The 230,686-nt window shown below is 36.7% G+C and carries 174 protein-coding genes, 8 tRNA genes, 3 rRNA genes and 1 riboswitch (2 of these 186 cut by a window edge); of the genes, 86 read left to right on the forward strand and 99 right to left on the reverse strand.

Annotated features, from left to right (window positions below; translation table 11 throughout):
* Both MUB18_RS00445 and serS read right to left on the reverse strand, forming a co-directional pair.
* Positions 1–1,937, reverse strand: the 5' portion of a protein-coding gene (locus MUB18_RS00445; RefSeq protein WP_248754672.1) for a SusC/RagA family TonB-linked outer membrane protein. 1,294 nt of this gene lie to the left of the window's left edge; only the first 1,937 of its 3,231 coding nucleotides appear in the window; its start codon is at positions 1,935–1,937; its stop codon lies off the left edge, out of view.
* 557 nt (positions 1,938–2,494) lie between these two features.
* Positions 2,495–3,766: a serine--tRNA ligase gene (gene serS / locus MUB18_RS00450; protein ID WP_045752814.1), complete on the reverse strand. Its 1,272-nt coding sequence runs from the start codon at positions 3,764–3,766 to the stop codon at positions 2,495–2,497.
* Between the two features lie 297 nt (positions 3,767–4,063).
* Between serS and mgrA the strand changes: the two genes are divergently transcribed.
* From mgrA to MUB18_RS00475, 5 genes are all read left to right on the forward strand, one after another.
* Positions 4,064–5,056 (forward strand): L-glyceraldehyde 3-phosphate reductase, encoded by a 993-nt coding sequence (gene mgrA, locus MUB18_RS00455; RefSeq protein ID WP_248754673.1) that lies wholly within the window; start codon positions 4,064–4,066, stop codon positions 5,054–5,056.
* Positions 5,057–5,195: 139 nt separating this feature from the next.
* On the forward strand, positions 5,196–5,861 hold the full coding sequence (gene rsmI / locus MUB18_RS00460) for a 16S rRNA (cytidine(1402)-2'-O)-methyltransferase (RefSeq protein ID WP_248754674.1): 666 nt from the start codon (positions 5,196–5,198) through the stop codon (positions 5,859–5,861).
* Positions 5,862–5,895: 34 nt separating this feature from the next.
* Positions 5,896–6,591: a PH domain-containing protein gene (locus MUB18_RS00465; protein WP_248754675.1), complete on the forward strand. Its 696-nt coding sequence runs from the start codon at positions 5,896–5,898 to the stop codon at positions 6,589–6,591.
* Between the two features lie 2 nt (positions 6,592–6,593).
* A complete protein-coding gene (lnt, locus tag MUB18_RS00470) occupies positions 6,594–8,222 on the forward strand; it encodes an apolipoprotein N-acyltransferase (RefSeq protein WP_248754676.1) in 1,629 nt (542 codons plus the stop codon).
* Positions 8,223–8,271: 49 nt separating this feature from the next.
* Complete coding sequence (locus MUB18_RS00475; protein WP_248754677.1) at positions 8,272–9,399, forward strand: cysteine desulfurase family protein; 1,128 nt, start codon at positions 8,272–8,274, stop codon at positions 9,397–9,399.
* A 48-nt stretch (positions 9,400–9,447) separates the two neighbouring features.
* On the opposite strand, the gene MUB18_RS00480 is transcribed toward MUB18_RS00475, so the two are convergent.
* A complete protein-coding gene (locus MUB18_RS00480; protein WP_094773027.1) occupies positions 9,448–9,867 on the reverse strand; it encodes a copper resistance protein NlpE in 420 nt (139 codons plus the stop codon).
* 85 nt (positions 9,868–9,952) lie between these two features.
* Entirely contained in the window at positions 9,953–10,288 is a 336-nt protein-coding gene (locus tag MUB18_RS00485) for a tetratricopeptide repeat protein (protein WP_248754678.1), read from the reverse strand.
* A 328-nt stretch (positions 10,289–10,616) separates the two neighbouring features.
* Here MUB18_RS00485 and MUB18_RS00490 point away from each other — a divergent pair, with 328 nt between their 5' ends.
* From MUB18_RS00490 to MUB18_RS00505, 4 genes are all read left to right on the forward strand, one after another.
* Positions 10,617–11,354 (forward strand): electron transfer flavoprotein subunit beta/FixA family protein, encoded by a 738-nt coding sequence (locus MUB18_RS00490; protein WP_045752806.1) that lies wholly within the window; start codon positions 10,617–10,619, stop codon positions 11,352–11,354.
* Positions 11,355–11,375: 21 nt separating this feature from the next.
* The gene (locus tag MUB18_RS00495; protein ID WP_094773029.1) at positions 11,376–12,350 is read left to right on the forward strand and encodes an electron transfer flavoprotein subunit alpha/FixB family protein; all 975 of its coding nucleotides are present in this window, start codon (positions 11,376–11,378) and stop codon (positions 12,348–12,350) included.
* Positions 12,351–12,542: 192 nt separating this feature from the next.
* Positions 12,543–13,166, forward strand: coding sequence for a bifunctional nuclease family protein (locus MUB18_RS00500; RefSeq protein WP_248754679.1), 624 nt, complete (start codon positions 12,543–12,545; stop codon positions 13,164–13,166).
* A gap of 44 nt (positions 13,167–13,210) precedes the next feature.
* Positions 13,211–14,584, forward strand: a complete 1,374-nt coding sequence (locus MUB18_RS00505; protein WP_045752803.1) for a nucleoside permease — start codon at positions 13,211–13,213, stop codon at positions 14,582–14,584.
* A gap of 383 nt (positions 14,585–14,967) precedes the next feature.
* Here the strand turns inward: MUB18_RS00505 and MUB18_RS00510 are convergent, their stop codons facing one another.
* The 3 genes from MUB18_RS00510 to MUB18_RS00520 form a co-directional block, all read right to left on the reverse strand.
* A complete protein-coding gene (locus tag MUB18_RS00510) occupies positions 14,968–16,533 on the reverse strand; it encodes a calcineurin-like phosphoesterase C-terminal domain-containing protein (protein ID WP_248754680.1) in 1,566 nt (521 codons plus the stop codon).
* 123 nt (positions 16,534–16,656) lie between these two features.
* Positions 16,657–17,085, reverse strand: coding sequence for a hypothetical protein (locus MUB18_RS00515; RefSeq protein ID WP_248754681.1), 429 nt, complete (start codon positions 17,083–17,085; stop codon positions 16,657–16,659).
* Positions 17,086–17,267: 182 nt separating this feature from the next.
* Complete coding sequence (locus MUB18_RS00520) at positions 17,268–17,825, reverse strand: C40 family peptidase (protein WP_411028110.1); 558 nt, start codon at positions 17,823–17,825, stop codon at positions 17,268–17,270.
* A gap of 122 nt (positions 17,826–17,947) precedes the next feature.
* Between MUB18_RS00520 and MUB18_RS00525 the strand changes: the two genes are divergently transcribed.
* Positions 17,948–18,844 carry an EamA family transporter gene (locus MUB18_RS00525; RefSeq protein ID WP_045752801.1) on the forward strand — a complete coding sequence of 299 codons (897 nt, stop codon included), beginning with the start codon at positions 17,948–17,950 and terminating at the stop codon, positions 18,842–18,844.
* Between the two features lie 60 nt (positions 18,845–18,904).
* On the opposite strand, the gene mtaB is transcribed toward MUB18_RS00525, so the two are convergent.
* The gene (mtaB, locus tag MUB18_RS00530) at positions 18,905–20,224 is read right to left on the reverse strand and encodes a tRNA (N(6)-L-threonylcarbamoyladenosine(37)-C(2))-methylthiotransferase MtaB (RefSeq protein ID WP_248754682.1); all 1,320 of its coding nucleotides are present in this window, start codon (positions 20,222–20,224) and stop codon (positions 18,905–18,907) included.
* Between the two features lie 334 nt (positions 20,225–20,558).
* On the opposite strand from mtaB, the gene MUB18_RS00535 reads away from it, so the two are divergent.
* From MUB18_RS00535 to MUB18_RS00545, 3 genes are all read left to right on the forward strand, one after another.
* The gene (locus MUB18_RS00535) at positions 20,559–21,380 is read left to right on the forward strand and encodes a thymidylate synthase (RefSeq protein WP_045752799.1); all 822 of its coding nucleotides are present in this window, start codon (positions 20,559–20,561) and stop codon (positions 21,378–21,380) included.
* A gap of 37 nt (positions 21,381–21,417) precedes the next feature.
* Entirely contained in the window at positions 21,418–21,912 is a 495-nt protein-coding gene (locus MUB18_RS00540; protein WP_045752798.1) for a dihydrofolate reductase, read from the forward strand.
* A gap of 133 nt (positions 21,913–22,045) precedes the next feature.
* Positions 22,046–23,230, forward strand: a complete 1,185-nt coding sequence (locus MUB18_RS00545; RefSeq protein WP_248754683.1) for a serine hydrolase — start codon at positions 22,046–22,048, stop codon at positions 23,228–23,230.
* 62 nt (positions 23,231–23,292) lie between these two features.
* Here the strand turns inward: MUB18_RS00545 and MUB18_RS00550 are convergent, their stop codons facing one another.
* On the reverse strand, positions 23,293–24,297 hold the full coding sequence (locus tag MUB18_RS00550; protein ID WP_248754684.1) for a D-alanine--D-alanine ligase: 1,005 nt from the start codon (positions 24,295–24,297) through the stop codon (positions 23,293–23,295).
* Between the two features lie 154 nt (positions 24,298–24,451).
* On the opposite strand from MUB18_RS00550, the gene MUB18_RS00555 reads away from it, so the two are divergent.
* The 6 genes from MUB18_RS00555 to MUB18_RS00580 all read left to right on the forward strand — a co-directional run bounded on the left by MUB18_RS00555 (position 24,452) and on the right by MUB18_RS00580 (position 30,987).
* Positions 24,452–25,270, forward strand: a complete 819-nt coding sequence (locus tag MUB18_RS00555; RefSeq protein ID WP_094773031.1) for a PASTA domain-containing protein — start codon at positions 24,452–24,454, stop codon at positions 25,268–25,270.
* Positions 25,271–25,272: 2 nt separating this feature from the next.
* Positions 25,273–26,313, forward strand: coding sequence for an endolytic transglycosylase MltG (gene mltG / locus MUB18_RS00560; protein ID WP_248754685.1), 1,041 nt, complete (start codon positions 25,273–25,275; stop codon positions 26,311–26,313).
* A gap of 1 nt (position 26,314) precedes the next feature.
* Positions 26,315–26,722 carry an acyl-CoA thioesterase gene (locus MUB18_RS00565; protein WP_248754686.1) on the forward strand — a complete coding sequence of 136 codons (408 nt, stop codon included), beginning with the start codon at positions 26,315–26,317 and terminating at the stop codon, positions 26,720–26,722.
* Positions 26,723–26,724: 2 nt separating this feature from the next.
* Complete coding sequence (locus MUB18_RS00570; protein ID WP_248754687.1) at positions 26,725–27,696, forward strand: YihY/virulence factor BrkB family protein; 972 nt, start codon at positions 26,725–26,727, stop codon at positions 27,694–27,696.
* Between the two features lie 418 nt (positions 27,697–28,114).
* Entirely contained in the window at positions 28,115–30,049 is a 1,935-nt protein-coding gene (rpsA, locus tag MUB18_RS00575) for a 30S ribosomal protein S1 (RefSeq protein ID WP_045756269.1), read from the forward strand.
* Positions 30,050–30,153: 104 nt separating this feature from the next.
* Positions 30,154–30,987: a sulfurtransferase gene (locus tag MUB18_RS00580; protein ID WP_248754688.1), complete on the forward strand. Its 834-nt coding sequence runs from the start codon at positions 30,154–30,156 to the stop codon at positions 30,985–30,987.
* A gap of 165 nt (positions 30,988–31,152) precedes the next feature.
* On the opposite strand, the gene MUB18_RS00585 is transcribed toward MUB18_RS00580, so the two are convergent.
* The 4 genes from MUB18_RS00585 to gyrB form a co-directional block, all read right to left on the reverse strand.
* On the reverse strand, positions 31,153–33,054 hold the full coding sequence (locus tag MUB18_RS00585; protein ID WP_248754689.1) for an ATP-dependent DNA helicase RecQ: 1,902 nt from the start codon (positions 33,052–33,054) through the stop codon (positions 31,153–31,155).
* Positions 33,051–35,135: a ComEC/Rec2 family competence protein gene (locus MUB18_RS00590; RefSeq protein ID WP_248754690.1), complete on the reverse strand. Its 2,085-nt coding sequence runs from the start codon at positions 35,133–35,135 to the stop codon at positions 33,051–33,053. Before MUB18_RS00590 ends, MUB18_RS00585 begins: the two co-directional genes overlap by 4 nt.
* On the reverse strand, positions 35,135–37,183 hold the full coding sequence (locus MUB18_RS00595) for a ComEA family DNA-binding protein (RefSeq protein WP_248754691.1): 2,049 nt from the start codon (positions 37,181–37,183) through the stop codon (positions 35,135–35,137). The genes MUB18_RS00590 and MUB18_RS00595 overlap by 1 nt, the downstream gene beginning before the upstream one ends.
* Positions 37,184–37,687: 504 nt before the next feature.
* Positions 37,688–39,646: a DNA topoisomerase (ATP-hydrolyzing) subunit B gene (gyrB, locus tag MUB18_RS00600; RefSeq protein ID WP_045753176.1), complete on the reverse strand. Its 1,959-nt coding sequence runs from the start codon at positions 39,644–39,646 to the stop codon at positions 37,688–37,690.
* Positions 39,647–39,836: 190 nt separating this feature from the next.
* Here gyrB and MUB18_RS00605 point away from each other — a divergent pair, with 190 nt between their 5' ends.
* Together MUB18_RS00605 and MUB18_RS00610 are read left to right on the forward strand one after the other, a co-directional pair.
* The gene (locus MUB18_RS00605) at positions 39,837–40,448 is read left to right on the forward strand and encodes an OmpH family outer membrane protein (protein WP_045753175.1); all 612 of its coding nucleotides are present in this window, start codon (positions 39,837–39,839) and stop codon (positions 40,446–40,448) included.
* A 114-nt stretch (positions 40,449–40,562) separates the two neighbouring features.
* Positions 40,563–41,465: a CorA family divalent cation transporter gene (locus tag MUB18_RS00610; protein WP_045753174.1), complete on the forward strand. Its 903-nt coding sequence runs from the start codon at positions 40,563–40,565 to the stop codon at positions 41,463–41,465.
* On the opposite strand, the gene tsaB is transcribed toward MUB18_RS00610, so the two are convergent.
* The 5 genes from tsaB to mscL form a co-directional block, all read right to left on the reverse strand.
* Complete coding sequence (gene tsaB / locus MUB18_RS00615; RefSeq protein ID WP_248754692.1) at positions 41,460–42,167, reverse strand: tRNA (adenosine(37)-N6)-threonylcarbamoyltransferase complex dimerization subunit type 1 TsaB; 708 nt, start codon at positions 42,165–42,167, stop codon at positions 41,460–41,462. The genes MUB18_RS00610 and tsaB overlap by 6 nt on opposite strands.
* Before the next feature lie 16 nt (positions 42,168–42,183).
* Positions 42,184–42,438 (reverse strand): membrane protein insertion efficiency factor YidD, encoded by a 255-nt coding sequence (gene yidD, locus MUB18_RS00620; RefSeq protein WP_045753172.1) that lies wholly within the window; start codon positions 42,436–42,438, stop codon positions 42,184–42,186.
* A complete protein-coding gene (locus MUB18_RS00625) occupies positions 42,401–42,826 on the reverse strand; it encodes a ribonuclease P protein component (RefSeq protein ID WP_045753171.1) in 426 nt (141 codons plus the stop codon). The genes yidD and MUB18_RS00625 overlap by 38 nt, the downstream gene beginning before the upstream one ends.
* 66 nt (positions 42,827–42,892) lie before the next feature.
* Positions 42,893–43,051 (reverse strand): 50S ribosomal protein L34, encoded by a 159-nt coding sequence (gene rpmH / locus MUB18_RS00630; protein ID WP_045753170.1) that lies wholly within the window; start codon positions 43,049–43,051, stop codon positions 42,893–42,895.
* 186 nt (positions 43,052–43,237) lie between these two features.
* Positions 43,238–43,645: a large-conductance mechanosensitive channel protein MscL gene (mscL, locus tag MUB18_RS00635; RefSeq protein ID WP_045753169.1), complete on the reverse strand. Its 408-nt coding sequence runs from the start codon at positions 43,643–43,645 to the stop codon at positions 43,238–43,240.
* Between the two features lie 252 nt (positions 43,646–43,897).
* On the opposite strand from mscL, the gene MUB18_RS00640 reads away from it, so the two are divergent.
* Complete coding sequence (locus MUB18_RS00640; protein WP_045753168.1) at positions 43,898–44,539, forward strand: response regulator transcription factor; 642 nt, start codon at positions 43,898–43,900, stop codon at positions 44,537–44,539.
* A 22-nt stretch (positions 44,540–44,561) separates the two neighbouring features.
* Here the strand turns inward: MUB18_RS00640 and MUB18_RS00645 are convergent, their stop codons facing one another.
* The 14 genes from MUB18_RS00645 to mraZ form a co-directional block, all read right to left on the reverse strand.
* Positions 44,562–45,704, reverse strand: a complete 1,143-nt coding sequence (locus MUB18_RS00645; protein WP_248754693.1) for a sugar phosphate isomerase/epimerase family protein — start codon at positions 45,702–45,704, stop codon at positions 44,562–44,564.
* 183 nt (positions 45,705–45,887) lie between these two features.
* Entirely contained in the window at positions 45,888–47,579 is a 1,692-nt protein-coding gene (gene ftsZ / locus MUB18_RS00650; RefSeq protein ID WP_248754694.1) for a cell division protein FtsZ, read from the reverse strand.
* Positions 47,580–47,719: 140 nt separating this feature from the next.
* Complete coding sequence (gene ftsA / locus MUB18_RS00655) at positions 47,720–49,084, reverse strand: cell division protein FtsA (RefSeq protein WP_045753165.1); 1,365 nt, start codon at positions 49,082–49,084, stop codon at positions 47,720–47,722.
* Between the two features lie 24 nt (positions 49,085–49,108).
* Positions 49,109–49,951 (reverse strand): cell division protein FtsQ/DivIB, encoded by an 843-nt coding sequence (locus MUB18_RS00660; RefSeq protein WP_248754695.1) that lies wholly within the window; start codon positions 49,949–49,951, stop codon positions 49,109–49,111.
* On the reverse strand, positions 49,944–51,299 hold the full coding sequence (gene murC / locus MUB18_RS00665) for a UDP-N-acetylmuramate--L-alanine ligase (RefSeq protein WP_248754696.1): 1,356 nt from the start codon (positions 51,297–51,299) through the stop codon (positions 49,944–49,946). The genes MUB18_RS00660 and murC overlap by 8 nt, the downstream gene beginning before the upstream one ends.
* Before the next feature lie 5 nt (positions 51,300–51,304).
* Positions 51,305–52,408, reverse strand: coding sequence for an undecaprenyldiphospho-muramoylpentapeptide beta-N-acetylglucosaminyltransferase (murG, locus tag MUB18_RS00670; protein WP_045753162.1), 1,104 nt, complete (start codon positions 52,406–52,408; stop codon positions 51,305–51,307).
* Between the two features lie 13 nt (positions 52,409–52,421).
* Positions 52,422–53,630 (reverse strand): FtsW/RodA/SpoVE family cell cycle protein, encoded by a 1,209-nt coding sequence (locus MUB18_RS00675; RefSeq protein WP_045753161.1) that lies wholly within the window; start codon positions 53,628–53,630, stop codon positions 52,422–52,424.
* Positions 53,631–53,664: 34 nt separating this feature from the next.
* A complete protein-coding gene (gene murD / locus MUB18_RS00680) occupies positions 53,665–55,038 on the reverse strand; it encodes a UDP-N-acetylmuramoyl-L-alanine--D-glutamate ligase (protein WP_248754697.1) in 1,374 nt (457 codons plus the stop codon).
* 5 nt (positions 55,039–55,043) lie between these two features.
* A complete protein-coding gene (gene mraY / locus MUB18_RS00685) occupies positions 55,044–56,288 on the reverse strand; it encodes a phospho-N-acetylmuramoyl-pentapeptide-transferase (protein WP_248754698.1) in 1,245 nt (414 codons plus the stop codon).
* A 4-nt stretch (positions 56,289–56,292) separates the two neighbouring features.
* Positions 56,293–57,750 (reverse strand): UDP-N-acetylmuramoyl-L-alanyl-D-glutamate--2,6-diaminopimelate ligase, encoded by a 1,458-nt coding sequence (locus tag MUB18_RS00690; RefSeq protein ID WP_094773040.1) that lies wholly within the window; start codon positions 57,748–57,750, stop codon positions 56,293–56,295.
* A 1-nt stretch (position 57,751) separates the two neighbouring features.
* Positions 57,752–59,875 (reverse strand): penicillin-binding protein, encoded by a 2,124-nt coding sequence (locus MUB18_RS00695; protein WP_248754699.1) that lies wholly within the window; start codon positions 59,873–59,875, stop codon positions 57,752–57,754.
* A 9-nt stretch (positions 59,876–59,884) separates the two neighbouring features.
* On the reverse strand, positions 59,885–60,295 hold the full coding sequence (locus MUB18_RS00700; RefSeq protein ID WP_094773042.1) for an FtsL-like putative cell division protein: 411 nt from the start codon (positions 60,293–60,295) through the stop codon (positions 59,885–59,887).
* Positions 60,296–60,316: 21 nt separating this feature from the next.
* Entirely contained in the window at positions 60,317–61,231 is a 915-nt protein-coding gene (gene rsmH, locus MUB18_RS00705) for a 16S rRNA (cytosine(1402)-N(4))-methyltransferase RsmH (protein WP_248754700.1), read from the reverse strand.
* Entirely contained in the window at positions 61,224–61,697 is a 474-nt protein-coding gene (gene mraZ / locus MUB18_RS00710) for a division/cell wall cluster transcriptional repressor MraZ (protein WP_248754701.1), read from the reverse strand. The genes rsmH and mraZ overlap by 8 nt, the downstream gene beginning before the upstream one ends.
* Positions 61,698–62,285: 588 nt before the next feature.
* On the opposite strand from mraZ, the gene aspS reads away from it, so the two are divergent.
* The gene (gene aspS / locus MUB18_RS00715; protein WP_248754702.1) at positions 62,286–64,040 is read left to right on the forward strand and encodes an aspartate--tRNA ligase; all 1,755 of its coding nucleotides are present in this window, start codon (positions 62,286–62,288) and stop codon (positions 64,038–64,040) included.
* Between the two features lie 93 nt (positions 64,041–64,133).
* Positions 64,134–65,522, forward strand: coding sequence for a LutB/LldF family L-lactate oxidation iron-sulfur protein (locus MUB18_RS00720; protein WP_045752739.1), 1,389 nt, complete (start codon positions 64,134–64,136; stop codon positions 65,520–65,522).
* 122 nt (positions 65,523–65,644) lie between these two features.
* Here the strand turns inward: MUB18_RS00720 and MUB18_RS00725 are convergent, their stop codons facing one another.
* A complete protein-coding gene (locus MUB18_RS00725; protein ID WP_248754703.1) occupies positions 65,645–66,154 on the reverse strand; it encodes a hypothetical protein in 510 nt (169 codons plus the stop codon).
* 155 nt (positions 66,155–66,309) lie between these two features.
* The gene (locus MUB18_RS00730) at positions 66,310–67,209 is read right to left on the reverse strand and encodes an energy transducer TonB (protein ID WP_248754704.1); all 900 of its coding nucleotides are present in this window, start codon (positions 67,207–67,209) and stop codon (positions 66,310–66,312) included.
* 121 nt (positions 67,210–67,330) lie between these two features.
* Between MUB18_RS00730 and MUB18_RS00735 the strand changes: the two genes are divergently transcribed.
* Positions 67,331–68,191: a hypothetical protein gene (locus MUB18_RS00735; protein ID WP_248754705.1), complete on the forward strand. Its 861-nt coding sequence runs from the start codon at positions 67,331–67,333 to the stop codon at positions 68,189–68,191.
* A 57-nt stretch (positions 68,192–68,248) separates the two neighbouring features.
* On the opposite strand, the gene tsaD is transcribed toward MUB18_RS00735, so the two are convergent.
* A complete protein-coding gene (gene tsaD, locus MUB18_RS00740) occupies positions 68,249–69,250 on the reverse strand; it encodes a tRNA (adenosine(37)-N6)-threonylcarbamoyltransferase complex transferase subunit TsaD (RefSeq protein WP_045755270.1) in 1,002 nt (333 codons plus the stop codon).
* Between the two features lie 64 nt (positions 69,251–69,314).
* On the opposite strand from tsaD, the gene MUB18_RS00745 reads away from it, so the two are divergent.
* Together MUB18_RS00745 and MUB18_RS00750 are read left to right on the forward strand one after the other, a co-directional pair.
* A complete protein-coding gene (locus MUB18_RS00745) occupies positions 69,315–69,722 on the forward strand; it encodes a hypothetical protein (protein ID WP_248754706.1) in 408 nt (135 codons plus the stop codon).
* A 16-nt stretch (positions 69,723–69,738) separates the two neighbouring features.
* Positions 69,739–73,656 carry a translocation/assembly module TamB domain-containing protein gene (locus MUB18_RS00750; RefSeq protein WP_248754707.1) on the forward strand — a complete coding sequence of 1,306 codons (3,918 nt, stop codon included), beginning with the start codon at positions 69,739–69,741 and terminating at the stop codon, positions 73,654–73,656.
* A 214-nt stretch (positions 73,657–73,870) separates the two neighbouring features.
* On the opposite strand, the gene MUB18_RS00755 is transcribed toward MUB18_RS00750, so the two are convergent.
* Together MUB18_RS00755 and MUB18_RS00760 are read right to left on the reverse strand one after the other, a co-directional pair.
* The gene (locus MUB18_RS00755) at positions 73,871–75,196 is read right to left on the reverse strand and encodes a trigger factor (RefSeq protein WP_094773046.1); all 1,326 of its coding nucleotides are present in this window, start codon (positions 75,194–75,196) and stop codon (positions 73,871–73,873) included.
* A 76-nt stretch (positions 75,197–75,272) separates the two neighbouring features.
* Positions 75,273–75,354: transfer RNA gene (locus tag MUB18_RS00760), tRNA-Leu, on the reverse strand.
* Between the two features lie 158 nt (positions 75,355–75,512).
* On the opposite strand from MUB18_RS00760, the gene MUB18_RS00765 reads away from it, so the two are divergent.
* The 5 genes from MUB18_RS00765 to MUB18_RS00785 are packed head-to-tail and all read left to right on the forward strand — an operon-like array spanning position 75,513 to position 78,967.
* Complete coding sequence (locus MUB18_RS00765) at positions 75,513–76,130, forward strand: hypothetical protein (protein ID WP_248754708.1); 618 nt, start codon at positions 75,513–75,515, stop codon at positions 76,128–76,130.
* Positions 76,130–76,432 carry a winged helix-turn-helix domain-containing protein gene (locus MUB18_RS00770; RefSeq protein ID WP_045752733.1) on the forward strand — a complete coding sequence of 101 codons (303 nt, stop codon included), beginning with the start codon at positions 76,130–76,132 and terminating at the stop codon, positions 76,430–76,432. The genes MUB18_RS00765 and MUB18_RS00770 overlap by 1 nt, the downstream gene beginning before the upstream one ends.
* 51 nt (positions 76,433–76,483) lie before the next feature.
* Positions 76,484–76,987, forward strand: coding sequence for a Coq4 family protein (locus MUB18_RS00775; protein WP_094773047.1), 504 nt, complete (start codon positions 76,484–76,486; stop codon positions 76,985–76,987).
* 11 nt (positions 76,988–76,998) lie between these two features.
* Positions 76,999–78,441 carry a cell envelope integrity protein CreD gene (creD, locus tag MUB18_RS00780; protein WP_248754709.1) on the forward strand — a complete coding sequence of 481 codons (1,443 nt, stop codon included), beginning with the start codon at positions 76,999–77,001 and terminating at the stop codon, positions 78,439–78,441.
* 4 nt (positions 78,442–78,445) lie between these two features.
* Positions 78,446–78,967, forward strand: coding sequence for a hypothetical protein (locus MUB18_RS00785; RefSeq protein ID WP_248754710.1), 522 nt, complete (start codon positions 78,446–78,448; stop codon positions 78,965–78,967).
* A 125-nt stretch (positions 78,968–79,092) separates the two neighbouring features.
* On the opposite strand, the gene MUB18_RS00790 is transcribed toward MUB18_RS00785, so the two are convergent.
* Positions 79,093–79,725, reverse strand: coding sequence for a DUF6266 family protein (locus MUB18_RS00790; RefSeq protein ID WP_248754711.1), 633 nt, complete (start codon positions 79,723–79,725; stop codon positions 79,093–79,095).
* A gap of 535 nt (positions 79,726–80,260) precedes the next feature.
* Between MUB18_RS00790 and MUB18_RS00795 the strand changes: the two genes are divergently transcribed.
* The 5 genes from MUB18_RS00795 to MUB18_RS00815 all read left to right on the forward strand — a co-directional run bounded on the left by MUB18_RS00795 (position 80,261) and on the right by MUB18_RS00815 (position 84,089).
* Positions 80,261–80,707: an Hsp20/alpha crystallin family protein gene (locus tag MUB18_RS00795; RefSeq protein WP_045752726.1), complete on the forward strand. Its 447-nt coding sequence runs from the start codon at positions 80,261–80,263 to the stop codon at positions 80,705–80,707.
* Between the two features lie 76 nt (positions 80,708–80,783).
* Positions 80,784–81,074 (forward strand): hypothetical protein, encoded by a 291-nt coding sequence (locus MUB18_RS00800; protein WP_045752725.1) that lies wholly within the window; start codon positions 80,784–80,786, stop codon positions 81,072–81,074.
* A 186-nt stretch (positions 81,075–81,260) separates the two neighbouring features.
* Complete coding sequence (locus MUB18_RS00805; RefSeq protein ID WP_094772963.1) at positions 81,261–82,109, forward strand: NEW3 domain-containing protein; 849 nt, start codon at positions 81,261–81,263, stop codon at positions 82,107–82,109.
* Positions 82,110–82,141: 32 nt separating this feature from the next.
* Positions 82,142–83,134 (forward strand): ABC transporter ATP-binding protein, encoded by a 993-nt coding sequence (locus MUB18_RS00810; RefSeq protein ID WP_248754712.1) that lies wholly within the window; start codon positions 82,142–82,144, stop codon positions 83,132–83,134.
* Positions 83,103–84,089, forward strand: coding sequence for an ABC transporter permease (locus MUB18_RS00815; RefSeq protein ID WP_045752722.1), 987 nt, complete (start codon positions 83,103–83,105; stop codon positions 84,087–84,089). The genes MUB18_RS00810 and MUB18_RS00815 overlap by 32 nt, the downstream gene beginning before the upstream one ends.
* Before the next feature lie 622 nt (positions 84,090–84,711).
* Here MUB18_RS00815 and MUB18_RS00820 read toward each other — a convergent pair.
* The 8 genes from MUB18_RS00820 to MUB18_RS00855 all read right to left on the reverse strand — a co-directional run bounded on the left by MUB18_RS00820 (position 84,712) and on the right by MUB18_RS00855 (position 97,881).
* The gene (locus MUB18_RS00820) at positions 84,712–86,193 is read right to left on the reverse strand and encodes a calcineurin-like phosphoesterase C-terminal domain-containing protein (protein WP_248754713.1); all 1,482 of its coding nucleotides are present in this window, start codon (positions 86,191–86,193) and stop codon (positions 84,712–84,714) included.
* Between the two features lie 53 nt (positions 86,194–86,246).
* Positions 86,247–88,019: a hypothetical protein gene (locus MUB18_RS00825; RefSeq protein ID WP_248754714.1), complete on the reverse strand. Its 1,773-nt coding sequence runs from the start codon at positions 88,017–88,019 to the stop codon at positions 86,247–86,249.
* An 88-nt stretch (positions 88,020–88,107) separates the two neighbouring features.
* On the reverse strand, positions 88,108–90,915 hold the full coding sequence (locus MUB18_RS00830; protein WP_248754715.1) for a M16 family metallopeptidase: 2,808 nt from the start codon (positions 90,913–90,915) through the stop codon (positions 88,108–88,110).
* Between the two features lie 6 nt (positions 90,916–90,921).
* Positions 90,922–91,377 (reverse strand): hypothetical protein, encoded by a 456-nt coding sequence (locus tag MUB18_RS00835; protein ID WP_248754716.1) that lies wholly within the window; start codon positions 91,375–91,377, stop codon positions 90,922–90,924.
* A 3-nt stretch (positions 91,378–91,380) separates the two neighbouring features.
* Complete coding sequence (locus MUB18_RS00840; protein WP_248754717.1) at positions 91,381–92,835, reverse strand: RagB/SusD family nutrient uptake outer membrane protein; 1,455 nt, start codon at positions 92,833–92,835, stop codon at positions 91,381–91,383.
* Positions 92,836–92,849: 14 nt separating this feature from the next.
* Positions 92,850–96,176, reverse strand: coding sequence for a SusC/RagA family TonB-linked outer membrane protein (locus MUB18_RS00845; RefSeq protein ID WP_248754718.1), 3,327 nt, complete (start codon positions 96,174–96,176; stop codon positions 92,850–92,852).
* A gap of 11 nt (positions 96,177–96,187) precedes the next feature.
* Complete coding sequence (locus MUB18_RS00850; RefSeq protein WP_094772974.1) at positions 96,188–97,246, reverse strand: FecR family protein; 1,059 nt, start codon at positions 97,244–97,246, stop codon at positions 96,188–96,190.
* A 62-nt stretch (positions 97,247–97,308) separates the two neighbouring features.
* A complete protein-coding gene (locus MUB18_RS00855; protein ID WP_094772975.1) occupies positions 97,309–97,881 on the reverse strand; it encodes an RNA polymerase sigma-70 factor in 573 nt (190 codons plus the stop codon).
* Between the two features lie 285 nt (positions 97,882–98,166).
* A riboswitch (SAM-I-IV-variant riboswitch) is annotated at positions 98,167–98,260 on the forward strand.
* Positions 98,261–98,295: 35 nt separating this feature from the next.
* Between MUB18_RS00855 and MUB18_RS00860 the strand changes: the two genes are divergently transcribed.
* Together MUB18_RS00860 and MUB18_RS00865 are read left to right on the forward strand one after the other, a co-directional pair.
* Positions 98,296–98,559: a 5-oxoprolinase gene (locus MUB18_RS00860; RefSeq protein ID WP_248754719.1), complete on the forward strand. Its 264-nt coding sequence runs from the start codon at positions 98,296–98,298 to the stop codon at positions 98,557–98,559.
* Positions 98,560–99,138: 579 nt separating this feature from the next.
* Complete coding sequence (locus MUB18_RS00865) at positions 99,139–101,223, forward strand: alpha/beta hydrolase family protein (protein WP_248754720.1); 2,085 nt, start codon at positions 99,139–99,141, stop codon at positions 101,221–101,223.
* A 41-nt stretch (positions 101,224–101,264) separates the two neighbouring features.
* Here MUB18_RS00865 and MUB18_RS00870 read toward each other — a convergent pair whose 3' ends face one another.
* A complete protein-coding gene (locus MUB18_RS00870; RefSeq protein WP_045755749.1) occupies positions 101,265–102,212 on the reverse strand; it encodes an MlaD family protein in 948 nt (315 codons plus the stop codon).
* 66 nt (positions 102,213–102,278) lie between these two features.
* Positions 102,279–103,094, reverse strand: coding sequence for an N-acetylmuramoyl-L-alanine amidase (locus MUB18_RS00875; protein WP_052627765.1), 816 nt, complete (start codon positions 103,092–103,094; stop codon positions 102,279–102,281).
* 169 nt (positions 103,095–103,263) lie between these two features.
* On the opposite strand from MUB18_RS00875, the gene MUB18_RS00880 reads away from it, so the two are divergent.
* The 3 genes from MUB18_RS00880 to MUB18_RS00890 all read left to right on the forward strand — a co-directional run bounded on the left by MUB18_RS00880 (position 103,264) and on the right by MUB18_RS00890 (position 108,764).
* On the forward strand, positions 103,264–105,909 hold the full coding sequence (locus tag MUB18_RS00880; RefSeq protein ID WP_248754721.1) for a putative LPS assembly protein LptD: 2,646 nt from the start codon (positions 103,264–103,266) through the stop codon (positions 105,907–105,909).
* A 99-nt stretch (positions 105,910–106,008) separates the two neighbouring features.
* Positions 106,009–107,271: a competence/damage-inducible protein A gene (locus tag MUB18_RS00885; protein WP_248754722.1), complete on the forward strand. Its 1,263-nt coding sequence runs from the start codon at positions 106,009–106,011 to the stop codon at positions 107,269–107,271.
* A 107-nt stretch (positions 107,272–107,378) separates the two neighbouring features.
* On the forward strand, positions 107,379–108,764 hold the full coding sequence (locus MUB18_RS00890) for a dihydrolipoamide acetyltransferase family protein (RefSeq protein ID WP_248754723.1): 1,386 nt from the start codon (positions 107,379–107,381) through the stop codon (positions 108,762–108,764).
* Positions 108,765–108,842: 78 nt separating this feature from the next.
* Here MUB18_RS00890 and MUB18_RS00895 read toward each other — a convergent pair whose 3' ends face one another.
* On the reverse strand, positions 108,843–110,198 hold the full coding sequence (locus tag MUB18_RS00895) for an MATE family efflux transporter (protein WP_248754724.1): 1,356 nt from the start codon (positions 110,196–110,198) through the stop codon (positions 108,843–108,845).
* A gap of 207 nt (positions 110,199–110,405) precedes the next feature.
* Between MUB18_RS00895 and tatA the strand changes: the two genes are divergently transcribed.
* From tatA to MUB18_RS00910, 3 genes are all read left to right on the forward strand, one after another.
* Positions 110,406–110,963 (forward strand): twin-arginine translocase TatA/TatE family subunit, encoded by a 558-nt coding sequence (tatA, locus tag MUB18_RS00900; RefSeq protein WP_084405301.1) that lies wholly within the window; start codon positions 110,406–110,408, stop codon positions 110,961–110,963.
* 96 nt (positions 110,964–111,059) lie between these two features.
* On the forward strand, positions 111,060–113,306 hold the full coding sequence (locus MUB18_RS00905; protein WP_248754725.1) for a Tex family protein: 2,247 nt from the start codon (positions 111,060–111,062) through the stop codon (positions 113,304–113,306).
* Positions 113,307–113,368: 62 nt separating this feature from the next.
* A complete protein-coding gene (locus MUB18_RS00910) occupies positions 113,369–113,659 on the forward strand; it encodes a hypothetical protein (RefSeq protein WP_045753341.1) in 291 nt (96 codons plus the stop codon).
* Positions 113,660–113,930: 271 nt separating this feature from the next.
* On the opposite strand, the gene MUB18_RS00915 is transcribed toward MUB18_RS00910, so the two are convergent.
* From MUB18_RS00915 to MUB18_RS00940, 6 genes are all read right to left on the reverse strand, one after another.
* Positions 113,931–115,817 carry a RagB/SusD family nutrient uptake outer membrane protein gene (locus MUB18_RS00915; RefSeq protein WP_248754726.1) on the reverse strand — a complete coding sequence of 629 codons (1,887 nt, stop codon included), beginning with the start codon at positions 115,815–115,817 and terminating at the stop codon, positions 113,931–113,933.
* Positions 115,818–115,829: 12 nt separating this feature from the next.
* Entirely contained in the window at positions 115,830–119,051 is a 3,222-nt protein-coding gene (locus tag MUB18_RS00920) for a SusC/RagA family TonB-linked outer membrane protein (protein WP_248754727.1), read from the reverse strand.
* A 783-nt stretch (positions 119,052–119,834) separates the two neighbouring features.
* Positions 119,835–120,707 (reverse strand): cysteine synthase CysM, encoded by an 873-nt coding sequence (cysM, locus tag MUB18_RS00925; protein WP_248754728.1) that lies wholly within the window; start codon positions 120,705–120,707, stop codon positions 119,835–119,837.
* A gap of 2 nt (positions 120,708–120,709) precedes the next feature.
* On the reverse strand, positions 120,710–121,519 hold the full coding sequence (locus tag MUB18_RS00930; RefSeq protein WP_248754729.1) for a serine O-acetyltransferase: 810 nt from the start codon (positions 121,517–121,519) through the stop codon (positions 120,710–120,712).
* Positions 121,520–121,587: 68 nt separating this feature from the next.
* Entirely contained in the window at positions 121,588–121,971 is a 384-nt protein-coding gene (locus MUB18_RS00935) for a DUF3037 domain-containing protein (protein ID WP_045753337.1), read from the reverse strand.
* On the reverse strand, positions 121,949–122,746 hold the full coding sequence (locus MUB18_RS00940) for a HipA family kinase (protein ID WP_045753336.1): 798 nt from the start codon (positions 122,744–122,746) through the stop codon (positions 121,949–121,951). Before MUB18_RS00940 ends, MUB18_RS00935 begins: the two co-directional genes overlap by 23 nt.
* Positions 122,747–122,931: 185 nt before the next feature.
* Here MUB18_RS00940 and MUB18_RS00945 point away from each other — a divergent pair, with 185 nt between their 5' ends.
* From MUB18_RS00945 to MUB18_RS00960, 4 genes are read left to right on the forward strand one after another with little or no spacing between them, the layout of a single operon-like run.
* Complete coding sequence (locus MUB18_RS00945) at positions 122,932–123,477, forward strand: DUF1599 domain-containing protein (RefSeq protein WP_045753335.1); 546 nt, start codon at positions 122,932–122,934, stop codon at positions 123,475–123,477.
* A gap of 4 nt (positions 123,478–123,481) precedes the next feature.
* Positions 123,482–124,669 (forward strand): BT_3928 family protein, encoded by a 1,188-nt coding sequence (locus MUB18_RS00950; RefSeq protein WP_248754730.1) that lies wholly within the window; start codon positions 123,482–123,484, stop codon positions 124,667–124,669.
* A 4-nt stretch (positions 124,670–124,673) separates the two neighbouring features.
* On the forward strand, positions 124,674–125,186 hold the full coding sequence (locus MUB18_RS00955; protein ID WP_045753333.1) for a shikimate kinase: 513 nt from the start codon (positions 124,674–124,676) through the stop codon (positions 125,184–125,186).
* Positions 125,187–125,198: 12 nt separating this feature from the next.
* Positions 125,199–126,140: a glycerophosphodiester phosphodiesterase family protein gene (locus MUB18_RS00960; RefSeq protein WP_248754731.1), complete on the forward strand. Its 942-nt coding sequence runs from the start codon at positions 125,199–125,201 to the stop codon at positions 126,138–126,140.
* A 183-nt stretch (positions 126,141–126,323) separates the two neighbouring features.
* Here the strand turns inward: MUB18_RS00960 and MUB18_RS00965 are convergent, their stop codons facing one another.
* On the reverse strand, positions 126,324–127,814 hold the full coding sequence (locus tag MUB18_RS00965; protein WP_045753331.1) for a succinate CoA transferase: 1,491 nt from the start codon (positions 127,812–127,814) through the stop codon (positions 126,324–126,326).
* Between the two features lie 402 nt (positions 127,815–128,216).
* Here MUB18_RS00965 and MUB18_RS00970 point away from each other — a divergent pair, with 402 nt between their 5' ends.
* Both MUB18_RS00970 and MUB18_RS00975 read left to right on the forward strand, forming a co-directional pair.
* Positions 128,217–129,050, forward strand: a complete 834-nt coding sequence (locus MUB18_RS00970; RefSeq protein ID WP_045753330.1) for a helix-turn-helix transcriptional regulator — start codon at positions 128,217–128,219, stop codon at positions 129,048–129,050.
* A 43-nt stretch (positions 129,051–129,093) separates the two neighbouring features.
* Positions 129,094–129,936, forward strand: a complete 843-nt coding sequence (locus MUB18_RS00975) for a DUF1080 domain-containing protein (protein ID WP_248754732.1) — start codon at positions 129,094–129,096, stop codon at positions 129,934–129,936.
* Positions 129,937–130,075: 139 nt separating this feature from the next.
* On the opposite strand, the gene rpsT is transcribed toward MUB18_RS00975, so the two are convergent.
* Positions 130,076–130,330, reverse strand: a complete 255-nt coding sequence (gene rpsT / locus MUB18_RS00980; RefSeq protein WP_248754733.1) for a 30S ribosomal protein S20 — start codon at positions 130,328–130,330, stop codon at positions 130,076–130,078.
* A 111-nt stretch (positions 130,331–130,441) separates the two neighbouring features.
* Between rpsT and MUB18_RS00985 the strand changes: the two genes are divergently transcribed.
* Positions 130,442–130,975 carry an RNA methyltransferase gene (locus MUB18_RS00985; protein ID WP_045753327.1) on the forward strand — a complete coding sequence of 178 codons (534 nt, stop codon included), beginning with the start codon at positions 130,442–130,444 and terminating at the stop codon, positions 130,973–130,975.
* A 91-nt stretch (positions 130,976–131,066) separates the two neighbouring features.
* Positions 131,067–131,945, forward strand: coding sequence for a succinate--CoA ligase subunit alpha (sucD, locus tag MUB18_RS00990; protein ID WP_045753326.1), 879 nt, complete (start codon positions 131,067–131,069; stop codon positions 131,943–131,945).
* An 80-nt stretch (positions 131,946–132,025) separates the two neighbouring features.
* Here sucD and MUB18_RS00995 read toward each other — a convergent pair whose 3' ends face one another.
* The 36 genes from MUB18_RS00995 to MUB18_RS01170 form a co-directional block, all read right to left on the reverse strand.
* Positions 132,026–132,493 carry a hypothetical protein gene (locus tag MUB18_RS00995; protein ID WP_045753325.1) on the reverse strand — a complete coding sequence of 156 codons (468 nt, stop codon included), beginning with the start codon at positions 132,491–132,493 and terminating at the stop codon, positions 132,026–132,028.
* A 2-nt stretch (positions 132,494–132,495) separates the two neighbouring features.
* Complete coding sequence (locus MUB18_RS01000; RefSeq protein WP_248754734.1) at positions 132,496–133,023, reverse strand: DUF4252 domain-containing protein; 528 nt, start codon at positions 133,021–133,023, stop codon at positions 132,496–132,498.
* 7 nt (positions 133,024–133,030) lie between these two features.
* The gene (locus tag MUB18_RS01005) at positions 133,031–133,501 is read right to left on the reverse strand and encodes a DUF4252 domain-containing protein (protein WP_045753323.1); all 471 of its coding nucleotides are present in this window, start codon (positions 133,499–133,501) and stop codon (positions 133,031–133,033) included.
* A 5-nt stretch (positions 133,502–133,506) separates the two neighbouring features.
* Positions 133,507–134,163: a hypothetical protein gene (locus MUB18_RS01010; RefSeq protein ID WP_248754735.1), complete on the reverse strand. Its 657-nt coding sequence runs from the start codon at positions 134,161–134,163 to the stop codon at positions 133,507–133,509.
* On the reverse strand, positions 134,129–134,644 hold the full coding sequence (locus MUB18_RS01015) for an RNA polymerase sigma factor (RefSeq protein WP_045753321.1): 516 nt from the start codon (positions 134,642–134,644) through the stop codon (positions 134,129–134,131). Before MUB18_RS01015 ends, MUB18_RS01010 begins: the two co-directional genes overlap by 35 nt.
* A 161-nt stretch (positions 134,645–134,805) precedes the next feature.
* Positions 134,806–135,294 (reverse strand): DinB family protein, encoded by a 489-nt coding sequence (locus MUB18_RS01020; protein WP_248754736.1) that lies wholly within the window; start codon positions 135,292–135,294, stop codon positions 134,806–134,808.
* Between the two features lie 41 nt (positions 135,295–135,335).
* Complete coding sequence (locus MUB18_RS01025; protein WP_248754737.1) at positions 135,336–136,268, reverse strand: polysaccharide deacetylase family protein; 933 nt, start codon at positions 136,266–136,268, stop codon at positions 135,336–135,338.
* 70 nt (positions 136,269–136,338) lie between these two features.
* Positions 136,339–137,229, reverse strand: coding sequence for a DUF4886 domain-containing protein (locus tag MUB18_RS01030; RefSeq protein WP_052627528.1), 891 nt, complete (start codon positions 137,227–137,229; stop codon positions 136,339–136,341).
* A gap of 108 nt (positions 137,230–137,337) precedes the next feature.
* The gene (locus tag MUB18_RS01035; RefSeq protein WP_248754738.1) at positions 137,338–138,681 is read right to left on the reverse strand and encodes an MFS transporter; all 1,344 of its coding nucleotides are present in this window, start codon (positions 138,679–138,681) and stop codon (positions 137,338–137,340) included.
* 19 nt (positions 138,682–138,700) lie between these two features.
* Positions 138,701–140,983 (reverse strand): family 65 glycosyl hydrolase domain-containing protein, encoded by a 2,283-nt coding sequence (locus MUB18_RS01040; RefSeq protein WP_248754739.1) that lies wholly within the window; start codon positions 140,981–140,983, stop codon positions 138,701–138,703.
* A 15-nt stretch (positions 140,984–140,998) separates the two neighbouring features.
* Positions 140,999–141,646: a beta-phosphoglucomutase gene (gene pgmB, locus MUB18_RS01045; RefSeq protein ID WP_045753316.1), complete on the reverse strand. Its 648-nt coding sequence runs from the start codon at positions 141,644–141,646 to the stop codon at positions 140,999–141,001.
* Between the two features lie 4 nt (positions 141,647–141,650).
* The gene (locus MUB18_RS01050) at positions 141,651–143,501 is read right to left on the reverse strand and encodes a glycoside hydrolase family 13 protein (RefSeq protein ID WP_248754740.1); all 1,851 of its coding nucleotides are present in this window, start codon (positions 143,499–143,501) and stop codon (positions 141,651–141,653) included.
* Positions 143,502–143,547: 46 nt separating this feature from the next.
* Positions 143,548–144,522: a SusF/SusE family outer membrane protein gene (locus tag MUB18_RS01055; RefSeq protein WP_248754741.1), complete on the reverse strand. Its 975-nt coding sequence runs from the start codon at positions 144,520–144,522 to the stop codon at positions 143,548–143,550.
* 26 nt (positions 144,523–144,548) lie between these two features.
* On the reverse strand, positions 144,549–146,105 hold the full coding sequence (locus MUB18_RS01060) for a RagB/SusD family nutrient uptake outer membrane protein (protein WP_045753315.1): 1,557 nt from the start codon (positions 146,103–146,105) through the stop codon (positions 144,549–144,551).
* Positions 146,106–146,124: 19 nt separating this feature from the next.
* On the reverse strand, positions 146,125–149,109 hold the full coding sequence (locus MUB18_RS01065) for a SusC/RagA family TonB-linked outer membrane protein (RefSeq protein ID WP_248754742.1): 2,985 nt from the start codon (positions 149,107–149,109) through the stop codon (positions 146,125–146,127).
* 21 nt (positions 149,110–149,130) lie between these two features.
* Positions 149,131–151,722 carry an alpha-amylase family glycosyl hydrolase gene (locus MUB18_RS01070; RefSeq protein ID WP_248754743.1) on the reverse strand — a complete coding sequence of 864 codons (2,592 nt, stop codon included), beginning with the start codon at positions 151,720–151,722 and terminating at the stop codon, positions 149,131–149,133.
* A gap of 184 nt (positions 151,723–151,906) precedes the next feature.
* The gene (locus MUB18_RS01075; RefSeq protein WP_248754744.1) at positions 151,907–152,923 is read right to left on the reverse strand and encodes a LacI family DNA-binding transcriptional regulator; all 1,017 of its coding nucleotides are present in this window, start codon (positions 152,921–152,923) and stop codon (positions 151,907–151,909) included.
* A 147-nt stretch (positions 152,924–153,070) separates the two neighbouring features.
* A 5S ribosomal RNA gene (rrf, locus tag MUB18_RS01080) occupies positions 153,071–153,182 on the reverse strand.
* Positions 153,183–153,292: 110 nt separating this feature from the next.
* Positions 153,293–156,181 (reverse strand): 23S ribosomal RNA (locus MUB18_RS01085).
* A gap of 225 nt (positions 156,182–156,406) precedes the next feature.
* Positions 156,407–156,480 (reverse strand) — tRNA-Ala (locus MUB18_RS01090).
* A 10-nt stretch (positions 156,481–156,490) separates the two neighbouring features.
* A tRNA-Ile gene (locus MUB18_RS01095) sits at positions 156,491–156,567 on the reverse strand.
* A 130-nt stretch (positions 156,568–156,697) separates the two neighbouring features.
* Positions 156,698–158,227: ribosomal RNA gene (locus MUB18_RS01100) — 16S ribosomal RNA — on the reverse strand.
* Together the 16S, 23S and 5S rRNA genes with 2 tRNA genes alongside form the textbook arrangement of a ribosomal RNA operon.
* Before the next feature lie 1,048 nt (positions 158,228–159,275).
* Positions 159,276–163,553 (reverse strand): DNA-directed RNA polymerase subunit beta', encoded by a 4,278-nt coding sequence (gene rpoC, locus MUB18_RS01105; protein ID WP_045752386.1) that lies wholly within the window; start codon positions 163,551–163,553, stop codon positions 159,276–159,278.
* Positions 163,554–163,628: 75 nt separating this feature from the next.
* A complete protein-coding gene (rpoB, locus tag MUB18_RS01110) occupies positions 163,629–167,438 on the reverse strand; it encodes a DNA-directed RNA polymerase subunit beta (RefSeq protein WP_045752387.1) in 3,810 nt (1,269 codons plus the stop codon).
* A 169-nt stretch (positions 167,439–167,607) separates the two neighbouring features.
* On the reverse strand, positions 167,608–167,982 hold the full coding sequence (gene rplL, locus MUB18_RS01115) for a 50S ribosomal protein L7/L12 (protein ID WP_045752388.1): 375 nt from the start codon (positions 167,980–167,982) through the stop codon (positions 167,608–167,610).
* Positions 167,983–168,062: 80 nt separating this feature from the next.
* A complete protein-coding gene (rplJ, locus tag MUB18_RS01120; protein WP_045752389.1) occupies positions 168,063–168,581 on the reverse strand; it encodes a 50S ribosomal protein L10 in 519 nt (172 codons plus the stop codon).
* Positions 168,582–168,583: 2 nt separating this feature from the next.
* Complete coding sequence (gene rplA / locus MUB18_RS01125) at positions 168,584–169,282, reverse strand: 50S ribosomal protein L1 (RefSeq protein WP_045752390.1); 699 nt, start codon at positions 169,280–169,282, stop codon at positions 168,584–168,586.
* A 22-nt stretch (positions 169,283–169,304) separates the two neighbouring features.
* On the reverse strand, positions 169,305–169,748 hold the full coding sequence (gene rplK / locus MUB18_RS01130; protein ID WP_045752391.1) for a 50S ribosomal protein L11: 444 nt from the start codon (positions 169,746–169,748) through the stop codon (positions 169,305–169,307).
* A 187-nt stretch (positions 169,749–169,935) separates the two neighbouring features.
* A complete protein-coding gene (gene nusG, locus MUB18_RS01135) occupies positions 169,936–170,481 on the reverse strand; it encodes a transcription termination/antitermination protein NusG (protein WP_248754745.1) in 546 nt (181 codons plus the stop codon).
* A gap of 18 nt (positions 170,482–170,499) precedes the next feature.
* The gene (gene secE / locus MUB18_RS01140) at positions 170,500–170,694 is read right to left on the reverse strand and encodes a preprotein translocase subunit SecE (protein WP_045752393.1); all 195 of its coding nucleotides are present in this window, start codon (positions 170,692–170,694) and stop codon (positions 170,500–170,502) included.
* A gap of 19 nt (positions 170,695–170,713) precedes the next feature.
* Positions 170,714–170,784: transfer RNA gene (locus tag MUB18_RS01145), tRNA-Trp, on the reverse strand.
* A 164-nt stretch (positions 170,785–170,948) separates the two neighbouring features.
* Positions 170,949–172,133: an elongation factor Tu gene (tuf, locus tag MUB18_RS01150; protein WP_045752394.1), complete on the reverse strand. Its 1,185-nt coding sequence runs from the start codon at positions 172,131–172,133 to the stop codon at positions 170,949–170,951.
* 56 nt (positions 172,134–172,189) lie between these two features.
* Positions 172,190–172,261 (reverse strand) — tRNA-Thr (locus MUB18_RS01155).
* Between the two features lie 94 nt (positions 172,262–172,355).
* Positions 172,356–172,428, reverse strand: a tRNA-Gly gene (locus MUB18_RS01160).
* Between the two features lie 58 nt (positions 172,429–172,486).
* A tRNA-Tyr gene (locus MUB18_RS01165) sits at positions 172,487–172,567 on the reverse strand.
* Positions 172,568–172,588: 21 nt separating this feature from the next.
* Positions 172,589–172,661, reverse strand: a tRNA-Thr gene (locus tag MUB18_RS01170).
* Positions 172,662–173,113: 452 nt separating this feature from the next.
* On the opposite strand from MUB18_RS01170, the gene MUB18_RS01175 reads away from it, so the two are divergent.
* A complete protein-coding gene (locus MUB18_RS01175; protein WP_248754746.1) occupies positions 173,114–174,277 on the forward strand; it encodes a BamA/TamA family outer membrane protein in 1,164 nt (387 codons plus the stop codon).
* 77 nt (positions 174,278–174,354) lie between these two features.
* Here the strand turns inward: MUB18_RS01175 and MUB18_RS01180 are convergent, their stop codons facing one another.
* The 4 genes from MUB18_RS01180 to MUB18_RS01195 all read right to left on the reverse strand — a co-directional run bounded on the left by MUB18_RS01180 (position 174,355) and on the right by MUB18_RS01195 (position 179,355).
* Complete coding sequence (locus tag MUB18_RS01180) at positions 174,355–174,882, reverse strand: hypothetical protein (RefSeq protein ID WP_045754247.1); 528 nt, start codon at positions 174,880–174,882, stop codon at positions 174,355–174,357.
* 377 nt (positions 174,883–175,259) lie between these two features.
* Positions 175,260–176,579 (reverse strand): sensor histidine kinase, encoded by a 1,320-nt coding sequence (locus MUB18_RS01185; RefSeq protein ID WP_248754747.1) that lies wholly within the window; start codon positions 176,577–176,579, stop codon positions 175,260–175,262.
* A gap of 3 nt (positions 176,580–176,582) precedes the next feature.
* Positions 176,583–177,944, reverse strand: a complete 1,362-nt coding sequence (locus MUB18_RS01190) for a sigma-54-dependent transcriptional regulator (protein ID WP_248754748.1) — start codon at positions 177,942–177,944, stop codon at positions 176,583–176,585.
* A gap of 103 nt (positions 177,945–178,047) precedes the next feature.
* Entirely contained in the window at positions 178,048–179,355 is a 1,308-nt protein-coding gene (locus tag MUB18_RS01195) for a TolC family protein (RefSeq protein WP_248754749.1), read from the reverse strand.
* A 322-nt stretch (positions 179,356–179,677) separates the two neighbouring features.
* On the opposite strand from MUB18_RS01195, the gene MUB18_RS01200 reads away from it, so the two are divergent.
* From MUB18_RS01200 to MUB18_RS01265, 15 genes are all read left to right on the forward strand, one after another.
* Positions 179,678–180,931, forward strand: a complete 1,254-nt coding sequence (locus MUB18_RS01200) for an efflux RND transporter periplasmic adaptor subunit (RefSeq protein WP_248754750.1) — start codon at positions 179,678–179,680, stop codon at positions 180,929–180,931.
* A gap of 90 nt (positions 180,932–181,021) precedes the next feature.
* On the forward strand, positions 181,022–183,388 hold the full coding sequence (locus MUB18_RS01205) for an ABC transporter permease (RefSeq protein ID WP_248754751.1): 2,367 nt from the start codon (positions 181,022–181,024) through the stop codon (positions 183,386–183,388).
* A 49-nt stretch (positions 183,389–183,437) separates the two neighbouring features.
* On the forward strand, positions 183,438–184,127 hold the full coding sequence (locus MUB18_RS01210) for an ABC transporter ATP-binding protein (protein WP_045755530.1): 690 nt from the start codon (positions 183,438–183,440) through the stop codon (positions 184,125–184,127).
* Positions 184,128–184,321: 194 nt separating this feature from the next.
* Positions 184,322–186,727: an ABC transporter permease gene (locus MUB18_RS01215; RefSeq protein WP_248754752.1), complete on the forward strand. Its 2,406-nt coding sequence runs from the start codon at positions 184,322–184,324 to the stop codon at positions 186,725–186,727.
* Between the two features lie 47 nt (positions 186,728–186,774).
* Positions 186,775–189,183 carry an ABC transporter permease gene (locus MUB18_RS01220; RefSeq protein WP_248754753.1) on the forward strand — a complete coding sequence of 803 codons (2,409 nt, stop codon included), beginning with the start codon at positions 186,775–186,777 and terminating at the stop codon, positions 189,181–189,183.
* A gap of 54 nt (positions 189,184–189,237) precedes the next feature.
* The gene (locus tag MUB18_RS01225; protein ID WP_248754754.1) at positions 189,238–191,643 is read left to right on the forward strand and encodes an ABC transporter permease; all 2,406 of its coding nucleotides are present in this window, start codon (positions 189,238–189,240) and stop codon (positions 191,641–191,643) included.
* Positions 191,644–191,866: 223 nt separating this feature from the next.
* On the forward strand, positions 191,867–191,989 hold the full coding sequence (locus MUB18_RS21835; RefSeq protein WP_262917507.1) for a hypothetical protein: 123 nt from the start codon (positions 191,867–191,869) through the stop codon (positions 191,987–191,989).
* A 122-nt stretch (positions 191,990–192,111) separates the two neighbouring features.
* Complete coding sequence (locus MUB18_RS01230) at positions 192,112–194,514, forward strand: ABC transporter permease (protein WP_248754755.1); 2,403 nt, start codon at positions 192,112–192,114, stop codon at positions 194,512–194,514.
* Positions 194,515–194,545: 31 nt separating this feature from the next.
* Positions 194,546–196,930, forward strand: a complete 2,385-nt coding sequence (locus MUB18_RS01235; protein WP_248754756.1) for an ABC transporter permease — start codon at positions 194,546–194,548, stop codon at positions 196,928–196,930.
* Positions 196,931–196,979: 49 nt separating this feature from the next.
* A complete protein-coding gene (locus MUB18_RS01240; protein ID WP_248754757.1) occupies positions 196,980–199,343 on the forward strand; it encodes an ABC transporter permease in 2,364 nt (787 codons plus the stop codon).
* A 164-nt stretch (positions 199,344–199,507) separates the two neighbouring features.
* A complete protein-coding gene (locus MUB18_RS01245; RefSeq protein WP_248754758.1) occupies positions 199,508–200,233 on the forward strand; it encodes an ABC transporter permease in 726 nt (241 codons plus the stop codon).
* The gene (locus tag MUB18_RS01250) at positions 200,184–201,869 is read left to right on the forward strand and encodes an FtsX-like permease family protein (RefSeq protein WP_248754759.1); all 1,686 of its coding nucleotides are present in this window, start codon (positions 200,184–200,186) and stop codon (positions 201,867–201,869) included. Before MUB18_RS01245 ends, MUB18_RS01250 begins: the two co-directional genes overlap by 50 nt.
* A gap of 72 nt (positions 201,870–201,941) precedes the next feature.
* Complete coding sequence (locus tag MUB18_RS01255; RefSeq protein WP_248754760.1) at positions 201,942–204,332, forward strand: ABC transporter permease; 2,391 nt, start codon at positions 201,942–201,944, stop codon at positions 204,330–204,332.
* 39 nt (positions 204,333–204,371) lie between these two features.
* A complete protein-coding gene (locus MUB18_RS01260; RefSeq protein ID WP_248754761.1) occupies positions 204,372–206,750 on the forward strand; it encodes an ABC transporter permease in 2,379 nt (792 codons plus the stop codon).
* Between the two features lie 120 nt (positions 206,751–206,870).
* Positions 206,871–209,273, forward strand: a complete 2,403-nt coding sequence (locus MUB18_RS01265) for an ABC transporter permease (protein WP_248754762.1) — start codon at positions 206,871–206,873, stop codon at positions 209,271–209,273.
* A 144-nt stretch (positions 209,274–209,417) separates the two neighbouring features.
* Here MUB18_RS01265 and MUB18_RS01270 read toward each other — a convergent pair whose 3' ends face one another.
* The gene (locus MUB18_RS01270) at positions 209,418–210,086 is read right to left on the reverse strand and encodes a hypothetical protein (RefSeq protein WP_248754763.1); all 669 of its coding nucleotides are present in this window, start codon (positions 210,084–210,086) and stop codon (positions 209,418–209,420) included.
* Between the two features lie 129 nt (positions 210,087–210,215).
* Here MUB18_RS01270 and MUB18_RS01275 point away from each other — a divergent pair, with 129 nt between their 5' ends.
* The 5 genes from MUB18_RS01275 (at position 210,216) to MUB18_RS01295 (ending at position 217,477) form a co-directional block, all read left to right on the forward strand.
* Positions 210,216–210,437 carry a helix-turn-helix domain-containing protein gene (locus tag MUB18_RS01275; protein WP_248754764.1) on the forward strand — a complete coding sequence of 74 codons (222 nt, stop codon included), beginning with the start codon at positions 210,216–210,218 and terminating at the stop codon, positions 210,435–210,437.
* Positions 210,438–210,685: 248 nt separating this feature from the next.
* Positions 210,686–213,130, forward strand: a complete 2,445-nt coding sequence (locus tag MUB18_RS01280) for an ABC transporter permease (RefSeq protein ID WP_248754765.1) — start codon at positions 210,686–210,688, stop codon at positions 213,128–213,130.
* Positions 213,131–213,360: 230 nt separating this feature from the next.
* Positions 213,361–215,757, forward strand: a complete 2,397-nt coding sequence (locus MUB18_RS01285) for an FtsX-like permease family protein (protein WP_248754766.1) — start codon at positions 213,361–213,363, stop codon at positions 215,755–215,757.
* Between the two features lie 133 nt (positions 215,758–215,890).
* Positions 215,891–216,550, forward strand: a complete 660-nt coding sequence (locus MUB18_RS01290) for an ABC transporter ATP-binding protein (RefSeq protein ID WP_045755116.1) — start codon at positions 215,891–215,893, stop codon at positions 216,548–216,550.
* Between the two features lie 78 nt (positions 216,551–216,628).
* Entirely contained in the window at positions 216,629–217,477 is an 849-nt protein-coding gene (locus MUB18_RS01295; protein ID WP_248754767.1) for a transglutaminase-like domain-containing protein, read from the forward strand.
* A gap of 4 nt (positions 217,478–217,481) precedes the next feature.
* Here MUB18_RS01295 and MUB18_RS01300 read toward each other — a convergent pair whose 3' ends face one another.
* Positions 217,482–218,612 carry a hypothetical protein gene (locus tag MUB18_RS01300; RefSeq protein ID WP_248754768.1) on the reverse strand — a complete coding sequence of 377 codons (1,131 nt, stop codon included), beginning with the start codon at positions 218,610–218,612 and terminating at the stop codon, positions 217,482–217,484.
* Positions 218,613–218,767: 155 nt separating this feature from the next.
* On the opposite strand from MUB18_RS01300, the gene MUB18_RS01305 reads away from it, so the two are divergent.
* The 12 genes from MUB18_RS01305 to MUB18_RS01360 form a co-directional block, all read left to right on the forward strand.
* Positions 218,768–219,418, forward strand: coding sequence for an epoxyqueuosine reductase QueH (locus MUB18_RS01305; RefSeq protein ID WP_045755113.1), 651 nt, complete (start codon positions 218,768–218,770; stop codon positions 219,416–219,418).
* Positions 219,419–219,525: 107 nt separating this feature from the next.
* On the forward strand, positions 219,526–220,062 hold the full coding sequence (locus MUB18_RS01310) for a YceD family protein (RefSeq protein ID WP_045755112.1): 537 nt from the start codon (positions 219,526–219,528) through the stop codon (positions 220,060–220,062).
* Positions 220,063–220,076: 14 nt separating this feature from the next.
* Positions 220,077–220,268, forward strand: coding sequence for a 50S ribosomal protein L32 (gene rpmF / locus MUB18_RS01315; protein ID WP_021192035.1), 192 nt, complete (start codon positions 220,077–220,079; stop codon positions 220,266–220,268).
* Positions 220,269–220,374: 106 nt separating this feature from the next.
* A complete protein-coding gene (plsX, locus tag MUB18_RS01320; protein ID WP_094772118.1) occupies positions 220,375–221,313 on the forward strand; it encodes a phosphate acyltransferase PlsX in 939 nt (312 codons plus the stop codon).
* A 5-nt stretch (positions 221,314–221,318) separates the two neighbouring features.
* Positions 221,319–222,308, forward strand: coding sequence for a beta-ketoacyl-ACP synthase III (locus MUB18_RS01325; protein WP_045755110.1), 990 nt, complete (start codon positions 221,319–221,321; stop codon positions 222,306–222,308).
* A gap of 80 nt (positions 222,309–222,388) precedes the next feature.
* The gene (accB, locus tag MUB18_RS01330; protein ID WP_248754769.1) at positions 222,389–222,853 is read left to right on the forward strand and encodes an acetyl-CoA carboxylase biotin carboxyl carrier protein; all 465 of its coding nucleotides are present in this window, start codon (positions 222,389–222,391) and stop codon (positions 222,851–222,853) included.
* An 82-nt stretch (positions 222,854–222,935) separates the two neighbouring features.
* A complete protein-coding gene (accC, locus tag MUB18_RS01335; protein WP_045755108.1) occupies positions 222,936–224,285 on the forward strand; it encodes an acetyl-CoA carboxylase biotin carboxylase subunit in 1,350 nt (449 codons plus the stop codon).
* Positions 224,286–224,360: 75 nt separating this feature from the next.
* Positions 224,361–225,230: a twin-arginine translocase subunit TatC gene (gene tatC / locus MUB18_RS01340; protein ID WP_045755107.1), complete on the forward strand. Its 870-nt coding sequence runs from the start codon at positions 224,361–224,363 to the stop codon at positions 225,228–225,230.
* On the forward strand, positions 225,230–225,676 hold the full coding sequence (gene rpiB / locus MUB18_RS01345; RefSeq protein WP_045755106.1) for a ribose 5-phosphate isomerase B: 447 nt from the start codon (positions 225,230–225,232) through the stop codon (positions 225,674–225,676). Before tatC ends, rpiB begins: the two co-directional genes overlap by 1 nt.
* Positions 225,677–225,760: 84 nt before the next feature.
* Positions 225,761–227,335: a M28 family peptidase gene (locus tag MUB18_RS01350; protein ID WP_248754770.1), complete on the forward strand. Its 1,575-nt coding sequence runs from the start codon at positions 225,761–225,763 to the stop codon at positions 227,333–227,335.
* Between the two features lie 323 nt (positions 227,336–227,658).
* Positions 227,659–230,346 (forward strand): TonB-dependent receptor, encoded by a 2,688-nt coding sequence (locus MUB18_RS01355; RefSeq protein ID WP_248754771.1) that lies wholly within the window; start codon positions 227,659–227,661, stop codon positions 230,344–230,346.
* Between the two features lie 46 nt (positions 230,347–230,392).
* Positions 230,393–230,686, forward strand: partial view of a DnaJ C-terminal domain-containing protein gene (locus tag MUB18_RS01360; RefSeq protein ID WP_045755103.1) — the 5' portion only. Its footprint extends 603 nt past the window's final position; only the first 294 of its 897 coding nucleotides appear in the window; it begins with the start codon at positions 230,393–230,395; its stop codon lies off the right edge, out of view.

Consider the following 230,686-nt stretch of genomic DNA (forward strand, 5'->3'; position numbering starts at 1 on the left):
GCTTGTAAATATGCAATGTTTTTATAAGAAACATTTAAATCTCCGTATACACCAATTAATCTTCTATTGCTCCAAGAATCTTCAATTAAATCTAATGGACCGTTACTGTTTGCTAAATTATACCATCCTGGTACCACTAAACCACCACTCGAGTTGGTTGCAATACTACTATTGGATGTTCTACGTTGACGAATATTATTACCCAACATAAAAGATGCTTCCCAATCATCATTAAAAGAATGCGTAGCAGTCGCCATAAAATCATGTACGATTTCATTCACATTGTATTGATCGATACGGTATTGTCCTGGATCGGTTTTGATATTGTCTTCACTGTAATTTTCAGACGTATTGTCTGCAGGCAAGAAACTATACTTTGGAGATTCTGAACGACGACGGTCAGTATAGTTATCTAAACCAATACGCTCTTGAAAAGTTAACCACTCTAATGGTTTATAATTTACATTAAAGTTACCAGTGATACGATTGACATCATTAAAATTATTGTAGTTTTCCAATACCCAATATGGATTATTAGAATATGCGCCATAGTATCCATAAACATCATTATGTTCTACACCATTAGCATCTGTATAGCCGTAACTATTGTAAGGATTGGATAAATCTTTGAAACCAGTAATATCCATATCTCTTGGTGTTTGTAACAAATTGTTGTAAACTGAACCACCACCTTGACCACCGCCTACATTGTTACTATTGATACGACTGTAGTTAAACGAAACACCTGCAGAAAATTTATTAGAAAATTCTGTTGATCCGTTAAAACGAACACCATATTTATTATAAGTATCTTTTTTCCCAGGATAAACACCATTTGAGTTCAAGGCATTTAAACCTAAATAGAAAGTCGATTTATCAGAACCGCCTGAAAAACTCAAATTGTTATCTGATGCTAAGCCTAAATCAAAAAAGTCTTTTACATTGTCCTTTACAGCAGAATAAGCTTTTTTCTGGCGAACACCATTAATCGCTTGTCCCCACTCTTGAATCTCACCTGTGAAAGGAGCTCCCCAAGACCAGTTCTCTTTTGGATCATTGACGAAGACTAGATCTCCCGCTTTAGTATAACCTGAATAACCTTGTCCATATTCATTTTGAAATTCTGGTAATTTCAAAATAGAAGACATGGTATTGGTTGAACTAAATGTAATTTCATTTTTAGATCCCTTTTTACCACTTTTAGTTGTAATAATCAAAGCTCCATTGGACGCTCTTGATCCATATAATGCAGCAGCAGCAGGACCTTTAAGAACCGTTACAGTGGCAATATCATCAGGATTGATATCATTACCACGGTTACCAAAATCAACACTGGATAATGATGACGCACCTCCAATAACACTTGAATTGTCAATTGGTGTACCATCAACGACAATAAGCGCTTGATTATTACCTGAAATGGATGATCCACCACGTAATACAACACGAGAGGAACTTCCCGGGGAGTTTGATGTTGAAGTAATATTGACACCAGCTACTTTACCTGCTAAAGCACCAATAGCACTTGAATTTCTTCCTTCAGTTAATTCATCACTTTTAAGAACAGGTGCCGAATAACCTAAAGATCTTTTCTCTCTTTTAATTGCATTTGCCGTAACAACGACCTCTTCCAAAGCATTATTATCATCTTCTAATGACACATTGAAAACGGTAGCATTGTTATTAACAATAATCGTTTTTTCGCCAAAACCAATAGAGCGAAATACAACAACCTTACCAGCTGGAACATTCAAAGAGTAGTTACCATTAGCATCGGTCTGTGTAGCTTGATTAGTACCTTGTACAACAACAGTAACCCCTGGTACTGCTTGACCAGTTGCTGATGTAACACGGCCACTAATCTTTTTCTCTTGCGCGAATGCTACTGATGACAATATCATCCCACCTACAAGAAAACTAAGTAATGTTTGTTTCATGTTATTTACTTTGTTAATTTAATATTTTAATAAAATAATATCCATTCAAAAAAACTGTTAAAACTTATATTGTTCAAACAACCTTATGTAGACGCAAATAAACTCCCAAGTATGACAGCTAAAGGACTCAATATTACGTAAAAACAGAATAAACACATAGAAAGCGACAAGGGCTTATTAAGACTCCTTTGATGCTCATTTTTATGAGAATCTGTAAATTTTCTTTTTAAAATTTACGATAAATAACGTGGTAGTATGATCTTTATAGACATTACATCTGTAAAGCGGGTAGCAAATATATATAGACAAAGTTGCTATTACAAGTATTTTAACAAAAAAGTTTTTTTCACATCACAAATGTAAATAAGAGTAATGTATATTGTAAAAAACGCAAAGAGCTTGAAAGGAAATTATATTTTCACAAATCCGAATTAAAACAGAATTTTATACGGCATAACACTATATTAACAAAATTTTAACAGTAAAAGAGAATTTTACGAAACAAAAAAAGGTTGTAAAAAAAATTTACAACCTTCTCCTAATTTTTATCAATAATATTAATCAATATATTCAAATCCTGTGTAGGGAACCAATACCTTAGGTATTTTTATACCCTTATCCGTTTGATTATTCTCCAACAAAGAAGCTACTATACGTGGTAAAGCTAATGCAGATCCATTTAATGTATGCGCCAATTGCATTTTACCCTCTTGGTTTTTAAATCTTACTTTCAGACGGTTAGATTGATAAGTTTCGAAATTTGAAACTGATGACACTTCTAACCAACGTTTTTGAGCCGCACTAAATACTTCTAGATCGTAAGTCAACGCAGCAGTAAAACTCATATCACCACCACATAATCGCAGCACACGATAAGGTAATTCCAATTTTTGTAATAAACTTTGCACGTAAGTACTCATTTCTTCCAATGCAGTATACGATTGATCAGGGTGCACAATCTGCACCGTCTCGACCTTATCAAATTGGTGTAAACGATTCAATCCGCGCACATGCGCACCATAGGAACCTGCTTCACGACGGAAACATGGTGTATATGCACAGTGTCTAATCGGAAATTGCTCTTCTTTCACAATCACATCCCGATAGATATTCGTAACAGGTACTTCCGCAGTAGGAATTAAGTAGAGATCATCATGAGTTACATGATACATCTGGCCCTCTTTATCAGGTAACTGACCTGTAGCAAATGCAGACGCCTCATTAACCATAATTGGCACCTGTACTTCTTCATAACCTACTTTTGCAGCTTCATCTAAAAAGAAGTTGATCAAAGCTCGCTGCAATCGAGCTCCTTTACCTTTATATACAGGAAAACCTGCACCTGTTACCTTAACACCAAGCTCTAAATCTACAATCCCATATTTTGTTAATAAATCCCAATGAGAAACAGCATCATCAGCTAGTGTAGGAATAGTTCCATGCTCTAAAACAACTTCATTATCGTCAGCTGAAACACCTACAGGAACTGATGTATGAGGTAGATTGGGAAGTTGAACAATTTTTGCATTTAGATCTTGTTCCACAATAGCTAATTCATCAGTCAGGTGTTTAACCTGTTCCTTATATCCTGAGGACTGGGATTTTACGGCTTCAGCTTCTTCCTTTTTACCTTGACGCATCAATTCTCCGATTTTCTTTGCGGATGAATTTGCTTCAGCTGAAACGGCATCTGACTCGGATTGAATTTTGCGACGTTGTTCATCTAAATGGATGATTTCATCAACTAATCCAATTTCCTTGAAATTTTTGACACCTAATCTCTCGATTACTTTATCCCTGTTTTCACGGATATAATTCAATTGCAACATAATTATGTGTATTTTTAAAGAAACAAACTTAGATAAATTTGTTTTATTTACAATTTTAATTGTGTCATTTATACAACAATTTTATTCGTTTGAGTCTTTTTTATGGAGCTCTATTCAAGCTATCCACTTTGCAATCTCTCCCCTTTAGTCAGCTAGTAGTACATAATAGAAATAAAACAAAAGCAGACCATTTGTGAGTATCCTGTAAATATTCAAGTCATTTTTAGTCACATATGTTAAAATATTTAAGATAACTTGTAAATTGCCTTTGTAAACTTTTAAAAGCATAATAACTCCATGCAATATACACCAGATCACAATCGATATCAAGAAATGGAATACCGTCGTTCGGGTCATTCTGGAATTAAATTACCTGCGATCTCATTGGGATTATGGCAAAATTTTGGTCATATCAATGATTTTGAAAACAGCCGCAAACTTATCCAGACCGCATTTGATTCTGGCATCACACACTTTGACCTTGCAAATAATTATGGTCCGCCTCCAGGTTCTGCAGAAGAAAATTTCGGGAAAATACTAAAAACTGACTTTAAAGGATACCGCGATGAAATGATTATCTCTTCCAAAGCTGGCTACACCATGTGGGATGGTCCATACGGAGATTGGGGATCTAAAAAATATCTGGTATCCAGTTTAGATCAAAGTTTAAAAAGGATGAATTTAGATTACGTGGATATTTTCTATCATCATAGACCTGACCCAGAAACTCCTCTAGAAGAAACAATGGCCACATTACACCTGTTGGTTCAACAAGGGAAGGCATTGTATGTTGGTATATCAAACTATAAAACACCTGAAGCCAAGCGTGCTATAGATCTGTTGAAACAGATGGGCACTCCCTGCCTGATTCACCAGCCTAAATATTCCATGTTCGAGCGTTGGGTAGAAGAAAGCCTCTTGGATTTACTCGCACAAGAAACGGTTGGTTGTATCCCTTTTTCACCGCTAGCGCAAGGATTACTAACAGATAAATACCTGCATGGCATCCCTCAAGATTCTCGAGCAGCTTCGGGCAGTATATCATTGCATGAAAGTGATATTACAGCTGATAAAATTGAAAAAATAAAAGCTTTAAATGATCTCGCCATACAAAGAAATCAAAAGTTAGCACAGATGGCTGTATCTTGGTTATTAAACAAACCACAGGTTACATCTGTGCTTATCGGAGCGAGTAAAATTTCCCAGATTGAAGATGCAGTTGCTGCAGTAAAAAATCAGCATTTTTCAGCAGAAGAATTATTACTTATCGATCAGATCTTAGCGAAATAGTATTAATAGCATCATTTTTTATATTCGACCATTCATGCTGATAGATACCTGTTTTTTCAATTACACGACAGGTATGTATCAGAGAGAGTGGTCATATAAAGCTTTGATTGCAATTATCAAAAAAAACTTACCTTTGTAAATGCTTTATTTAGTCCCAACGCCAATCGGCAATTTAGAAGATATGACTTTTCGCGCGATACGTGTGTTAAAAGAAGCAGATCTTATTCTCGCTGAAGATACACGCACAAGCGCACCACTTTTAAAACATTTTGGAATCGAAAAAAAAGTATTTGCTCATCATCAACACAATGAACATAAAGCGATTTCAGAAATCATTAAGTTTTTAAAAGAAGGACAAAATATTGCCTTGATTTCTGATGCCGGTACTCCAGCTATATCAGACCCTGGGTTTTTATTGGTTCGAGAAGCAATTAAAGAAGGGCTTGAAGTACAATGTTTACCTGGAGCAACAGCCTTTGTTCCAGCTTTGGTCAATTCAGGATTACCAAATGATCGCTTTTGCTTTGAGGGGTTTCTTCCAGTAAAAAAGGGACGTCAAACACGTATGAAATTCTTAGCAGAAGAAAAAAGGACAATGATTTTTTATGAATCACCGCATCGCATACTTAAAACAATTGACGAATTCATTCAAGTTTTTGGTCCCGAAAGACAAGCTTCCATATCAAGAGAGTTAAGTAAATTATACGAAGAAAATGTCAGAGGAACACTTGCGGATTTAAAATTACATTTTGAAAACAATCCAATTAAGGGAGAATTTGTATTTTGTGTGGGAGGTTTAGAATAGTTTCGCCTTCGTTTATTTTTAAAATATATTTAATATGAACTTTGAACTTTTTGCCATTGACGGCCAAGATATCAAAATCGTTGAAAAGTTAGTCATCAAATTACAAGATATGATGACCGACGGAGAGCGAATTGATTATATCGCAATACAGAAAAAACCTGCAGTAACGATTCTTCCTGATAGTATCACGATCAGTAATAAACGTATTTTCATGTGCGAATTCACCAAACTGGGTTTAGCTACTGATTTTGAAATATTCAGTTGGAAAGATATCAAAGACATTGCTTTTAAAGAAGAGATTTTTGGTTCCAAAGTCACCGTAATCCCTACAACAGGTGAAAACTTGAGTATTGATTATATTCCAAAAGTGCAAGCAAGAAAATTATATCAATTAATCAAGGGCGCATTAGAATCGTCAAAAATAAAGGAACTTGAACTGGAAAAAGAAAAATTTATAGTAACAGTTCCAAAACAAGCAGCACCATCATTTGAAATACATACACCTGTTGAAGAAGAAGTCATTAGTAGCAATGATCAAGCTTCACCTAAAATAGAAGAAGTCAAAGAAATTATGATCACACCCATCGTTGAGGAATCAGCTCCTAAAGTAGTGGAAGAAGATGATGAAATGACGCTTAAACTAAGAAAATTGAAAAGCTTATTTGACAAACAATTGATTACACAGGCAGAATACGAAAATAAGAAAAACGAAATTTTATCTCAAATTTAATCGTGAGAAATCAATACTTACTGGCACTTTTAAGTGCCTTTTTATTATGGTTAGGATGGCCACCCGTTCCCTATAGTAGTCCCATTTTACTAATAGCTTTCCTACCACTTTTAATTGCAGTTGAAAATATCATTCGGAATGAAGAGTTCAAGAAAAAAGGGAAAAAAATATTTTTAACGGCAGGATTAACAGCTGTTGTTTGGAATACAGCATCCATATATTGGGTGTATAATTCAATATCTGCCGTGATGCCTTGGTATATTGCGATCTTTATATCATTGATCCCTTTCCTCTTGGGATCACTATTGATGGCTCTGAGCTTTCGCTTATATTATCAGATGAGAAAAAAAACAGCTATTGGTATTTCTCTGTTTGGACTAATGGCTTTTTGGATATCTTATGAATATTTACACCAAACATGGGACTTAGCATTTCCATGGATGACCTTGGGCAATGGATTTGCCAATTTTCATCAACTTATTCAATGGTATGAAGTCACGGGTGTTTATGGTGGAACCATTTGGATCTGGTTAAGCAATATCTTGGTTTTCTTACTTTATTTAAACAAAAAGCAAATCAATACACTGAGTAAACCGCGATACATTAAAATCACGTTGGCACTAACTTTACTCTTACCATCAACTTATTCTATCATTCGTTATTTAACATTTGAGGAACACTTAAATCCTTCTCAAATTGTAACCGTTCAACCCAATATTGACCCATTTGGAAAATTTGGATCTATCAGCTCTGAAGACCAATTAAATACATTGATGAGGCTTTCAAAATCAGTTGCAAAACCGAATACGGAGTTTTTTATCTGGCCAGAGACAGCTTTATCCCAAAGAGGTGATTTCGATGAAGAAGATTTTAGAAATACCAGCACATTTGATTCACTTATCAATTTTTTAAATGATTATAAGAATGGTAACGTATTAACAGGAATTGAGAGCTATCAATTGTATAATGATCAGAGAACAAGTACCGCAAGAGAAATAGCGCCAAACCTATACAAAGACAATTTTAATGCAGCAACCTTAGTTGATGTTTCATCAAAACTACAGTTTTATCATAAATCAAAATTGGTTCCTGGAGTAGAACAGATGCCATTTGGCAGTGCTATCAATTTCTTAAAGCCACTATTTAGTGCTTTTGGAGGAACCACAGGAGGATATGGAAAGCAGGACAAACCTTCAGTATTCTATACTCAAAGTGGTATAGGCGCCGCTCCAGTTATTTGTTACGAGTCAATATGGGGTAATTATGTAGCAGAATATATTCAACAAGGGGCACAGTTTATTGCCATTATTACCAATGATGGCTGGTGGGGAAATACTTCAGGTAAAGATCAGCATTTAGAATATGCTAAATTAAGAGCAATCGAAAATCGCAGATGGGTAGCTCGTGCTGCCAATACCGGTATTTCAGGGTTTATAAACCAAAGAGGCGATATTATTCAGCAAACACAATGGTGGCAGCCCGCAGCCCTAACCCAAGAAATTAATCTGAGTGAAGAACTAACCATCTATACCAAAAATGGTGATATTCTAGCCTATATCGGTATTTTTACCGCTTTACTTGCTTCTTTAACATTTTTCAAAAAATCAAAAACAAGCAATTTTATTAAATAATCCAATTCGCACAGATAAGTAAACTTACTTTTACTTAATTTTGTCCATTATGCAAGTATATTTTGATAATGCTGCAACTACAGCGCTAGATCCAGAAGTCATTCGTGTCATGATAGACACCATGGAAAATAATTTTGGGAATCCTTCTTCCATTCATTCGCATGGCAGACAAGTAAAAACAATTGTTGAAAAGGCGCGTAAGTCAATTGCGCAAATCTTACATACTTCTCCATCTGAGATTTTCTTTACTTCTGGTGGTACCGAAGCCGACAATATGGCAATTGTACGTTCCATAGTAGATTTTGGAATCACACATGCAATCACAACTCCTATTGAACATCATGCTGTATTGCATACGCTAGAAGAAATGCAAAAAACAGGAAAAGTTCATCTTGATTTATTGCATGTAGATGCTCATGGTAATATCGATCTCCATCAATTAGAGGATTTACTATCCAACAATCCGAGAACATTCGTATCCATTATGCATGGCAATAATGAATTGGGCAATTTGAATGATATTGAAAAAATAGCTGAAATTTGCCAAAAATATAATGCGATATTCCATTCCGATACGGTTCAGACCATGGGACATTATCCACATGATTTGAGTAAATTAAAAATTGATTTCATTACTGGAGCAGGACACAAATTTCATGGCCCCAAAGGAGTGGGTTTTCTGTACATCAATGCCAATACAAAAATCAAACCCATGATCTACGGAGGTGCACAGGAACGCAATATGCGTGGTGGAACTGAAAATGTATATGGTATCGCTGGACTAGCAAGAGCACTTGAACTAAGTTATGAGCACATGGAAGAACATGCAACTTATATACAAGGCTTAAAATCCTATATGATTGAACAATTAAAAACTGCGATTCCTGATATAAGATTTAACGGCATAATAGAACCCAATAAGTCCCTTTACACCGTACTAAACGTATCATTTCCATGTACTGAAATGGCAGATATGTTACTTTTCAATTTAGATATTGCAGGCATTTCTTGCTCAGGAGGAAGTGCATGTAGTTCAGGTACAGATATTGGCTCACATGTCCTTGGAGCTATAAGATCAGATGGTAATCGACCATCCGTTCGCTTTTCATTCTGTCGTCACAATACAAAAGAAGAAATTGATTTCGTAGTAAATCATTTAAAAGATATCTGCAAATAAAAAAAGACCTTAATAGGTCTTTTTTTATTAATGTGATCTTATTTATAATTACTCTTGCATTTTCTCTAACTTATAATTTTCTGCCAACTCTCCAACAATATCATTACCTGATAAATCCAATTGCCAAAGTTTTGTTTTTTCTCCCAACTTGAATTTATAATCTACACCTTCTAAGGTAATAATATCATTTTCAAACTTCCATTTACCATCCTTAACAAATACCTCATCACTTTTATTCAGATACTTAGAAGTGTACCTATAGGAAAAATTTTGATTCAATTTTAATACAGTTTCTATTCCATCACAATCAGCACAAGGCATAATACCAGTGTACGAACCACTCAAATCATGTAAAGTAATATTTGGGTGGTCTTTCTTATCTTTCACTGCTTCCGCTCCCTTACGTTGGTTATCGCATGCAGTAAAAACCAATAAGATACAACATAATATAATAAATAGCCTTTTCATCTTCTATAAAACTCACTCTCGAAATCTCCAAAAACATATAGGCAAAATGAATACCAAAAATGAAATTTACAATGTTAAAATAATGTTAATATTCATCTTCATCATCTCCATCAAGTAAACTCAAAGCTCCTCGCAGTTCATTTAAAGCATGCATATTACGTTTCTGTTGGGTAATGATCATACCATTTTTATAGATGGTGCGTGCGTCATCGGGTCTATTCATTTTCTCATATAGTTTACCTAAGTGATAATAGGTCCCCACATAGTCGGCATGATTGGTTATTAAATCCATATAACCTTCAAGTGCCTCCTTTTGCTTACCTAATTTTAAATATTCGGTTGCCATTGCATATTTCAAAAACGGATCTTGTGGAGAGTCCTTCAAAAATTCCTTCAATTGTTCTAAACGTTCAGACATCATCTATTTTTAATTATATCGGTAAAGCTACAAATAATAGAACAAGCTAAAAAACGAGTCCAGAAAACAATTTACTATGCTAGCATATAAAAATGACAAATAATTGACGAATCTTTCGCAAATCAAATTCTCAAAAAATTCCTAATAAAATTACAGTTAACATAAAAAATACATCAATATTTTACAAAACATATAACACTTGAACTATATTGGGCTTTTTATTTAAGAAAAATGAAATTCAACAATTCCTATGCTGGAGTATGTTACTATCCCAAATTATCTTTACATTTAACTTAAATTATAGTAGGTTTGTATAAAACGGTTATAAATTATGAAAATATTAGTGTGTATAAGTAATGTCCCAGACACTACTTCAAAAATTACATTCACGAATGACAACACCGCTTTTAATACTGCTGGTGTACAATATATTGTGAATCCATATGATGAGATTGCCTTATCAAAAGCAATAGATTTAGCCGAAGGTGGCAAAGGCACTGTAACTGTGATCACCGTAGGAGATGCAAGCACAGATGCAACTATCCGTAAAGCTTTAGCAACCGGCGCTGATAATGCAGTTCGAGTTAATGCTTTACCTAGAGATGCTTGGTTTGTAGCAAATCAGATTGCTAACTATGCTAAAGAAAATAACTTTGATCTGATACTAACGGGTAGAGAATCTATTGATTATAACGGAACACAAGTAGGCGCTTTTATAGGTTCTATATTGAATATCCCATCTGTTTCGATCAGTAAAAAATTAGATATTGATGGTAACGCTGCTAGTGTAGAACGTGAGATCGAAGGTGGAAAAGAAGTATTAACACTAAATTTACCTGCCGTCATCGGTACAGCAGAAGGTGTTGCTGAAACTAAAATACCAAATATGAGAGGTATTATGACTGCACGAACAAAACCATTAGATGTCATTGAACCAATCGAAGTTGCTCAATTGTCACGTATAGTTAAGTACGAGACTCCAGAACCACGTGGCGCAGTGACTTTAGTTGATGCTAGCGATGTGGAAAAATTAGTTGCTCTTTTGCACGAGAAAGCAAAAGTTATTTAACCATCATTAAAACGGAAAAACATGTCAACATTAGTATATGTAGAAAATACAGACGGTCAATTTAAAAAATCAGCTTTTGAAGCACTTTCTTATGCCAAAGCTGTCGCTGACCAATCTGGCAGTCCAGTCATTGCACTATCAATTGGAAATGTAGATGATGATCAGCTACATCTTCTAGGGAAATATGGTGCCAACAAAATTTTAAATGTCAATACAGAACAATTAAAATCGTTTGTCAACCAAGCCTATGCTGCAATTATCGTTGATGCAGCCAAATCCAATGATGCATCCATCATTATTTTATCCAATTCTTTTTCAGGTAAAGGCCTAGCTCCAAGAGTTGCTGCAAAGTTGAACGCAGCCTTAGCAGATGGTGCTATTGAATTACCTCAACCAGTTGGAAACGACTTACAAGTAAAAACTGGTGCATTTTCAGGAAAAGCTTTTGCTCTTGTTGAACTTACATCACCAATTAAAGTCATTGCACTGAATCCTAATTCGTTTGAACTGAAAGAATCCGAAACTTCTGCAACAATTGAAAATTATTCACCAAGTATAGATGCAGGAGATTTTAGCACAATTGTCAAAGATATCATTAGAGCGACAGATAAAATCTCACTACCTGAAGCTGACATTGTAGTATCAGCAGGTCGTGGTCTCAAAGGACCTGAAAACTGGGCTATGATCGAAGAATTAGCTGATGTGCTGGGAGCTGCTACTGCCTGTTCAAAACCAGTTTCTGATGCGGGATGGAGACCTCATTCCGAACACGTAGGACAAACAGGAATTGCAGTAAGCCCTAATTTATATATTGCCATCGGAATTTCTGGTGCTATCCAGCATTTAGCAGGTGTAAGCTCATCCAAAACGATTGTTGTTATCAACAAAGATCCAGAAGCTCCATTTTTCAAGGTGGCAGATTATGGCATCGTTGGAGATGCATTTGATGTTATTCCTAAATTAATTGCAGCGTTAAAAGCTTATAAAGGATTGTAAAATTACTGATTCAGAAACTCCATTCTCAATAAAAATGTGAATGGAGTTTTTTTGTTATTCATTATGCACATCTTTTTTAGTTAAAAACGTCCTATGACTGAGAGAGAACGACAAATTTACCTTTATATCACCAGTATCATATTGCTATTCTAAGCAAATTTATCTAAGTTTGTAAACCGTAAAGGTATCATAATGAAGAAAATCAAGTTAGACATCGTTGGTTTATCCTACAGTCAGACACAATCTGGAGCATATGCACTAGTTCTAGGTGAATCTGGAGGTAATCGCCGTCTTCCTATTATCATTGGAAGTCATGAAGCACAAGCTATTGCGATAAGAATAGAAAAGATGGTTCCCAGTCGTCCACTAACCCATGATTTATTTCAGAATTTTGCAAAAGCTTTCCAAATTAATTTAGAAGAAGTACTGATATATAATTTAATAGAAGGCATCTTTTATTCTAAGATTATTTGTTCAGACGGTCAAAAAACAGTAGAAATAGATGCTCGTACTTCTGACGCCGTCGCATTAGCAGTACGCTTCGGAGCACCTATTTATGCCTACGACTTCATTTTATCTTCTGCTGGCATCGTTATCGAAGGTAACGAATTTGCCTTTCTTGAAAACTTAGAAAATGCCGTATCATCAGAGGTTATCTCTGATGATGTAAAAGAAGAAACGACCAAGCCGCAAATCCAAAATCCTTTCTCAAGTCTTACAGATGAACAATTAAAAACCGTTCTCGAACAATCTCTCCATGATGAAAACTATGAGCAAGCGGCATTAATTCGTGATGAAATCTCACGCAGAAAATAATAATCGAATCCTCGACAAAAAACAAACTCAACTATACATTACTTATGTCTATTAAATTAAGGTTGACCATTATGAACTTCCTCCAGTTTTTTGTGTGGGGAGCATGGTTAATTACAATAGCAAATTACTGGTTTGGTACCAAGCAATGGGACGGAACTCAATTTGGAGCCATCTTTGCAACGATGGGTTTTGCATCTTTGTTTATGCCAACTTTAATGGGGATTATCGCAGATCGGTGGGTCAATGCTGAAAAATTATACTTAGTGCTCCATCTATTGTATGCCGCGGTCATGTTTTACCTACCACAAATAAATGACCCGACAACCTTTTTTTATGCTATGCTTTTAGCCATGTGTTTTTATATGCCTACCCTAGCATTATCAAATTCTATAGCATATACCGTACTTACCCAAGGAAAATATGATTTAGTAAAAGCCTTCCCTCCGATTCGTGTTTTTGGAACTATCGGATTTATTGCAGCGATGTGGCTTGTAAATTTGACAGGAAGCAAAGCATCAGAAATGCAATTTTATATCGCAGGAATTTTTGCATTGGCATTAGGTCTATTTTCATTTTCAATACCAAAATGTCCTCCAAAAAATGTGAAAGATGAAAATTCTTCCTTGGCAAGAACACTTGGCTTAGAAGCTTTTAAATTATTTGGAAACTATAAAATGGCTTTGTTCTTTATATTTTCTATGTTTTTAGGAGCTGCCCTTCAATTGACAAACGCATATGGCGATGTATTTTTAGATGAATTTAAATTTTTCCCTAAATACACCGATTCATTTGTGATCAAATATTCGACAATCATTATGTCGATTTCCCAAATATCAGAAACCCTATTTATCTTAGCCATTCCATTTTTCTTAAAACGATTTGGCATAAAAAAAGTAATGTTGATATCGATGTTCGCATGGGTTTTACGTTTTGGATTATTTGCCTATGGAGATCCATCTTCTGGATTATGGATGATCGTCTTATCTTGTATTGTATACGGTATGGCATTTGACTTTTTCAATATCTCAGGCTCATTATTTGTTGAGACATCTACCAGCCCACAAATAAGAAGCTCCGCACAGGGTCTTTTTATGATGATGACAAATGGATTTGGTGCAGTATTCGGTAGCTTAGTGTCGGGATGGATTATTGACAAATATTATTCCATATCCTTTAATAGCATGGGACAATTAGCGTCCTTTTTAGATACCGATGTCAACAATAACACGTTGGTTTCGTTTGTTAAAGAAAGGGGATTGTCTATCAGTGAAAATGGATTATTCAATACACAGCTTATCCTCAAAGACTGGCATCATATCTGGCTCGCATTCTCTATTTATACATTGATATTAGCCATTTTATTTGCTATTTTATTCAAACATAAGCACGACAAAAACCTACCATTAGGTGCTAAATAAGAAGAAAAGCATTAAATGCAGATTCGGCGGGGATCGATCAATTCTTTTCAGTGAAAAATATACAATTTGGCTATAAAAGCATATATCACAAAAAGATAACATATCTATAAATAGATTGTATCCAATTACAATTAACAAAAGAAAATGGGCTATCCAAAATTTGGACAGCCCATATCTTTTTAAAAAACAAACTAAATTTTAGACGTGTTTCGCAACAGATCCCACATTAACCTTTTACTATATGAATCAAAAATTACTCTGGTACAAATATAAAGCTGCTATATTAAGCTATTCTTAAGTAATGTTTAACCTTTCAATATTATTCATAAAAAAAGCAACCTATAAAGGTTGCTTAACGGTTTTTATATGGCTATTAACTACTTTTATTTACGGACAACTTGAATTTCTTTAATCGCTGTATGTGTTCTATTGAACATATCGATTGCTTTTACTTCAACTTTATAATTTCCCTCTTTTAACTTTGGTAATTTAAATTTCCATAAATGCGTACTAACTGTTCCATCCGACGGTCTTCTCCCCTCTTTGTATGCTGTTGCTAAATCAAATTGCTGCACGGCATGATCGAAAGATGGATCAATCTCACCAACCTGCTCCATTTCCTTCCATTTACCTTCATTGATACGATACAAAACCTGATCACCTTTTTTACCAATGAAAAAGTTTGCATATACAGGATATCGCTGTGCATATTTTTGATCAATAACAGATGGACCATATAATGCAATCTGATAATTTGCATCCTTACCTACGACCTTATAATCAAAAGAATATTCATTATTCTTAATATTTAAGATGGCATATCCTTTTGGTGTTCCATCTCGCATAGTTGACACAGGTATTCCATTTTCATCCAGTTCTCCAGAGTACCAATCGCCAGAAGTCGTTCCTACATTATATTCATGGTGCGGTTTTGCTTGCTTCCAGCCTTCCTTAGCACCAAAGAAATTTTGTTGCTGGAAATGTGTATGAGCCGATAAAGAAAGTGTATGCGGAAATTCACTTAAAATATCAAATAGTCTATCGCGATCTGATGTACGGAAAACAGAAGCATCATCATGTGCTAAAGGAATATGAAAAGCCAAGACAATCAACTTATCTTTTGGTACATACTTCAAATCATTAGCAATAAAATCCAATTGATCTTTTCTCAATCCACCTTTATACCCTTTTCCTGTATCTGGATTGGGATAAATAATATCATCAATTACTAAAAAGTGAGCATTGCCATAATTAAAAGAATAAGTTGCGGGACCAAAAGAAGCTTCAAAAGCCTCGTCAGAATAAATGTCTTCCTTGGTATCAAAATTTAAGTCGTGATTACCAATTACATTAAACCAAGGCAATCCCATTAATGCAATTGTACTTTTATAAGCAGGATGTAACGATAAATCATTTCCAACCAAATCGCCTAAGCTTATCCCAAATACCGCGACATCTTTGTTCGCGACACGATCAATAATCCCACGTTTAAAATAATCCATCTCAACCATATCATATGCTTGTGGATCGCCAAATACAAATGCTGAAAAATCTGTAGACTCTTTCTGAGATGTCAATCCAAAATTGATTTCTTTAGGTAACTTTCCTGTAGGAGAAACACCTTTATAAGTCAACTGTGGACTTCCTTCAGGTTTATGGATATAATAGAATTGTGGCTGATGATTGGTATCTATCGGCAAAGCATAGTTCGCCGGTTTGATGACAAAAATAATATTGTCTTTATTCACAGGCAACTTGTACTGCCCCTTAGCATCAGTTTGGACGACATCTATACCATTACTGACAGAGACATTGGGTAAACCGACTTCTTTTTTATCAATAATTCCATTCTTATTGATATCATTAAAAACAATACCTTTCGCAAATTCTTGAGCACTAAGGCTGTAACTCAAAGACAATGCTGCAGCAACAGCAAAAATATTTTTCATTTGAATGTCTAACATAATTAAGAGCGAAGCTACTGCTCCAATGTGAATCAATAATCACCTTATGTTTAACAAACTGTTAATTGCAATAAAAAAGGGAATCAAAAATGATTCCCTTTAATTTCTTTATTTACTAGATCTAGATTGGGCTGCTGCCAAGATCCGATTGACCTCCTCAATCATGGATTTACCCGCATCCCGCATTTTAGGATTACCTGCAAAATCAGCATCAATAGTAACTTTTTTTGATTTATCTTTATAGTTGAATTCTAAATAATAACGAGGTACTGTAGCTGTTTCTATATTTTTTTTCGCCTCAGGACCCGTCATATCATCATCCAAATTCCAAAAACCTAATTCCTGAGCTTTGCGATGCAAATAAAGCAAATCATCTTTAGTCATACGAACGGTATCACGTTCTATTTCATTTGTCTTGGTCACATACTGAAAAATCCCTGTATTTGAATCATAATGATTGTCCATATGATTAGGCTCACCGTATCGAAAGACTACAGATTGAAAATCTGTAAAACGGAAAGGTGCATTGCTGATCATATTACTGTAGTAATAAACACAGTAAATTAGAAACGGTACTACAATACATAAACCCAAAAAAATCTTTTTACCCTTGATACTCATCTTTATTTTAGTTTTAGACAAAAATAAGGATTAAAACAGTTTTATAAAGTTTTATATGTTATTTGACACAAAAAAGGGAATTCAGCTTGAAAATTTGATTAAGATTTCGGTGATCCTGCATTTGTAAAGTATTTAGAATACCACGAATCAGCCAGATCTGAGATGATAACTCCCTTTTTGGTCGAGACATGCACAAATTTATTATTATGAAGATAAACACCCACATGATCAATATTACGGCCACCAAATGAAAAGAAGACCAAATCACCTTCTTTTAACTGCGCTGCTCTTTTATTTTTAACGACCACACTCATATCACGCGACGAACGTGGCAAGTCTTCTTTATATACTTTAAGATAAAGCATACCTACAAAACCAGAACAATCAACTCCTTTCTTTGTGGCACCACCCATACGATGTGGTATCCCCATCCATTCGTCAATAAAAGAGTAAAGATTCGGATTGAGCTCCTTTCTCTTTACATGTAGTAGATCAGCATAACTATCTAAAGAACTTTTACTATAATCTATTCCTCTTGCTTCACTAGCATCGGTCAAAACAGCGTTTCCACGACCATAATTATTCGTCTTTTTCTTTACAGAGCAACTACTAAGTAAAAGCAACAGACTGATAAAAAATAATAAATTTCGTTTCAAACACATAGTGAATAGTTAATGTTACCCAAATGTAATAAAACCAAATTTAACAGACAAACACACATATCGTTCTTATTCTACATTTCCAAGTTGTAATTTTGTCCGAATTTGAAAAAAGAGATATGGAAAAATTAAAAGGTGCTATTGCGGTTTTTATAGGCGCAAGTAGTTTCGGATTGTTATCTACATTTGTAAAAAAAGCATATGCACAAGATTATACCTTAGGACAAGTAACAGGTGTACAAGCTATTTTTGGTATGATCATCCTCTGGATGGTCTATTTGTTCATACAGCTACTCAATCCAAAAGCCAACGAAAGCTTTTCCAGAAAATCGAATAAATGGAAAATTGTCATTAGCGGTATCTCTACCGGCCTAGTAAGTCTTGTTTATTATAAATGTGTACAATTGGTGCCCGCCTCTTTAGCAATCGTTTTATTGATGCAATATATATGGATTGGTACACTAATCGAATTCATTATATTCAAAAATAGACCTTCTGGTCGTCAATTGATCGGTATTGCGATCGTCCTTATCGGAACTGTATTCGCAACTGGTCTCCTAGAGCACGGGATAGATAAGCTCAACTGGACAGGAATGATATATGGATTGTTAGCAGCTACAGCCTATGCTGTGTTTCTAATCGTCAATGGACGCGTGGGCAATGATTATCCTCCCATTCAGAAAAGCGCACTAATGGTCACTGGCTCCTGTGTTATGATCTGTTGCATCTTTCCGCCAACATTTTTGATTTCAGGCGTTTTGGGAGATAGCATATGGCATTATGGGCTTATTCTTTCATTTTTTGGTACAGTTATACCTCCCTTACTATTTGCCTATGGAATACCTAAAATAGGTTATTCCTTGAGTGGTATTTTAAGTTCAGCAGAATTACCTGTTGCAACTGCAATGTCCTATTTCATATTAAAAGAAGCAGTAAGTCCGATACAATGGGTTGGTGTATTACTGATATTAGCCACAGTTATTTGGTTAAATTCGAAAAAAGAAGAAACCGTATAAAAATTAAAGAGGTCCATGGTAATAACCATGGACCTCTTTAATTTTATATTTAAGTTGCACTTAGTGCACTAAGACCTCTTTTAATTCTTCTATTTCGACCTCACAGCTATCGGTAATCGACAGGTATTTCACATGGGCAACCTCATTGACCAACAATGGATCATAAGGAGTACGCACTTTTACATAATTTTTAGAGAACCCATGCATATATCCATCCTTCTCATCACTTTCAAACAGTACCTCACCAACTTTATCTAATTGCTTTTCATAAAAAGCACGACGTTTTTTTTCCGATAAAATATGCAACATTTTACTACGGTCACTACGCTGAGATCCTGGTACTGCACCTTCCATTTGCGCTGCTATAGTATTCTCACGTTCGGAATACGTGAATACATGCAAATAAGAAATATCCATCTCATTTAGGAAATTGTAAGTGTCGATAAAATCTTCACGCGTTTCACCCGGGAATCCCACAATAACATCTACACCAATACAGCAATCAGGCATTAATTCCTTTATTTTCTCCACACGTTGCGCATAAAGCTCACGTTTATAACGACGACGCATCATGCTTAGCACTTTATTATTTCCAGATTGTAAAGGCATATGAAAATGTGGAACAAACCGTTTAGATTGAGCCACAAACTCAATAATTTCATTCGCTAAAAGATTAGGCTCAATCGAAGAAATACGAATTCGGTCAATTCCAGTAACTTCATCCAAAGCTTTTACGAGATCCAAAAACTTATCTTGTCGTTTACCATCCCGAATACCAAAATCACCGATATTAACGCCCGTTAACACAATTTCTTTCACTCCAGAAGCAGCAATTTCTTCAGCTTGTCGTACAATTTCCTCAATTTTACCAGAGCGACTTGCACCACGCGCAAGAGGAATTGTACAAAAAGTACAGGAATAATCGCAACCATCCTGCACTTTCAAAAATGTTCGCGTGCGATCTCCAATAGAATATGCCGATACAAATTGATTTGTTTCATCAATGGGTGCATTATAAACAACTGCCTTCTCATTTTTTGTCAGATCATTAATGTGCTCAATGATATTAAACTTCTCTGCAGCACCCAATACCATATCTACTCCTGGTATCTCAGCAATCTCCGCAGGTTTTAATTGTGCATAACAACCCACAATGGTGATATAGGCATTAGGTGAATATTTAAGCGCTTCCTTCACCACCTTACGACATTTCTTATCAGCATGATCCGTCACCGAACATGTATTAATTACATAAACATCTGCCGCACTATTAAATGGCGTTGTTTCATAACCCGCGTCTTGAAAGACTCGACCTATGGAGGATGTTTCTGAAAAATTCAATTTACATCCTAAGGTATAGAAAGCTACTTTTTTACTCATAATGATTTTGCAAAAATACAACAAAAAGCTCCAAATGAAAATTCTTAATTCTGATTTACACGCTTTTCAATTAATTATGAGATTTTAATGATTCAAATAAAGGAGCCATGGACTTCATATCACTATTTTTCGCCTATTTATAAGATCTCTTAAAAAGAGCCTATTTCAGTTTTACCCGCACGCACTTTTTAGAATCATAATGTGAATACTTCAAAAATATCTTACCTTCGTATATAATATTATATGTTTATATCATGATCAGCTTTAAAGCAATCATAAATTCAAAAAGCTTCGTCATTTCATAATCACAAATAAATAAAAGCAACTATTTACAATGAAACAATACCTTGACTTACTAGAGCACGTATATACAAATGGGGTCACTAAGACTGACCGTACTGGAACAGGAACTAAGAGTGTATTTGGATATCAGATGCGTTTCAATTTAAAAGAAGGCTTCCCATTGGTGACGACAAAAAAGTTACATTTAAGATCTATTCTGCATGAATTAATCTGGTTTTTGAAGGGAGATACAAACATCAAATATTTAAAAGATAATGGAGTAAGCATTTGGGACGAATGGGCAGATGAAAATGGTAATTTAGGTCCTGTTTATGGCTCACAATGGCGATCATGGCCAACACCCGATGGTGGACATATTGACCAGATTGAAAACATCATCAAGCAATTAAAAACATCACCAGATTCGAGAAGAATAATTGTTTCAGCTTGGAATGTTGCAGAAATCGAAAATATGGCTTTGCCTCCATGTCATGCATTTTTTCAATTCTATGTTGCCCCTGCCGATCCTGAAAATGGAATTTTAAAACCACAGTTATCTTGTCAGCTGTATCAAAGAAGTGCAGATATCTTTTTAGGTGTACCTTTTAACATCGCTTCTTATGCATTGTTAACGATGATGGTCGCTCAGGTATGTGATATGGAAGCCGCTGAGTTTATTCATACATTAGGAGATGCCCATATTTACAGTAATCACTTCGAACAAACAGAACTACAATTAAGCCGTGCGCCCAAGACATTACCTCAATTAAAAATCAATCCAGAAATAAAGGATATTTTCGAGTTCAAATTTGAAGACTTCGAATTGCTAAACTACGAGTCACATCCGCATATCAAAGCACCAGTGGCAGTTTAACAATAATGATTCCTATACTTTTGTGTAAAATATAAATATGAGTAAATTGAAAATAACATTAATCGTAGCCGCAACTGAAAATAACGTCATCGGCAAAGGAAATAAAATGCCTTGGCACTTACCTAATGACCTTAAATATTTCAAAAAAAACACATTAGAACACAGTGTAGTCATGGGTAGAAAAACCTTTGAATCATTAGGAAAACCACTACCAGATCGCAGGAATATCATTTTAACTCGTGATATGACAGCAAAATCCGATGAGGTAGATATTGCCAATAGTTTTCAAGAAGTATTGAACTACTGCAGAGATGAAAGAGAAATTTTTATCATCGGTGGTGGCGAAATATTTAAACAAACACTACCATTTGCCGATAAAGTTTTGCTCACTCGACTGCACACAACTATAGAAGGAGATGCTTACTTTCCTGATTTACCAGCACAGGAATGGGAGCTGGAAAGCGAAGAAAAACATGTAAAAGACGAAAAACATGCTTTTGATTATAGTTTTCAAGTATATGTAAGAAAATAATATGAGGCTTCCTAAATAATAGGAAGCCTTAATCATAAAACTACCTTTCGAAAATTATCAGACCTAAACCGATATGCGTAAATACCTCACTCTTTTATTCATAAGTTTCATACCTTATTCCTTTGCTCAAAAAATGGACACGATTTATCTCGAAAAACTTCTAAGAAGCCATCCCGAACTTTTTCAAAAAATCTTAGATCACCCCAATAAAAATGAAGTTCAGATTCTTTATACGCAGATTGACAGAGATAAAAACAATATACCACATTTTACATCATTTAGCTACAGATTAGACCCAAACTGGTATTTCTATCCTGCCAGCACTGTAAAACTCCCAACAGCAATTTTAGCATTAGAAAAAATAAATGAACTAAACATGGTAGGATTATCAAAAGACACACCGTTAAGAATAGATTCATCTTACGAAAAGCAAACCGCTGTATCAAAAGACCAATCTGCTAAAAATGGGCTCCCCTCAATTGGTCAATATATTAAAAAAATCCTTTTGACAAGTGACAATGATGCTCAAAATAGACTGTTTGAATTTATTGGTCGAGCCGAATTGAATAGCAAATTGATAAAACATGGTACCAAAAATAGTCGCATTGTCAATAGGCTTGCAATTGGAGATAAAGGTATCTGGGCAAAACATACAAATTCAATAACGTTTTATCAAGGAGGCAATCCGGTCTATAAACAAGAGGCACAATATGATCCAAATGATTATCCAATTAAGCTTCAAAATACAGTTCAGGGAAAAGGTTATATGAATGATAAAGATGAAATTATTTACGAACCATGGAGTTTTGAGGGGCTCAATGTATATCCCTTAGATGACCAACAAATGATATTAAAAAAATTATTATTCCCAGAAGCATTTAAGTCGCGTGAAAGATTTCAACTTACCAAAGAAGATTACTCTTTTATATATGACTACATGTCTCGGTACCCATTTGAATCTGATTATCCTAAATACGACACAACAGAATTTTGGCCCACCTACAGTAAATTACTTTTTTATGGTCGCGACAAAGAAGCATCTCTAAATCCAAATATCCGTATCTTCAATAAATATGGCGATTCGTATGGATACAATATAGACAATGCATATATTGTTGATTTTGAGAAAGGAATAGAATTTCTACTTGCAGTAGTTGTACAATCTAATGAAAATGGGATTTATAATGATGGAATCTATGAGTATGACACCGTCACTTATCCATTTCTCAAAAACATAGGTCAGGTCATCTATCAAGAAGAACTTAAAAGAGATAAAAAAGTAAAACCCGATCTCTCAAAATTTGATTTTAGAAAATAAAAAAAAACCGCTTTACAACCTATCGTAAAGCGGTTTTTTTTAAAAAATTCATCTTTTACCGATTATCTTTTCAGAGCCACTTCAATTAAAGTACCATAAAACTCTTGTTCAGTCATCCCAGTCGCACGTACTTGCTGCGGAATAAAGCTCTGCGGAGTTTGTCCTGGAATGGTATTGATTTCAATAAAATAAAACTTATCCGTATCGTTTTCCAAAAAGAAATCAATACGGACCATTCCTTTGCAATTCAATCGCACATAAATTTCCTTTAATATCTTTGCAATTCGAGATTGTTGTTCTTCATTAAGATCTGCAGGAGTGATTTCTTCCGTTAATCCAGGAATATACTTAGCCTCGAAATCAAAAAACTCGCGTGTAGTTTTCACCTCCGTTGCAGGAAGTACAATCAATTCACCATCTATATTACGATAGATTCCTTCAGAAAATTCACGTCCATGTACAAACTCCTCTATGATCACTTGGCTCCCTGTATTCTCCGCATCAAAAGCCTTATCAATAGCGGCCTGTAACTCTTCAGCAACTTTTACTTTTGTCATACCGATACTACTACCCCCAGCATTTGGTTTTACAAAATACGGAAGTGATAATTTCTCTTCCACTAAGGACACACCTTCTGCACGTTGCGTATCAAATAATAACACCGATTTTGCTAAGTTTATATGTTCAATATCTGCGAGTATTGCTTTTGTATATCCCTTATTCATGGTCAGCGCCGAAGTCAAGGCATCGCAAGAAGTATAAGGTATACCCACTAAATCAAAATAACTTTGCAGACGACCATCCTCACCAGGAGAACCATGTACCATGATAAATGCTAAATCAAACTTCAATATGCTATCATTGAGCAATAAGGTGAAATCTTCTTTATTGATAGGACATTTTATCCCAGAATCACTTACATAAAACCAAGCATCCTGTGTAATCGTAATTTGATAGATATCATATTTGTCATGATCCAACTGTGAATAAACAAATGCCGAACTTTTAAAAGAAACTTCCGCTTCGCCTGTATAACCTCCAGTTATTAATGCTATTTTTGTTTTCATAAAATTATAGTGATTCTTATAGCAAATATAATTTGCGATACACAGAAAAACGAATAATTTTGTTCAATAATTAAATGAAGTGTATTCGAAACAAATAATGGCGCTAAACTTGCTTGAAAAGAATACTATAAAATGATTTTTTAAAGAAATATAAATGTCAAAAATATTACAATATTTAAGAACTAATACGTTTAGAAACAATCTTCTAATTGCCATAGGTTTTGTTTTAGCAATTTTCCTATTCATCTATTTAGGTTTAAAAGTATATACGAAACATGATGAGTCCATCGAAGTCCCACAAGTAAAGGGATTACATGTCAGTGCTGCTATTTCAGCATTAGAGAATGCTAATTTAGAATATCAGATTGATTCTGTGTATCAAATGGATGCTAAACCCGGCTTGGTGATTGAGCAAGATCCTGAACCCAAATTTCATGTAAAAACCGGAAGAACAATTTATCTGACCATTATTACACAAGTAGCGCCTGAAATTGCTTTCCCTAAAATTAAGGATAAAACATTAATTGAAGCTTCTTCCATACTAAAAAATCATAATTTACGTATAGGTGATACAACTTATGTAGCTGATATCGCAAGAGACATCGTATTAGATGCCCAATTTGCAGGACAGTCTATTCGTGAAGGCAGAATGATTACAAAAGGATCTAAGATTGATTTAATACTCGGTAATGGTCAAGGTGCAAATGAAGTTCAAATACCAGATTTGTCAGGGCTTACTGTTGCAGAAGCAAAATTTGCACTTCAAGGAATAGGATTATCCTTAGGGACTGTTACATATGATATTGGTGTTTCAGACACCAGTACCGCGCGTGTCATTACACAATTTCCAGGATTAGAAACAGGTATAACAAGTATTGGTTCTAAAATTGACCTCACTTTGTCAAATAGCATTCCGACTACTCCTACAACAACAAATCCTTCTTCAACACAAAAACAAAAAACAAATCCATAAAAATGGAAAATAAAAAGAAAATACCAAGTTGGTTAAAAATTAGCATTCTCCTGATCTTTGTCGTTGGAGGTTATTTTGGTTGGACGGCTTACAAGACCTTCTTAGCGTCAAATGTTACCGACAATCAAAAATATTTATATATCAATACAGGAGACACTTATGCACAAGTATTGCAAAAGATCAAAGAACAAAAAATAGTTTCCGATCCTACTAGTTTTGATAGAGCAGCAAAATATCAAAATTACACCGATAATGTTAAGCCCGGACGTTACGCATTGACACCTGGTATGAACAACAGAAGATTTATTGGTAATTTAAGAGGTGGTTATCAGGAACCAGTTAAGTTTAGGTTTGAAAATATCCGTTTAAAAGAAAATTTCGCCGCAAAATTAGCAGATAATTTTGAAGCAGATTCTGTTACATTTTTGACGTTACTCAATAATGAAGATCTAGCAAAATCGTATGGTTTTACTAAGGACAATTTCATTGCGATGTTTATCCCGAATACATACGAGCTGTATTGGAATACAACACCTGAAAAGCTATTTGCCAGATTTCATGATGAATGGGAAAAATTTTGGACACCGGAGCGTTTGGCTAAAGCAAAAGCAATCAATTTGACACCTCAGCAAGTAAGTTCACTTGCAGCAATTGTAAAAGGTGAAGCATTGCATAAAGATGAAATGCCTGCTATAGCTGGTTTATATTTAAACAGGCTGCAAAAAGGAATGTTATTACAAGCAGATCCAACAGTTATTTTTGCCAATAACGATTTCACTATCCGTCGTGTACTAAATAAACACTTGAGAGTAGATAATCCTTATAACACTTACGTCTACAAAGGTCTTCCTCCAGGTCCGATTATGATGCCAAGTATTGTAGCAATAGATGCGGTGCTGAATTACAAGCACCATGATTATATTTATATGTGTGCCAAAGAAGATTTTTCAGGTTATCATGCGTTTGCCACAAATGTTGCCGAACATCAAATAAATGCACGTAAATTTCAAAAAGCATTAGACGAACGAAATATCAAAAAATAATATGTTTCAATTCGAATATCAAACCCGTGTACGCTATGCTGAGACCGATAAAATGGGATATGTGTACTATGGGAATTATGCAGCATTTTACGAAATTGCACGCACTGAAATGCTTAGAAGTACCGGTTTTTCTTATCGAGAATTAGAAGATATGGGTGTGATGTTACCTGTCATCGAGATGAAGTGCAAATACATCAAGCCGGCAAGATATGATGATTTGATAACCATAAAAACAACCATCCGTATCAAGCCTGCTGTAAGAATTATATTTGAATATGAATTATTCAACGAAAAACAAGAATTAGTAAATACGGGGGAGACAACGTTGGTTTTTGTCGATATTGTCAAAAATAAACCGACAATGCCACCCGCCATTTTTTTAGATAAAATGTCGAAATATTTTGATTAATCATGTCAAAAATTCATCACTACTTATTGCAATTAAAACCTTACAATCAAGTTGTTGAATGGAGCAAAGCGGTCATTTTACCTGGATTCGGATCTCTACCATTATATACAGTAGCTGTATTTTTTTTTCAAGAAATATCCCGTGATTCAATCTTAAGTAAGGCATCTTCCCTTTCTTATAGTTTCATGTTAGCCATTTTTCCTGGCATTATCTTTCTTTTTACGTTGATTCCTTATATACCCATAGACAATTTTCAGGAACAGCTTTTAGAATTCTTAGAAGTTGTGATCCCGCGAAATGCCTATGAAGTCGTCGAAACAACACTAGAAGATATTATCAAGAATCAGAATGGAGGTCTCCTATCTTTCGGTTTTATATTAGCCACATATTTTGCGACCAATGGTATGGCATCCATGATGCGGGCTTTCAATAAAGCATCCCTCATGGCGGAAAAACGAACATGGATCAAGCGTAGAATGATTGCACTTGGACTTGCTTTTTTGATCATCACCGCACTAACAGTAGGAATGACCATATTTACGTATGCCGGCATTATTGTCAATTATTTAAAAGACAGTATCGCGATCACCAAAAGCTTCTGGGCATTCGTTATCAAAGCAGCACGATGGCTTATCATATTTGGAATTTATTTCTTTACCGTAAGCTGTCTTTATAAATTTGCCCCGACATCATCCCGTAGATGGAAATTGTTTAGTCCAGGGGCTACACTGGCAACAATATTAGCCATCCTGACCTTTTCTGGTTTTGCATTTTACATCAACCACTTTGGTACATATAACAAACTATACGGTTCTATCGGCACCTTAATTGTAATTATGATCTGGATGTACCTCAATACATTAATATTGCTGATCGGGTATGAATTGAATGCTGCAATTGCATTATCCAAACAAAGCATTAAAATAGTACGACCAAAATCATACAATTCATTTAAAGGTATAAACGAACAATAATCTCCTATCCTTTTTCCCGCTCCATAGTCCGATTAAAAAAATTGGGTTATCCACAACAAGCATCCTTTCGCTATCATTAGCTACTAAATGATATTTGATACATTAAGTATGTGGAAACGGATCCATCCATCTGTTACAATAGCACAACCCCAAAAATTATAAATAACTATTTTACAGCAACTTATAAATACACAATAATTGAAGCTCTAAATGATATAGATCGTTTTATTACCTCTATTTTAACACGTATACCTGGATATGTGGCCTACTTAACTGATGGTGTATCTATTTATAATACCCAAGAATAAATGTAATGTGGATAACATTTTAAAAAAAATAATATATAAATACTTGTTAATAAAAGTTTTTCGTATTTTTGCAGTCCCTACAAAGTGGGGAAAAGGAGAAAAAATAATTAATGGCAAAAAAACAAGAAGTAGAAAAAGAGTTAGCAGCGAAAAACGCAGAGCTACAAGGCGCTGACACCAAAGTGGTGAAAGACACAGAAAAAATTGAATCAGAGGCTGATTCAAAACTAATCGAAGAAATCAAATCTAACACATGGATCACTCCAGAAGGTGAATTCGACTGGGATGCTAGTGACAAAGGTTTCGGAAATTACAGCGAGGCTGAGCGCGCTAAATTAGAAGAACAATACGCAGGTACTTTCAACCAAATCAATCAAGGTGAAATTATCGAAGGTACTGTTGTTTCTATCAACAGTAAAGACGTTGTCTTGAATGTTGGTTTCAAATCTGACGGTTTGGTTTCATTATCTGAATTCCGTGACTTACCAGAATTGGCAGTTGGCGATGTAGTTGATGTTTTCGTAGAGTCGCAAGAAGATGCTAATGGACAATTAGTATTATCTCGCAAACGTGCTAAAACTCAAAAATCTTGGGAAGCTATCAATGAAGCATTGGAAAATGATGCTATCATTAACGGTTTTGTTAAAAGCCGTACTAAAGGTGGGCTTATTGTTGATATCAAAGGTGTTGAAGCATTCTTACCAGGATCTCAAATCGATATCAAACCTATCCGTGATTACGATGTTTACGTTGGTAAAACAATGGAATTCAAAGTTGTTAAAATCAACCACGAATTTAAAAACGTTGTCGTATCACACAAAGTTTTAATTGAAAACGACTTAGAGAACCAAAAATCTGAAATCGTATCTAAATTAGAAAAAGGACAAGTATTAGAAGGTACTGTTAAAAATATCACAGATTTCGGTGTGTTCATCGATTTAGGTGGTGTTGATGGTTTACTTCACATTACTGATATTTCATGGGGTCGTATCGAGCATCCAAAAGAGGTATTATCATTAGATCAAACTATCAACGTGGTAGTATTAGATTTTGATGATGAGAAAAAACGTATCGCTTTAGGCTTGAAACAACTTTCTGAGCATCCTTGGGAATCTTTAGATAAAGACTTAGCTGTTGGTTCTAAAGTAAAAGGTAAAATCGTAACAGTTGCTGATTACGGTGCTTTCTTAGAAATCATCCCAGGTGTTGAAGGTTTAATTCACGTTTCTGAAATGTCTTGGTCTCAAAACTTACGTTCTCCACAAGAGTTCTTAAAAGTAAGCGATGAAATCGAAGCTGAGATCTTAACTTTAGATCGCGAAGAACGTAAAATGAGCTTAGGTATCAAACAATTGACTCCAGATCCTTGGAAAAATATCGTTGAGCGTTACCCAGTTGGTTCTAAACAAACTGCAGTAGTTAAAAACATGACTAACTTCGGTGTGTTCGTAGAATTAGAAGAAGGTATCGACGGTTTGATCCATATCTCTGATTTATCTTGGTCTAAAAAAATCAACCACCCTAACGAATTCACTAAAGTTGGTGAAAAATTAGATGTTGTTGTTTTAGAATTAGATGAAGAAAACAGAAAATTATCTTTAGGTCACAAACAATTAGAAGAAAACCCTTGGGATACTTTCGAAACAATCTTCACTATTGATTCAGTTCATGAAGGTACAGTATTGAAAGTTGGAGACAAAGGTGATATCGTTGCTTTACAATATGGTGTTGAAGGATTCTGTCCATCTAAACACTCTGTAAAAGAAGATAATTCTGCACTTAAAGTTGATGAAGTTGCTTCATTCAAAATCATTGAATTCAACAAAGAAAACAAACGTTTAGTAATTTCTCACTCTCGTATTTGGGAAGATGAAAGAGCTGAAGCACGTGTTGAAGAATTCAATGCTCGTAAAAAAGAAGCTAAAGTAGCTAACAATGCTGTTAAAAAAGTGAAAGATTCAGTTGAGAAATCTACATTAGGTGACTTAGACGTTCTTGCACAATTGAAAGAGCAAATGGAAGGTGATGAGAAAAACGGTAAATAGTTTTTAGCATCAACTCAATCATATTAAGCCCTAGCAAATTGCTAGGGCTTTTTTGTTTATATCAAAAACATAATTAAATTTACCTAACGTAAATTTAGTAAACCATGTATTTTCCATCTTCCCTCATTACCACAGCACAGCTGCAAAAAGAATACGAAAAACCTAATGTCATCTTATTAGACTGCACGATTGACAAAGTGGGACAGTCCTTAAAAGATGCGCAATTAGCATTGATACCAAACTCCCTATTCTTCGATATTGAGAACACATTCTCAGATCACAGTAGTCCCCTACCACATACACTCGTTTCGACAGAAGTATTTACAAAAGGCATTCAAGAATTAGGTATTAACCAAAATAGCATCATTATACTATATGATCGGTGGGGTGTATATTCAAGTCCTCGAGCATGGTGGATGTTCAAAGTGATGGGTTTTGAACAAGTTTATGTTTTAGATGGGGGATTGCCTGCATGGCAAGAAAAACATGAGCCAATAGCTGATCAATACATAAAACCATTAGCTAAAGGCAACGGTGAAGCACGATTTAATAGAGCATGGTATGCAGATAAGGATTATATATTAACGCAATATCAAAATAGCGGAACACGTATTATAGATGCTCGTAGCCAAGCTAGATTTACCGCATCAGCCCCTGAACCAAGAGCAGGATTAAGAAGAGGACATATTCCATATTCATCTAATCTTTCATTTGATCTAGTACTAGAAGGAAATAACTACCGTTCAAAAGAGGAATTGAAAAAATTATTTGAAACATTCAATGCTACCCATGAACAAATCTTCACCTGTGGCTCTGGAGTCACAGCATCCATATTAGCTTTTGCTAGTCATTTAATCGGTAATCAAAACATCAAAGTATATGATGGATCTTGGTCCGAGTGGGGACAAGAAGATCTTGATTTACCTATTGCCCAATAGGTCTACACATCCACAAAAACACAAAACAAATAGAGTGGGAAATGATTAGATCCAAAAAAAATAAAGCAAAATAATTAAACGCTTAGATTAACGGATAATATGGCTATACAACATGACTATTTTAATAAATAGCAGGTGAAAAATTAAATAGATTTAGATTTCAAATTAGATCTTCGTATTCCAGAAGTAAAGATCCTCAACTATCCGAATCTTATGGCTGTCGATTAAGCTTCTCACCACATCTAATTTTATCTCATCATCACCAATAGAAATTTGTCCGATCAGATCTTGAATAGTTTGGGGTTTACCCAGTAAAATACGTTCAATCTCTAGCTTAATATTACGGTGCATCATCACCTTATGATTCCGAATAAGACAAAGATCACAAACTTGACAAAACAAGGTATTCTGCTCACCAAAATACTGAAGGAGTGACTGACTGCGACAAGGTGAATGCTCAATATAATTGATCATGGCTTCCACTTGAGTAATTTTGACCTGTTGCCTTTCCATAATAAAAACATGATCGACATATAGATTTTTATAATCGACACGATCTTGTAAAAACGATAATTGAGGAGCATCAGTGGGTGGTATATAGCTTGCGATTTCCATTTGTACCAAAGCATGGATTAAGCTGACAATCTGCTCATAAGATACCCCTAATTTTTTAGCAAACTCGTATTCATTTATGGTAATATAATCATCAAAAACACCACCATAAGATCGTAAAATTGCTTTTATAAGTTTATCGTACCGCTCGTATTGTACTTGGATCTTGTATAATTCCTGATGATTGACTTCAAATTTAAACCTTGAAGGAATAAAAACTGCTTCCGATACCGCTAACCATCCGTCTTTTTCTAAAAATTTGAGCGCACTCAAAGTCGGTATTGTTTCAATTTTATATTTTTTTATAAAAGCGACAACATCAAAATCAAATGTAAGCCCCTCACCCGCTCCATATGGGATTTGAAAATGATTACATAAATGATGGTATACCTGTTGAATAAAAGCGACAGAAGGAAAACTAAGTTTAACATTTTTTAAAAGACGGTCCTTATCTCCCTGTTGATACAATAAGACAGGAAACGCTTTTTTTCCATCTCGACCAGCCCGACCTGCTTCCTGATAGTAAGCTTCTAAAGATTCGGGAATATCCAAATGAATAACAAATCTGACATCAGGTTTATCGATTCCCATCCCGAAAGCATTTGTAGCCACAATGACACGAGTCCGGTTTTGCATCCAAGCCTCTTGCTTGCTATCACGTTCTTTTCCTAATAATCCAGCATGATAAAAATCGGCACTAATCCCATTATTTACTAAATAACGGGCTACCTCCTGTGTTTCTCTTCTATTACGAACATATACGACACCTGAACCACCCAGCTTTTGAATGATTCGGATCATCCGTCCAGCTTTATTTTCTTCTTCTAGGGCCATATAACCAAGATTATCGCGCAAGAAACTTTTGACAAATACATTATTCTGCTTAAACTGCAGTTTATCTTGGATATCTGCGATGACCGCAGTCGTTGCCGTAGCCGTCAACGCAAGGAAAGGTACATCAGGATGTAATTCCTTTAATTTACCCAGTTGCAAGTAAGGAGGCCTGAAGTCATACCCCCATTGTGAGATACAATGAGCTTCATCAATGGCAAAAAGATTGACAGGCATATGTTTGATACGTTCCTGTACCAATTCACTGTAGAGACGCTCCGGAGATAAATACAGGAATTTGATCTGCCCGAAAATGCAATTATCTAAAATAATATCCACTTCTCTAGGCTTCAGACCCGAGTAGATCGCAACCGCTTGGATACCGATATCTTTAAGATGCTGCACTTGATCTTTCATCAGAGCGATTAATGGCGTTACAACTATACAAATGCCTGGCAGAATCATTGCCGGAATTTGAAAACAAATTGATTTGCCACCCCCGGTTGGCAAAAGTGCCAACGTATCTCTCTTCTCCAGAACAGATTGAATGATTTCTTCCTGTAATGGACGAAAACTATCATGTCCCCAATACTGTTTTAAAATGCTGATGCTATCTAAACTCATAATAACTCCTGATCCCAAACATACGCAAAATTATTTTTTATGCTATAATGAGCCACCCCCAAACTATCCAGTTGATGCTCCCAAATTCTGATATTGGCGTCACTGCTTGTACCATCAAATAAAACAAGCTTCGGGTCAACAAGTTTAATATGATCGACAAAATTCCATTTACTATTTTTGCGTACAACCAAGATATCTGTCGGCTGCACCGTAGGAGATCCATGTTCTAGCATTTGAACGGTAAAATTTGATTTCTGAATGAGATAATTTGTCCTGAGAGAATCACTTGAAGCCAATGAAATAAAATCAATATCTTTCCAGTTTGAAAATCGCGTTAAATCCCGATTGACACTATAGACTAAATTTCTAGAATTTAAGGAATCAAAAGAACTAATTAAAGTAACCTTACTCTTATTTATAAAGGCAAGAGTGATTTCTTTTCTCGTATTATAAATACGAAAACCGCTATAATTTAATTGAACATATTGCTGGTAACTAAATAGTATGATTAAAACAAATAAAAAAATAGTGCTGCAATATAAAGCAGATTTATTTCTCCAATACCATGCATAGCTACCTACCAATACCACTGCAATACTGAGCAGAACCATAAGCGGAGAAAAAATAAGACCTGTCCATGTTGCAAAGGGCAATTGATCCAAGAACTTCAACATCTCGAACATCATTTGGATACACCATTGCATTATATTTCCTAACCATACATTCACAATTTCAAACGGACTAAACAGCATTCCTATGCCTACATACATGATGATGGTAACAGGGACGATAACGAGCACATTTGCGATCAAAAAGTAATTCGGAAACTGACCAAAATAATATAGAGCCAAAGGAGCAGTCATTATTTGGGCACTTAAGGAAATCATGACACTATCCCAACCTATCCGTCCCAAGCGACTGCCACCAAGAAAAATTGGACATTTAAATAATGGAAAAAGTAAAACAATACCCAACACCGCACAATAAGATAACTGAAACCCGATATCAAATAGCATATTCGGCTCCAATAAAAGCAGTACGAATGCAGATGATGCCATCGTATTTAACATATTAGCTTCCCGCTGTATCAATCTAGAAATCAAGAAAAAACTAAGCATTATCGCAGCCCTTAAAATAGAGGGAGCCATACCTGTTAAAATAGTATAAGCCCATATTGATAACAGTAATAAAACAAGCCTAAAAACATTAAAAGTATCATTTCCTTTTAATTGCTTTAATATCCACATCAGAAACAAGAACACAATGCCGACATGCATACCCGAAACACTCAACACATGAATAGTCCCAGTATTGCTAAATGTCTGTATAACCTCAGGAGACATCATCGTCCTATATCCGACGATAAGTGCTACAGCAATTTGAAAAGATTCCTCATCTGCCACATACTTTTTAAATTTATCAACTAAATTTTGCCTTATCTGAAGTGCCAAAGCCTTTATATGCCATCCTTTATTATGATTAATAATCTTATATTCATGAGCATTCAAGAAGATCTGAGCATGGATACCTTGATGCATCAGATAATTCTTATAGTCAAATTCAAGCGGATTATAAGATGTAGGTATTTGTTGTATCTTATTGACAAATATGAGCTCATCACCATAACGAATTGATGTAGTACTATCCAATACGATAGTCATCATAAGTTTACCCGTAGCTTTTCTAAAAGATACTCCGATCTGCTGTGCTAGCACTTTAACAGGAAATCTGACTATACCATTTTTCACAATAGGCTCATCATCCACAATCCCGACCAACTGTTCACTTGCCTTCCCGTAAAAATGAGCACGATCAATATCAGCGTATGTCCTCCAAATATTCCACATTCCAAATACAGATAACATGAAATAACCATTGATCATAAATAAAACACCCAATCTCGAACGTTGAAAAAAGAAGATAAAATGAATGATAACACTAATAACAAGTGATATTTGAACCATAATAAAACGACTATCGTCAGCTCTACTAGCATTCGCTATCCATATACCTAAACCGTAAAAAAACAGAAATTTAAGAAAAGGAACTTTCTTCATCTGTTCATAAAAATTAGTTCTCATCAGAATTGGAATCTTAACTGCAATTTAATTTCTGATTTCAGATTACCTTGGATCACATCCAAACCCGATCCTATACTTGCTAATCCAGGATAATAAAATGCCGATACTTTGGCCCATACATCAATACCTTGACCTATCCTATATCGCACATTGTTATAAAAGCGCCAACCTTTTTGATAGTATAATGGAAATGAAGAAGCATATAAAACATCATTCTCATAAGCATATATCCGTGTATTATAACTATCCGTATGAAAATAAGCAATACGTAAATTCGTTGTCATTTTACTTTGATCCGGACTAAAAAACAAATCCTGATAGACCATCCAGCCATATTGTTTGTCCCCCAGCCCCTTCTGGTATTGGGTTCCCTCTCCACGACTACGGATACTCCAAACGTTACTCAGTTTATACCTATATTCCAATCTTAATTGAGCTTTGCTTACCTCTGCTAATCCAGTAGCAGCATCGTTGGTACTTTCAGCATTTTCTTCCTTGACACGATAGCGTACACGTAAAGATAAATGTCCTCTTTTATACCAGATATAAGAAAATTGAGATAAGACATCATACCCCGAAGAAGGTTCCGATACACGATAACGAAGCCATGGAAATTTAAAAATGTCAACATAAGTAGTCCACTGAACTTTTCGAGAAGGATGGTAGACCAACCCCGTATAGAGTCCCTTTTCATTGCGCGCACCCTTCGTTTCACCCATTGATTGCGCAAAAAAACTGTGGTAATTCTTCTGATAATCCCGGTATAACAACACAGTAGAAAATTGAGGAGATATGCCAGTGATCGCACCTGCTAACCAAGCATATCCACTATCGAGACTAGTTGCAAGCTCACCAAAAAAATAAGAATTACGAAACGTATAATTATAATAGACACTTGCATTTCGCAGTAAATTTCCCTCAAAGTCGTACTTATTTTCAGGTCTTTTCCCAAGCAATTTGCTTCCATCAAGATGAGTCGCGACAAAATTGCCCCCAATTTTCAATCTATTTTTGCTATACATGATATTATTCCCGTACACCAGCTGCCCAATAGCCTTTCTATACCCTTGTTCAGTAGGAGTTCGATGAAGACCTGAAATTGCCAATGTAGTTATTGCTCTTTCATCATTAATCACTTTCACATTTCCATCAATGAGCCTATAAGAAATATAAGGTGTAAGTTCAAACCGACCAATAGCTATAGTACCCGATATCCCTCTTAAGAAATTAGCCTCATTCAGTGAAGTATATGATCTCAATCCAGCACCCTGTCTAGCCGCACTTTCAATCATGCTACCCTTACCAAAACTTAAACCATTCCACATCGTCAAACCCTGGCCTATTTGCAAAGCAAAATCGCCAATCACCACCTGCTTTACTTTACCAAGATCACGAATAGACAAACTTGCCGAGTAAAAATCAAAACCATAACGCTGTTTATCCCTAAAAAAAGGTTCTCCAGCATCTTTATCCATATTGATGGACAATCGAATCTTATTATTATAATTAAAACGATACCGTATCAAGTATCTATTGGGATCTCCTAGGTAACGAGACCGAGTCGTATCCCTGATCTGATAACCTTTAGCTTGATGCAGTAAACGACCATAGCGCAACATCACTTCCTGTTCAGCTTTTGTCACTAAATTTTTCAATGTAAAGTCCCGATAGTGGATCGTATTCGAAACGGTAACAAATGGAAGTAAATTTTGAACCGTTCGAACATCAAAACCAGCAATACTTTGCAGCTCTTGCACCGAAATAAAATCGCCAGATTCCTTTCGATGTGCCAACAAATTCTCAATTTGAAGCATACTCAGAAATAATAAGTCCTGCAACTCATCACCATCAGTTGTGTTCAGGTTGATCGGATGCTTGATATAATGGGACCAACGCTCAGATATTTCACTTGCATCTACGTCTTGATCCAATTCTTCCAAAAGCTGTTCAAATAATTGGTCTAAGGTCAATTCAGGATTTTCTTGAGCAAAGATATAGGATGGGTCCAGCAGGAAAATCCAAGATAATAAGTAGAGTTTTAATTTCATAGGCTTTTGCTATACGTAATTACTCATTAGAAATATTGAAAATAGATGATGCTCCATATGTTAAATTGGCATCATGGATTCAACATTATTTCCCGAAAGCTTTGTAAAAAGCAATCAAAAATAAATTAGAGATATACGTTATAATTAAAATAACATATGCACATTTTAAAATGTTGGAATAACTATCACCTCAGGATCAGCAATAACAGACACAGCATTAGCAAGTATAATATGGCTTAATTATTCATTTAATAAACCATATTAGGTTAAATAATGAATAATTGGTTCTCGACATAAAGGTTCTAGTTTCCTTTCTTAAACGATTTATTTAGGCTTACCAGTAGTCTTGAATGTATAAAAAGTCAATTTAAATATCAAGAAAAACTAATAAAATATTTAATTTACGGTTATTATTTTAATTATACAAGAGATGTAGTCAATTTATAACAAAAAAAGGTCTAACTACCGAAGCAGTTAGACCTTATAAAATCTTAATCTTAAATTTTAGATATCTATTTTAGCATAACGTGAATTACGTTCGATAAATTCGCGACGAGGAGCAACCTCGTCACCCATTAACATCGAAAATATACGATCACACTCAGCAGCATTTTCAATTGTAACTTGACGCAATGTACGAGTATCAGGATTCATTGTTGTATCCCACAGTTGCTCTGCATTCATTTCACCAAGACCTTTATAACGTTGTACATGCACACTATCTTCCTTACCACCACCTTTCAACTGTTGAATAGCATTCAAGCGTTGATCTTCATTCCAAGCATATTGATGATCTTTACCCTTCTTAACTAAATATAAAGGCGGAGTCGCAATATAAATATATCCTTTCTCGATCAGTTCTTTCATATATCTGAAATAGAACGTTAGAATAAGCGTAGTAATGTGAGAACCATCGACATCCGCATCGGTCATGATAATAATACGATGGTAACGCAATTTTTCTAGATTCAGCGCTTTAGGATCATCTGGAGTACCTAAGCTGACACCTAGAGCAGTAAACATATTTTTGATCTCTTCGTTTTCATAGATCTTATGTTCCATTGCTTTTTCAACATTCAGGATCTTACCACGAAGAGGCATGATCGCTTGATACTTACGGTCACGACCAGACTTAGCAGTACCACCCGCTGAATCTCCCTCGACAAAGTAAATCTCACATTTTGTAGGATCGTTATCTTGACAATCTGCTAGCTTACCAGGTAAACCAGAGCCGCCCATTACTGTTTTTCTTTGTACAAGATCACGAGCCTTACGAGCTGCTGCACGAGCTTGAGCTGCAATAACGACTTTTTGAACGATTGCTTTAGCCTCTCTAGGATTTTCTTCCAAATATATATTTAAAATCTCCCCTACAGCAACATCAACAGCACCCATTACTTCTGAGTTCCCTAATTTAGTCTTTGTTTGTCCTTCAAACTGAGGCTCGGCGACTTTTACAGAAATAACAGCTGTCAATCCCTCACGAAAATCATCACCCGTAATTTCGACTTTCAAATTTTTCAATAATCCAGAACGATCAGCATATGCTTTTAAAGTACGTGTCAAACCACGGCGGAAACCCGCAACATGAGAACCACCTTCGATTGTGTTAATGTTATTCACATATGAATGCACATTCTCTGTGTAAGTCTCGTTATATTGTAAAGCCAATTCAACTGGAATCCCTTGTTTGATGCCTTCGACATAAATCGGATGTGGGATAATCGGATGACGGTTACTATCTAAAAATTGAACAAACTCTTGTAATCCACCTTCAGATAAAAACACATCTTGACGTAAAGTACCATCTTCCAAAGTCTCTCTTTCATCTGTCAAGGACAACTTGATCCCTTTATTTAAGAAAGATAACTCACGAAGACGGCTCGCCAATGTATCATAGTTATAGACCGTAGTCGTTGTGAAAATTTCACTGTCTGGAGTAAACGTAACAATAGTACCGTTTAGATCAGAATCTCCAATCTCCTTAACCGTATATAATGGCTTACCTTTCTCATACTCTTGCTGAAAAACTTTACCATCACGGTGAACAACTGCTGACAAATGAATAGATAAGGCATTCACACAGGAAACCCCCACACCGTGAAGACCACCTGATACCTTATACGTATCCTTATCAAATTTACCACCAGCATGTAATACAGTCATTACAATCTCCAGTGCCGATTTATTCTCCTTCTTATTGATACCAGTTGGAATCCCACGTCCGTTATCTTTGACGGAAATAGAATTGTCTTTATGGATAGTGACAAAAATATCTGTACAATAACCTGCAACGGCTTCATCGATAGAGTTATCGACTACCTCATATACCAAATGGTGCAAACCTTTAACCCCGGTGTCTCCAATATACATGGAAGGGCGTTTACGTACAGCCTCTAATCCCTCTAAAACTTGGATATTATCAGCTGAATAGGATGATGCATTTTTGTTTTCTTCGCTCATTGAAACTAATTAAATACTTGTAATCAAAAATACGAAATTTTAACCACTTTAACAAGTAAACGAGATGTGATCACAAGCAATTTAATACGCTATAATTCCATAATTATTTTATATTTTAGCATTCGAAAATCCGAAATGTAATTTTTTTATAGTAGGTTTGTTCTTATTAAAACGTGTAATCAAATAAACAATGAGTAATATATTTTCAACTTTATCAAAAGTAACCTTGGGACTAGCTATTTCGGTTGCTGCAGTATCTTGTTCTCAAGAATCAAAAACAACAGGTCCGACATCTTCTAAGGACTCTACATCAACAAAAGAGACCTCAACAAAAGTTGAGAAAATCGTATACATCAATTCAGATTCTCTATCTCAAAAATATGAGTACTTCAAAGATATCAGAAGTAAATTAGAAGCTAAAGTTAAAAAAGCACAAGCCGACTTGCAAGGTAAAAGCCAAGCCTTCCAACGTGAAGTAGCAGATTACCAACAAAAAGCTCCTAATTTGAGTGCAGCTGAAAGACAAGCTACAGAAGAAAAATTAGCACGTAAGCAAGATGAATTAAGCCGTTTAGATCAAAACGCATCCTCTTCATTAGCGCAAGACGAATCTGCTGAATTCAACAATGTATATAACAAAATTACTGAATTCTTAAAAAAACACGCTAGTGATAATGGTTACACACTGGTGTTGACATATTCAAAAACAAATCCAACAGTATTGTATGCAGATTCAAAATTGGAAATTACCAATGAAGTGGTGAAACAATTAAATGAAGAATATAAAAAAGAAAAGAAATAACATTTCTAAAATAAGAAAATAAGAAAGCCGCTCAATAGCGGCTTTCTTATTTATACACAATTTGCAAATTGAAAATCTCTTCGCTATCTTAACATCTTAATCCGATTCCATAATATGATATCCACCATAGTAAGTAAAGAGCAGGCGAATTATGAATGGATCGATGTGTTCGAACCAAGTGTGACCGATCTCGAAACCTTGAAAGAAAAATACAAGCTCAATCAAGCATCGATTAAAGATTCATTAGAGCCAGAACATCTACCCAAAATAGAAGAATTTGATAATTATACCTTTATCATATTACGGATGGTATCATCAACATTTAAAGATAATTCGGATAATATTGGTGAGATAACAGACCGTCTTACTATTTTTTATGGTGCAGACTTTGTCATCACCCTTCATAAAAAAAATGTAGATTTTATTCACAAGATGAAATTGCTTGATTTTAGATCAACCAAACTGAGCGACACCAAGCATTTAGCCAATCACATCACGACAGCAGCTCTAGCAACGTTTGAAAAAATATTACCAAAAATATCCACCAAACTTGACGAATACGAAGAAAGCGTATTCCTTGCACGTCAGAAAAAATTAGTACTCAAACATGTCTATTTCATCAAGAGGCAGATTGATGTGGTCAGAAAGGTCATCATTCTATACAAAGAGATTGTAGAACATTTTCACGCCAATCAAAAAAGAAATGTGTATAGCAGAGATTTAAAAGACCTATTTTTAAGAACCAATACGCTGTATGACAATCTTTCGGAAAATACAAGTCAGCTACTCAACATATACTTTAACATCTCATCCAACCATACCAATGAGATCATGCGTATATTGACCATTTTCTCCGTATTTTTTATGCCCATTACTTTTGTAGCCGGCGTATATGGGATGAACTTTAAAAACATGCCCGAATTAGAATGGTACTATGGATATCCATTAGCAATCGCTATTATGTTGGGCATTTCCTTAGCGATTTACTATTGGTTCAAAAGAAAAGGTTGGCTATAACCCAACCTTTTTCTTAGGCGTAGTTGCCACAAAATCTTTTAAATAATAAGGCTCAAAATAAGCTACATCTTCAAATTCACCAGCCTGGTATTTTTCAAATGCAATTTGACTGATATCAACAGCATTTGTCTGAATACCCGCAATGACATCAACGCCATACACATCGGAAAAAGAAGATTCCAGTTTATCTGCACCAGGGCCAAAGAGGCATATTCGATCATAATGACTCAAGTATTGATCAAAACTAGTTGTATCAATGATCAAAGCCTGCGTATCAACTAGCACCTTTCCCAGGTGATCAAAAAATATAGAATAAACTTCCATTCGTCTCGCATCCAGCATCGGGATATACAGGTCATAAGGTAGCAATTGTGCCTGACTGGCGCGAAAACCTGTATAGATGCCCGTCAGTGTATTGACAGCGATCAGCGGAATATCTAAAGCGTAGCATAGACCTTTTGCAGTAGAAACACCGATTCTTAGCCCCGTATAAGATCCCGGCCCCATACTTACTGCGATTGCAGACAAATCGCCAAAACCTATATTTTCTCGATCCAATAATGTTTGAATAAGAATCGTTAGTCGAGAAGCGTGAACATGAGGTTCATCTACACTTTCGTGCTGGCGAACCTGCCCAGATTCAACAAGAGCTACTGAACATACAGAAGTTGAAGTTTCGATTTGTAAAATATAAATGCACATAATTATAGAAAAAAAATTAAGGAACAGGATCATGACCATGCCCACCCCAGGGATTACAACTCAAAATACGTTTAATTGCTAACCATCCACCTTTAAATGGCCCATATTTTTGTATGGCTTGATACCCATATTGTGAACACGTAGGTGTATACCGACAATTGGCGCCTAAAAAAGGGGAGATAAAAAGTTGATAAAATCGAATAAGGGCTAAAAACAGCAGACTAAAGAACCGCTTAATTATCTTTTGCCAAATATAATTTAGAACATTCATTCTGTAGTTTTAACAAAGCTTTTCCCATGTGACTATACAAAAAATCATACGCTAACAAGCCCTTACCAACATATTGTATTGTCAATAACAAAGGTAATTGATGCTGCTCTAAAAATGGAAGTAAACTATCATTTTTTTGCAAACGATAACATTCTTTCATTCGCCGTTTCATCAGATTACGATCAACAGCTCTTTTGAATCGTCTTTTAGAAACCGATAAGATGACTTGTGTTGAAGAATTTGCTAGAATGAGACCACTATCTTCTGAAGGTGAATAGAAGACGATACGGTAGGGATAACAAACAAAAGAAGAACCTTTATGAAACAATGCATCAATCAACTTGACACTACATAAACGTTCTTCTTTCTTAAATGTATTTTTAATCATAATCGATGACTGAAAAGTAGGCCACGTTACTACACGAGCCTCCTGGCCACCAGCTACGCAAAAATATTAACCTTTGTGACGACCTTCGTCAGAAACTGTAAGGCGTTTTCTACCTTTTGCTCTACGAGAAGCTAAAATTCTTCTACCATTTGCAGAACTCATACGATCTCTGAATCCGTGCTTGTTTCTTCTTTTTCTTTGCGATGGCTGAAATGTTCTTTTCATGACGCTTAATATGCTAAATTATTTTTGATTCTATTAATAAAACTCCCTAAAGAGGAATGCAAAAGTAAAATATATTTTAGAGAATTACAAACAATAATTGCAACTTCTCCAAAATAGTGGAATATTCAACAAAAAAACAGACAAAGAGAGGTTTTCTTTATCTGTTATGTATATGTTGATATGGGATTACTTGTTTTTAAGTAAATCTCTGATTTCGGTCAAAAGAACTTCTTCTCTAGGTGGAGCTGGCGCTACTTCTGGAGCTTTCTCTTCTTTACGTTTCATAGAATTCAAAGCCTTAATGACCAAGAAAATACAGAATGCAACAATAAGAAATTGAATGACGACATTAATAAAGTTTCCTAGATTAATCGATACTTCAGGTTTCTTAGCCACCTCGTCAGCCGCTTTAAGAACATATTTAATTTGTGAAAAATCAACACCACCCGTTAAATAACCAATTGGAGGCATAATGATATCATCCACCAGAGAAGTAACAATTTTCCCAAATGCACCACCGATAACAACACCGACAGCTAAATCAACTACGCTACCGCGCATAGCAAATTCTTTAAACTCTTTCAAAAATCCCATAAAATAAAATGTTTACTGTTGTAATTTTTAACCTAAATATAAGCTAATTTCGCTAAAATAGACATAAAATCATCTTTTTTTCTCATGTTTTTTCACTAAAACAATCAAGACATATCGCATTATAGAATAAAATAAACAGAAAAGAATTATATCTTTGGCTATATTTACAAATATTTTATTAACTGTATTTCAGTATTTTTATTTATTTTTAACACCACATATTCGCATAGTAATATTTCCTAAACATCGCCCATGAAAAAAATATTAATTGCTGACGACCATAGTATCGTTCGATTAGGAGCATCTGTTATTATAAAAGAAAGTATGCCGGAATGTGTTATTACGCAGGCCCAAGATTATAATGAAGTGCTCAAATTACTTCAAGAAGAAGTTTTCGATTTACTTTTACTAGACATTAACATGCCTGGTGGAAATAATATTAGAGTAGTAAAAGAAATACTAGAAATACAAGAATCTATAAAAATCTTAATATTTTCTTCTTATGACGAATCACTATATGCACTCCGCTATATAGAAGCTGGTGCTGCCGGATTTGTTAACAAAAGTACTGCAATGGCTGAATTGAGCAATGCCATACTCACAATAAGAGAAAGAGGCAAATACATGTCAGATGAAGTAAAAGATTTATATGTTAAAAAATTAACACAAAGCAAATCCAAGCTGAATACCATGAACCCCCTTTCAAGACTTTCCAATCGGGAGGTCGATGTTGCTAAATATCTAATCCAAGGACATGGAATAATTGAAGTCTCGACGACATTAGATTTAAGTCCATCGACGGTAAGTACATATAAGAGCCGGATATTTGAAAAATTAAATGTCTCTAATATTCCAGAACTCATTGAAATATTTAGAATTCACTCTGCAAACTAATCTGCAGAGTGAATTTAAAAAGTTAACGTAATTGATCAATCGTTACCACAGGAATATCTTTGCCACTTGGCGTGATGAGTTCTGTTTCTTGTCGATAGGTATATCCATTCTTTTCATCCAGATCCCACAGCATAGGAGCAAAGAAATGAACACAAGCACTAAATCCTTGCATTATAGCGGCCATACTACCCGTATCTTTCGAATTTTTAGCCTCATTTTCAATTTCAAATACACCAGAAAAAGAACGACTTTTTAACGTATCCACCAATGCTCTCCAATCCATACTATCCGAACCTCCAAAACCAGGCAGCATAGCCTCATAATGATGACGATCCCAATCATGAGCTGGAATAGCGATATTAGCCGCCTTAGCAAGATCAGTATCTACATGTTGCATTGGATACATACCACCCCAATCTGTTCTTGCTATCGTATTTAAATTGCGTGTAGTCTTTACATGTATGCGATGCAAGCGTGCTATATCCATTGCGTTTATCACAGCAACCGGATCAGTATGCTGCCAGACATCATGCGATGGATCATAGATTTCACCATGAGCCCGACTTGGTATCATCTCGTACATCAATTTTCGAGCAGCTAAAACAGCAGGTAAATTATTATAAGTACTGGTATAACGAGACGATCGCCACCCTTCCATAGGACAATTTTCATACAGAACTGTCACTCCCAGATCTTCAGCATATTTTATAATCGGAGCAAAAACACGCTTATATTCATCTAGATTTTTTTGAAAACCATCAATCTGATTTCCAAGATCATGATTGTAACCAACAAAAGTTCCGACTTTAACATTATTCGCATCGCCCCCCAATAAATGAGCAATCCGGATTAGTTTTAATAAATGGTTTTGATTTTTAATACGTTCCCCCTCTTCTCCACCAATCATATTTTCAAAAGCACCCAGAGATAACTGTAGTTGCGACTGATTGAAAAGTTCTAAAGTGCTTTTTGCGTCTTCACGAGAAAAACCTTCATAATCTAAATGTGTTGCAGTATGATCTTTTCGAGTACCATCTTTTCTAAACACGCATAAATCAATGCCAGAAGCACCTATATCCTTTGTTTTATCTATTAAATTTGGTAATTCCAGCTTATCAAAAGCAGAACTCATTACCCATATTGGATTATTCATTTTATGATTCATATATATACGATTTAATTTTCTGTCATATGGAATAAACAGGTATATAAGCTCATTTTTCACAGCTTATTGTCATGTGTATATTCATAAATATGATGACATTCAATATAAATGGTTAAAAATTAAAGATACAAAAAAAGCTACCTCATACGAGATAGCTTTTATTATAATTTATTCAAAAATAAACTAATCTACATTATCATGTAAAAAAGAATTATTGGGTCTAATCTCTGTATTTCCGTCTTCAAATGACAGGGTAAATCTAGAAACCTGAGATTGAGAAGAATGCGGCGTATCATCTAATGACATCTGCTTTCTTTTATAAGCAGGCTCATTCTCTAATTCTTGAAGTCCATTTGAAGATTTCAATTTCATACTCAATTCTTTTAATCTCAAGATACGCTCTTTAGTACGCACCAACTGATCTTCAAAAGAAACTTGCTCTTCTTCTACTTGCTCAATTTCTGCCTTGTTATTCACTGAAGCTGAAAAATTACTATTTTGTTCTTCTTGAGCAGAAACAGAACCTGTAGCATACTCATCAAATACTGTTGGCATTTGAAATTGAAATACTGAAGGAGATGTTTTTAATTGAAAATCATTCCCCTTTTGCATAGACAATGATTCCTCTTCCACTACTTCTTCAAAATTCAATTCATGGCGAATAATCGCATTTTCTTCTACCTTAACTTGAGCTTGTTGTTGAACAACGTTTTTAGGTGTTGAAAATAAATCGTTTGTCGTCGTAGGTGCAGAAAAATTCTCTGTATTAGTTTGAACAGGATTTACTAAAGGTGTGTTGCTTACCTCTTTTTGAACGAACTGGTTCACCGGTTTTATAAATGATGCAACTTGTTCAGCTGCAGTCAAAGGCATTGTAACTTTCGTATTCTCACGTTCCAGATCTCTTTCCTCAGAAGTCTGGAATCCTGTAGCAATAATCGTTACCGATAATTCCTCACCAAAGTTCTCATCAATACAGTTACCCCAGATTAGATCTGCAGAAAGACCCGCTTTCTCTTGGATATAATCCGTAATAATAGCTACTTCATCCATCGTTACTTCTTTTAAACCAGAAGTAATATTCAATAAAATATAACGCGCACCTTCGATCTCATTATCTTTCAACAATGGAGAAGCTAGCGCACCTTCTACCGCTTTGATGGCACGGTCTTCACCTTCCGCAACAGCATTACCCATGATCGCGACACCACTATCATTCATCACAGTACGCACATCTTTAAAATCGACGTTTACATAACCAGGAATAGTAATAATCTCTGCGATACCTTTTGCAGCAGTTGTTAATATATCATCAGCTTTTGCGAAAGCTGCAGTCATTGTTAAATTACCAAAAATTTCTCTCAGACGGTCGTTTGAGATTACCAAATACGAATCTACATATTTCCGTAGTTCGGACAAACCTTCTTCAGCCTGAGAACGGCGTCGTTTACCTTCAAAAGTAAAAGGAGTAGTAATAATCGCAACAGTCAAAATACCCAATTCCTTAGCAGCTTTTGCTAATACAGGACTTGCACCAGTACCCGTACCACCACCCATACCAGCGGTAATAAAAAGCATCTTTGTGTTGGTACCCAACATACGTTTGATATCGTCAATACTTTCGATAGCTGAATTTTCACCCACATCAGGATCTGCACCGGCACCCATACCTTCTGTCAAACTCATACCCAATTGTACTTTATTAGGTATTGGACTTAATTCCAAAGCTTGAGCATCGGTATTACACACGATGAAATCTACTCCACTAATTCCTTGCTTATACATGTGGTTAACAGCATTACCGCCACCACCACCAACCCCAATAACCTTAATTATTGATGATTGTTCTTTTAACATTTCAAACTGTATTGACATATCTTATCCCTATTTAACTCATAATGACTTCAGTACAAACTTCACCTAAACTCAATATTCGTAATGTAATAATAACATATTTTCAACAATTTTTTTCCACAAATGTTTAAAATGTGGAAAAAAACCTAAAGTGTTGAAAACTATTTTTTATCCAAGAAAGTGGCATCATCAATTTCATTGCCATCCTTCATTAATTTTTTAAACCACGTTAATAAACCATGCTCCTTTTGTTGCTGCTCACCGACCTCTTTAACAGACTCGACATCTTTTTTGACAACCTTAGGTGCTCTTCTTGTTTCCACTTCATCCTCGTGCGCCTGAATACCCTTCATCAACAAACCAATACTGGTTGCATACAATGGGCTTTTCAATTCTTCATACAAAGCTTTCGGCAGGACTTCATTTTTCGCGAGGTATTCATTTGGAAAACCAATACGGCAATCGATACCCGTAATGTATTCGACAAGCTGCACCAGATGTTTTAATTGTGCACCTCCACCAGTAATAACGATACCACCGATCAGTTTATTTTCATATCCTGAAGATTTGATTTCATAATACACATGTTCGATGATCTCTTCCATACGTGCTTGAATAATGTATGCAAGATTTTTTACAGAGATCTCTTTCGGCTCACGACCTTTTAAGCCGGGAACACAAATCACCTCATTTTCTTTATTTTCATCAGCCAATGCCGATCCAAATCGTGTTTTTAATAATTCAGCTTGACTTCTCAATACAGAACAACCTTGACGAATATCTTCCGTCACTATATTTCCCCCCAACGGAATTACAGCAGTATGACGAATGATTCCCTCATGGAAAATAGCTACATCCGTAGTACCTCCACCAATATCAACTAAAACAACACCAGCATTTTTTTCGTCATCATCCAATACAGCTTCAGATGATGCCAAAGGTTCAAGAATCAATTCTGAAACTTCCAAATTTGAATTATCAATACATCTTTTGATATTTCGGATATCCGTAACACGACCCGAAATAATATGAAAATTCGCTTCGATACGACGACCAGCCATACCAATAGGCTCCCGAATACCCGGCTCATTATCAATAGTAAATTCTTGTGGCAACACGTGGATAATTTCTTCTCCAGGAGGCAACACCAATTTATACATATCTGAAATAAGACGTTCAATATCTCTTCTTGTCACTTCATCATCGCTATCAGTCTTGGTAAAAATACCACGATGTTGAATACTTTTAATATGTTGACCAGCAATACCAACATTCACCACCTTGATATCCACATTCGATTGATTTTCGGCTATTTCAACCGCCTCAAGAATGCTGCTTACCGTTTTTTGAATGTTAGCAACTACGCCTCGGCTTACTCCTGCCGAGTCTGCTTTACCAACTCCTAAAAGTTCTATTTTATTTCCGCCGCTCCGTCTTCCCACGGTAACGCAAATCTTGGTTGTACCAATATCGAGACCCACAATAATTGGGTTCTCTCTTTCGATTTCTGCTGATTTTGGGTTCATAATATTCTGTATTGATGCTGTATACTATAATGTGTTATTCTTTATTTTCTTCTCTGGATGATGCAAATCATCAAATGTCCAAACACCACGCTTTTCACAAATGATTTGACCTGCATATTTTACATTTACTTTATTGTAAGCATCAACCCCAACTTTAGGGATGATTTCTTTATAAAATGTTCTTAACAAACTAAATTTTTGTTCCAACGAATCCGCAGTGCCTATAATAAGCTGCTGATTGCCGACACGCGGAACCAATTCAATATCTTTATCATTATTGACAAATACCTGAACAACCTGATTGCTCCATAATTCATCATTTTCAATAAACTGCGTCACGCGAAACAGATCTTTCACTAAAGAAGTGTTGACCGAATCCAAGGGATTTTTATATCCTTCTTCAATATTACCCGTCGCAATCATTACATGTGGCACATACTTTAAAGTAGTCGGTACCTTCAATCCATTTAAGTCGATATAATATTCTCGACCATTTTTATTAATGACACGCATCACCACCTCACGTTGTGCAATATTGATGGCGATAATACCATCCATATCCAAATGCACACTTGCCTTAGATACGTAAGGCAATTTTTTCAATGTTTTTTCAATTTTTTCTAAAGGAATATCAAGTAATCGCTTCCCGATAATATTTCCATAATTTTTGCTAATAAGTGCCGAAATATCACCCTGGTCTATAAAAGCTTCCTTTCCCTCTATAAAAATATTCACCTCACGACAGACCTGTTGCTCATCCTTACGGTTGACCAATGACATCACAATGATTACAGCTATCACTCCAAGAAAAAAGAGTGATAAATATAAGACGCGATTCCATCGTATGTTGTGTAAATATTTAAGCATTTACTAAAATTTCCTTCAATGGTTTTACTAACTTATCAATATCCCCTGCACCGACCGTGACCAACAATTCCAGTTTTTCGTTTTGAGCAATTTCCAATACCTGTTGTGGCGTAACAACAGCTTTTTCTGGCGCTGTAATCTTACTCAACAACCAAGACGAATTTACACCTTCAATAGGCAATTCGCGTGCAGGATAGATCTCCATCAACAGCAAACGATCGGCCATAGATAGCACTTCTGCAAATCCATCTATAAAATCACGTGTTCTGGTGAAGAGATGTGGCTGAAATACAACTGTTAACTTTTTATTCGGATATAATTTTCGCATAGAACTCAAAAAAGCACGCAATTCCTCCGGATGATGTGCATAATCATCTACATAAATAGCAGACGGAGTTCTTACGATATATTCGAAACGCCTTTTAACGCCCTTAAAATTAGCTAAGGCTAATTTTATTTTATCATCTGCAATACCCAAAATACGAGCAGCAGTTATTGCCGCCACAGCATTTTCAACATTATGTGTGCCAGGTATGCCCAAATGAATATGCTCAATCTTTGAATCTGCTGAAATATAATCAAAGTAAAACTCGCCATCTCGAACATGTACATTGGAAGCATATACATCTGCCACATCATGTCCAGAATATGCGATTTGACTGTCAAAAGGTAATCCCTTCTTCACAATACGCGTGCCGCCCTCAACAACTCGATCCAAATACATTTGGAAAGTCGCCAACAGTTGACCCGCATCACCATAAATATCCAGATGATCAGCATCAGCTGAAGTCACAATTGCAATATTAGGATGTAAGGTCAAAAATGAACGATCATATTCATCAGCTTCGACTACGACAACATCATTATTACCATATAACACGTTAGTATCGTAATTAGAACTGATTCCACCTAAAAAAGCAGAACAGTCAAAACCACTATCTTTTAAAATATGAGCGACCATCGTTGAAGTCGTAGTTTTACCATGTGTACCAGCCACACCAATTGTAAACCGACTTTCACTAATGATACCTAAAACTTCAGACCTTTTATGTAAGGTATGGCCTACTTGCTCTAAATAATGTTTAATCTTCGAATCTTTTGGTATAGCAGGTGTAAAAATGATTAATGTAGCATCATCCGGAGCATTGAAAATCGGATCTATAGTATCGATTTCATCAACATATGAAATAGCAATACCTTCAGACACCAATGTTTTAGTCAATTCAGTCTCCGTACGATCATATCCTTTTACCACACATCCTAAATGAGCAAAATAACGAGCAAGCCCACTCATTCCAATTCCACCGACCCCAATAAGATACACCTGTTTGATTGCGTCAATTTTCATTATTTCTACCTTTTATTTGCCAATTTTATAACTTCTTTCGCGATGACAACATCCGCATCAAGAAGCGCTAATTTCTTTATATTTCGAGCCAAAATATGTGACTCAGACTCCTTATTTAATAAAGCGATAGCTGTATCAAACAGAGTTGCTTTCGCCTCATTATCCTTTACCAATACTGCCGCTTGTTTATGTACCAATGCCATTGCATTTTTTGTTTGGTGATCTTCCGCGACATTTGGCGAAGGAACCAACACCACCGGTTTGCCTACCACACACAATTCTGAAATGGTACCAGCACCTGCCCTAGCAATTATGATATCAGCAGCAGCATAAGCATAGTCCATTCGCTGTAAGAAAGCAAGCATATGGATGCGACCAGAAAGTTTATCTTTCAGCTCTTGACTCAGCTGATCAAAATAATAACTTCCACATTGCCATATTACCTGAATATTAGCGTGGTCCAATTTCTCCAAAGACGCCATGACACTTTCATTTAAAGTACGCGCCCCTAAGCTACCACCCGTCACTAAAATCGTCTTTTTATTAGCATCTAATCCAAAAAAAGCCAAAGCTTCCTCACGCTTACCTTCAATCTCAATAGAAGCACGACGAATAGGATTACCTGTTAACAATAATTTCTCTTCTGGAAAGAATTGTTCCATCCCTTCATAAGCAACACAAATCTTAGCAGCCTTATTTCCCAATCGCTTATTAGTCACCCCGGCATAAGAATTTTGTTCTTGCACCAGAGTCGGTATACCCAAGCGGTTGGCCACCATCAATAAAGGTCCAGAAGCAAAACCCCCAACACCAACAGCCACATCAGGTTTAAACTCACGGACAATTTTACGAGCCTTGTTCATGCTTTTAAAAAGCTTGAATGGTAAAAAAATATTTTTCCAAAACTCTTTTCTATTGATCCCTTGAATATCTAGTCCCACGATTTGATATCCCGCAGCCGGTACTTTTTCCATTTCCATACGACCATTAGCTCCAACGAAAAGAATTTCGTTTTGAGGATCCAATGCTTTTAGTGCATTAGCAATTGCCACTGCTGGAAAAATATGTCCACCAGTACCACCTCCACTTATGATCACACGTATAGCCATTTCTTATTTATTTTTACGCAGAAATTGTACCCACGACCACTCTTTTCTCTTTCGGTCGCTCATCCAATTCCTGTTTACCTTTTAATTCTTCAATATTTCTACTTACACTCAAGATAATACCCAGAGCGATACTTGTAAATAAAATAGACGTTCCACCCATACTTACTAACGGAAGCGGAACCCCGGTTACCGGACCCAAGCCCACGGCCACAGCCATATTGGCAAATGCCTGAATGGTCAAACTAAATCCCAGTCCAGCCGCCAAAAAAGCACCGAATGCTTTTGGACTTAATGTGACTATACGAATACAGCGATACATTAAAGCCAAATAAAGAAAAATCAAGACCACTCCCCCAATCGTTCCATACTCCTCAATGATGATGGCAAATATAAAATCGGAATACGGGTGCGGCAATACATTTCTCTGAATACTATTACCAGGCCCCTTACCAAATACACCACCTGTTGCAATTGCTATCTTTGCATTATTAGCTTGATAGTTTTTATCATCTTGAAATGAAACAGGCATTCCCTCCTGTTTTTCTTTTTCAACCCCGATAAAAGATTTAACACGACTGTAATATGTTGCACGTCTAGGACCTACCGAAACGACGATAATGCCTAACAATACGACTCCTGCAGATACAATAGCAATTTGCTTAAAGCTGATACGTCCAATCAAAAGCAGGAGCACACATACCCCAAACAGCATAATTGCCGTAGACATATTTGCCCATGCAATTAAAACAAACACACCACAAACAGCTCCCATTATTGGAATAAAAGACTTTTTAACATCTTTAATTTCCTCTTGCTTTCTTGATAGCATACGAGCCAAAAACGTGATCAGCGCCAACTTCGCCAAATCCGAAGTTTGAAAAGTCTGATTGATCACCGGTATGGTAACCCACCGACTTGCATCGTTCACTTTACTTCCAAAGATCAAAGTATACAATAACAATGGAATTGTAATCGCCATTAATAATTTGGAAATGCCCGCATAATAACGATAATCCAGTTTATGGGATAAATACATCAACACAAAACCAACAGCAATTAAAGAGAAGTGCTTGAACAAATACAATTCTGTCCCCTTTCCTTCTTTATATGCCAGCGTACCTACAGAACTGTAGACGGCCAACAAAGACCAGCCCGAGAGTAGGATCACAATAATCCATATCCATCGGTCGCCTTTTAATTTAGAAAGTAGATGCTCTACCATAATTAATCACTTTAGATTTAAAAACCTATACCCACTACAACTCCATCACTGCAGCTTTAAATTTATCACCGCGATCTTCGTAATTTTTAAACCAATCAAAACTTGCACAAGCTGGAGACAACAATACCGTATCTCCCTTTTGAGCCAGATGAGAGGCCAATTGCACAGCATCTTTCATCGAAGAACTGTTTACGATCAATTCTGTATCCTCCTCAAAAGCCGCGTGTATAGCTGTATTATCTTTTCCGATACACACAATAGCACGTACTTTAGATTTCACTAAATCACGTAACATGTCATAATCATTACCTTTATCGACACCACCTAACATTAAAATAATAGGTGTTGATACACTTTCCAGCGCATACCATACCGAATTGACATTGGTAGCCTTAGAATCGTTGATATAATTAACCCCACCGATACAAGCCACCTGCTCCAAGCGATGTGCAATATTCACATAAGAGCCCATACTTTCCTTCATAGCTTGATTTCTCAACTCTTGAACCTTAGCAATTAGGCCAGAAGCCATATTGTTGTACACATTGTGTTTCCCTGTCAAAGACAACTCTTCCGTTCTCATAGTAAATGTATCGCTATTAGGTATGTTAATTATAATATCTTTAATTGAAGTCAAATAAGCTCCAAATTCCACTTTTTGTTCCTGTGTAAAAGGCAAGTGTATCGCTGGAGTTGAATGTCTCTTCAAACCTTCCATTGTTTGTGGATCATCAAGACAATAGATGAAATAATCATCTTTTGTTTGATTTTGAATCATTCTAAATTTAGAATCCACATAATTCTCCACTTTATAATCATAGCGATCCAAATGATCAGCTGTAATATTCAAAATCACGGCAATATCAGCTCTAAATTGGTACATATCATCCAACATAAAACTTGAAATCTCGAGCACATAAACATCAAATTGTTCACGTGCCACCTGTAAAGCAAAGCTTTTACCAATATTCCCTGCCAGACCTACGTGCTTACCAGCATGTTTCAGCATTTCATAAGTCAACATCGTAGTAGTCGATTTACCATTAGAACCTGTGATACAGATCAACTTTGCATCTGTATATTGTGCTGCAAATTCAATTTCTGCAATCACTGGGATATCTCTGGACTTCAATGCAACAACTAAAGGAGCATGTTCAGGAATACCAGGACTTTTCACCACTAGATCCGCTTGTAAGATCCGCTCTTCACTGTGTAATCCTTCTTCATAAGCGATTTGCTCTTCCTCCAACTGGGTTTTATAATGTTCAGCAATTGTTCCTTTATCAGAAACAAAAACATCAAATCCCCTCTGTTTAGCCAAGATAGCAGTACCGACACCACTTTCACCTGCACCAAGTACGATCAATTTTCCTGACTGTGGATAATATGTTGATGAAATGTTAGCCATGCTGATTATCTAATTTTTAAAGTTACAATGGTCAAAATGGCCAAAATAATACCGACAATTACAAAACGTGTTACAATTTTAGCCTCATGATACCCCTTCTTTTGAAAGTGATGGTGCAAAGGAGACATTAAAAAGATTCGTCTACCCTCCCCATATTTTTTCTTGGTGTATTTGAAATAAGAAACCTGTAAAATAACAGAAACCAATTCCAAAAGAAAGACACCGCACAAAATCGGGATCAATAGCTCCTTGCGGATCAATATGGCAAAAGCCGCGATAATACCTCCTATCGCCAAACTACCTGTATCACCCATAAATACTTGAGCAGGATACGTATTGTACCATAAAAAGCCAACACAAGCTCCAACAAAAGCGCCAGCAAAAATAACCAGTTCACCCGAATTTGGAATATACATGATATTCAAATAGTCCGAGAAAATAACGTTACCAGACACATACGCCAATATGGCCAAAGTAACACCAATAATAGCAGAAGTACCTGTCGCCAAACCGTCGATACCATCTGTAATATTTGCACCATTAGAAACTGCAGTTACAATAAATACCACAACAACCAAGAATACAATAAAGGTTAAGACATTGCTATTAAGTCCAAATACCTTGAAAACTTTAGCGTAATCAAACTCATTATTTTTATAAAAAGGGATATTTGTTTTAGAAGACTTCACATTTTCTGCATAAGTCTTCTCACCAGTTCCCTGATTGATCACAACTTCAACAGGTTTAGTTGAAGTAGGTGACGCTACATTTTGACGAACCACAATCTCGGGATGAAAATACATCGTACAAGCAATGAAAATACCCAGACCAGTCTGCCCAATCACTTTAAAACGTCCAGCCAAACCCTCCTTATTGTGACGAAAAACTTTAATATAATCATCCAAAAATCCAACAGCTCCCATCCATAGTGTGGAAACAATCATAATGATGACATAAATATTAGTCAACTTCGCAAATAACAAAGTCGGAATTAAAATTCCGGCAATGATGATCAAGCCACCCATTGTTGGTGTACCCTGCTTCTTTTTCTCCCCCTCTAGTCCTAAATCACGAATGGTCTCACCTACCTGCTTATTCTGAAGCACCTGAATCAGCTTTCCTCCAAAAACGGTTGTGATGACCAGTGAAGTGATCACAGCCATCGATGTTCTAAAAGAAATATACTGAAACAAACCAGCTCCTGGAATGTGCATGTATTCGTTTAACCATGTGAATAAATGGTACAACATATTCTTATACTTCGTTAAATGTTAATTCTAAAATTTCTTTATCATCAAAATGGTGACGTACACCATTTACCTCTTGATATTTCTCATGTCCCTTTCCCGCCACGACAATGATATCTCCTGGTTTTGCCAATTGATATGCAACTCGAATTGCCTCTTTGCGATCAGCAATAGAAAGAACTTTACTTCTTTGTTCAGCAGCAACACCCGCTTCCATTTCTTTAATGATGGTAAGCGGATCTTCCGTTCTCGGATTGTCAGATGTAATAATCAAACGATCACTATAACGCAATGCAGCTTGTGACATTTCTGGACGCTTAGTTTTATCACGATCTCCACCACATCCCAATACAGTAATGATATGTTGACTTTGATTACGTAACTTTTCAATCGTCTGCAAGACATTCTCCACAGCATCAGGAGTGTGTGCGTAATCCACAATTCCAAAAACACCATTTGCTGCCTTCAAAGTCTCAAATCTACCCTCAGCACCAGTCAGTACACTCATAGCTGTCAATACACGAACAGTCTCTTGCTCCAACAAAATTGCTGCACCATACACTGCCAATAGATTGTAGGCATTGAATCCTCCGACCAATTTCACCCACACATCATGTCCGTCGATATTCATCAACATACCATCGAAATGACTCTCGACTATACGCGCACTAAAATCAGCTCCTGAATGGAGTCCATAACTTTTTTTATGAGCAAATGTATTTTGCAACATGACCTGACCATTACGATCATCTTCATTGGTCAACGCAAAAGCAGCCGTATCTAAATCATCAAAAAACTTCTTCTTTGCCTTAATATAGCTACTAAATGTTTTGTGAAAGTCAAGATGATCATGTGTGATATTCGTAAAAATAGCACCCGTGAATTTCAAACCTGCTATTCGCTGCTGCACAACAGCATGCGAACTCACTTCCATAAAACAATAATCGCAGCCTTCCTCAATCATCTCACTCAATAAGTGATTCAATTGAATGGGATCTGGAGTCGTATGTGTCGCAGGAATAACCCGTTCCCCAATTTGATTCTGTACTGTCGACAAAAGCCCCACATGATATCCCAATTCCGTAAACAGCTGGAATAATAAAGTCGCGACAGTTGTTTTACCATTCGTACCTGTTACACCGACCAACTTCATTTTCTTTGATGGATTATCATAGAAGTTGGCAGCCACTATACCCAATGCAAGAGCAGAATCCGCTACAACAATATAGACAACAGAGTCCAATGTCTCCACAGGCAACTCCTCTACAATAACTGCTCTAGCTCCAAAAGCAATCGCTTTATCAATAAATAAATGTCCATCCGTATGAACGCCTCTAACAGCAATAAACAAACTTCCGAATACAACCTGACGCGAATCGAAGCAAAGCGATACTACCTCAACATCCAGTTGACCCACTACCTCCTGTACAGGAATAGCATGTAATATTGATTTTAAATTCTTCATTCTACTTCAGTTCTATTGTTACAGCTGTACCAATTGGTAACTTTTGATTTGCAATCAAAGATTGCCTGATCACCTTTCCTTTTCCAATCACGCTTGTTTTAAATCCAGAATTCTCCAGGGCAAACAATGCGTCAATCAATCCCATTCCCATAACATTTGGCACTACACCTTCTTTTATTTGATATTCCACAAAAGGAACTCCAAGTGTTGAACTTGTTGAATCATTCTGTGCAATTGAATTCCAATTCATAATTTTTAAACCCAGCTGCTCATACACTTTTTGCGTCGCTTCACGCGAACCTTTTAAGGTTAACGCCTTGGTGTTTAATGCCGAAGTGTTCAATTTTTTCTTATTAAAAGCACTATGCATATTCAAATCATTCGCATACACCATATCAGCCAACTCTTTAAAAACTGGCCCCGCTGTTGACGCTCCGTAATAGCCATTTCTAGGATTTCGAATCACTACAATAATGGAATACTTTGGATCCTCAGCAGGAAAATATCCTGCAAATGAAGATTGGTATTTCCGGTTACGATATCCCATCGCTCCGTCAGCCATTTGTGCAGTTCCGGTTTTACCACCCGAAGTATACAATGGATTTCTTAGGCTCTTCCCTGTTCCATCTTTCATTGTCCCTTCAAGCATTCCCCTAATTTGACCTAAAGCTTTATCAGAAGCAATCTTCTCATTAATAACACGAGCTTCAAATTTTTCAACCGTATTGCCCAGATGTCTGATCTCCTTAACAAATAATGGGGAAATCATCTTACCGTTATTAGCCACTGCATTATATAATGTCAACATCTGCAGCGGCGTCAACTTCAGCTCATAGCCATATGCCATTTGTACAAGAGACAATCCACTCCAGCTTTTACTCTTTGGAGTTTTTATTAGAGGCGCTCCCTCTCCTGTTATTTGCAATCCCAACTTACGATCCAAGCCAAAAGCATGTAGTTTAGCCGTAAATTTAGCTGGATTATCCTTGTAATGCTCGTATATCAACTTCGTAATCCCTACGTTAGACGATTGCTCAAAAGCCTCTTGCGCACTCATCACAGACTTTTTTGGAGCATGTGAATCTTTAATCGTGTGACGATAGATAGGCCAATTACCATTTCCAACATTTACATGAGTACTTGAATCAATCACCCCGTCATCAATAGCAGCAAGATAAGAAGCCAATTTAAACGTCGAACCTGGTTCAGCACTTTGTGCAATCGCAATATTCATCTTTTCACGATAGACACCATCTTTATCTTTCGTAAAATTGGCCACTGCACGAACCTCTCCCGTCTTCACCTCCATCATCACCACACAGCCCTCATCAGCATTACTCGCTATCATCTGCTTTTCCAAGGCTCTTTGTGCCATATCTTGCATATTGATATCAATCGTCGAAATAATATCCGCACCATCAACAGGAGCCACTTCAATATCACGGTTTACTGGAATCCATACACCACCCGCAATACGTTGCATCAAGCGCTTACCACTTTTACCATCAATATATTCGCCGTAAGCACCCTCCAGTCCGACATGAATATTCTCCTTAACATTCTTATATCCTATTGTACGAGCCGCCAAATTGACAAATGGAAGAATACGCTTATTCTGACGTTCTGTAATCAAACCTCCAGGATAACGCTCTTTTCCCACACGCACAGACTTAAACAAAGGATAGTTTTTAAGTATCTTTAAATCTTGATGCGACACTGCTCGCTTAATCAAAACATAACGTTGCTTTTTATTTCTAGCCTGTTTCAGTAATGTCAAATACTGTCTGGAAGATTTATCTTTAAAAAATCCCGACAATTTAATTGCTAAAGAATCGACTTTCAAATTGAAATAATCGTTTTCTTCCTCTGGAATAGCCATCGCATCAAATCGCAATTCATACTCAGGAACCGAAGTTGCCAATAAACTACCATCATTAGAATAGATATTACCCCGAGCAGCTTCAACTTCACGCTCTTGAATAGACAAACTATCCGACAGTGCGCGCCATTTATCTCCATCGACATATTGTAAATGAAAAAGCTTCGCAAATACAGCAAACGCCACAAGGACGATTAAACCGAATGCGATATAAACACGAAATAGAATGGTAGTTCTGATATTCATAAACGTCTCCTATTTCTTTTGTTCTTTTACAATTTCAATCTTGATTGGTGGCTCCACCCGCTCTTTCAGACCTAAAGTGTCGACACGCTTCGCAATCTCCGTTTGAGTAGACATCTTCATGAGCTCTGCCGAGAGCGATTTATGATCCCAGCTCAACTCTTTAACCTCTTTACCCAACTTATCGATATTACGAATCGTACGTTCTGCAAAATGCCTATTTGTAATATAAAGCAACATCAATAAAGTAACAAAACCAATAAAAGGCAAGTAATTCACAATGGAGTAAATCGACAAATTACCAGCAGTAAGTAAAGTCCTAAGAAACTTTTGCGTTTCCTCAGCTTTTTCCTCAACCGCTTCTTGTAGTTCCTCTTGAACTTCTTCGCTTAACCCCTGCTGTTTTATTGTATTTTTACCCATATCGATACTTCGATTAAAGCATTAAGCTATATCCAACTTTTCAGCAATACGCAGTTTCGCACTGCGCGATCTATTATTATCAACCAATTCTTGATCGTCAGCAGTAATTGCCTTACGACTGATGACATGAAAAGGCTTAATTTCATTTCCAAAAAAATCTTTCTCTACATCACCCCTAAACTTACCTTTAGCCAAGAAATTCTTGACCAAACGATCCTCTAAAGAATGATAAGACATCACGACCAAACGACCTTCCGCCTTCAAAACATCTACCGTTTGTAGCAAAAACTCTTGCAAAGCTTCCAATTCCTTATTAACCTCAATACGCAAAGCTTGAAAAACTTGCGCATGGTATTTATGCTCTTTACCCCTAGGAACCATCTTCTTGATAACCTCTTTCAATTCAGCTACCGTATTGATAGGCGCTGTCAAGCGAGCAGTCACAATTGTTTTAGCCAAAGTTTTGGCATTCACAATTTCTCCGTACATACCAAAAATACGATGAAGTTCCTCCTCCGAATAAGTTGACAACACCTTGCGGGCATCAACATCCGAAATCTGATCCATTCGCATATCCAAGTCTGCATCAAAACGTATAGAGAAACCACGATCAGCAGCATCAAACTGATGAGATGAAACACCCAAATCAGCCAAAATACCATCCACCTGTTTCACACCATTCAGACGAAGATTATTTTTTAAAAAACGAAAATTTTGATGAATCAACGTAAACCTCGAATCATCAATCACATTATTCAACGCATCTGGATCTTGATCAAAAGCAAACAACTTGCCTTCAGGACCCAAGTGTTTCAAAATCTCCCTCGAGTGTCCTCCTCCACCAAAAGTAACATCCACGTAAATACCATTTGGCTTAATAGCCAAAGCATCCATGCATTCTTTCAACATTACTGGTATGTGGTAAACATTATCCATTCGCTAATCCTCCTAAATCAAAACCTCCCATAACCTGTTCAGCCAAAGCAGAGAAATCCTCTCCCAAATCACCATTCATAAAATCATCATACCCATCTTTGGACCAAACTTCAATTTTATTAACCTGACAAGCCAAAACAACTTCTCCTGTGATACCCGAATAATCCAACAAACTCTTCGGCAATAAAACACGACCCGCAGCATCCAAACTCAACTCCGTTGCTCCCCTTGTAAAACTTCGAATAAACATTCTGTTTTTCTCAACGTACTGATTCAACTGAGCCAAGCGTGCCGTTATCGCATTCCATTCCTCGCGCGTATAGATCACCAAATGCTTTTCAAATCCACGATTGATTACAAGCCCCTCACGCTCAACATCAGGCAATTGCCTTTTGAGCGCAGCAGGCAACACCATTCTTCCTTTGGTGTCTAACTTGCATTCATATTCGCCAATTAAAAAACTCATTTTGTACACATTGGTTTCAAATTCAATGTAAAAGTAGACACTTTCACCCACTTTTACCCACTTTTACCCACAAAAAAGTTTTCCACATAGTGGAAGCGCTACATTTAATTGACCAAAGGTTGATATAACAGCAAACAAAAAGCTAGATATCAGCAGTTAAATAAGCTTTTTGAACCATTTTTCAAATTGGTTCAAGACGAAATAAATCACGAGTTTAGGGTTGCTTTTTTCTTCAAACAGGAAGATAAATACGCTAAAAAACAATTTTTTTACAAAAATATGATCAAACAGGGGAGAAAGTGGGGCGTCCACCCATCAAAAAAAGTAAGTATAAATGAAGATTAAATTTCAGGATTTATGACCAAAATTGGATCTCTAAAAAAACCTAAAATTGGCGAATATTTTGAGCAAGAATTTCAAAATTTGACCATGGGTCATCCAAAACTAATTCACATTTAAAAATTAATCGATAAGTCCATTCAAAGCAAATCCAAAAATGAGCATTCGCTTTTCTTTTAATAAAACAAAATTGCCATTCGTTATTCTCCCTAAAAACAGATAATTTTGTACAAAATTAAAATTAAGCGTATGCATAGAACAAACACGTGCGGAGAATTAACAATAGCTGACTTAGGTAAAACAGTTACACTAAGCGGTTGGGTTCAAAAATCTCGCGATTTAGGCGGAATGACTTTCATAGATGTAAGAGATCGCTATGGCATTACACAATTAACTTTTAATTCGGATGACGATGATTCTTTACGCGCTAGTGCACGTGAATTAGGTCGTGAATATGTGATTAAAGTAACTGGAACAGTAATTGAACGTTCTAGTAAAAATCTAAAAATTCCAACTGGAGAAATTGAAATCAAAGTTTCTTCTTTAGAAATATTAAATTCGGCAAATACGCCACCATTTACCATTGAAGATGAAACGGACGGTGGCGAAGATATCAGAATGAAATTCAGATATTTAGATTTACGCCGCAATCCTGTTCGTGAAAACTTAATATTACGTCACAAAACAGCACAGGAAGTGCGTCGTTTTCTAGACGAGCAAAATTTTATCGAAGTAGAAACTCCAGTATTAATCAAATCTACGCCCGAAGGTGCACGCGATTTTGTTGTTCCCTCACGTATGAATGCCGGAGAATTTTATGCATTACCACAATCACCCCAAACCTTCAAACAACTATTGATGGTATCCGGTTTCGACCGTTATTTTCAAATTGTAAAATGTTTCCGTGATGAGGATTTACGTGCAGATCGTCAACCCGAATTTACGCAGATTGACTGTGAAATGTCTTTTGTTGAACAAGAAGATGTATTGAATATATTTGAAGGTCTAGCAAAGCATATCTTCAAAAAAATCAAGAATATTGAATTGGGAGAAGTACCGCGTATGACGTACGCTGATGCGATGCGCTTATACGGATCCGACAAACCAGATATTCGTTTCGGAATGCAATTCGTAGAATTAAATGAAGTAGCTAAAGATAAAGGATTTCCGGTATTTGATGCAGCAGAATTAGTTGTTGGTATCAATGTTGAAGGTTGTGCGCATTACACCCGTAAACAATTAGATGCGTTGACCGATTTTGTAAAACGTCCTCAAGTAGGTGCCACAGGCCTTGTCTATGCACGCTATAACGAAGATGGTACAGTAAAATCTTCTGTAGATAAATTCTACACGCCAGAGCAATTATTGGACTTCGCAAAATTATTTAATGCTAAGCCTGGCGATTTATTTTTAATCATGGCTGGCCCAACAGATAAAGTACGTAAACAATTAAATGAACTTCGTCTCGAAGTAGCCAATCAATTAGGGCTACGTGACAAGAACAAGTTTGCCCCTCTTTGGGTGCTAGACTTTCCTTTATTAGAATGGGATGAAGAATCTGAACGTTACCATGCGATGCACCACCCTTTTACGTCTCCAAAACCTGAAGATATCGCATTATTGGATACAAACCCAGGTGAGGTAAGAGCAAACGCATACGATTTTGTCCTTAATGGTACTGAAGTCGGCGGAGGTTCCATCCGTATTCATGATCGTGAATTACAATCGCTCATGTTCAAACACTTAGGATTCACTCCAGAAGAAGCCCAAAAACAATTTGGCTTTTTAATGGAAGCATTCACCTATGGAGCTCCTCCACACGGCGGATTGGCATTTGGTTTTGACCGCTTAGTAGCGTTATTAGCAGGAATAGATTCCATTCGTGATGTCATCGCCTTCCCTAAAAACAATTCAGGAAGAGATGTGATGATCGATGCCCCTTCCACTATCCACCAAGATCAACTGGATGAACTAAGCTTAAATTTGAATTTAAAAGTTAAATAATTCGATCGCATCATGCGATAAATAATTTATAAGCGTTATCTTTAAAAGTTGGTAATTTATTACCAACTTTTTTTGTAAAATTAAAAGAATTAGATGTCAGTAAGCTCTGCAGATAAATTTTTAAAAGAAAGTGCGACAAAATCTTTCGACAGTAAACATCGCGATATTATCAATTATAATATCGACAAGTATACGCTTGCTTTCGAAAAAGGCAAGAGTAAATTTGTGGATCTGGAGAACTCGCGTTTAGAAGCCAATCTAACAAAATGGAGAGCTATTGAAAACTTAGATCAATATCTATTAGAATTCGAAAGCAAATTTATAGCACGAGGCGGTAAAGTAATTTGGGCGAATGATGCTGCTGAGGCACGTCAAGAAATCTGGAAGATCATGGAACGGAATAATGCCAAGAGCGTTATCAAATCCAAATCTATGGCCACAGAAGAAATAGAGCTCAACCATTTTTTGGAAAATAAGGGAATCGAAGCATTAGAAAGTGACTTAGGCGAGTTTATTATCCAGTTATTAGATCAAAAACCGTATCACATCGTAACACCTGCGATGCATCTAAGCCTCGCAGATATCGCTCAGTTATTCAACGAGAGATTTGGCACACCCCTAGAAGCGACTGCTGAAGAGTTGACGATGAAAGCCCGTGAATTATTGCGTGAAAAATATAAAACTGCAGATATCGGCATTTCAGGAGCCAACTTTTTAATAGCTGACACCGGCAGCATTGCCATTACTGAAAATGAAGGAAATGCACGTTTAACCACAGCCTTCCCAAAAATTCATATTGCTGTCGTAGGTATTGAAAAAATCCTCCCATCGATCAATGACCTTGATCTATTTTGGCCATTACTTGCTACTCACGGAACAGGTCAAAATCTGACTGTTTACAATACATTACTCAGCGGACCAAGACAAGCCTACGAGTCTGATGGACCCGAAGAGATGTATGTCGTTTTATTAGATAATGGCCGCACCAACCTACTGGCCCAAAAAGAACAGCGCCAAGGACTTTATTGCATCCGCTGTGGAGCTTGCCTGAATGTTTGTCCTATTTATCAAAATATTGGAGGACATACTTATGAAACCACCTATCAAGGCCCCATTGGTTCCTTGATATCCCCGCACCTAAGTGGAATGAAAGAGTTCAAGCACTTAAGCTACGCCTCATCGCTCTGCGGTAAATGTACAGAAGTATGCCCTGTTGGCATAGATATTCAGCGCATGCTTTTGTTAAACAGAAGAGATGCTGTGGCAGAAGACTTAGCACCCTCAATGGAGAAAAAGGCCTGGAAAGGATTTACCTATCTCATACAAAGAAGAAAATTGATCGATTTATTCGGAGGAAAGATCAAAAACTTCTTTCTTGGAAAATTTTTCAAAAAGACTTGGGGTAGTAATCGACAATTGCCCAAACTCGCAGATAAATCATTTTCCAAACAGTGGAAAGAGCAACAAAAAAACAAAGATTAATGCAACTTTTGTCGATTCATGACATTGATACGAAGATTTAATCAAAAAAAGATGGTCCGCTCTCACAAGCGGACCACCAAAAGACCAAAAACTAAAATTAAAACTAAAACCTAAAAAACACGTTAACTATTTTTCAAAGACACTTCCTTACTCACTTCTATATTATTTTTACCATCTTTATGATTTCTATCGTTGCGATCACGACGCATTGGGCGATCATCTGATCTACGCATACGATGTTGTTTACGATTCTCAGCAAAAGATTCTTTATACAGTTTTTGTTGGTCAGGACTCAAATTTTTCATCAACTTTTCACGTTGAGCCATACGTTCTTTTTTCATACGCTCCATGGATTCCTTGCGATCCGCGGCGTGCATTTTATCTTTTTTAGCTTGATCCAATTGCAGAGCATAAATTTCCTTGCGCTGTTTATCCGTAAATTTTAATTTTTGATCCATACGATCAGTGCGCAACTGTGCAATTTCTTCTGCGGATTTTTTATCTAACTTAAATTCCTTTTTAGCAAAACGACGACCATCTCGGTTTACGCCCTCTTTAACATTTGATTTTTCTTGTGCAAAACCAGCAAACATAATTCCTGACAGCAACAAACTTAACACTAGCTTTTTCATGATATTTTTCCTTTTAGTACGATAAACATTTATTTCAGTCTGTTTCATTTTTAATATATGATTTTACAGACATTTGTTAAGTAAGATGCCAAAACCACATTAAAGTTTAAATCACCCACTGTTAAATAAAGTTAAACTATCAAGAGCGATCCAATTTATTGTGAGATTGTATTCAAACGAATAGGCAATGTATAAGCAACACGGACCGGACGGCCATTTTGAATTCCAGGTTTCCACTTTTTTGCTTTGCCGAGCAATTCTACAGCAGCCTTTCCTGTTCCATGGGAAACATCACGTTTGATATTGATATCCGTCAACGTACCATCCTTTTCTACAACAAATGAAACTTCCACTACACCGTTTACCCCCTGTTGCAATGCCGATTCAGGATATTGATAATTTTCACCTACCCATTTCATAAAAGCCTTAATACCACCTTGTGGTTGAGGCTGTATTTCTATCGCTTCAAAATCAATTATAGCATCTGAATTTCCATGTATGGCACCCTCTTTATTAGTACCGGTAATACCACCATCACGTTTTACAGTGCCAAACTCCCCTCGAGCAACAGAAGTGCCATTTGCGTTAGCTTTCAAGCTCATCCGTCCAGCCAATTTATTCGTTTTATTAAGCTCGTCTTGCGTCACAACATCTTCAGTCACCATTTGCTTAGGAGCCACTTTAGGCTCAACAAAGCGGACCACTTCCTGCTTAGGTAAATCCAGAGCAACCTGTTGTGGCGCTTTTTCTTGAACAGGAATTGGTTCCTCAACTTTCTCTGGCTCTTGATGTTTCTTTTCTAATTCCTCTAGTACTGACATATCATACTCATTGATGTACTGAGCAACAGGAAGCTCAGCCTTTTTAAAATACCGATTATAGATCCCATTACTACCAACACCAATCGTAACCACAGCTAGGACAATCACTATAGACCAGTTGGTCGCTTTAGTAGATAAATTACGCAATTCAAAAGCGCCATAAGATTGGTTACGTCCTGCAAAAACAACCTCTAACCATTCTCTTTTGTAAATATTCAATTTGGAGTTTAGCATAGCTTTAAAAATTAAGTTTATATTTTAAACTATGATGCACAACAATTAAAATTCCACAAAAATGAAAATTTAATTTTCACAAAATTTACCGTATTTTTAAAAAACAGATAACAAGAAAAATATGATAATAAGAATGAGAACAGCCTTTAATACAGTATTTTTAATAGGTATAATCACCTTAATATTAACAAGTTGCACGCAAGAAAAACCAAAACAAATCAAGCAAGAAAAAAAACAAAGCAATCTCAAAATAGATACTAATCAAGCTTTCATAACTTTTGCTTTTCTCAATGAAACTAAAGATTCTTTAGTTAGTTTGCCCGTCGAAGATGAAAAAATAAAACCAGAACTAGCGACGCATGCGATTATTGAAAATAGGGTCATTCCCATTATTTTTTCGAATACAAAACTAGAAAGTCAAACGTCCAATGGAAGACAAACAAGTCATAATTTCGCAAATAATGGCGGTTCATTTTTCACATTTAAAGAGCCCGTAAAACAAGGAGATTTTGCATTATTAGTCAATCAGGACTTTATTGATCACAACAAAGTCATGCCTTTCATCGAGAAAGACAAAAAGACCGAGGAACCGACAATATCCATATTATCAAAAAAATATAATCGAAAAATAGCAAAAAGTGCTACCATCGCTGAATTAGAGGATCAAGCACAAATCATCTTAACATTATTTGAGGTTAAAAACGATTCAGCACTTGCTGTACTATCTTATCTACATCATGATCAGTTAATCACATTAGATTTTCCAGCGAAATATGATGAGATGAGTACTTGGCGCGTAGATGATGGTGGCATATTTGACTTCGAAAATCTGCAGGTATTATCTGTTTTTCAATCTGATAAATCCATCAAAATAGCAACGGTATTTTGGGGAGCCGAAGGATACAACCTCAATTTGTACGAATCAACAGAAGGAGTTTTTAAAAGTATCGCAGAGGCATATGGTTACAGTGCTCCATTATAAAACAGAAAAGACAAGTTAGTTAACTTGTCTTTTCTTTTTATAGCATTTGTCCCTATTTTACATGTGCATACGCGCCAATGGACCTACATCTTGTCCAACAAAATCTTGAACCAAATATTTTTGATATCCCGCAATAGCAATCATGGCCGCATTATCGGTACAATATTCAAATTTAGGGATAAATACATTCCAACTGTAACGCTCCCCCATTGCAATCAATTCCTTACGCAAACCAGAGTTTGCAGAAACTCCACCAGCAATAGCAATATCCTTGATACCGGTTTCCTTGGCAGCTTTCTTTAACTTATTGAGCAATATAGACACAATACGTGATTGAACAGATGCGCAGACATCATCCATATTATTTTTCAAAAAATCAGGATCTGATTTCTCTTCTTTTTGCACCATGTAAAGAATTGCAGTCTTTAATCCTGAAAAACTAAAATCCAAGCCCTGAATTTGAGGTTCAGGAAGTTTATAAGCATCTGGATTACCTAACTGCGCATGTTTATCAATTAGTGGTCCACCAGGATAGGGCAAGTTCAAGATTTTTGCCGTTTTATCAAAAGCCTCTCCCGCGGCATCATCCAGAGTTTGTCCTAAAATTTCCATTTCAAAATAATCTTTGACCAATACAATCTGTGTATGACCTCCAGATACTGTAAGGCATAAAAATGGAAAACTTGGTTTTGGATCTTCAATAAAATGAGCTAAAATATGCGCTTGCATATGATTGACATCAATCAAAGGTATATTTCTGGCCATTGCAAAAGACTTGGCAAATGAAGTTCCGACCAGTAAAGCACCTAATAATCCTGGCCCACGCGTAAAAGCTACTGCATCTATTTGATTTTTATGTATTTTTGCAATGCGAATGGCTTCTTCAACTGTTGGTATAATATTTTGTTGATGTGCACGCGACGCTAGTTCTGGAACGACACCTCCATATTTAGCATGAATCGCCTGAGTAGCAATAACATTAGAAAATATTTCACCGTCGATACAAATTGAAGCAGATGTTTCATCACAAGATGATTCAATACCTAAAATAACAGCCATAGCTTTGGGGTAATTAATATTGTACAAAAGTATCAAAAAAATAATTAAAATAGCACTCATTACATTGGCTAGCATACTCGTTTTGCTAGGTGCATTGATGCTATCGTTACAATTAGAGCCTGTTCAAAATTTTATTTCCAAAAGAGTAGTTTCTTACCTCTCGAAAGAATTAAATACAAAAATTGCTTTAAAAAGAATTTATTTCAAACCTTTCCAATCATTAGTCCTTGAAGGTTTTGAATTATACGACACCAAAGGCGATACCATTCTGATTGCTGAAAAATTAAATGCAACCGTCAATCTAAATCAATATTGGGATCACAATAAAATAGTAATCAATAAACTGAGCTTAGAAAATACAACAGCCTATTATCAGGTATATAAAGATAGCTCCAATATTAAATTTTTATTAAATTACTTTAGCTCTCCTAAAAAAAACGATCAAAGATCAAGTAAAAAAACTAGATATTGATTTAAAACAGTTGAAATTGGTCAATAATCAATTTCGCTATATCGATCATACCAAAAAGCATTACGCAAAAGTGGTCGATTTTGGAGATCTGGACGTTAAACAATTGCATGCTGATTTTCAAAATATAAAGCTTTCAGACAATTCGATCCAAGTTGATATTAAGCAATTACATCTACGTGAAAAAAAAGGATTACAGATTAAAGGATTAGTTGCAAACGCATTGGTAAGCAACAAGAAAATTGAATTGAACAAGCTTCTATTAATCACGAATAGATCTACTATAAAAGACTATGTAAAGTTAGAGTTTAATAGTTTCGAAGACTTTTCAGATTTTAACAATCGTGTTGATGTCAGTCTAAGGATAAAAAATTCAGTACTACATTCAGAAGATATCGCCTTCTTTTCTTCTACCATGCATCGTGTCAAGTTTAATTTAAAAATAAAGCAGGCGATCGCACAAGGAAAAGTAAATCATATTGACGCTCAAAATGTACATATTGAAACTGAAAAATCAACCGAATTAAAAGGAAATATTAAGATTTTGGGACTTCCCGATATTGATCGGACAGATTTTAAACTCACGAATCTCAAAGTACGATCTACCTTCGAGGACTTACAAACGATTCTTCCCAATCTCAGTAATGACAGGAGCTTCAAACTTCCGCCACTGGTAAAATCATTAACTACAATAGCATACCAAGGAGATTTGAATGGATTATACAACCATTTCCAAATTCAAGGAGAAGTAAAAACAGATTTAGGTACCATAAACACAAAATCTACCTTAAATTTTCAAAAAGAAATTGAATTTTCAGGGCTTTATCAGTCCAAATCTTTTGATTTTGGAAAATTATTGAACAATACTCTTTTAAAAACAACTGGATTTAATCTGGATTTAAAAGGCAAAGGCAGCAGCTCAAAAACACTATCATTAGCAGTCGATGGAAAACTAGAAAATTTCGATTTCCGAAATTATCGCTATCAATCCATCCCTGTTAAAGGATCGATCGTCAACGAAAAGTTTACAGGATCAGGTGCTATCAATGATCCCAATGCTAAAATTAATTTCCAAACAGATATAGACTGGTCCAACCCTGCCATTCAATATAATCTGGATGCTACTATACACGAGACAGACCTCTACGCACTACATCTGGTACAACAACAAGGCATCGTTATACACAACACAGCAGTCCAAACTAATCTAACCGGCACTTCTGTCAATAATCTGGTCGGAGATTTATATGCTAATAATCTCCAATTCAGTACAAAAAAAGGAAATTTTGATGTAAAAGAAATTATATTTAAAGCTGTGGGAGATGAGCGGGACAGAGCATTGACTTTATCCTCAGACGTTGTGGACGCCTCTCTTAATGGTCAGATCGATCTCAATACAATAGCACCTTACTTTAAAATGCTTGCCATGCGCTATGCCCCAGCAATTGGTTTTGAAACAGAATCTTACAACAATCAGAATTTTGAGCTGAACCTCAACATCAAATCTTTTCAGCCTATCGCTACCTTCTTTAAAAAAGAAATCAGTCTAGATAGCGGTGCCACCCTTCATGCCAGATTTTCCAGTGAAGAGCATCATGCGCAATTTAATTTATATAGTCCTGTATTCAAGTATAGCGGAATAAAGATTTCTAACCTGATTATAGATCAAATTTCAAATACGGAATCTATGGCAGTGTCAGCATCCGCAGACCGTATCAATCTAACCGATAGTACGTATATCAACAATATCAATATTGCGAATATACTTTCCAGCGATAGCTTACGTTTCAACGTCAAATTATCAGAACTCGATGCGAGTAATAATTTAGATCTCAATGGTGTAATTCGTTTTGCACATCAAAAACCGGCGTTCATAAACTTTGATCCATCGACCATTATTATTAATAAAAACAAATGGGCGCTCACACAAGGATCCGAGCTCAAAGTATCCAAAGGAAAATGGTTTCTTCAAAATTTAACCTTAAAACATGATGAACAAACCGTACTACTGAATGGTGTACTGTCCAATGAAGAAAGTGATCAGTTAAATATTTTATTCAAAGATTTTAATCTCAGTTCTTTAAATGGAATCACAAAACCACTTGGTATTAATATGCTTGGTGAGATGAATGGTCATCTTGAAATTAATTCGCTATTCAAATCACCGTATTTTATTGCCAACCTGCAGACTAGCCCTATTATTTACAATCAACTGCCAATAGGTCAATTGAGTTTAAAAGCTAATTATGACCAAAATGCCAATGTAGTTCATCTTGACAGTAAAATTGAAGATGGTAACAAGCAGATAACACTGGCTGGAACATATAATATCAAAGAAGAAAATGATAAAATAAATCTAAAGGCTTCTTTACAAAATACAGATCTCATTCTTTTTCAACCATTTCTCAAATCACTGGTTTCAAATTTACATGGAAAAGCGAATGCCGAACTCGAGATTAAAGGCGATATCAATAAACCTAAAATAAGCGGAAATGCCAGTTTTAATGATGCCACATTTGTCATTAATTATTTAAAAACGCCCTATCACCTCACCGATAAGGTAATTGTAGTTTCCAATGGTATTTTTCTTAAGAACCTAAAAATTCTAGATCCGAAAAACAATGAGGCGATCGTAAATGGAATGGTGGATTTAAATCAACTTTCCGATCCAAATATCGACATCAAGATTAAAGCAAATAACTTCTTAGCACTCAATACCACACTCAAAGATAACGACCTCTATTATGGTACAGCCTATGCGAGTGGTGATTTCAATTTCAAAGGATTAACATCAGCAATCAATATAGATATCAAAGCAAAATCTGAAGATAACACGATCATCAATATTCCGTTTAATAGTGCTATGACGATTACGGATAATGATTTTATCTATTTCGTTTCTCCGGATAGTTTAAACAGTTCTAAGCAAATAAAACGAAAGAGTTTCAACGGTATTACAATGAATATGGATCTTTCCTTAAGTCCAAATGCGGAGATGAATCTGTATACTTCCTTAGGCGGCGTATCTGGACGTGGAACTGGTAATATCACGATGAATATCACTTCTTTGGGCGATTTCGGAATGTTTGGAGATTACATCATTAGTTCTGGAAAATTCAATTTTAAAGCACAAGATTATTTAAACAAAATTTTTGATCTCAAAGAAGGCGGAACGATTCGATGGGCGGGAAAACCTGCTGAAGCCAACATTAATCTAACCGCGGTCTACCAACAAAGAACCTCCTTATCTCCCCTTTATAATGCTGCGGGGCAAACGGACAATCCGCAACGTATACTAGCGCAAGCAGATATGAATCTAAAAGGATTATTGAGTCAACCTGAAATAAATTTTGATCTCAATTTTCCACAAGATCCCTATGTCAAAGATGAACTTCAGGGTTATCTTTCAGATGTTAATAATATCAATCAACAAGCCCTCAGTTTAATTGTTAGACGAAGCTTTACGCCAGGCTCTCAGACCGATTTTGGAAAAGAGGTCAATAATACCCTACTATCCGCAGGTACCGAGATTGCTTTCAATCAATTGAACAATATCATTGCAGAATCTTTAAATATTAATTTTTTCGATATCAATATTAAATCTCTTAATGATGCCTCAGCATCGCTCAGACTATTCAATGACCGTTTAATTTTGACAGGAGGTATTACAGACAATAGAAGTAATCAATTGACTGACTTAAATGTATTCTCAGATCGTGTATCTACTGATGCTGAAGCTCTGTTTTATCTTCGTAAAGACGGTAGGCTATTATTGAGAGGTTCTAACCGCTTAAATACACGAAACTTCCTTATCAATCCCAATAGTGAAGATTATGTGAGCGCAATAGGGTTGGTATACCGTCAAGAATTCAATTCATTTTCAGAATTCTTAAAACGCATGTTCCCTTTCGGAAAAAAGAAAAAAGAGACACCATAGTACATCTTCAAAGCATCCTATATTCCGTTTAATCTAAAGCCGATCTTTCTATAGGAGCTAGGTACGTATGTAGCGTTATAAAACCATGCTACATCAAATTTAAAAGCATTTTAGGATCAGCATGATCATTATCTAGATCCAAACTGGACTTAAACAATGAAAGCCTTTCCACAAAATGGAAAGGCTTTTATATAATGATCAGAAGTTAGATAGCTTACGCTAATTTTTCGAATGCTGTGTATTCGATCTCTTCTTTATTGATTTTAATTTGACCTTTTAAGAATTCAAACACTTTAAGTGCTTTTGCTTCTTCAAACAAACGGTTACCTTGTTCTTTATCTTGCAATAATTGAATCGCATATTGTGATAATTGCTCATCACTAGGCTCTTCGTTGATATTGTACATTTTGATCTGTGCATAGATACGTTCTTTTGCTAAATTGATAACTTCATCATATTTAACTTCAAGACTATTTTCAGTAACAACACGGTTTTCAATGATTGTCCATTTCAAGTTGTTCAAGAAATCAGCAAAACCTTCATTCAACTCTTCATCAGAGATGCTTGGGTTCGTTGCTTTTAACCATCTTTTCAAAAACTCTTCAGGGAACGCTACATCAACTTTTTCCATACCGAACGTATACATATCATTACGCAGACGTTGGTCAGAATTTTGTTTGAATAAATTTTCAACTTCTTCTTTTACTTTTGTTCTGAATTCAGCTTCTTCAGTAACTTCTCCTTCAGCGAACAATTTATTAAAGAATTCCTGATTTAAATCCGACTCTTCCAAACGGTTAATGTTTTTTACCGTTAAATCAAATTTAGTTACATCCAGCGCTTCAACTTCCTCAGGAGTAATACCTAAAATACGAGCGATGTCTTCATCTTTGAACGCTTTTTTGATATCAATTTTAACAACATCATCTTGTTTAAGACCTACCAAAGATTTTTTAATCTTCGCATCTTCAATGATATCAGTACGTACTGAAGTGGTTTTCTCAATACCTTCTTCTTTATCTTGTTTCAATGTAGCGTATAAAACATCACCTTCTTCAGAAACTTCTGGGTTGGTCATTTTACCGTAACTACGACGTAAATTTTTGATACGAGACTCTAAAGTTTCCTCATCAGCTTTAATATCGTATTCTTTAAATTCAGCGTCCTTTGTAAATGGATTTACAAATTCTGGAGCTAAACCAATTTCATAATTAAATTGGAAGTTATCTTTATAATCCCAGTTATAAGTAGCTGTTTCTTCTATCGGAAGAGGTTGTCCTAAAACTTCTAATTTATTCTCGCCGATGTAAGCTGTAATTTTATCATTAACAATTCTGTTGACTGTATCTAACAAAATTGATTTACCATAAGTACGTCTAATGTGTGCAGCAGGCACTAAACCAGGACGGAATCCAGGTAATTTCGCTTTTTTAGCTTGATCCTTGATTTCTTTGTCTACTTGTGGGTTATAATCTTCTGGTGCTAAATCAACTTTAATTACTGCGTTGATCGCGTCAACTTTTTCGTGTGAAATGTTCATACTCTTTCTAAACCGTTACGCATTATTTTGATAAAAAAAATCCTCCCGATGATTTAAATTCGGGAGGACATTCAAGTGCGGAAGAAGGGACTCGAACCCCCACGTCTTGCGACGCCAGATCCTAAGTCTGGTGCGGCTACCAATTACGCCACTTCCGCATTAGGATTTCTTGTTGGCACAAAGATAGAAACGATATGCATACTATGCAAGTCTTTTCTCAATAAATTTTCATTATTTTTTTATTTATTTTGTTGAGCAAAAAATAAATTTGCATAATTCATTCTTATTCATTTACTTTGAAAAACAAAGTACTTTTATGAAACAAGAAGATTTAGTAAAAGAAATAGCAAGCATTCGCAGTTTGATGGAAAAATCCAGCAAATTTATCTCCATTAGCGGAATTTCAAGTGTCCTAATCGGTACCTATGCCCTGCTAGGTGCTGCCTATGCTTACTATGAAATTTATGGATTTGATAGCCAAATGGGATATCGGGATCATTATGTTAATGAACCTGTCATTATTGCCAAATTACTCGTAACCGCTATATTCGTTTTATTTGCTTCCATTTGTACAGGAGTGTTCATGGCCGTTAAGAAAGCGAAAGGAAACAGACAAAGCATCTGGAATACCACCAGTCGATCCTTATTGTATGCTATGGCCGTACCTTTATGTACTGGTGGATTATTTGCCTGTATATCCATATTTAAAGAAAACTATACCGCGGTCGCTTCCATCCTATTGATTTTTTATGGACTTGCACTCACAGCTGGCAGCAATTACACTTTTAGTGAAATAAAAGGACTCGGAATTTTAGAAATTGTGCTAGGACTGTTAGCTTTGCTTTTGCCTGGAAATGGAATTATCTTTTGGGCATTAGGATTTGGAGTTTTGCACATCATATATGGAATAATCGTTCATAAAAAATACGAATAGTGAATTTCGACTTAACACAGTATAATAAAATATTTGAAAATAAAGTCCGTCTTCAGATCATGAGCGTATTGATGGCTAATGACGAATATGATTTTAATTCATTGAAATCCATATTGGAAGTCACAGATGGTAATCTAGCATCTAATCTGAAGACATTAGAAAAAGAAAATTACATTGAAGTTTTCAAGACATTTGTAGACAGAAAACCAAATACCAGGTATAGAAGAACGATCGAAGGTGAAAAAGCATTCGAAGAACATCTACAGGCTCTTGAAAAATTGATTAAACAACAGTACAAATAATTTTTTTATCCATTTACTTTGAATTTCAAAGTACTTTTAAAAAGAAAAGAAATGAAAATACGCTTATCCATCATGCTTGTCTTGTACAACAAGAGTCAAAAAATTTATACTCAGCTCTTCAAGCAGCATAAACGAGCTTGGAACATCAGTAAAGAAGATTTTTTGAACTTTCCTAAAGGTTCGCTAGGCCATCATCTTGGCGTATTCTATCAAGAAAAAGATTTTGACGTTGTTCCGAAATTAGAAAATCATGATGTATTTCACCTCATTACAGAATCTGGCACCGACATACAGGATGAAGTCGCCATGCAATATTTATTATTGGGCAATGGAAAGGTCAGCCTTTATCAATTTGCGATGATCGCAATTGGTACATTCCTCTACCCCGAACACTTCAACATGTACCTAAAAGCTTTATCAAAAGGTAATGCCATGCAAAAGTTTCATGATTTGGATTTCGAAACTTTATTAAACATTCCATTACAAGAAATTAAAAGTTCCTTGGCATTTGACTTAAAAAAACATCTCAATCACCATAATTTAACAACATTATAAAATCCAAAATCATGGAAACAAATAAAACACCCCTCTTAGACCGTATTGGTACATCAGTTTTCACCAAATTAATTACCATTTTAATTCTCGTCTTACTACTACTCATCCCTTTATTCTGGGTCAAAGACCTTATTGAAGAAAGAAAGAATAGGCAATCTGAAGTCAGTAATGAAATTGCTTTTAAATGGGCTGGTCAACAGGTGATCTCAGGTCCCATCATTGCCATCCCTTACCAGGTAGTAAAAGAAATTGTCACAACAGATAAAAACATTGTCTCTACCAAGAATACCTACGTCACACAATACGTATACCTATTACCAAAAGCATTAAACATCAGCAGTACCATTTCACCGGAATCATTGAAAAGAGGTATTTACAACAGTGTGGTGTACAATGCGCAACTGGATCTAAAAGGATCGTTTGATGCGATCGATTTTAATAAAATAGATTTGAATGGCGTAGATCTCGAATGGAAAAATGCGAAAATATTAATTGGTTTAAGCGATCTTAAGGGACTCGGAGCTTCTCCAACTCTAGTATTCAACCAACAGCAAATTGAATTTGAGACTAATATGTCTGCATTAAATCCTTTTGAGAATAATATGATCGCAGCCATAGATCTCTCTGGCACCAAAACAACCTTAGGTGATTTCCAGATCAAGTTCAATGTAAGGGGTTCTCAATCGATCAATTTTCTCCCTCTTGCAAAACAGACTACCATTAAAACCAAAGGAAATTGGGGAAATCCAAGTTTCAACGGAGCAATTTTAGCAGATGATCGAAAAATAACAGCTAATAGCTTTGAAGCAACATGGAATATCCCGAGTTTCAACCGTAAATTTTCGCAACAGTGGGCTGGTGAGGCAGAGAAGCTGTATGAAATTAAAAACAATTACGAAATCAACAATGCTATCCACGAAGGGTACAGCCAAATGACAGAGCCCATTGCAGCTACTGATACTAATATCGCGACAGAAAAAGATATGATTCAAATCAACTTCTTGGAAGAAGTCAATAATTATCAAAAAACTACACGCGTAGCCAAATATGGAATATTGATTATTATTTTAACATTTGCAGCATTATTTTTCACCGAGATCATCAAAAAACAACGTATCCACCTGATTCAGTATCTGTTGATCGGATTTGCGATGGTACTCTTCTATTCTCTTTTATTATCCATTAGTGAGCATCTCGGCTTCAATATAGCCTATTTATTAGCTGCTATAGCCACTATTATTTTAATTGCATCATTTATTAAATCCATTACAAAAGACAGCAAGTCCGCTTTGATATTTTCAGGAATTTTAGCCGTTTTCTATAGTTTTATCTTTATCCTGATGCAATTGCGTGATTATTCGCTGCTCGTAGGTACAGTAGGTATTTTTATTATATTGGCTATACTGATGCGCCTATCCACAAAAATCAACTGGTATCAATACGATAAAAAATAATATCATGAAAAGTTTAATCTATATTCAGATGTATATGACGTTTATTTATGTCTATGCAAAAAAACGTTGCATATTTGTGGCAATGTTCATTTTGCTATTTTCTAGTTGTAAATCATATGAAAAAAGTAAAAATTATTCCAGATTTGAAAATATAACTAAAATTAAACTGCCTCAGGACTTCGCTATCAAAAAAAATATATTTAGTCTTGGTATCGATGGACATGTTGCTTTATTTGAAATAGATCTCGCAAAAAAAGATTTGCAAACATTGATTAATGGTTTACTGCGTTCGCCTTTTTTAAAAGATAGTACTTACTACAAAACAACCTACAAAGATTTAGAATGGGACAAACCTCCTATATGGGTAAAGACAAAAGAGGGAAATTTTCAATTCTATGCAATTGAATATAAACACTATACAAGCACAAAAAATGGAAGAAGATATTATGACTCCCGTGAGTTCGAAACAACAATAAATATTTATAAAAATACAATCACATTCAAAGAAAAATATTGGGTCAGATGAGGCAGTATGATATAATCATTTAGTAATAATCTAAGTAACACTTTCTGTCTATTTTTGTCATTGTTGCTAAACAAGTATTGAACAGAAAGTGTTATTTATAGCTTGATCAAAATAAATAGTATCTTCTATACGCACCCCCCATAAACAGAGTCAGACAATCGATCATGAACGATATCATAGAAACCGACATAGATATGAATTTGATCACCTCTACTGAACAAATTATCCTCCCATACCAATTTTCCTGCTGTGGATAATGCACCACCTTCATTCAAAGCAAAAAAATCTTCAATAACATAAGCCAATACCAGCACCGCAGATGGATGCTCTCCTTTACAGGCCTCTTTATTCCATTCAATATAAAGTTTATTGTCCTTTATAGTTACATGAATGAGTTGAGGAGGTGGCATATCCCCCCTAAAAACCATTACTTTTTCAGGATTTACATAGGGGTTATTGTCTGCATCATAATCAATCGAATTGTTGAGTAAATAGGATTGAGCGGATTGAAAAGTACCCACACGGCTACCTTTAGGGGCCATATTTTTATAACCAAAAGCTATTGGTTTCTTAATATATTTCAAAAATTGAGATACGGCCTTCAAACGTTTGCGATTGATGAGCATCAATTCGGTGGGCGGTTTTTTTACTATTGCTGGTAGAGAACGAATAACGGTTTGACCATTTAGTTCATAACCTACCACACTTCCTACTTTACCGGAAAAAGGACCATTTATACCTGCTTTTAATATTGCCATAATGGTTTATTTAAATTGGAAATTAACTAAGATATATAAGTTGCTATGGGCGCATTTATATAGCCTTAAACTCTAATTTAATCATTATAGTGATTATATACAAATTATTAAGAGGGTTCATAGAGGTTTTCTAGTGTTTTACCTATAGCAACCCTATAGAAACCCTCTATAATGACTCTCGTATATCTGTGTAATATTATAATATTTTATCCATCTATTTACAACCAGATATACATCATGATCTCTCCATGTGTGATGACCAAATATTTCTTTCCTTTAATCAATTTTGATAGCATGAAATGTAGTAAAAGGTAGGGCTATGATTTCTAATAAACATGGTTGATGGACCGTATAAAATGTTCCCTTAGTTTGTTTACAAGAGGCGATCATGTCAGTTTATCATGTAAAATTTGTCATTTTTTATGAAAAAATTTCAGTTTCACGAGATCGGTATTTTTTTTGTGGAGTATTGAATACAGTCGGCCGACTGAAAGATTTAAATAATTAATTTTTCACTTCATAAAAGGAGGTTATTATGAAACTTGCAAAAAGAAACTTGAACAATTTTTCAATTTTTTCGCCCATGTTTAATGATTTCAACCGAGAACTTTTAAACTGGGGTAATAGTAACTATTCTTCTACGAGTACCACCGTTCCTTCCGTCAATATTAAGGAAGATGGCGATACTTTCGAAGTAGAAGTCGCTGCACCAGGAATGTCAAAAGACGATTTTAAGATCACGCTAGATGGCAACCTACTGACCATATCATCCGCAAAAGAAGAAAAAAATGAAGAAAAACGGGATAACTATACCCGACGGGAGTTTAGCTATCAGTCCTTCCAACGCAGCTTTGAACTTCACAGAGATGTAGTCGATCAGGATAATATCGAAGCTCGTTATGAAAATGGTCTGCTACGGTTAACCATACCTAAGAAAGAAGAAGCAAAACAAAAAGAGCCTCGACTTATCGAAATATCATAAGTCATAAAATAGTCCATATATAGGATAGCCTCCCAATGGAGGCTATCCTATTTTATTAAGATATTATTTTTAAAATATGGAACGATCAAATTATCATATTGAAGTTCAGATGTACTGTCATGATAGTTACATCCAGATTGCTACATTTGATTTGAGCAGTTGTGAAAAAATAGTTCAGGAACTATTTGACGAATTAAAGTGGGATAGTCAAGCATCGGGCAATAGACTTTTACGCATCGCGCTTATGCGGAACGAGAAAAATAATACAAAAACACAACTAAAGTCATTGGACTGCACAATCGATGAACTGGGAGAAAATATTAAAGCCATTATAAAAAAGACTTTTAGGGCAGTTAACTTTGATTGACCCCTAGGTACAAAGTACATTGAAAAAACTTAAGTAAACATTATTTTACAATTATTTTTTGATTTTTCTTGATTTTTTTCAAATTGATATTTAATTTGGAACCGTTTTTTTAAGGTAAGTACTACCCTAACCAACATTTTTTTAAAGCTAATATTCTATTTAAATATAAATTTTAGTTATTGGATCATGTTAAACAAACTACTAATTACACGCCTAGGTCTATCTTTTAGACCATTATTTATTTCATTTTTAATACTGGCCAACAGTCTCTACCTATCGGGGCAAACGGTCAGAGCAACAAAATCAAGCTTTGAAGCAAGATTGCTCAATATTGAAGCGCCCAGCAATGAGCCCTTTCGATACACGACCACATTGACCAATGGGTCATCACAGACAGTTACTTACAATCTAAACGCCCAATTACCAGAGGGATGGCAGATCAGTTATCGAGTAGAGGGATCCCAGGTGACTTCTCTTCAAATGCAAGCAAACAAAGTCCAAGAAATAAACATCGAAATTAACTGCCCGCTGACTGCAAAGCCCAACACATATAAAATTCCGTTAAAGGCTATATCCCCAACAGATACACTGCATCTCGATCTAGAAGCTGTTGTAAAGGGTTCCTATGCTCTCCAACTCACCACACCTAGTGGAAGACTTAGTGATGAAGTCGTATCTGGCAGCAACAAGGAAATCCTCCTTCAAGTAAAAAATACAGGAACTCTTCCTTTAAACGCGGTAGAACTGAGCGCTCAGTTGCCCAGCAAATGGGAAGCTACTTTTTCACCTTCAACGATACAGCAGCTAGAGCCTGGCAAGTCGACAGATGTAAAAGTTGACTTGCGCGTACCCGATAAAACCATAGCTGGCGACTATGCTGCAAAATTTGATGTTAAATCACCGAACAGTACTGCTGACATTTCATTTCGTATGATAGTCAAGACCTCTTTACTTTCAGGCTGGGTCGGCATGCTGATTATCCTATTGGCTATCGGGCTGATTTATTATCTTATTCGCAAATACGGAAGACGATAGCACTATTTCATTCAATAAAAAAGATAATCATCATGAAGGATCCTATCATCCAATTGACAGGTTTGACAAAAAACTATGGAAAGGCAAAGGCTGTTGATCATTTAGATCTCAACATATATAAAGGCGAGGTATTCGGTCTTCTCGGTCCCAATGGTGCCGGCAAGACGACGACTATCCTGATGATGCTTGGACTGACCGAGCCGACCACAGGAACAGCTTATGTCTGTGGTCATAATGCCACCCGAAATCCAATAGCTGTTAAAAGAAAAGTGGGCTATCTTCCAGATAATGTGGGTTTCTATCCTGAAATGACCGCATTGGAAAACCTAACTTTCATAGCTGAATTAAACGGACTTCAAAAGTCTAAAGCTAGGTCTGGCGCGCAAGACATCTTAAATCAAGTAGGACTGGGACAGGACATCCATAAGAAAACTGGAGCCTTTTCGAGAGGTATGAAGCAGCGACTCGGTCTTGCTGAAGTCCTCATCAAGAATCCTGAAGTTGCTATTTTGGATGAGCCTACCTTAGGTATAGACCCACAGGGTGTAGATGAATTCCTAGAATTGATCAAGCGACTCAGCAGAGAACAGAATCTGACAGTTCTCCTATCTTCGCATCATCTCCATCAGGTACAGCGCGTTTGTGACAGAGTGGGTATTTTTGTTGGTGGAAAGCTACTAGCAGAAGGCTCGATTGATAGTCTTGCACATAAGCTACAGCAAAAAGAGGGCATAACAACATGGATTTCATTTGAAAAAACACATGCAAACGTAGCGCTATTTGAAGAAGTATTAAAAAACTTGCCTGGTATCAGAAAGCTTTCTGTTGGCGATAACTCGATCGAGATCAAAACAGATGGCGATATAACTGCCATGGCAGTACGTTTACTTGTCAACAACGGTGCTGACATCCTATCTGTACAACGCCATGATTATGCACTCGACTATATCTATAATACATATTTTGAGAACAGTAAAACAAGCAACTCTGAACATGAAAAATCCCACAGTCTCCTCCACAATTAGCCACTCATCGGTTCCAATTCAGGTACTGGTAAATAAGGAAATTGCCTATCATATTCGCAGCTGGCGTTTTATCATACTGATCCTACTTATTGTACTGACGTTTGGAGCCTCATTATACGTATCTTCCACCGGGTTGAAAGAGGCTGTCAACAATATGAAAGATCCAGATCAATCATTTTTATATCTCAAATTATTGACCACGACGGACAATTCGATTCCACCATTTCATGTTTTCCTGAATTTTCTAGCGCCACTACTTGGTATAGCACTCGGATTTGATGCGATCAATGCCGAATACAATGGGGGCACATTAACACGTCTGATAGCGCAACCTATCTACCGTGATAACCTCTTGTTTTCAAAATTCTTTGCTCCGCTCACTGTCGTGGGGACGATGTTTATCGCGTTAGTACTTCTAATGATTGGCGGTGGCTTATTAGGTACAGGGGTACGGATAGAGCCTCAGGAACTTTTGCGGATTATAGGTTTTACCCTTATCAGTGTTATATATGTTGCCTTTTGGTTGAGCCTATCGATACTATTATCGATACGGTTTCGCCAACCGGCGACCTCAGCTTTAACCGCAATCGGTATTTGGCTATTTTTTACTGTATTCTTCCCGATTCTTGTCAATCTAGCCATCAGGCCATTTTTACCGAATCCAAACTATATTTCGGAACAGGAATATCTAAGCTACAATGAATTGATATTAAACTTGCTTCGGTTATCACCGAGCCAACTATATATGGATGCGACTACAACCCTGCTCATGCCATCTGTACGTAGCCTCGGTCCTATTGCGATGGAACAAATGATTGGTGCCATTCCTGCACCTCTATCATTTAGGGATAGTTTCTTGATGGTCTGGCCTCAAGTCAGTGGTCTTTTAGCAGCGACAATGATCTGCTTTGCGTGGTCCTATTATATTTTTATGCGAAGAGAAATACGGAGTTAAACTGCCGTATATAGGATGAACAAATGCACGCTACTGGTACAAACATAGCGTGCATTTTTTGTATACTTCAGGAAGTTGCCCATAGCAGATTTAATAGAGATTTAAATAAGCTTCTAGTCTCAGTCATTAAAATTGGACTTTTGCACCTATAGTGTACATTTGATTGTGGAAAGATATTTAATAGCGTAGATTCAAATCTAATCGGCAATTGACGTCTGCCTTTAAAATCACTCAATTCAATAAAATGACCCCAATCTGAGTAAGAATCCTTTTCTGATATTCTAGCTAAATTAATGTACAAATCAATATCAACAAGGTCTATTTTTTTGATCTCATTATCAATTTCCAAATACAAATACTTTTCATTAATACGACAGAAATATTCCTTTTTTAATATTTTAATTCTGACTAAAACAAGAATAAATAAAATTAGAAATACAAAAAGCAAGGTCAATGAAATAGACTGAACGATCGATTTAATTGAGTCAAAAAAGAAAACTCAGCTATACAGCCTATTGATAAATTCAAAAATGCTGCAAGACAAAATAAATTTTGATACTTTTTTAATGCATTAAAATTCCTTGGTGATAGCACGACTAAAATTATATCTTCCATTATATCATTATTTGGAAAAATACTCCATAAACTCATTCTGAACAGAAAAGCCGTAGGAGTCTTGTGCCTTAATGCGAATGATTTTATTTTTATCAGCATTCAACTGGGGCATCTCCAATTCCCAGAGATGGCTAGATTTTCTTTTTCGGAGAGGATTGGCTGTACTGCCAGGACTTGGATATATCTTTTGATTGTTTTTTTCTATCATATGGGCGACAAGTGGATCTATGCTTTTACTAATTTGCATCTGTAGCCATTCTCCATCATTTAGTTGAACCATAACTTTGGTACTATCACCAGCTCCAAATATGTTGGCCTGCAATAGTCCGTCATTCAAAGTAATATGCATTTGCTTTTGTGCATCCTGTCCAATCGCTTTATATTTAAAAGAATACTGATTATCTTTAATATGGATCACAAAATATCCTCTCGGACTACCGCATTGCATCATGGCATCTGGCACACCAAAAGCATCCTTTTCTCCTCGCCACCAATTACCGCAGGTAGCACCGGCTCCCAATTCTTGTATTGTATGGCTTTTAAAAAAATATCGATCCACCTGATGGGTATGGCCGGACAACAATAAGACATTCTCATATCCTTCCAACTGTTGGAGCACCTCTGCTTTATTTCGTGTAAAAGCCATTGGTATATGCTGACTGAGGACAACTAAAACATCTTTTGGAACATGTGCCAAATCATTCTTTAAAAACGTCAATTGATCGTCGGTCAATCTTCCTTCATAAGAATTTTTGCCCGTAGCAAAGACATTATTCAATACAATAAAATGCGCATGACCATAATTGAAAGCATAATTATCTGCTCCAAACACCGTATTAAAACGGTCATTCATATAAGCTGGATGGTCAACATTACGATCATGATTGCCGACCATAGTCCATGATGTCATCGGAAGGGTATTAAGCATAGCCCCGAAATCAGGCAATAGGTCCATATTATTATTGACCAGATCACCCAAGACCAGATTCAAATCGATATCATTACGTCCTAGAAGCTCCGAAAAAATACTTTTTGCTGCAAATCCGAGTTCTTCTTGATCACTGACCTGAACATCTCCAATTGCCGCAATATTAAATTCTGTTGCGACACTTTTCCTTTTTTGCAAGGGCATGTTATAAACCAGCGTATCCGAAATATGGTTATTTGGATTTAGATAATATGCATTTGCATTACCAATTTTGTTTGCATGTGCATATTGATATGCTGACGGATGGATAGAAAAGATAGATTGTCCTACTTCTGCTTCAAAAGCATAAGCTCCACGACTGTCGGAACTTATTACATGGACACCATTGGATATCAATACCTGGGAAAGACCCTTCTCCCCCCTATCCTGCATGCCATTATTATTTTTGTCTTCAAACACATGACCTTTGACCCATACACTTTTTGCAGATGGGCTTTGTGCCATTGCTTCCACAGCAAATAGTACTGCCAAAGCCAACAAATAACTTATTCTATTAATCATATAGTATTAAATCTAAAAGATCGGACAGATATGGCCTGTCCGATCTATTGTTATTACAATCCTGGAATATCGTATTTAAAGAGTGCAGCTTTATTGTTTATGACTGTTATTAGATATGGGATACCCTCTTTACTGATCTTCATAACAAATTTATTCCCATTTTCTGCCGATAGTTGTGTAGCGGCATTCCAATTCCCAATACTTTCATTAAATGTACACACTTTGATACCGTTGATAGCATCTCCATAAGCTAAGAAAACGCGACCGTCCGGATGTATAGAGATGGCAACATTGTCTCGATTGGCAGAGCTACTTGTGGATTGGCTAATTCCATCACCAAACTGTTTCCACGTACTACCATTCCAATGCATCACAAATGTTTTATAAGCTGGCGAATTAGATTGATAAACCATATAGATCTGACCGTCTGCTGTCACATCAAGATCTATATTTATCCCCCCGGAGTTGGACTCAGCAGGACCTACATTTACATTTCCTACTAGATTCCACACACCATTGTCCAACCTATAAACCGAAGGCTTACGTGTAGCAGTGCCACTTGTTAAATCCATTACAACATAATAAAGCTTACTGTCGCCTCCTTTAAACATCTTAGCATACCACCCGGTAGACGATTGCGCAAAGGTCTGTCCGGACCAAATAGATCCATTAAAAGATTCTACATAGGTACCTCGATTTGGATAAGGAGATGAGGCACGAGTAAAGACATATCCTTGATAAGGAATATCATTTTCATCCAATTTTAATGTCAAGTAGTTAACTCTATTGAAAGAACTCTGTTGATTTCCAACAAATGACCATGCGCTATTTTCATACTTCATTAAAGATGCATACTGCGCATTCGTTCCAGCTGTATAATCTCTAAATGCTACATAAGGTATCCCTTGTTTCGAAAAGTCAAGAGAAATAAGATCTGCTCGAGTTGGTGTAAAACCTGTATTTGCCCCAAGTGTTTCCCATTGCTTGGTATCGGCATTCCATGTCGTGATCAGCCCCTTACGTAGATCGTCTGTACTTCCAGAAAATTGTACTGATACATAGGGCTGTCTGTTTACTGGGTTAATAGCAAGCCCTGCCTCAGCGACATTATTGGTATTTAAAAAGTCTGGTAATTGTACGGTAGACCAAACAGGTGCAGTAAGTCGACCGACTGTAACGACAAAGTTTTCTGATGTGCCACTTTGCACATCTTGTAGCTCCAAGTTTTGTGGTAAGGTATAGTCCAATACGGTTTCTTTACTTACGAAATCAGTACCATTATACTTTAAAATGGTACCATTGCTCCTTGTATACCGAGCTACCAATTTAGTCACATCAGCATCTACTGGCAAGTCTACTTTAATATCAAGCTTCGTTATGGTTGCTGGGTAATCTCTAAACAAGTATTCTGGATTGTCTGCGGCATAGAAACCGAAAGATACGATAGACCCGGCCTTTTCAGCCGTCACACTATACTGCGACATTCCATCGGGTGTCACAAATCGATAAACAACTGTTTGTGTAAAATCAACAGCACTGATGCCTGATTCTTGAACTTTCTGACCAACATAGGCAATCAATTTATCTGAGCTTCCATGAAAAGAAGGTATAGCTTTAGTGATATCGATTGAATTTGGTACCGTAATATGAATCTGCTGACCTTCAATAGTTCCAAATACTGCCTCTTTTAATCCAGGATTGGCCGATGGATCAAAAGAAAAGGATTGCAACTGAACATGATCGGCCAGTAACGCATCTTTTTTACATCCGAAAAGGATTAGGCTAGAGATGGCCATCAACAGATATAAACAATAGTTTTTTTTCATCCTTATATTTTTTTATAGCGATGTGATCATCAGATCTACTTCATACCGCAGCTGGTTTGAAAATTCCGATGATCTCATCTAAATTAAATTATTTTTTAAAACTCTCTGGCAGTAATACTGCCTTCACTTTATAGGCTTTACTCATTTTACTATTTGTGTAGTCCGCAATATCAGCAGCTTTAATTTGGTTTAGCATCTGCTTATATGTCGTAAAAAATGACCAATTAGCAAATTGAAAATAGATGTGATTACGAAGCTCTGCACTCCAAAATGTATCCTTACCCCATTGTTTTTCATAAGCTTGGTATATTTGAATCTTTGCATTTTCAAGTTCTTCTGTAAAATAAGACGGATCTTTTGCTATCTTTTCAAGCTCAACTTGTACCTGTTCTATTAAAAAATCTGCTCGACTAGGTTCACAAGTAAAATTAATCCGCGTACGCATCAATGCTGTTGGTTCGGAAGTCGCACTGACACTCACACCTACACCATATACCCCAGACTGCTCTTCTCTTAGATTTTTGCGCAATTTTACTTTAAGCACATTCTCCATCAATTCATTTTTGAGGATATCAGGATAATCATACTGAATGGAAGTGGTCTGGTAAAAAAGATTTACTGTAGCTTTGTCGGCTTGACCTGCATATTGAATAATTTCTTGATTTTCGCGCTGTGTATATTCCGGAATACGTTGTTCGGAGGTATAAGGACCGCTAGGAAGACCTCCTATATACTGTTCAACCAATGGTTGAATACTATCGGCATCAAAGTCTCCCACCAGCACAAAATCAAAATCTTTAGCTGAGTGAAAACGTTCTTTAAACACAGGTACTATACGATCTAGCTGTAGATCCTTTTCAATACGGGCAGCAGATAGATTGCTTTCATCTAGATCATCCGCTCCGATCGCTTTATTGATGGCCAGGTTATAAGCCTCCATGACTTGGAACTTTTTATTTCTTGCAGCATCCAAACTCTGTTTTTTGACACTACCAAAGATCTTACTATCGACACGTGGTTGTGTCCATTTTAAGTATAGCAATTCGAACATCGTTTTGATATCTTTCCTATTTGCCGAAGCAGATAATCCTTCACGATTGGGTGCAATCATAAAGGTAGCGGAAGCTGAATTTCCATTCAAATATTTGGTCAATGCCGCTCTTGTAAATTCACCTGCACCACTAGCGCCAATGATATTTTTGGCGTAAACGGCATTTACATAATCTGTACTGTCTACCGCGATAAAACCGCCTTTTCTAAATGCCGTTAATTGAACATGGTCTTTTCGACTGTCATTTTTCTTCAGGTAGACTTTTGATCCATTGGAGAGCTCCCATTTAGTCACGCCGATCTCATTGATCGATTGTTTTTGTATGACCTGACCACTTGTCGGCTTATCGCTCAATAACTGTGTTGGAATTTCAATGTTATCCGTCCACCTCTTCAGATCAGCCTGTTTAGCCTGAGCAAATAATTGGCGGAGGGCAATTTCATTGGGGATTTTAGATCCTAAACGCTCTGGAGCAGTAAGCATGACAGCTGTGTTTCCTGGCTTAAAATAACCTTGGAGATGCTCCAAAAGATTTAAAGAATCCAATCGATCGATATCACGCAAGACCTGCTTATTGCGTTCATCCTTATCCATCAATACCTGTCCCGTAAAGAAAACATCCTTTAACTGGCTCAACATTATATTGGCATTCAATTCATTATTTTGAGGCGCCCGCTGTAACTGTTTCTTATATTGCTCTCTATAATCGTTCAGCTCGGAAGAGTTAAACCCATAACGCAACAGTCGCTCACGCTCTTTCAGAAATTTAGCGATGCCTTCTTGTACCTGCCCCTCATACAAGGTAGCTCCACCAACAGATAATCCATTGTTGAGCAAGAGATCCGATACTGACATAGAAGCACTTTTGTAACTATCATCCAATTGTCCAATACGATCAAACCTCTTCTTGATCAGCGTATTGACAGCATTCCGTTTTAAATTTTCAAAAAAATCAGCTTCCGTTTTCACAGCTTTAGACGCTGGTAAAATTCCGATATAGCTGAAATCGATGGTATTGGCCTCTTTGTCTGTATAGATCTTGATCAGCGTATCTGCATGGTTTGACAAATGGTAGGCAATTCTTTTTGCTTCTGGTTTTCTGTTTTTAGCATTTCCAAATAGCTTTTTGACCATCTTTTCAACAACTTTGGGGTCCTGATTGGTGACCACTGCCAGCCCCATCAGATTTGGTCTATACCACTTTTGGTAGAAGTCGACCAATGTTGATCTTTGAAAATGGCGTAGTATATCTAGTGTACCAATTGGTTTACGGTCGCCATAACGAGAATTAGCAAAGATAAGTGGTAAAGTTTGGTCACTTAATCGCGCAGAAAGTCCTTCTTTTGTGCGCCATTCTTCAATGATAATACCACGTTCTTTTTCAATCTCGAGCGAATCAAAACTTAGATTAAAAGCCCAATCACTAACGATATCCAAGGCCTTCTCCAAGTTTTCATTCGTTTTACTATTGATCGTTATTTTATATACCGTCTCGTCATAGGAGGTGTGTGCATTAAGATCTGCACCAAATTTCACTCCCAGAGACTCTAGATAAGTAATGATCTCATTTTTTGGATAATGTTTACTTCCATTAAAAGCCATATGTTCAACAAAATGGGCTAACCCCAATTGGTTGTCTTCTTCTTGCAAACTGCCAGCATTTACAAAAAGTTGGATAGCAGTCTGTTGATTATTGGTGTGATTTGGATAGATAAAATATTGAAATCCGTTTTTCAATTTTCCACGCAATAACTTCGGATCCTGCTTCAGATTCTGAGCCTGCAGAAATCCCGTCGAGACAAGAATAAAGGTCAATAACCCTATTATTATTTTCACAAATGCCATGCCCATCTAGATTTTAGTAATTTTTAAGCTCGACTGTTTATGGTCGGGACCTGGCATACCGATCGTAATATCCTTGTCATTACTAAGCAATCTGATGATTAATGTATTGTCCTTTCCTTCTTGGATGGGATGATTGATCCAACGAATCGTGATAGGCATCTCGACATATCCAGGCTTAAACAGTAAAGATGAGCTTGGGTTCAAGATCTCGTAATCAATCCCTTCTGTAAGGCCCTCACCTACAATGATCTCATATGTCAAAGTAACAGGCTCAAACTGACTTTTAGTACTGAAATAAACCTTATAGTCCACCGGTTCATTTCGATTTGACTGTACGGTTATTTCTGAATCATTATTTTGGTGTATATAGAAAAAAGGGTGATCATAAGGTGTCTCCAGCTCTTTGTTACAAGAAACAGATAACAACATCATAAACCCTATTAAAAGTAGCATCTTTTTCATGTCTTATTTATTTACAGTAGGATTTGGTTTAATTGATGGATTAGCGTCCAGTTCAGTTTTCGGAATCGGTAAGATAAAGAGATCATTGGGATAGTTGACAGTGCAATTAGCTGCTCCGCAATCCGTACCACGGTTTAGACTTTCTTTATAACGCATAATATCATAGATACGTTGACCTTCAAACGCGAGCTCTTTGCGGCGTTCCATTTTGATCTGGTCTAGCAGTTCTTCTGGAGAACTATATTGTACGATGATGTCAGCCACATTTTTATTCAACGCTCTTGCTCTGATCATTTTAATATCCTCCTCTGCTAAGCTATACTGTTTAGTATGGTAATAAGCTTCGGCACGATTGAGGTATAGTTCAGAAGTACGGATCACTTTAAAGTTGACCGGCCAGTTGATATCTGGTATAGCAATATTTTTTGCATTTTTAAGCGAAATAGAATTTCCCGAACTGGCTTGTAGTTCATATAGGTTTCTCCTCACATCAGTAGTCTCAAAGAAATTTAAAAATGCTTTGCTTGGGTACGCCAAAAAGGATGTGCGATCTGAATAAAAGCTAGACATATAATTTGCTGATCTCGTATTAAGATTCAGTTGCCAGATAACTTCAGACTTGATGCTGTTATAGTCCGATAACTGACTCTCTGCTATAAACATGTCTTTATAATCAGCATTTTTAACTAATGGATAGCTTCCTTTTGACACGACTTCAGAAGCGTATTGGATAGCTTCATCATAACGTCCCATATATAAATAGATACGAGACAACAAGGCACGAGCGGCGTCTGAAGAAGCATAGATACGTGTAGCGGGACTCAAATTATCTAGATACTGGATCCCCGTCTCCATATCTTTTATGATTTGCGCGTAAGTGTCCTTCATCGTTGCGCGCGGTAAATTTTGCGATGGTAGAGGCGTTACTGTTGGAATAGGAATTCCTGGATGACTTGCATCAGCTGTATACGTATAGTGTTGTGCATATACATTGGCAAGTGCAAGGAAAAGTAAGCCCCGGATGATGTGGCTCTGCCCTAAATATCTATTAAAATCATCCAAGTTACCATTCAGAGTAGGTTGAATACCTGCTGCAGAGTTGATGATATTATTGATGTTATTTAAGGCTTCATAACCTGAAGACCAGATAGCCATGGTTCCACCGGTTCCATCCTCTTCATCAACATTATAATTGTAGTCTGTCAACATATAATTTTGAGTTGATGTCGTACTACGCTGTACATCGTCGCCACGCAGATCACCATAGATGCCGTATTGAGACTGAAAAAAACGAGAAGTTAGACTATAACTACCCATCAAGGCATCACGCATGCCATTGACATTTGAGAATAACTGTTCTTTGCCCAATTGCCCGATAGGCGCTACTTCTAAAAAAGAGCTGCCACAACTTACTAATGAAAAACAGAGGGCAGCAAACGTATATTTAAATAATTTCATTTCAAATTCTTATTTTAAAAACCAATATTGATATTCAAAGAATAATTAAGCACTCGGCTGGATTCTGAAAGCATATTGGCATAGGTATTATCTACGACACTACTGCTTGTTACACCGTATTGCTTAGCTAATGTTTCATAATTCTTGATTGTCCCTTTTTTTGCTGAATAGGGTGTCCATATCGCCAAATTGCTGGCCATAGCGGTCACTGAGATATGACTTAGTTTTAAGCGTTCTATTAATCCGGCTTTAAAAGTATAACCTAAGCTGATGTTGTCCAATTTGAGATATGTCCTATCCAATAAAAAGCGAGTAGAATTCATGATGGACGATGTACTTGTATTCGAAAGTCTAGGCGAAGTGGCCAATTGTCCTGGAAAACGCCAAGAATTTAACATATCAATGGATTGATTTCCGCTTAAAATACTAAGACCATCCAAACCATTGTTTCTTCCTGCTTGATCAAAATAAAGCCCTCCTTTTGCATATTTAAAAAAGACAGAAAAGTTCCAGTTATCATATGTAATATAGTTAGTCAGACCACCGTAATATTTGTGTGTCGCATCACCAGCAATGACTCGATCATTGGTATTAAAAGTTTTGGTAATATTGCCATTTACGTCATACCACATCGGATCACCAGTAGAAGGATCTACGCCAGCCCAACGTACTAAATAGTAAGATCTTGAGTTATAACCAGGACGCATAATCGTAGTTCCGGATACCCGATCGATATCTTCATTTAACTCCAATACTTTATTACGATTGGAGGATAGGATAAAACTGGCACTCCAATTAAACTTTTCTTTTTTGATGATATCTCCGTTCACGCTCAGTTCGAGTCCCGTATTTTGCATTTTACCTACATTTTCATAGGTACGGCGAAATCCGGTTACCATCGAGACATAGGCATTGTCAATCATATCATGCGTTACATTACGATAATATTCTGCAGCAATATTAAATCTTTCAAATAATCTAAAATCTATACCTGTGTTGAGCATTTTGGTTGTTTCCCATTTCAGTCCGTCATTGACACCTCGTGTCATCGTTGTACCAGAATTACCGCCATAACTATAGTCGGCATCGTATTTATAAATACCGCTGGCATAAGATGAATTAAATCTAGAGTTACCATTGTTCCCGTACGACACTTTAAATTTCAAGAAATCGATAACTTTATTTTTAGGCCAAAAAGTCTCATTACTCGCAGTCCAGGCAGCGCCTACAGAACTAAATGTACCCCATTTAACATCCTTTCCGAAATTGGAACTTCCATCTTTTCGATAGGTGTAGTTGATCGCATAGCGTTTGTCATATACATAACCAGCCCGCCCAAAATAAGAAAGTAGAGTCTGTTTGTCACGACTTGTTGTTCCTACACGACTTGTTACTGCCACAAAACCAACTTCTCGGATATCGTCATTGGGAAAATTGCTTCCTGTCGCAGAAACAGAACGACGCTCCTCTTTTCTCGCTTCGGTACCCACTAAAAAGTCAAAATCTCCACCAAATATCTTCCTATCAAAAGTCAATGTATTGGTACTGATCAAATTGAGCACTTGTGACTGTCCTCGATATGCACTTCCATTGCTTGAGGCACCAGAATAATTATACATCGAATTATACATATCCTCATTGACACTGGTAAAATCAGCTCCATTCAGATTGGTAAACTTTAATCCATCCATTAATTGATAGCTGAATCCTAAGGATCCAAGCACATGGGCGGCTTCTTGTTTCTGATCATTTTGATCAGATAATCCCGGCATATTTTGCAACAAATTACCATTTGGATCTCGTTCTATATAACTTCCATTAGGTCCATAAGGACTGATGAGTGGACTGTATTGAAAATAAGCATTTCCAGGATTGAACATATCGTCTTTGGTATAGGAAGCCGACATGGTTGAATTGATAATCAAGCGTTTTCCGACATTACCACTTACATTGGAACGTACATCATACCGCTTGGTGGTGTTGCCAATGATCATGTGTTTTTCATCGTACACATTGGCAGCTAGGAAATAGCGTGCTGCATCTGTGGAGCCCGAAAGACTTACATTATGCAAGGTTGTCAAGCCAGTACGATTGTAGACATCTGCCCAATTTGTATTTTGATTGGTATCTAATTTACCCAGTTGATCCATCATTCCCATATCTTTGACGAGATTCAGGTATTGAAGACCGTTGAGCTGGTTGAGGTATGTCGTGGGACGTTTATTGATCCCTGAACGGAATGTATAATTAAGTTTTGGTGCTCCCTTACCTTTACGAGTGGTGATCAAGATTACCCCATTTGAACCATTGGCTCCATATATGGTCGTAGCACTTGCGTCTTTAAGGACGGTCACGCTCTCGATATCATTGGGATTTATATAGGTCAATGGACTAATCGAGTTCTGCATCCCAGGGATCGAATTGGTCGTTCCGCCGGTATAGAGCGGTACGCCATCCACCACCCATAGAGGCTCATTGGAAGTTGTTCCACCTACAGTGGACGATTCACCACGTATGCGTGTACTGTATCGTGATCTGGCTGAACTATTCGTGCCCGCATCTTGTGAATTGAACTCTACTCCGGGTATAATACCTTCCAACAAAGCATCAAGACGAAGTGTAGGTCTATTTTCTAATTCCTTTCTTGTGATCACAAAAGCAGATCCCGTCTGATTTTCACGCGACTCTTTGGTTCCATAAGCCGTGACAATAACTTCATCCAGGTAATCCATACTCTTCTCCAATACAATCCGCGAGTTTTTCATGATCTCCTTGACAGGTATTTCCTGCGATTTATATCCGATATAGCTGATGATCAACGTACCTTCCACAGGTGCTACGATATTGAATTCGCCACGATTGTCCGTACCGATCACTTTGCTCGTACCTTTTAAGGCTACACTTACACCGGCTTGATTGGCAGCTGTTTTTCCGTCTTGATCATCAACGACTACCCGCCCCTTCAACAATACAGTAGAGCCCTGCTTTAATTTTGGCTTGGTAAGTGTAATCGTTTTATTGACAATCTTATATTCAACATTTAGTGCTGTGGATAATTTTGCTAGCGCTTCCTTAATCCCATTTTCATTGAGCGCAAGCTGTACAGCAGGATCGTTTTCCAAAATATCAGCATCATAGACAAAAGAATAACCAGATTGGTCTTCGATCTGCTTTAAGACAGTTTTTAAAGGTTTTTTGGTACCATCTACTTGAATTTGCTGTGCAAAACTATGCTGAGAAGTACAGGTCAGCAATCCAATGGCCACCAAGGTAGTGAGTTTAACCGAAAGCAACTCGGGCTTTAAAAAAGCCGGGCTTCGTTTAAAGAATTTTTCATTCATTTTATTTAAGGTTAATTATTTGCAAAAGTTACATACAGAAGATTTCCTTTAAGCTGGAAATTTCCATTCGTTAGGTTTTTCATGATCTCAAGCACATCGGCGGTTTTGGAACCATTTGCTATTTTACCGGAAATATGCTGATTAGGTATAGATGTCTGATATACAACCTCAAAACCATACCAACTGCTCAACTGGTCTAGGACTGATTTAATAGATTCATTATCAAATTCAAAATCTAGATTGCGCCAAGCCTCCTTATCCGATCTGGTTAGTTTTTCGCGAATGAAGGAGCCATCTGTATTGAGCACCATGTCATTTGGTTTTAAAATCAAGCTTTGACGACCATTGGTCAATTCGATTTTACCCTCATGCAGTGTGGTTATTGTTTTTTCAAGGTCGGCATATGCTTTTACATTGAATTTTGTTCCGAGAACTTTTATTTGCTGATCTGAAGTTGTGACCACAAAGCTCCGTCCCGGAATGGTCGTTACTTCAAAATAAGCCTCGCCTTCCAAGGAGATTGTCCTTTGGGAAGAACTAGCATAATCTGGGGATAGAGAAATTTTAGATCCCACATTTAAAGTTACTTTGGTGCCATCAGGAAGAATGGCTTTTGTAAATTCACCTTTACCTGTTGCTAATGAGCTCAACGATTTATAGTTCCTCAGATCCACATAATTTGCTGTATCAAGAAAATCCTTTAGGTCGCCACTGATCTCTTCGCTCTGACCTGTATCATCTGTTATTAGAACTGCTGACCTAAATATCGGTTTATCGACGTCAGATTGTTGGTTTAACCATATCCAAGCAACAGCTGCTGAAAAAAGCACGATGGCTGCTGCGACTTTCCATAACCATTGTATCTGCTTCATCTTCACTGGAGCGATACGATTGTTTATATTTTCCCAATGTTTCTGTTGGAGTTCAACAAGAGGGACATCGCTATCAACCTCGGTCTGACTATCGTCAAAACTATTATACCAAAGCTGAAATTGGCGGATCTCATCCTTAGAAGCCGTACCCTGGTTGATACGGGCAATAATTTCTTTTATTTCTTGTTGCGATTTCATATGATTAACAATCGTGGTCTATAATAGAAGTACCACAAGTATCAATCAACGCACGCCGAAAATTAAAAAAATAATAAAGATTTCAAATTATTTATAAAAATCCTCAAATGTTTTAGACTTTTACTTATTTGATTTTCAACAGTACGAGGTGAAATATTCAATTTTTCAGCGATTTCCTTACTATTGAGATTGTCGATTCGAGAATAATTAAAGATAATTTTGGTCTTCTCCGGTAGTCGTTCTATCTCCTGAAAAATAAGTTGCTGAAGTTCTTTTGAATTCAAGGCATCATCCAAATTAAGTTCTTCTATCCGATCCAACAGACCATAGGAGGTATGATCAATATATTCAACTCGAGAAGATCGGTTTAAATATTTGATAATAGAGAATTTAGTTGCCTGAAACAAATAGGCTTCAAGATTTTGAATTTCGTCAAGTTTGGGGTTTTTCCAAAGAGAAACAAAGATATCCTGTAAAATATCTTCCGCAATATCTGTCTGTGGAAGCCTGTTATTACAGATTACAAATATCTTATCCCAATACCTTTCATAAATGATCTTAAATGCTTCTTGGTCTCCAGCTCGGATCAACTTTTGTAAAGTTAAATTATCGAGTGAGCTATAGTTGTTTTTCATTTTTATCCCCGTTCTGTCGAATATCGACAAAACGAATCCATGTGATGGGCCAAAACTACAATAATAATTAAAAGAAAACAAGACAGTTAACCATTGAGAACTCGGGTATTCGGTATTTTACCCCAATAAAGGAATCGCGTAACTGCATCAAAAAATTATCCATATCAAACTTGATCATGAAGCTATAGCAAAATCTATGTAGGTAAGAATAGACCTATGCTGGAAAAGAATATCAGCTAATTATTTTAAAATAAATTTTGATTCAAAATAAAATCTACTAACTTTGTAGAGTATTCAGAATTGCACGATGCAATACCAACCGAGTTAAGTAACCGCGGTGGTAAATTAATATGGGTTTCGACCAAAAATATCTGGATACAGTTTATGGTTTAATCCTTTAAATTTTTAAATTGTATGTCAACACCAAATCTTTATCAACACTTACTGGAAAAATTCAGTTATTACACCATCAATGAACTGATACAACTCAACAATGATACGGTATCGGAAAAAGGCTGGGGTTCCTCCAAATCCACATTTCGCACGGCTCTCATCAGTACTTTTTCTAAAAGAGGTTTAGACCTTTCCAACATTATTTCAAGAGAAGATGGTTTTACCTCCGTCAAGTATGTAGCAGTTCGATTAGAAAAAAACACGCTTGTTCCAATTGTTCAGTAGGATAGTCAGAACGACATGATCTTTGCAATTTATCTACTAGTCTAATGAATCAGATCCACAGCTTGTTATACTCTAAATTGGTATTAAAAAGATTAGGATATCAAGCTTACAAAAAGTAGTTCAGTTATTTTACTAATAAGCTTCAGTTGTTTATTATTTTCGAACAATTGAAGCTTTTACAAAATTATATTCCTTAAAAGTATATTTATCGTTTATCATATCTACTTTAAACAATAGTTCTCTCCTGATTTATTTCCAATTGCGAGCACAATATTAATACTATACACAAAAGATGCATCGATAGTTTGTGCCAAGCATATCTGCATTTTTTATTTGATACTCTGCTTTAATTTCCCAAAAATACGGATATGATCACCTGATCATTACATAATATGTATCTACCTAAAATTTTCAAAGCTTTATAAAATGACTTCGTCAAAAGCCTTCCTAAATAGAAAATAGGAATTACATTAGATAAAGTAGATTTTGTATCTTGCATGCTCATAATTGTATTTTTTATGAATCGAGTGAAAAGAGCTCAATCCATGATCACACTCCTTATTAAAATAAATTATTTTGATGAAAAAAAAATCTTTAATAACGCTTTCTGTATTACTATGTGCTTCGGCAACTATGGCGCAAGAAAAGAAAGAAACCAAACTGACTGTAAATATGGAAACACCAACAAAAACTCCATTAGACCCGCAAACATTATGGAAGTTAGGACGTGTTTCTGCCGAAGGAATTTCACCTGATGGAAAAACACTGGTATATGGTGTCTCAAATTATGCTGTGGAGACCAACAGCTCAGAGAAAAACTTATACACCTTATCATTGGAAACAGGCAACGCTACTCCCCTAACTAGTGAAAAGGGCGGTGAGTCTGTGGTGCAGATAACAGAAAATGGTGATATCATTTATTTGTTCAAAGGACAGCTTTGGAAAAAGAACAGATATAAGGGTGAAGCTGTACAATTGACAAATAGCGATACTGAATTAGAAAATGTCAAGTTATCTCCAAATGGTCAATACATATTATTCAGCAAAGCTGTTTTAATCAAAAAGTATCACAGTACAGATAAATATCAGGATTTACCAAAGTCCGATGCCTATGTATTCGACAATCTGGACTACCGTCATTGGGATACTTTTAATAATGGAAAATTTAACCATCCATTCGTTGCTTCCTATAATAATGGAAAAATTGGTGAAGCAATTGATCTGTTACAAGACGAGCCATTTTACAGTCCTCAAATGCCATTTGGCGGATCGGAAGATTTTGAATGGACGCCCGATAGTAAAGCGATTTTATATGTGAGCAAGAAAAAATTTGGTACAGACTATGCCGTAAGTACCAATACGGATATCTACCGTTATGATCTTGCCACCAAGCAAACAACCAATCTAACTGAAGGAATGCTTGGATACGACACCAATCCAACTTACAGTCCGGATGGAAACAAGTTGACTTGGTTGAGCATGAAAACGGATGGTTACGAAGCGGATAAAAATGATATCATTGTGTTTGACAAAGCATCTTCTCAACGACTAAATCTAACCGCGCATTGGGATGGTACCGTAAACTCTTTTACCTGGAGTAAGGACAATCGCAAAATTTATTTTGTAGCACCTGCTAAAGGAACGGTACAACTATTTGAATTAATTGTTCCTACTAATTTTAAGAACAAATCCTTAGCGTCCATCAAACAGATCTCTGAAGGAAATTTTGATATTACAGGAATTATTGGACAGGTCGATAATCAGTTAATTGTAACTTCAACAAAATTTACAAGAGCTACAGAAGTGTATCGCTATGACTTAAAGAGTAAAAAGTTAACTCCATTGACCACTGTCAATGATAAGATGTATGCGCAGATCAGTGATAATAAGATTGAATCGAGAATTACAAAAGCTTCTGACGGGCAAGATCTTTTTTCTTGGGTCATATACCCTCCTGATTTTGATCCAACAAAAAAATACCCAACGATCTTGTACTGTGAAGGCGGGCCACAATCGGCTTTAACACAATTTTATTCATTCCGTTGGAATTTACAGCTTATCGCATCTCAAGGATATATTGTCATCGCCCCCAATCGTCGCGGTATGCCGGGATGGGGTGTGAAATGGAATGAGGCGATCTCCAAAGATTGGGGTGGACAGCCGATTCGTGATTACTTATCTGCGATTGATGATATATCGAAAGAAAATTACGTAGATACTACGCGCCGCGCTGCTATTGGTGCTAGCTATGGCGGATATTCTGTTTATATGCTCGCTGGTGTACATGAAAATAGGTTTAAAACATTGATCGCGCATAACGGCTTGTTTGACATGAGAAGCTGGTACGGTACGACAGAGGAAATGTTTTTTGCTAACCATGAACTGGGCGGCCCATACTGGGATAAAGCAAATGAAAAATCGTACACCACATTCAATCCATCCGAATATATCGAGAAATGGAATACACCAATTTTGATCTTTCAAGGTGGTCACGACTACCGCGTGCCGATAGGACAAGGACTTGGAGCTTTCCAAGCTGCTCAGTTAAAGAAAATTAAAAGTAGATTGGTTTATTTACCCGATGAAAATCACTGGGTGCTATCGGGACATAATGCCCAAGTATGGCAAAGAGAATTTTTTGGTTGGTTAAAAGAAACATTATAATAAACAAAACGGGCTCGAAATTATATCGAGCCCGTTTTATTTTATTCCTCACCCTTCTTTCCAAAGATGGAAAGTTTAATATATTTTCCAGGTTTTTCTTTAATATCTTTCATCAGATGATCTAAACTTTGCGATGCATTATTTAAATTATCATAAAGCTTATCGTCATTGATCAATAGGCCTATTGAGCCCTGTCCCTTGTTGATTTTATCAACGATCGTCTGGAAATCGCTCATAGCCATATTAGCTTTATCCATTGTTTGTTGAAAATCAAGCTTAGCGGCTTTATCAGTAACGGTATTTAAATTGGACATAATAGCTGTTATTTGACCGCTATTATTTTTAAAGGTATTGGTAATGATGTCTAAGTTCGTGATGATATTTGTTAATCTTTTACGCTCCGAGCCCACAAGTCCTTCCACATCTTTGGTAATGAGTTCCACATTTTTTAATGATGTTGAAATACTATGTACACTTTCCTTAAAATCTTTTTGAAACTGATCGTCCAATACAGAATTGACAACTGTTAATACTGAATCTAATTTTATGGTGATGGTTTCAACTCTTTTCTGTATCGGCTCGACCTTATCCATGATATTTGCCTGGATACCCGACGCTAACATATCACCATCTTTGGCCAACTCCGCACTATTCCCCATATCAAATACGATCGCCTTTCCTCCAAGTAGATCGGTACTGGCTATTCGTGCTATGGTATTTTTGGGTACCTTATATTCGGAACTGATTTTGAATTGTGTTAAGATACTACCATCAGGCTGCAAGGTCATCTTCGACACACGTCCTATTTGATATCCATTTACTAACACCGGTTTAGAGGCTGTCAGACCATCGACAGCTTGATAAGATGTATAATATGTATTGTCACTGCTAAATACATCATTACCCTTTAAAAAGCTGTACCCAATAAACAATAATGCAACTGCAACTACAGTTAAAATTCCGACTTTAGTCTCGTTTGATATTTTCAAAATAATATTTTCTTAAGTTTTATATGAATTCAATTTATCATTTAAACAAGACAAATGCAAATAAGTTTATCGTTCGACGCTTTTTTTGAATGCACTAATGGCGGCGACTAAGTTTTGTACGATCTCTTCCTGTCCTTCGTCCGATAGCATAAAAGCCTCTTCAGTACGATTATTCATAAAACCTATTTCTGTCAAAACTGCAGGCATACCCGCCTCCGCTAAGACGGCTAATCCCTGTTCTAAAATTCCTCTACTTACACGACCTGATTTTACATATTCTTGCTGCATCAAGTTGGCCAACTTGATACTCTTCTCACGGTATTGATTTTTCATTAATGAGAAGATGATATAACTTTCTGGATCTTTGGGGTCAAATCCTTGATAATTTTCTTTATAATTTTCCTCTAACAATAGGGAGGCATTTTCACGAATTGCGGCAGTCTGCTCGCCTAAACGATGTGAGCCCGATACAATAGTCTCTGTTCCTCTAGAAGAGCCTCCTGGTGCCGAGTTACAGTGAATAGATATAAATATATCCGCTTTTGCAGCATTGGCCATACGAATACGTTTATACAAATCAATAAACTCATCTGTACGTCGAGTAAACATAACACGTACACCCGGTAGCTGTCGCTCAATTTCTTTTCCTAGTTTTAATGCCACTTCCAAAGCAATATTTTTCTCCAAAGAACGTGAACCCTTTGCTCCCGAATCTCGTCCGCCATGGCCTGGATCAATAACAATTGTTCTAATTTGATAGGACTGTGGAGGTACAGGATGTGGTTTTGGTGGAGTAGCACTGGTCAAAACCATAAATAATAAAATCGCCGGGGCTAAAAAAAATATAAATTTCCGCTTTCTAATATTCAAATCTGATTTCATGTATATTTTTTTAATTTCTGTAATTTAATAACAAAATGTAATGAGTAATATTGTGCTACAAAAATAGGAAATGTTAATCTCGTTAAAAAACGTCACTTTCTATTTGTTTTTGACTAATTTTGTCGAGCTTAGTTTAATATTTTTACAAAAATAACATTTGTCTTTAATTTTGAAGTCGTTAACACACATTTTAACCATATTCCTTATTCTTTCGCTAAGTGTTTTTTCAGCATTTTCGCAAGATAAAATTTCCGTAAAGACAACGTCAAAGAATCTAAAAGATTCTGTTTCGGTCATAGGAACCCCTGACTCCATTCGTGTGAAACGAGACTCCTCCCTAATAAACAAAGACAGTACCAAAAATAAAGGCGGATTACAGGCGGAAGTTAGTATTATCGCTCGTGACTCGCAGCGTACTGAAGTTGATAAAAACATAAGTCACTTGTACAAAGGGGCTAAGGTTAAATACCAAGATTTTGAACTGTCAGCAGATTATATCCGATTAGATCGAAATAAAAAGCAAATATTTGCTTCGGGCGTGATCGACCATAACGGCAAATATGTGGGTCGTCCTATTGTGATGACGGGATCCGAGAGCCCTAAGACAGTAGATTCTCTGTTATACGATTATGAAAAACAAGAGGGTAATACTTATGGAATCATGACCGATGTGGAAGGAGGATTCATTCAAGCAAAAGTAGTACGTAAAAACTTATACGATGAAATGTCGTTGTACCATGGTCTTTACAGCACCTGTAATCTACCTGAGCCCCATACACATTTTGGGATCTTCCTGAGCAAAGGAATCGTGACTAAGAATCAGATCATCGCTGGACCTTCTTACCTCGTATTGCAGAATATACCGCTAAAATTTATCGGTTTTCCATTTGCCTTTTTCCCTAAACCCGATAAAAGATCTTCCGGATTTTTATTCCCATCTTTTGGTGAAGATTACACCCGTGGTTTTGCGATGCGTGATATTGGTTGGTACTTAGCTTTCAACGATTACTGGGACAGTGAAGTACGAGGAAGTTTATATTCTAAGGGATCTTGGGAAGCATCCATCAATACGCGATATACTGTAAATTATAAATATAATGGTGGATTCAATATCCGCTATGCTTCAACAAAAGCCGGAGTAGAGGGAACGGATAATTATGGTACAAACAAAGATTTTAATGTCACGTGGAACCATACGCAACGCCAAGAAGCAAATCCAGGAACATCTTTCTCTGCTAATGTCAATTTTGGAACAGGATCTTATTTTAGAAATACGGGTGCAAACGGTACCAATACCTATAATGATATCACTAAAAACAACATGTCTTCTTCCATCAGTTATGGTAAAGTATTTGCCGATGGAAAAGTCAATTTCACGTCCAGTCTGAGTCACCGCCAAGATATGAGTACGGGTAATGTTTACTTGCAATTGCCTAATTTTAGTTTAAACGTATCTTCTTTCAATCCTTTTGATTCAAAAGACCGTGTAGATGAGCAAAAATGGTATCAGCGCATCAATGTTGGTTATAGTTTGCAAGGAACCAATACGTTGAATACAGGTGATTCAACCTTATTTACAAAACAGACTTTAAAAAAATTCACGAACGGTTTTCAACATAATATTCCGATCAGTCTATCATTAAATGCATTCAAGTATTTTCAATTTAACACAAGTGTAAATTATACTGAAAGATGGTATCTGCAAAGTACTCGTCAACGTATGGAAAATACAAAAGAGGGGTATATTGCGGTCCTTGATACAGTCCAAGGTTTCAGAAGAGCATACGATTATTCTGTATCTACTGGATTATCGACCAAAATCTATGGTATGTACCCCAAAATAGGTAAAATACAAGCCATTAGACATGTCATCACGCCATCGGTCAATATTAACTATAGACCGGATTTCTCAGACGCGATGTATGGATTTTACAAGAATTATGTCGATCAGTATGGAATGATTAATCGTTATTCCATTTTTGATAAGAATGTTTATGGCAGCCCATCTGCTGGGAAATCCATGGGAATTGGTTTCTCCGTGGATAATAATATTGAGGCAAAAATAAAGAGCAAGTCTGATACAACGGACGGCGGATTTAAAAAAGTTCCTTTACTCCAGGGATTATCCATAAGTGGGAATTATAATTTTGTCGCCGATTCGATGAAATTATCACCGCTTAACTTTTCTGGTAGAACAGCACTATTCGGCGAAAAGATAAATGTCAATTTCAATGGTACGTTAGATCCATATGCCATCGATCAAGCTGGCCAACGCTATAATAAATATGTCATAAATGAGGGTAAGCTTGCTCGTTTGACTAACTTCGGTTTATCTTTTGATTATAGTCTCAACCCTAAAGCTGCCAAAAACAGAAATAATAATATTGATTCTTTGCGTAGTCAGATCGGTAGTAACATGACACCAGAGCAGGCACAGGCACTGTCGCGTATCAGTGCTGATCCAAATGCATTTGTCAATTTTAGTATTCCGTGGAATTTAGCTGGATCATTTAGTTTCCAATATTCTAAACCAGGTCAAGTTTCAACTATTACTAGTACGGTCAATATACATGGGGATGTCAGCCTAACACCTAAGTGGAAGGTTACTTTTAATTCAGGTTTTGATTTGAAAGCAAAGGAAATCACCTTAACACAATTCAATATTTACAGGGATCTTCACTGTTGGGATATCGCGATTGGATGGACACCATTTGGAAGATATCAAAGTTACAATTTTACGATCAGGGCCAAATCTTCCATCCTACAAGATTTGAAACTTTCGAAAAGAAATAGTTCAGGAGGCAGTTATTATTAATAACTGCTTTTTTTTCTTTATTTTATTACATCAAACAAAGCTTCGAAAAAAAATCGTAGCTTTTGCTATTTAACATAGATACGGATTTATTAGATATCCATGAAAGCACAAATCATAACTATAGGAGATGAAATCTTAATTGGTCAAATTGTCGATACCAATTCAGCTTGGATAGCGACTCAACTCCATGCCAACAACATAAGTGTTTCACAAATTCTTTCGATATCGGATCAAGAGGACGCCATCTTAAATGCGTTATCCGATAGTCAAAATCAAGTAGACCTCGTGCTTATAACAGGTGGACTCGGACCAACTAGAGATGACATAACGAAACAAACTGCAGCAAAATATTTTAATACACAATTGCGACGTGATCAAACTGTGCTCCAGCATGTAACTCAATTTTTTGAATCGCGAGGCAGACCCATGTTGGAGATAAACAGGCAACAGGCAGATGTTTTGGAGGGATGCACACTTTTATTTAATCAGTATGGTACAGCGCCAGGAATGCTCATAAAAAAGGAAGACACGACCTTTGTCTTTATGCCGGGTGTTCCTTTTGAAATGAAGCATTTAATGAATACCCAAATATTACCGCGACTTACTCAACAAGAAAATAGCACCTATCTTTCGCAGGAAAACATAATTGTTGGTGGAATCGGTGAGTCCTACCTTGCAGAGAAAATTGCCGATATAGAATCGGAGCTTCCCGATTCTATAAAATTGGCTTACTTGCCAACATTGACATTTGTGAGACTTCGTCTTTCGGGCAAAGGATCGGATCAAGAAGCAATAACAGCCAGTACCAAATATTATGCTGAACAGCTCATCCACAGACTTGGAGAGCATGTTATTGCGAACTATGATACGACTATAGAGGAATTTCTAATCCAAAAATTCATTGAACACAAATTAACATTGACAACTACTGAAAGTTGCACAGGGGGCAGCTTGGCAGCTATGATCACGGCTATTGCCGGTTGTAGCGCGATGTATGTGGGCGGTACTATACCTTATTCGAACAAATTAAAACAACAGCTCTTGGGTGTTAGGGAAGAAACGTTGCTTCAATACGGTGCTGTGAGTGAACAGACTGTAATAGAAATGGCAGAAGGTGCCAAAAAGAAATTTGAAACCCATTATGCCATATCTACAAGTGGTATTGCTGGTCCAGGTGGTGGTACCATAGACAAACCTGTAGGTACCGTATGGGTAGCTGTGGCAGGTGAAAGGGAAACCATAACGAAGAAGTTTCAATTTCAAAATGACAGAACAATTAATATTGAACGAACACGACAATTGGCACTTTTCATGCTTTGGCAACTTTTAGTCAAAGAACATCAGATAGGCATGAGTTTGTAAAATATTATTCCGCAAAAATTGATTTATCAAAAATTATATTTTACTTTGTAAAATATAAACCTTAAAATAACTAACTTAGTATTTAAAAGGATTGCAGTTGAATTATTATGGCATTATATAAATTATTACTTCCTAAAATGGGGGAAAGTGTATCTGAAGCTACTGTAACGAAATGGTTGAAACAACCAGGTGATACCATTAGCGAAGATGAAGCAGTTGTAGAAATCGCAACCGACAAAGTCGATTCTGATGTGCCTTCTCCGGTAAAAGGAATATTAAAAGAACAACTTTTTTCAATCGATCAAGTTGCACAGGTGGGTGATATAATCGCTATTATTGAGATCGAAGGTGAACAGAATGTAGAGGAGACTATCCCGTCAAATGCGGAACAAGCTTCGGAAACCATTGTTAATCAGATCGAGGTTACGCCAACAACCATACAGATCGAGGATAAAAATGTAGAAATACCTGGTTTAAATCAGATTCAACCTACAGTAGATCATCACCAATCTAGCATTCACAGTGGAATTAGATTTTATTCACCATTGGTCAAAAATATAGCATCCCATGAAGGTTTAAGCCAGCAGGAGTTAGATCAAGTGACGGGTAGTGGGTCGGATGGTCGTGTAACAAAAGAAGATATTTTAAAGTATGTAGCAAGTAAAAAACAACAACCTGCTTCTACTCAAACCAATACTGCTCCAACAGCAGCAACTACTCTTGTCGATAAAAAAGAGCAATATGCTACTGCACCTGTTGAGACAGCTCATACGATCAATTCCGGCGGAGACGAAATCATCGAGATGGATCGCATGCGCAAACTGATTGCGGATCATATGGTCAAAAGTGTGCAGACTTCGCCACATGTATGTTCATTTGTCGAAGCTGATGTAACCAATTTGGTTAACTGGCGCAATAGGGCAAAGGAAATCTATAAAAAGAGAGATGGTGAAAATATTACCTTCACTCCTATTTTTATTGAGGCCATTGCTAAAGCTTTGAAGGATTTTCCAATGGTCAATGTTTCCGTTGATGGAAACCATATCATCAAAAAGAAGAATATCAATATCGGAATGGCAGCAGCGCTGCCTAATGGAAATCTAATCGTTCCTGTGATTAAAAATGCCGATCAATTAAGTTTAGTGGGGCTTAGCAAATCGGTCAATGATCTGGCTAATCGTTCACGCGCTAATAAATTAAAACCAGATGATACGCAAGGAGGTACGTTTACCTTTACTAATATCGGTGCTTTTGGCAATATTATGGGTACTCCTATCATCAATCAGCCTCAAGCTGCGATCTTAGCTGTAGGGACGATTAAAAAGAAACCTGCAGTTATCGAAACTGAACATGGTGACCTCATTGGTATCAGACAAATGATGTACCTGTCGCTATCGTATGATCATCGGGTTATTGATGGTGCATTGGGCGGTACATTTTTGAAAAGAGTCGCTGACTATTTAGAAAATTGGGATATCAATCGCGAAATATAACCACAACAATACGGAATAAATAAAATCCTTCTCTATACATGCAGAGAAGGATTTTTTTATGTCTAAAATAAGCTTTTGTTAAGAATTCAAATGTTTTTGAATTACAATACGGTAACGCCAATATAGCAATATGGAAGAAGTCAGTAAGCCCATGGTCAAACCATACCAGATCCCCTCGACTCCCATTCCTAAATGTACGCCCATAAAATAGCCACTTGGTAACCCAATAATCCAGTACGCAATAAACGTGATTAAGGTCGGAATATTGACATCTCCCATACCCCTCAATACGCCCAAACCGACCACCTGAGTTCCATCAAATAGTTGAAATAATCCGGCTATGATTAATAGGTGTGAAGCAATGGTGACTACTGCCATATCCTTTGTAAAGATAAAAGGCAGATAATTATTAAAGATGGCAAAAATAGATGCTGTCAAGGTCATAAAGATCAAAACCAGTTGATAAGACGAAACTGCGAAACGCTGTAGTCGAAAGAAATTTTTGTTACCAAAGCTATTTCCTGTCTTAATTGTTGCTGCAGCAGCAATTCCACTTGCCATCATATAGGTCATCGCAGCCAGCTGAATAGCAACTTGATGTGAAGCTTGCTCTATGGCACCAATTGTACCAGCGATGAGTGAAGCGCCGGCAAATGCGCCAATTTCAAACACATATTGCATCGCCACAGGTGCCCCAATTTTCAATATTTTTCGAACACGGATAAGATCTACTGCCCAAAGTTTAAATTTACTGATGTAAGGTTGAAAATAAGAAGATTTCATGACGTAAAATAGCATCACTACCATCATCATGACACGATCGATCAACGTACTGTACCCTACTCCACTAACCCCCATAGGTTTGATACCAAACATACCTTTAACAAAAATGACCGCTAAAATAATATTAAGTACATTTCCCCAGATGGTGATGTTCATGGCTTGCTTAGTAAATCCTAATCCTTCTGCAAATTGCTTGAAGGCGCTAAAAATCATCAGAGGTAAAATCGATAAACTTAATATCAGCAAGTAAGGTTTTGCCTCTTTCACAACTGCAGGATCTTGGTCCAAGTGATCAATAGCCAACATCGACCCAAAATAAACAAGGCAAAACAACAGTACTCCCGCTATGGCATTGATCCAAATACTATTGGATAATAATTTGGCACATTCTTCTTTATTGCCACGTCCGTTTTCTTGTGCGATTAATGGTGTGATCCCATATGCAATCCCTAGTCCGATCACCATGACGATCATAAAAACAGCATTGACCAATGATACCGCAGCCAAGGGTATAGTACCGGCAAAGTGCCCTACAATAACACTATCAGCCATGTGCACCATGGTATGACCTAATTGAGAAATCACTACTGGACCAGCCAATATAAAAGTGCTCCAATAATAAGGCTTGTAAGATTTTAATCGCTTCAACATATTTCCCGCTACTAAATTTGAAAAGATTTCAAAAGTACGAGAATTTTCCCACTCCTACATTTCTTATCTATCAATAAATGATAATGAAATTGTCAAATTAACACACTAAATTTTTACAATTGAATTGTTAATATTTCCTTAAACACTGTTTCATTTTTAAAATATTGCTGTAACTTAGCATTTATAATTTATTAAAACGATAGTATAATGTACAGTCAAATATTTGCATTTCTTAACATAGGGACATCAGAAATGATGTTAATTTTGGTCATCGCTCTTTTATTATTTGGTGGTAAAAAACTTCCTGAATTAGCAAGGGGCCTAGGTCGTGGAATTAGAGAATTTAAAGATGCTTCAGAGGGTATCAAGAGAGAGATTTCTGATCAAATTAATAATTTCGAAAAAGATATTGATTTAAAAGTTGAAGAAAATCCATTAGCAGAAGTTCAAGCTGCGGAACAAAAGGTAAAAGATGATGCAGAAGCTGAAAAGACGGATGAATCGGAGAAAAAGACTCCTCAATTTACAGCTCCTGAAGGCACTATGCAATACAGCCGCCAACCTGATTATGGCGAAGAACCGAATCATTTTCAATATGGCTACAACGATCATTTTGCAGAAAATGCACAGACCGCTGTAACAGAGGAAAATCCAACTACCCCTGTTGAAAATCCAGTAACACCTGTTGAACATCCAACTGCATCTATCGGAAAAACAACAACAGATCCTCTTAAAAATACAGAAGAACCTTCGAAAGAAGCATAAGTTTAAGCATTTTATTTTCAATAAGATATTGTCAAATAAAGCTGTTGGATTATTTCCAGCAGCTTTCTATTTTAATAAATATTACATTCTCTATTTATGACACACGAAATTATAGTTTCGAAGGAATTAGCAATTAGCGAAAAACAAGTAAAAACAACGATTGATTTACTAGATGAAGGCGCTACGGTTCCTTTCATATCTCGTTATAGAAAAGAGATGACAGGTAGTCTGGATGAAGTGCAAATAACCACCATCCGTGATCGCATCCAACAACTACGTGACTTAGACAAAAGAAGGGAAGCGGTCTTAAAATCCATCTCAGATCAGGGAAAATTAACGCCAGAACTAGAACTCAAAATCAAGAGTGTCGAGACGATGGCCAACTTGGAAGATATTTATCTTCCTTACAAACCTAAGCGTAAAACACGCGCAAGTATGGCTAGGGAAAAGGGGCTTCAACCACTGGCTGACCTCCTCCTCGCTCAAGACCGCACTGATTTCACAGCTTTAGCAACATCACTAATTGATGAAGATAAAGGGGTAAACTCGGTAGATGAAGCGTTATCGGGTGCACGTGATATTATTGCAGAAACCATTGCGGAAAATGCGGAGGTAAGAGATAAAGCACGTAAAATATTTTTAGAAAAAGGTCAGTTTGTATCTAGAGTCGTACCTGGAAAAGAAGAAGCTGCATTGAAATATAAGGATTACTACGAATGGTCCGAATCGTTAAAAAATGCTCCTTCTCACCGTGTACTAGCCATGCGCCGCGGTGAAAAAGAAGAATTGCTTTATTTAGATATAGAAGTGACAGAAGAAGAGGTCATCCCAGTCATCGAACAAATCTATGTCAAAGCAAATAATGAAGCCTCTGCTCAGGTCCGTTTGGCATTGGTGGATAGTTTTAAGCGTTTATTAAAACCATCAATGGAAACTGAAATCAGAGTTTTGACACGTCAGAAAGCTGATGAAGAAGCGATCAAGGTATTTGCAGATAATGTACGTCAGTTATTATTGGCTGCTCCACTGGGACAAAAAAGAATTTTAGCGATCGATCCGGGATTTAGAACAGGTTGTAAAACGGTGGTGCTGGATCAACAAGGAGCATTATTAGAAAACACGGCCATATTCCCTCACAGTGGTGCTGGAGGTCTTGCGGAAGCAACGCGTACGATTCCGTACCTAGTGAAAAAATACGATATCGAAGCGATTGCAATTGGCAATGGAACAGCTGGAAGAGAAACCGAAGAATTTATTCGTAAACTCAACCTGGATCAGGTGACTATCGTCATGGTCAATGAAAGCGGTGCATCCATATACTCGGCTTCAGAAACAGCCCGAGAAGAATTTCCAGATCAAGATATCACTGTCCGCGGTGCTGTCTCCATCGGTAGACGATTGATGGATCCATTAGCAGAACTTGTGAAAATAGATCCCAAATCGATTGGTGTTGGCCAGTATCAACATGATGTCGATCAAAATAAATTACAGAGCTCCCTAAATGATACTGTCATGAGTTGTGTCAACAATGTTGGTGTTGAATTAAATACCGCATCGAAACAAATTCTAGCTTTTGTATCTGGATTAGGGCCTGCCTTAGCACAATCGATCATCAATTATAGAAAAGAAAATGGTCCATTCAAGTCACGTCGTGAATTGAAGAAAGTACCACGTCTAGGAGATAAAGCTTTTGAACAGGCGGCAGGATTTTTGCGCATCCGTAATGCTGAAAATCCATTAGATGCCTCAGCGGTACATCCAGAACGTTATAAATTGGTTGAACAAATGGCTAAGGATCTTTCAACAAGTGTACATGACCTGTTAAAAGATGCTGAATTAAGAAAAACGATACCATTAAAAAACTACATCTCTGATGAAGTTGGTCTCCCGACTTTGAATGATATAATGGCCGAATTAGCAAAACCAGGATTAGATCCACGTGAAAAATTTGAAGCTTTCTCCTTTACAGATGGTGTAAATACGGTTTCTGATCTACGTGTAGGAATGAAATTGCCCGGTATTATTACCAATATCACTAATTTTGGTGCTTTCGTTGATATTGGTGTGCATCAAGATGGGCTTGTCCATTTAAGTCAGCTCTCCAATCGTTATATAACTGATCCGCACGAGGTGGTTAAAGTGCAGCAACATGTAGAGGTGACGGTAACGGAAATTGATGAAAAGAGAAATCGCATCGGACTATCTATGAAAACTAGCGAAGTATCTTCGTCTCCAAAACCAAAAAGAGAACAGAAGACTTTTAACCAAAAAGATCGAAAGGAAAAAGAACCTGAAACAGATATGGCTTCTAAACTTGCCGCTTTAGCGAGCAGATTTAAATAATAAAAAAGGGTGATTTAAGTAAAAATCACCCTTTTTTATTTGAATTTGGTTATTTTAGAGATATGTTAACATTTGAAAAATTTTCATCTTCCACAGCATTGGCTGTGCCTCCTATGGATCTGTCTATTTGGCTAGAGTCACTATGGTGGGATAAAAAAGGCGATTGGCAAAAAGCGCATGATTTAATAGATCATTTACAAGATGCTCAATCTGCCCATATACACGCTTACTTACACCGTAAAGAGAAAGATCTTTGGAATGCTCGATATTGGTATAATCGAGCAAAAAAAGAAGAATTTAAAGGTTCACTCGATGATGAATGGGAGGAGTTAGTAAAAATACATTTGTTTTAGTCATAGGTTAAGAACATATTTAGGTTTTAATTCCCATCGGGACAAAAAAGTTATCTGAAATATTCGATATGGCAATTTAGCCTAACGAAAAACAAGAAGATATACTTACACGTCATGATAAATAATGATCTCCTTTTTTCATCTAGCGGATAAAAAAAGAGGTTATCTCGAATAACAAGTATGAATTTATGCAGCTGAAGCTTCATACTTTATTCCAGATAACCTCTTTAACCATTAACGATCTAATCGATTACGAGTGACTCGTTCAGAATTAGTATCCTGGATTTTGGATTAATTTGGTATTTCTATTCATTTCATCGCGATGGATGGATATAAAATACATTTTATCTAACCAGTTTCTATTTTCAATACCTGGTGCAATTGTATTCACTTTATAAGAGTAGGTATAATTGTCCGTATTATATTGGTAAAGACTTACGAGTTTACCCGCTTTAAGTGTTCCGAAAATATTGATTAATGTCACCTGTCTTCCTATCGTTTCCTTAGCATTCATCCAGCGTCTCGTGTCAAAGAAACGGTGCTCCTCATAAGCCAGTTCAACCCGTCTTTCATTGCGGTATCGATCTTTTAATTTTTGTCCAGATTCACTATCGGCAATAGCAGGCATACCCGACCTGAATCTAATCTTATTGAGCCACGTGCGTGCTTCGGCATCCTCTCCCAATTCGATACAAGCCTCGGCGTAATTTAATACTGCTTCTGTATATCGAAGTACAGGCCATGGCACACTTTGTCTGGTATTTTGATCAACGATTGCAGGATTGGCATCTACAAATTTTCGCATGTAATATCCCGTGTAACTACCATTCCAATCTTCCACAGGAGAATTACGTGTATCTAATCCATATTGTATAGATTTAACTCCTCCTGAATTGGTCACCTCATATTGACCCGTTTGAATTTGATTTAAAGGATCACGATTTTTAACATCATCTGTTCTAGGTTTCCAAGTAGCGCCATCATATAAAATCGAAGCGCCTAACCGAGGATCACGATTGGTATATATATTTGCTGCGTGAGCAGGATTATTCCAATCAAATTTATCGCCAGACAAAGTTTCATAGTCATCTACAAGCAACTGAGTTGGACTATTTCCAGCCCAATTGTGATAGCCATTAGGTCCATTGTTACGACCAACATATGCCCCTGCCTCATCTTTCAAATCATTGAAAAATCTTCCTAAAATTAAATCTCGTTTTGCATCGGCATCAGCAATTTTTGAACTTCCGCCCATGGCTAAAGCAATATAATTAGCACGTCCATCAGCTGGCGTTTCTTTCGTAGATAAATCTAACTTATATGCAAATTCTGCTTTATCCAGCACAGCCTTTGCTGCTGCTTTAGCTTTTTGCCATCTCTCTGTTCTAGTTCCAGAAACATAGCCTAAGTATTCGGGATTACCATAGGCTGAAATCGTATTTGATTTGGCCTTTGCCGTTGGGATATCGTGTAAGTCTGAAGCTGCATATAGCAACACACGAGCTTTTAATGCCAAAGCAGCAGCTTCATTGGTACGTCCATCTACTTTTGCCGCCCCATTCAATAAAGTCGCTGCCTGTTCACAATCTTTGACAATGAAATTGACGCATTCTTCGTACGTATTTCGAGCTGCAGTATAGTCTGTATCTTCGAGCGTATAAACCTTAGTAATCAATGGAACCGCACCATAAAAGCGTAACAGTTGCTGATAGTAATAGGCACGTAAGAAATAGGCTTCACCTAACATCTGTTTAGCCTGCGATTCATTATTGAATTTTGGTTCAATAAGATTTTCGATCGCAATATTAGTGGCACGTATGCGCTTATACATATTGCTATACTCATAGGTATCAACGATCCATCCCTGATCGGCAGGATTGGATCTACTCTCCGTGATGGTATTGATACCTCTACCCGGATGGGTAAACATAGACTCATCTGTCAGCGAGGCCAACATCTGTTCGTTAAAGCCTCCTTGTCCAAACCCATTGTACAGATCATTTACAAATGCCTGAGCAAGTCCAGCATCTGTCCATACGAGCTCTTGTGGAACCTCGGAAAGTGGCTTTGTATTGACAAAATCATCATTACAGCTGGCAAATAGCCCTGTAAATAATAAGGCAGAAATCGGTATATAAAATAATTTTATTGTTTTCATAATGATAGCGATTTAAAAAGATAAAAGTATACCTGTATTGATTAATCGAGCTTGAGGGTAGTAATGCCCTAAGGTATTAGTCGATTCAGGATCGTACATTTTCAATTTGGACCAAGTAACTAAGTTCATACCACTCGCATAAACTCTGAAACTTGAAATCCCTAAGCGCTCCACAAGTTTTGCACTTAAATTATATCCTATTTCCACATTTTTTAAGCGCAGATAATTATTGGAATGTAACCAATAGGTATTGCCGCTGGAATAATACTGATCGGAGCGGTCTGTGATACGTGGATGTTCGGAACTGGGGTTGTCAATCGTCCACCTATTTTCATAGAATTCATGCAAGTAGTTACCGATTGCACCAGATTCGTCTGTTGCGATCCGCACTTCACCCCCCGTAGCACCTTGGAATAAGATCGATAGATCAAAATTCTTGTAACGCAGGCCCAGATTTAAGCCTCCTTGAAAGGTTGGATTAGTGTTTTTATCTGTACGGACACGATCTTCAGGTGTAATCTTTCCATCACCATCATAATCCTTGTACTTCATATCACCAGGTCTGAGATTATTTGTAATAGCTGAATAATCAAGCGTATTTGCACTGATCTCTTCTTGGTTTTTAAACACCCCATCATACTGATAGTATAATCCCGAATTGATTACTCGACCAGTCGTTTGCTGCCATGCCGGTGCTCCAGCTGCTTCATCCCAAAAAACAATTTTATTTTTAGCATATCCACCATTTATAGAAGCACTATATCCCCAATCACCTTTCTGATCACGGTACCCTAAATTAAATTCCCATCCTTTGTTATCTACCTTACCAATATTTTCGGCAGGCAGGGTCATTCCTGTACTTTGTGGAATTGATGCATTGCGTCGCCAAAGAATTGAATTTCGTCTATTTTTAAAAACATCAAATTCAAAATTAATCTTGCCGCCTAAAAATTGTGCATCAATACCTAAGTTATAGTTATTCGCGACCTCCCACGTGATGAAATTATTTGGAACACGGCTTTCATACAAGGTCTTGATCATTTCATCCCCTATGATATATGTTCCGAATTTATACGTCGAGAAGAATTGATATTCTTGCAGTAGATCATCATAAAAGACATTATCATTTCCCATCTGACCATAAGATGCCCGTATCTTAAAATAATTAATAGCTTTTATATTATCCTTCCAAAACCCTTCTTCTGAAGCGACCCAACCCAACATCGCTCCTGGAAAAAATCCATAACGCGTTTTTTGAGGAAACATATAAGACCCATCATAACGCCATAGCAACTCCGCAATGTACTTCGATTTATAATTGTAATTGACCCTTCCAAAATAATTCAATCTTGCACGCTCCCATGCGCTACCGTCATTATTTTTCTCGGCATCACCACCAGCAAACAGATAATCGATCTTATCCGATAAGAAATAGCGTCGATAAGCAGAGAAACTGTCATTTTGGATGGTCTCTCTATTGACACCGGCCAATATGTTAAACGTATGATCGCCAATCACCTTGTCATATGTCAGCACACCACCTAACAAAATATTCAATTGATCTTCATCAGATTGATTTAATCTTGGGTCTGCCGGCCCTCTTTTGCCCGCGACCAATTGTGGTGTCACCCCATCAGCTTCATAAGCCCCTTGCCAAGTGTACAGATACCAAGGAGTTTCCCAACGTTTGATTTTTTTAATATACTTATCGACTGCTGCATTTCCAGAAAATTTCAATCCTTCTATCCAAGGAATCGTGATATCAATCTGCCCATTGGTCTGAAAGTAATATCTTTTATCTCGTTCATAACCGGTATCATTAGTCGTGATGACCACAGGATTTTCACCATTTTCAATATCAGGTCCAGGCATTCCATTTGGCCAATAAGCCGGTTGAGTAGGATTGCCGCGCATCAGCATTCTAAAAATTGTACCTGCACTCTTAGTCGGAAAATTTCTATTTTCTTGACGACCTAAAACGCCGAATTTAGTGGTGATGTATTGACTAATTTTAGCATCCAGATTAATCCTCAAATCATACTGCTTATAGCCAGTAGCAGAATTTTTATAATACGCATCTTGATTTTGATATCCTATGGAAGTGAGGTACTTTACGGCATCATTACCTCCCACAATCTGAACATTATGCTTTTCCTGTGGAGACCAATTTTTTAAAGTCTCTCCATACCAATCTGTGTTTGGATGCCCCCAAGGGTCGCTTCCATCTTTAAATAATTGTACATCTTCAGGTGTAAAAGGAGCCGAAACAGTGGTACTATTGGGTCTTATATAGTTACCTGTAGTTCTAAAGGCATTTTGTGCCGCGCTCCATTCCGCTACTGGCAGTTTATAAATTTCCAGTTCATTTCTCAACTCTGAATATTCAACCGCATCTGTTAATTTGGGAATAACTGTTGGTTGGGAAAATCCTTTATTAAAATTGTACGAAAATTTTGGCTTTCCAGTGGTTCCTCTTTTTGTAGTTACTAATATAACACCGTTAGCAGCACGAGCTCCATAAATGGCGGCCGAAGCATCCTTCAATACAGAAATATTATCAATATCAGCAGGATTTAATCGTTCAAAACCACCTTGACGAGCCGGAATTCCATCAATAACAATTAATGGACTGGAGTTACCCAAGGTGTTTGTCCCTCTAATACTAATGGTCGAACCATCATAACCTGGTTCTGCCGAGCCATTTGTTGCGATTACTCCCGGTACACGTCCAGCTAGTGCATTGGAGACATTAAGTGCTGGAGATTTGGCCAAATCAGTACCTTTCACAGCAACAACAGATCCAGTAACCGTTTCTTTCTTTTGTACACCATAACCGACCACCACGACTTCATCTAGATTGGCATTGGAACTCCCAAGACTAACCATAATACTGGTTCTACCTTTGATATCTTCGTCCGTGGAAGTCATTCCAACCATTCGAAAACTTATTTTTCCATTACTAGGCACATTGGCCAGAGCATATTCTCCATTTTGATTTGTTTTGGTCGCTAGGTTAGTACCTACAACAAGTACCGTAACACCTGCTATTGGCGTTCCGTCATCAGCACTGGTTACAATTCCGCTGACAGAAATCTTTTCTTGCGCCAAGTTCATAAGAGTAGGGCTTTTTGTGCTTGCAAGCACGGGAGATTGGCAGATTGTCGATAAGGAGAGTATTGCTCCCATCCAAAAAGCCTTTTTCCATTGGTTTTGACTTAAATTAAGATTGCTCATAATTTTTTCTGTTTTGGTTTAATTAGTTTGTACGAATTAAATCAAGAGTACGTCTTGCTTTTATTGGCTCAGAAATCCAATATGCTATCAAACAAAACAATTTACTTGATTTAATGGGTTTAAATTGGTGCTGTATACGCAACACTAAGGTTGTATTTTGTACACAATCTAAGATAATAGAAATTATTCATATCGTAAAAGAAAATCTAATATACTTTTAAAAAATATATATAAAATTCTCGTAATGAGTAATTTAAATGTAAGTGTGACGTTTAACCGTAATCGTAAATACACAAACGATAAGTTATTCACATTTCAGTGTTAATAACCTACCAAAATTGTTCATAACGATGAAGGACACGTGTCTAGAGTAGTCACTTATACACATAATATAGAGTAAATTACCGTCTTTATTCACATCTATATCATATCTGACATAGGAAAATTGAAATGTTAACTACTTATTTTCCATGATCACAAGAAATGAATAAATCACCGCATAATATGCCTTTAATTGGAATAAACGCATAAATCAGGTTCAAATCACTTATTAACAAATGAAATAATAATTGTGGAAAAACCATTAAGCAATCCAAACAGTTATCCACAATCTCAATTCACAATGTGGATAACTAAAAACACACTCTCGACACGGGTATGAATATCAGCCATTGTAAAAATCATCGCGCTTAGCACTATTGCTATGATTCTCAAAACTGGGCTGCAATAAAAAAGGGTTATCCTAATGGATAACCCTTTTTTATTATTTCGACATAAAATAATCTATGCAAATAGATCTGAACTTAAATAGCGATCACCTCGGTCACATGCAATAAAAACAAGGACTCCTTCTTCAATTTCATTTGCGACTTTTAACGCCGCCGCTAATGCTCCACCTGTACTCATGCCTGCAAAAACACCTTCTTTACTAACCAACTCGCGGGCCATAGCTGTAGATTCCTTCTGTGAGATATCAATAATACGATCTACGCGTGAAGGATCAAATATTTTTGGCAAATACTCTTGTGGCCAACGACGAATACCAGGAATCGAAGATTCTTCTGTAGGTTGGCATCCTACGATCTGAATGGCTGGATTTTGTTCTTTTAAATAAATGGAGTTTCCCATGATTGTACCGGTAGTTCCCATAGCACTTACAAAATGGGTAATCTTTCCAGCTGTGTCGCGCCAAATTTCGGGCCCGGTGGTTTTGATATGAGCTTTATAGTTATCTGGATTGGCAAATTGATTCAAAATAAAATAATCTCCTGATGCAGCTTTCTCTTCTGCATAGTCACGACAAATTTCCATGGTTTCCAACAACGTCACTTTTGCCCCAAAGGCTTCCATTGTTAGTGTACGTTCACGCGTAGATGTAACAGGCATGACGAGTTCTAAGCTGAGACCATAGATACCCGCAATCATCGCGAGTGCGATCCCGGTATTACCGCTAGTGGCTTCAATCAATTTACTGTCTTTTGTAATTTCCCCTCTTTCCATGGCAGATCGAATCATGTTCAGTGCAGCACGGTCCTTTACACTTCCTGCAGGATTATTACCCTCCATTTTCGCGTAAATCTTCACCTTTCTATTGGTATGAAATTTTGTAATTTCTACTAAAGGTGTATTTCCAATTGTATCGATGATATTTCCCATATTTAAATTAAAGGTTTGGAATCTATAAACTTAGTATTTGCTTGATGGTATACGGTTGTGTAGGGTTCAACGGAATTGGTCAGCCAAACATTTCCTCCTATTACAGAATGATGTCCTATCACGGTCTCACCACCCAATATTGTTGCACCTGAATAAATAATTGTATGATCTCCAATCGTAGGGTGTCGCTTGACATCTGACAAAATTTTATCTACGCTCAAGGCTCCTAAAGTGACCCCTTGATACAGTTTTACATAATTGCCAATTACACAGGTCTCACCTACGACTAAACCCGTTCCGTGATCAATATACAGATGGTGTCCAATCGTAGCAGCAGGATGAATATCGATACCTGTCTTAGAGTGTGCATGTTCGGTCAAAATACGAGGTATCAACGGCACATCGAGCTGATGTAGTTTATTTGCAATTCTAAATATGCTAATCGCAAAAAAACCGGGATAGGTTCGAATAACTTCTCGTTGATTTTTGGCCGCAGGATCTCCAGCGATCAAAGCATCAGCGTCTGAACACATCAATTCATATAACTGAGGTAGCGATTGAAAAAAATCATGTGCAACACGAAAGTGATCGCAGACCTCACAGGCTTTTGATTTGCTCAATAACTGCTCTAATTCGATTTCAGCTTGCTCAAAAGCATGCTGTACCTCTGCAACAGATTTTATACCTCCTGCATTGCGCTCTGGAAATAAGAGATCAAGAATACCGACAGCCCAACCTGATATTTTTTTATTGGACGGCATTTCAAACACCTCCAACTGTTTTTGATAAATATGTTCGTAAAAGTTATTCATGGGTTTAATCCCTATTTTATATGGTAACACAAATGTACTATACTTATATGATAGATAAAATATAGTAGCTATAAAACTAACTTATCAAAAAGGAGCCTTAATGTTTCGGCAGGATCCACACAAAGTCCTGGGTGTACCGCCGAACATTGGATGACAGTACTTCTATTTGCGGTCAACCATCGGAATCTTTCCGTTTGGTCTAATGTGGCTAATTTGCCACCATCTTGAGCACCAGTACAGATTTTCACAAAAGATTGCAGATGTGCCCGAATCATATCCATATCTATATCTGGATATAAAGATCGTACTCTTGTTTCATCAATCTCAAACAAGACATTGGCAAACCGGTATTTTCGACAATAAAGTGCTACACCAACATTAATAAATTCTTCTCTTTCCACACGCGGTACCAAACGCACCACAGCATATTCATATAATGTTTTTTCTGGCATCTTTAATCTGATTTAAAAAATGGTCGGCATGTGCTAAACGTTTCATAAAAAATGACACATATACTTCACGAGCATCTGCAGCAGTTAAATCTCGGGACTCATCAATCAGCCATTCGCTTGGGACAATATCGACAATATTTCGGATCACTTCTTCTGACAGCAATGATCGATACTGCTTATCGACCAACTCGACATCACTTGCATTTTTCAACAGCACATGATCTTTAATCTGGATAAACGGTTTTAGAGCTTGTTCCTCCCAGTTATCCCAACTATGATGAAAGTATAAAGACGCACCATGATCGATCAACCACAATTCTTTGTGCCAGATGAGCATATTGGTATTTCGTACTGTCCGATCAACATTCATCAACAAAGCATCTAACCATACAATACGGGACGCTTCACCAGCTGTGATCTGATCCACATTAGCGTCAAAAGTAATGGCACCATTGAGAAAATGAACACCTAGATTTTTACCAACACTAAATTTCAATAAATCTTGAATTTCTTCGTCAGGCTCTGTACGTGCAAAAGATTCATCTAAATCTGCAAAGACAAGTTCCGGCATTCTGAGATCGAGAATACGCGCCAATTCGCCACCGATCAATTCAGCGATGAGCGCCTTTCTTCCTTGTCCGGCTCCTCTAAATTTTATAACATAATTGAACCCATCATCAGCATCCACCAATGCAGGTAAAGATCCGCCTTCACGAAAAGGTTGAATATACCGTGTGATGGTTACTTCTCTTATTTCAGGTTTTTTGATAGTCATCTGTAATACTTTTATAATTTACCGATACACAAGCGATAAATCTTTAAATCAAATATCAACATTTTTATTTTTTAATAGACCTATTCATCCAAATTGGACATAATTGTGACGTATAAAAATGGTTAATTCTAATTATATTTGTAACAATAGTTCAATCACTTTCTCGTGAAATACGCAAACAATATATGAATACGACTCAAGAATACAATAAAGTTATCGAGCACTGCCAAGATTTATTTATCAAAAAAACGAAAGATTATGGAACAGCTTGGCGCATTATGCGTCTCTCTTCTATAACCGATCAGATCTATATAAAAGCACAGCGTATCCGCACTTTGGAAGTTAAAAAAGTATCCAAAGTAGGAGAAGGTATTCTAGAAGAATATATCGGTATTATCAACTATTGTATTATGGGTATGATCCAACTCGAGTTGGGCGAAGATGGTGAAGAAAATTTAAGTCCTGATTTTGTCAATCAAAAATACAACGAAAAGGTAACTGAAACACGTGATCTCATGTTTGCAAAAAACCATGATTACGGCGAAGCATGGCGAGAAATGCGCATTACTTCATTGACCGATCTAATTCTCATGAAGATTCACCGTGTCAAACAAATTGAAGACAATAATGGCGCTACAATAGCCTCAGAGGGTATCCATGCCAACTATCAAGATATGTTAAATTATGCCGTTTTTGCGCTTATAAAAATGGGATTAGCTCAAACAAACTAAAGTTATGTCAGAACTCTTCAACGCTAAAAAGCAAAAAACAAATTACCTACTTGGATTTGCACGCCTATTGACAGGCCTATTATTTATTTTCTCTGGATTTATCAAAGCCAATGATCCAACTGGATTTGGTTATAAACTGGAGGAATATTTCCATGTTTTTCATACCGACTTTTTAATGGATTATGCGACCACAATAGCCATTATTGTCTGTGCCTTTGAAATTATATTGGGTGTATGGCTATTACTCGGTTTATACAGACGACTGGTAGCTTGGGGGCTATTGCTGCTGATTATCTTCTTTACATTCCTGACCTTCTACTCTGCTTTTTTTGAGGTGGTCACTTCATGTGGATGTTTTGGTGATGCTATCCCCTTAACTCCATGGCAATCCTTTGGTAAAGATCTGGTGCTGCTTGCATTGATCTTAATTATCTTTATCTATCGGAATCAAATTAAACCCCTTATCAAAGATTCATTTACACAAGGCTTGGTAGCGACGCTGACGGCAATTATATCATTCGGAATCGGGATTTACACCGTGATGTACTTACCCTTTATTGACTTTCTTCCGTATAAGATCGGTAATAACATCCCTTCACTTATGGTATTGCCAGAAGGAAAAGAAGGAGATGTCTACGAACAGGTCTACAACATGAAAAATATAAAAACCGGCGAGACAAAAACCATCACTGATAAAATTTACATGTCAGAAAAAGTATGGGAAGATACTAATTGGGAAATCGTAGGTGAACCCAAAAGTACTTTGGTTAAAAAAGGATATCAGATCCCCATAACCGACCTATTGATTACCGATGCAGAAGGTAATGACCATACGCAAGAAATCATCAATAATCCTTACTATAATTTAATTATTGTAGCCAAGGATTTATCTAAAGCAAATCTAGATGCGTTAGATAACATCAATAAAATCGCTACAAAATTAACCGAAGATTATAACCTGCGCATCGTGCTGTTGACAGCTAGTTCATCTGAAGAATCAGATTATTTAAGTGATAAACTGCACTTAATTTCGGAAATATTTTATGCAGATCTGATACCACTAAAAAGTATGGTACGTGCCAATCCAGGAATTCTGCTATTAAAATCAGGAACAGTCATCAACAAATGGCATTATAATAATATCCCTGATGCGAAAGAAATAGAGGACCAATACTTAAGTCTAGATAAATAACAACATGCCAAAACCAATATTTTTAATTGGCTATATGGGAAGTGGAAAAACTACTTTAGCCAAAAAATTAGCGAATAAATTAGAACTACCTTTTATCGATACAGACGATGAAATCGTCAAGGAAGTCGGGATGTCCATTACGGAATATTTTCAGCTTCATGGAGAAGAAAAGTTTAGAGCACTCGAACGTGAACACTTACAAAAAATAGCGCAGCACGAAGCGATTGTTTCTACAGGCGGTGGTTCACCTTGCTTTTTTGACAATATGCAATGGATGAATGAAAATGGTATTTCGGTGTATTTGCAAATGACACCTAAGGCGTTATTTGATCGACTGTCACAGTCAAAGCCCAACAAAAGACCGATCTTAATAGGAAAAACTGATGAAGAATTATTTAACTTTATCAGTGAAAAATTAGTAGAACGAGAGCCGTTTTATAAACAAGCCCACTTGATCATCGATCAGATCAATACACCTGTTGAAGATCTTGTCGTACTCTTGAAAAACCACATATAACCATATTACTCTATGCTTAAAAGAATAAATCTCTTTCTTTTTTTAACATTTATTACTGTATTTCTAACAGCTTGCTTTAGAAATGGGACATCAACGGATGTCTTAGCCAACAATAAAAATCTAAATTTAAAGACAGTAGAAGAGCTTTATCAATTTTTAACATATGATGAAAACCGATACCCGCTGATCAGTCTGCATCGAGGTGGCCCTACAACTGGTTATCCAGAAAATGCAATCGAAACCTTTGCTTTTAATGCGAGTTACAGACCCGTCATCGTTGAATGTGATGTCCAACTAACAAAGGATTCTGCTTTAGTACTGATACATGACCGCAACTTAGAACGAACAACTAATGGTACAGGCCAAGTTGATACAAAAACAAAGGATGAACTGAAAAATTTAAGACTGAAAGATCCAAATGGAAAATTAACTCCTTACCGAATTCCCACGCTGGAAGAAGCACTTGCATGGGGTAAAGGAAAAGTTATTTTCACGCTCGATGTGAAGCAAGGAGTTCCTTATGATTTAGTGATTCGCGCTATTCGTAATCAAAAATCGGAAAGCCATACTGTTATCATTACTTATTCGGCAAACCAAGCTGCTGCTGTGCACAACTTAGCACCAGATCTAATGCTTTCGGCACCTATAAAAAATGTCTCTGACTTAGTTCGATTGAATGATAGGGATATTCCCGATAATCGCTTGATTGCTTTTATAGGTACCAGCGAGGCTGAAAAAAGTTTAATAGATCTGATTCATGGCCATGGTATCATGTGTATATTGGGCACGCTAGGCAATTTAGATAGACAGGCCAAACAAAAAGGTGATCAATTATATGCACGTTTTATAGAAAATGGTGCCGATATATTAAGTACAGATCGACCGATCGAAGCTGGACGAATTTTAGATTTTTATATCAAAAAAAGAAATATTACGTCCAAGTTCATTCAATAATCACAGCATTAGAAAGCGCACAGCAACAAATCGTAGCCCCACATCAAGATGCTACTAAGATAGGTTCTTATAGAAGATCATCTAAATACTTACAATCCAAAGATTCTGGTAAGTACTCCCATAAACAGCAAAGCAGCTATTAATTAAAATAGCTGCTTTGCTGTTTATGGGAATACCGTATCATTATTTTTTCATGGTTCCTTGATCGCGCAAATTGATATGCCAACTAAACGCCTCCTCTAGGATATGTGGAGTATGACCACCACGCTCAGAGGCACGATCATAGTAGCTCTGTAGCTGTTCTTTATAATCTGGGTGCACACAGTTGTTAATGATAACTTGGGCACGCTCACGAGGTGCCAAGCCTCTTAAATCCGCCAGTCCAATATCGGTTACTAAAATATCAACATCATGTTCGGTATGATCCACATGCGACACCATAGGCAATACGTGTGAAATACGATCGTCCTTAGATGCGGCTTGGGTGACGAAAATACTTAAGTAAGCATTTCTTGCAAAATCACCTGAACCACCGATACCATTCATAATATTAGTGCCCGATATATGCGTCGAATTGACGTTACCATAGATATCAAACTCAATCGCCGTATTGATGGCGATAACACCCAAACGACGGATCAGACCTGGTGTATTGGATATATTTTGTGGTCGCAGTACCATTTTATCACGATACTTATCTAGATTACCAAATACACGATCATAGCAAGGTTTTGAAACCGTAATGGAAGAAGCCGAGGCAAAATCCATAACACCTGCATCAATCAGATCAAAGGTACTATCTTGTAGCACTTCTGAAAACATCGTTAAATTTCGGAAATTGCTATCTTTAAATCCCATCAAAACAGCATTGGCAACCTTGCCGATACCGGCTTGAAGAGGTAACAAACTCGAAGATAGATGTCCCATTTCTACTTCTTTTTCAAAGAAGTTTAAAATATGACTCGCTATAGCGGTTGTCTTAGCATCTGGTTCGGCAATATCTGCAGGACTATCTTCGATATCTGTAAATACAATACCCACGACTTTTGATGGATCTAATGCAATTGTTTTACGACCAATTTTATTTTCAGGAGCAACAATAGGGATGACGTTTCTTCTTGGATAATCTTCAGCTTGATAGATATCATGAATACCACGTATCTCCATCGGTACGGCTGTATTTATCTCCAAGATGACCTGCTTTGCTAAAGCAGCAAAAGTAGCCGAGTTGCCCACAGAAGTCGTTGGAATAATACTACCATCGGCTTCAATAGCTGCTACTTCTAATACGGCAATATCAACTGCCGCCAAATTTTTATTGTGCAATAACTCTGCTGTCTCACTGAGATGTTGATCAATAAACAGCACCTCACCAGCATTAATTTTATTTCTCAATATACGGTCCACCTGAAAGGGCATACGCTTAGCAAGTACACCTGCTTCAGCCAATTTGCCATCAGTGCCATGACCCAATGAGGCACCTGTAATTAACGTAATCTTTAAAGGATCGGTTTTCGCTCGGTCCGCCAATGCTGGTAATACAACTTTACTATCGCCAGCTTTTGTAAATCCACTAGAGCCAACGATCATACCATTTTTAATGAGTAGTGCAGCTTGCTCAGCTGTAATTACTTTGTCATGTAAACTTTTAAGTTTAATTCTATCGTACGACATATCCCTTTAACTTATTTCTCAAATTCTCTAATATTTAGCAAACAGATTTATTAATAATTGTTTAAATATTAGACCAAACAATATTAACGTATTTTTTCTGTGTCAATTTATTGCAATTAGTCACAAAATTATCCAATAAAGACGATATATTTGTAATTATTTATAAATCAGCATCTCATATTTTTAATCATACAAAATAAGTTATAAAATAAATTTCAAAAATATAACTAAAACATTAGTAATCAGCAAATTAATTATTTTGTGTATTAAAAAAAATTAGTACACACTTACCTACAAGTCTTATTTCACAAACAATATAGGTGAGTATCAACTTACAATCATAAAGTATTGTACAGCTTTGGTATAAAAATTTTAACTTTGCAACGGAAACGGGAAGAAATCATGAATAAAAAAAGCGATATCAAAGATCCAAAATATGTCAATCGTTATTACGTAACAGAAGTGGACTCTTTTGAGGATAGTATCTACTGTCACCATGCCATAATTGGCGAAAGTTTCATTACCGAACATGCTCATAACAAAGATCAATTTTTATATACGGAAGGTGGGGTTGTTTTTTTAAAGACAGCCGAAAAATCTTATTTTCTTCCAGCAAGGCATTACATCTGGATACCAGCAGGGATCCGTCACAGTATCCATCCGAGCACCCCTGATGTCGTGATGCGCAATCTATATTTTCCAAAATATGATACCGATCAAGAATTTTACAAAAAAATAAATATCTACCCGGTCGATGATCTGCTCAATGAGTTGATCATGTTTACCAATCGATGGAATGGTAATATTTTTCCAGTTGAAGAGCCAAAATATTCGTTAGCAAAAGCCTTCAAACTCTTGTTGCCCGAAATATCACAACATGAGTTGCCCTTGGCACTTCCCTATCCAAGTAATCAAAAATTAAAGGACATCGTCACATTCCTAGAGAGTCGGATCGAAGAGAATGTCAGTTTTAAAACGCTTTCGCAGAAATTCAATATCAGTGAACGCACTTTGGCTAGGCTCTTTCAAAAAGAATTAAACATGTCTTTTATTCAATACTATACCATATTGAGAATGTTGACAGCGCTGAAACTTCTTTTAGATGAAAAATTAAGTGTCAATGAGGTTGCACTCAAGGTTGGATACAGCAGCCTACCTACTTTTAGTAACACATTCAATAAAGTAATTGGGGTCAGACCAAGCGAATATGTTAAGCAAAAACAATTGTTAATCTAATTTTTTTAAGTATTTTAGGTCTCTAATACCTAAAATCTTAATCATGAATTATAAAAAACTATTTTTTAGTTTGGCAGGAGTAGCCCTATGCATTTCAATTAGTGCTAGTTCATTAAACAAAAAACCCAAAGCAATACAACTGTTCAACGGGAAAGATCTAAAAAATTGGACGCCAAAAATCAGCAAACATGAGGTTGGCGATAATTACGCAAATACTTTTCGTGTAGAAGATGGTCTATTGAAAGTCAGATACGATGGCTATGACCAATTTGATCAACAATATGGTCATTTATTTTACAATAAAGAATTTTCTGCCTATATCCTACGTGTTCAATACCGATTTGTGGGTGAGCAGGCAAAAGGAGGAGAAGGTTGGGCACTCCGCAATAGTGGAGCTATGCTGCATGGTCAAGATCCAAAAACGATGCTTAAAGATCAAGATTTCCCAATTTCAATTGAAGGTCAATTGTTAGGCGGTGATGGCACGAACGAACGTACGACAAGCAATCTTTGTACTCCGGGTACGAATGTCGTGATGAAAGAAAAATTATTTACCCCACACTGTGTCAGCTCAACATCTAAAACCTATCATGGTGATCAATGGGTAACAGCAGATTTTTTGGTATTAGGTGATTCTATTATTCAACATTACGTGAATGGGGATTTGGTTTTGGAGTACCAAAAACCACAATATGGTGGTGGAAATGTCAGCAACTTTGACCCAAAACAAAAGAAAGATGGTCAGTTAATTAGTAAAGGTACCATTTCACTGCAAAGTGAAAGCCATCCTATCGATTTCAAAAAAGTGGAGATCTATAATCTGGAACCTTATATGAAAAACTCTGTAGAGCTAAAAAAGGCTATTGCAGCAGTTATGCAAAAATAAAAGCATAAAAAAAGTGTCGAGAAACTCGACACTTTTTTTTACATTCATTCGCTTGGAAAAGAGAAAATCCAGGGTAAAGTAAAAACATAAAGAAAAGGGATACAGAGAACTGTATCCCTTTATATATTATACTGATAGCTTAAACTAATCCGTTAACAAATTTTGTTAACTTAGATTTGTTGTTTGAAGCTTTTTTCTTGTGGATTACATTTTTCTTAGCCAAACGATCAAGCATAGAAATCACACGAGGCAATAATGATTTAGCTTCTTCTGCTGAAGCAGTAGTGCGTAATTTTTTAATTGCGTTACGAGTAGTTTTTGCTTGGTAACGGTTTCTTAAGCGCTTTGTAGCGTTTGCTCTAATTCTTTTGATCGCTGATTTATGATTTGCCATTTTTTAGCTAATTTTTATTCGTTCTTTACTTAAAATTCGGAATGCAAAAATAACATCTTATTTCTAATATTCAAAATCTATTTTAAAGTTTTCTATACTTATCTTTGCATCATGCAAAAATTATCCATGGATCAGCTGCAACGTGCTGATGTTGAAACGTTCAAAAACCAAGAGAAAACAGCCATCACACTAGTGCTAGACAATGTGAGGAGTATGCACAACGTCGGATCAGCTTTTAGAACGGCTGACGGATTTGCTATAGAAAAAATATTCTTGTGTGGGATCACAGCTACACCTCCACACCGTGAAATTGAAAAAACGGCTTTAGGTGCAACACAATCTATTCCATGGGAACATGTCAAGGAAACGACCGAAGCGATTAGCACATTGAAAGAACAAGGATATACCATTATTGCAATCGAACAGGCGGAGAATAGTATCCTTTTGCAGGACTTTGTTCCCGCTAAAGATACCAAGTATGCTTTGGTATTTGGCAATGAAGTAAATGGGGTTGATGAAGAGGTGATGGAACAAATAGATCATTGCATCGAAATTCCACAATTTGGAACGAAACATTCCTTCAATGTTTCTGTCACAATTGGCATCGTAACTTGGGATTTTATTCAAAAAAGTAAGTTCTGCTAATTTTTTATCAATTAAGGACATATAAGTATGCAGATTACTTCCTATTTCCAATGCAAAATAGTAGATTTGTGATGCAAAATTTTAAGAAGAAATGAGTGTATTAGTTAATAAAGATTCAAAAGTAGTTGTTCAAGGTTTCACTGGAACAGAAGGTACTTATCATGCAAGTCAAATGATCGAGTACGGAACAAACGTAGTTGGTGGTGTTACGCCAGGAAAAGGTGGTCAAACACATTTAGACCGTCCCGTATTCAATACTGTTAAAGATGCTGTAGAAAAAGCTGGTGCTAACGTTTCTATTATTTTCGTACCTCCTGCATTTGCAGCTGATGCGATTATGGAAGCTGCAGAAGCAGGTATCGAAGTAATCGTATGTATTACTGAGGGTATACCTACTAAAGATATGATTCAAGTAAAATCTTACTTGACTGACAAAAATTCTCGTTTAATCGGACCTAACTGCCCGGGTATCATTACTGCTGATGAAGCTAAAATCGGTATCATGCCAGGTTTCATCTTCAAAAAAGGTAATGTTGGTGTTGTTTCCAAATCAGGGACTTTAACTTACGAAGCTGTTGATCAAACTGTAAAAGCTGGTCTAGGTATTACTACTGCTATCGGTATTGGTGGTGACCCTATCATTGGTACTACAACTAAAGAAGCGGTAGAATTATTAATGAATGATCCAGAAACAGAAGCAATCATCATGATCGGTGAAATCGGTGGTGGTATGGAAGCTGAAGCTGCTCTTTGGATCAAAGAACATGGTACTAAACCTGTAGTAGGTTTTATCGCAGGTCAAACAGCGCCTCCAGGACGTCGTATGGGTCACGCTGGTGCTATTGTTGGTGGCGCAGACGATACTGCTGCTGCTAAGATGAAAATCATGGCTGAGTGCGGTATCCGTGTAGTACAATCTCCTGCTGAGATTGGAAAAGCAATCGCTGAAGAATTAGCTAAAAAAGCATAAGCTATATAACATATAAAAAATGCCTTGAAACTTTAATTTCAAGGCATTTTTTATATCCTTATTTTTTTAATCCAGACTTATCAAAGATCTAATGGAAGATTGCCCTTTAAGATCACTGTAACTCGAGAATAATCCTCAGACTTAACATCGATAAGTAAATCCTGAGCACTATTGTTCTCAAAATTTGATGCTAAAACCTGAATTAACATCCCTTCGTTCTCCATAGCGTAGATCGTTTTCAGATCGGCTTTCTTGATCGCACTCTCCAGAGATTTTGATTCCTTGACTTGCTTTGACCCCAGTTGGCAGATGGTAATATCCTGAATATCTTTTAATAAAGAATCTGGCAAAAATTGTTTGACATCAATTAATAAATTTTCTTTCTTAAGATTGGATACATCATTTATATTAGAGGCATTGAATCTAAAAATTTGTATCCCTTCTTGATTTTTGGGTAATGAATTGACAAATTCATTAACTTTTGATAGTTGCGCTTGAGCGTTGAATACACTAAAGACAAGTATGATGGCAGCTATTAATTTTTCCATAACTAGTTTATAATTTTAGATTTTTCCTTCTTATTTTCATAATACTCAATCATCCTAGACAGCTCATTTAGATCCAAATCTGCTTTAATATCGACAAATACATAGTCCTCCTCATCAGCTATCCCCAATAGCACACGTTTCACATGATCTTTCTTCATCTCTGTATTAATCGTAATTTTTGATCCATCACTGTATAGACTCATTAGCTCTTCAAAATTATTCTTAGCCAGATAGGCATGATACTTAGTCATCAGATTATCTTTTTTATTTCCAGAAATCGTCATAACTTTCAACTTCTTGATTTTCCGTAAAGCCAATGCAGCCACGGCATCATCTTCATCCAATTCTTTAATCTTACTTTTAAGAAATGTTCTCGTCAAAAACATAGGTACCCTTACTGAAGCAACCTCTGTATCACTTGACAAGTCGCGCTTACTTATAAAAGACATATTTGGACTGGTTTTCACAAAACAGCTTTGCAATGTCAGACAGAACATGAGCAGTGCCCCGATAGTTAGTATTTGTTTCATAGTACCGTTATTTATTGTTAACCAATTTATTCACATCATCATAACTGACCTTACCATCGAGAATCATAAAAATGGTACTGCCATCGGACTGTATACTGAGCAATAGATTTTTTATTACATCTGTGGCTGTATCCTCTGCCAAAAACTTAATTTTATTACCCTCAGAATTGATCGTGATCAACTCTTCATATTTCAACTTATTAATGGCTTTTGAAACATCAGATTGCAGTCCTAGATCGGCTTCTTCTAAGATCAGCATCTTAATGCTGTTAATTTTAGAAAGCAGCGGCTTGATGCTATTAACCTCATTATCGGACAGCTTCATTTTATTGAGCATACTGAACATGGGTTTTCCAATTTTGATAGAAGTTACACCCTTTCCTTCTTTATACTGCTCAAAAATCTCATCCAATTTTGATAGTTGAGCGTGTGCTAAACTCGAGCACAACAGTGCAATTACTAATAATATCGTTTTCATAATTTCTATAATTCAATACTTAAACATTTTATATTTTCGACTTCTTTCATTCCCTTTTTTAAATTTGAGGAAGCAAATAGTAAGGCATTTTCTGTAATTTTTAATGCCTCTTCCTCATTTGTAATCTTAACACCATTTACTTCAACATAAAACTCCTCTTCAGCAACTTGATTTGCAGCGGTATCAACAGCTACTTCCAATATGGATGATCGATGTTTGACGACCCTATGCCTTACTGCTGCTGTCTGAGTCACCATTTTTTCGGAGTTTTGTCTATTCTCTACCAATGAATCTACTTTAATGCGATCTGGCTCGGACGCCTTTTTCAACGGCTTATTCAGATTTGCAGTCTGCTCAATAGGCGACACGACTTGTTGACTAGGCAAATACCAAATCCCCAAACAAATCAGCAAAATTGCAGCTGCTATTGAAGAGAACATCGTCCAGATCTTTCGTTGAGGTAGCCTATGAACTGTTTTCGGAGCTTCATCAGTACGAGCTAAAAAAGAATCAAAATCCATTAACATCTCATCTGTATTTTTTTCAGCCAATAGCGAAAAATATCCATCCTCACTATGCTCCTTCAGCAACCTTTCTTCTGCAAGAGTGGTCTCGCCGGCTAAATATTTAGCTTCTAATTGCTTTAATTCTTCTTTCTTCATAATCAAATACTTTTGTCAAATTGACTTTTACTACATTTCGAGCACGGGACAAATTTACACGGACTGCATTTTCATCGATCCCAACTAAATTTACAATATCAGCAATTTCATACTCCTCGATATCTCTCAGATACATAACCAACCGCTGCTTTTCTGGTAGACGATCGATTAACTTTAAGATCAGCTCCCTGGTCAATGACGGATAGCTTTCTTTTTGAATATCCTGATCCAGCTGAGCCATATATTTTGTTTTTACTCCTTCACGATTCAAGCGATTCAATGCTAAGTTTTTTGTCATTCGCATAGCATACGCCTCTATATTCGCTACTTTTAAAAGTTCAGTTCTCGCTTCCCACAATTTTAGCAATACTTCCTGAACCAAATCAAAGGCATCATCTTGATCAAGTAAAAACCTATTTGCAAAACGAAATAACCGATCCTTATGGATGAAGACTGTCGTTTTAAAGGTTTCCTGGTTCATAAATTTTAATCGCTTTTATATAGAAGACACGCAAGGGTATCGAAGTATTACATACTTTTTTTTAAAAAAATAATTGGTGTTGTTAACAGATATTGGAAATGTATTCCTTTTACGAAGGAACATAAAAAAACCGAAGCTTTTGACTTCGGTTTAAAATTAATTTACTCATCTGCCGATGGACCATACAATCCTGGTACAGGAATATTCAGCAACCTCAAATAAACAGTCAACTGCCCCCTATGATGTATAATATGATTGGTAATGATGTGGCGTATCGCTCCTCCTTTAGGCAATCGGGCGATCTCCCAATCTCCAGCTTTTAAAACCCATTCTTTTAACCAATCATCATCCGGTAATTGCGCTATTGTTTCCTTATTATCAATTAATCCCTTGGTCAAGATAACTTTAAGTTCTGATACGGAATCAATTTTCAATGGCTGAAAATCTGTTTTTAAGTCAAAGACATCCTTAGGAATGGCTTTAGAAATCCAACTGTGCAGCTCAACGATGTGAGCGGACAATTCTCTTACGCTCATCGACTTCTCATGGGGACGCCAATCAAGGTGATCATCAGTTATCCGATCTAAAATACGGCCTGTATTATTCGTTTCTCTTTCTAACTCAATTAAAAAACTTTTCTTAACATTCATAATCTTTTTTTATAAAAATGCTTTACTGCTATGGGTTGAAATTAATATTCTATTCCCTCATGAAGGTCATGTAAAATCCAACGCTTATTTCTAATGTTTTTTTGTTCACTATTTAACAACTGAATAAAATCCTGGACTCCTACTTCTTCATTACCATTGGCGTGAATCAGTACAATACTCCCATCCTGAGCATGCTGCCCTTTTGCTAGCCATGCATCTGAGCCAATCGGTATCAATCCAAAACCCAATACTTCCTCCATAATTTCATGACTGGAGACAAGACCAGGAAATCTAAAGAAAACGGAAGGAACAATGCCCTTTTTAAGCATGAGCATTTCGTTGTCTAGAATTTCGGCATTAACATGAGTTCCTGCAGCCAGTAAAAAATTATGATCAAGAGGATCTTTATTTACCCGATGGTTATAGGTATGATTAATCCATGTAATTGTTAACAGTCCTTTATTTTTGAGATTGATCAGCCATTGCAGGTCGGCTTCGTGATTTAAAATCCATTTTCCAGACAATGAAATAGCAATAGGAAGTGAACTTTCTATACCTCTAAAAGCTGAAAATAAAGATTCAAAAACTACTTTGTCCAATGGTTTATGTGATGGGCATAAATCGATGGTCAGATTGATCCCCCTCTCCTTTGGAAAGGCATAGTCAATGCCAGCATCTTGAAGGGCATATTCATGATCACGAACATGTTGAAAGCTCTTAGCATAGGTAGATCCAGAAAAATGAGCAATATTTTGAATATGACTTACCTCAGTACTGTTGCAATCTGCACTTTTTATCACACACGTCTCCAAAGTATTGGGATCAACGGTTAAAATATAATCAAGATTTTGATTACGAAAAGTCCTAATACCTATGTATGGTCGTCCTTGGTACGATACGTTTGCAAAATATACCCGATAATTGACAATATGTGGATAACCCTGTGAAAAAACGAGCTCAGGTTTAATCAACAAAAATAAAATGCTACACACCATATACTGATACGTAACGGATAAACATCGACATTTCATCGGAAAAATATGATCAATAACTCCAAATACTATAACGAGATAAAGTAGTTACACGGTAAGGGCTTTTAACCGCTAAATGTGCCGCTTCCTTTGCAATTTTACTTTCTACATAACTTATTGATAAAGGTACGTAAGCGTTGGTTTGTACATTTTCATGAAATAAAGATTCATACCATACGCATGCTGCTATAAACCGACCATAATTCAAATTAAGATGGTATCCGTCCCTTGTAAAATGATCGCCTATATAAGAAGTTCTTGCATTTTGTATGGCCGTACCAACAGGTACTAAAATGGAAAAATTGCCCCAACTGTATACTTTTTCAGATGTAGATACGATAGCATGATACATCGCAGTTTGGTCACGTCCATATAAACTAAAACCGCTGTGATCAGAGTCATGCTGATAAGCCCATGTTTGATGCAAAATATACTTGGTGTCGGGGTATTTTACATGTTGCGTGACATATGCGTATAGAAGAGGTAGATCTTTCGCATAAGTATCATACTTACCCGATAGTGGGCTCGCTTGCTGAAAACTGATATAATCCCATGGCTCATCGGTAAGAGCTGTCGATATTTTTATCTTTTCCAGCACCTTTTTTTCACCGGACTCATTTATCTTGCGGTAACTGTAGGCGCTGCTATCTCCAATTGCATTTTTAACATGCAAATCCAAGGGAGCGCCTCCAATATAGAGATTTCCAATCACGATTTTTTTCCCACGCGCATTTGCCAATTCATATAGATTGTTTTCAATAGCATCTTCAGAAAAACTATTTCCAATAGCTAATATTCGTATAACCCCATCATCTAAAGCTTGATCTTGGCTTTGCGCATATGATGAAGATGAAAAGATAAAGGAAAGAAAAAATAGAATAGAAGTAATTTGAATGCTATACATAAAATCGAATTTTTTAACAGATAATCTCTAAATTAAAAAATATCTTTCACTTTGAACAAACAAAAGAAGCTTCCCATAGAGAAGCTCCTTGATCAAGCGCTGTTTATCTTAAATTTTGTCCTTGATCCGCAGCACAGCTAAGGCGCCCAACAACATAAAAACGCCCGCTAATAAAATACCATAAACAGAATTGCTATCAAAGAAAATTTTAATCATATATCCTCCAAAAAAACCACATACGATTTGAGGAAAGGTGATAAAAAAGTTAAAAATACCCATATAAACCCCCATTTTTTTAGCGGGCAAACTATCACTTAAAATAGCATAAGGCATCGCTAAAATACTTCCCCATGCTAGACCAATGCCAATCATAGGGATAATCAGTAGATTGGGGTCCTTAATGATAAATATCGAGATCAATCCAAGACCTCCCATTATCAATGAAAAAGCATGAGTCTGTTTACGCCCGAACTTAGCTGCTATTTTGGCTAAAAACAAAGCATAAATTGCTGAAACAGCGTTATAGATCCCAAACAATACGCCTACCCAATTGGCAGCATCCATATAGAGTTTAGATTTATCACCATCTTTTAGATAAAAGATATGTTCTGCTATAGCTGGCGTAGTATATACCCACATCATAAAAAGTGCAAACCAGGAAAAGAACTGCACCAAGCCCAATTGTTTCATTGTTTTTGGCATGGTCCTAAAATCATCAACAATGGTAAATAATCCTGACCGATGTTTGGCAATCGTCTCTACTTCAAGTGCCGTATCCTCAAAAGAAGCCAATTGTTCGGGACTATATTCTTTTGTAGATAAAACAGTCCACAAGATGGATAACAACAATATGCCTGCTCCGCAATAAAAAGAATATATCACATTTGGAGGAATTACTCCCTCTGCTGCTGTACCATCAACTCCCAAGTAATGGGTGAGCACATAAGGTAACCAAGAACCAATAACTGCTCCAGAGCCGATAATAAAAGTCTGAATAGAAAAGCCTAGGCTACGTTGTGAACTCGGCAAATTGTCCGCGACCAAAGCCCGAAATGGCTCCATCGTGACATTGATCGATGCATCCATAATCGTTAGCATACCAGCACCTATTAATAAAGGTGGCAAAATAGCCGTAAATAATGCAGCATTGGGCATTAATATCAGTGCTATCGCTGTTAAAATGGCGCCAATCAAAAAATATGGCTTACGACGCCCAATTTTATTCCAAGTACGATCACTGTAATAACCTATAATTGGTTGTACAATCATACCGGTAATGGGAGCTGCTAACCAAAAAAGCGATAAATGCTCGACATCAGCTCCAAAAGTTTGGAGAATGCGCGATGCATTGCCGTTTTGAAGAGCAAATCCTGTTTGGATACCCAAAAAGCCTATGCTCATATTGATAATCTGAACGGTTGACAGTTTTGGCTTATGCAGTTTTGAAATCATAATTTTATTACTTAGGTGGTTATGCACGTGGCTTAACAGAGATTTCCTCTCCGTTAAAAATAATATTAATTTCTTGATTAGACTTATTTATCAGTTCAAAATCATGATGTTTTATTCTTACAAATAATTTAACTCCCCTAAACTGTACATGAAATGCATAGCTATCCCATGTTTTAGGAATGAAAGTTTGAAAACTTAATGTATTGTTTTTCACACGCATGCCCGCAAAACCTTCTACAATAGACATCCAGGTTCCGGCCATAGATGTAATATGTAAACCATCTTCGGTATCGTTGTTATAGTCATCTAGATCTAACCGAGCAGTCCTGAGATAAAACTCGTATGCCTTAGCTTCATTACCAAGTTTTGATGCTAAAATAGCATGAACACAGGGCGACAAAGAACTTTCATGAACCGTTCTGGGTTCATAAAAATCATAATTTCTTCTTATCGTATCCAGATCGTATTGATCTTCAAAAAAGTATAAACCCTGAAGTACATCTGCTTGTTTTATAAAACATGATCTTAAAATACGATCCCAACTCCACTTTTGATTAATAGGTCGCTCCTTGTCCGGTAGATCGGAAACCAATACCTGTTCTTTATCCAGATAACCGTCCTGTTGTAAAAATATGCCCTGCTCGCTATCTATCGGATAATATAAATGATCGATGATATGTTGCCATGAAACGGATTCTTCTTCCTTGAAATTCACTTTTTCAAACAAGGTTATTTGTTTACTAGGATCACTCTCTTTTAAGGTTTCTATCGATTCCAGCGTATACTTCAAACACCAGCCCGCAACTGTATTAGTATACCAGTTGTTATTGACATTATTTTCATATTCATTAGGACCAGTGACTCCCAATATGACATATTTCTCCTTTTCAGCACTCCAATTCACACGCTGTGCCCAAAAACGACTGATCGCAATCAATACTTCAAGACCATAATTTTCAACATATGACCGATCACCCGTATAGCGCTGATAATTATAGATGGCAAAAGCAATTGCGCCATTACGGTGGATCTCTTCAAAAGTAATCTCCCATTCATTATGACACTCTTCTCCATTCATCGTGACCATAGGATATAAAGCAGCGCCATTTGAAAAACCAAGTTTCTCTGCATTCTCAATGGCTTTATCCAGATGTTGATAGCGATAAAGTAATAAATTGCGAGCGACATCAGCAGGCTGCGTGGCAAGATAAAAAGGAACACAGTAAGCCTCCGTATCCCAATACGTCACACCGCCATATTTTTCTCCGGTAAATCCTTTTGGACCAATATTAAGTCTAGAGTCTTCGCCGGTATACGTTTGATATAATTGAAAGATATTAAATCGGATCGCTTGCTGTGAGGCAACATCTGCAGTGATTTCAATATCACTTTCATTCCAGAAATTTCCCCAAGCTAAAGCTTGTTTAGTTTTCAGCTCATCAAATGATAAAGCAGAAACCTGTTCTATATTTGCTCGTCCAGCGGCGACCAATTCAGCTTCATTATGATTTTGAGAAGTAACCATTGAAACACGTTTTTCGATGGAAAATACATCTTCAGGTGTTAACGAAATTGCTATAGTTTCAGAAACATATGCCCCATCTGTTGATTGTTTGGGCGCTAGGGTTTCAGTATTTAAGATAAAGCTATTGACCAAATCAGCCCGTACTATGAAATCGGTCTTCTTTGTTTTCATAGTCACATTTAACTGAGAATCTAATGCACCACTTGAAATGAAATTCCAAAAATGCTCATCATAGTTACTGTCCCTATTGACAACATCTCCTTCCAAATAAGACGCTACCTGTAAAGAAGCCTCCCCATTCAACACTTGAATGGTATATTTTAAAGAAGCGGTTTCGGATTGAAATAGATGAAATATCCTTGTACTTTTCACACGAATCTCCACACCATTTTGAAGTTTGACATCAAAAGATCGCATTAACAATCCGTGCTTCATGTCTAACTTCCGTTGAAAACGCTGTACTTTACATGTTGCAAGATCCAAGATCTCGCCATTCACGTGGATATGAAGACCGATCCAGTTAATGGAGTTAATAACCTTTGCAAAATATTCGGGATAACCATTTTTCCACCAGCCTACACGAGTTTTGTCAGGATAGTAAACTCCTGCTAAATATGATCCAGACAATGATTTGCCACTATAATCTTCTTCAAAATTTGCTCTTTGTCCCATTCTACCATTTCCGATAGAAAATAAACTTTCCGAGACTTCATTATACGCAGGGTGAAACCCCTCTTCTATGATATTCCACTCATCGTGGACAATGTAATTCTTCATTGCAAAATCAACTAATTAATTTAAAACTTTCTCCAAACTGTTGATGGACAAATCTGTTCCATTCAAATTGGAACCGATGCCAATCACACCCATCCCTGCTGCCCTAGCAGCATCTACACCTGCCTGCGCATCTTCAAATACCAGACATGATCCAGGAAGCAATTGTAGGTCTCGTGCAGCCTTTAAGAACACCTCTGGATGTGGCTTAGAAAGACTGACACTATTACCATCTACAAGAACATCAAAAAAGGAAATCATACCCGTTTTCTCCAAGATAAGCGGTGCATTCTTGCTCGCAGATCCTAATGCTATACGATAATCATTTTGCTTTAACCAATGCAGCAATTCCATTGATCCTGGTAAAACTTCATCTGCTCGCATCTCTCGAACTAATTCCAAATACCACCGATTTTTACGTTCTGCCATGTCTAATTTTTCACGATCAGCAGCATCGACGCCAGCCCATTTTAAAATTTTTTCCAGCGAAGCGATCCGACTTACGCCCTTTAATTGTTCATTTTCAATCTCTGTAAAGTCAAATCCCAATTCATGGGCAAGCCTTTTCCAAGCTTGAAAATGGAATACCGCAGTATCAACCAAAACACCGTCGAGATCAAAAATTACTCCTTTTACACGCTTCAAAAGATCCAATGCACTTTTCATTTTTCTATTTTTTTAATTCAAACACGACCGTTTGATGAGGTTTTAATGTGATTTCTAGTGGTATATCTTGCTCTACCCCTTTTAAGATATTGTTCATTCGTGTTGCACCTCTCAGACTCTCTCTAAATCGAGCTAAAGGCAACTTGACTTCCTTATCATTGCAATTCATAAAAATGGAGACAACTTGAGTTTCATTAGACCTGAAATACGCATATACGTTATGCTCAGGTACATAATGCTGAGTAGCTCCATACTGCAATACGGCATTATTCTTACGATAATTCGCTAACTTTTTAATATGATCGAACAGTTCATTTTCTGCATCAGATCGGCCTGAAGCATTAAATTTATTAACAGTATCCCCCACAAATCCACCTTTAAAATCTTCCCGAAGCAATCCATCTGGCTTATTGAAATTCTTCATCAATACTTCTGCACCATAATACATCTGTGGTATACCACGAGATGTCAGCAACCAAGAGAATGCAGATTTATATTTCTCTATGTCCTCTCCAACCACAGAGAAAAAACGATCCTTATCATGATTATCCAAGAAAATCACATTAGCTAATGGATTAGGATATTGATAATCCGAACCTAATGTTGCGTACAATCTATTGGCACCATCTTTTTCATTATTCAAAGCTTCTCCAATAGCATAATTCATTTGAAAATCAGTGACACCATCAAGTTTTGTATCGATCGGTTGTCCAACACGCTGACCACCTAAAAAATAAGCTTGGTTAGGTACGGATTGTACCCATGTTTCACCAAAGAATGAAAACTGAGGATATTCCTTTTGAATAGCTGTTGTCCATTTTGCCATAAAAGCCAAATCATTGTATGGATAGGTGTCTATTCGAAACCCATCGATACCCGCATATTCAATCCACCAAATATGGCTCTGCAAAATGTACTTTTGAACATATTCATTTTCTTGATTCATGTCGGGCATAGTCTCTACAAACCATCCTTTTTCCATTCGGTCTCGATCTGCAACAGCAGCATAGGGATCGAAAATAGTCTGATCCTTATAAGTGGTTTGTGTAAAACTTGGCCACTCATGCAGCCATTCTTTAAAAGGTTTGTCGATTACAGTCCAGTGGTAAAGTCCAACATGATTCGGAACGACATCATGAACCAGTTTCATTTTACGTTTATGCAATTCCTCACCAAGTTTACGATAGGTCTCATTGGTTCCCAATCTTGGATCAATCTGATAATTTTCGGTATTAGCATATCCATGATAAGAAGCCTGAGGCATATCATTGGTCAATACAGGTGTCAACCAAACAGAAGTAACCCCTAGATCGGCCAAATAATCCAAATGCTGAATAACACCATCGATGTCACCGCCATGACGGGCATACATCGAATCACGGTTTACTTGCATCTCCCGCAAACCTTTTACCTGATCATTTTCTTTGTTCCCATTTGCAAAGCGATCCGGCATGATTAAGTAAATCAGATCTTCCGCCTGGATACCTTGAGCTTTCACGATAGAAGCATCTCTATTTTTTAACTCATAATCATATCGTCCTACTAACTTATTATTTTCATAAAATTCAATCGGATACAAACCCGCAGTAGCACCAGACTCAACGACCAGATCTAGAAATAAATAATTAGCATTTTCAACTGGATTAGTTTTGATCAAGGTTAAGCCTTTCATCTGGATTTTAACCTTGCTCTTTCCAATATTTTTACCATAAATAATCAACTGTAAATCAGAAGATTTCATACCGACCCACCAATGCAAAGGTTCGACTCTTTGAATAGAAAAATCACCTTGAGCAAAGGCATAAGAAAGCTGAAGTAGTATAAAAACACTACTTAACAATAGACGTATCATCATTCAATAAAAGTTTATAGAAATGGGGAGCCATATGCTCCCCATAGTATTAGTTTTTAGAAATTTTTGCTGAATAGCCCGAAGCTGTTCGTGACAGTTCAATATCATATTTGCCAGCTGTAGCAATAGCTATATTGGCACCATCTTGTTGCAAAGAAGAGAGTTCCCCACCGATATTAATGATCCAATCATCATTCATTCGGAATTTCAATTCACCGACAGTTAGGTTTACGGTCAATTTCCATGTATAGATGCCTTTACTCCCCACAAACTTCATGTCGGTATCACTATCCCAACCATTTGGGGTTGCACTACCAATAACACCCCATGTTGATTTTAACAATTCATAGGTTTTAGCTTCGGCATCCATTCGGATTCTATAAAAATCATCCGATGCAACCGTAATATTACCCGCATCAGCACTTTGTAATAAAGTACCATCAGATGTTCCTTTTCCAAATGCATCTGTCCAATCCACATTAGTCGGTAAAAATTTGAATCCAGAACCATCGACAGTGACATACTCATAGACTTCAAACTTTGATTTACTGTCCTTATCGTATAGCGTCATCGGAATCGAAAGTGTTGGCTCCCATCCTGAAGCAATAGACCCCCCAACAACAAACATTTGCGGATTACTTTCTGTAAAAGTAATTGGTTTTGTTTTTTCGATGACTTGACCCTCCGAAGTATATGAAATCTTCAATAGGGCATCACCGATCCAAGATACTTGATTGGGAATATCAAATTCTTTTGAAACAATAAAGGTGTTCGGATCAACAGTAATATTTTCAGTCATTAAAGCTTCACCGGCCGCTACCGGCACAATCGAGAATGTAAAATCCGTAACCTGATTAGCGATAAAACCAACTTTCAACTTTTTACCGACTTGAATGGTCGAAACCGTATTTTCATTGATCGACACGATTGGCACATCAGTACCGTGTTCTACTTTTTTACAAGAGTATAAAAGAGAAGAAGTACCCATAACTAAAACTAATAGCAATCGAAATATAGTAGACATTTTCATAATTTCTATTCATTTAAAAATTAATAACCAGGATTTTGATCCAATTTATTATTATTGGCTCTTGCTCTTGCTGGAATAGGAAACAGTCGTTTATAAGTTTCGCCAGGATTAGCGGGTTTAAACAACTGAGCATCTTCCCATCTTCCAAACCGAATCATATCTGTTCTTCTAGTCAATTCAAAAGTAAACTCCAAGGCACGTTCTTTATAAATAGCATCCAAAGTCAATGTACTAGCCGTAAAATGTTTCTCCGGATTAACTGGGAAAGCACGTTTGCGAACTTGATTGGCCGCATCGACAGCTTGAGCAACACTTGCTGCTGTAGCTCCTCTCAAAACAGCTTCCGCTTTCATCAGCAGCACATCTGCAAGACGAAATACCACCACATCATTGCCTGCATTATTACTAATTTGGTTCTTATCTGGATAATATTTGATACAACGTGCTCCTGCCAATCTACCTACATCGTCTGCTCCGCCAATATCAAAATCAGAACCCGGTAATAAGGTATACGCATAGGGATCTAACACCACATTCAATCCATTATAATTCAACGGTTGTCCAGTAGAGTTATATTGTTGGCCATATAGCCATTGCTTTTTACGATTATCAGCTTGATCAAACAAATCAAAATATGCAGGTTGTGCACTCCATCCATTCCAAGGATTTATACTCAACTCAAAGGTTTGGCGATGAGCATAATGTAGTACACGGTTAAATAAAGTGTTTCCTGTCGCGCGAGAAGCATCATAAGGAATAGAAAAAATCGGTTCAGGATTTGATGCTCCATTATCGGGTTTAAACTGTGTCAGAAAATCATTTTCCAAAGCATACTTGCCAGAATTAATAACAGCATTGCTATGTTCCACCACCTTATTCCAATTAGCAGTACCACTATAAACCTGCGCATTTAAATACAGTTTTGCTAATAAGGTATGTGCAAACCATTTGGTCGGTCGACCATAAGTAGCTTCCGTCTTTTCTTCACTCAAGTTGGCCAAGTTTTCTTCTAGGTCCTGTACAATAAATTGGTAAACTTCTGCCCGAGGTTTAGTCGCTGGCAATTCTGTACCAGTATCAAAACTGGTTACTAAAGGAATATTTCCATAAGCATCCATCATCAAGAAATAATACCAGGCACGCATGGCTTTTATTTCAGAAACAGTCTGTGCCTTTGTACTCGATTCTGGAGATTGTTCCAAAATACTGAGTACACGATTACAAGTACCAATAGCATTAAAACCCCAATCCCAATTATTTTGAACAACTTCATGCGATGCTGACCAAGTGTGATAGTGCATATCACGCCATTTACCACCGTCAAACCAATCCCCACCCCTTGTTGGGATAATCACTTCGTCCGAACCCGCTGTCTGCAGACTAAAGTAATTGTCAAAATATCCTCTTGCGCTTGTATATACAGGACCTGTTACAGCAATAAATTGTTCTGGAGTTTTAGGAAATGTATCTTCTGTATATGCTGAATACATCTTATCGTCAAATTTGGTACAAGATTGTCCTGCTACCAATAGTCCGGCAAATAAGAATAAATTAATTTTATTGAATCTCTTTTTCATAACTAACTGTGATTAAAAGTTAAAAAGCTAATTTTACACCTAACAAGAACGATCTTGTTTTTGGATAATAATTTCTATTATCAACGCCAGGCGCTAAACCACTTAAACTTACCTCAGGATCTACACCCGAATATTTGGTTATCGTGAACAGATTTTGTCCTGACACATACAATCGTGCATTTTTAAAATATTTAGATTCCTTCACATTAAACGAATAACCCAATGTGGCGTTATCTAATCTTAAGAATGAACCATCTTCGATAAATCTGCTAGAAGCAATTAATGGTGTTTCAAATATGCCTTCTTCAACTGCATCTTTAGAGATATTGGTCACATTAGCCTGTTGTAGACGGCTTAGATCAGCACGTGTAGCATTAAAAATTTGATTGCCATACATACCACGTAAGAAGAAGTTCAAATCCCAGTTTTTATATTGAAAACTATTATTCCAACCATAGGTAAATTTAGGAAGTGCGTGTCCCATCACCATATAATCATCAGGTGCCGAAATCTGATCTTGTGTTACAAGTTCACCCGATGGTTTTTGATAAATTGTTTTCTTGGCAGTTGCATCATAACCGATGTAATTAGCCACATAAAATGTTCCCAAAGCCTGACCTGGTAAAACAATTGCTGCCGTTTGACCTGTCCAGCCATCAAGACCAATACTTCCTTCATAACGCTCTGATACACCAATATTTTCAATATTAGAAGATAATGATCCAACCTTATTCACATTACGGGCAAAGTTGACTGTTGTATTGTATGAAAAATTACTATTGCGATAAACCATCGCATTTAAAGTGATCTCCACACCTTTATTGCTCATACTTGCTCCATTAGCCAATAAACGATTGAACTGATAAGGTGGCGATGGTACATCATACTCATACAATAAGTCTTTCGTTTCTTTATTGTAATATTCAATGCTACCACCCAAACGACCTCTCCAGAGTTCAAAATCCAATCCTGCATTAAACATGGATGTACTTTCCCATTTTAAATCCGGATTTTCATTTTGGTTCACACCATAAGCATTCATCCAATTACCGTTATAGAGAAATTGACCATTTTGAGGACCGAAAATAATAATCTGACGATATGGATCTATATTCTGATTTCCCGAGATACCGTACCCAGCACGTAACTTTAATTCGCTGAATAAATCTTGGTCTTGCATAAAGCTTTCTCTGCTAATTCTCCAAGCTCCAGAAACCGAAGGAAATGTCGCCCATCTATTATTCTTTCCAAATTTTGATGAACCATCACGGCGTACAGAAGCACTTAATAAGTATTTTTCATCATAATTGTATCCCACACGACCATAAACTGAAATCAATAAAGACTCCAAAATATATGGATAGGTACTATAAGGATTATAACCATCTGGCAATGTGCCTAAATTTAGATTGTTACCCCCTAGATCGTCAGACATAAATCCTACAGAAGAAGCAACAACTCCATCATTATTTTTTGTTTTCTGATAAGAATAACCAGCCATCGCATCGAAAGAATGAAGATTCTTGGTCACATTGTAATTAACATAAGATTCGAAAATTTTATCGATATTTTTCAGATTTGAACGCTCCGCAAAACCCCTGCCCAATGCTTTCGAATCAAAGTCAGTCCGATGCATATAATATTTCTTATCAAATTGATTTTGCTGATAAGAGATGACATTAGTCCAGGTCAATCCCTTGAAAATAGTAAGGTCAGCTTTCAAACTGGCGAGTAAAGTGTTGTTATTTCGTTCTTCATCACGCTGGTTCAACATCGCTACCGGATTGAAATAATTTGTTCTTCCTGGTACCTGAAAATACCCTTCATAAGTGGCGTAAGCGGCATCATCTGAACGTACTGGTGAAGTTGGTAGATAACGAGCTGCTCCATTAAAAATGCCGTAGTCCACATGGTTAGATTTGTTCATGCTATTAGCAACATTAAGCGCTAGTTTTAAGCGATCATCAAATGCATTTTGATCGATACCAACACGAGCAACCACTCTTTCCAGATCGCTTCTTTTCACAATACCTTGATTATTAAAATAATTAACAGAAGCATTGTATCGTGTACCTTCAGAACCTCCTGTTAGCGATAAATTGTGATTATGAGAAACTCCCGTGCGTGTTATCTCATCCTGCCAATCGGTATCAAACCCCGTCTCAGAAGCAGCGACTGTTAATCCATTGTCTGCTACAAATTGCTTATGCTCAGCAGCACTTAGCACATTCACACGATTTGCAACACGTTCAATAGCAGCATATCCACTATAAGCCAAAACAGGTTTACCGGCCTTACCACGTTTTGTCGTCACGAAAATAACGCCATTTGCGGCACGTGATCCATAAATTGCAGTGGAAGAAGCATCCTTCATCACATCCATCGATACAATATCATCCGGTGCTACCAATTCAATATTAGCACCTACAACTCCATCGATGACATACAAGGGAGCAGAACTCGCAGTCAATGAAGATGGGCCACGCAGTTGAATTGTTGATGCTGCCGTAGGATCTCCACCCGATCTATTCACTGTTAAACCTGCTACTTTACCGGCCAATAACTGATCCGGAGAACTGACCACACCTGTATTAAATTCTTTAGGACCTACACTAGAGATAGAACCTGTAATTTGTTTTTTCTTGGCCACACCGTAACCAATCACAACAACTTCTTCTAAATCACTTGTGCTCGAACTCAATGTAAAATTCAAGACATTTGCACCGCTAACAATCTGAATGGGTAAATCCATGGAATTATAACCAATCATGTTGACAGTGACAGTCGTCTTACCTAAAGGTACTTGACTAATCTTATACTCCCCGTTTTGATTTGTTGCTGTCGAAATTGGACTTCCTTTGATGATAATAGTTGCTCCAAGCAGTACTTCCCCTTTATTATCCACCACCTTACCTGAAAGTGAAGAGTTTTGAGAAAAAGCATTCACCCAAAGCATCATCAAAAGACCAAAGGTCATTACAGCTCGTAATGTAAATTTGCTCATAATGTAATTGATTTTTATTGTTTAGTTTATTAATTTAGTTTTACTTAAAAGATAATAATTACCAGGCTTAATTATAATATGATCATTTTGAACCCAATTTAGATTTGATTGAGCCATATTATCATACCAATTCCCCGCTAAGCCTGCTGTTATTTGAAATTGTCTATTCATGGTATCAAAATTTCCGACAACAAATATGGTCTGATGACCATCAGTCATCAGATAATATTTTAATCCCTCTTGCAGTGAAGACGATAATAATCTTGCTTTTCTAAAAATTGGATTTGCTCTTTTCAACTGGATCAATTTTGCATAATGATCAAATAAACGTTTACGTGAGACATTTGCTAAATAATCCCATTTCAGTGGTTTTTCACCTGTCCGACCATTTTCATCAATCGATACATCATAACCAAACTCACCAAATTGCCAGATCATTTTAGGTCCAGGACTAGCTAGCAAAAATGTTGCAGCCACTTGGGTTCGCTCTAATGCCGTTGTAAGATCCTTTACAGAATAGGATCCATCCACATAACCATATTGCGCATTCTTAAACTGAATACGTTCCTCATCATGTGATTCCATATAAGTCACCATATTAGGTGTTTGAAAACCATGAGATTCAGCAAATAATCTACTTAGATCCGATTTTGAACCATTATTATAGCCCATTGTTGCTTCATTAAAAGTTCCATTTAAATTATTCCACAACAACATCCCCTCCGCAGCCAGTTCTTGCTCCTCTTGATCAGAACCAAAATGTTCCAATATGACGTAGCAACTTGGATCAAGAGTTTTAAGATAATCATGATAATTTTTCCAAATCAAAACCCGACTAGCATCATAGGCAGACCAAGAGCCGACGTTACTATCTGAAGTACCCGTATTTTGCTGTGTAAATCCCTTTGATAAATCAAAACGAAAACCATCAATCTTAAATTCTTGGATCCAATACTTCAAGACATCCTTCACAAACGTCTGTGTATAGGAACTTTCATGATTAAAATCATACCCTACATTAAAAGGATGGGTCGGCGTCCTATTAAACCAGATATTATTTGAATTTGATGTTTGCCCTTGAAAATACAGCTGAGCCAATGGTGATTGTCCAAAAGCATGATTAAGCACCACATCTAGGATTACCGCGATACCTTCCTCATGAAGATGATCTACGAGACTCTTCAGTTCATGCGCACGACCATAATACTTATCCAATGCCAAATGATAAGAAGGATTGTAACCCCAACTTGAATTCCCTTCACTTTCCTGAACAGGCATCAATTCGACAGCATTAATACCCAGTCGTTTCAAATAAGGAATTGAATCGCGGATAGCATTAAAATTATGTGGTTTTGAAAAATCACGCGTGAGCAACTCATAGATGACTAGATCATAAGGATTTGGTTTATTAAAATGCTCTACTTTCCAAGGATACTCCGCACGATTCAATTCTAATATACTGACCTGACCTGTCGTCTGCTGTATTGGATATGACGGTAAGTCAGCAATTGAACTTCCTAGACTACTGTCATATAGGGGATCTAAAACCAGATTGCTGTATGGATCAGCTATTCTTAATTGACCGTCAATTAAGAATTGATAAGCATACTTTTTTGAAAAATCGAGATCATTTAAGGTCAACCACCACGTATTTCCATCAGGTGTCTGTTTCAATACGTAGGTTGATTCCGGTTGAAAATTATTAAAACTGCCTAATAAAAATATAGTTGATTTACCTGGAGCTGTTACAGCAAAACTCACTGTCTTTTTTTGCCTGTCGATCGTTACACCATTCTTATTGATACCAGCTGGTAATGCTGCAATTTCAGCTTTATCATTAACAAATACCTGTAATTGTCTTACGAATTTCTTTCCATTGACTTCAATACGAGCAGTTATCAGATGCAAACCAACAGTAGCAAATTTACATTTAAATGTTTGATGCAATGCACCATTCATACTTTCTTGCTCAACCTCATCAATACTCATAGAAAGTTTACCCGCTACTGTGGACAACACCTCAATAGCGAGCTCTTCATTTATTAAATAAGCATCTTTTTCCGCTTTTAACAAATATGTAGGTTGCGTGTAAGGTTTTAAAAATCGAATATTCGTTTCACCTTTTGTGGCTATGTCAACATACATATCCGAACCATCTTTATTTCTTTGAACTTTAGTCCCATCAGCATTTCGTAGCAATAACGCGATTTTAATAACCTGACTACTGCTAATTCCTTTAAAGACCTGACTCGGATTGATCGTAATGCTATACCTACCATCTGTTTGACGAGTCAGTTTATAGGCATCTTCATTTTTTGACCAATCTGTTGCAACTTCCTTCCAATCATGCTGATCTTTACTATTGGATGTGATAAGACCGATATGTAGATACAGCGGACCATCAGTGGAGACCAATGCGCTATTACCCTTATTGACATCAAAAAAGAAAGTAATTGATTCATCCCAATAATTAAATAGTTTATTGGTTGTTAGTAAGCCGACCTCACTTGGAGCTATTCCTTCATCTACGACTATAGCACTAGGATTATTTTTTTTACATCCAAAAAAAATAATCGATATACTGAAAAATACATAAATAAAGTAATGTTTCATAACTCCTTATAATTGGTACACTTAAAAATGGGAACGTTCCCAATACTTGGTATAAAAAGATAGCCTATTCGAAAAATATACTATAAATTAAAAGCAAAAATCCCTTTACAATTGGTAATCTCATATTGGGAACGTTCCCAATATTTATCTAAGATAGAAAGCTAAAGAGTTAAATCCAAACTTTTTAGTGATTTTTTTTACTAGATTTTTGAAAAATTAATGAAGACTCAAGATAAGTGACTTCTTGGTTAGAGAAGATAATCGGTTTAGCAATCAATTGGCAAAGATATTCTGTCGCCATCTTACCCATTTCATAAGCTGGCTGTTTCACGACACTTAATGCTGGTTCTAACAGATCCGCAATATCTAAACAAGAAAAACAGATCAATTTCAATTCTGAAGGAATACATATTCCTTCGTTTTTGGCCACACGCATAGCCGAAATGGCCAAGCGTTCCACCGATGCAAATAGTCCATCAGGTTGCTGTATACGATACAGATTTTTGATGTCTTCCATATTACCATCAGACTCATTAACGGTATCCAGAATCAAGTTTTTATCAAAAGGAATTTGATATTTTTCTAAGGCAGCTCGATATCCTGCCAGACGTACTTTTCCAATGGAAACATTTTGATTAATCACTAAATAGGCTATACGTTTACAATCATTTTCGATTAAATGAGACGTCGCCGCAAAACTAGCTTCAAAATCATTACCTGTTACATAAGATGTATTGACATCATCGTAAGTTCTATCAAAAAACACAATGGGGATATTGTTATCTTTTAAAACTTGAAGATGACTATGATCATGACCTTCACCCGAAGCAGACATAATGACCCCATCCACACGACCATTGATTAGCGATCTGATTATTAATGCTTCCTTATCTACCCGATGATCCGTCACATAAATTAAAGTATGATAATTTTTAGATCGAGCTACCAGTTCAATACCTTTAATCGCTTGGCTAAAAAATTTATTACCAAATTCAGGAATAATGATCGCAATCGTATTGCTTTTATTAGCTCTTAGGTTGCTGGCATACATATTGGGTGAAAATCCCAATTCATCCGCCATTTTTAAAATACGTTCTTTTGTATTGGGGTTAATATCATTACCATCCCGAAAAGCTCGTGATACCGTTGACTTGGATAAACCTAAACGTTCTGCTAATTCTATAATCGTTATTTGTGACATCAGTGCTGAAATAAAAGCATTTCAAATATATAATAAATTTAGGAGTTTAAGTTAGCATATATAAGAAGAATCGATATAATAACAATTAATCGAAAAAGTTTAGAGCACAAAAAAGCCCCTGCTGCTTAGCAAGGGCTTCTGTATAAAAAAAGGCACCGACCTACTCTCCCACCTGTTACGGCAATACCATCGGCTCTGGCGGGCTTGACTGCTCTGTTCGGAATGGGAAGAGGTAGACACCGCCGATATAGGCACCTAAAATGTTTTTATTAGTCATAAGAATGAAATATACAATATCCCATCCAACATACTAATCTATAGACAATTGAAAGAAAAACTAAAAGAGGAAGACAACAGTGTCTGCGTTGCTTGAGAAAGCTTCGGGTGATTAGTATTGCTCAGCTATGATATCTCTACCTTTACACCTGCAACCTATCAACGTAGTAGTCTACTACGGCCCTATAAGGAAGTCTCATCTCGTGGCTAGTTTCGCACTTAGATGCTTTCAGCGCTTATCTATTCCCGACGTAGCTACCCAGCCGTACACCTGGCGGCATAACTGGTTTACCAGCGGTCAGTCCATCCCGGTCCTCTCGTACTAAGGACAGATCCACTCAAACTTCCAACGCCCACAACAGATAGGGACCGAACTGTCTCGCGACGTTCTGAACCCAGCTCGCGTGCCACTTTAATGGGCGAACAGCCCAACCCTTGGGACCTTCTCCAGCCCCAGGATGTGACGAGCCGACATCGAGGTGCCAAACCTCCCCGTCGATATGAGCTCTTGGGGGAGATCAGCCTGTTATCCCCAGCGTACCTTTTATCCTTTGAGCGATGGCCCTTCCATACAGAACCACCGGATCACTATGTCCGTCTTTCGACCCTGTTCGACTTGTTGGTCTCACAGTCAAGCAAGCTTATGCCATTGCACTCCGCGTACGGTTACCAAGCGTACTGAGCTTACCTTTGAAAGCCTCCGTTACCTTTTTGGAGGCGACCACCCCAGTCAAACTACCCACCAAACAATGTCCTCGGCATAACCGAGTTAGAAACCGAATACAGAAAGGGCGGTATTTCAAGGTTGATTCCATGACTCCTGGCGAAGCCACTTCAACATCTCCCGCCTATCCTACACATCCTGTACCCAATTCCAATGTTAAGCTATAGTGAAGGTGCATGGGGTCTTTCCGTCCCGTTGCGGGTAATCGGCGTCTTCACCGATACCACAATTTCACCGAGCTCATGGCTGAGACAGCGCCCAGATCGTTACACCATTCGTGCAGGTCGGAACTTACCCGACAAGGAATTTCGCTACCTTAGGACCGTTATAGTTACGGCCGCCGTTTACTGGGGCTTCGATTCAATGCTTCTCTTGCGATGACATCCCCTCTTAACCTTCCAGCACCGGGCAGGTGTCAGGCCTTATACCTCATCTTTCGATTTTGCAAAGCCATATGTTTTTGTTAAACAGTCGCCTGGGCCTTTTCACTGCGGCTTCTCCATTGCTGGAGGAAGCGCCCCTTCTCCCGAAGTTACAGGGCCATTTTGCCGAGTTCCTTAGCCATGATTCACTCGAGCACCTTAGGATTCTCTCCTCGACTACCTGTGTCGGTTTACGGTACGGGTTTTTATAACCTGAAGCTTAGCGGGTTTTCTTGGAAGTCTGTTTACCTGCTCTATCAGCGCCGCCGAAGCTTTGCTGTACTATTGGGTTTCAGCAGGGTCGGCGGATTTGCCTACCGTCCCTATACCTACGCCTTTTAACGAACTATTCCGTCAGTTCGCGGCAGTGTCACTACTCCGTCACCACATCGCAGTTATAAAAAGTACTGGAATATTAACCAGTTGTCCATCGGCTTACTCCCTTCGGATGCGCCTTAGGCCCCGACTAACCCTGATCCGATTAGCGTTGATCAGGAAACCTTAGTCTTTCGGTGGGCGGGTTTCTCACCCGCCTTATCGTTACTTATGCCTACATTTGCTTTTCTATCCACTCCACGGACCATTACCAGACCGCTTCGCCGTAAATAGAATGCTCCCCTACCAGACATACATATTTCAGTATGAATCCATAGCTTCGGTAATACACTTGATGCCCGTTTATTATCCACGCCCGATCGCTCGACTAGTGAGCTGTTACGCACTCTTTAAATGAATGGCTGCTTCCAAGCCAACATCCTAGCTGTCTAGGCAATCGGACCTCGTTAGTTCAACTTAGCGTATATTTAGGGACCTTAGCTGATGGTCTGGGTTCTTTCCCTCTCGGCCTTGGACCTTAGCACCCAAAGCCTCACTGCCGGCCATATCTTATAGCATTCGGAGTTCGTCTGGATTTGGTAGGATTTGACTCCCCCGCACCCAATCGGTAGCTCTACCTCTATAAGACTCCATGCCGACGCTGTTCCTAAAAACATTTCGGGGAGTACGAGCTATTTCCCAGTTTGATTAGCCTTTCACCCCTACCCTCAGGTCATCCGGAAACTTTTCAACGTTTATCGGTTCGGTCCTCCATTACATGTTACTGCAACTTCAACCTGCCCAAGGGTAGATCACAAGGTTTCGCGTCTACCTCATCTGACTATGCGCCCTATTAAGACTCGCTTTCGCTTCGGATACGTGGCTGAACCACTTAACCTTGCCAGACAAGAGTAACTCGTAGGCTCATTATGCAAAAGGCACGCCGTCACTGGACCTGCCAGCTCCGACCGCTTGTAAGCACACGGTTTCAGGTTCTTTTCACTCCTCTGTTCGAGGTTCTTTTCACCTTTCCCTCACGGTACTAGTTCACTATCGGTCTCTCAGGAGTATTTAGCCTTATCAGATGGTGCTGACAGATTCCCACAGGGCGTCTCCGACCCCGCGGTACTCAGGGTACTGCTAGGCTAGCATTCTATACGTGTACAGGGCTATCACCGTGTATCGCTGGGCTTCCCATCCCATTCCACTTCTGTTTGCTAATGCCACTTCGCAGCCCTACAACCCCAACCATGCCGTAACAAAGTTGGTTTGGGCTCTTTCCCGTTCGCTCGCCACTACTTGGGAAATCATTATTATTTTCTTCTCCTACGCCTACTTAGATGTTTCAGTTCAGCGCGTTCGCGTATTTTACAGCATACCTTCAGTATGCTAGGTTGCCCCATTCGGAAATCTTCGGATCAATCTCACATTTGCTAATCCCCGAAGCTTATCGCAGCTTATCACGTCCTTCATCGCCTCTGAGAGCCTAGGCATCCCCCGTGTGCCCTTATTTACTTTCTTCACCTCATAGCCCTTTTGCTACTATGGGTTGCTTTTTGATATATAACCATGGTGCTACGCATTAATCCGTTCGGCCTTGACCGAGGGTCTTCATAATACATCAGGCACACCACAGTATTGTCTCTACTGTTGTCTTCTCTTGTAATTTTTTTTCTTTCAATATGTCAAAGAACTCTTTGTTTCCGCTTTATCTGCCGTAAATATCTTATACGGCGCGGATACCTGTGGAGAATATCGGAGTCGAACCGATGACCCCCTGCGTGCAAGGCAGGTGCTCTAGCCAGCTGAGCTAATTCCCCGTGTTGTTAATGGTAGTCCCGAGCAGATTTGAACTGCTGACCCCTACATTATCAGTGTAGTGCTCTAACCAACTGAGCTACGGGACTAGCTTATCTTTCTATCTCTCTGGACCATCCAATCAGGGATGGGCACATTTCTTCAAATGTTTTTGTTTCTTATTTGTTTCTTATATAAATCATGTGTGTACGTAACGAGCTTCAATCCTGAATGCTCTAGAAAGGAGGTATTCCAGCCGCACCTTCCGGTACGGCTACCTTGTTACGACTTAGCCCCAATTATCGGTTTTACCCTAACACGCTCCTTGCGGTTACATGCTTTAGGTACCCCCAACTTTCATGGCTTGACGGGCGGTGTGTACAAGGCCCGGGAACGTATTCACCGCGTCATTGCTGATACGCGATTACTAGCGAATCCAACTTCATGAGGTCGAGTTGCAGACCTCAATCCGAACTGTGAATGGCTTTTAGAGATTAGCACCATATTGCTATGTAGCTGCCCGCTGTACCATCCATTGTAGCACGTGTGTAGCCCCGGACGTAAGGGCCATGATGACTTGACGTCGTCCCCACCTTCCTCACAGCTTACGCTGGCAGTCTGTTTAGAGTCCCCACCTTAATGTGCTGGCAACTAAACATAGGGGTTGCGCTCGTTGCGGGACTTAACCCAACACCTCACGGCACGAGCTGACGACAGCCATGCAGCACCTAGTTTCGTGTCCCGAAGGACTGATCCGTCTCTGGATCATTCACTAACTTTCAAGCCCGGGTAAGGTTCCTCGCGTATCATCGAATTAAACCACATGCTCCTCCGCTTGTGCGGGCCCCCGTCAATTCCTTTGAGTTTCAATCTTGCGACCGTACTCCCCAGGTGGATAACTTAACGCTTTCGCTTGGACGCTTACTGTGTATCGCAAACATCGAGTTATCATCGTTTAGGGCGTGGACTACCAGGGTATCTAATCCTGTTTGATCCCCACGCTTTCGTGCATCAGCGTCAATACTAACTTAGTGAGCTGCCTTCGCAATCGGAGTTCTAAGACATATCTATGCATTTCACCGCTACTTGTCTTATTCCGCCCACTTCAAATAGATTCAAGTCCTACAGTATCAAAGGCACTGCGACAGTTAAGCTGCCGTCTTTCACCACTGACTTATAGGACCGCCTACGCACCCTTTAAACCCAATAAATCCGGATAACGCTTGGATCCTCCGTATTACCGCGGCTGCTGGCACGGAGTTAGCCGATCCTTATTCTTCAGGTACATTCAGCTTCCCACACGTGGAAAGGTTTATTCCCTGACAAAAGCAGTTTACAACCCATAGGGCAGTCATCCTGCACGCGGCATGGCTGGTTCAGAGTTCCCTCCATTGACCAATATTCCTTACTGCTGCCTCCCGTAGGAGTCTGGTCCGTGTCTCAGTACCAGTGTGGGGGATTCTCCTCTCAGAGCCCCTAGACATCGTAGCCTTGGTGGGCCGTTACCCCTCCAACTAGCTAATGTCACGCGAGCCCATCCATATCCTATAAATATTTGATCATAATCCGATGCCGGTAAATGATGTTATGCGGTGTTAATCTCTCTTTCGAGAGGCTATCCCCCTGATATGGGTAGGTTGCTCACGCGTTACGCACCCGTGCGCCACTCTCATGAAATCAAAGCAAGCTTTAATTTCAATCCCGTCCGACTTGCATGTATTAGGCCTGCCGCTAGCGTTCATCCTGAGCCAGGATCAAACTCTCCATTGTAAAATGAAGTGTAAGATCAAGACTATTTATAATAAATAGAATTGTCTTGTATTTTATTTCTAATTCTAAAATTGAACAGGTTGATTTTTTTTAACTTTCGTTGTTTCTCAACACTACTCGTTACGTTACATGATTATATTTTTAAAGAACTTTCTTCGCTCCCGCATCTCGCTTCGGCTCTATATGATGTCGGCATTGCGCCGGTATCGGTCTTGTTTTGTTTCCCCTTCGTTTCCGTTGGGACTGCAAAGGTAGAAATCTTTTTGGTATCTCCAAAATAAATGTGAAAATTTATTTTTTTATTTTCCTTTCGTTTCTGCGTTTAAACTAAATTAAACCCTTCTTTTTTCAGTGCTTCCCCTTTCGGATCAGCCGTTCCTCCCTTGCGGAGTGGTGCAAAGATAGGAACTTTTATCCTTCACTTCCTAATGTTTTCTGTCTTATTTGTTCATATTATCTTTAACTTGCTGTAACATTGTGTGATTGATTTGCAAGCAGCGTTCCGATAGTGTGGCCTATCCGGGAATATCGGGAGGTTAATAGCTGATCGGAGATGTTTTTGGCAACTGTTCTTTGGGGCTTATTTGTTGTGCAAATTTTTTGATTTTACTGTATCTGCCTATTTGGTACTGCAAAAAAAAGACTGTGCCCGACAGAAATAATAAAGATATCGGACTTTTTTTCGAACTTTCCTGTGATCGGCGGAGTATAATCTTTTCAGGTTATCGGGCTGTTAAGCTGAAAAATGTTCCTATACGGCCTTGCTCCTACTTGTTCCTTTCAACGATATACCATCATGATTGGGAATAGCAGCAGAAGGAATCTACTCTTATTAAACAGATGTCCATAGACAGGTTGAGCAAATACTGCTGATATTGGTCTTAGAGTGTTACGTCAAGAATCATTTTGCAACAAAAACCAACAATAAGATCTGATACCACATAGATACCTACACACGGCAATAGAGCAGCAATTGATAACATCCTACATCATAAAAAAAGGGTTGCAGACAAAATCTGCAACCCTTTCAAGTATGATTAAAAAATTATTAATCTTCTTCTTTCGAAGCTAATAATTGATCGTATTCTTCACGTGAACCTACGATAATGTTACCATATTGACGAAGACCTGTACCTGAAGGAATTAAGTGACCCACAATTACATTCTCTTTCAAACCTAATAAATTATCACGTTTACCTGCTATAGCTGCTTCGTTCAAGACTTTTGTAGTCTCTTGGAAAGATGCTGCAGAGATAAATGATTTCGTACCTAATGAAGCTCTAGTGATACCTTGTAATAAAGGACTTGAAGTCGCAGGAATTGCGTCACGGACCTCTACTAATTTTAAATCACGACGTCTCAAGCTTGAGTTTTCTTCACGCAACTTACGTAAAGAAACAATTTGACCTGGACGTAAATCATTAGAATCACCAGCCTCTACCACAACTTTTTTGTCGTAAAGCGAATCATTTTCTTCCATGAAGTCCCATTTGTTAACAGCCTCTTTCTCTAAGAAACGTGTATCTCCTGGATCTTCAATATTCACTTTTTGCATCATTTGGTGAACAATTGTTTCAAAATGTTTATCATTGATTTTTACACCTTGAAGACGGTAAACCTCTTGAATACCATTTACGATATAATGCTGTACTGCTGATGGACCTTTGATTGATAAGATATCTGCTGGAGAGATCGAACCATCTGATAAAGGCATACCAGCTTTAATAAAGTCATTGTCCTGTACTAAGATATGTTTCGAAAGTGGAACAAGGTACTTTTTAATTTGGCCATCGCGTGATTCGATAGAAATCTCACGGTTACCACGTTTAACACCACCTAAAGTTACAACACCATCAATTTCAGTTACTACAGCTGGATTAGAAGGGTTACGTGCTTCGAATAATTCCGTTACACGAGGTAGACCCCCCGTAATATCGCGAGTTTTACCTGTAGAACGAGGAATCTTAACTAAGATACCACCTTCTTTTACAGTTACACCATCCGCTACAGAAACGTGAGCTCCTACTGGAATGTTGTACGTACGAATTACTTCACCTTTTTTGTCTAAGATCTTGATCGCAGGGTTTTTCGTTTTATCACGAGTTTCAATGATTACTTTCTCTTTGTGACCAGTTTGCTCATCTGACTCTTCGCGGAAAGTTACACCTTCTACAATCGCATCAAACTCCACTTTACCAGCAAACTCCGAGATAATAACAGCATTATATGGATCCCATGATACTAACTTATCACCTTTAGCAACCTTATTTCCTTCTTCAACGAACAATTGAGAACCGTAAGGGATATTTTGTTGGAATAATACTTTTCTAGTTTCATCCAAAATTTTGATCTCACCAGAACGACCCAATACTACTTGATGCGTACCATCTTCACCTTCTTGAGATACCGTACGTAAGTTTTCAAACTCAACTGTACCGGCATATTTAGAAGAAATCTGGGACTCAGCAGCAATGTTAGAAGCCGTACCACCGACGTGGAACGTACGAAGTGTCAACTGTGTACCTGGCTCACCAATTGATTGTGCTGCAATTACACCTACAGCTTCACCCAATTGAACACGTTTACCAGACGCCAAGTTACGACCGTAACAGCTAGCACATACACCACGTTTACATTCACATGTTAACACGGTACGAATCTCAACACCTTCAATACCTGAAGATTCAATGCGTTCAGCAATATCTTCTTCGATGTCTTGATTAGCCTCTACTAACAACTCACCTGTTTCTGGATCATATACATTGTACAACGATACACGACCTAAAATACGATCGTATAATGGTTCTACAACATCATCATTATCTTTTAATGCCGTTGTATAAATACCTCTTAAACCTCCACAGTCTTGATCAATAACGATCATATCTTGTGCAACGTCATGTAAACGACGAGTTAAGTAACCCGCATCCGCCGTTTTTAATGCCGTATCGGCAAGACCTTTACGTGCACCGTGGGTAGAGATAAAGTATTCTAATACTGAAAGACCTTCTTTAAAGTTTGATAAAATCGGGTTTTCAATAATTTCACCACCTGCTGAACCTGATTTTTGAGGTTTAGCCATCAAACCACGCATACCACACAACTGACGAATTTGCTCTTTCGAACCACGTGCACCAGAATCAAGCATCATATATACAGAGTTGAATCCTTGGTTGTCATTCGATAAGATATCCATTACGTGTGATGTCAACTTATTGTTGATACGTGTCCAAATATCGATGATTTGATTATAACGTTCGTTGTTGGTAATGAAACCCATGTTATAGTTATTCATTACTTCTTCAACTTCGTTTGTCGCTTGTTGAATTAAATCAGCTTTAGCATCAGGAATGTTCAAATCTTGCAAGTTGAACGATAGACCACCTTTAAAAGCTGTCTGGAAACCTAATTCTTTCATATCATCCAAAAACTGTGCAGCACGAGCCATACCCGTAGTTTTCACAATTTCTCCAATGATATTACGTAAAGATTTTTTCGTTAATAATTCGTTGATAAATCCCACTTCATGAGGAACAACTTGGTTGAATATAACACGACCAACTGTTGTATCTAATAAAGTATCAACGATACTACCATCTTTAGTTCTGATTTTAGTTTTTACCTTAATAAAAGCATGCAAATCAATTTTCTTCTCATTCAAAGCAATAATAACCTCTTCTGCAGAATAGAAAATCATATCTTCACCATGAACGATTTGTTCTGGAGTACTTTTTCGGCCTTTTGTGATATAATAAAGACCCAAAACCATATCCTGAGAAGGTACTGTTACAGGAGAACCATTTGCAGGGTTTAAAATATTGTGCGCTGCCAACATTAAAACTTGAGCTTCCAAAACTGCAGCATTACCTAAAGGTAAGTGGACTGCCATCTGGTCACCATCAAAATCGGCGTTAAACGCGGTACACACTAATGGGTGTAATTGAATAGCTTTACCCTCTACTAAAGTAGGTTGGAAAGCCTGAATACCCAATCTGTGTAACGTAGGTGCACGGTTTAATAATACCGGATGACCTTTCAACACGTTTTCTAATATATCCCAAACAACTGGATCTTTACGATCTACAATTTTCTTAGCTGATTTTACAGTTTTCACGATACCACGCTCGATCATCTTACGAATGATAAACGGTTTGTAAAGTTCTGCTGCCATATCCTTAGGTAAACCACACTCATGTAATTTCAAGTGAGGTCCAACGACGATTACCGAACGAGCCGAATAATCCACACGCTTACCTAATAAGTTTTGACGGAAACGACCTTGTTTACCTTTTAAGATATCAGATAATGATTTCAACGCACGGTTACCTTCAGTTTTCACTGCGTTAACTTTACGTGAGTTATCGAATAATGAATCGACAGCCTCTTGTAACATACGTTTTTCATTACGTAAAATTACTTCTGGAGCTTTAATTTCAATTAAACGTTTCAAACGGTTATTACGAATAATAACACGACGATATAAATCATTTAAATCTGAAGTCGCAAAACGACCACCATCTAAAGGAACTAATGGACGTAATTCTGGTGGAATAATAGGAACGATTTTTACGATCATCCATTCAGGACGATTTTCAATACGATCTCTTGAACCACGGAATGCCTCTACAACATGAAGACGTTTTAAAGCCTCATTTTTACGTTGCTGAGAAGTTTCGTTAGCCGCTTGGTGACGTAAATCATAAGATAATTTATCTAAATCAATACGTTTCAATAATTCTTCTAATGCCTCAGCCCCCATTTTAGCAACGAACTTTTGAGGATCATTGTCATCTAAATATTGGTTTTCTTTAGGCAATGTATCTAAAATATCTAAATATTCCTCTTCAGTCAAGAAGTCCATATAGTTGATACCATCATCCTCTTTAATACCAGCTTGAATAACTACATATCTTTCGTAGTAGATAATCATGTCCAGTTTTTTAGTAGGAAGACCTAATAAATAACCAATTTTATTTGGAAGAGAGCGGAAATACCAGATGTGTGCAACAGGAACCACTAATGAAATGTGTCCCATACGCTCACGACGTACTTTTTTCTCCGTAACTTCAACACCACAACGGTCACATACAATACCTTTATAACGGATACGTTTGTATTTACCACAGTGACATTCATAATCCTTTACAGGACCAAAGATACGCTCACAGAATAAACCATCACGTTCTGGTTTGTAGGTACGATAGTTAATCGTTTCCGGTTTTACAACTTCACCACTTGAACGCTCTAAGATTGTTTCTGGAGACGCCAAGCTTACAGTAATTGATGTAAAGTTGCTTTTAATTTTATTATCTTTTTTGTAAGACATACTTATTCAAAAGTTAAAGCTTTATGAAAAAGTTTTAGTGATCATAGCGATCACTAAAACTTCCTTTTTGCTTAATTAATCCAATGTGATATCTAAACCTAAACCACGTAACTCATGTACCAATACGTTAAACGATTCTGGTACCGATGGAGTTGGTAAATTGTTTCCTTTTACGATAGCCTCGTAAGTTTTCGCACGACCAACAACATCATCCGATTTCACAGTCAAGATTTCTTGTAGGATATTAGATGCACCGAATGCCTCTAATGCCCAAACCTCCATCTCACCAAAACGCTGACCACCGAACTGAGCTTTACCACCCAATGGTTGTTGTGTAATCAATGAGTATGGTCCGATAGAACGAGCGTGCATCTTATCATCAACCATGTGACCTAATTTCAACATATAGATCACACCAACTGTAGTTGGTTGGTCAAAACGCTCACCTGTTAAACCGTTGTAAAGGTAAGTTCTACCTGAAGCAGGTAAACCAGCTTTAGCAACCCAGTCCTCTACCTCTTCTTTTTCGGCACCATCGAAAATAGGAGTTGCAAATTTAACACCTAATTTTTGACCAGCCCAACCTAAAACAGTTTCGTAAATCTGTCCTAAGTTCATACGAGAAGGTACACCCAGTGGGTTTAACACGATATCTACTGGTGTTCCATCATCTAAGAAAGGCATATCTTCATCACGTACAATACGTGCAACAATACCTTTATTACCGTGACGACCTGCCATCTTATCCCCTACTTTCAATTTACGTTTTTTAGCAACGTAAACTTTAGCCATTTGAACAATACCTGATGGTAACTCATCACCGACAGAAACTGCGAATTTATCACGTTTGAAAGCACCTAACTCTTCATTTAACTTGATGTTATAGAAGTGTAAAGAAGCTTTAATCATTTCATTCTTATCTTCGTCAGTTGTCCAACCTGTAGGGTTGATATTATTATAGTCTAATTCTGCTAAGATTTTTTGAGTAAACTTAGCCCCTTTAGCTACTAACAATTCTTTATAAACATTATAGATCCCTTGAGCAGTTTTACCATTCACAATTGTAAATAATTTCTCTACCAAACGTTCTTTCAAAATCTTAACAGCTCTTTCATGTGCTGTTTCCAATTTCTCTAATGTTTTACGCTCAACTTCTTTAGACATTTTCTTAGCGCGTGCAAATAACTTCGTATCAATTACAACACCTTTCAATGAAGGAGAAGCTTTTAATGAAGCATCTTTAACGTCACCAGCTTTGTCACCAAAGATTGCACGTAATAATTTCTCTTCTGGAGAAGGATCTGACTCACCTTTAGGAGTGATTTTTCCGATCAAGATATCACCACCATTAACTTCAGCACCAATACGGATAATACCGTTTTCATCTAAGTCTTTGGTCGCTTCTTCCGAAACGTTAGGAATATCTGCCGTTAATTCTTCTTCACCACGTTTTGTATCACGAACTTCCAATTCAAACTCTTCAATATGAAGAGAAGTAAACCAGTCTTCTTTTGCTACACGCTCAGAAATAACGATCGCATCCTCAAAGTTATATCCTTGCCAAGGCATGAATGCAACTTTTAAGTTACGACCTAATGCTAATTCACCATTTTCAGTTGCATAACCTTCACATAATACCTGACCCTTAGTCACACGTTGACCTTTACCTACAATAGGTTTTAAGTTCATACACGTATTCTGATTGGTTTTCTTGAATTTGATCAATCTATATGTTTTGACATCATCATCAAATGACACTAAACGGTCATCATCAGTGCGGTCATAACGAATTTTAATTTCATCTGCATCTACATACTCAACCACACCATTACCCTCTGCATTAATTAATGTACGGGAATCTTTCGCAACACGTGCTTCTAGACCAGTACCAACGATAGGAGCTTGTGGACGCAAAATTGGAACAGCTTGACGCTGCATGTTTGATCCCATCAATGCACGGTTGGCATCATCATGTTCCAAGAAAGGAATCAATGAGGCCGCAATAGATGTAATCTGGTTCGGAGCAACGTCCATATAATCCAAACGTGTAGGTTCGATTACCGGGAAGTCACCAAAATATCTTGCTTTTACTTTAGCATCGATAAAATTACCATTATCATCATACTGCGCATTGGCTTGACCGATTGTTTTCTCATCTTCGTCCTCAGCAGATAAATAATGAACAGGCTCTTCTACCACAACACGACCATCTTCAACACGACGGTAAGGAGTTTCGATAAAACCTAAATTATTAATCTTAGCGTGAACTGCTAATGAAGAAATCAAACCAATATTTGGTCCCTCAGGAGTCTCGATTGTACACAAACGACCGTAGTGCGTATAGTGAACGTCACGAACCTCGAAACCTGCACGCTCACGAGAAAGACCACCTGGACCTAAAGCTGAAAGACGACGCTTGTGCGTGATCTCCGCAAGAGGGTTGGTTTGATCCATGAACTGTGATAACTGGTTAGTACCAAAGAAAGAATTAATCACAGACGATAACGTACGTGCATTAATTAAGTCAGTAGGTGTGAAAACCTCATTATCACGAATATTCATACGCTCACGAATGGTACGAGCCATACGAGAAAGACCTACTCCAAACTGTGCGTACAACTGCTCACCTACTGTACGTACACGACGGTTAGATAAGTGGTCAATATCATCCACCTCAGCTTTAGAGTTGATTAAGTTAATCAAATACTTCACGATTGCGATGATATCCTCACGAGTCAGTACCTTCGTTTCATCAGGAGTATTTAATTTCAATTTACGGTTAATGCGGTAGCGACCTACATCACCCAAATCATAACGTTTGTCCGAGAAGAATAAACGATCGATGATACCACGAGCAGTTTCCTCATCAGGTGGTTCAGCGTTACGCAATTGACGGTAGATATGCTCTACTGCCTCTTTCTCAGAGTTAGACGTATCTTTTTGTAATGTGTTATATATAATTGAATAGTCAGCATTGTTTGAAGCATCTTCTTTTGCTAAAATAATTGATTTTACTCCAGCATCGATGATCAAATCAATGTGATCTTCTTCTAAAACAGTCTCACGTTCAAGGATAATTTCATTACGATCGATTGATACCACTTCACCAGTATCCTCATCAACGAAATCTTCAATCCATTTTTTCAATACCCTTGCCGCCAAACGACGACCCACGTATTTTTTTAGACCAGACTTACTTACTTTAATTTCATCGGCAAGATCAAATAATTCTAAGATATCCTTATCAGAATCATAACCGATAGCACGTAATAAAGTAGTAACTGGGAATTTTTTCTTACGGTCGATATAAGCATACATGACGTTGTTTACATCAGTTGCAAATTCAATCCAAGATCCTTTAAAAGGAATTACCCTTGCAGAATAAAGTTTAGTACCATTTGTGTGTCTACTTTGACCAAAGAAAACGCCAGGTGAACGGTGTAATTGAGATACGATTACGCGCTCCGCACCATTGATCACGAAAGTACCTTTCGGTGTCATATATGGGATAGTTCCCAAATATACGTCCTGCACAATAGTCTCGAAATCTTCGTGTTCTTCATCATTACATGATAACTTTAACTTTGCCTTTAAAGGAACGCTATAAGTTAACCCACGTTCGATACATTCTTGTATATCATAGCGAGGAGGATCAATGAAATAATCCAAAAACTCGAGAACAAAAATGTTTCTAGAATCAGAAATAGGGAAGTTTTCCGAGAATACCTTGAACAGCCCTTCCTGATGGCGGTTGTCAGAAGTAGTTTCTAGTTGAAAAAACTCCTTGAAAGATTGCAATTGCACATCTAAGAAATCTGGATATTCCAGAACTTTCCTGCTTGTCGCAAAATTTACTCTTTCTTGTTGAATATTATTGTTTGCCAAGGGGATATGAATTTTAGTTTTAAAAAAACTGAGCTTAACTATGCTGTTATTACTACATTTGGACTATGTTCAGCACACACATAGACTAGTAGTGAAATATCATAAATAGGAATAGACTCTAACGAAAATACGTCAGAGTCTAAACCTTTTGAGGGCTTGTTATGTAAGATTATTTAATCTCAACAACAGCTCCAGCTTCTTCTAATTGTTGTTTCAAAGCTTCTGCTTCATCTTTAGAAACACCAGTTTTGATTTCTTTAGGAGCGCCATCAACTAAATCTTTAGCTTCTTTCAAGCCTAATCCAGCTAAATCTTTTACTAATTTAACTACAGCTAATTTAGCACCACCAGCTTCTTTCAAGATAACATCGAAAGATGTTTTCTCTTCAGCAGCAGCAGCACCTTCAGCTGGAGCAGCAGCAACTGCAACAGCAGCAGCAGCAGGCTCGATACCATACTCGTCTTTTAAGATATCAGCTAATTCTTTAACTTCTTTTACTGTTAAGTTTACTAACTGTTCAGCAAGTTGTTTTAAATCTGCCATTTTATTTTGAATTTTTGAATGTCGTTATGAAAAATTGTTATTAATAATAGAACGAATGTTTTATTTAAAAAGAGTATTCGTTAACCTCTTTGTTCTAAAGCTTTTACTAAACCTGAAATTGTATTTCCACCCGATTGAAGAGCTGAAATAACATTCTTAGCAGGAGATTCCAATGCAGCGATAACGTCAGCGATGAGCTCATTTTTAGATTTAAGACTCACTAATGCTTTCAACTGATTGTCACCTACAAATGCAGTTTCTTGGATATAAGCAGCTTTTAACAAAGGTTTGTCACCTTCTTTACGTAAAGCTTGAATTAATTTCGCTGGAGCATTTGCGATTTCAGAAAACATCATTGTAGACGCACCTTTCAATGTACCTACGATCTCATCTGAATCGATACCAGCTTCGATTAATGCTTTTTTGATTAAAGTGTTTTTAACAGCTTTAATTTCAATATCACTTTCGAAACATTTGCGACGAATGCCATTCACTTTTTCTACCGATAAATTAGAAGTGTCAGTAATATAGAAATTACCGTAAGATTTAATCTGCTCGGCCAAAGCTTGAACAATTTCTTGTTTTTCTTCTTTTCTCATGATTAAATACCCGCTACTGATTTAGTTTCAATATGAATACCAGGACTCATAGTTGATGAAATGTGAATGCTTTTAAAGTATGTTCCTTTAGCTGCAGACGGTTTCAAACGAGAGATAGTTTGTAATACCTCTAATGCGTTTTCATAAATTTTGTCTGCATCGAACGACGCTTTACCAACTGAAGTATGGATGATACCAGTTTTATCAACTTTGAAATCAATCTTACCGCCTTTTACATCTGTTACTGCTTTACCTACTTCTGTAGTTACAGTACCAGTTTTAGGATTTGGCATTAAGTTTCTTGGACCTAAAATACGACCCAATTTACCTACTTTAGCCATCACACTAGGCATTGTAATAATGATATCAACGTCAGTCCAACCGCCTTCAATTTTACTGATATACTCATCTAAACCTACGAAATCAGCACCTGCTGCTTTAGCTTCTTCTTCCTTATCAGGAGTACATAAAACTAAAACACGTACAGTTTTACCAGTTCCGTGAGGTAAAGTTGCAATACCACGAACCATTTGATTTGCTTTACGAGGATCTACGCCTAAACGAACGTCGATATCCACAGAAGCATCGAATTTGGTCAATGAAATTTCTTTAACTAAAGCCGAAGCTTCTTTTAAAGAGTATGCTTTACCAGCTTCAATTTTGGATAGTGCCGCTTTTTGATTTTTTGTTAATCTAGCCACTTTTCTTAAATTGATTTCTTAATTAATTGTTCCAAGGAGCATTACCTGATACAGTAATACCCATACTACGTGCTGTCCCAGCTACCATTCTCATAGCAGCATCTAAAGTAAACGCGTTTAAATCTACCATTTTATCTTTAGCAATAACTTCTACTTGTTCCCAAGTAACTGAAGCTACTTTTTTACGGTTAGGCTCACCTGAACCGCTTTTTAAACCAGCAGTTTCTTTCAATTGAATAGCAACTGGTGGAGTTTTAATGATAAAATCAAAAGATTTATCGGCGTAAACTGTAATGACAACAGGCAATACTTTTCCTGGTTTGTCTTGCGTACGAGCATTGAACTGTTTACAGAAATCCATAATGTTCACACCCTTAGCACCTAACGCAGGTCCTACTGGTGGAGATGGATTCGCAGCTCCGCCCTTAACTTGTAATTTTACTAACGCACTGACTTCTTTTGCCATCTTGTTTTGAATTAAATTATTAAATGTTTGTTAGTAAGTTGGAAGCAAATAACGTAACATTTATTATTTCACTTGGCTATTAACTTGCGTTTAACCACCAAATGAGGTGCAAAGATATGTATAATAAAAACTAAATACAAATATTTTTCAACATAAAAAGAGCAAAGGTTAAACTTTGCTCTTTTTATTATTCTTTTTCTACTTGCATGTAGTTTAATTCCAATGGTGTTTTTCTTCCAAAAACTTTCACCATCACGATTAATTTCTTCTTGTCTTCGTGAACTTCTTCGATCTCACCAGTAAAACCGTTAAATGGACCATCATTCACTTTCACTGTTTCACCAACGTAGTATGGTACATTAATGGTCTCACCTTGCTCAGCCATCTCATCTACTTTACCTAAGATACGATTAACTTCCGCTTGGCGTAAAGGAATAGCATTACCTGCTTTATCTCCTAAAAATCCAATAACACTATTAACTCCTTTAATGATATGCTCTAACTCACCATCCAAAACAGCCTCTAACAAAACGTATCCAGGATAATAGTTACGCTCCTTAGCCACTTTTTTTCCATCACGCATCAAATAGTACTTCTCCATAGGAATCAACACCTGAGTAACCAAATGCTCAATCCCTAAACGGCTCACTTCGGCATCAATATATTGCTTTACCTTCTTCTCCTTACCACTCACTGCACGAACTACGTACCATTTTAAACTTTGATCTGCCATAAATAATGTTTGATGAAATTAAGAAGCAATACCGTACAACAACTCCAATACGTTGCTTGAAGCTTTATCCATTATAAAAACCAATAATGCTATGATAACAGAAGCAACAAGTACGATCACAGCGGAGTTTTGTAACTGACCCCAAGTAGGCCAAGTAACCTTCTCTGTAATCTCGACATAAGAGTCTTTAAAAAAATCAAGTACTTTTGCCATTTTCAGTTTATTTATTAAGCACGGGAACAAGGATTCGAACCCTGATCAAAGGTTTTGGAGACCTCTATTCTACCGTTGAACTATTCCCGTGTATTTCTTATTTTGATGATGCAAATATAGTGTTTTAAACTATCTCCTGCAAATATTTTTAATCTTTTTTTATTGTTTTTTAATCAATATTTCAGATTGAAAAAATAAGCTAATCAGTATGAACTGATTAGCTTACTATATGGTGATTTTAGAATCTTTTCAGATTATAAAATTTCAGTTACCTGACCAGCACCTACAGTTCTACCACCTTCACGGATAGCGAAACGTAGACCTTTTTCCATAGCGATAGGAGAGATCAATTTAACAGTGATCGTAACGTTATCACCTGGCATAACCATTTCAGTACCTTCAGCTAATGAAATCTCACCAGTTACATCTGTTGTACGGAAATAGAATTGAGGACGGTATTTGTTAAAGAATGGTGTGTGACGACCACCTTCAGCTTTTGATAAAACGTAAACCTCAGCTTTGAAATAATCGTGAGGAGTTACTGATCCTGGTTTACAGATAACCATACCACGTTTGATATCAGTTTTCTCAATACCACGTAACAATAAACCTACGTTATCACCAGCTTCACCGTAATCTAAAATTTTACGGAACATCTCAACACCAGTTACTGTAGATTTTAAGTTCTCAGCACCCATACCTAAGATTTCAACTGGATCTCCAGAGTTGATTACACCTCTTTCAATACGACCTGTAGCAACAGTACCACGACCTGTGATCGAGAATACATCCTCTACTGGCATTAAGAAAGGTAATTCAGTTAAACGTGGAGGGATTGGAATGTAGTTATCAACAGCATCCATTAATTCCATAATTTTAGCAACCCACTCAGGCTCACCGTTAAGAGCTCCTAAAGCAGAACCTTTAATTACTGGAACATCATCTCCTGGATAATCGTAGAATGATAATAATTCACGAACTTCCATTTCAACTAAGTCTAATAATTCTTCATCATCTACTAAGTCAGTTTTGTTTAAGAAAACAACTAAAGCAGGGATACCTACTTGACGACCTAATAAGATGTGCTCACGCGTTTGAGGCATAGGACCATCAGTAGCAGCAACTACGATGATAGCGCCATCCATTTGAGCAGCACCAGTAACCATGTTTTTCACGTAATCGGCGTGACCTGGACAGTCAACGTGCGCATAGTGACGGTTAGCTGTTGAGTACTCAACGTGTGCAGTATTAATAGTGATACCACGCTCTTTTTCTTCAGGAGCAGAGTCAATTGAATCAAATGAACGAGCTTCTGATAAACCTGCGTCTGCTAATACTTTAGTAATAGCTGCAGTTGTAGTAGTTTTACCGTGGTCAACGTGACCGATTGTACCAATGTTTAAGTGTGGTTTACTACGGTCAAATTTCTCTTTTGCCATGTTTATGCGAATTAGTAATTATAAATATTTCTCTATTTGTTATACAATGTTGTACGAGCCAAAGATGGGATTTGAACCCACGACCTCTTCCTTACCAAGGAAGTGCTCTACCCCTGAGCTACTTCGGCTTTTCGAAAATTCCTTCTACAGATTAATGCCTCCACCTTTAGATATAATATTATCAAAGAAGACAGAGACTAAAAATCAATACTTAAAAATTTGAGCGGAAGACGAGGTTCGAACTCGCGACCTATAGCTTGGAAGGCTATCGCTCTACCAACTGAGCTACTTCCGCTTTGTTTGCGATTTTACTTTAGACTTTCATCTACTAACAGCTCGCAAACTGTTTGGTGTGGGGGGAGAAGGATTCGAACCTTCGAAACCGAAGTAACGGATTTACAGTCCGTCCCATTTGACCGCTCTGGAACCCCCCCATAACTATAAAGTTATGTTTGAGCCTCTTATCGGAATCGAACCAATGACCTACTGATTACAAGTCAGTTGCTCTACCAGCTGAGCTAAAGAGGCGTTTCTATTTAAAAGCATTTAATCTCTAAACTTTATTTCTTTTGTTTAGCGAGTGCAAATATCTATTTTAATTTCGACATGTGCAAGCTTTTTTTTATTTTTTTTCACTCTTAAAAGAACTATCAAACTTTCTGAAGTAGCATCGCTATTTCCCCGTTTGCTGATGCAAAGATATACACTAAACCCACATTACAAAAATATTTTTTTAAAAAAAACACGTCTTTTTCACAACACTACTGATACGCAGATAAATAAATTTCAATGAAAATATGACATTTTAGAATGTTGGCTCAAAATTTCATAGATCCATTATAAAATTAGGATTATTGACAGGCACCATACCCATAATGGTATCACCATCATAAGTCTAAAAAATCGATACCAATGAATAAATTTGTTTCCTATATGACGCAATTAAAATTGTAAATAAAAAAAATTATCTAAGTTTGGCCATGCAAAATCCAGATCAAAATAAAGTGATCAAAATATTAGTATCGATACTATTCATTGTTTTTATCACCATTACGAACACTTTAAAAGCTCAAAATCTACTAGAAAAAGTAACTAAAAAAGTCTTTTCCACCTCCAAAGATTCGACCAGATCTGGAGTTTTTATGATTTTGCCAGCATTAGGTTATGCACAAGAGACAGGTGCCGAATATGGAATTGCCAGCAATTACAACTTCTATTTGAATAAAAAAGATAGCAGTATCAGATCATCAAACATTCTATTGATGGGTACATATACAACCAAAAAACAGTCAAATATCAAATTACAAGCCGACATTTGGACGGACAACAACGATTACCATATTATTTCAGAACTCCGTTATCGCAATTGGCCATCTAATTTTTATGGTATAGGCATGGATACTAAAAAGGTAGATGAAGACTTAATCAGTCAAAAATTATTCCGAGCAAAATTAGAAGTAGAAAAAAGAATGGCTTCTAATTACTATGCGGGAGTAAATATACAATATGATTATGTCCAGTTTCATGATCGAGAACCCGGTGGTATATTTGATCAAACTGCTATCATTGGGAAAAATGGAGGTCAGCAATTACTTTTGGGAATTTCTCAATTGTATGACAACCGAAACCATGTATCTTATACAACTCATGGTTATTATGCTAGAGCAAAATTAGCCTATGCGCCCAAATTATGGACGAAAGAAGATTTTGAAGGAGCTAATGTTGATGTCGACCTTCGCGGTTTTTTTCCTTTACACAAAAAAGTAACACTAGCGGCACAGGCTATTTATAGAACAACATTTGGGAAAACGATTCCATACTATGCATATCGAGATCTTGGTGGTGACATGATGATGCGTGGTTATTATATCGGTCGTTATAAGGATAAAAATTATCTCGCCTCGCAAGCCGAATTACGTTACCGTTTTCATCCTAGATTTGCTGTTGCAGGATTTACAGGAATAGGTTCCGTCTTTTCTAAAGAATATCAGGCGCGTTTTGTTCCTTCCTATGGAGGTGGGCTACGCTACTTCTTCAGTCTGGAGCATAATAGCAATATCCGTCTTGATTATGCTTATGGTGAACGGCGGCCTGGTGAAAAACGACAATCTGGATTTTATTTGTCACTTAGTGAAGCATTTTAAAAAGATATTTCCTGGTGTTTTGATCACCTTTTTTTCATATAAGGTGATCGATCCTAATTTCACAACTGCCTTTCCTTTTAAAAACGAATGATAAAGTCTTCTTTCCTTTGCCCTTTTCTAAAAAAAACCAATCCAAGATGGAAAAGATCGATAGTCACGACAACCTTTGAATGCTGCTTTAAAAATCTCCAAGACTTTTCTTGATCTTTTGAAAGATGAGGGCTATCAACAATGATTATATCATCTTCTTGCATCTCAAATAGTATTTTTTGATAATCATCGACCGTATTGATATAATAAATTGCTCGCTGGGCCAAGATCGTACAGTTACGTTCAAATAACTTGACCAGATCGGGATCATTTGATTTATCGGATATTTTATAGGTGCCAAATGGAAACGTTCTTAGCAAACGCTCTACAAATAAATAGTTCTTCTCTTCCCTCTTCCCTGCCCTTTTATAGCATAACGGCACAGCATTCACCTCATCAACCGTAGGCTTTCGATAAAGAACTTGATCGACCAATTGATATACAAAAGGTGAATGAGTTCCATGGCGACTATGAGAAACTAAATAATGACGTAAAGATTTTAGATAATACTGCATGTAGAGGACAAATTTACATAGAGTAATACAAATTCCTATTAAATGAATACCAAATTCGGTATTAACATAGATTTAACTACCCCATTGTTTAGGGATAATAGGGGGTTAATAGGGTTTTACCCCTATTAACCCCCTACTATCCCCCTATTAACCCCCTATTATATCTCTGTTAAAGTAGAATTTGATACAAAGTTAGTAGGATGTTGATCAAGAAAAAAACTAATGAAATTTTTTGCTTAAGCAGGTAAAATATAAGATACTCATGTATTCCTATTTCACATGGAACATTTTAGGATGGCCGATTAGAAAATGCAGAAGCACAAAGGCTAACCAGTGGAGAACTGTTAGCGATTAAGATAATATATTGTAAGGATGATCTAAAATTGCAAAATAAAGACACTTCCTTTTCCTTCTTCACTATTTACAAAGATCGTCCCTTTATGCAAAAGCATAATTTGCTTACTTAATGTTAATCCAACTCCTGTTCCAGTTTTTTTTGTTGTAAAGAAAGGTGTGAAAATCTGTTCTTGTAAATCCGCAGCTATACCAATACCATTATCCTCTATCCGTATCTGTATTTTACCATCCATCTCTATGGCAGAAAGACTGATATAGGCATCATCTTTTGATTTCACAGCATCGATCGCATTAAGCATCAAATTGATGATAACCTGTTCGATCAAATTAACATCTGCGTGCAACACTAATCTGGTATTCTTAAGTATAATATCAACATCTACATTCTTCTGAATGATGGTCGGTTCCAATAATTGATAGATATGTTCAAAAAGCTGAGCAACAGCAATAGGTGTAAGCAAAGGCTCATCTACCTTATTGATCATCCGATAGCTTTTCGCAAAATGTAACAGCCCTTGACTTCTTCTTTGAATTGTAGAAATACCGACTTTCAAATCTTCAATATCTTCCACACCTCTGAAGTGATTTAGTCTTCCATTTAGCGTTTCAGCGAGTGAACTTATGGGAGCAATCGAGTTCATGATTTCATGTGTCAATACCCTTAAAAGCTTTTGCCATGCTTTTGTTTCAGTTTCATCCATTGCTTCATTGATATTTTGATAAACGACAATTCGAAATACCGCATCTTGTGTTTCGAAGCTAGAACTTTGAATAAGCAACTTTATTTTTCCTTTATTCGATTGAACAGATTCCATCTGTTGCTGCCCAACATCCAAGCGCATCGTTTTTTCATAAAGTTCTTCATGCTTTTTTTTAAGGGCAGAGATATTACCTAAATGCGGCATATGAAACAATTGTTTGAAAGCATCATTTACCCACATTACTTTACCCGTATCCAATTGATAAAAGATAATAGCAGAATTCAGCATATTGATCACCCGATCCAGATATTGATGCTGGATCTCCTTATCTATACTAATCTCTTTATATGTATCATTGATCTGATTAAAAGCAGTAAAAAGCTTTCCTTCTGTTGATTTTGGATTTTTAACGACAAATCTGCGGGTAAAGTCGTGGTATTTTACCGCTTCAGAAAACTCGACGAGTTGCTTTGATAGATAATGTATCTGTTGATAAAAGCGATAGGCGAAACCAGAAATGAACAAAAAAAGGAATACAGCGTACGTATACCATCCCTTAAATACGAAGTAGGACGCTACAGTACATCCGACTAATAAAAAAATAAGTTTAATTACATTAATAAATCGATTACCTTTCATAGGTTAGATATCATATTTCTCCAATCTTCTATAAAGAGCTGCGCGAGTCAGTCCCAGTTCTTTTGCTGCCTTACTTATATTTCCATTAAATCGTTCAATAGCTGATTTGATGGCTTTTCGTTCTAATTCTTCTAAATTTGTACCTGCAATATTTGTTTCAAAAGGACTTTCTTCGACTTGTTGCTCTATAGGAGAAAAAAAGATATCATTACCTCTGATGCTCGACTGATCAGCCATAATTACCGCTCGTTCGATACTATATTGCAATTCACGAACGTTACCAGGAAAATGATAAGAGAATAATTTTTTTAAGGCATCAGACTCAAATCCGTCGATACGTTTATTATATTTTTTAGCATAAACGGCTAAAAAATGCTCTGCCAAGAGTTGAATATCATCTCCCCTTTGTCTTAAAGGAGGAACCTGAATTTCCACCGTATTGATACGGTAAATCAAATCTTTTCTAAATCTATTTTCATCGGCAAGCACTTTCAAGGCTACATTTGTAGCTGTGATCAGACGGATATCAACAGGTATCATCTGATGTGATCCTAGCGGTGTCACATAACGATTCTGGAGTACAGTCAATAACTTGGACTGTTGATGCAAAGAAATATTACCGATTTCGTCCAAAAATAAGGTTCCGCCATTAGCTGTTTCAAACCTGCCCTGACGATCTTCTCGTGCATCAGTAAAAGCTCCTTTTTTATATCCGAACAATTCACTTTCAAATAGGCTTTCTGTCAATGAGCCTACATCAACCTTTACATACACATCATTGCAACGGAGGGAACGCTTTTGGATGGCTTGCGCTATCAGATCCTTTCCAGTACCATTTTCTCCTAAAATAAGAATATTAGCGTCAGTTGGTGCAATTTTCTCTAGCTTATATTGCAACTCGTCCATGACGACCGACCTTCCGATCAAGTCTGGAGTACCATCGTTGGTGAGTAGGGAATTTTTAACCTTTTTATCTCGATTTTTATTTTCTGTCAGTGTATTTTCTATGGTTGCCAATAATTGTTCATTGATCCAGGGCTTTACGACAAAATCTGAGGCGCCCTGCTTAAGTGATTTGACTGCTAAATCAACGGCTCCGTAAGCGGTGATCATGATGACTCGAATTGCTGGATATTTTTCCTTGATCTTGGACAACCAAAATAAACCCTCATTACCAGTATTAATGGTACTCTTAAAATTCATGTCCAACAAAACCACATCATAAGACATTTTATCTAAATGACTCATCAGATTTTCTGGATTGGATTCTACCTGCACATGGCTCACCTTAGGTTTGAGTAAAATCCGTGCGGCTGTTAATAAATCATGGTCATCATCGACGACTAAAACTGCTGCTTTTTTCATTAAAATAATTTGTTCTTTATGGGCAATGAGACTATCATGAGCAAATTATGATCATACTTTTATGAGGAATGCCCATACAGGTTTCATTTAGACACTAAGGTAACTATAAATTTAACGCACCTGCATAATAATCATTGATATATTTTTGCAACAGCCATTCATACTGTTTGACAAGGAGTTGGATCTGACTGCTATCCAGTTTGTTTTTTGCGGTTAAAAATAATACCGAATTACTATTCCCTGCTTCAAAGTGTACTTGTGCGATACGAAATGATTCGGAATAACTCTGCTGTTGTTCTTGCAGCTGCACAATATTATTGCTGACGTTTTTTAAATTAAAAACTGCTTTAGCTGTTTCCTGACGCAAGTCATTTAAAGCTATATCTTTTTGAAATTTGGCCGTTTCCAAATCAAGCCTAGCCAATTTAACCTGATTATAAACTGCCAAATGATTAAAAATTGGGATGTTTAGATTTAAAGAAATTGATTTTCCAAGGTTATTATTAAATTGTTTCAAATATCCAAAATCGGCTGAATTCGAATAATTCGTTGATAAACCTGCATTTAATGACAGTGAAGGCCAATAACTTGCTTTCACTACTTTGATATTACGCTCAGCAGCTTTGATACGCCAATCCAATGCTGGAATGTTAGGCAAATTTTCACTTGCAGTATTAAATAATTGAGCAGCTGTTCGTAGTTCGGCATCCTGTTTAAATTCTAATGGCCTCAACTCACCCAAACTTGTTTCATCCAAATTTAGCAGATTTGCCAACTTTAGCCTGTTGAGATATAAGACTTGTTTATTATTGTCAATGGCGTTAATATCGTTTGCCAATTGACCCTTCAAATCAAAATAGTCTCCAGGATTAATTGCTCCTTCTTTATGTAAAACCTCTGCTCTCCGCACTTGCTCCCTCGTTACATCAGTTTGCAGTTCTGATTGTTTCAGCACATCTTGTGCGGTTAATATTTGGATAAATGATTCGATTACGTCCAATTTAAGAGTATTGATCTGCGAATCGAATTCCAATTTACTCGCTACTTTGGCGTCGGCTTTCATCCGAACATCATGCAAAATTCGAAATCCATTAAATACGGGAATACTAACTCCAAGAGATGAACCTCCGGATGAATTATTTGTTGTTGTATATTGATTAACAGCCTTATCCAGAATACGTCCAGTACTAAAGGCATGATTTAAATTTGCGTTTACATCTGGCAATCGATTAGCTTTTGCCTGCTTTAAATTAATATCCGCCCGTTTTACATCTAATTCATTTTGCATTAAAGCAGGATTTGCTTTTACAGCTAATTGTATGCACTCGTTCAACGACCGTTGTTGAACTTGTGCATGCACAAAAGTCAAGCTACAAAGAAAACACAAACTGTATATCAAGATTTGTTTCATATATCATATTTTCCAAATCTTTACCCACAGCCCATGCCAAACCAATAACACATTAATTATCAATCAAATAACAATAAACATGAAGTATATATGTTCATCTTCGTACATTCAGGTGTTCGCTTTCGAACACCTGAATACGGATGTCAATCTCTTTATTAAAAAATTATTTTCAACAGCATAATTTACAAGTTGTACGTTGACGAACAATTAGTGTTCGATTACGAACACTAGACAAACCGATAAAACCAAATAACAAAATGAATATCAACACATTACATTTATGGCACATCTTTCATAGATAATAAGAAAATTGAAAAGCATTATGGATAGAGCTTTAGAAAAGAAGAAATGGAATAACAAACGTATATTAACCTTAGTTGGAATTACAGGTTTGGTCGGCCTTATCGCTGCAAGCTTTTATTTTACAAGTGGCAAAAGTAAGCTTAATGTAGAAGCAGACCGTATATCCATCGTTGAGATTAAAAAAGACAACTTTCAGGAATTCATTCCAATTAATGGAACTGTTCTGCCCATCAGCAGTATTTATTTAGATGCATCTGTAGGGGGACGTATGGAAGAAAAATATGTAGAAGATGGTGCAATTTTAAAAAAGGGCGATCCCATTATGCGTCTATCCAATACCGATCAGGAACTTAATCTGATTCAACAAGAAACTCAGGTTTTAAATTTATTAACACAATCACAAATCGCTCAAACCAATGCACAACAGGTTTCGATCAATAACCGCAATCAAATGGCTGATGTGGAACAAGCTTATAAAGAAGCTGAGCGTGTATATCAATTAAATCAAAAGCTATTAAATGAAAAAGCAATTGGTTCACAAGAATTTGAAAAATCCAAAAATGAATATAACTACCAAAAAGAACGTGTTAATTTAACGAAACAAATCCTTAGACAGGATGAGGTATCGACCAATCAAAAGGCACATCAAGATAAAGAGACTTATCAACGTACACAAAGTGCTTTGGAATTAATGAAGCGAAAAATTGGGGATTTGATTGTACGTTCCCCAGTAGATGGTCAATTAACATCATTTGATGCAGAAATTGGACAGAATAAAAATGCAGGTGAACGTCTGGGACAGATTGACGTACTGACAGGATTTAAAGTTCGTGCTGATATTGACGAACATTACATCAATCGCATATTTCCGGATCTGCAAGGCGAGTTCACCATTGGTGATAAAGCATATAAATTAAAAATCAAAAAAGTATATACGCAAGTAACTAATGGTCGTTTTCAAGTCGATATGGAATTTGTCAATGAAGTACCTAAAGGTATTCGTAGAGGGCAGACTTTACAGATCAGATTAGCTTTGAGCGACGAAACGAAAGCGGTATTGCTTGCAAAAGGAGGTTTTTATCAGCAGACTGGTGGTAACTGGATCTTCAAATTGGATAAAAATGGAACTACCGCTTACCGTGTTGACATTCAATTGGGAAGGCAAAATCCGGAATACTATGAAGTCATCAAAGGTTTACAACCTGGAGATAAAGTAATCGTTTCCAGCTATGAGACTTATGATAAAGTACAAGAATTGAATATTAAACGCTAGTATAAGATGCTGATAGCAGGTAAATAATCAAAATATTTTAACAATGAGGTGTATGTCATCCATTACACCTCATACCAAAACATAATTAAAATGATTAAAAATTTTATAAAAGCAACTTTTCGCAATCTTTGGAAAACCAAAAGCTACAGCTTTCTTAATATTTTTGGGCTCGCTATTGGCATTGCCGCAGCAGCCTTAATTTTTCTATGGGTAGAAAATGAAGTCAACTATAATAAGCACTTTGCTCATGTAGATGACATCTATGTTGTTAAATCTAAGCAAACTTATGATGGCTCAACCTTTGTATTTGAGTCTATCCCTGGCCCCTTAAGCCAAGCCATTGAAAAGGAAATTCCAGGTATAAAATATGCAGTAAGAATGGCATCAAATAATTCCTTGTTATTTTCGAATGGAGAGAACAACCTATACCTCAATGGCTATCATGCTGATCCAGAAATCATCGATTTATTATCAGTCGATTTTCTACAGGGGAATCGCTCTGAAGCACTAAAAGATCCAAATAATATTATCCTCAGTTCGGATGGGGCAAAACTGCTATTTGGTGATGAACCTGCACTTGGAAAGTCAGTTCGTATAGGTAACAATGAATCGTACATTGTTTCTGGAATCGTACAAGATTTTCCAAATAATAGCAATTTAAAATTCAATTGGATTATTCCATTCAAAAAATTTGAGACAGGACAGGAATGGTTAAAAGAATGGGGAAATAATGGTTTAATGACTTTAGTTCAAGTCGAAAAAAATGCCAACATTAATCAAATCAATGCTAAACTATTAGATTTTGTTAAAAATAAAACAAATGGTCAAGTGACATTTTCCAAGAACTACCTTTACCCAATGAATCGCTGGCGTCTTTACAATACTTTCGACAAAAATGGAAACGAAAAAGAGGGAAGAATTAAAAATGTTAAACTATTTAGTTTTGTCGCTGGCATCGTGTTACTAATCGCCTGTATCAATTTCATGAATCTGGCTACAGCCAGATCTGAGAAAAGAGCCAAAGAAGTTGGTATGCGCAAAGTGGTTGGAGCTACTAAAAATTCTCTAATTACACAATTTTTAGGAGAATCGTTGATTTTCGCCTTTCTTTCTGCACTATTAGCGATTGTGTTTGTTTACATCTCGATTGGACCATTTAACAGTATTATCAATCAAAAACTCGAAGTAGATTTATTGAGTACAAACCATTTATTATTCCTACTCATTATCGTATTGTCTTGTGGCATCTTTGCTGGAAGTTATCCCGCATTTTATCTTTCGTCATTCAATCCAATTTCAACATTAAAAGGACATAAACAAAAAACAGGGGCATCTATTTTCATTCGAAAAGGATTGGTGGTATTACAATATACAGCGTCTATCGTACTTATAATTAGCACCATTATTATCTATCAACAGATAAACCACGCTAAAGGTCGAGATTTAGGTTACAACCGTAGTCAAGTTATTACTACAAATCTACAGGGAGATTTAGCGCAACATATTGATTTAATTAAAGATCAGTTAAAGGCTACAGGCAGTATTGAACATATAGGCATTAGCGATATGAGTATTTTAAATATCGGTAGCAATTCAAGTGGCTTTGAATGGGAAGGAAAAGATCCTAAATCCAGTATACTGATCAGTATGTTACGAACTGATGATGAATTTATCCCAAGTATGGACATGAAGATGATCGATGGACGTAATTTTAATCCGCATTTTTTAGGAGATAGTACATCTATTATCGTAAATGAGACTCTCGCAAAAATGATCAAAAAAGATGGAATGGTTGCTGGAAGTACAATTACCTATGGAACAGAATCCTTTCGAATAGCAGGTGTTGTTAAAAATTTTCTATATAACAGTGTCTATGAAGCACCTAGCCCACTTATCTTTATTCCTTTTAAGGCCCCTACTGGTATTTTAAATATCAAAACCAAAGCTGGAGTTGACATTCCATCTACTGTACAACAAATTGAAAAAATTCTAAAACAACATAATCCCTCTTATCCTTTTGAATATCGGTTTTTAGATGATTCTTTTAATAATACATTTCAATCTGAACTATTTATTCAAAAACTAGCTTCAGTGTTTTCGATACTTTCTATTATTATCTCTTGCCTAGGTCTATTTGGACTATCAGCTTTTGCAACTGCACAGCGATCAAAAGAAATTGGTATTCGAAAAGTATTGGGTGCATCTGTTACACGGCTGATAAATATGCTAAACCGGGAATTCATTATACTCATTATGTTATCTTGCCTGATCGCATTTCCGATCGCGTGGTATATGATGAATCAGTGGTTAGGTAATTATGGTTATCGCATTGATATCTCCTGGACAGTGTTTTTAATCAGTGGAGCACTTGCACTTTTTATCGCCATCATAACGATTTCAGGTCAGGCTTTAAAAGCGGCATTATCTAACCCTACAAACTCATTAAGAGATCAATAATTCAACAGAACAATTACAAACAATACATAAAGATATGAGCACAAAAAATATGATCAAAATCAGTAACCTTCAAAAGTACTATCGTACAGAAGAAGTAGAAACCGTGGCACTCAACAATTTGAATATCCATGTTAAGGAGGGTGAATTTGTTGCTGTCATGGGACCTTCTGGATGTGGCAAATCTACGCTGCTCAATATTATCGGGCTTCTAGATGATTTGGATGAAGGAAGCTACCTGTTTAATGACATCGAAGTGGCTAAGTTCAAAGAACGTGGCCGTTCAGATTTACGCAAGCATAATATTGGTTTTGTATTCCAAAGTTTTAACCTTATTGATGAATTGACCGTATTTGAAAACGTAGAACTGCCTTTAGTATATACCAATGTTCCTGCAGCAGAGCGTAAACGCCGTGTTGAAGAGGTACTGGAGAAAGTACAGATCATGCACCGACGCAACCACTTTCCGCAACAACTCTCTGGAGGTCAGCAGCAACGTGTAGCCGTAGCCCGAGCTGTAGTTAATAACCCAAAACTGATACTTGCCGATGAGCCTACAGGTAACTTAGATTCCAACAATGGTAACGAGGTCATGCAGTTATTAACAGAACTAAATGAAGCAGGAACAACCATCGTTATGGTAACCCATAGTGAGCATGATGCCAAATTTTCTGACCGCGTAATCCGTATGCTCGATGGTCAGGTGATCATGGAGACATCTGCACTAAAACAAAATGGATAAAGTTGAAATCGGTTAATCAAAAGGGGGAAATATGTATTACGGATCTATAGATAAAGCCGTTGCTACTGTGTAATCTGCATTAACTGATGGCAGGATAAATTACAATCACTAACCGTATAGGATAATTTGATTTAAAAACCAACAAATAAAACTGCCTAGAGTGCTATGCTCTGGACAAAGTAAACCTAAATGTAATGAACAATTTTAAATTAATTTTCAGACAATTATGGCGTAACCGCCTCTTTACCTTACTTAATATCGTCGAATTATCTATCGGTATCAGTGCATGCTGGGTGATATTCCGTATTGTCAATTATGAATTTAGTTTTGATCAAAAACAACCTGATAAAGAATTAATTTACAAAGTCCATACGAGCTATCTTGAAAATAACAAAACGGATAATTTTGATGGAATTCCAGCTCCATTACCCGCATTTGTAAAGGATAATTTATCTGATATGGCCCTATCTGTTCCTATTTTCAACCAATATTTTGAACGAGTTAGCCGACCAAATCAAGCTAATAATCCATTAATATTTGAAGATCAAAAAAATATTTTTGGTACTACTTCAGATTATTTCAAGTTAACTGATTACAGGTGGCTACAGGGAAATAAAGACCATGTGTTTAAGCAACCTAATGAGGTGGTGTTGACTGAATCAAGAGCAAAATTATACTTTCCTAAGCAGGAATTAGCAAATATTATGGGTAAAACCTTATCCTACGATAGTACCTTATTTACTGTTACTGGAATCGTGGAAGACTTAACTTACCCAAGTAGTTTTATTGGAAAAGAATTTATTCAAATTCCATCGAAAGATTGGAACAGTACCACTTGGACAAATTCAAATTCGGATTGGCAATTGTTTATTAAAATCAAATCGAACCAGGTGATCACACCGCTATTAAAGTCGATTAATGCTAAAGCTCATGAAATGACCCATGAGGAATTTAAAAAGTATGGTTTCAGCATGTCTGCAAATGTAATTCCGTTATCCGAATTACATTTTACATCATTCGCACAAGAAAGTACTGACAAAAAAACAATGTATGGTATTATTGGTATCGGAATCTTTTTATTGGTCCTTGCCTGTATCAACTATATCAATCTAACAACAGCACAAGTCCCTCATAGAGCAAAAGAAATAGGTATCAGAAAAACGTTGGGTGAAAGTCAAAAAAGAATAACCTTCATTTTTTTTCTGGAGACATTTATCATCGCTATCTTGGCTCTCTTATTATCGTGGCCATTAGTCCAATTTATCCAAACCATTTTAAGTTCTTACATTCCTAAAGAAATGTACAATTTTGCTGACAACTTAACGGTACTCTTATTTATAGCTGGAACAACAATTTTGATCACTCTCCTATCAAGTTGGTATCCTGCCCTCCTCATAAATAAAGTTAGAATCTCAGAAGTTATTAAAATTACGGGGGGTAGTAAAGTAAATATGGGTGGCTTGTCCTTAAGAAAAGCGCTGATCGTATTTCAATTTGTGATTGCTCAGGTATTTGTTGTCTCCACATTTATTATCGGAATGCAACTTAAACATTCGTTAAATAGTAAACTTGGGTTTAATAAGGACGCAATTATTACCATGCAGCTGCCCTACAAAAGTTATCAAAGTGCTGACACGGATCCTTTTACTTATAAACATGCATTGACTGGGCTTTCGGCTATCAAACGTGTTTCATTAGGTCACCTTCCGATGAGTTCTGATCATTGGGGCAATTCAATCGTTGCAAAAAGTGATACCGGAGAAATACGGATTAACCATCAGTTTAAGTTTATCGATGAAGATTATTTTAAATTATATGATATACGGATTCTAGCTGGTCGAGAGATCAAACTAGCGGATAGTACTTCAGGTATAGCTCTAAATCTAGTTGCTGTTGAAAAACTAGGATTCAAGTCTGCCTCGGAGGCTATTGGTTCTTTCGTTAAGCTCGATGACAAGGATAGGCAAATCGTTACGGTGATCGATAATTTTCATAGCAAGAATATGCACAGTAAAATTGGTCCTTTAGAACTGAGACCTTCAAACAAAAAAGGCCAATTAAAAACGATTAGTGTCCAATTGCCAGACCATCAAGAAAAATGGTCATCTGCTTTGCAACAGATTGAAAAGGAATGGAAAAAATACTATCCGAATGCTCCTTTTAAATATGAATTTTATGACCAGCAGATCAAAAATCAATACGAAAATGACACAAAGTTTTCAAAAATAATCAATCTTTCTACTTCGATCACCATCCTATTAAGTTGCTTAGGCCTTATTGGGCTAGTGACGATAACGACAGCCCAGCGCACAAAGGAAATCGGAATCCGTAAAGTATTGGGTAGCAAAATTTCGGGAATTGTCCAATTACTATCTAAGGAATATCTCAAATTAATTTTCCTCTCTATTCTGATAGCTTCACCGATTGCGTGGTGGGCGATGCACCATTGGTTGAATGATTTTGCCTACAAAATTAATCTGAGCTGGTGGATGTTTGCCATCCCAGCGGTCATTACGTTGATTATTGCATTTATCACCATGAGTTACCATTCCATCAAAGCAGCAAGAGCTAATCCTGTAGAAAGCTTAAGAGATGAATAAAGGCAAAAGTAAGCGATTAAAATTAACATTTTAACTATATAGCAGCCATGATCAAGAGCTACATTAAAATAGCAGTGCGAAACCTAAAGCGGAATATTACTATTTCCTTAATTAATATCTGTGGATTGGCTCTAGGTATCGCCACCTGCTTGCTGATCAGTCTGTATATTACCGATGAGCTCAGTTATGACCGTTTTAATAACCATGCCGACCGTATCGTGCGTGTGGTATTTAAGGGTAAAGTAAAGGGCGGTGATCTCAAAGAAGCACATGTTATGCCTCCTGTAGCATCTACGATGAAGGCTGAATTATCATCAGATATAGAAGAAACTGCTCGTCTGCGAATCGGAGGCGCTCCACTCTTTATGGTGGGAGATAAAGTGTTCCACGACGAACATTTGGCCTATGTCGATGCTGCTTTCTTTCGCATATTTACATTACCGCTTTTAAAGGGCGATCATTTAACGGCTCTAACACAACCAAATACCGCCATCATAAGTGAAACGATGGCTAGAAAATATTTCAATACCATTGATGTGATCGGCAAAGAACTGCCGATCAAAGAAAATGAATCTATTCTAAAAATAACGGGTGTCATGCAAGATATACCCAAAAATTCTCATTTCAATTTTGATATTTTCACTTCTATCGAAGCGCTCGAAGATGCAAAATCCACCTCGTGGATGACTTCTGAATATTATACATATGCCTTATTGAAAAAAGATGCTGCGATCAGACAGGTAGAAACCAAACTTGCTACTCTATTTGATAAGCATGTCGGGCCACAGTTTATGGCGGGTTTCGGAATGAGTTACGAAGAGTATAAAAAGACTGGAAATAAAATCGGACTTTACTTACAACCTTTAACTGACATTCATTTACATTCAGATTTCGTCTATGATTTAAGTCCCTCCGGAAATATCAAATATCTTTATATTTTTGGTGTTATTGGACTCTTTATGTTATTGATCGCTACGATCAATTTTATGAATCTATCTACTGCTAACGGATCCAGAAGATTTAAGGAGGTTGGGGTAAGAAAAGTATTGGGAGCTGGAAAACAAAAACTGTTAATCCAGTTCTTCACGGAAGGTATTTTAATCACGTATATTGCTTTACTTTTAGCTGTTTGTATTGTTGTTGTTGCCCTTCCTTTATTCAATCACTTTTCGGGTAAATCTTTAGGAATAACACAGCTTTCCCCTTTCACCACCATTCCGTTTTTAATTGGTTTTGGCCTACTGATCGGATTATTTTCCAGCAGTTACCCTGCATTATACTTATCATCTTACAACCCCTTATCGATATTAAGGAACAGGCTGAACCTTTCTGAAAAAGGATTGAGCTTAAGAAGTGGCTTGGTTGTCTTTCAATTTATGATTTCTGTTGGATTGATTTTCTGTACAGTGGTCGTGAGCCGTCAGTTGGATTATATGCGCCATATCAAATTGGGATATGATAAAGAAAATGTAATTATCATACAAAGCTGGCCTTTGGGGGCAAATGAAAAAGCATTTGCTGAGCGGCTCGCTCAAGATAGTCGCATCATGCACATCTCTCATTCCTCCTACTTACCGGCTGGTGATAGCTACAATAACAATTTCTTTATCTATCCGAAAGAAAATCCAAATCAGTGGGTGAAAACACTTCGCTATGACGTCGATGAACAATACATTCCTGCAATGGGCATGAAGATCAAAGAGGGACGTAATTTTTCAAAGGCATATGGCAACGACAGTCTTTCGGTAGTGATTAATGAGACAGCAGCTAAAAATCTGGGTTGGAAAGACAACATTATAGGACGGACACTGACCAATAAAGATAATAAGGTGCTGCAGGTTATTGGTGTGGTTGAGGATTTTCATTTCAAACCGTTACATGAGACTATAGCGCCTCTGGTGATGGTATTGAGTGATCAAGCGGGAAATTTGATTATCAAAACAAAAGCGACAAACATGGAAAAATTATTGGCAACAGTAAAAAAACATTACCAAGCATTTCCTTCAGATCTTCCTTTCGATTATTCTTTTCTTGATGAGCGATATAATCAGACGTATCAATCGGAACTTAAAACGGGTCAGCTCTTAACCATTTTTGCAGCCCTGACCATTTTTGTGGCTTGTCTTGGATTATTGGGTTTAGCTATATTCACGACAAACCAACGTAAAAAGGAAATTGGTATTAGAAAAGTAATTGGTGCCAGTGTTCCTGACATTGCACGCATGCTATCTTTTGAATTTATCCGACTGGTAGTCATCTCGATCATCATTGCCTCTCCTATTGCCTGGTGGATGATGAATTTGTGGTTACAGGATTTTGCCTATCGCATTGATATCAAATGGTGGATGTTTGCGATTGCCGGAATTCTGGCTATTGTGATTGCGCTATTGACAGTCAGTTCACAGGCTATACGTGCGGCATTAGTCAACCCTGTCCATAGTTTAAAAGATGAGTAAAACCATTCAAAGTATATGTAGTCTGAAATAAACCACGACTCTAAATTATTAAAAATGATCAAGAACTATATAAAAATCGCTTGGAGAAATCTTTGGAAAAACAAAGGTTATTCTTCCATCAACATCATTGGCCTAGCCATAGGGTTAGCATGCTGCTTATTAATTGTATTATATATTCATGATGAGTTATCTTATGATAAATACCATGTAAACAAAGACCGGATTTACCGTGTGATCAATTCCTGGGAGGAAAAAGAGCAAACCACACGCAATGATGTCTGGGGAGTTGCGCCAATAGGACCTGCTTTAAAAGCAGATTTCCCTGAAGTGAAAAATGTGGTTCAATTTTCTGGAGTGACATCCATTTCTTTAAAGAATAAAGAGAAGGTGTTTCAGGAAGAGCGTGTTTTTTTTATGGACTCAACGGCATTTGACGTTTTTAGCTGGAAAGTATTGGCTGGTAATCCAAAAACAGCCTTGACCGCTCCTTATACTGCTGTTCTAACAGCAAGTATGGCTAAAAAATACTTTGGCAATGAAAACCCGATTGGCAAAACATTGGAAGGGGGACTTGCAGCAGGTCGTGCTAACCCAGGTCTATATAAGGTCACTGCGGTTATTGAAGATGTACCTTCCAATTCTCATTTTACTTTTGATGCTTTATTATCCATGAGTACCTTTAAACAAGCACGTTCAGATATTTTTGACTCTTGGGGGTATGTAGATTTTTATACGTATGTGCTGGTCTCTGATCAATTTAATCTGCCCAATTTCAATAAAAAAATTCCTCAATTTCTTAAAAAGCATGGTGCCTCTAAGGAGGATAAGTTTAACTTCTATCTCGAACCCATGCTAGATGCCTATATGCATTCGGCAGCAGGCAGACAGCCAGGTGTAACGGGCAGTGTACAGAATCTGTATATATTTGCTATCATAGGTCTATTTATACTTTTCATCGCATGTGTCAATTTCATGAATTTGGCTACGTCCCGATCCATGGAAAGAGCAAAAGAGGTTGGTGTCCGCAAAGCAATTGGTGCTAACCATCGCAATTTGATCCTACAATTTATGTGTGAATCTTTAGCTTTAGTTTTTATCGCTGCACTGCTAGCACTGCTATTGGTTATTATACTTCTTCCGTCCATGGAAGCCTTTGCAGGTAAAAATTTTGCATGGAGCAGTCTATTCAATATGACTACACTTAGTATTTTCCTTGCCATTGTAACGATTACTGGTATTATTGCAGCAAGTTATCCTGCATTTATTTTAGCACGTTTTAAACCTGTTGAAGTATTAAAGGGTACATTTAAAACTGCTGCTGGAGGACAATTTTTAAGAAAAGGATTAGTGGTTTTCCAATTCGGCTTGTCCATTGTGCTTATTGCCGGAACCTGTATTGTCTTTTCGCAATTGCATCATCTACAGCATACCAATCTGGGGTTTCAACAAGATCAGATGCTTGTCATTGATTACAATTTTGACAATGATGTCAACAAAAATTTAGAAGCGATTAAAAATAAGTTTAAAAGAGATAAGGACGTCATTGCGGTATCATCATCACGTAGTGTTCCAGGTGCATTTTTTCCTAATGCAGGTACAGAAATAGAATCTACTGAAGGAAAAATGACGATATTGAGTCCAGCTCTCTTTGAAGTAGATATCGATTTTATCCCAAATATGGGTATTGAAATGGTTGCAGGAAGAGCATATTCCCGAGATTTTCCTGCTGACAGTGCACACTCCTTAATTATTAATGAGGCTGCTGCTAAGTTATGGGGTTATAGCAATCCACAAGAGATCATCGGAAAACATTTTGCGCAATGGGGCAAAGAGGGACAAGTGATTGGAGTTGTAAAAGACTTTAACTACCTCTCGCTACACAACAAAGTTGAAGCTCTTGCTTTACGCTTAGAACCTTGGAGCAGCAAATTTATAACGATCAAATTGCAACAAGGAAATCTTCCGGAAACTATTGCCCGTATCAAGAAAATCTGGACTGGTGTCGCTCCTCAAATTCCATTCAATTATACATTTTTGGATCAGAGTTTTAGACGTCAATATGAAGCGGATTATCGATTCCAAAGAATTTTCACCACCTTTTCAGGATTTGCTCTTTTTATAGCATGTTTGGGCCTATTGGGATTGGTAACGTATACCGCACAACAACGAACTAAAGAAATTGGCATCCGTAAAGTTTTAGGATCTAGTGTTTTTGGCATTATACAATTATTATCCATCGATTTTATTAAACTGGTTATTATAGCCATATGTATTGCGATACCTGTCGCCTATTGGGCGATGAACAAGTGGTTGAACAATTTTGCATACCATATTGATATGCAATGGTGGATGTTTGCCATAGCGGGTGTGAGTGCCTTGGTCATTGCTTTTGTGACCGTCAGTTACCAAGCTTTAAAAGCGGCAAGAGCTAATCCTGTAAAAAGTTTGAGGGATCAGTAGTATACAGCTTAATATGTACGCATGTGAACGCTAAGTGTTCGGATGCGTACACTTACATAGATGCTAGCAATAACATAAAAACCTATAAATAAGTTTATTAAAATTATGGCTTAAGGATTGGCATTATAAATTTCGAAAACAAAAAACCTAAAATGCAAACTGTCGAAAACTATTATTATGATTTTTAAATATATCAAAGCTGGATGGCAGTTTCAAAACAGAATTGAGTCTCTGGATCTTTTTAGTTGGAGCAAGTATCGCTTTATTAATCGCAGGAATGACAATTGGCTATCAGGCTATCCGTGCTGCGAAAGTAAATGTGATCGATAGTTTACGTGATGAGTGATCATCGTTTAATTAGTGGTGTTTAAGTGTTAAGTAAAGATCAAAGTCGTCGATTTCAGAAGTCGACGGCTTTGTCTGTTAAGTAAAAAGAATATTGTACAACGATTGACAATCGAAAAAATTATGATAAAGAATTATATCAAAACAGCTTGGCGAAGTATTAAGAATCATCAATTTTTCAGCATTCTCAATATCATTGGATTAGCAATTGGTATCTGCACTGCCGTTTTATTATTTGCTTATGTTCAACAAGAATTGAGCTATGATTCTATGTTCAAGAAGGGCAAAAACATTTACCGTGTCTATATGCAAACTTCTCCAGAATATAATCAGGAAAAATGGATTGCTTTACCAAATGCCGTAGGTCCTGCTGTAAAAGAGGATTTATCGGGCGTACAACAAATGACACGTTTGGTGAAAAATGATTTTGGCGCCCCTGCTTCTATCCGCGCAGGAGATCATAATTTTATTGAGAAAAATTTGTACCTAGCAGATTCTTCTCTTTTCTCCATGTTTGATTTTCAGTTTATTGAGGGAAATCAAGAGACGGTATTTCATCAACCTAAAAGTATTGCGATATCTCAATCTACCAAGGAAAAAATGTTTGGAAGCCAATCTGCTTTAAATCAAATGATTTGTGTAAATCAAAGAGATACATTTCAAGTGAGTGCTGTATATCTAGACTTGCCAAAAAATAGCACAATTGATTGTGAGATGATTTCTAATATCATGGACTCTTGGATGGGTAAAAATGTATATTGGAGTAACGCGAGTTATGAAACCTATATCCACTTGAAAGATGGTACAGATCCTCGTGATATTGCCCAACAGGCTACGAAGTTGATCGATAAGTATGTTGAAAAAGATAACCGTTTTTTTACAGCATTTTTTTTACAGCCCTTACCAAAAGTGCATCTATATTCATCAGATCTAAAAACTGGACCAACTACGCGTACTGGAGATATTCAAACGATCAGAACCCTCTCTGTCCTCGCTTTCTTGATTATTATAATTGCCTGTGTGAATTATATGAATTTAGCAACTGCTAAATCTCAAAAAAACAGTAAGGAAGTGGGCATCAATAAGGTTTTAGGGGCTAGTCGAAAACAAATCATCATTCGATTTTATATTGAAACCGCAACCATCAGCCTAATTGCAATGGCGATCGGAATATTTTTAGCCATTTTATTATTACCACTATTCAATGCCATCAGTCAAAACGATATTGCTATTTCTCAAATACTCAATTGGCAAAATGTAAGCCCTGTGTTTATAGCTTGGTTAAGTATTACCTTGATAGCTGGAAGTTATCCTGCTCTCTATCTGTCCCAAATTAAATCCATTACTTTAATGAAAAAAGGTGATAATAATGGAACAAAAAAAGTATTAACAAGACAGCTATTGGTTCTGTTTCAATTTGCGACATCTATTACCCTCATCATTGGCATCATCATTATGCTTTTACAAATGAACTTTGTCAAAAATAAAGATTTGGGTTATCAGCCTCAAAGTGTGTTATCGATCCCTATTCGATCCATAAAAGGTTTGGATAAAATCAATGCACTTAGCCATGCGATAGGAAATATTCCTGCTACTAAATCTTCCACTTACGCACAATCCATTCCAGGTTATAATGAAAGTGGTAAGACCGTATATAAATTTCTAACGGACAAACAGGGCTTACCTACACAAACAGCCGTTACATTCGGACCAATTATTGAAACACTAGGCTTGCAGTTATTAGCTGGTTCAGATTTACCGAGTATTATTGGTAAACCAGATTCGACTTGTTACGTGTTGATAAATGAAGTAATTCTTCATTTTTTAGGATATCGAACACCTGAAGAAGCTATTGGGAAACCCATCATCACAGAAATGAGTGCTACAAATTCCATTATCAGAGGAGTTGTAAGAGATTTCAATTATTCAAATTTAAAATCATCAATTGGTGGCTACACCTATTACACGATGAATAAATCACCTGAATCTCCGAGAAATTTACTCATTCGATATCAAGCAGGAGATCTGCAGGCGTATTTGTTGGAACTCAAAAAAGCGTATTCTTCTATTGCTCCAGAAGCTGCATTCGATTTCACTTTCTTAGATCAATATATCCAAAGTCAATATGAGCATGAAACACGTTCTTCTAAAGTTATGACCGTATTTTCCATGTTGACATTGTTTATTGCTTGTCTTGGTCTTTTAGGTTTAGCGGCATATACTGCAGAACTCCGGAGTAAGGAAATCGGAATACGGAAAGTACTAGGTGCAAGTACGATAGGAATTTTAAACTTGCTTTCATCAAGCTATCTAAAAATCATTTTATTGGCATTTTTAATTGCTAGTCCTATTGCTTATTATCTTTTTAATAATTGGCTTAATGATTTCATCTATCGTATTGAAATGCCCATATGGGCATTTGTAACCGCTTTATTTACGGTTATAATCATGGCACTGATGACTATTGGCTATCAAACATTAAAAGCTGCTTTTGGAAACCCCATTAAAAGTCTAAGAGATGAGTAATCATATTGACTAACCTGTTACAATCAAAAAAATGATGATAAAGAATTATATCAAAATCGCATGGCGGAGTATTTTCTCTAACAAATTTTATACGTGCATTAATATTTTAGGATTGTCTGCGGGATTAGTCGTAGGCATATTTCTGATCCTCTGGATACAAGATGAACTATCCTTTGACCGATTTCATAAAAATGAGCGCATGATTTATAAAATTGGTATTGAGGGTGGAACTGGAATAACAAAAAAAATATTTGAGAGTATCATTGCTCCTGTTGGTACTTTTGCGAAAAAAGAGATTCCAGAAGTAAAAGATGCTGTACGTATATTCAAAATCGGTGACGGCCCCATCAAGTATAAAGAAAAGACATTTATCGAAAAAAGCTTTGCTTTTGTAGACCCAAGTTATTTTTATGTGTTTAGCTTTCCTTTAATAAAAGGCAATCAAAAGTTGCCTTTTCCGGACAACAATTCAATTGTCATCACAGCAAGTACTGCCCGTCGTTATTTTGGTAATGAAAACCCCATAGGTAAAACTTTGACGATAGGTCTAGATGAACTTTGTATGGTATCTGGTGTTATCGCAGACTATCCTGAGAATTCAAGTTTACAAATACAGGTACTTCTTCCCCTTTCGAGGTTTAATGAGCAAGCCTATGTAAAAAACAAAACCACTTATGACAACAAAACATATTTGTCATCTATGGATATGGATTGGTCTAGTTTTTCCTTTGAAACTTATCTGCTGTTAAGTCCTCACGCGAACCTCACTGCTTTAACCAAAAAGTTGCAGCAGATACATGAACGCAATAAACCAGAAGATACTCCTGTACCTTATGTCGCACAACCATTGTCTAAAGTTCATTTGTACCGTATTGATGGTACTGATGGGGGTATCGGTGCTGTACATATTTTTATGGGTGTCGCGCTAATGATTATAACAATAGCGAGTATTAATTACATTAATCTTTCAACTGCACGTTCTTTAAATAGGGCCAAAGAGGTTGGGATTCGAAAAATTATTGGAGCTGGCAAAAAAGAACTTTTCTTTCAATTTATCATAGAAACTACGTTATTATTTCTTTTTGCAGTAACCATTGCAATAGCTGTTGTTTTCATGTTCTTGCCCATTTTTAATACCTTCTCTGGTAAACAAATATCTCTGGATCTATCTAATATTCATTTATGGATGTACATTTTTATCTTGCTTGTTGGAACATTAATCTTAGTTAGCATCTATCCAGCCATGCTACTATCAACTTTTGATCCGATCAAAGTCTTAAAAGGTAACCTGGGCATGAAAAAATCAAGTTCAAGAAAAGTATTGGTTGTATTACAGTTTACAGTTTCTATTGTTCTGATAACCATGACAATTGTGATTGGGCGTCAACTAGAGTTTATACGAAACAAAAATCTCGGTTACGAAAAAAAACATATCTTCACGGTTCCTATGGGATCAAAAATGGGCGAACATTTTGATGCTATCCGAAATGAATTGTTAAAAAATGGAGGCATAAATGATGTGATCCGACTTGGTCGTGATATGATCCACGGCGGTGATGCTACTGGAGATAACGATTGGGAAGGAAAACCTGCAAAGTCAAACTTATGGTTTAGTATCACCCATTCAGACCAACATACACTCGATTTCTTTAAGATAAAACTAGTAGAGGGACGAAATTTCACGGGTTCATTAGCAGACTCTACCCATTTTATCATCAATGAAACAGCTGTCAGAGAGATGGGTTTAAAAAATCCTATTGGCACTCGTTTGAGAATCAGAACTGTGCCTGGAACTATTATTGGTGTCGTGAATGATTTTAATTATGCTAGTGTACGTCAGAAGATTGAACCTATCGTCTTTAAGTTTAATCCCAAGAATTCTCGGCAGCTTTATATAAAAACGAAAGAGAATGAAACTGTTGCTGCTATAAATGCTATGGAAAAAATTTGGAAGCAATACTATAATGATATGCCTTTCACTTACAATTTTCTAGATGATAGTTATCAAAAACTATACACAAGTGAACAAAAGCAGGGTACCATATTTAATTTTTTTGCTGCCATAACCATATTAATCTCTTGCTTAGGTCTTTTAGGTTTATGTACGTACACGGCGCAGGTAAAAACAAAAGAAATTGGTATTAGAAAGGTGCTCGGCGCGACTGTTTTCCAGATTATACGGATGCTTAATAAGGAGTTTTTCATCTTAGTAATTATAGCGAATATTATTGCAGTTCCTCTTGCTTTATATTGTGCTACCGACTGGCTCCAAGGGTTTGCTTTTAGAACAACTCTACCAATATCGATATTTTTATTTTCAGGAATTCTGACATTGCTCATCACGGCACTTACTGTGAGCTTTCAATCTATTAAAGCTGCTATTATCAATCCTGCAAATAGTTTAAGAAACGAATAATTATCAAGTATCAAAAAGATTCCTACAATAAGACAATTGATTAAGAATTATGATAAAGCTATTTTTTAAAACTTCTCTAGGCCATATAAAACGTAATCCATGGAACGCAACGATCAATATCATCGGTCTTGCTCTCGGTTTTACCGTTGCTTTAATCAGTACCCTCTGGATATTGAAACAGTTTTCTTTTGATAAAAACTTTCAAAACTACGATACCATTTATCAAGTCATGGTCACAGGTACTTTCAATGACGAAATGTCTACCGATCCATCGACCTCAATTCCATTGGCAAAATGGATCGAATCTGATTTTAAAGATGAAATGGAACAAGTCACTTTATCAACAGGATTGGAAAGTACCATTTTCAAAGCAGGGGATAAAAAACTAAGTGCCAGTGGCTGCTATGCTTTAGGTAAATTTTCGGAGATCTTTAGTTTTCAAACTATTGAGGGTGAGGTCTCCACTCCTACTGACGCTAATACATTCATCATATCGCAATCATTAGCTTCTCGCTTATTTGGAAGCCAAAGTGCGATTGGAAAAATCGTTCAGCTCAATGGAAAGGATCAATATCTCGTTAAAGGGGTATATGCAGATCTTCCTCAGAATAGTACTTTTTACCAATTGGACTATATTTTACCGATTGCAGATTATTTAGCAAAAAACGAAGGGATTGCTGATGGATGGAACAATTGCTACTTTAATACTTATGTGCAGGTTACCAATAGTAAGCTGATTCCTACTATTGAATCAAAATTGACTGCGGTTTTCAAAACAAAACTCACCGATATCAATCCTGAAATACTATTGCATCCTATGGAGAAATGGCATTTGTACGAGTCTTTTAAAAATGGTAAAAATAATGGTGGACAGATTCAATACGTTTGGATGATTGCATTAATCAGCTGTTTGATCCTTTCATTGGCGTGTATCAATTTTATCAACCTGAGCACTGCCAGAAGTCTAAAAAGAGGTAAAGAAGTCGGAGTACTCAAATCATTTGGCGTCAATCGAAAACAATTAATTCAAGGCTTTCTAGTAGAATCCGTTTGGTCTGTTGGTATTTCGTTTGTATTTTCAATGCTATTCACACTCCTCCTATTACCATGGATTAATAAACTTACACATGCACAGCTCGAACTTCCATTAAGTTCGTCTTTATTTTATGCTATTTCGTTTGCGGCAATCTTTGTAATCGGATTATTAGCAGGCATCTACCCTTCTATATTTTTATCCTCCTTCAACCCGACTCTTGCTCTTAAAGGAAAACTACAACTTAGCAAAGGTAGATTTCAACCACGTAAAGTCATGGTGGTAATTCAATTTGCGATCTCCATTTTTATGATGATTGCCACTTATTTGGTTATACAGCAATTGTACCATGTCAAAGAACGCCCGATCGGCTATAATAACCAAAACCTAATCAATGTGATCAGCAGCAGTCCAGAAATCAGGAAAAATTTTGAAGTTCTCAAAAGAGACTTACAAAATAAAGGACTTATTGAAGATGCAACCCTTTCTTCGAGTTTTGTGAATAGACTTGGACTATCTGGTGGTGGGTTTACATGGGAAGGTAATGATCCTATTGAGGGCTCTATATTGGGAATATGCACAGTTGATGAAAGCTTTGGCAATACGGTAGGCTGGAATTTCTTAAAAGGGCGAAACTTTTCTAAAGATTTCAAAACAGATTCGTCTGGGGTTATTATTAATGAAGCCGCTGCAAAATTTATGGGTTTGACATCGTTGAATAGCAAAACATTAAGTAAACGCGGAAAGACTTATGAGATATTGGGTGTTATTGAAAACACCATTTCGGAATCTCCGTTTAAGTCGATCACGCCTACAGCGTATTTCTTGGATTTTCTTCCGAAAAACAAAATTACCATTGGCTTGAAAGATTATGAGCATCAAAGTCAAACACTTAAAGCTATTGGAGAAAAATTCATGGCAACGGATCCGAACCTTATATTTGAATATACTTTTACAGATCAAGCGTATGCCAAAGAATTTACTCAGATGGAAATGATTCGAAGTCTAACCAGTCTATTTACGTGTCTTGCAATCTTGATCTCATGCCTTGGGCTCTATGCTCTTGTTTCCTTTCTGACCGAACAGCGTGAAAAAGAAATCGGAATTCGCAAAGTATTGGGTGCTTCAGAAATTGGTCTGTGGAGACTCTTATCTACCGAATATATCTGGCTTACATTAATTGGTTTTCTCATAGCTGCACCATTAGCATACTTATTTATGGAGAAGTGGTTGGAAAATTATGTTTATCGTATCTCTATAAACTGGTCTATTTTTATCGTTACTGGGAGCATCGCTTTATTGATAACGCTAGTAACCGTAAGTTTTCAAGCAATCAAAGCTGCTTTGTCCAATCCTATAGATACACTAAGGAATGAATAAGAATATGATTCACATGTACGCTTACGAACGCTAAGTGTTCGAAAGCGTACACTTACAGAAGACCAATACATAGATTAAGGTGCTGAAAAACAGCATTTTAAAACAATGGCTTAGGTATTGAACTTTAAAAACAAAAATAAGACAACAGCCTAAAGTACAATACCATGATACGGAACAATTTCAAAATCGCTTGGAGAAATCTACTGAAAAGTAAGGGATATGCAACCATTAACATTATCGGATTAGCTATTGGAATGGCGGCTGTTTTGATGATTGCTATTTGGGTACAGAATCAATCACAATTTGACAATTTCTATAGTAACAAAGACAACTTATATCGTGTTTGGAATAAATATGAAGATGTAGGTCAAATCGGCATGAGTAATATCACTTCAGGCCCGGCATCTGTTACTTTAAAAGCTGAATACCCTGAGGTAGAGCATGCGGCACGTGTGTATTGGAATGTGGATAGATTATTATCTTTTGATGAGAATAAAATTAAGTCTAAAGGCACGGAGGTTGATCCTTCTTTTATGGAGATGTTTGATTTTAAACTTTTAAAGGGTAATCGCAGTCAAGTTCTCTCTGGTCCACAAAACATCATCTTAACAGAAAGCCTCTCCAAGAAAATATTTGGCGATACGGATCCTTTAAATAAAACCCTTATACTGGACAATAAGGAACCTTATCAAGTATCTGGAATTATTGCCGATTTGCCAAGCAATACCGATTTTGATTTTAACTATTTGATTCCCCTAACTAAGGCGGATAATTACTCTCCAAACTGGAATACAAGTACATTCATGACCTACATCCAACTTAAAGATGGTACAGATGTGGATGCCTTTAATAAAAAAACTAAAAAATATCATTGCAAAAAAGACAAATAACGAGTTAAAAGGTTCCCTATTTTTATATCCGCTATCTAAAATGCACTTGTATTCAAAATTTGAACAGGGTGTACCAGTTGGTGGTAAAATTGATCAAGTTAAATTGGTGGCTGGTTTGGGATTTTTGATTCTATTGATCGCTTGCATCAATTTCGTTAATCTCAGCACTGCTCGTAGCCAAAAACGAGCCAAAGAAGTAGCGGTACGAAAAGTGGTGGGTGCGCAACGCAGTAGTTTAATTGCCCAATTTTTGACGGAATCGGTATTGCTTTCATTCATTGCGGGAATTCTGTCGATCGGATTAACTTTCTTGGCACTTCCTTTTTTTAATAAAATCCTAGATAAACCGTTAGTTTTCTCCATTACAGATCCAATAATCTGGGTCTCATTAGTAGGATTTATCCTGTTAACTGGAGTGTTTGCAGGCTTATACCCTGCATTTGTACTATCCTCATTTAAGCCTATAAGATCTCTCAAAGTATTTGGAAAATCTAAAAAACTGGCTTTAAATTTTCGGGAAGTATTAGTCGTATTCCAATTTGGAATTGCGCTTATCTTAATTATTGCAACCTTGATTGTCCGTAGCCAAATTGAATACGCTGGAAAACGTGATATCGGCTATTCTCCTTCGCAACTGATCGAAATTCCTATGGAAGGTGATATGACAAAAAATTATAAAGTCATTAAATCTGAATTGATCAATAAAAATATTGCGCATGCTGTAACCCGTACGGGGTGGTCGATAACCCGAAATGCGTCAAACTCAAGTGGTAATTTTTCATGGGAAGGGGCAACTCCTGAACAAGGAAAGAAAATCGTATTCAATATTGGTAAGGCAGAAAGTGATTTTGTTAAAACTCTTGGCTTAAAGGTACTGGAAGGTCGTGACATCGACTTTGAACGGTTGGCTTCCGATAGTCTATCGGTGCTGGTGAACGAGGCTGCTATCAAAGAAATGAAATTGAAAAATCCTATTGGTAGCATCCTGAAATGGGGAAGCAACACATTTACGATAGTAGGGGTCATTAATGATTACATTAATGATTCTCCCTACAGTCCTGTTACCCCTCTTCTCATTTACCCTGCTAAAGAGTGGATGTTAAATATGGTCGTTCGTACTAACCCATCTTTGCCAATAGACCATAACTTGAAACAAATGGAGGAGATACTCAAAAAATTTAATCCAGAGTATCCCTTTGAATATAAATTTGTTGATCAGCAATTTGCGACCAAGTTTAAAGAACAGCAGCAAACTGCTCAGTTGGCACTTATTTTCTCTGGATTGGCCATTTTTATATCTTGTCTAGGCTTACTTGGACTAGCGTCGTATATTGCTGAATTAAGAACAAAAGAGATCGGTATTCGTAAAGTATTGGGTGCTTCTGTAACAGGTATAACAGCTATGCTGTCGCGAGATTTTGTAAAACTGGTACTTATAGCGATTCTGCTTGCTTCACCTATTGCTTGGTGGACCATGAATAAATGGTTAGAAGATTTTTCTTACCGCATCGAAATTCAGTGGTGGATCTTTGCAGTCGCTGGTATTGCGGCATTAACGATTGCGATATTAACGGTCAGTACACAAGCGATTAGAGCTGCGAATACAAATCCTGTAAAAACATTGAGAGATGAGTAATCTAATCGAAAATTTATCAACAAATCTGCATGGGCTAGTTTACAAAATACAAGAATTTAAAAGCATAAAATAATGATCAAGAATCATATCAAAATAGCATGGCGTAATATTCGGAAGAATAAGGGCTTTTCATTACTCAATATGTCTGGGTTAACAATGGGAATAACCTGCTTTCTTCTATTAGCTACTTATATCTATCACGAATCCAGTTATGAACGCTTTTTCTCTCATGCTGATCGGCTTGCTTATTTTAGTTTATCTTACAAATCTCCAAATAGTTCTGAATTGGTCTCATCGGGCACAACGCCCACTGGATTACAACAGGTCCTACAATCAGAGTTTCCTGAGGTAGAGCAAGCGAGCCGCTTATATGCTTACACTCAAGCGGGATTAATTGATATTGATGACCAATCTTTGAAAGAAAATAAGCTTTACTATGCAGACCATAATTTGTTTGAAATATTGGATTACCAATTTATCGAAGGAAGTAAAAAACATGTACTCGAAGGTCCGAATCAAATTGTGCTTACGGAGAGTTTGGCTAAAAAATATTTTCCGAATGAACCTGCCACGAACAAAACTTTGGTCATTGATAAGGTGAATTGGAAAGTGACTGGAGTTATACAGGATCTACCGAGCAATACGCAGTTGCAATTTTCTGCAATCTTATCTAATCAGGGTTTAGCTCGTTACAAAGAATCATCCTGGACTTCTGCTAATGATATCACCATAGCCTTATTGGCCAATGAGATGAGCTTCCAATCAGTTCAACTTAAGCTGGATAATCTGGTCAAGAATAAGTTTAATGATGCTATTAAACAAGGTTATCAATTTGGTTTCCAAATAGAAAAATTAACCGATATTCATCTGCACTCAAAAACATCAGGTACTGGAAATATACTCTATGTCTACATACTAGGAGCCTTAGGTATTGCGCTAATTGTCTTGACCTGCATTAATTTTACAAATTTAATCCTTGCACATGCTATAGAGCGCAAAAAAGAGATCGGCGTAAAGAAAGTGTTGGGAGCCCGCCGTCAAAACATTTTTTTCCAATTTTTATTGGAATGCAGTGTGATGATTTTAATTTCCTTATTGCTGAGTATATTGGCAACTTTTCTTCTTTTGCCGGTTTTTAGTCATTTTATGGGGGTAGATATCAGCATTAATATATGGGACAAACCTGCTGTTTATCTATCCTTATCGACATTCTTTATTGCCTTATCAATACTTGCTGGCGGATGGCCAGCTTACTCAATTTCTAGCTTAAAACCGATTTCAATCTTTAAGAGTAAACTGAGTGAAAAGCGAACTGGAATATCGCTGAGTAAAATACTGATTGCTTTCCAATTTTGTATTTCTATATTTTTTATCATTTGTACTTTATTTGCAAGTAGACAAATGGAATTTATTCAATCTAAAAATACTGGATTGGATCGCTCTGATATATTGGTGATTGATGGACGGGGATGGAAGGACAAAGAACGTCAGTTACTGAAAGACAAGTTGAGTCAGTTAAATAGTGTCAAAGGAATGACTGCTTCCTATGACAATCCTGTAAATATACAAGGCGGTTATAGCATCAGTGATGTGGAGGGGCAACCGACGGATTTTTCTATTAATGTAACGGCTATCCCGATTGAAAAAGACTTTGTATCGTTATTTAATATTAAATCAGTTGCTGGCTCCCCTCTTTCGGATACGGACATATTAAGAGCAAGAGATACCGTATCTCCTGAAAATAGTTTTATTATCAATACGTTAACGGCATCAGCGCTGGGCTGGAGCCCTACAGAGGCTGTCGGTAAGAGAATAAATTTAAATGGTCGTAAAGGTTCTATTAAACAAGTTGTTGAAAGCTTCAATTTCACCTCACTGCATAATGAGATTAGCCCTGTTGTCCTCTTCCCCGAGTATGATTATTTTGGAAATATATTCATCAAGCTTAATGCACAAGTTCCGATGCAGGATGCTATCAATCAAGTAAAAACGATCGTGAAAGAAATTGATCCGAAAAACACCTATGAATATCACTTTCTTAATGATGACTATAATCAACTTTACCTCCAAGATCAACAGACTACCAAAGCGATGCAACTGTTTTCATTTATTACCATTACCATTGCGTGTATGGGCTTATTTGCTCTTTCCACTTATACGGTTCAACAACGGATCAAAGAGATCGGTATCCGTAAAGTATTGGGTGCGTCTGTATTAAAAATAGTTAAGTTATTAAGTTTTGATTTTCTAAAATTAGTCGTATTTGCTTTACTGATCAGTGTTCCTTTTGGTTGGTTGGCGATGTACAAATGGATGGATAATTTTGCATATCATATTGAACTGGATTGGTGGGTATTTGTATTTGCTGGATGTGTCGCGTTAACAATTGCTTTTTTAACGATAAGCTACCAAACTATACGTGCAGCAATTATCAATCCTGTTGAATGCTTACGAGATGAATAAAATAGTCATTTTGAATAGACACCTCTTGATAAAATAACAATGATCAATAACTATATTAAAATCGCTTGGCGTAATTTGCTAAAAAATAAAGCTTTTTCAAGCATCAATATCATTGGATTGGCCATTGGTATGGCAGGGGCTTTACTGATCGCACTTTGGTTACAAAATATGCTGAGTATGGATCGCTTTCATATGAAGGGTGATAGACTGTACGTGATCAGTAATCGGGATATGAATCAGGGACAGGTGTGGGCTTGGGTGAATACACCAAAAATTATGGGGCCTACGTTGAAGAAAGATTTTCCAGATATTGAAAAATTCACGCGTTATGATCAATTTAATAATTTTCTAACGACCTATAACAATAAAAAAATCGTATCTCAAGTCGCATTTGTTGATCCTGGTTTTTTTGATATGTTTAGCTTTCCTATAGTCAAGGGTAATAAAAATAAATTGCTTCAAAATGCAAATTCCGTTGTTTTGACACAAAAGTTTGCTGAGACTTTATTTGGAAACTCTGATCCTGTGGGCAAAACCATCAAAATAGATTCTGTAAACTTAGTGACAGTGGATGCTGTATTACAAGATCTACCCAATAACACCAGTATGCAATTTGACTATTTGCTGTCATGGGAATATGCTAAAAAAATTGGCTATACGGATGAAAACTGGCAGAACAACTCCATCGAAACATATGTTCTGCTACGGGAGACAACACCATTAGAAGCCTTTAACAACAAAATAAGGCTTGTTAGTCAAAATCATATTAATGTGGGCAATAATGAAATCAGGTCGACAAATGAAATCTTTGCATTCCCTTATCAAGATGCCTATTTGTACAACAAAAGTGTTAATGGCGCTTATACTGCTGGTCGCATTCAATTGGTGCATTTATTTACTTGGATTGGCTCATTTATCTTGTTGGTGGCTTGTATCAATTTCATGAACTTGAGTACTGCTCGTTCTGAGCGAAGGGCTAAAGAGGTAGGCGTTCGAAAGGTGGTAGGTGCTGATCGTAAAAGTCTGATTGCACAGTTTATTGTAGAAAGTGTTTTAATCAGTTTTGCCGCCATGATACTAGCAGTAGGCTGTATCATCTTAATTCTTCCGGCATTTAATAATTTAGTTGAGAAAAATCTTCATATTTCCCTACTTTCTGGCAGCAATTGGTTATTTTTAATTATTTTCACGATTATTACAGGTGTTTTGGCAGGTAGCTACCCTGCATTTTTCCTGTCCTCTTTTAAACCGCTAAAAACGTTAAAGGGAAAATTAAACTCTTATAAAAGGGGCTTAAGCGTACGCTCTATTCTGGTTATCTTGCAATTTTCAATTGCTATTATTCTGACAATAGCAACCATTATTATATTCCAACAGATTCAGCATACTAAAGATCGGGATCGGGGTTATGATGACAATGGGTTATTAGTGAGCAGTATTTCTGGAGAACTTGAAAAGAATTATTTAAATCTTCGTAACGAATTGCTGGCTAGCAATGCTGTTGTTTCTGTTTCTAAAAATATGTCGCCAGTGACTGATCGATATAGCAATGGCATGGGGTTTTCCTGGCCTGGAAGTAGCGAAAGCGATAAAAAAGTATCGTTCAATCGTTTCAGTACGGATGCTGATGCGGTTGAAAATTTAGGATTTACACTTTTATCAGGTAGAGATATTGATATTTATAAATATAAAACTGATAGTAATGCAATGTTATTGACAGAAACTGCTGTTAAAAGCATGCGATTACAAAATCCGATTGGTCAGGTTATCCATGGAGATAGAGAGGACTGGACTGTAGTAGGTGTAATCAAAGATTTCATCGTTGATTCACCATATGGTGAAACTTTACCGATGATTATTTTTGGTCCTAAATCTTGGTTTACAAATATCCACTACCGATTGAACCCAAACAATAGTACTGTTAATAATTTAAAAACGGTAGCGGATATCTTCAAAAAATTCAATCCGGATTACCCTTTTGAGTATAAGTTTATTGATAAAAATTTTGAAGCTAAATTTAAAGAGACGCAATCTATTGGTACTCTGTCTATGCTTTTTGCGGTATTGACCATCTTTATTTCTTGCTTGGGTTTATTTGCTTTGATTGCTTATATGGCAGAAACGCGTATGAAAGAAATTGCTGTCAGGAAAGTCTTGGGTGCATCTATTGGACAATTAACATCTTTGCTTTCTGTTGATTTTATTAAATTAGTGCTTATGGCCATCCTTATTGCATCGCCAATAGCATGGTGGGTTATGGATAATTGGTTACAGGATTATAATTATCGCATAGAAATTCAATGGCAGTATTTTGCTGCTGCTGGATTGATGGCTATTTTGATCAGTTTAGCCACCATTAGCTTCCAAACGATTAAAGCTGCTCTTTCAAATCCTGTTGATAGTTTGCGGGATGAGTAAGTGTGTTATGAGAATAAAACGATCCGCGGTAAGAAAAATATGTTCTACGTAAACCCAATCTGATGGACGCGGTTACTATTTTAATGAGATCAACTAATATCGAAGGCAAAAAACAGGATAATGCTAAAAAACAATATAAAAATCGCTTGGCGTAATATTATAAAGCGTAAATACGAAAGTTTAATCAATCTTGTGGGTTTGATTTGTAGTATTACTTTTGTCATACTTGTAGGGGCTTATGTCTGGGAAGTACATCAAGTTAACAGCCAACTACGCCATAAAGAACAGCAGTACCTACTACAAAGTAATTATAAAAAAGAAGGTTTTGGTATACCATTAACAAGTATTGGTGCTTTGCCAAAGGCTTTAAAAGAAGAATATCCTCAATTGGTGGCAAATTACTATCGAATCGATGGATTGACCTGTATTGTTTCCCATGGTCAGCAGATATTCGAAGAAGGTACAGTTGTTGGAGATCCTACCTTATTGGACATGTTCGGCTTCCAATTGTTTGAAGGAAATTCAACAACTGCATTAACAAAACCATTCAGTGTAGTCATCACCGAAAAAGCCGCTAAAAAATATTTTGGAAAACTAAATGTTTTAGGTCAAACGTTGGAAATCAAAAACTTCAATGGCGATAAGCAGCCTTTCACGATCACAGGTGTAATCATAGAAAATACACAGAATTCCGTAATGCACTTAAATGATGCCATGAAATCCGATATCTTTCTACCTATAGCAAGTGAATCTTATTTTGGAAGGTCTATCGACAACTGGCACAATCCTTATATCGTTTCTTTTATCGAGCTTCAAAAAGGAATTACTCCTGATCAATTACATGCTCCTATTCAGGATCTCATAAAGCGGAATATGGATGCGGAATTTTCTTTAAACTATACCCCAGATCTAAAACCTTTAAAAAGCTACTTTTTAGATGACAACAACGGGGCTATTCGTAAAATGATTTCTACCTTACTTTGGATTGCAGGTTTCGTTTTACTAATGGCTGTCATCAATTTCATCAATATCACGATCAGTCAAAACTTCTCACGCCTTAAAGAGATGGGGGTGCGCAAAGTAATGGGTTCATCTCGTACACAGATTATAGCTCAATTACTTACTGAATATGTGATTACGCTAATTATTGCTGTTATATTGAGCCTTCCTTTGTATGTATTGTTAACTCCCGTGTTTGAAGGTATCTTTATGCGTGAACTACCGACATTGACAGCTCTTCCTGCTGCATTTTTTATTTTATTATTTCTATTTGCTTGTATGGTCGGCTTTTTTGCTGGGATCTATCCTGCAATAAAACTATCAAGCAATGGTATATTGGAGTCTATAAAAAATAAATTCACTCAAAATAACAATAAACAGGTTATTCGTCGGGTATTAATCTTTATACAATTTGCTGTGGCTATTATTATCTTAATGGCTACTATTATTATATCCAAACAGATCGATTTATTTTTACATGGCAACTCTGGGTATAATAAGGAATCGGTATTGACGGTACAGGTACCTCGTGATTGGAGTGAAGTAGGATTAAAGAAAATGGAAACTACTCGAAATGAGTTTGAGAGGCTTCCGCAAATCGAATCGCTAAGCCTTTCTTATGAAATCCCTGGATTCATTGGAGGGAATAACAGTACATTAATAAACAATAAAACAGAAAAAGAAGTCAATACGAAAGTGATCATGTCTGATGACCATTTTGCAAAAACGTATCAAATTCCAATATTAGCTGGAACATTTTTATCTAAAAACACAGCTGATCATCAGACTTCTTATATTGTGATCAATAGAAAGGCGATGCTTGCGTTGGGATTTAAACAACCTGACGAAGCTGTCGGACAAACGATTGGATTGGATGATGAACATCAATATGTCACGATTTCGGGTGTAACTGCAGATTTTATTCCCAACTCTATGCTGGAAGAAACCGCTCCTGTTGTATGGATAGATATAAACAAATCATTGCAGTTTCGTTATTTTAGTCTCCGGTTGAAGGCTGGAAATTTGAGTTCTTCTATGTCAGCATTAGAACAAAAATGGAAAGAGTTACTTCCGGATGCTCCGTTTCAATATCAATTTACGGATGAACGTATTCAGAAATTGTACAAGACAGAACTCCAGTTACAGCGTGCCTCACAAGTCGCTTCCATCGCTGCTCTTTTAATTGTATCGTTGGGAATAATTGGTTTGATTACATTGTCCATAAATTTGCGTAATAAAGAAGTAGGTGTACGCAAAGTTCTGGGAGCTTCACTATCACATTTAATTTTACTTTTCTCAAAAGAATTTTACATGATTTTTGTTTTGGCTTTATTAGTGACGATACCTATTAGTTATATACTTATGCATATCTGGTTACAAAATTATAGCAGTCGAATCGAGATTGACTTACTCACGTATTTGCTTCCACTGGGTTTTTTAACTTTATTATTGGGCACATTGATCATAGGTATAATATATCGTGCTACACGATTTAATCCGATTGAAAAATTGAGAGATGAATAAAAAAAACATAAGATGCTAACTAAAGTATACACCGATCAATTATCAGTCGGTGTATAAATATGGTGCTTGTAAGGCTTAAGATTTTGAGATGACTTCGAGCCTAATTTAAAAACAGTGCTCGATTCTCTATCTTTTCGTGAACTGTTATACCTGTAAATAAGCAACGCCAGAAAAATTCTTTTTACTTGAAATCCTTTGTTCCAAATGATATTTTTCCTTATTATCTACATAATTTTGTAAAACAACTTTCAGATTTTTAGGAGCTATAGAGCTATCAATTGCATCTTGACATTTATATAATATTTCATATGCGAGTCTTTCTTGTGTAAAATATCCTTTCTCAAATAGCTTATCCATTAAATTCTTTAATTGTTCTATTTCATTAGCGGTTGAATTGCTAAAGCTATCAATATCATGTCTGGAGTCCATTAACAAAAAAATGGTTTTAAAAGCTTCTTTGTTTTCATCCAGCTGTTTGAGCTCATAAATCACACGATCACTACAAATAGTTTTAAACATCTTATAATTAAACTTTTGATGATCAATATCAACAGAATTAGGATAAACTACGCCAGCATTATAATCTAACACCTGTGTAAACACGAAGAGATCATGGGCATAAATACTCTTTATCTTGAAACTTTCTATTTTTTCAATAAAGTCATCTTCTTTTCCCATTAAAAATGAAACTTCTTCTGTAGATAGATTTTTTGCTGTCCGGAGTAGCATCATGCGGTATAAAATGATGATTTCAATTTCACTACACCGAATTTTGTACTCTTGAATTGTTGGGGGAGATTGCTTCTTTTTCATAATTACAATTTATATAGATATTCTATACAAAAGAAAGGAATAACTAGCAATATTCAAAATATTTGTATATATAATAACAACATTTAATATATTTAGCTATACACATGAATAGAAAAATAAATATACTGTATGACAAAACTTGGAGAAATTCTAGCAAAAAAATCTGTCAATAAATCAATGGTAGCGCGCAAGACAGGATTAAGTAAAGCACGAATCAACGAACTCACCATGAATGATACGGCAAAATTAAGATTAGATGAAATGTATCTCATTGCGCTAGCAATTGATAGTGATCCGAATGAAATGATGCTTAAATTATGTGAAGACCTACGTCTAAAAGATTCAATTTAACCGCATCTATTTGATAGACTATACTTTGTTTTGTATTTAGCCGCTATATGAGCTCTTCCATTAATAGCTGATTAAGACATTTGTACGATATTGAACGTAAACTGTTCGTTATCGTACAAAATTTTGGCCCTTAAAAATCACAAATAACTAACCAACAGCAACATACAGATTTGGCAATGCAATTGTTTTCATGATAATAGACTCCTTCTCATCATGATTTGACAGGATTTATCGAAAATGAAATTGTTATGCTTGTAAATAATCTTAAAATCGCTTGGCGGAATATCACAAAGAATAAATTGTACTCCAGTATCAAAATTGGTGGATTTGCTTTTGGTATTGCTATCTGTTTATTGATTGTTCTCTATATTAAACATGAAACTAGTTACAATAAGTTGTACCCTGCTATGGAGAGGGTTTATCGTCTTGTTGTTCAGGCACCAGAAGGTAATAAAATCAATCGATGGGTATCTCTTTCTGCTCCTGGTGCGGCCACATTAAAAGATGAAATTCCTGCTATAGAAAGTTCGGGACGTATGCTTCCTAATCCTCAATTCGGTGCAGGTAGCAATCAATTGACTATTAATAGTTTGCCTGAAAGTCATTATGATGATGGATTTGTTTATATCGATCAATCCATATTGGACATGTTTCCCTCTCCTATGCAATACGGTCAATTGCAACATGCGTTAGATAAACCGAATACCGTGGTTCTGACAAAAAGTAAGGCAATTAAATATTTTAAAGGAAATCCTATTGGACAACAGATCTATTTGAACAATGACAAATCCAAGAGTTACACCATCACAGGGGTTATCGATGATACCCCTAGCCATTCTACATTATCTGGTTATGGTTTTTTCATGTCACTGGCTGGTGAACCATTTTATCCAGGTGAACAGCAGAAATGGACGAGCAATAATTATACGATCTATATCAAATTGAAGCCTGAAACAAATGTCAGCCTCGCAGAGCAAGAAATTTTCAAAACTTACATCTCCGGACATTATATTCCTGAACTGATCAAAGCTGGAAGAAAAGTTGGTCCTATCGTGAATCAAATTAAAATCAAGCTTCAAAATGCGCTGGATATCCACCTATATTCAGCAGACATCGAAGATGATCGCGTATCAACATTGAATCGTGGTGATATTCGTATGGTATGGACTTTTGCTGCGGTAGCTTTTTTTATTTTGTTGATTGCAGGTATTAATTTTGTCAACTTATCAACTGCTAATGCAACAAATAGAGCAAAGGAAATAGGTATTCGTAAGACTATTGGTTCGAGCAGGAATAGTTTGATCAGTCAATTTATGATCGAAGCATTAAGCTATAGCTTTCTATCTTTACTCTTAGGTGTTCTTTTAGCAAATCTGCTATTACCACTTTTCAATAACATCGCTAATAAATCAATTCAGATGCCATGGTTCAACTGGTATTTCATTCCTTCATTGGTACTTTCTACTGTTATCATCGGTGTTGTAGCCGGTATTTATCCTGCGCTCTACCTTTCTGGTTTTAGACCTATCGCGGCATTAAAAAATAAATTAATCGGTAACGTACGCAAACCCTCGCTGAGAAATGGTTTGGTCATTTTTCAATTTGCGACCTCCATTATTTTAATTATTGGAGCACTCATCAGTAATCAACAAATACAATATATCCTTCAAAAAGATCTGGGGTTTAGCAAAGATCAGGTGATCGTCCTTCGTGGATTGAATGCTGTCGACGATAAATTAAGCCCACTTAAACGTGAACTTTACGCCCTTCCTACTGTCACCCATGTTTCTATTGGCGACTATTTGCCTGTTCCGATCGATGGAGCGAAGAGAAATGGTAATGCCTTTTGGTTGGATGGGAAGCGAGAACAAGACTTGGCAACACAGGGGCAATTCTGGAGAATAGATGAAGAGTATCTTGACACTTATGGAATTAAATTGATTGAAGGGCGTAATTTTAATCCGGAAATGGCTTCGGATAGTATGGGCATCATTGTCAATAAACAAATGATAGCAGAACTGGGCATAAAAAATCCGATTGGCTCAAAAATCACAAATGGGGAGACCTGGACGATTGTAGGTGTGGTCGATGATTTTATTTTTGAATCTTTAAAAGGTGAGGGCATTGCTCCTATCGGTTTGGTGTTGCGCGATAGCCCTTCTCTGTTGTCCATTAAAGTACAGCCTCAAAACATGGACGAAACATTGGCTTCGATCACCAAGGTTTGGAATCAGTTTAGTCCAAACCAAAAGATCAATTATAGTTTTATGGATGAAGGTTTTGAAGCTTTATATCAAGATGTAAAACGGACAAAAAATATGTTCACCTGCTTTGCTGTAGTTGCTATTTTTATCGCTTCACTGGGTTTATTTGGTTTGGTAACCTATATTACTCAACAGCGGACTAAAGAAATAGGTATTAGAAAAGTGCTTGGAGCGAGCCATATGAGCTTGTTAAAATTACTGTCAGAGGATTTCATAAAACTGGTGTTTGTCGCCATTGTCATTGCCATACCAATCGCTTGGTGGGCAATGAACCAATGGCTTGCTGATTTTAATTACAGAATTAATATCAATTGGGTATATTTTATTGTTGCTGGAGGATCTGCCATTTTGATCGCCTTATTGACGATTAGTTTCCAAACAATAAAAGTGATCCGTACTAACCCAGTGGATAGCTTAAGAAATGAATAGTTAAGCGCAACTAATGGATCTTCTGTTGGACGCAGAGATGTCTTCAATTCGTAAAAACACGTTGTCCATAACTGAACGTTTACTGTTCGATATTGAACAGTAATAACAGGTATAGAAACAATAACATACTGATAACTAGACTGTAATTAAAATGGCAAAGCAATTGTATTCTTTTATTTATAGAATAAAGACACAAATTTCATTTTTAATTATAAAAAAATAAGCGAAATATGATCTTAAATGAAATCAAAATTGCATGGCGGAGCCTTTATAAGAACAAGGCTTTTTCCTTGTTAAATATATTTGGATTGATGTTAGGCTTTACTGGTTTTCTCTTATACTATCAATATATTAATAGAGAAACAAGTTATGATAAATGGAATCCGAATTATGATCAAATCTATTTGGTTGGACTAGCGGATAAAGGTGGTTTTTCGGATGAAACAAACGTCATGCTTGCTCCTTTACTAAAAGAAAGTCTACCAGAAATCGTAACCGCTGGTCGAAAAATCAATTATAATTTTGGGACTTATCCACTATTTGGTGAAAATACAGTATTGGTTAAAAATGCTGCAGTGATAGATTCGGCAGCTGCACATATTTTTCAAGTAGAAAATAAGACGGGCAACTTATATAGAAGTAAAATACAAAATGAAGCTACCTTAGTAAAGGAGACTGTTGCACAAAAAATATTCAAAAAAGGTGATCTAAATTTTGATACTCCCAAATCCATTCCTGTTTTAAGTTTACAGCTGGATCAACATGAATTTATTTATGGAATAAGTAAAGATAATGGTCTTTCTTTGATTGATCATGATCTACTTGTTATAAAGGAACCTGAGGATGTGTTTGCTGGCGAAAACCCTTTTTCATACCAAACATATATTCAGGTAAAAGATGGAACAAATATTCCTGAATTGGTTAAAAAAATCGATGCCCTCTACCAAGACAAAATCGCTTCAAAAGTACAACCTCCGACTTTGATTAAAGGTGAAATTTACTTAGATCCTTTATCTCATTTGCATTTAAGACCTAAAACGGGTAGCAATACCCCTTATCTGATGCTCTGGATAATCGGAAGTATATCCATTATCATCCTGATTTTAGCTTCAGCTAATTTTGCCAATATGATCATTGCACAGGCTGATCGAAGAATCAAAGAACTGGCATTAAAAAAGATTTTAGGGAGTTCTCGTTGGGCTATCATTCGTCAATTACTTTTAGAGGTGTTTATACTCACCTTTATCGCGGCTGCCTGTAGCTTTATGATCCTGAATATAACAGGAAATATATTACAAAAATGGTTTAATGACGACTTGAAACAATATATATTAAATCAGGATACGCTATTATATCTGTCCATCGGAATCGTGGGTACAACCTGTTTATCCGGTATTTATCCTGCCTTTGTTCTTTCGGGATTCAAATCTGTTCATTTGCTAAAAGGTAAACTTAATCACACTCAGGGCAAAAGTATGCTCCAAAGCAGTTTGTTGGTCTTTCAAATCAGTGTAGCATTACTTTTTATCAGCGGGATGATTGTCATACATAGTCAAATCAACTATATGCAAACCACGGATAAAGGATTCGAACCTGAGCAAGTCATCAATTTTAAGGGCTTGGGGATGTATTATGATAATAAATTGGATGGTACTTACCAAAACTTAAAGGAAAGGCTGGAGCAAGATCCCAGTATCTTATCAGTAGCTTCGGCTACAAATATACCTGGAGAGGCAGAGCTTCCACTAACAGTACAATTTAAACATAATCACAAGCAACTTGATCTGGAACATATCGGAATTGATAAAAATTATTTTAATACGTTGAATATAGCTATACTAAAAGGAGATATACCTATTTCAATCAAACAACTTCTTCAGGACTCATCGTCACACTATGCTGTGATCAATGAATCTGCAGCAGCATTTTTAAATGTAGATCAACCTATCGGGGCTCAGATAGCAGGCTGTGATGTGAATTTTCAAATCGTCGCGGTAGTAAAAGATACAAAAGCCTACGGCTTTGAGAATAATGTTAAACCGACTGTCTACTCTTATAAAAATGAATGTGGAACAGTCAGACCTCAGGGCACATTAATGGTAAAAGCGGTCAAAGGAAAAGTTGATCAGGCTATTGAGATCGTAAAAAAAGAATGGCAACAAAATCCATCGACAAAGTCACTGCCTCTTGAATATGCTTTTATGGATCAACAATATGCTTTGTTGCACAAAAAGCAAGAAGAAATGCAGACTGCTTTTAATAGCTTCACTTTTTTGGCGGTTATCATTGCCGCTCTTGGTCTTTTTAGTATGGCTGCTTATCAAGTAACCGTACGTAAAAAGGAAATGAGTGTACGCAAAGTTTTAGGTGCTTCTGTTAAGACGATTTTCATACAGCTGAATAAGCCCTTTTTTCAACTTTTTGTTATTGGTGGATTAGTCTCTATTCCTCTGACTTATTTGATCCTTAATAAATGGTTGGAAAATTTCGCTTACCGAATTGAACTGCAATGGTGGTACTTCACGATTGCCCTGGCAATTATTTTCATTATCATTTGTATTTCCATCGGCTACCAAACTCTAAGAGCAGCAAAAGCAAACCCGATAGATAGTCTAAGAAATGAATAGGGTATACATGATGTCAGGTATTGACCTAAATACGGACTGAAATCGCGATAAAACAAGAACTTATTAGTAAGTATATAAAAAATGCTTTTGGCATTGTTAACAATTAGAAATAACCAACAAAAAGATAGATAAAATGATACAGCTAAAGCACTTATTTAAATGGTATAATGTTGGAAGTACTCGTTCATTTGTACTTAAAGATGTGAGTCTAACTATTGAACAGGGAGAATTTATTTCGATCATGGGACCATCAGGTTCTGGAAAATCAACGTTGTTGAACATCATCGGTATGCTGGATGCTCCAGATGAAGGTGAGTACTTTTTTCAGGGTGAAAATGTTCTGGATCTAAAACAGAAGAAAAGAACACAACTTTTTCAATCGCACATGGGATATGTCTTTCAATCTTATCATTTACTCGATGAGATGACCGTATATGAAAATATTGAAACACCATTGATCTATAAAAACAAATCTTCGTCTGAACGTAAATCTATCGTCAGCGATTTATTAGATCGTTTTAACATCGTAGGAAAAAAAGATTTATTTCCTTCACAATTATCTGGTGGACAGCAACAAATTGTAGGTATTGCTAGAGCTTTGGCAGGTTCTCCTTCTCTCCTATTGGCTGATGAACCCACTGGTAATCTAAACTCTAAACAGGGGGAAGAAATCATGGAGTTGTTTCAGCAGCTCAATGCCGAAGGAGTCACCATCATTCAGGTGACACACTCTGAAAAAAATGCCACTTATGGTAAGAGAACCATCCACATGCTGGATGGTCAATTAAAGTAATTTTTTAACCATATACCTAAATATATCCCTGCATATGCATCATTTGGCATATCGCAGGGATTTTTATTAAATTTGTATATGGATGAAAAAGAATTACAGGCTTTGGTACACCTATTGGATGATCCGGATCAACTTATTGCTGAGGAAATCGAAAATAAGCTTTTAAGTTTAGGTCCTGATATCATTCCATCTCTTGAAGAATATTGGGAATCTGCATTTGATCCTTATATCCAGGAGCGTTTAGAAAAAATTATCCACGCGATACAATTTGATCAAACAAAGAGTGAACTTTTAGTTTGGAAAATGAGCAACTCATTTAACCTTCTAGAGGGCTTATTGATTATCAACAGCTACCAGTACCCATCTTATAATAATAATCTCATACGCATTACCATAGAGGAGTTAAAACGAGAGATATGGATGGAACTGCGCTATGAAATGACTCCTTACGAAAAGGTATCCCTGATAAATTATATTTTATTTGAAAAATTTGGTCTTTCAGGAAATACAAATGACTATCATAATCCTCAAAATTCGTTTATTGGAAGGGTGCTGGAATCCAAAAAGGGGAATCCTTTGACACTTTCTTGTATTTATAGCATCATTGCTCAAAAATTAGATATCCCGATTTTCGGCATTAATCTGCCTAAACATTTTATTTTATCTTATTTAGCTGAGAACCAAACTGAGGATCATTTATTGTTTTATATCAATGCCTTTAATAAGGGGCAAGTGATGCAAAAAGCCGATGTGATTTCATTTCTGAAACAGCTTAATCTTCCACTATCAAAAGAATTTATGATGCCTTGTGATAATGTAATGATACTAAAAAGAGTATTACGCAATCTGATCACTGCTTACGAACAAAATGAAAGTGTCAGCAAGAAACAAGAAGTCGAAATACTCTTTAAACTCTTAGCGGAATAGGAGATTAGAAATCTTCTCCAGGTCCTCTTGCATCCAATGATAAGGCAACGGGTGTCAATGTATATTGTTTGATCTTATTTGGTGCTACATTACCTGTATCATTAATTAAGAAACGGGAAACAATTTTCGAATCGGCATCAGCTACGTATAGGTATTTTGCTCCATCGCGATTGTCTATCGCAACATCTAATGGTCTTACTAAACCTGTTGTGCTACCTGTAATAATACGTGTGGGGTCAATTGCACGATCACCTGTGGCCGATAATAAGGAAGAAGCCTTTTCAAACAATAAGATCCGACCAACATTTGGGTGTCCTCCAGTTCCTGCTGTATAACAGGCTACCGCCAATAAATCTTGGCGTGCCGAATAACTAAATCCTCTCACTTCACCCTGATTTGCGATCGTTAAAACCGCTTTTGGTGGAAATTGAGTTGCTGTTAAAACTGAATCTGCTGGAAGATTTTTTCTCAATATATCTCGAAATATGGCTATTCCTCTCTTCTCCCCTGTGACTGACATTAATAAATCGGCATTATCTTCGGTGTTCTTAAAAGCCATCGTCCAAGGAGTAAGTGTTCCTAAGGCTATTTCCTGAGATCTTTTAGCTTTTCCTCTGAAATTTCCAGGCTTTTGAAATAAGTAAATATGTGAAGGATTGGATCCAGCACCAAGATTAGACACGTACAGATTTTCAGAACCCTTATTATAATGATAGGCTAAGCCCGTCACATTTCTCAATAAACCATTTGAAATTAAGCCTTTATAAGCAGGAGCTCCGGTCTTTGCATTTACAGACATGACTTGAATACTTGTATCATTTACCGAGCCAGCACCATTAGCACTGCTTTGAAAAATAAACTTTGCAATTGGACTAAAGGATATTGCAGCTCCGCCTTTTATTCCTGAATTATAGGATAAAGCGGGTTCAAAAGTTAAAGTATCAGCACGATCGATGATATCAATATTATTGTAGGGAGGCCGAGATTCGTCCAATTGAAATTCGGAAAAAGAGATATAAAGTCTAGAAACGGAAATCTTTGCCAATGCTGGTTCATCATCTTCTCGAACACAAGAAGTTAAACATGTTACAATCGCAAAAAAAAGAAGCGTTATATATACTGATAGTGATTTCATTTTTAATCTGATATAGGTACAAATCTACAAATATGCTCGAATATAAAGATAAAAAAAGAGAGATTCAGTGTGTGGCAATAAATTCTATTTCTCAAATATTTGTTAGTTCAGTACTTTTTGAGTAAAATTGCCAAACTTTTATCAGTAAAATAGCAATGGAAGAGAAGGAGTTCATCAGAGAAAAGTTAACATTACCTAATGAGGGCAAGAATTTGCTTTTACACTCATGCTGTGCACCCTGTGCTGGTGAAGTAATGGAGGCTTTAATCAGCTCGGATATCAAATTCACGATCTATTTCTACAATCCCAATATTCATCCTCGTAAAGAATATGATTTGCGGAAAGAGGAAAATATTCGTTTTGCAGAAAAACATCATATTCCTTTTATCGATGCCGACTACGATGTGGACCACTGGTTTGATTTGGCAAAAGGAATGGAAAACGAACCTGAGAAGGGTATTCGTTGTACGATGTGTTTTGATATGCGCTTTGAGAAAACAGCAGAATATGCTGCTGCAAATGGATTTGATGTGATTTCAAGTTCACTTGGAATCTCCCGTTGGAAAAACATGGATCAAATCAACGATTGTGGTGTTCGTGCTGCATCCCGTTACGAGGGTATGGATTATTGGACATTCAACTGGAGAAAGAAAGGTGGTGCCATTCGAATGTTAGAAATTTCTAAAAAAGAACGTTTCTATATGCAAGAATACTGTGGCTGTGCCTACTCGTTACGAGATACCAATCGATGGAGAATGGAGACTGGTAGAGAAAAAATAGAACTAGGTAAAAATTATTATGAATAACTGCTTGCTGAAAGGCATATAAATGAATCCAGATTGAAATATATTTTTAAAAAAAGTTTCAATTCTAACTTATTTATATATACCTTTGCAGGCTCAAATGCAAGATTGTGAAACATCTAAAACAATACAGAATACCGTTTTCGGGGCTAAATGCAGGGAAGCACAATTTTGAGTTTGAAATAAATAAAAAGTTCTTTGATTGTTTTGAGCATTCCATTGTTAAAGATGGTCATCTAACAGCAAATGTCGAATTACAGAAGCAAGAGAATCTGCTTATTCTGAATTTCACAATTGTTGGCGATATCCAATTGACATGCGATATTTGTTTAAGCGAGTTTCCATCGCCAATAACAGTAAAAGAACGGATATTAGTCAAATTCACAGCTGAAGACTGGACTGATAATACAGAAGAAGTATTGGTATTATCTAAAAGCGATCATGAGCTAGACCTGACTGAATTGTTATATGAATATATCAATTTAGCTGTCCCTTTGTTTACGAAATGTAGTGATCAAGGAAGAAATATTACTTGTGATCCTGAAATGTTAGCACATATATCTATTGAGCAACCAAAGGAAGATCAAGCAGAAGAAGAAAACATTGACCCACGTTGGGCCGCATTAAGAAATATTAAAAATAACTAAAACAGAAATACGAGATGGCACATCCAAAGCGTAAGACTTCTAAATCAAGAAGAGACAAAAGAAGAACACATTATAAAGCAGACAGACCTAGCTTAAGCATTTGTAAAGAAACTGGTGCAGTTCATTTACCACATCGTGCATACACTGTAGATGGTAATTTGTACTACAACGGTAAATTAATCATTGAAAATACAGCTGTTGTCTAACTTAGATCTTTCAGAACATAAAACATCCCAAAATGAGTATAATTTTCAAATTATACTTTAATTTGGGATGTTTTTTGCGTATTATTGACTTGAAAAATAATCACGAATGAAGATTGGTTTAGATATTTTAGGTGGCGATTATGCCCCTAAAGCAACAATATTAGGTGCTATAGAAGCTCAACAACTCTTATCAGAGGATCAAAAACTTGTTCTTTTTGGTGATGAGGAAGAGACGAAGATACTTATTGAGAAAGCGGGGGGTAATCCTTCAGACTTTGAATATATACATGCACCCGAGAATATCAGTATGGGTGAACACCCTACTAAAGCGATTACACAAAAACCCAATTCTAGTATAGCCAAAGGCTTTGAATTGCTAAAAAATGGGGAAATTGACTCTTTTGCATCTGCCGGCAATACTGGTGCGATGCTTGTCGGATCAATTTTTAGTGTAAAAACAGTACCCGGCGTACTAAGACCTGCTATCACGACAATTGTACCCAAATTAAAATCTGGTTTTGGATTACTGCTTGATGTCGGTGCTAATGCAGATTGTAAACCCGAAATGCTTAATCAATTTGCCATTTTGGGAAGTTTGTATTCGCAGCACATGTTTGGCATCCCTTCGCCAAAAGTGGGTTTATTAAACATCGGTGAAGAAGAAGAAAAAGGAAATATCCTAACCACAACCACCTATCCCCTTTTAAAAAGTAATGATCGCATTAACTTCATCGGAAATGCTGAAGGTCGAGATCTGTTTTCAGATATTGCTGACGTATATGTTTGTGATGGTTTTACAGGGAATGTTGTGTTAAAGCTAGCAGAATCATTTTACGTAGTAACTTTGAAAAAAGGATTCAAGGACGAATTCTTCGATCGATTCAACTACGAGCAATATGGAGGCAGTCCTGTTTTGGGAGTAAATGCTCCTGTTATAATAGGCCATGGAATTTCGACTCCTCAGGCTATTAAAAATATGGTTTTACAATCTAGAGATATGATCCAGTCAGATTTTATTGACAAAATCAGATCTGCTTTTAATTAAATTTTATGTCAAAAATTCATGCTGCAATTACAGCAGTGGGGGGATATGTACCTGATTATATCCTCACAAATAAAGAGCTGGAAACTATGGTTGAAACCAATGACGAGTGGATTGTATCTCGTACAGGTATCAAAGAACGTAGAATCTTAAAAGGAGAAGGTAAAGCGACTTCAGACCTTGCTGTACCTGCGGTACAACAATTATTGGAAAAAAGAGGAATAGCTGCCACAGATATTGATTTAATCATCTTCTGTACGAGTACTCCTGATATGCTTTTTCCAGCTACAGCCAATATCTTAGCAGATAAAATTGGGGCTAAAAATGCTTGGGGATATGACCTACAGGCTGCTTGCTCTGGATTTCTTTTTGGATTGACAACAGGTGTTCAATTTATTGAATCTGGAAAACACAAAAAAGTATTGGTAGTCGGTGCTGATAAAATGTCTTCGGTGGTAAATTACGAAGATCGTAATACTTGTATTTTATTTGGCGATGGTTGCGGTGTGGTATTATTGGAACCTAATACAGAAGGAATGGGTATTCAGGATAGTATCTTGAAAACTGATGGCTCTGGTGGCCAATATTTAAATATCAAAGGTGGTGGTTCATTAAACCCTGCATCGCATGCTACTGTAGACGCTGGTTTGCACTACGCTTATCAAGAGGGAAAAACAGTATTTAAATTTGCTGTTACGAATATGGCGAATGTGGCTGCTGAGGTTATGGAAAAAAATAATCTTAAGGCTTCAGATATTGCTTATTTAGTACCCCATCAAGCAAACAAGCGTATTATCGATGCGACTGCTGAACGTGCTGGTCTACCCGAAGAAAAGGTCATGATTAACATCCAGAAATACGGTAATACAACAAGTGCTACAATTCCTTTATGCTTATGGGAATGGGAAAGTAAATTGAAAAAAGGTGATAACCTGATTTTAGCGGCTTTCGGTGGTGGATTTACTTGGGGATCAATATACTTAAAATGGGCTTACTAACTACAAATATTATTTTGTAGCTTTGAAGGCTGTTTTAAGAATTTTAAAAATTAACACTAAAATATTTAACCTGCATAACTATGGGTATGGACATTAAACAAATTCAAGACTTGATTAAATTCGTTTCAAAATCAGGTGTGAATGAAGTAGCAATCGAAGAAAAAGATTTCAAAATTACGATAAAAACGAATCAGGAGCCTACATATGTAACAGCTTCGGTTCCAGTTGCAGCAGCACCAATGGCTCCTCAACCTGCAGCCGTTGCTCCAGCAGCTGTTCCTGTCGCAGTTTCTGAGGAATCTAATTTTATCACTATCAAATCTCCAATGATCGGAACTTTTTACCGTTCGGCGGGACCAGGTAAGCCATCATTTGTAAATGCTGGTGATGAAATCAATACTGGTAATGTATTGTGTATTATTGAAGCAATGAAATTATTCAATGAAATTGAATCTGAAGTTTCAGGTAAAATTGTTAAAATATTGGTAGAAGATGCTCAACCAGTTGAGTTCGATCAACCATTATTCTTGGTAGATCCTAGATAAACAGTCGTCAATATTTTTATTGTCGATCCACATGAGCACACAGTAACTGTGCACTCATACCTCAAAACTTACAGAAAATACAATGTTTAAAAAAATATTAATAGCTAATAGAGGAGAAATCGCTTTACGCATTATTCGCACTTGCCGCGAAATGGGTATTAAAAGTGTAGCTGTTTATTCAACAGCTGATAAAGATAGTTTACACGTTCGTTTTGCGGATGAAGCTGTTTGTATCGGTCCTCCTGCCAGTAAAGATTCTTACTTAAACATCCCCAATATTATCTCGGCTGCAGAATTAACAAATGCAGATGCGATACACCCTGGATATGGTTTCTTAGCAGAAAATGCGCGTTTTTCAGCGATATGTGCACAGTATGGTATCAAATTTATTGGTCCAACTTCGGAACAAATTGAGAAAATGGGCGATAAATCACAAGCAAAAGCAACCATGAAGGAAGCTGGTGTACCTACGGTGCCTGGTTCAGATGGTCTTTTAAGCTCATTGCAAGAAGGTATTAAACTTGCTAAAGAAATCGGTTACCCTATTATCATTAAAGCTACGGCTGGTGGTGGCGGTAAGGGTATGCGTATTATATGGAAAGAAGAAGAATTTGAACATGCTTGGGATTCTGCTCGTCAGGAATCGGCTGCTGCTTTCGGTAACGACGGTATGTATTTAGAGAAATATGTAGAAGAGCCAAGACATATTGAAATTCAAGTAGTAGGTGATCAATATGGTACTGTGTGCCATTTATCGGAAAGAGATTGTTCTATTCAACGTCGTCACCAAAAATTATTGGAAGAGGCTCCTTCTCCTTTCATAACACCTGAGCTACGTCAGAAAATGGGCGAAGCTGCAATCAAAGGCGCTAAGGCTGTTAACTATGAAGGTGCAGGTACGGTGGAGTTTTTAGTTGATAAAAATCGTAACTTCTACTTCATGGAAATGAATACACGTATTCAGGTGGAGCACCCGGTAACGGAAGAAGTCATTAATTTTGATCTGATCAAAGAACAGATCAAAGTCGCTGCCGGCATTCCGATTTCTGGTAAAAACTACGAACCTACGATGCATGCGATCGAATGTCGTATCAATGCTGAAGATCCATTTAACAACTTCCGCCCGTCACCAGGAAAGATAACTAATTTTCATTCACCTGGGGGGCATGGGGTACGTATCGATACGCACGTATATGCTGGTTACACGATTCCTCCATATTATGACTCGATGATTGCTAAGGTAATCTGTGTGGCGCAAACACGTGAAGAAGCTATCTCGACAATGGAAAGAGCTTTGAGCGAATTCGTTATCGAAGGTATTAAAACTACAATCCCTCTTCATTTGCGATTAATGCGTGATCCAAACTTCAGAGCAGGTAACTTTACAACTAAGTTTATGGAAAGTTTTGACCTTTCAGAAGATCATATATAATAAAATTATCTTTACATAGATAAAAAATACCATTCTTTTCAATAAGAATGGTATTTTTGTTTACAAACAATTTTTATGAGTACTACAGAACGGAAAAGCCTAGTCGAATCTATAAAAGATAAAGGAAAAAATTTAGAAGCAGAAATGTCATTCTTTGATCATCTCGAAGTACTGAGATGGCATTTGGTGCGTTCGGTGATTGCGATTTGTATTTTTGCAGGTTTATCATTTACTTTCTATGATTTCGTTTTCAACGAGATCATCATGGGACCCAAAAATTTGAATTTCTGGACATACAGAATGATGTGTATCGTTGGGAACAAGTTTAATATTGATGGGTTCTGTGTGGAACATATTCCGTTCAATATTATCAATACCGAATTAGCGGGACAGTTTATGTTGCAAATCAACTCTTGTTTGCTCATGTCTTTATTAATGGGATTTCCTTATATTTTATTTGAAATTTGGCTTTTTATTAAACCTGCACTAACAGATATCGAACGAAGATCGGCTCGCGGATTTGTCTTTTATGCAACCTTATTGTTTGTATTAGGGGTTTTATTTGGATACTACGTCGTGGTGCCTTTATCGGTCAATTTCTTAGCTAATATTTCTTTAAGTATTGAAATCACCAATCAGATTACTATAGACTCTTATCTATCAACAATAGCGACTTTATCATTAGGTTGTGGTATTGTATTCTTACTACCAATATTGATCTTTATTCTTTCAAAATTAGGTATTATGACTCCAGAGTTTATGCGCGCTAGTAGAAGATATGCAACTGTAATTATTTTGGTTGTTGCAGCGATCATCACTCCTACTGCTGATGTCATCACGATGTTGACCGTGGCTACTCCGATGTTCCTTCTATACGAAATTAGTATCTTAGTATCGGCTAAGGTGAAAAAACAAAAATTAGCACAAGAAAAAAACAATATATAATGAGTACGTTAAAAACAATTGCAATAGGAAGTGATCATGCAGGTTTTGAATACAAAACAGCTATCGTAGCTTTATTAAAAGAATTAGGTTACGAAGTAAATGATTTGGGACCATACAACAGCGACTCGGTTGATTATCCAGATTACGCTCATCCTGTCGCAAGTCAAGTTGAGGATAAAAAAGCAGAACTAGGTGTATTGATTTGTGGCAGTGCCAATGGCGTAGCTATTACAGCAAACAAACATCAGGGGATACGTGCTGCAATCGCTTGGTTGGAAGAAATTGCAGCTTTAGCACGTCAACATAACGATGCAAATGTCGTATGTATACCCGCTCGATTTATCGACCTAGATCTTGCTAAATCAATCGTAAAAACATTTGTGACAACTGATTTTGAAGGTGGCAGACATGCAACTCGAGTTAATAAAATGGCCTGTGGTTGTTAATTTAACATAATTTAATAAGCGGAGAAGAGGTGCATATACTTTTTCTCCGTTTTTTTTGTTCTATTTGTTCTAAATGAAAAAACAATGAAAAAATTATTTAGTTTAATTTGTCTTATTTCTTCTATCTATAGCTGTGCCGTAGCCCAAAACCCAGCGGCCAAGTATGCTAATTTGATTACTGAAGAATCGTCAAAAAAACATCTTACCATTCTAGCATCGGTAGATTTTGAGGGACGTGGCACGGGTCAAAAAGGTGGCAGGCTGGCTACTGAATACATTGCAAATGAATTTAAAAAATTGGGATTAAGTGCACCGGTTGATGGTAAATATTTTCAACCTGTGAGTTTATTGAAAAATAGTTATCAAGTTAAAAATTTCAAAATTGATGGACGCCCTTTTATTAATGGACAAGATCTACTGGCATTGGGTAATAATGAACTAAAATCCATCAACGATAATGAAATTATTTTCATTGGTTATGGCATCGATGACCCTAAATATTCGGATATTAAAGGACTTGATCTGAAAGATAAGGTCGTACTGCTACTTAATGACAAAGAACCTGTTGATGAAAAGGGGAAATCTGTCATTACTGGAACATCTAAACTATCAGAATGGTCCACCGTCCGCAATAAGAAAATCAGAGAGATTTTGAAACATAAGCCTAAATTAGTATTAGCGTATACAGAGGATCTTGGCACATGGTTAGAAAATGCTGGTGATCGTGCTACTGAAGGTCGCTTCAATTTAGCTCAGGATCAAGCTCCTCCTGAAACCAATCCAATGCCAATCGTAGTCAATATTACAGACCATGTAGCAAATTATATTCTGAATCAAGGAAAAACTAGCCTTGCAAATATCACGGCTAAAATAAATCGCAATCAAAAACCACAATCTTTTGCAATCAAGACAGTTATTAATACGCAATTGGGTATAGTAACAGAACAATTCACAGATCCAAATGTATTGGGTCTGCTTGAAGGATCTGATCTAAAAGATGAAATCATTGTGATTGGTGGACATTATGATCACGATGGTAAGAGTGCCAATGGTACAATCTTCCCAGGAGCCGATGACAATGCGTCTGGTACTACTGCAGTGTTGGAACTGGCGAGAGCTTTTAGCCAAGCGAAAGCTGAAGGTAATGGTCCTCGAAGAAGTATATTATTCATCACTTATGCTGCCGAAGAAAAAGGATTATTAGGTTCTAAGTATTATACTGAAAATCCAATTTTTCCACTGAGCAATACGGTTACCTGTATTAATATTGATATGATCGGCCGTATTGATAATAAACATTTAAATGGTAATCATAACTATATACATGCTATTGGAGCAGATAAATTAAGCTCAGAATTGGCTACCATCAATAAAGAAGCGAATGCTAAGTCTAGCCAGTTGGAACTGGATTTTATGTATGATGATCCTCAAGATCCTATGCGATTATATTATCGTTCGGACCATTATAATTTCGCAAAGAAAGGTATACCTTCTATTTTTTACTTCTCTGGCTTACACCCTCATTATCACACACCGGATGATACTGTGGATAAAATTAATTTCCCTATTATGGTTAAAAGAGAGAAGTTTATTTTTCAAACTGCATGGGATGTTGCAAATCGTGATAAAAAACCTGCGGTAGATAGTCAAAAAGAATAGTCTTAAAATACGATAACATTTGAAAGTGGCTCCGAAGGAGGCCACTTTTTTTATGGCTAATATTATTTATTTGATGTACTATGGCGTTAGCGTGCACGTATCGATCTTGACTACCAGTTGACAGCCCTGAACTAATCATTTAATTGTATATTGAAGATATCATCTGTAAATCACCTCTTTAATAGTACCTCTTATGCATAGCTGTTTGGTCAACCACGAGCAAAATACCCACGAGTTGTTAAAAATAAGTTAATTAATAACCTTTACATAAAAAATCAATTATCTTAGAGAGCAATAAACCAACCTTTACCCTAAGATCAATTATGAAGCTATATCTAATCGTATTGCTATGCTTATTTTTTAATTATGCCTTTTCCCAAAACTCTGGAAGTTTGAGTGGTACTGTCGTTGATCAAGACAATAAACCTCTTGAAAAGGCTACCGTTTCTATTCTCATGCAACAAGATTCAGCTGTACTCTCTTATTCTTTAAGCAATGGGAAGGGGGAATTCAACTTTGTTAAGCTTCCTGCGAATAAAAAATTGATCTTATACATTTCTCATATCAACAGCAATAACCATCATCAAGATATTGTATTGGCTGTTGAAGAAAAAAAACAATTAGATACAATCAAACTTGGAGGTAAGCTTTTAGATGAAGTGGTCATATCAGTAGCTCCCCCTGTCCGGATGAATAAAGATACTCTTGAATACAATACTGATTTTTTTAAAACAAGACCAAATGCTAATGCCGAAGAACTTTTAAAGCAGCTACCAGGACTACAAATCAATATGGATGGTACTATTTATTATCAAGGTAAAGAGGTGTCGCAAGTAAAAGTAAATGGAAAAGATTTTTTTGCAAGCGACCTACGCATAGCAACTCGAAACCTAGATGCTTCTCTTATTAAAACGGTACAAGTATATCGTGATAAAGGTGAATCCAAAAAGATAGTGGAAGATGAAGAAAAATTGCCAATCACGATCAATCTAAAATTCAAAAAAGATTTTCTCAGAGCTAGTTTTGGCAAATTATATGGGAGTGCGGGTACTAGAGATCGCTATGAAGCTGGGGGACTATTCAATACTTTTCGAGATACACTACAAGTGAGTTTTATAGGTTTTGGTAATAATATCAATCGGGAAAGTTTCGACTATAATGAACTTAATCAACATGGTGGACTGGGAAGATCCGAAAATTATGGGTTTAACGATTTTGGCGGACGAAATTATAATGGAAAAGCAAATGATATAGCAGCAGGATTTAACCTCAATAATGACTGGGGAAAAAAAAGTAAGCTAAATATCATGTATATGTTAAAATACAAGAAAGAAGAAGGACAAAATACCGGAAATCAAACTGCTCTTTTTGACAATGTCGAACAATTTAATGAAAATGAATATAATACGTACAACAATTCATTATCACATAATGTCAATTCTCTTTTTAGATATAGGATGGATACTACCGCCTATTTTGAGTTTATCCCTAAGATTTCGATCAACAATAATGATGGACATAGTGATAGTTGGATGAGGACGTATACAAAAGAGAACTCGTTAAACTATAGTATCAATAACAACAAGACCGAGAGGTCTAATTTCAACTATGATCATGGGTTTTATATTGAAAAACTATTACATAAAAACCATATTATCTCATTAAGAAATAACATCAATATTAGAAATGATAAAGAAGAAGAAAACGGAAATCAATGGACTCAAATTTTTCAAAACCCAGTTCCAAGTTCTAGTTTATTTGAAAACAAAAGGAAAAACGAAAAATCAAATAGTACCAATACTTTTCTAGGATATAATAATAAAAGTATTGAAAAATTAAATTTTGACTTTTACATTTCTTTTAACACAATTGAGCAAGGCCCACAAGAAAGTATATACTATGACCGGGATAGTACAGGCATCGTACATGGTGAACAATTTGAGAATAGCTATCGGTTTAAATCGGAAGAATATATATCTGGAATTAAATTCTTTTGGAAACCCGTCAAAAAATTATTCGTAAACTTTGGCACTGCCTATGCAATTAAAGATAATCACTTTAATTTATTGAAGATTAATGAGCGAAAATCGACATCCAATGGATATTGGCTTCCTAATATTAATATCCGATTTCATGATTTTGATGTCTCTTGGTCAAAAGATCTGGAGTCACCAGCGACATATAGAACTCAGGTTGTGACAGATACTTTGAATCCGCTGATAACCCGATTACCATCTTTTTTTTACGAAAATATTCTTCGGCAAAATGCTAGATTCTCCTTTAATAAATACAAACAAAAATACCAGGTCGGTATTCATATCAATATAAATTATAAAGATAAAAGTGAAGGCTACAAAAGTTGGAGAGATGTATCTAATGGTCACTATACGGTCCAATCATTTCAAGCTAGATCTACAAGTAACCAAAGCTTTTATCTCTATGGAAGATACAATTTTAAATCAGGAAAAGATTGGACTTTTTATATTTCTCAAAATACTAGTTTATACACTTATCAGCAATATGCGTCTATCAATAATGTGGATAATAAATTAACAAACCTAGGTATAAATCTGACGCAAGAATTTTCTATTACTTGGAAAAATCTAATTGGTTTTACACCGAAATACACGTATAGCTGGAATAAATCCATGAACTCTGTTAAAAACAATCCTGACTTTCTAGAGAATGCTTATGAAACTCACAAAATCGGAGCGGGACTAAATATAAATCCTTTAAAAGGATTTTCTTTGGAAACTTCTTATTCTTTGGAAAATAGAGCAAGTGGTTTAAATGAAAGAGAAAATTATCATATCTTAAATTCATCTTTTTACTATACCCTGAAAAATAATTCTCAAATTAAGTTAACAGGTTTTGATATATTAAATCAAAATAGACAAAACTATTGGGGCAACAGCGGAAATACAACTTATTTCCAAAATACTATTACTTTGAGACAATACTTTTTATTGGGATATATTTATAAATTTAAAGTAACGAAATTGAAAAATTAAACAAACATGGTTTTGATTTGTTGAAACTATAGCAAATATATTAAATATGGCATTTGTAGATTACTATAAAGTACTAGGTATTGAAAAAACCGCATCTACTGATGATGTGAAAAAGGCGTATCGCAAATTAGCGCGAAAATATCATCCTGATCTTAATCCTAACGATGAGGCTGCGAAACAAAAATTTCAGGAAATCAATGAGGCAAACGAAGTGCTTTCAGATAGTGAAAAGCGTAAAAAGTACGATCAATATGGAGAAAACTGGCAACGTGGTGAGGAATATGAGAAAGCACAGCAGCAGTATCGTCAATCGGGAGGCAATACCTATGGTGGATCTCAA

This window comes from Sphingobacterium sp. PCS056 (assembly GCF_023273895.1).
Taxonomy (GTDB): domain Bacteria; phylum Bacteroidota; class Bacteroidia; order Sphingobacteriales; family Sphingobacteriaceae; genus Sphingobacterium.

Bases quoted from the DNA above. Each gene is read 5' to 3' on its own strand.
- serS (WP_045752814.1), bottom strand. From the start codon at position 3,766: ATGTTGCAATTGAATTATATCCGTGAAAACAGGGATAAAGTAATCGAG.
- mgrA (WP_248754673.1), top strand. From the start codon at position 4,064: ATGCAATATACACCAGATCACAATCGATATCAAGAAATGGAATACCGT.
- rsmI (WP_248754674.1), top strand. From the start codon at position 5,196: ATGCTTTATTTAGTCCCAACGCCAATCGGCAATTTAGAAGATATGACT.
- MUB18_RS00465 (WP_248754675.1), top strand. From the start codon at position 5,896: ATGAACTTTGAACTTTTTGCCATTGACGGCCAAGATATCAAAATCGTT.
- MUB18_RS00475 (WP_248754677.1), top strand. From the start codon at position 8,272: ATGCAAGTATATTTTGATAATGCTGCAACTACAGCGCTAGATCCAGAA.
- MUB18_RS00480 (WP_094773027.1), bottom strand. From the start codon at position 9,867: ATGAAAAGGCTATTTATTATATTATGTTGTATCTTATTGGTTTTTACT.
- MUB18_RS00485 (WP_248754678.1), bottom strand. From the start codon at position 10,288: ATGATGTCTGAACGTTTAGAACAATTGAAGGAATTTTTGAAGGACTCT.
- MUB18_RS00490 (WP_045752806.1), top strand. From the start codon at position 10,617: ATGAAAATATTAGTGTGTATAAGTAATGTCCCAGACACTACTTCAAAA.
- MUB18_RS00495 (WP_094773029.1), top strand. From the start codon at position 11,376: ATGTCAACATTAGTATATGTAGAAAATACAGACGGTCAATTTAAAAAA.
- MUB18_RS00500 (WP_248754679.1), top strand. From the start codon at position 12,543: ATGAAGAAAATCAAGTTAGACATCGTTGGTTTATCCTACAGTCAGACA.
- MUB18_RS00505 (WP_045752803.1), top strand. From the start codon at position 13,211: ATGTCTATTAAATTAAGGTTGACCATTATGAACTTCCTCCAGTTTTTT.
- MUB18_RS00510 (WP_248754680.1), bottom strand. From the start codon at position 16,533: ATGAAAAATATTTTTGCTGTTGCTGCAGCATTGTCTTTGAGTTACAGC.
- MUB18_RS00515 (WP_248754681.1), bottom strand. From the start codon at position 17,085: ATGATCAGCAATGCACCTTTCCGTTTTACAGATTTTCAATCTGTAGTC.
- MUB18_RS00525 (WP_045752801.1), top strand. From the start codon at position 17,948: ATGGAAAAATTAAAAGGTGCTATTGCGGTTTTTATAGGCGCAAGTAGT.
- mtaB (WP_248754682.1), bottom strand. From the start codon at position 20,224: ATGAGTAAAAAAGTAGCTTTCTATACCTTAGGATGTAAATTGAATTTT.
- MUB18_RS00535 (WP_045752799.1), top strand. From the start codon at position 20,559: ATGAAACAATACCTTGACTTACTAGAGCACGTATATACAAATGGGGTC.
- MUB18_RS00540 (WP_045752798.1), top strand. From the start codon at position 21,418: ATGAGTAAATTGAAAATAACATTAATCGTAGCCGCAACTGAAAATAAC.
- MUB18_RS00545 (WP_248754683.1), top strand. From the start codon at position 22,046: ATGGACACGATTTATCTCGAAAAACTTCTAAGAAGCCATCCCGAACTT.
- MUB18_RS00550 (WP_248754684.1), bottom strand. From the start codon at position 24,297: ATGAAAACAAAAATAGCATTAATAACTGGAGGTTATACAGGCGAAGCG.
- MUB18_RS00555 (WP_094773031.1), top strand. From the start codon at position 24,452: ATGTCAAAAATATTACAATATTTAAGAACTAATACGTTTAGAAACAAT.
- mltG (WP_248754685.1), top strand. From the start codon at position 25,273: ATGGAAAATAAAAAGAAAATACCAAGTTGGTTAAAAATTAGCATTCTC.
- MUB18_RS00565 (WP_248754686.1), top strand. From the start codon at position 26,315: ATGTTTCAATTCGAATATCAAACCCGTGTACGCTATGCTGAGACCGAT.
- MUB18_RS00570 (WP_248754687.1), top strand. From the start codon at position 26,725: ATGTCAAAAATTCATCACTACTTATTGCAATTAAAACCTTACAATCAA.
- rpsA (WP_045756269.1), top strand. From the start codon at position 28,115: ATGGCAAAAAAACAAGAAGTAGAAAAAGAGTTAGCAGCGAAAAACGCA.
- MUB18_RS00580 (WP_248754688.1), top strand. From the start codon at position 30,154: ATGTATTTTCCATCTTCCCTCATTACCACAGCACAGCTGCAAAAAGAA.
- MUB18_RS00585 (WP_248754689.1), bottom strand. From the start codon at position 33,054: ATGAGTTTAGATAGCATCAGCATTTTAAAACAGTATTGGGGACATGAT.
- MUB18_RS00590 (WP_248754690.1), bottom strand. From the start codon at position 35,135: ATGAGAACTAATTTTTATGAACAGATGAAGAAAGTTCCTTTTCTTAAA.
- MUB18_RS00595 (WP_248754691.1), bottom strand. From the start codon at position 37,183: ATGAAATTAAAACTCTACTTATTATCTTGGATTTTCCTGCTGGACCCA.
- gyrB (WP_045753176.1), bottom strand. From the start codon at position 39,646: ATGAGCGAAGAAAACAAAAATGCATCATCCTATTCAGCTGATAATATC.
- MUB18_RS00605 (WP_045753175.1), top strand. From the start codon at position 39,837: ATGAGTAATATATTTTCAACTTTATCAAAAGTAACCTTGGGACTAGCT.
- MUB18_RS00610 (WP_045753174.1), top strand. From the start codon at position 40,563: ATGATATCCACCATAGTAAGTAAAGAGCAGGCGAATTATGAATGGATC.
- tsaB (WP_248754692.1), bottom strand. From the start codon at position 42,167: ATGTGCATTTATATTTTACAAATCGAAACTTCAACTTCTGTATGTTCA.
- yidD (WP_045753172.1), bottom strand. From the start codon at position 42,438: ATGAATGTTCTAAATTATATTTGGCAAAAGATAATTAAGCGGTTCTTT.
- MUB18_RS00625 (WP_045753171.1), bottom strand. From the start codon at position 42,826: ATGATTAAAAATACATTTAAGAAAGAAGAACGTTTATGTAGTGTCAAG.
- rpmH (WP_045753170.1), bottom strand. From the start codon at position 43,051: ATGAAAAGAACATTTCAGCCATCGCAAAGAAAAAGAAGAAACAAGCAC.
- mscL (WP_045753169.1), bottom strand. From the start codon at position 43,645: ATGGGATTTTTGAAAGAGTTTAAAGAATTTGCTATGCGCGGTAGCGTA.
- MUB18_RS00640 (WP_045753168.1), top strand. From the start codon at position 43,898: ATGAAAAAAATATTAATTGCTGACGACCATAGTATCGTTCGATTAGGA.
- MUB18_RS00645 (WP_248754693.1), bottom strand. From the start codon at position 45,704: ATGAATCATAAAATGAATAATCCAATATGGGTAATGAGTTCTGCTTTT.
- ftsZ (WP_248754694.1), bottom strand. From the start codon at position 47,579: ATGTCAATACAGTTTGAAATGTTAAAAGAACAATCATCAATAATTAAG.
- ftsA (WP_045753165.1), bottom strand. From the start codon at position 49,084: ATGAACCCAAAATCAGCAGAAATCGAAAGAGAGAACCCAATTATTGTG.
- MUB18_RS00660 (WP_248754695.1), bottom strand. From the start codon at position 49,951: ATGCTTAAATATTTACACAACATACGATGGAATCGCGTCTTATATTTA.
- murC (WP_248754696.1), bottom strand. From the start codon at position 51,299: ATGAAAATTGACGCAATCAAACAGGTGTATCTTATTGGGGTCGGTGGA.
- murG (WP_045753162.1), bottom strand. From the start codon at position 52,408: ATGGCTATACGTGTGATCATAAGTGGAGGTGGTACTGGTGGACATATT.
- MUB18_RS00675 (WP_045753161.1), bottom strand. From the start codon at position 53,630: ATGGTAGAGCATCTACTTTCTAAATTAAAAGGCGACCGATGGATATGG.
- murD (WP_248754697.1), bottom strand. From the start codon at position 55,038: ATGGCTAACATTTCATCAACATATTATCCACAGTCAGGAAAATTGATC.
- mraY (WP_248754698.1), bottom strand. From the start codon at position 56,288: ATGTTGTACCATTTATTCACATGGTTAAACGAATACATGCACATTCCA.
- MUB18_RS00690 (WP_094773040.1), bottom strand. From the start codon at position 57,750: ATGAAGAATTTAAAATCAATATTACATGCTATTCCTGTACAGGAGGTA.
- MUB18_RS00695 (WP_248754699.1), bottom strand. From the start codon at position 59,875: ATGAATATCAGAACTACCATTCTATTTCGTGTTTATATCGCATTCGGT.
- MUB18_RS00700 (WP_094773042.1), bottom strand. From the start codon at position 60,295: ATGGGTAAAAATACAATAAAACAGCAGGGGTTAAGCGAAGAAGTTCAA.
- rsmH (WP_248754700.1), bottom strand. From the start codon at position 61,231: ATGGATAATGTTTACCACATACCAGTAATGTTGAAAGAATGCATGGAT.
- mraZ (WP_248754701.1), bottom strand. From the start codon at position 61,697: ATGAGTTTTTTAATTGGCGAATATGAATGCAAGTTAGACACCAAAGGA.
- aspS (WP_248754702.1), top strand. From the start codon at position 62,286: ATGCATAGAACAAACACGTGCGGAGAATTAACAATAGCTGACTTAGGT.
- MUB18_RS00720 (WP_045752739.1), top strand. From the start codon at position 64,134: ATGTCAGTAAGCTCTGCAGATAAATTTTTAAAAGAAAGTGCGACAAAA.
- MUB18_RS00725 (WP_248754703.1), bottom strand. From the start codon at position 66,154: ATGAAAAAGCTAGTGTTAAGTTTGTTGCTGTCAGGAATTATGTTTGCT.
- MUB18_RS00730 (WP_248754704.1), bottom strand. From the start codon at position 67,209: ATGCTAAACTCCAAATTGAATATTTACAAAAGAGAATGGTTAGAGGTT.
- MUB18_RS00735 (WP_248754705.1), top strand. From the start codon at position 67,331: ATGATAATAAGAATGAGAACAGCCTTTAATACAGTATTTTTAATAGGT.
- tsaD (WP_045755270.1), bottom strand. From the start codon at position 69,250: ATGGCTGTTATTTTAGGTATTGAATCATCTTGTGATGAAACATCTGCT.
- MUB18_RS00755 (WP_094773046.1), bottom strand. From the start codon at position 75,196: ATGAACATTTCACACGAAAAAGTTGACGCGATCAACGCAGTAATTAAA.
- MUB18_RS00765 (WP_248754708.1), top strand. From the start codon at position 75,513: ATGAAACAAGAAGATTTAGTAAAAGAAATAGCAAGCATTCGCAGTTTG.
- MUB18_RS00775 (WP_094773047.1), top strand. From the start codon at position 76,484: ATGAAAATACGCTTATCCATCATGCTTGTCTTGTACAACAAGAGTCAA.
- creD (WP_248754709.1), top strand. From the start codon at position 76,999: ATGGAAACAAATAAAACACCCCTCTTAGACCGTATTGGTACATCAGTT.
- MUB18_RS00785 (WP_248754710.1), top strand. From the start codon at position 78,446: ATGAAAAGTTTAATCTATATTCAGATGTATATGACGTTTATTTATGTC.
- MUB18_RS00790 (WP_248754711.1), bottom strand. From the start codon at position 79,725: ATGGCAATATTAAAAGCAGGTATAAATGGTCCTTTTTCCGGTAAAGTA.
- MUB18_RS00795 (WP_045752726.1), top strand. From the start codon at position 80,261: ATGAAACTTGCAAAAAGAAACTTGAACAATTTTTCAATTTTTTCGCCC.
- MUB18_RS00800 (WP_045752725.1), top strand. From the start codon at position 80,784: ATGGAACGATCAAATTATCATATTGAAGTTCAGATGTACTGTCATGAT.
- MUB18_RS00805 (WP_094772963.1), top strand. From the start codon at position 81,261: ATGTTAAACAAACTACTAATTACACGCCTAGGTCTATCTTTTAGACCA.
- MUB18_RS00810 (WP_248754712.1), top strand. From the start codon at position 82,142: ATGAAGGATCCTATCATCCAATTGACAGGTTTGACAAAAAACTATGGA.
- MUB18_RS00815 (WP_045752722.1), top strand. From the start codon at position 83,103: ATGAAAAATCCCACAGTCTCCTCCACAATTAGCCACTCATCGGTTCCA.
- MUB18_RS00820 (WP_248754713.1), bottom strand. From the start codon at position 86,193: ATGATTAATAGAATAAGTTATTTGTTGGCTTTGGCAGTACTATTTGCT.
- MUB18_RS00825 (WP_248754714.1), bottom strand. From the start codon at position 88,019: ATGAAAAAAAACTATTGTTTATATCTGTTGATGGCCATCTCTAGCCTA.
- MUB18_RS00830 (WP_248754715.1), bottom strand. From the start codon at position 90,915: ATGGCATTTGTGAAAATAATAATAGGGTTATTGACCTTTATTCTTGTC.
- MUB18_RS00835 (WP_248754716.1), bottom strand. From the start codon at position 91,377: ATGAAAAAGATGCTACTTTTAATAGGGTTTATGATGTTGTTATCTGTT.
- MUB18_RS00840 (WP_248754717.1), bottom strand. From the start codon at position 92,835: ATGAAATTATTTAAATATACGTTTGCTGCCCTCTGTTTTTCATTAGTA.
- MUB18_RS00845 (WP_248754718.1), bottom strand. From the start codon at position 96,176: ATGAATGAAAAATTCTTTAAACGAAGCCCGGCTTTTTTAAAGCCCGAG.
- MUB18_RS00850 (WP_094772974.1), bottom strand. From the start codon at position 97,246: ATGAAATCGCAACAAGAAATAAAAGAAATTATTGCCCGTATCAACCAG.
- MUB18_RS00855 (WP_094772975.1), bottom strand. From the start codon at position 97,881: ATGAAAAACAACTATAGCTCACTCGATAATTTAACTTTACAAAAGTTG.
- MUB18_RS00860 (WP_248754719.1), top strand. From the start codon at position 98,296: ATGTCAACACCAAATCTTTATCAACACTTACTGGAAAAATTCAGTTAT.
- MUB18_RS00865 (WP_248754720.1), top strand. From the start codon at position 99,139: ATGAAAAAAAAATCTTTAATAACGCTTTCTGTATTACTATGTGCTTCG.
- MUB18_RS00875 (WP_052627765.1), bottom strand. From the start codon at position 103,094: ATGAAATCAGATTTGAATATTAGAAAGCGGAAATTTATATTTTTTTTA.
- MUB18_RS00885 (WP_248754722.1), top strand. From the start codon at position 106,009: ATGAAAGCACAAATCATAACTATAGGAGATGAAATCTTAATTGGTCAA.
- MUB18_RS00890 (WP_248754723.1), top strand. From the start codon at position 107,379: ATGGCATTATATAAATTATTACTTCCTAAAATGGGGGAAAGTGTATCT.
- MUB18_RS00895 (WP_248754724.1), bottom strand. From the start codon at position 110,198: ATGTTGAAGCGATTAAAATCTTACAAGCCTTATTATTGGAGCACTTTT.
- tatA (WP_084405301.1), top strand. From the start codon at position 110,406: ATGTACAGTCAAATATTTGCATTTCTTAACATAGGGACATCAGAAATG.
- MUB18_RS00905 (WP_248754725.1), top strand. From the start codon at position 111,060: ATGACACACGAAATTATAGTTTCGAAGGAATTAGCAATTAGCGAAAAA.
- MUB18_RS00910 (WP_045753341.1), top strand. From the start codon at position 113,369: ATGTTAACATTTGAAAAATTTTCATCTTCCACAGCATTGGCTGTGCCT.
- MUB18_RS00915 (WP_248754726.1), bottom strand. From the start codon at position 115,817: ATGAAAACAATAAAATTATTTTATATACCGATTTCTGCCTTATTATTT.
- MUB18_RS00920 (WP_248754727.1), bottom strand. From the start codon at position 119,051: ATGAGCAATCTTAATTTAAGTCAAAACCAATGGAAAAAGGCTTTTTGG.
- cysM (WP_248754728.1), bottom strand. From the start codon at position 120,707: ATGGGAAATATCATCGATACAATTGGAAATACACCTTTAGTAGAAATT.
- MUB18_RS00930 (WP_248754729.1), bottom strand. From the start codon at position 121,519: ATGAATAACTTTTACGAACATATTTATCAAAAACAGTTGGAGGTGTTT.
- MUB18_RS00935 (WP_045753337.1), bottom strand. From the start codon at position 121,971: ATGCCAGAAAAAACATTATATGAATATGCTGTGGTGCGTTTGGTACCG.
- MUB18_RS00940 (WP_045753336.1), bottom strand. From the start codon at position 122,746: ATGACTATCAAAAAACCTGAAATAAGAGAAGTAACCATCACACGGTAT.
- MUB18_RS00945 (WP_045753335.1), top strand. From the start codon at position 122,932: ATGAATACGACTCAAGAATACAATAAAGTTATCGAGCACTGCCAAGAT.
- MUB18_RS00950 (WP_248754730.1), top strand. From the start codon at position 123,482: ATGTCAGAACTCTTCAACGCTAAAAAGCAAAAAACAAATTACCTACTT.
- MUB18_RS00955 (WP_045753333.1), top strand. From the start codon at position 124,674: ATGCCAAAACCAATATTTTTAATTGGCTATATGGGAAGTGGAAAAACT.
- MUB18_RS00960 (WP_248754731.1), top strand. From the start codon at position 125,199: ATGCTTAAAAGAATAAATCTCTTTCTTTTTTTAACATTTATTACTGTA.
- MUB18_RS00965 (WP_045753331.1), bottom strand. From the start codon at position 127,814: ATGTCGTACGATAGAATTAAACTTAAAAGTTTACATGACAAAGTAATT.
- MUB18_RS00970 (WP_045753330.1), top strand. From the start codon at position 128,217: ATGAATAAAAAAAGCGATATCAAAGATCCAAAATATGTCAATCGTTAT.
- MUB18_RS00975 (WP_248754732.1), top strand. From the start codon at position 129,094: ATGAATTATAAAAAACTATTTTTTAGTTTGGCAGGAGTAGCCCTATGC.
- rpsT (WP_248754733.1), bottom strand. From the start codon at position 130,330: ATGGCAAATCATAAATCAGCGATCAAAAGAATTAGAGCAAACGCTACA.
- MUB18_RS00985 (WP_045753327.1), top strand. From the start codon at position 130,442: ATGCAAAAATTATCCATGGATCAGCTGCAACGTGCTGATGTTGAAACG.
- sucD (WP_045753326.1), top strand. From the start codon at position 131,067: ATGAGTGTATTAGTTAATAAAGATTCAAAAGTAGTTGTTCAAGGTTTC.
- MUB18_RS00995 (WP_045753325.1), bottom strand. From the start codon at position 132,493: ATGGAAAAATTAATAGCTGCCATCATACTTGTCTTTAGTGTATTCAAC.
- MUB18_RS01000 (WP_248754734.1), bottom strand. From the start codon at position 133,023: ATGAAACAAATACTAACTATCGGGGCACTGCTCATGTTCTGTCTGACA.
- MUB18_RS01005 (WP_045753323.1), bottom strand. From the start codon at position 133,501: ATGAAAACGATATTATTAGTAATTGCACTGTTGTGCTCGAGTTTAGCA.
- MUB18_RS01010 (WP_248754735.1), bottom strand. From the start codon at position 134,163: ATGAAGAAAGAAGAATTAAAGCAATTAGAAGCTAAATATTTAGCCGGC.
- MUB18_RS01015 (WP_045753321.1), bottom strand. From the start codon at position 134,644: ATGAACCAGGAAACCTTTAAAACGACAGTCTTCATCCATAAGGATCGG.
- MUB18_RS01020 (WP_248754736.1), bottom strand. From the start codon at position 135,294: ATGAATGTTAAGAAAAGTTTTTTAATTGAGTTAGAAAGAGAAACGAAT.
- MUB18_RS01030 (WP_052627528.1), bottom strand. From the start codon at position 137,229: ATGTATAGCATTCAAATTACTTCTATTCTATTTTTTCTTTCCTTTATC.
- MUB18_RS01035 (WP_248754738.1), bottom strand. From the start codon at position 138,681: ATGATTTCAAAACTGCATAAGCCAAAACTGTCAACCGTTCAGATTATC.
- MUB18_RS01040 (WP_248754739.1), bottom strand. From the start codon at position 140,983: ATGAAGAATTACATTGTCCACGATGAGTGGAATATCATAGAAGAGGGG.
- pgmB (WP_045753316.1), bottom strand. From the start codon at position 141,646: ATGAAAAGTGCATTGGATCTTTTGAAGCGTGTAAAAGGAGTAATTTTT.
- MUB18_RS01050 (WP_248754740.1), bottom strand. From the start codon at position 143,501: ATGATGATACGTCTATTGTTAAGTAGTGTTTTTATACTACTTCAGCTT.
- MUB18_RS01055 (WP_248754741.1), bottom strand. From the start codon at position 144,522: ATGTCTACTATATTTCGATTGCTATTAGTTTTAGTTATGGGTACTTCT.
- MUB18_RS01060 (WP_045753315.1), bottom strand. From the start codon at position 146,105: ATGAAAAAGAGATTCAATAAAATTAATTTATTCTTATTTGCCGGACTA.
- MUB18_RS01065 (WP_248754742.1), bottom strand. From the start codon at position 149,109: ATGAGCAAATTTACATTACGAGCTGTAATGACCTTTGGTCTTTTGATG.
- MUB18_RS01070 (WP_248754743.1), bottom strand. From the start codon at position 151,722: ATGAAACATTACTTTATTTATGTATTTTTCAGTATATCGATTATTTTT.
- MUB18_RS01075 (WP_248754744.1), bottom strand. From the start codon at position 152,923: ATGTCACAAATAACGATTATAGAATTAGCAGAACGTTTAGGTTTATCC.
- rpoC (WP_045752386.1), bottom strand. From the start codon at position 163,553: ATGTCTTACAAAAAAGATAATAAAATTAAAAGCAACTTTACATCAATT.
- rplL (WP_045752388.1), bottom strand. From the start codon at position 167,982: ATGGCAGATTTAAAACAACTTGCTGAACAGTTAGTAAACTTAACAGTA.
- rplJ (WP_045752389.1), bottom strand. From the start codon at position 168,581: ATGAGAAAAGAAGAAAAACAAGAAATTGTTCAAGCTTTGGCCGAGCAG.
- rplK (WP_045752391.1), bottom strand. From the start codon at position 169,748: ATGGCAAAAGAAGTCAGTGCGTTAGTAAAATTACAAGTTAAGGGCGGA.
- nusG (WP_248754745.1), bottom strand. From the start codon at position 170,481: ATGGCAGATCAAAGTTTAAAATGGTACGTAGTTCGTGCAGTGAGTGGT.
- secE (WP_045752393.1), bottom strand. From the start codon at position 170,694: ATGGCAAAAGTACTTGATTTTTTTAAAGACTCTTATGTCGAGATTACA.
- tuf (WP_045752394.1), bottom strand. From the start codon at position 172,133: ATGGCAAAAGAGAAATTTGACCGTAGTAAACCACACTTAAACATTGGT.
- MUB18_RS01175 (WP_248754746.1), top strand. From the start codon at position 173,114: ATGCAAAATCCAGATCAAAATAAAGTGATCAAAATATTAGTATCGATA.
- MUB18_RS01180 (WP_045754247.1), bottom strand. From the start codon at position 174,882: ATGCAGTATTATCTAAAATCTTTACGTCATTATTTAGTTTCTCATAGT.
- MUB18_RS01185 (WP_248754747.1), bottom strand. From the start codon at position 176,579: ATGAAAGGTAATCGATTTATTAATGTAATTAAACTTATTTTTTTATTA.
- MUB18_RS01190 (WP_248754748.1), bottom strand. From the start codon at position 177,944: ATGAAAAAAGCAGCAGTTTTAGTCGTCGATGATGACCATGATTTATTA.
- MUB18_RS01195 (WP_248754749.1), bottom strand. From the start codon at position 179,355: ATGAAACAAATCTTGATATACAGTTTGTGTTTTCTTTGTAGCTTGACT.
- MUB18_RS01200 (WP_248754750.1), top strand. From the start codon at position 179,678: ATGGATAGAGCTTTAGAAAAGAAGAAATGGAATAACAAACGTATATTA.
- MUB18_RS01205 (WP_248754751.1), top strand. From the start codon at position 181,022: ATGATTAAAAATTTTATAAAAGCAACTTTTCGCAATCTTTGGAAAACC.
- MUB18_RS01210 (WP_045755530.1), top strand. From the start codon at position 183,438: ATGATCAAAATCAGTAACCTTCAAAAGTACTATCGTACAGAAGAAGTA.
- MUB18_RS01215 (WP_248754752.1), top strand. From the start codon at position 184,322: ATGAACAATTTTAAATTAATTTTCAGACAATTATGGCGTAACCGCCTC.
- MUB18_RS01220 (WP_248754753.1), top strand. From the start codon at position 186,775: ATGATCAAGAGCTACATTAAAATAGCAGTGCGAAACCTAAAGCGGAAT.
- MUB18_RS01225 (WP_248754754.1), top strand. From the start codon at position 189,238: ATGATCAAGAACTATATAAAAATCGCTTGGAGAAATCTTTGGAAAAAC.
- MUB18_RS01230 (WP_248754755.1), top strand. From the start codon at position 192,112: ATGATAAAGAATTATATCAAAACAGCTTGGCGAAGTATTAAGAATCAT.
- MUB18_RS01235 (WP_248754756.1), top strand. From the start codon at position 194,546: ATGATGATAAAGAATTATATCAAAATCGCATGGCGGAGTATTTTCTCT.
- MUB18_RS01240 (WP_248754757.1), top strand. From the start codon at position 196,980: ATGATAAAGCTATTTTTTAAAACTTCTCTAGGCCATATAAAACGTAAT.
- MUB18_RS01245 (WP_248754758.1), top strand. From the start codon at position 199,508: ATGATACGGAACAATTTCAAAATCGCTTGGAGAAATCTACTGAAAAGT.
- MUB18_RS01250 (WP_248754759.1), top strand. From the start codon at position 200,184: ATGCCTTTAATAAAAAAACTAAAAAATATCATTGCAAAAAAGACAAAT.
- MUB18_RS01255 (WP_248754760.1), top strand. From the start codon at position 201,942: ATGATCAAGAATCATATCAAAATAGCATGGCGTAATATTCGGAAGAAT.
- MUB18_RS01260 (WP_248754761.1), top strand. From the start codon at position 204,372: ATGATCAATAACTATATTAAAATCGCTTGGCGTAATTTGCTAAAAAAT.
- MUB18_RS01265 (WP_248754762.1), top strand. From the start codon at position 206,871: ATGCTAAAAAACAATATAAAAATCGCTTGGCGTAATATTATAAAGCGT.
- MUB18_RS01270 (WP_248754763.1), bottom strand. From the start codon at position 210,086: ATGAAAAAGAAGCAATCTCCCCCAACAATTCAAGAGTACAAAATTCGG.
- MUB18_RS01275 (WP_248754764.1), top strand. From the start codon at position 210,216: ATGACAAAACTTGGAGAAATTCTAGCAAAAAAATCTGTCAATAAATCA.
- MUB18_RS01280 (WP_248754765.1), top strand. From the start codon at position 210,686: ATGCTTGTAAATAATCTTAAAATCGCTTGGCGGAATATCACAAAGAAT.
- MUB18_RS01285 (WP_248754766.1), top strand. From the start codon at position 213,361: ATGATCTTAAATGAAATCAAAATTGCATGGCGGAGCCTTTATAAGAAC.
- MUB18_RS01290 (WP_045755116.1), top strand. From the start codon at position 215,891: ATGATACAGCTAAAGCACTTATTTAAATGGTATAATGTTGGAAGTACT.
- MUB18_RS01295 (WP_248754767.1), top strand. From the start codon at position 216,629: ATGGATGAAAAAGAATTACAGGCTTTGGTACACCTATTGGATGATCCG.
- MUB18_RS01300 (WP_248754768.1), bottom strand. From the start codon at position 218,612: ATGAAATCACTATCAGTATATATAACGCTTCTTTTTTTTGCGATTGTA.
- MUB18_RS01305 (WP_045755113.1), top strand. From the start codon at position 218,768: ATGGAAGAGAAGGAGTTCATCAGAGAAAAGTTAACATTACCTAATGAG.
- rpmF (WP_021192035.1), top strand. From the start codon at position 220,077: ATGGCACATCCAAAGCGTAAGACTTCTAAATCAAGAAGAGACAAAAGA.
- plsX (WP_094772118.1), top strand. From the start codon at position 220,375: ATGAAGATTGGTTTAGATATTTTAGGTGGCGATTATGCCCCTAAAGCA.
- MUB18_RS01325 (WP_045755110.1), top strand. From the start codon at position 221,319: ATGTCAAAAATTCATGCTGCAATTACAGCAGTGGGGGGATATGTACCT.
- accB (WP_248754769.1), top strand. From the start codon at position 222,389: ATGGGTATGGACATTAAACAAATTCAAGACTTGATTAAATTCGTTTCA.
- accC (WP_045755108.1), top strand. From the start codon at position 222,936: ATGTTTAAAAAAATATTAATAGCTAATAGAGGAGAAATCGCTTTACGC.
- tatC (WP_045755107.1), top strand. From the start codon at position 224,361: ATGAGTACTACAGAACGGAAAAGCCTAGTCGAATCTATAAAAGATAAA.
- rpiB (WP_045755106.1), top strand. From the start codon at position 225,230: ATGAGTACGTTAAAAACAATTGCAATAGGAAGTGATCATGCAGGTTTT.
- MUB18_RS01350 (WP_248754770.1), top strand. From the start codon at position 225,761: ATGAAAAAATTATTTAGTTTAATTTGTCTTATTTCTTCTATCTATAGC.
- MUB18_RS01355 (WP_248754771.1), top strand. From the start codon at position 227,659: ATGAAGCTATATCTAATCGTATTGCTATGCTTATTTTTTAATTATGCC.